Genomic DNA, 169,190 nt, shown 5'->3' with positions numbered 1-169,190 from the left:
ACAGAGTATCTAACGGGCTAATCCGTTCAAAAGCTCCGGTGCTCGGCGCGGCATACGGGAGAAAACCCAGTCGCGAAATTTGAAATTGTCTAATAATTGCAAAGCGCGTAACTCGTAAGGCTTATTCTATTTTATAACCATATGTATTGAGTTTTATGGTCTTGTACACGTGTGGCATCGAATAAGTAATTTTTAGTATGATACAGAAAGTTGTTGTTAGAATTAATAGTGCGGCCTCCATCTTGACTTGGGAACGGTCAGAAAAATTTATAATGCCACTAATTAAAAAATAATGAATAATATCAATGGTTTTGAGCTTCACTATTATTTTAGTGATAAATCCCACGAAATAGATGCATTCGTTCGAAATAGATGTGAAGCTGAGCTGTTAGGAATTATTATTGAAGCTTCGCACATCTTAGAAATAGAAGTATCCTTAATCAAGGATGTGTATAACGAGGGCGGGTTTCGCGATATTTGGAAAGCACTTGGAGACAATCAAGGTTCTATTGCAATTCTGTTAACAATAATTCAAATTATAATTTCAGTCGCCCCTCATCTCAATTTTGAAAGCAAAGAACTCGAATTAGAGGAAAAAAGATTGGCTATTGAAGAGAAAAGGTTGAATATAGAGAAGTTGAAGCAAGAAATTGAGAATGGAAAGATTAACAGTAAAGCAGTAAATGAAGCTGCTTTAGCAGTTAGCTCGAATCTTAAGATTATCAAGCGCAAATCAAATTTTTACTCTCGAATAGAAGAATATCAAAAAGTGACAAAAATTGGGATAACTATTTTAGATGAGAAGAGAAATCCTGTAGCTGATGAGGTCGTTGTTCTGAGATCTGATTTTTACAAGCATATTCTTGGTACAAATCGATTGAGAAGTGAAGAAGATGATAAAGCGATTATTGAAATAATTTCACCAGTTTTAAAAGAGGGGCGTTATAAATGGAAGGGAGTCTATAAGGATGCGCCTATAAGTTTTGAAATGAATGACCACTCTTTTCGTGATGCAGTTTTGATAGACAATATTCCGTTCCGACACGGGAGTAAAATAGTTTGTGCTCTCGTAGCTCATAGGGAGCTTGACGAGGCTGGAAATATCAAAGTCACCGGATATTCCGTTACGACCGTTCTTGAAAAAATTGATGGAGATACCGTAACGGAAACAATTCAAGGAAAGAAATATCGACACGCAAAAAAACTATCAAAGTCTCAAAGTGATTTATTTGGAAGCTGGTAATAACTTGGCTGGATTTCATAGTCATTCAAGCTGAAGTGTTTCCAACGGGAACTGACTAAGGGCTTTTTGATTCGGTGAAGGGGCTTCTCCCGTTATTTCGCCCCGAGCATCGCAGCTTTTGGCGAGAAAAGCCCGACAGGGGAGCTGCAGGGATGCCGCTCGTTTTCGGAGGGGGAGGGAAGCCCCTTCCGAAAACCCTCGCCAAAAGCGACAAATTTGTCTGGAGCAAATTTGAACAGCCGATAGGCTGGCCCGCAGGGCGAAAACCATGGCTGGTTTTCGTAAAAGCGCAGGATAAAGGCGGAATGTCGGGTGGCCTTTTCTTTGAATACTTTCTTTTGGCCGAAAATTGCTCCTGCATTTTCGGCATTCGCCACATCCCTGTGGTTTGCCAAGCAAAAGAAAGTATCTCGGCTGTCGGGCCGAGACCCGACATACAAAAATCGTCGCGTCAGCGACACAAAATCACTTTTCGTATAAACAAAAACTTGCTCTAACTAGTTTTTGTTTATACATTAATGTCTCATGATCATCGAGTTCGATCCTGCAAAAAATGCCAGAAACATCCTCGAACGTGGCTTGAGCTTCGAGCGAGTGGCAGATTTTGACTGGTCTAGCGCTATTGCAACGGAAGATGTCCGTAAAGAGTATCCGGAGAGGCGCTTTGTCGCGGCGGGTTACCTGAATGATCGCTTGCATATCCTGTGCTTCACCCCGATTAGCGGTGGTATCCGCGTGATTAGTTTCCGAAAAGCAAATTTAAGGGAGTCCCGTAAATATGGCAAAACCATTACCGTTGACTGATGCGGACGGCGAAGTTCGCGAGCTGACCGAAACCGATTTTAAACAGATGCGTCCCGCCGGCGAAGTATTTGCCGAGCTATTCGGCGCGGAGCAGGCAGTTGAAATGCTCAAGCCCAAGGGTGGTCGGCCACATAAGGATTCACCGAAAGTATTTACCGGGATAAGGCTGGATGCCGAGGTGCTGGAGGCTTTTCGTGCTACTGGTAAAGGCTGGCAGACTAGGATGAACGATGCGTTGAAGGAATGGCTGAAGGATCATTCGCCGGCGTGAGAGCCCTACAGCTTTTGTTTTGACCAATCAAAAGAAAGTATCGCGGCTGTCGGTCCGCGACGGACCTATAAAAATCCATCGCGAAAACGACACAAAAATTAGTCTAGCGCCGCCAAAGCCGCTTCCGGCGCCCTGTCCAATACTTTCAGCAACGCCTTGGCCGCGCCGGTCGGTGAGCGTTTGCCTTGTTCCCAGTTGCGGATCGTTTCAAGCGATACGTCGATGCGTTTGGAAAATTCGGCTTGGCTTAATCCCAGGCGATTGCGGACTCGGCGGGCGAAGCGCGCGGCGTCCTGCATCGCATTGGTTTCGTCCTGGACAATTTGTTGGGCTATATCGGCTTCCGTGGTGGTATCGATACGAGCGGGATCGACACGACCAACTTCTGAATCCGGTTCAATTTTCATGGAATTTGATCTCTCGTTGGTTGGCTTTGCGGGCCGAGATAATCCGAATCGCCTCGGGACGTGGAGTGTAGACCACGACAAATAGGCGCTGGTGAATCATTCCCATCATTCACGGATTCGATCACCGCATCCGCTGGATTTGATCGGCGGCGAACACCATGGTTTCTTTTCCGGGGCTTGTTTCGTTGTAATCAATCGACACCGGCCACACGTGAGTAAAGCTCCATTCCGCGATGGGGCTCATCGTTTGATCATAGGCAATCAAGGTAGCATCTACTCGCTCCCGGCTTCCTTTTCCAACCTGTTGCCGCCAATTCCAAAATTCAAGCGATTTCCCTAGGCTTTTGCTGCAGGTTAGATTTTTAACCGACTGACGTCCGGGTATCTTAATGATAGCGTATTCGCCGCGCGGGCCAGTCAATGGCCGTTCAATAACTTCGTTCTGCGAACCCAATCCTTTACAGTCAGTGAAATAGGTAGTGATACCGCCGGCGCTAAATTCGTAGTGCACAGGCCGGCCGGCGCTGCCATTGGGATCCTCAATGGCACCACCGTTGGCTGATGAGACCATGACAAAACCCAATATAACGCTTAAAACACTGTTAAATCTGTTCATAAAATACCCTCTAAAAAATAAAAATTATTCGGTTCAGCAGGCTGTTGATTTTCTCGGTATTTGAATTTTTCTACACAACATGCAGTGCTTATGGAGGAATAAAGTCACTATGTGTTGGGCCGGGATTATCAAAAATCGCATTTTTCAACAACCTGTTAAATCTAATTTGGCAAATTGAATGCCAATTTTCTTTAATCAAGGCTATAAGAGGCTATCTATTTGAATATAAAAAATTTTTAGTAATTTACGATCAAGAAACATCACCACGAACACGGCCTGTGGGCCACGATATATCGTTTTTAGCGCGACATTTCGTTACAACGAAACTTGGTTAGACTCCGCAAAAAACATCCAAAATATTTTCGAACCTGGTTTGAGCTTCGAGTCAGTAGTTGATTTAGATTGGTCTAGCGCGACTGCAACAGAAGATGTTCGTAAAGATTCTCCAGCGCGACGTTTTGTTGCGGCGGGTTACCTGAATGGCAGGCAGCATATTCTGTGTTTCACCGCCGATTGGCGGTGGAATTCGGGTAATTAGTTTCCGAAAAGCAAATTTAAGAGAGGCCCGCAAATATGGTAAATCCATTACCGTTGACTGAGGCAGACAGCGAAGTTCGCGAACTGACTGAAACCGATTTTAAACGGGTGCGCCCCGCCAGTGAGCTGTTTGCTGAGCTGTTCGGTGCGGAGTCAAGCGCCTGAAATGCTTAAGCCCAAGGGCGGCAGGCCACGTAAGGATTCACCTAAAGTGTTTACCGGGATTAGGCTGGATGCCGAGGTGTTGGAGGCTTTTCGTGCTACCGGCAAAGGTTGGCAGACTTGGATGAATGATGCCTTGAAAGAATGGCTGAAGGACCATTCTCCGGCATAATTTGCAGGCCGGAAATGCTTTCGCTTATCCGGCCTCGACTAGACTGTTGACTAAATTCTAAATTCCGCCGACCGCGCATGCGCAGTCAAACTCTCACCCCGCGCCAACACCGAAGCAATCTTGCCCAAATTCTGCGCGCCAACCGCCGAACAATTGATCAAGCTGCTGCGCTTTTGGAAATCGTAAACCCCTAAGGGCGACGAATACCGGGCAGTGCTGGAGGTAGGCAGAACATGGTTTGGGCCGGCGCAGTAATCGCCCAGCGCTTCGGCGGTGAAACGGCCCATGAATATGGCGCCGGCGTTATGGATTTGCTCACACAAGGCTTCCGGTTCCGCTACGGACAACTCCAAATGTTCCGGGGCGATGCGGTTGGCGACTTGCGCGGCTTCGGAAAGAGTGGCAACTTTGATAAACGCGCCGCGTCCGGTCAGTGAAGCGCGGATAATGTCGGCGCGTTCCATTTCCGGCAGCAATTTGTTGATGCTGGCTTCCACTTGTTGCAGAAAACCGGCGTCGTCACTGATCAAAATGGCTTGGGCATTTTCGTCGTGTTCGGCTTGCGAGAACATGTCCATGGCAATCCAGTCCGGGTTGGTCTGGCCGTCGCAGATGATCAAAATCTCGGATGGGCCGGCGATCATGTCGATACCGACTTGGCCGAACACCAGCTTTTTGGCGGTAGCCACATAGATATTGCCGGGGCCGACGATTTTGTCCACGGCCGGAATCGATTCGGTGCCATAAGCTAAAGCTGCCACGGCTTGCGCGCCACCGATAGTGAATACCCGGTCCACGCCGGCCACATGCGCCGCCGCCAATACCAGTGCATTGGTTTCGCCGCGCGGGGTGGGGACCACCATGATAAGTTCGCCGACACCGGCGACTTTGGCCGGAATGGCGTTCATCAACACCGATGAAGGATAGGCGGCTTTGCCACCGGGCACATAGAGGCCGGCTTTATCCAGCGCTGTGACTTTTTGGCCCAACACTGTGCCGTCAATCTCGGTGTATTGCCAGGATTGCAGTTTTTGATGCTCGGCGTAAGCACGGACCCTGTCAGCGGCGGTTTGCAACGCGATGGCTTGGGTGCTGGGTAGGGTATCCCAGGCCTGTTGCAACGCAGCTTGGTCCAGTTCCAACTCGGCAGCGGTTTTAAAGGCGGTGCTGTCGAAGCGGTTGGTGTACTCCAGCAGAGCTTTGTCGCCGCGTTTTTTAACGTCGGTGATGATGTCCAGCACGCGTTTGTGTATTTCCAGGTCGTCGCTGGCGTCCCAAGCTAAACGGGCTTGCAGTTGTTTGTCAAAATCGACGGCTGCACTGTCTAGGCGCAGCATCTTGATCGCAGTCATGATGACGCCCTCTGGGCCAACGTGGTTTCGAACTGATCGATGAGTGCTTGAATGGCTTGATGTTTCATTTTCATCGCTGCTTTATTTACCACCAGTCGAGAAGTGATGTTGGCGATAAGTTCCCGTGGTTCCAGGCCGTTGGCTTTCAGGGTGTTGCCAGTGTCGACCAAATCGACGATGCAATCGGCCAAACCGACCAGCGGTGCCAATTCCATCGAGCCGTATAACTTGATGATTTCGGCTTGAATGCCCAAATTGGCGTAATAGCTCTGCGCGGTTTTGACGTATTTGGTCGCAACCCGCAAGCGGCCTTTCACTTCCGGGGCATTGACCGGGCCGGCGGTCATCAAGCGGCAACCGGCGATGCCTAAGTCCAGCGGTTCGTAGAGGCTTTCCGCGCCGTGTTCCATCAATACGTCCTTGCCGGCGATACCCATATCCGCCGCGCCGTATTCCACAAAGGTGGGAACGTCGGTGGCGCGGATGATCACCAACTGCACGTCGGGGCGGGTGGTTTGCAGAATCAGTTTGCGGCTTTTGTCCGGATCGTCGATCGGCGTGATGCCGGCCTGTTCCAGAAACGGCAGAGCTTCTTCGTAAATACGGCCTTTGGATACGGCAATGGTCAACATGGTTTTGCGATGAGGTTAGTTAGGAACGCGGCGAATGGTGGCGCCCAATTGCGACAGTTTTTCTTCGATGTGATCGTAGCCACGGTCGATATGGTAAATCCGGTCCACCAGGGTTTCGCCTTCCGCCACCAGACCTGCCAGTACCAAGCTGGCGGACGCCCGTAAGTCGGTAGCCATGACTGGTGCGGCTTTTAACTGGCTACTGCCGGTGCAGATCGCGGTATTGGACTCTAGTTTGATCTGCGCACCCATGCGTTGCAGTTCCTGCACGTGCATGAAGCGGTTTTCAAATACGGTTTCGGTGATCAGGCCCACGCCTTCAGCTACGGAATTCAGAGCGGTGAATTGCGCCTGCATGTCGGTCGGGAACGCCGGATACGGGGCGGTGCGGACGGTAACGGCTTTGGGACGTTTGCCGTGCATATTCAGCTCGATCCAGTTCTCGCCGCAGGTGATATCGGCGCCGGCTTCTTTTAATTTAACCAGTACCGCGTCCAAGGTGCTGGGGTCGGTGTTTTTCAATTTGACATGGCCGCGGCTGATCGCTCCGGCCACTAGGTAGGTACCGGTTTCGATGCGGTCGGGCAGGATGTCGTAATGCAAGCCTTCCACGCCCAGTCTTTCCACACCTTCCACGGTCAGAATGTCGGTGCCGACGCCGGTGATTTTGGCGCCCATTTTGTTCAGAAAATGCGCCAGGTCGGTGACTTCCGGTTCTTTCGCGGCGTTTTCAATGATGGTGATGCCTTCGGCCAGTGTCGCAGCCATCAGGATATTTTCGGTACCGGTTACGGTGACTTTATCCAGCACCAAATGGCAGCCTTGCAAGCGCTTAACTTTGGCATGGATATAGCCGGCTTCGACGGTAATATCGGCACCCATTTTAAGCAGCGAGTCGATGTGAATATCCACTGGCCGGGTGCCGATGGCGCAACCGCCGGGCAGCGAGACATACGCTTCGCCGAAGCGGGCCAGTAACGGTCCCAATACCAGAATCGAGGCGCGCATGGTTTTCACCAGCTCGTAAGGTGCTTCGTATTTGTCGATAGTGCTGGTATCCACTTCGATGTTCATCTTTTCGTCGACGGTCAGGCGCACGCCCATTTGTCCCAACAATTCCATGGTGGTGGTAATGTCGTGCAAATGCGGAATGTTGCCGACGCTGACCGGCACATCGGACAACAGGGTGGCGGCCAGAATAGGCAGAGCGGCGTTTTTGGCGCCGGAGATTCTCAGTTCGCCGTGCAGCGGTTGACCGCCGGTAATCAGTAATTTATCCATGGATTTTTATTGGTTTGTAAATTGGAACGCAGCTTAATGCGTGTGGATTGCAAAATATTCGGTTTCGTCCAGGCCGCTGAGTTTGGCCAATGCCAGCAGCTGAGCCGGGATGTTCTTAAAGGACAGCTTGACCCGGCCCATCCGGCTGAGTCTGATCCATTCGATCATCAAGGCCAGACCGGCGCTATCGGTGGTCTGTACTTTGGCGAGATCGATGCACATGCTATCCATGCCTTTCAAGAACTTAAAGGATTGCAAGGTTTGTTTGTCGATGCTGGCAAAAGTCAGGCTGCCTTCCACGGTAAAGTGGCCGGGAGACTGTTCGGTTAATGTCAGCTTGGACATTATTTGCCTTCCGCTTTGTTCAGCATGAATTTGCCTATCATTTCTTCCAGGACGATGGCAGAGCTGGTGATATCGATGGTGCTTTTATCCTTCAAATATTCATCCGACGAACCGGGGTCCAGGCTGACGTACTGTTCTCCCAGCAGGCCGGCGGTATAAATGCTGACGCCGGAATCGCTGGGAAGATTGTTGTATTGCGATTCGATGCGCATTTCCACGATGGATTCGTGGCTGTCCTTGTCCAGCCGAATTGCCGAGACGCGGCCGATGCGCACGCCGGCAACGGACACCGGGGATTTGACTTTCAGGCCGCCGCTATTTTGAAAGTGGGCGATGACGGTGTAGCTGTCGTCGCCGGTGTAGCTACCGAGATTGCTGACTTGCAGCGCCATGTAAAACAAGGCGGCAACGCCGCTGGCGACAAAAAAACCGACCAGAGTATCCTGGGTCTTGGAATGCTGCATGTTAAATGTCTCCAAACATGAGTGCGGTTAAAATGAAATCGAGTGCCAGAACCGAAAAGGCTGAATTGACCACAGTGCGAGTGGTGGCGCGACTGACGCCTTCCGAGGTCGGAATCGCGTCGTAACCTTCGAATAAGGCTATCCAGGACACCACAAAACCAAACACCACGCTTTTGAGGATGCCGTTCATGATGTCTTCTTGAAAATCGATGCTGGCTTGCATCTGCGCCCAGAAAGCGCCGTCGTCAACGCCAAGCATGCCCACGCCGACCACATGGCCGCCCATGATGCCGATGGCGCTGAACAAGGCCGCCAATAAAGGCATGGACAGAAAACCGGCCAGGAAGCGCGGCGAAATAATGCGCTTGATCGGATCGACAGCCATCATTTCCATGCCGGATAATTGTTCGGTGGCCTTCATCAAGCCGATTTCTGCGGTCAATGCCGAGCCGGCCCGACCGGCAAACAATAGAGCAGATACCACAGGTCCCAGTTCGCGTACCAAAGAGGCGGCGACCATCACGCCCAGCGATTCCTCGGCGCCGAAGTCGGACAGAATATTAAAACCTTGCAGGCCCAGTACCATGCCGACGAACAGGCCGGAGATGGTGATAATCAGAAATGACAAAACGCCAACCGAATACACCTGCTTGATCAGTAAGTTGGGGCGCGGCACCACATCACTGATGCCGGTCAACGTGTGGCTCAGAAAAAACGAGGCACGACCGAGCTTGGCAAAGCTGCTGCGCGTGGTTTTTCCCAGATTTTGCAGAAATTGAAACATTGTTGAATACAAGGTAGTTATTTGCTCGCCAGCAGGTCGTCGAGGTAATCAGGCGCTGAATAGTGAAAGTGTACAGGGCCGTCGGCATCGCCGTGCATAAACTGTTGCACCCACTCCGAATCGGATTGCTGCAACTCTTGTGGGGTACCCTGACCAATGATTTTGCCTCCCGACAATACATAAATGTAATCGGCTATGGCGGCGGTTTCCTGTACGTCATGCGAAACAATGATGCTAGTCAGGCCCAGAGTGGTGTTAAGTGACTTGATCAAGTGCACCAGTGCGCCCTTGGAAATCGGATCCTGGCCGGTAAACGGTTCGTCGTACATGATCATCAGTGGGTCGAGGGCGATGGCGCGGGCCAGCGCAACTCGGCGAGCCATGCCGCCGGACAACTCGTTGGGCATCAAATGCCGCGCACCGCGTAGGCCCACCGCGTGCAGCTTCATCAATACTAAAGTGCGGATCATCGATTCCGGCAAATGGGTGTGTTCTCGCATCGGAAACGCCACGTTATCGTACACACTCATGTCGGTCAGCAGGGCGCCGCTTTGGAACAGCATGCCCATGCGTTTACGCAATTCGTAGAGTTCGCGAGTTTTCAGGCGGTGAACATTTTGCCCATCCACATGAATTTGGCCGCGGTCAGGCGCCAATTGGCCGCCGATCAATTTCAAAAGCGTGGTCTTGCCGGTGCCGCTGGGGCCCATGATGGCCGTGACTTTGCCGCGTTGGATCTCCAGGCTGACGGCGTCGAAAATTTTTCTGGGGCCTCTGGAAAAGCTCAAGTTACTAATAGAAACGATATTGTCTTCAGGACTTGCGCTATTGGCCATCTACCGGAATCACAGGAGTTTTTGGATTGGGAACAGGCTATTTTCTATGACTCGTCGAGAATAAGTCAATGACTTGGGGTGAAAAGTCGGTTAATAACATGCAATAATGGTTCCTTTTTGTTTCGGTGCGTGGAGTTAATTTGCGTGGGTTGTGATCAAGACATACAGGCGTTGGCGTTGGCGGTGATTCAGACCGAAATGCAGGCGGTTGCCGGCTTGGCTGCACGCATCGATGAGCAATTTGTTAGCGCCTGCCGTTTGCTGCTGGCCTGTAAAGGCCGGGTGGTGGTCACAGGTATGGGCAAATCCGGGCATATTGCCGGTAAAATTGCCGCCACGCTTGCCAGTACCGGCACCCCGGCTTTCTTTGTACATCCGGGAGAAGCCAGTCACGGCGATCTTGGCATGATTACCCGGCAGGACGTGGTGCTGGCTTTGTCCAATTCCGGCGAAACCGAAGAAATCCTGACGATATTGCCTATTATTAAGCGACTCGGTGTGCCTCTGATTGCGCTGACCGGTAATCCCGATTCCGCTTTGGCCCGGTTTGCCAGCGTACACATCAACGTCGCGGTCGAACAAGAGGCTTGTCCATTGGGTCTGGCGCCGACCGCCAGCACCACGGCTGCACTGGTAATGGGCGACGCATTGGCGGTTTCGCTATTGGAAACCAAGGGCTTTACCCGCGATGATTTTGCGTTGTCGCACCCTGGCGGCAGTTTGGGTAAGCGTTTATTGTTGCAGGTCAACGACATCATGCATAGCGGTAGCGAAGTGCCGGTGGTTACTGATACCGTTTTGGTGAGTGATGCCTTACTGGAAATGACAGGCAAGAAGCTGGGTATGACCGCAGTGATCGATGGCGAGGGACGGGTCACCGGGATATTTACCGATGGTGACTTGCGGCGGATGCTGGAAAAAAATCTGGATGTGCATGCCACCCGAATCGCCCAAGTCATGACCGGCCCTTGCAAAGTGATCGATGTGAATATGTTGGCGGCGGAGGCCATGCAAATCATGGAAAGTAAAAAAATCAATGCCCTATTGGTCGTCGACAACCAACAAAAGTTGTTGGGTGCCTTGAATATGCACGATTTGCTGCGGGCCGGCATAGTCTGAGAGTAGCAAATGATGTTGGATTTAAATCCCCAATTACTGAGTATTGTTAAGCAACTAAAGCTGTTAATTTTGGACGTGGATGGCGTGCTGACCGACGGTCGCTTGTTCTTCGACGACAACGGCAAGGAATACAAATGTTTTCACGCCCGCGACGGGCACGGCATTAAATTGCTGCGTCAGACCGGCGTGGAAGTGGCAGTAATTTCCGGTCGCAAATCCAATTCAGTCACGCTGCGCATGCAGGGCCTAGGGGTCGAACTAGTCTATCAAGGCCACGAGAACAAGCGCGCGGCATTCGCGGAAATTTTGCAGCGCCTGGCGTTGACGCCCGAACAAGTGGCGTATATCGGCGACGACATTCTGGATTTGCCTGTCATGCGTCAGGTGGGTTTTGCGGTTGCGGTGCAAGATGCCAATTTCGTGCTCAAGGGCCACGCGCATTGGCAAACACAGACTGCCGGCGGTTTAGGCGCGGTTCGGGAAGTATGCGATTTAATCATGCAAGTCCAAGGTAGCTTTGACGGCGTGCTGCAAACCTATTTATGACTGTACTGAAAAATCTACAGATTTTTATTTATGTCGGCTTGGCCGCATTGTTGTCATGGTGGCTGGTACAGCTCAATGAACAGCGTGACGCCGAAATGAAAATTGTCGAAAATAGTCCGGATTTTTTTAGCCTGGGTTATTTCAAAAAAGAAATGAATATCGACGGCGTGCCGAAAAGCGAATTGGCGGCGGAAAAAATGCAGCACTTTAAAGCCGACGGCAGCACGCATCTGGAAAAGCCGGTGATGACTTTGTATAACCCCAACCAGATGCCTTGGCTGATCAGGGCCGACAGCGGCGTGATGGCGGCGGACGGCGATAATTTACAACTCAACGGTAGTGCTTATATCAACCGGGAAGCGTCGAAGACCAATTCGGCGCTGACCATCAATACATCGGATTTGCGGGTGAAACTCGCCAGCCATTATGCGGAGACACAGGCGTGGGCGGAGATCGTCAGCCCGCCCAACAAAACGGCGGGAGTAGGAATGGAAGCGACTTTTGTTAGTCCGATTCACCTGAAATTGTTGTCCAAAGTGAAAGGTCGCTATGAAATTAAGTAAAATGGTCGGTCTAGGCCTGTTATTCTCGGCGCGGATGGCGTTTGGTCTGGAGTCGGATTCCGAACAACCCATCTACATCGATTCGGATAATGCGGTTTACGACGAAAAGGCGCAGATCAGCACCTATACCGGCAATGTGGTTGCTACTCAGGGGACGATCAGAATCGATGGCGATAAGTTGGTGGTTTACTTGAAGGATGGTGCGATTATCAAATTGATTGCCACCGGTAAACCGTCGCGATTCAAACAGTTGCCTGCGGTTGGCAAGGAAGAAATGCACGGGGAAGGATTGATCAACGAATTTTACCCCGACCAGAATTTGCTGAAATTTATGAAAAATGCCTCGGTTTGGCAGGGTGATGCCAAACAATCCAGTGACTATATCGAGTACGATACCAAGAACTCCTTGCTGAAGGCTGGTGAGGCGCAGTCGGACGGCAAGCGCGTGCACTCGGTTATTAAACCTAAGCCCAAGCAGGCGCAATAATGGCGCGATTGGTTGCGGAACAGCTGTTTAAACGCTACAACAACCGAAATGTGGTCGATGGGGTCAGTCTGCGGGTCGATACCGGGGAAGTAGTAGGTTTGCTGGGCCCGAACGGCGCCGGGAAAACCACCAGCTTTTACATGATGGTGGGTTTAGTCAAAGCCGATAGCGGTGAGATTTTTCTCGACGAGCAACGCATCACGCATCATCCGATGCATCGGCGCGCGCGCTTGGGGATCGGTTATCTGGCGCAAGAAGCTTCGGTATTCCGTAAATTAAGCGTGGCTGATAATTTACGCGCGGTTTTACAGATTCGGGCGGATTTGACTGACGGTCAAATCGAGTTGTTGATTGACGAGTTACTGACAGAGTTTAATATCAACCACTTGCGTAATCAGGTGGCACTGGGGCTGTCAGGTGGTGAGCGGCGCCGGGTGGAAATTGCTCGGGCGCTAGCGAGCGAGCCGCAGTTTATCCTGCTGGACGAACCGTTTGCCGGGGTCGATCCGATTTCGGTGCTGGAACTGCAAAAAATCATTGCGCACTTGAAGCACCGGGGTATCGGTATTTTGATTACCGAGCACAAAGTGAGGGAAACATTGGAGATTTGCGATCGCGCTTATATTTTGAATAATGGGCAGGTTATCGCCGAAGGCCAGTCGCGCCAGTTGGTGGATAACGAAGAGGTGCGTAGAGTGTATCTAGGCGAGAAATTTAGTTTATGAAATTCGAATAGTCATGAAGCAATCTCTACAACTCCGTATCGGTCAAAGTCTGACCATGACGCCGCAATTGCAGCAGGCGATCAAACTGTTGCAGATGTCGACTCTGGATTTGCAACAGGAAATCCAGCAAGCCTTGGAATCCAACATGATGTTGGAAATCGATGAAGAGGAGTTGCCTAATCTCGAGTTCAGGGACAAAAAGCTGGAAAACACCGATCAGCAGACCAGCGAAGGTTCGCAAACCGATATGCCGGACGAATTGCCGGTCGATGTCAGTTGGGACGACGTTTACGAAAGTTCGTTGCCCAGCGGCGGAGATGAAGGCGATAGCCCGGAATTCGAAGCCTTTCGCGGCAAGTCAGAGTCTTTAAGGGATCATCTGGTCTGGCAGTTGGAGTTGATTCCAATCTCGGATCGCGATTATGCGATTGCTACGTCTATCATCGACGCCGTTAATGACGACGGTTATGTGACCAGCGAATTGGCGGATATTTTCCAGGGATTGCAGGATCAACTGGAAGGCTTGGAAATGGATGAAGTCCTCGCCGTGCTGCATATGGTACAAAACTTCGATCCTGTCGGCGTAGCCGCGTTGGATTTGGCCGATTGTCTGGGCTTGCAGCTGCAGCAATTGCCGGTTACGACGCCTTATCGGTCGGAAGCTTTGGAGTTCGTGCATAGACATTTGGATTTATTGGCCAGTTGCGATCAGGCCCGCCTGATGAAGCGGATTGGCCTGACCGAGGATGTGCTGAAGGGCGTATTGGCGCTGATTAGAACCCTAGATCCCAAGCCGGGTGCGCGCTTGCAGGATTCGGATGTCGAATATGTGGTACCTGATGTGTTTGTCGCCAAAGTCAGCGGCCAGTGGCTGGTTAGCCTGAACCCGGAGATTGCGCCCAAATTGCGCGTCAATCCTTTTTATTCCGGGATGATCAAGCGTGCCGACAACAGTCATGACAACGTCAGCATGAAAAATCATCTGCAGGAAGCGCGCTGGTTCATTAAAAGCCTGCATAGCCGCAACGACACCTTGTTGCGCGTGGCCAGAAGCATCGTCGAAAAACAAGGCGATTTTTTCGAGCACGGCGCGATTGCGATGAAGCCGATGGTATTGCGAGATATTGCCGAGGAGTTGGAGTTGCACGAGTCGACGATCTCTCGGGTTACCACGCAAAAATACATGCACACCCCGCACGGTGTGATCGAATTTAAATATTTTTTCTCCAGCCATGTTAGTACCGATGGTGGGGGAGAGTGTTCGGCGACCGCGATTCGGGCGCTGATAAAAGAGTTGGTCGGCAGTGAAAATCCGGCCAAGCCATTGAGCGATAGTAAAATATCGGACTTATTGAATGAGAAGGGCATTAATGTCGCGCGCCGCACCATTGCCAAATATCGGGAAGCGATGTCCATTCCTTCAACCAGCCAGCGGAAAAGGCACATTTGATCAATCTGGAAGAATAATTTTTAAAAACAGGAGTATTCCATGCAAGTCAGTATCACAGGTCATCACGTAGAAGTCACCGAAGCATTGAAAGCCTACGTTGATGAAAAAATCAGCAAAATCAAACGTCATTTCGACAATGTCGTTGATGTTCACGTCATTTTGACCGTTGAGAAGCTTGAGCAAAAAGCCGAAGCAGCCGTGCAAATCAGCGGCGCCAAACTGTATGCCGAAGATGTGCAAGAAGATATGTACGCGGCTATCGACAGCATGGTCGACAAACTCGACAGACAAATCGTCAAACATAAAGAAAAAAATCAGAACCATCGTTAATTTGAGCTTGAGCGATACAGAGTGAATAGGCTTATTTGCTCTGTATCGGTTTGGATATGAAACTAGTCATCGTTAGCGGCTTATCGGGATCGGGCAAGAGTATCGCTTTGGATACCTTGGAAGATTGCGGCTATTACTGTATCGACAATCTTCCCGTGACCTTACTCGAGGATTTTGTCGATCATGTGATGCTGAAAGATCCGGCGACCTACAGTAAAACAGCCATCGGTATCGATGCCAGAAACCGTAATCAGAAGTTGGCGGACTTTCCGGATAGTCTGAGCTTTATTCGCAACAAAGGTATCGATTGCGAGCTGGTTTACATGGAGGCGGACGAGAACATTATTCTGAAGCGTTACAGTGAAACGCGCCGCCGCCATCCGTTGACGACTGAAAGCCGGCCGCTACGCGAGGCTCTGGAAATCGAACGGGAAATGCTGCGGCCCGTGGCGACCCGTGCCGACATAGTCATCGATACCAGTTTTACCCACTATCATCAGTTGCGGGATTTGCTGAAAAACCGGTTGGGCGAAAAGGGCAAAAGCTCTTTGTCGATTTTGTTTCAGTCCTTCGGTTTTAAATACGGTATTCCGCTGGATGCCGACTTTGTGTTCGATGCCCGCAGTTTGCCCAATCCCTATTGGGCGCCGGAGCTGAGAGGATTGACCGGTAAGCACGCCGAGGTCATCGATTTTTTGCAGAACGAAGTGATCGTGAAAGAGTTTCTGCATGACATAGGTTATTTCATCGGTCGCTGGGCGCCGCGCTTCGAGTCGGATAATCGCAGTTATTTAACCATAGCGATCGGTTGTACCGGCGGTCAACATCGCTCGGTTTACCTGGTTGAGGCATTAAGTAAGCACTTTCAAACTATTACTCCTAACGTTATCGTCAGGCATCGGGAATTGCGTTAACGCAATTACCCAGCCCAATTTCTTGGTTTTTACCCATGACATCAGCAGCAAAGCTTGAAAATACCGAGCATCTTTTAGATCGCGCCATCGAAGTGCTGGCAAAAGACTCTCTGATCGAGATTAGGAACTTAGTGCGTTCCTTATATCCGGCGGAAGCGGCACATATTCTCGAGTCGTTGGAGCCGGAACTGCGAGCCAAGCTGTGGGCAGTGATGCCGCCCAGCGTGATCGGCGAAATTCTGGTCGAGATAAATGTCGAAGTAGGCAGCAGCTTACTGAAAATCACCGATAGAAAGGATTTGATAGCCGCTACCGAATCGATGGGTGCTGACGGCATGGTCGATCTGCTGCACGTATTGCCCGAGCCGTTGCTGTCGCAAGTGATGGAATCGATCGGCGTACATAATCGTAATCGTATCGAAAAGGCGCTTAGCTACGACGAGCATACCGCCGGCGGCTTGATGTCCGACGATGTATTGACCATTCGCGCCGACGTGACGCTGGACGTGGTGACGCGTTATTTAAGGTTGCGCGGGAATATGCCGGCCGCTACAGACAGTCTAATCGTGGTAGACCGCAAAGAGCAGTTTCAGGGCTTGTTGCCGATTAATCAATTGTTGACTCACGATCCGCACACCAAGGTTGAATCGATTATGGACACCCGTAGCTCGGCTATTCCGTACGGTATGTCTAGTCGCGACGTCGCCGGATTGTTCGAGCGGCGGAAATTGCTGTCCGCGCCCGTATTGGCGGATGACGGCAAGGTATTGGGGCGCATCACTATCGACGATGTCGTGGGTTTGATTCGTGAGGAAGCCAATCACTCGCTAATGAGCATGGCCGGCTTGAGCGAAGAGCAGGATATGTTTGCGCCGGTCTTTAGTAGTGCCAAACGACGCGCGCTCTGGTTGGGTGTGAATTTGCTTACCGCGTTCCTGGCCGCTTCGGTCATCGATTTGTTTGAGGCCACCATTCAGCAGATCGTCGCATTGGCGGTATTAATGCCGATTGTTGCCAGTATGGGCGGTATCGCCGGTAGTCAGACGTTGACGCTAGTTGTCAGGGGTTTGGCCTTGCGGCAGGTCACTACCAGTAATGCAGTGAGTCTTTTGTTTAAAGAGGTCTCCGTAGGCCTATTAAACGGCTTGGTCTGGGCTGTTGTGGTGGCGGTGGTGGCCGGGCTGTGGTTCCATAATCCGCATATCGGCATGCTGCTCGGCGTGGCAATGTTGATCAATTTGGTATGCGCGGCTTTATCGGGCGTAGCGATTCCAGTGTTGTTGGACAAGATCGGTGTGGATCCCGCTCTGGCTGGCGGCGTGTTGCTGACCACCGTTACCGATGTAGTTGGATTCATGGCATTTTTGGGCTTGGCAACCTTGTTTTTACTGTAAGGAACTGTGCTTTTTGTCACAGAAAATGATAGTATTTCGGACATTCAGTAGCGGATTTTCCAAACTCGATGTCAACCGGCGCACCTACTTCGCAAAAAACAGCTTTGGAGTTTAAAAGCACGTCTCTGACCGTGCCGGTGTTGCTGTTAGCCAGTAACGACATCTCTCTGATCGATCAACAGCTCAAGGAAAAGGTGGTTCAGGCCCCCGAGTTTTTTAAAAATTCGCCATTGCTGATCGATCTACAAAAACTTAACGCGCAAAACCTGCCAATTGATTTCACCGAAATAGTCGCTATCGTCCGTCAGCACGGCTTCATGCCGATAGGGCTGCGCGGCGGTAACGAACAACAGAACGGCGACGCCTTGGCCATGAATTTGCCTCAGCATTCCCTGCACGGCAGCAATGTGCCCCTGGTCAACAAGGCGCCGGCAAAAACTTTGCCGACACCCGCGCCGGAAGAGCAAAAGCAAGCTAGTCAATCAATAGAAAATAAATTAGTGACCCAGCCGATCCGCTCGGGCCAGCGGGTTTATGCAAAAGGCGATTTGATCGTCACTGCAACCGTTAGTGCCGGCGCGGAAATCATGGCGGAAGGTAATATTCATATATACGGATCCTTGCGTGGACGGGCGTTAGCCGGTGTGCTGGGTAACGTCAACAGCCGTATTTTTTGTTCGGATTTGCAAGCCGAACTGATTTCGATAGCCGGCATTTACCAGCTCAGCGACGATTTGAGCAAGCATCCCGCGCACAAGCCCGTACAGATCAGTCTGGATAACCAGACTCTGATTATCAAAGATATTTAAGCTTTTCTTGGAGGAACAACATTGGCCAGAATTATCGTAGTAACATCGGGAAAAGGTGGTGTGGGCAAAACCACAACCAGCGCCGCTATCGCGATGGGCTTGGCGAAGCGTGGACATAAAACCGCTGTGATCGATTTCGATGTGGGGCTGCGTAATCTCGACTTGATCATGGGATGCGAGCGTCGCGTGGTTTATGATTTGGTTAATGTGATCAACAACGAAGCGACCCTGAATCAAGCCTTGATAAGAGACAAGCGTTGCGACCAGCTATTTATATTGCCGGCATCGCAAACCCGTGATAAAGATGCCTTAACAACGGAAGGCGTCGGCAAAATTCTGGAAGAGTTGTCCAAAGACTTTAAATACATCGTTTGTGACTCACCGGCAGGAATAGAGCGCGGTGCTACACTTGCCATGTACTTTGCTGACGATGCGTTTGTGGTGACTAACCCGGAAGTCTCATCGGTCAGGGATTCGGATAGGATGCTGGGTATCTTGTCCAGCAAGTCGCGTCGCGCCGAGAATGGCGAAGAGCCGATCAAGGAATATTTGTTGTTGTCGCGCTATTCGCCGGACCGGGTGAAATTGGGCGAGATGCTCAGCGTTGACGATGTACAGGAAATTTTGTCGCTACATTTGTTGGGCGTTATCCCCGAGTCCAAGTCTGTGTTGAATGCGTCAAACTCCGGTACGCCGGTCATTCTCGATGAGCAAAGCGATGCAGGTCAGGCTTATGCGGACATCGTGGCGCGTTACTTGGGCGAAACCAAACCACATCGTTTTATTGAGGAAGAGAAAAAGGGCTTATTGAGTAAGCTATTCGGGAGCAAGTGATGAGTCTCTTAGATTATTTCAGATCCTCGAAAACCAATACGGCATCGCTGGCCAAGGAAAGATTGCAAATTCTGGTCGCCCATGAGCGTGCATCCAGAAATCAACCGTCCTATTTGCCCGAGTTGCAACAAGAATTGTTGGCGGTGATCCGTAAATATGTCAATGTCGGGCAGGATGCCATTACCGTTAATTTTGAACAGGATGGAAACCAGGAAACCCTGGAACTTAATATTGTGCTGCCTGATGAGCGTTAGTTGTGCTTGCTAGCTTGATGCGGTTTGTGTCGCGGAAGGCTGGATAATACGACTAAAACCCCCGATTTTTTTTGTTGTTTAAATGATGAGGAGTTGAAATGGTGGATACAATTGGCGAAGCAGCTGGAGCAGTCTGGCAATATTTGGATACGCATGGCGAAGCTAGCGTGAATAAAGTCACTACCGAAACCGGCCTGGGTAAGAACGATGTGCAGCGAGCTATCGGTTGGCTGGCGAAAGAAGACAAACTTAATATTGAAATGAAAGGACGCGTCGAAACCCTTTCATTGAAGTAAAAGTTTTCCCGCATACCTGCTTAAGGTTGAGCTAAGTGTGGCGGCATTCAATACCGGCTTCTTGCCGGTCTGAGCGTCGCCGGGGTTTGCCCTTGGGCGGGTTCCTAAATGCCGCTGTGTTTTGTTGGTAAATCTGTTACCTGACTGGATGCGTGGCCCGCTAAGACACGCGCCAGGCGCTCTGTCGAAATCAGATACTGTAAGCAAACGCATTTTAATTAGCTGACGGATTGGCTATGTAATGCCGTAAAAACTATAAAAAATACTGATTCTAATAACCTTCTAACGCGGAGTCTTTCTGTCGAAATGAAAGCCAAAATTGCCACATTTTTCACCTTGGTGCTACTGGTTGTCATCAACCTGGGTATCTGGTCTTACGTCAATAACCCGTTAAAGCTGCCATCCTGGAGCGATACCATGATGGGGGTGACCTTTAACCCCAAAGGTCGCGATTTCAATCCCGTGGACGGCGTATTTCCCACCAGGGAACAAATTCAAGCCGATCTGGAGTTGTTGTCCGGTAAAGCGCATTCGATAAGGACATATACCTCGTTGGAAGGTATGGAGGTTGTGCCTGAGTTGACGGCCAAGAATGCGATCAATCTGGCGATGGGCTGTTGGGTGGATTTGGTTGATGACGATATCTCCGAAGACGATTCGCAAAAAAAGTTAGAGAACACGCAGAAGCGGCTGGATAAAAATCAGCGCGAAGTCGAAAGCCTGATCAATCTGACCAATCAATATCCTAAAACCATTGTCCGCACGTTGGTTGGTAACGAATCCCTGTTGCGTTACAGAAACAAGGTCAGCGGCCCCATCGCGCAGAAAGTGCGTCAAGAATTTTCCGGCTCGATGAGCGAGCCCGATTTGCAACTGAAAATCGAGGCCGATGTTAAAGCGGAAGTAGCCGGTAAAGCTAACGAACTGATCGAATACATTCGTGAAGTGAAAAAACGTACCTGGAAACCCGTCAGTACTGCCGAGACTTGGGATATCTGGGTAGCGAATCCGGCGCTAGCGGCGGAAGTCGATTACATCGCTGTCCACATTCTGCCTTACTGGGAAGGTGTGCCGGTTGACTTGCCGCAAGGCGGGGAAGGCGACAACGCGGTCGAATATGTATTTAAGCGTTACTACGAATTACAACAGCTGTATCCCAATAAAACCATCGTGATCACCGAGGTGGGTTGGCCGTCCGACGGCCCGCCGCAAAAAGCAGCCAACGCTTCCTTGGCGAACCAAGCGAAGTTTCTGCGCGAGTTCCTGAACCGTGCTACTGCGGAAAACGTGATTTATTATGTCGTCGAAGCGTTCGACCAGCCCTGGAAGATCAAGCTGGAAGGTACTGCCGGTGCCTATTGGGGCTTATTCAACGCCGACCGACAGCCGAAGTTCCCGATGGAAGGCGATGTATTGGCTAACCCGACTTGGCGTAACTGGGCCAGTGGCGCGGCGGTACTCAGTATTATTTTGATGGCGGCCTTCTTGTTTACTCGTAAGAGTTTGAAACTGCCGGGTAAATTCTTCTTCGGTATCGTTGCCAACTTGGCGGCCTCGGTCTTGTTCTGGTCGGCGTCAATCGCCGCCGCCCAATACCAGACCAGTTTTTCGGTGGTGTTCTGGGCCATTTTGCTAATGATGCAGGCCATGGCTATTCTGGTGTTGTTGACAGAGAGTCTGGAGATTTCCGAAGTCATTTGGCATAGAAAAGGCCGGCGGACATTTACGCCGTTAACCCCTTCGGCGGATTTTCGTTATCCGAAAGTGTCCATTCACTTGCCGATTCATAACGAGCCGCCGGAAATGGTGCGCAAGACCTTGAATGCCTTGGCCAAGGTCGATTATCCGAATTTCGAAGTCTTGGTCATGGATAACAACACCAAGGACCCTGCAGTTTGGCAGCCGGTACGCGACGATTGCGATCGCTTAGGGGCAAGATTCCGTTTCTTTCATTTGGATAACTGGCCTGGTTACAAGGCGGGTGCGATCAATTATGCCCTGACCAACACCGCCGAAGACGCCGAAATCATCGCGGTGATCGACAGCGATTACATCCTGAATCCGGATTGGTTGAAAGCGATGGTGCCGTATTTCGATCAGGAAAATGTCGGCTTTGTACAGTCGCCGCAGGATTATCGCGACGCCAACCAAGGTGCATTCAAGGATATTTGTTACTGGGAATATGCCGGTTTCTTTAATATCGGCATGGTACAGCGTAACGAATTCAACGCGATTATCCAGCATGGCACGATGACCATGGTGCGCAAGTCGGCCTTCGATAAAGTGGGTCCGTGGGGCGAGTGGTGTATTTGCGAGGATAGCGAGTTGGGCTTGCGTTTGTACGAAGCCGGTTACGATTCGGTGTATTGCAAGGAGTCCTTCGGTCGTGGCCTGATGCCGGATACTTTCTCCGGTTATATGACGCAACGTTTCCGTTGGGTATATGGCGCGATGCAGATCATCAAAAAGCATTGGCGGCATTTTCTACCCAATAAGAAATCCTCGCTTACGTCGGCGCAGCGTTATTATTTTGTGGCCGGTTGGTTGCCTTGGTTTTCCGATGCGTTGGCGCTGCTGTTTACCGGGACCAGTTTGGTGTTGACAGCACTGATTGTGTCGGACCCTATCCATAGTGAGTTACCTGTTAATGCTTTCCTGCTGCCGACCATCGGTCTGTTTGCCTTTAAGATATTGCGCGGTTTGTGGTTGTACAAGGCGCGGGTGGCGTGTTCGATGCTACATGCCTTAGGTGCGGCGTTGGCGGGTTTGTCGCTGACGCATACGGTGGCGCGAGGTACCTTGCAGGGCTTGTTCACCTCCGGCAAGCCATTTATGCGGACGCCGAAATACGAGCAGCAAGGGCCCTTGGTAGCCGGTTTGTTGATTATCTGGCAGGAGCTATTATTGCTTGCCTTGCTGGTCGCCGGCATCCTGGCGATGCGCTCCATCGAGCATTTCGATAACTTGAGCGGCCGGCTGTGGATGGCGGTATTGGCGGTGCAGTCTGTGCCTTATGTCGCCACTTTACTGACGATCCTGATTAGCGTTGCGCCTAACTATTTTCCAGGCAAAAAACTGTCCGCCGATGAGTTAGACGCAGACGAATAAGTTTTGCTTGGTTGGTCTCTGAAAACCCTTGTCGGCTGGAAAGCTGGTAAGGGTTTTTTTGTTTAGGGAGAGCGACCGGTATCCGGTTGCCGTCCGATGTGTTGCTTATATTGTAAATTGCATCACCGAAACAGCTGAGATGGTGGTCGGAAAATAAAATAAACTGTGTTATATAACTTATTCGGAATGCGTCATTTGCCACATAAATTAGATTTATTAGTGATTTTATGCTGGATTATTTTCTTATTTTATTGATATAAAAGCATTAACTTATTTAGGTTTATAAATTGCTGGGCTTTACGAATGGTTGTTTAAAAGTGCGTGAAATCACCAAAACCGTTGGTGTTTTTTAAATTGCGCTTTGGCCAACAATAAGCCCGTATTCAGCACAAATCGTATACCTTCGCAATTTATAAACCTATGAAACACGCAAAAATCAAACTTAGCGCCACGCCCTGTTTATTGGGGGCGATGCTGCTTACAGTGTTACCGGGAGTCTCGGCGGCCGAAGATGACAAGGCGGACAACAAAGCCGTTAGCAATCAAGCGGCTGTATTGCCGGAAATGACCGTGACTGCCGAAAGCGAAAAGGCCGCTATGCAAACGGCCACAGAAAAATATAAATTGCCTGCGGTGACCGAAAGCGTTACCCGCGAGAAGATGGACGACACCATCAATGTGCTGAACACCGAGGATGCGATCAAGTATCTGCCCAATATCTTGGTGCGTAAACGTTATATTGGCGATAAGGAAATGCCGGTATCGATGCGTACTTCAGGGACCGGTTCCAGTGCGCGCAGCTTGATTTATGCGGATGGGATTCTGCTGTCGTCCTTGCTGGGCAATAACAACGGTATGACCGGTTCGCCGCGCTGGAATATGGTATCGCCATCGGAAATCGAGCGGGTTGACGTGATGTACGGCCCGTTTTCCGCAGCTTACGGCGGTAACTCAATCGGCGGCGTCATCGATATCACTACCCGGATGCCGGAAAAGTTTGAAGCAGGCGGCGGTGTGCAGTCCGCTTGGCAGGAATACGATGTGTACGGACATACCGACGTCTATGACTCTCAACAATACACTGCCAACCTGGGTAGCCGGCATGGCGACTTTTCCTGGCGCTTTGATGTCAGTCATTTGGATGCGCATAGTCAGCCGATTAGTTATACCTATCTTCCTGGTAGTTCCGGCTCGGGTGGTGTACCCGTTACTGGTGCGGTCGGCGATGTCGATAGGACCGGCTCCCAAAGAATATTTGCCATCGGGGAAGGTAATATCAGGCATACGGTACAGGATAATTTTAAGTGGAAGCTGGCTTACGACATTACTCCCACCCTAAAAGCCTCCTACACATTGGGTTTGTGGCAAAACGACGAAAGCGGTGGCTTCAATAGCTACTTGCGCAATGCCAGCACTGGGTCGCCGGTTAATAGCGGCACAATTAATTTTAATGGACGAAACTACCCTTTGGGTTCGACGTTTGCAGAGAATGATTACCAGCAGATGCATTGGTCGCATGGTATGGCGCTAAAGTCGAACACCGGCGGCATTTTCGATTGGGAATTGACCGGCAGTGTGATCAATTACGGTCAGGATGAACAACGCGCTCCCACTGTTGCGCCCAATCTTGCCGCAGCAGGCGGCGCGGGAACCCTGACCAGTTTAAACGACACGGGTTGGCACACTGTCGATGCTAAAGGTATATGGCGTCCGGATTCCGCATGGGGACCGCATCATGTCAGCTTTGGTTTTCATCATGATCTTTACGAGTTAAACAACCAGCAATATACAACCACCAATTGGATATACGGTGGCAGAGGCCGCTTAAATACCAATTCGCAGGGCAAGACCGAAACCAATGCTTTCTGGCTTCAAGAGGCATGGACATTCGATCCGGATTGGACGCTGACCTTGGGCGGGCGTCTGGAAAACTGGAATGCCTTCGACGGTGCCAATACTGGCACCAATGGCAGAACGATCAACCAGTCCAACCGCAGCGATTTACGATTTTCGCCAAAAGCATCGCTGGCCTGGAAACCGACCGATAGCTGGAAATTCACCAGCTCTATTGCCCAGGCTTACCGTTTTCCGACGGTGACCGAACTGTTTCAGGGTACCAATATCACCGTGAGTGGGACTTCTAATATCGTCAATCCCAATCCAACTTTAAAGCCTGAAGAAGCATTATCTTCCGAGCTTTCTGCGCAATATTTTCTGAGCGAGGGCTCGTTGCGCTTGAGCTTGTTTCACGAGAAAGTCTATGATGCCATCTATAGTCAGACCACTTTCAGCCCCACTGCAAACTCGACCCTGTCCTATGCGCAGAACATCGATCAGATCAGCACCTATGGTTGGGAGTTTTCCGGTGAGCACAGTAATGTCGTTATCGATGGTCTCGATTTATCGGGTAACGTGACATGGGCGAACTCGCGTATCGATAAAAATGCGGCATTGCCGGCTTCTGTCGGCAAGTATCAGCCTAGGGTACCCGAGTGGCGCGCTAGTGCCACGGCCACATACCATGTGACTAAAGATTTTACGTCTTCAATCAGTGGACGTTATAGCAGTCAGCAATATGGGCAAATCGATAACAGCGATGTCAATCCGGATACCTACACCGGTACCGGCAGCGCGTTTTTTGTTGTGGATACCCGCGCCAAATACCAACTGACCAAGCAATTGACGCTTTCGGCGGGTATCGACAATATCACCAACGAAAAATATTGGCTGTTCCACGTGTTTCCGCAGCGTACCTATATCGCGGAATTGAAATTTAACTATTAAACGGGTATTGAATGTATCCAGCAGGGATTGGAAGGAAGCGTCCAATCCCTGCTGTGCGATAAATGACACAGTTTAATTTTACCCGCTCAAACGGGTAAAAATGTACGTAACTTTCTGGGCGCCTATTAAATGACGATGATGAAATTTCAACTCCCCGTAGCAATGATTATCTCGCTGATTTTGAGTGCGTGTGCCAACGAACCGATTGCAGTCCAGCAAGGGGCTGAGTCGGCTAAACACGAACAGCATGCCGACAAAAAATCGCTATGTGCCGATTTACAAACAAATCCGGTAATCGGCTGTTCCGAGACGGTGACGGCGACTTTCGACAATAATGGAGTGCTGTGGTTGGCTTGGGTGGTTCGCGATCGGATCTATGTGCAATCCTCAGCCGATAAAGGGGCGAGCTTTTCTACGCCGGTTGCGGTAAATGCGGAGCCGGAAGTTATTGCCGCGCGCGGCGAATACCGGCCGAAAATCAAACTCGATGCGCAAGGCAATATCTATCTGACCTGGACCCAAAACCTGGAAAAGCGCCATACTGGTCATATTCGCTTCAGTCGATCGATGGACGGCGGTAAAACTTTTTCCAAGCCGGTAACGGTCAACGACAATCTGGACGTGATCGGTCATCGCTTCGATGCGCTGGCGGTAGGGCAGAATGGCGAGATTTTTGTCGCTTGGCTGGATGCGCGGGACAAGGAAAAAGCCAAGGCCGCGAAACAAGAGTTCAGCGGCACGGCAGTTTATTACGCCTGGTCGGATAATGGCGGGAAGAGCTTCTATCCCAACAAGGTCGTCGCGCCGCATAGCTGCGAATGCTGCCGCTTGGGTGTCGAAATCGATGCCGATAATTTGCCGGTCGTGCTGTGGCGGCATGTCTATGACGGCAATATCCGCGACCATGCATTGGTTAAATTTAAGGATTGGCAAACGCCGGGGGCTGTACAGCGTGTCAGCGCAGAAAACTGGAAAATTGACGCCTGTCCGCATCATGGCCCGGCTTTATCGATTACCGACGCTGGTGCTTACCATTCGGTATGGTTTAGCGGCGCTGCGGATAAACAAGGCTTGTTTTACGGCCACTCCAAGGATGGCGGCCTGACTTATTCGCCGGCTTACCGTTTCGGCGGTCAAGGTGCCAAACATCCCAACGTGCTGGCACGGGGAGAGCAGGTGATTGTGGTCTGGTCGGAATTCGACGGCAGTCACAATCTGTTGCAGTTGATTAGGTCCGAGGATGGGGGCCTGAGCTGGTCAAACCCTGAAGTCGTCGGTAAAACGGCGGAAAGCGCGGACGATGCTTTTCTGGTGAGTGATGGCGATAAGGTCTATCTATCCTGGCAAACGGCACAGGGTTATCAATTCAAGCCGATTTAGGTCCTATTTTCTGGGATCATCCCGCTTGTATGAGGTTGTCGGAAAGGCCAAAGTGTAGGTTGGGTTAGCGTAGCGTAACCCAACAAACTCAATATGTTGCGATTCAATGCTTCAGCCCAACCTACCTTTTGCGACAGCCAATCTAAGGCGGGATGGTGGCCTGGATTATCGGTTCAATTTCCAATCAGTTTCAGTTCCGCTTCCCGGTACTTCTCCGCGCATTTTCTACTGACTTCTTCCGGCAATTTCGGACCGGGCGCGGTTTTATTCCAGTCCAACGTTTCCAGATAATCGCGCAGATATTGTTTGTCGAAGCTTGGCGGGCTGATGCCGACCTGATAGTGTTCAACAGGCCAAAAGCGAGAGGAATCGGGGGTTAGCGCTTCGTCGATCAAATACAGTGTGCCGTCTTCGTCCAGGCCAAACTCGAATTTGGTATCGGCAATAATAATCCCACGCTCATGGGCGTACTCCGCCGCCGTGGTGTAAAGTCGCAAGCTGGCGTCGCGGACTTTACCGGCCAGTTCTTCGCCCATTAACGCCACCGTATCGGCGAAGCTGATGTTCTCGTCGTGGGTGCCCATTTCGGCCTTGCTGGACGGTGTGTAAATGGGTTGCGGCAATTGCTGTGCTTGTTGTAAGCCGGCCGGTAGTTCGATGCCGCACACTGCTCCGCAACGTTGGTAATCTTTCCAGCCCGAGCCAATCAGATAGCCGCGCACGATGGCTTCCACTGGCAGCGGTTTCAAACGTTTGACGATGATGGCCCGGCCTTCGACTTGTGCCCTTAAATCAGGGTCTGGAATGACATCCGCCAGCGTCAAGTCGTCACTCAAATGGTTGGGAATAATATCCCGCATCTTTTCGAACCAAAAATTACTTACCCGGGTCAATACGCGGCCTTTACCGGGGATAGGATCGGGCATGATCACGTCGAAAGCCGACATCCGGTCGGAGGTGACGATCAGCAAATGTTTGTCGTCGATTTCGTACATGTCGCGGACTTTGCCGCGGCCGAGCAATTTCAAATGCGGCAGGGAAGATTCGTAAAGTGCGGCGGGGGCATTCATAATACGGGTGCAAAGTCAGTGGAAAGTGGCTGCAATTTTATCATTAAACCTGTTGAGGATAGGAAACGCATGAGTTGGCTGGGCAAGTTGGTGGGTGGCGCATTTGGATTTATGTTGGGTGGCCCGCTGGGGGCGATTTTCGGCGCATCGATCGGGCATCAGTTCGATGCAGGAATGGACGGGATGGCAGGCGAGTCATTTAATCCCGGCGACCAGCAACGCGTACAAATGGCATTTTTCACCGCCACCTTCGCGGTGATGGGTCACGTCGCAAAGGCGGATGGTCGGGTTTCCAACGAAGAAATCGGGCTGGCGAAACGGGTGATGGACAATATGGAGCTCAACCCCGAGCTGCGCGAAGTCGCCGTGCAACTGTTTCAGCAAGGCAAGCAGGTCGATTTTCCGTTAGCGGACGTGCTACGGCAATTTCGGGTGGAATGCCATCGCCGCACCCATTTGGTACGAATGTTCGTCGAAATTCAGATTCAGGCGGCTTTTGCCGACGGCATCTACGATGCCAAGGAAGAAAAGCTGTTACTGGATATCTGTGCGCAACTGGGTGTATCGCGTTTCGAATATCAAATTATTAAAGGGCAAGTACAGGCGCAACATCGTTTTCAGCAGTCCGGCGAACAGTTTCAAACAGCTAAAGCAGGCTTGTCTAAATTAGAGGATGCCTACGCCGTGTTGGGCATAGCCGCCACAGCCGACGATGCCGACGTTAAAAAAGCCTATCGGCGTCTGATGAGTCAGCATCATCCGGACAAGTTGGTAGCCAAAGGTTTACCGGAGGAAATGATGCAGATGGCCAAGCAAAAGACTCAGCAAATCAGAAAAGCCTACGAGACGATACGCGAAGCAAGAGGATTTTAAAAAGAGCCCGCCAGCCACGGAGGCGGCTGACGGACTTGAAATAAACAGATTAACTGCTTAACAACGAGGGAGGTACAACAAAACTTAAGCGCGAAACGAGTCGCTAAAATCCAGATTGCTGGCGATGGTTGCAGCGCCAAATAGCATGGTGGAGATGATGAACTCGCCAGACATGAAGCCAAACACGCCGCTGGTGAAAAACAGACCGGTGAGTACGTCTCTATACAGATTGTTCGATTTGTTCATTTTTGCTCCTAGACTGAATACAGTCGATACCAATGAAGACGACTTCACTATAAGCCTTATTTTTTTATTTACAATACTGGCGATAGTGGATTGTTTGTTTCCTTTAGAGAAACAAAAGTGAAATAAAGCTGTCATCTGGCGCTGTTATAAGCTGTTTTTAATCCAGGAATGCGCTAAGCGCGGGCAGATTACTTTTGGGAAGTTTGACGGTTAGCCTTACCGAATCGGAAAAATCCTGAGCGATAATGCCGCCGTCCAGTTTTTTCAGTTGATATTCCAGCGCTTGTAGCCGGTGGTAATCCAGATTTAATGTCAGCTCGACAAATTCAATGTATTCGACGATGTCTGCGGCTTCTATGACTTGCTTGGCGACATTGCCGTAAGCGCGGGTCAAGCCCCCCGCGCCCAGTTTCACTCCGCCGAAATAACGAATCACCGCCACAACCAGATTGATTAGTTGTTTGCCTTCCAAGTGCTGAAAGATCGGTTTGCCGGCAGTGCCGCTGGGTTCGCCGGCATCGTGAAAGCGGCAAATCAGACCGTCCGGCGACTGGATGCGGTAGGCGTATACGATATGGCTGGCATCCGGGTAGCGTTGATGCAAATCTCGCAGTAACAGCAAGGCTTCGCGTTCGGTCTGGCAAGGACTGATGATGCCGATGAAGCGGGATTTCTTGATGACTTCCTCGACTTCACAAGTCTTGACGACGACGCGCACCTTACAACAGCCCGTTAATCGCCGGATGCTCGCTCAGCAAACGCTCGCGAAACGCCTCGATTTGCGTCTCGTCATTCCGCAAGTCACGCGGGATATGTACCGGAATATCGCTGACAATCCGCATCGGCGGCGGCGAGAGGAAAATCAAGCGATCTGCCAGCGCAATCGCTTCGCGTAGATCATGACTGACGAACAGTACCGTATGCGGCCGCTGTTGCCACAGCGAATACAACAGATTTCTTACCTGCCGAGCGCTGGGCGCATCCAGCGAAACGAAGGGCTCGTCCATCAGCAGGATGTCGGGATTGATCGCGAAGGCGCGGATAATCGCTACCCGCCGCTGCATGCCGAGCGACAAGCGTTCCGGATAAACCTGCTGCACATCGCTCAGTTGCATGTCTGCCAGTAATGAATCGATCAAGGCGGTTGGCGGCGTTTGCGCAAAGACCACTTCGATGTTTTGGCGGACGGTATACCAGGGCAGTAGCCGCGGATTTTGAAATACATAGCCGATCTTGGCGGTCGCGGCCTGGCTACCGATGCGGATTTGGCCCTGATAATGGCTATCCAGCCCGGCAATCATATTCAATAATGTGGTTTTGCCGCAGCCGGAGGGACCGAGTAGGCAGACGAATTCGTTACGCCCCACGCCGAGCTGCAAATCGGCAATTGCCTGGTGTTGGCGGTCGTCGACATGCCTCGAGCGATAAGTCTTATCCTGGATGCTGATGGTAATATCGTTCATCGCCGCCACCGCAAGGCTTTGCGGTCCAAGGGCCGCAGCAGCAGCCATTCGATCAGTTGGATGACCGCGACAAAGGCAAAGGTATAAGCCAGCAGGCTGGCGACATCGAACAATTGAAAAAACAGATGCAATTGATAGCCCATGCCGTTGCTGCGGCCGAGCAGTTCCACCACCAAAATGATTTTCCAGATCAGCGCCAGGCCGGAGCGGGTGGCGGCCATCACGAACGGATGCAACTGCGGCCAAATCACATGTAAAAAAGTCTTTTTGCGGTCGAAACGGTAGCTTTCGGCCATTTCCAGTAAATCCTTGTCTAGCGCCCGCGTGCCTTCACGAATGGTGACGATCACATTCGGCAGTTTATTGATCACCACCGCCAGAATTGCCGCCGATTCCGCCAACCCGAACCAGACATAGCAGAGGATGATGGTGACCAGCGCGGGGATATTCAGAAATATCACCAGCCAGTGGTCGAAAAACGCATCCAGGGTTTTATTGTTACCCAGCGTCACCCCTATCGCGCAGCCTAATACCATCGCAATCGAGAAACTGACCACCAATCGCAGCAGAGTCACGCCTAAATGGTAAGGCAGTTCCCCGGATTGAGTGGCCTGCCAGAACACCAATGCGACTCGGGCTGGATAGGGTAATGTGGGGCTGTTTGCCAAGCCAGCCGCTAGCTGCCAGATGCCTAGCAGCATTAACAGCGACAGCAGCGTAAGGGCGGTGTGATTAAATTTAAAAGTGCCCGTCAACATCAATCGGCCGACCAGAATGTCCCCGCTTGTAGTTGAGCCGATTGGCCGGTCAGCTTGTTGTTACTGAGTTGGTGCAGCAGGGTGTAGATTTTTGCGGCAGCGCTTTGTTGAGTGGCGCCCCATTGCTCTACCCGGCCCTGGCAATAGCGCTCTCTGAGTTTTTGTTGTTCTTTCGGACTGGTTGCGTCGGTAAGCGGCAGGATTTTCTGCCATTCCGTATCGGAGCTGCACAGCGTGTCGTGGGCCTGTTTACTCAGGTTAAGGAATTGTTTGAACGCCGCTTTATGTTGATCTGCCCAGTCCTGTTTGAACACATAGCCGATGCTGGGTACGGTTTCGCTGATGCCGAGCTGGCGGATGATCTCTTCGCCTGTCAACAGCGCCCGGTAACCTTGCGCTTCCAGATGCGCGGCAAATTGCCAAAAGGTCAGCAAGGCATCGACGCGTTTTTCCAACAGTTGCTGGCTCAGTAATGGCGGCGCCCCGTAGATTTTTTCCACGCCGGCATTCAGGTCCACTTGTTGTTGCTGGCCCAACGCCTGCAACAGTAGCCAGTTTTTATCCAGCTCGCCGCCGGCTATACCCAGTTTTTTGCCTTTTAGATCGGCCAGCGACTTGATTGGGCTATCGGCCGGCACCATTAGCACGCCGGAGGTGTCGGAAAACGGGTAAAAGCTCAAATTTGTGCCGGTGCTGCGCATGCTGGAGGTCCAGATCCAGTCGGAGACGATCACATCGACCGAGCCGGCCTGCAGAGCTACCTTGCCGGCTTGTTGATTGGCAACCGCAATGTTTTCTACGTTGAATTCCGCTTTGTCCAGCAGTCCTTGATTACGCATAGCCGCCAGTTCCCAATTTAAGGTGCCGGCCGCCATGGCGCCTATGCGGATAGTGGGTTTCTCATTGGCACCGGCAAACTGCGGCAATAAAGCGGCAATGGCAAACAGGCAAATTTTCATATTCATCTTCAAAGTCCCTAGTCGGATGGTTAACGCGACGATTTTAACGCAGCCGCCCCCAATACGAGAATGTTTGTCGGATTTGCTTGGGGGGCGATGTGTTGTGAATGGTTTAAGGGTAAATCCTATGACCTATATTCCCGAAAGCGGGAGCCAACTAGACCTCGCGCATAACCTTGGGTTCCGGCTTTGGTGCAGACAATCTTCTCAGAGCTTAAATAACCGGTTACTCGGTGGGAAGTAATCTGTCTTCCAGCTCAAATTTGGCAGCGGCCACTGGCCTGCCGGTGTAATAGCCTTGGTAGGATAGACAGCCTTTATTGCGTAAAAAGATCATTTGTTCCTGGGTTTCCACGCCTTCTGCAATCACATGTAGACCTAAGTTTTTAGCCATATTGATAATGGTCTCCACAATCACCGCGTCGTTGGGGTCGCTGGCGATGTCCCGGACGAAACTCTGATCGATCTTCAATTGGCTGATGGGCAGTTTTTTCAGGTAAGACAGCGAGGAGTAACCGATACCGAAATCGTCGATTGAGGTTTTCACGCCTAGGGTTTGCAAGTCGCGCATTTTTTCCACGGTGTCGTCTATGTCACTGATGACGCAGCCTTCGGTCAGTTCGATGACCAGACGCTCGGCGGGCAGTTCGGCGTCGATCAAAATGCGTTTTACTTGATCGACAAAATCGGCCTGGCGGAATTGCCGGGAACTGACGTTAACCGCCACATGATGTATAGCTAGGTTCTGTTCGTCCCACACCTTGATCTGCCGGCAGGCCTCGCGCATAACCCATTCGCCTATCGGCAAAATCAACTGGGTATCTTCGGCAATCGGGATAAATTCCGCCGGCGAAACCATGCCTTTTTCCGGATGCTGCCAGCGGATCAGCGCTTCGGCGCTGACCACTTTGCCGAGGTGATCGACCTGCGCCTGATAGTGCAGTAAAAACTGCTTTTGTTTCAGCGCCTGACGAATCTCTTTTTCCAACGTCAAGCGGCGGTCGGCTGTTTCCTGCATCGATGGCCGATAAAAACTGATGCCGTTACGGCCGCTTTCCTTGGCTCGGTACATTGCGGTATCCGCTTGTTGAATAACCGCTTCCGGCTGCTCGGCCACCTCGGGAAACACGGTTACGCCTATGCTGGTGGAAAAGTGATGTTCGCTGCCCTGTACCGTGAAAGGTTGATTGATGGTGTGCAGGATTTTTTCCGCCAGCATCGCGGCGTGACTGGTCGCTTGCGACAGTTGCGAATAGCGGCCCGGCACCATCACGATAAATTCGTCGCCGCCCAACCGACACGCGGTATCTTCGTCGCGGATAATCGATTTAAGACGTTGGGCAACCTGGATCAGCAATTCGTCGCCGACTTGATGGCCGCGCGAATCGTTAAGGGTTTTGAAATGGTCCAAATCCAGAAAAAACAGCGAACCATAATAACTTTGGCGTTTGGCGGCGGCGATTTCCTGTTTCAACCTATCCAGCAGCAAACGCCGGTTCGGCAAGCCGGTCAGCGGATCGTAAAATGCCAGTTCATGGATTTCCCGCTCGGCGGCTTTTTGTTCGCTGATGTCGGAAAAAATCGCTACATAATTGAGCAGGTGGCCCTGCTCGTCCCGCACGCCGGTAACGGTGAGCCATTCCGGAAATACGTCGCCGTTTTTGCGCCGATTCAAAATTTCGCCCTGCCATTGATTATCCCTGGCCAAGGCCTGGATCAAGGCTTGAATAAATCCGGGAGCTTGATGGGCCGACGACAGAAAATCCGGCTGGCGGCCAATCACTTCCTCTGCGCTGTAGCCGGTGATTTTGTTAAAGGCGTTGTTGACGCGCAAGATCGCCCCATCGGCATCGGTGACGATAATAGCCTCGTGCGACTGGAACGTGGTTGCGGCAATGCGGAGCTCGTTTTCCTGCTGTTTGCGGCGTTCGATCTCGGTATTCAGAGCCTGGTTGCTGCGCAACAAGTCGCGGGTTTTCAAAGCCACCAAATCTTCGATGCGGGCGGTGCGTCCGCTCATCAGCATTAAACCGAAGCTGGTCAGGCCGCAGAGCAAAAAGCTTCCGGACAGCAGCCACCAAACCGTCCAGGAATGTTGTTGCGCATAAAACTCCGGCAGCGGTTTATATTCAAGCGTCCAGTTCCGGTCAGCGACCGCTAGCGATTGCCGTCTAGTTGGAGGAAAGTAATATTTTTTCGATTCAGCGCCTTCCGGAGCGCTGCGATATAGCAGCAGGTCTTGATCATAGATGGCTACGGACAAACGTATGCTTTGCAGGCGCGCGGACAGTTCCTGAATTTCGCTGCTTAGCTTAAATACATTGGCGACCAATCCCAGAAAAAACTGCTGGCGCTGGGCGCTGGTGTTAAGTGATTTTCCTTTAAGATAAACCGGCGAATAAATGGCAAAGCAGGGTTGATTGTCTTCGCAGGCGATGCCGGCCGTAACCACCGTTTCGCCGGATGTAATCGCTTTGTGGATCGCCGCTAATAGCTGTTGGTTGCTGGCGACATCGAAGCCTACGTTCTGCTGATTTCCAAATGAGTAAGCAATGGGTAAATAAACGTTTCGCTTCCCGGCCGGTATCAATTGTTGGTTGAGGTCGCGTTCGCGGATGGTTGTTTCTGTTTGGTGTTCGAATGCGCTGCGGTCTTCGGCATTGACTCTGGGTATCCATTCCAATGCCTCCAGCTCCGGATGCTTACTGAAAATGGTATGCGCGAATAGCCTGAACTCATTGGGACTGACCGTTTCCGAACTGTCGAATAAGGCTTTCAGCAACTGATTATTCAAAATATCGTCGCCGAAATGTTCCTGGAGGTTGGTATGGGTCAAATTCATCTGGTTTTCGAACAACCCATTGATACGCTGGTTTTCCAGGTTACGACTATAGACAAAGGCGATAACCACCAACAACAGCGAGATCGATAAAGGATAGGCGACGAATTTTTGCCGTTGCCGCCAGATATGCCGCGGTGTACCGACAAACAACAGCAGCAAGGGCGCAAAGATCACCGTGCCTATGGCATCGCCTATCCACCAGGTACACCAGTTCAGGCCGATTTCTTCGGCATCGATAGTATCGAAAATGTACAGAAAACTGGTGCCGACGCTAGCCGATATCAAGCAACTGGTAATCGCCAACAAGAAAAACCAGACGACATGCCGATCTTCCATCAGCGGGTTATGTTTGCCTATCCAGCGGTTGATCAGGGCCGCACCGAGCATGGGTTGCGCGATGGCGCCGAGGCTGGCGGCACTGCCCATCCAAATCGGCGGTAACCAATCGTCTGACGTAGCCAGATCCCAAAAAGCGTAAATTTGCGTGCCTAAGGTGCCGATGATCAGACCCGGCAATATTCTCGGGCCGTAGCCAAGCAAAGCGGCCAGGGCGATCCCCGCTGACGGCCAGATTGGGCTGGCATGGCTGGGCTGCATCGCCAGCAAATGCCCTAAATAGCCTCCGGTAAAATAGGCTAGGGCCAAGGCGCTGTTGATCAGAAAAAGTCTAAAGGCTGTCGGCATGATTAAACAGACATACTCTGGTCATGGCCGAGGCTAGCGAAGCGGTCGCTTTAATGGTTTGCGGGTAACGGAACGCCATTCTCGACATTGATGCTAAATGCTTTGCCGAAACCGGCGACATATTGGCCGCGTAAAGGGGTTAGCGCCAGTAAATGAAAATCTGTGAGCGAGCGTAAAACCGCGACTGTTTCGCCGAACCGGTCTTGCAGTCTATCTAGCAACTGGGCATATGCCGCCTGGAGTTTATCGATTTCGCCGACCGCGCATTCGAATACTAAGCGGCGTCTGGCAAACGGATTGACTGCTTCGGACTCGGGTTCGATAAACATGATGGATGCCTGGCCTTGGCGCAGCATATTGCCGGTATGCCGGGCCAATTGGCTGACATAGATGTAATAAGTGTTTTGATATTCTAAGAACGGCGCATAACTGACTTCGGCTATGCCGAACTCGGAACAGCTGGCGATTATCAGACTTTGGCTATTGGCAATTAAAGTCCGGTAATCGGCGGCTAGCGGTTCGGAGCTCATGGTGTTGTGGTGGCTGTCAGTTGCGAGTGGCGGAAACAATCGACAGTGTGATCGTTGACCATACCCACCGCCTGCATATAAGCATAGCAGATGGTTTTGCCGACGAATTTAAAGCCGCGCTTTTGCAGGTCTTTACTCATGCGCACCGACTCCGGGGAGAAAGCCGGTAATTGGCTATGGTTAAGCCAATGATTTTGCCGCGTTTCGCGGTCGACAAAGCGCCAGATGTAGTGATCGAAACTGCCGAATTCCTGTTGCACTCGCAAAAAAGCTTGGGCATTGCTGACTGCGGATTGGATTTTCAGTCGGTTTTTGACGATGCCGTGAGTTTGCAATAACGACGCCAGTTTTTTGTGATCATATGCGGCGACCTTGACTGGATCGAAATCATCGAAAGCGGCGCGATAAGCCTCGCGCTTGTCGAGTATGGTTCGCCAACTGAGACCGGCCTGCGCGCCTTCCAGCACCAGAAACTCGAACAACATCCGCTCGTCGTGTAGCGGCACGCCCCATTCATGATCGTGATAATGCTCTTCGTTAGCGCTACCTAGCGCCCACACGCATTTGCCCGGCATCAGTCTTTTTTCATCAGGTTTTTCAGATCGGCGAAAGGGTTAAAGGTTGCCACCGGCGCCTTACCTTCCGAAGTGGCCTTGCCGCCGTAACGCACATGTTCTTCATAACGCTGATGTTCGTTGTCGTGGCAGTACAGGCACAGCAATTCCCAATTGCTGCCGTCGGGCGGATTGTGGTCGTGATCGTGATTGACGTGATGCACGGTCAGTTCACGCAGATTTTTATGATCGAACTCCCGCGAGCAGCGCCCGCATATCCAGGGATACAGCTTCAACGCTTGTTCGCGGTAGCCTTTTTCCCGCTCTTCTTTGTAACGCCGGGCTTCGGCGACGATGTGATAGGCTTTGTTATCCGACATGAGGTCCTCCGTTGTTCAGCCGCCGGTGGCGTTCATGTGCCGCAAAATCACCGGCTGTTCGTGAATATTGAATTCGTGTTTTTCGGGTTTGATCTGCATCGCTTCGACAATCGCTTGTTTCAACATGGCCTTATCGCCAGGATGATCTCTGACAATCTGTTTCAGATCGACCGAATGTTCGTTACCCAAACACAGCAGCAGACGGCCTTCGGCGGTTAGGCGCACCCGGTTGCAGGTACCGCAGAAATTGGCGCTGTGCGGCGAGATAAAACCGACTTTGCTATCGCTGCCTGCCACGCGGTAATAAGCCGATGGTCCGCCGGTCGAGTCGGCGACGGCTTCCAGCGTAAAGCGCTGCTGCAAATCCTGTCTAATCAAATCGCTGGGATAGAAAGCATCGCCGCGATGATGGTTGTCTACCGCGCCCAGCGGCATTTCCTCGATAAAACTGATGTCTATGCCATGCTCGACGGCAAATTGCACCAGATCGCAAACTTCTTGATGATTGCGGTTTTTCAGAATCACCGCGTTGAGTTTGATGCGTTGGAAGCCGGTTGTTCTAGCCTTCTCAATGCCTTTGAGCACTTGCGCCAAATCGCCGGTACGGGTCAGTTCCTTGAATTTGGCCGGGTCCAAGGTATCCAGGCTGATGTTGACGCGTTTCACGCCGGCCGTTTTTAGTTCGTCGGCCATCTCGGCCAGATGCGAACCGTTGCTGGTCAATACCAGTTCATTCAAACCAGGTATGCGCCCCAAGTCTTGCATTAAGCCCAGAGCGCCTTTACGCACTAGCGGTTCGCCGCCGGTTATCCTGATTTTGCCCACGCCCAGTTCGACGAAAGTTTCGCAGATAAAGCGGATTTCCTCCAGGCTGAGGATCTGGCTGCGCGGCAGGAACACCATGTCTTCAGCCATGCAGTACACGCAGCGAAAATCGCAGCGGTCGGTAATCGATACTCGCAGGTAGTTGACCACTCTGCCGAAGCGGTCTATCAGTTGCAACGGTTTACTAGGCGCCATTACATTCAAACAGAAAAAATAAAGGAAGAAAATAGTAACACAGCGCCGCGCTGTGTTATTGCCGTTTGCGAAAAGAGTGGGATTGAACTGACAAGTTCCTGTGACGGTGCTTAACGCGGCTAATCATTGCCCAAGCGCCGCAGCAAAGCCAATACCGCTGCTTCTATCTGCGGCAAGGCCTCGCTGGGGTGGGCGTCTTCAATATCGTCTACCTGCCAGTATTCCACGCGTTCCACCCAGTCCGGGAAACGGCTATGCAGCAAGGGTTGATGCTCGGTTTGCTTCAAGGCAATGATGTGGCGGGCGGCGGCTAAATCCTGCTCGGTCAGTGCAATTGGCGCGCGGATGGGCTCGATGGGAATCTCCCGCAAGGCCAAGCCATGCCGCGTGTGCGGTGAAATCGGACCGGCATCGTCTTTCAGTAACTCGATAGCCAGCCCACGCGAAAACGCCCGCCAGGGCAGTTCGTATTCCGGCGCATGATGATTGAACAAATACTCGGCAAACCGGCTGCGGTAGTAGTTGCCGGTGCAGAGGAATAGGACTTGGGAGTGGGTGGCGCTCATAAAACTCCTTTTGGTTAGGCGGCTTAAAACGATTGCTTACATTTGTGCAGAGGGTAAAAAAAATTTTGTTTAAGCTATCATGGTGGTGATACCGTATATGGTATGCAAGAAATTATAATGGATACCAATGTTCTGTTTGCCGGTTTGTATTCCGCCAATGGCGCATCCTTTAAATTGCTGGAGCTTTTAGCAGGCGGGCAGCTACAAACAGCCATATCGACGCCGCTTTTGTTCGAGTATGAGGATGTTCTGAAACGCAACTGTTCCATGCTGCAACTGACCGATGCCGAAATAGATATAGTGTTGGATAACCTGTGCGGATTCAGTCGCCATCAAAAGGTGTATTTTTTATGGCGACCTTATTTGCCGGACCCGAAAGATGATTTGGTCTTGGAGTTGGCCGTTGCCGCCCGAGTAAACACCATTATTACCCATAATTTAAAAGATTTTACTCGTATCGAAAAATTCGGCGTTGAAGCTATCACGCCAAAAACCTTGCTGGAGCGTTTACCATGAGTGCATTAAGTTTGAGATTGCCGGACTCCATACACCGCCATATCAAAGAGCTGGCGAGCAAGGAAGGTGTATCGATCAATCAATTTATTGCCAGTGCTGTTGCTGAAAAAGTGTCGGCAATCGCCACCGAAGACTACTTGCAAGCCCGTGCGGAACGCGCCGACAAAGCCGCTTTTCAGACCATTTTGGCTAAGGTACCCAAGCGTGAGCCCTTAGTTGGGGATGAGTTTTAGTGTTGGCGGGCAGCATAGGTCGATATAACTGTTTCGGTAGAAACTACTCCGAACTCGGGCTGCTTGATTAGCTCGATGACTTATATCGGCTGGACTAATTTAGAAACTCTTCCAGCATCTTGATCCGTTTTTCCGTCAAATAGGTTTTCCAACTGGTGGCGCTGACTGCGGGGTATTTTATGCTGCCAAACTTCACCCAGGCGTCGCGGTACTTGAGCCATTCCCGTTGGGTTTCCTTGATACTGTTTTGGTTGACAGTGCCCCAGGAGAAATTTTTGTCGGCAAGAATCTTTTTATAAATGGCATTTAGTTTGGCGTCGGCTTCCGCGAACTGTTGGTCGTCAAAGTTTGGAGTATGGCCTTTTTCGAAGCTCTGTAGCGAAGCGAGAAAATCGTCTTGCAGCGAAGCCTCTTCGCCCACCGTCATGGCTACATGGGCGGCTCCGCTGGCATCCACTTCTTTTTCCGAGCGAGTACTGAAAAAGCGATTGGCAGAGTACTTAAGTCCATCCAAGGCTTTTTTCTCATTTTCGTTCCAGGATTTGACCATATTAGCCAGTTGCGTGGCTCTTTCTTGCTGCTGGATGCTTTCCTGATGCGATGAACAGAAGTTCATCATCATGCTGCTGGTAATGTCGTCACATAGGTCTATATCCTTTGCCTCCGCCCCCTGTTGTTTCATTTGTAGAAGGTGCTCAAGTCGGCCTTCGATCTCAGCGGGCGCGCCTTCGATCTCACAAGCCAGCTTAATGGCAAGATCGTAATTACGGGTGACGCCTTTGCCGTTGGCGTAAATCATCATCAGTGTCGCCGGGCCTTGGAACGGGCCCTCGGGGCCACGCCGCATTTCTTCATAAGCGCATGCACGGGCTTTTTGCCAATCCGCAGTTTGGCCTATCCCGTAGTAAAGCGCTTCGGAATTGCAGCCGGCGAGCGACTGAATAGTTTTGGCATCGGGTCTATCTTGCGTTGGAAATTCAATAGCTTTTACCTGCTCGCAAATTAGTTCCGGAGAAATCCGCGGCTCGGCGAAAGTTATCAGCGATACTTGGATTAGCAGCACAGACAGCAATAATTTTATTGGTTTCATGGCGTTACCAAGGATGTGGATGAAAAAGGGGCAATACATTAACCGGTAAACCGACTTCGCTGGCAGGTATCCGGCTAGGAAGTCATTATTGCAGAGCTTTTAGTTTTAGCTTAAGTTGACGGCATTGGTTTAGCGCTAATCTAACTCAACAATTCCGAGATTCTTTGCCCTCTATGAAGCCTTTTCTAAATACGACCGTCAAGGCTGTTTTCGACGAGTATCCTCCGGAAATTCGCCGGAAAATGCTGGTGCTTCGCGAAGCGATCTTTGCTGTGGCGGCTAGCGAGGGTGTCGGACAACTTGAGGAAACTTTAAAGTGGGGCGAGCCTGCTTATATTACCGCCGAAACCGGATGTGGCAGTACGATCAGAATGGCGTGGAAGAAAGACAAGCCGGCCCAATATGCAATGTATTTCATCTGCACCACGAATTTGGTTGAGACGTTTCGGACGCTGTTTCCATACCAGTTCAAATATGAAGGTAATCGGGCGATTGTTTTTCAAGAAACTGAAGATGTCGATATGGATAGTCTCTCTATTTGTATCGCCGCAGCCTTGACCTATCATAGGAATAAGGGAAGAAAGCAACCTTAGGTGCGTAGTCGGCTTTAGGCTTCTCTGCCAAGGGTATTTTGCCCGGCGGTTGCGGATGGCAGGTGTCGTCGCAAAAACTCGCCAATCCGCTCTTCCACCCAATACTCGGGCCTAAGCAACGATCCACCCACAAACCCAACGTGCCCGCCGCCGGCGCAAACTTCCAGCTGTACTTGATCGGATAGTTCGGCGCTAGCCGGCAATACCCGCTCGGTCATGAACGGATCGTCCTTGGCCTGTAAGACCAAGGTGGGGACGCGGATGTGCTTTAAAAACTGCCGGGAACTGCTGCGCCGGTAGTAGTCGTGGGCGTCTTTAAAGCCGTGCAATCCGGCCACGACTTTGTCGTCGTATTGCCAGAATGATTTGATGCCGGAGAGATCGCCCAATTTGATTATCCTGTCAGCTTGTTCATGTTGACCGATACGCTGCAAATGCCGGAGTTTGACGCGCATATACTGTTTCAGCTCACGCAGTAAATAGTCGCGATAGAGTTTCGAGAAACCACGATCAAGCTTGTCGGCGCACTCGTTTAACAACAGCGGCACCGATACCGCCACCGCAGCCGATAACTCAAGCTTATCACCTTGTTCGCCCAGCCATTTTAATAACACGTTACCGCCCAGGGAAAAACCTAGCGCCACCATCACTCGATCCGGAAAACGCCGGCGCAAGGTCTTATACAAAAAGTCGATGTCCTCGGTTTCGCCGGAGTGATAACAGCGCGCCATGCGGTTCATCTCGCCGCTGCAACCGCGAAAATTCAGCGCCACGCTGGCAAAGTCGGCAGCGAGTAAGCTGTGTTGCAAACCTTTGATGTAACCGGATCGGCTGCTGCCGGCCAAACCGTGCAGCAGAATCACCAGCGGCCGGTCGTCATTGTCGATCCAATCGATGTCCAGAAAGTCGCCGTCCGGCGTGTCCAGTCTCTCGCGGCGGATGCCGGCGGGCGGCGTAATCCGTCGCAAAAAGGCCGGATAGATCGTCTGCAAATGCGGACTGTTCAGCCACCAGGCCGGGCGGAAGGCGTTGTGCATGGTTGTGGACCTGCTTTATAGTAGTTGTTAGGCGATAGTTCGAGAGGAATATACCTTTTGTGTCGCTAAACGCTAGCGCGAGTCTTGGCGGCGGATGTTTCGCTGTTGCCTGTCTGAGGTTTTCCGGATTATTTCCAACCATGTGTCACTGTTTTTGATGAGTCGGCCAATTCCTATCGCCAAAACACCGGTCAAAGCTGTCCCGCCTAGCCGAGCAAAAGCAGGTTCGGGGCGCAAGCCAGGCAAACCGCGCCGCAAAACCAAGTCCCTGCGCAAACCAAAGTGGTGGTTGATTGTGTTGGAAGGCTTGGCGCTGATGATTGCTGCTGTATTGGCGACGATGTTTGTGCTCGGTTACTCGGCTAGTTGGTTGTCCGGCCCCGATTTTTTTACCAGTTTGCTGCCGTTCGCGATTGGCGTGGTGATCTTGATGTTGGCGGCGGCTGCACTGTTGCTGGCTTGGTCGCGCTTGCGCGGCTGGCTGCATGGCCGCCTGGATTATTTGCCTGCCGCATTGGCGGTAGCGCTGGCCGCTTCGACCGGTTGGTTTGTAATGCACGGTGGCTACACCCAAGTTTTTACGCATTTTCGTACCCTAGTCGGCGGCAAGCAGGAAGCCGAAAAAGTGACCTTGGCGCATCAAGTGTACGCCGCGTATCGCCGCCATGGTATCGGTGGCTTACAAAAATTGATGCTGCGCGCCGATGCCTTCAATCCGGCGATAGTCGAGGCCGCCAAGGCATTTGATGTCGATGTCAATTTGCTGCAAGGCATCGCCGCTACCGAATCGTCGTTTATGCCGCGCGACAGTTTTGATGGCGGCAAAGGCTTGTTTCAGATCACTGCCGTGCCCAAAGCCATTACCCGCGAGGCCGCCGATGAACTGGATGTGGAGGAACTGCAAGTCAACGATCCCCGGCACAATGCGTTTGTCGCCGCCGCCACCTTCAAACATTATCTGCAAGAAATGAACGGCGATTTGTTTTTAGGTTTACTGGCTTACAACATCGGGCCGCGTAACGGCGGTTTGCGTTTCATCATGCAGCAGTACGGCGCCACCGACTTTGTGACGATGCAGCCTTACTTGCAAACCTTGCCGCGCGATTATCCGATTCGGGTATTGTCCTACGCCCTGGCTTTCAAGCTGTATCAGAAAGACGGCAAGCTGCTGGCGTATGAAGAAGGCGATAACGCCATGCGGATTCAGCAGATGGGGATTCCGGGTTTGTAAGAATTCTGCCAAGTCTCAGTCTCTAGCGGGTAGTCGTTACAGTCAGGAAAATTTGACGATGATGTCTTGTTGAATATGGCGAACCATGTGATGGAGCTTTTCCGATTTAACAGGGATATGTCTCAGCGGATCATGCTGACGCATGACGAATTCCCGAATGGCTTCATCGTTCCAGGTCTGATGGTTGTCATGCACCATGCGTAGTACAGCATTCAATTTATTGGCGGTGTAGATCACATCGTCTTCGTTATCGTCGTAATCCGAGTGCGTCAAACCCTTTATGGCGTACTTAACTTGAGCAAGGGCATTATTTGCGTCCGATGGTGTGGCTTGTCTCACGATTATTTCTCCGGCTTTCGGTTTGGGATGGCGGCTACTATCACCTCAGGCCCTTAAATTAAACTTAATAAATGACCGTTGAACGACATGTTGCCGATAGCCCGAGAAAATAGTCGATGACGACGTGCCTAAAGCGCCTGGCGTTTTATCTGCAAGGCCGGAGTTCTTGCCGCGCCTGCACTGCTGAGCAATGTTGCGACATGGCCTAGTTTTCTGGATTGATGGCAGAGGCTGGGTTTGGCGGGGAGACCTCTGTGGCTTGCTGTCTCTGAAATTTACTAACACCGTTCACATTTACAATTTTTGCCGTATAAAAAAGAGCCATCGCGCATTAAAACAGTTCGATTTGCGGTCTGCCGCCATCACCCGAAGGCTTAATACCGGTCAGAGCGTTATGTGCATCGCGTTGACCTTTCATAACATAGCGATCGAGGTGGCCTTCCATGCGTTGTCTCAGTGTCTGATTTAATTGACCGCTCCATTCCGGATTGCCAAACCGATCCGCCAGATCCAGAAAATGCTCGTCCAGTTCTTTAATCGCCAATTCAACCTGCTCTACTCGCTGACGTAGCACATCTTGAAATTGCAGATAACCCAGCGCTTCGGATAGGCGCTTGATCCCTTCCTGATTACCGGAATCCACGGCGTCAATGACATCCAGTAACATACCGCTGCCTTGTGTAAAGCGACTTTCCACCGCAATTAGATCGTCGATAATCTTATTAAGCTCGGTTGATGTTTCATGATTGTCTATCGCTTTATTCGCCGCCATCAACTCCGCTTCGGCGCCTTTAGTTGCAGTACGGATTTTTAGTTCAATGTTCGCCGCAGCCTCGGCTGTTTGTGTGGAAAGCTTTCTGACTTCATCGGCCACCACCGAAAAGCCACGACCGGATTCACCGGCTCTAGCCGCTTCAATCGCGGCATTCAGGGCCAGCAAATTAGTCTGTCTGGCAATTTTGGAAATGACATCCACTAACGGCGAAAGCTCGCCGACCTGTTTGGCGAGCCCTTGAATACGTTGTAGATTAGAACGTAGATCAGACATCTGATTTTCAACATTACTGCTTAAAATAGTGACAATATTCTTGTTATTAGCAGTTTGCTCTTGAATGATTTCAGTCAGCATCATGCCGTTGTTCATAGACTCGGTAATTCGATCGACCTGGCTGCTGGATACCTGATGCACCTGATTCAAGGAGTTGATGACAGCAATAACACCCGACTCGGTATCTTTCAGCGCGCCATTCAGTTGCTGACACATCAGACTGAGAAATGGCGAAGCCTGATGAATTTCACCTGCTATTGCATTTTGTATACTCCTTTTACGACTGAGTCGCCTATCTCTGGACTTAACCAACTCTTTAACCCACCGAATTTCAGCCCGTAGAAACGGCCACATCGCCATCATCGTCAAACCGATAAAAATGATGACAAAAAATAAAATTTTGAGAGTTACGCCAAGTCGTTCATTTAAACCCATTAGTTGGGATAGTATTTCGTGAAGCCAAGGGTAGGCCAACCAGGCTAGGCCAATATTCACAATTAAAGCGAACAAAATCCCAATCAGGACACGACCAATAAATCCCGGTTGGATGAGTTCAGACAACTGAGGGTCATCTTTGACCTGTGTGTTTGCCGCTGCTGTATTAAAGTTCATATATGCCTCTACGCGCCAGGTAACACTTGCTTTATGACTTTAATCAAGTCTGCGCCATCAACCGGTTTGACCAACCAACCGGTAGCACCCAGTTTTTTACCTTCGTCGCGCTTGGCCGACTGACTTTCCGTCGTCAGTGTCAGTATCGGCGTAAAACGAAAACCCGGCAGCGCCCGGACTGCTTGGATCAATTCCAGGCCACCCATGTTCGGCATGTTGATGTCGGTGATGATCAGGTCCGGTTTTATACCTGACTTGAGTTTGCTCAGTGCCTGCACACCGTCGCCAGCAGTTTCCACCTTAAAGCCGTTCATCTCCAGATTGGATTTGACGCTCAAAATCATGGTGGCGGAATCGTCTACGATCAAAATGGTCTTGGACATGGCTTTTCTCTGCAAGCTAATAATTCAATAGGGATCTTCATGCTGATCCAGTGCCGATTGTAGCCAAGCGCTAAACGCTGCGTCCGCCGGCCAGACCATAATGCTGGGGCTGGCAGCCATCAAGACCTGCAAGTTGGCGGGATGTAGATGCGTACAGGCTGAGAAGTCGACTTTAGCGGCAGGTGTTTTTTGCAGCCACTCCAGAAGCTCCTCAGCGTCTTCCACGCCCACCATGTCCTTAAAATGCACCTGGTTTTTCTTGAATTCAAGACTCATGGCAATAACTCCTTGATATTTAAAACCATCAACACCGATCCGTCCCCCATCAAAGCAGAGCCGGCGTAGACCGGAATATCAGCCAGTACCCCGGTCATAGGCTTTAGGATTATGTCTACCGTTTCCCGGAAATCGTCGACCAGCAGCCCTACGGCTTCGTTGCCGCACCGAACCACCAAAACGGCTAACTCGTGATCGGAATTGGCTTGTGGTGGGGCAGCAATAGCCAGTAAGGCGTTAATGGATTTTAAAGGCACGATATTCCCGCGCAATACCGTGACGAGGCTCTGTTTGATGGAACTGATACTTGCACACGGCACCCGTACCGTTTCCAGCACACTATCCATAGGTATGCCAAAGGTCTGGCCGGCTGATTCGATCAGCATGACATGAGTAACCGCCATCGACAGCGGTAATGACAGGCGAATCCGGGTACCTTTGCCTATTTCACTTTCCAATGAAATAGCGCCATTTACCTTCTCCACCGCAGTGCGCACCACGTCCATCCCCACGCCGCGTCCGGATAAATCCGAAATGACATCCACTGTCGACAAACCCGCCGCAAAAATCAGATTGATGGCGTCTTGATCGCTGATTCGCTCTAAAGTGGCTTCGTCGATGATGCCTTTCTGATAGGCTTTGCGTTTGACAATATCAGGGTCTATGCCTTTGCCGTCATCCTGAATTTCAATCACCACCCGGTCGGATTCTTGGCTGGCGCGAATAGTGAGGGTACCGGCAACCGGCTTGCCGACAGCACGACGCTCGTCGGGCTGTTCGAAACCATGATCGAGGCTGTTCCGGACGATGTGTACCAAGGGATCGCCCAGAGCTTCGATGACATTCTTGTCGGCTTCGGTATCTTCGCCAACCAGCACCAGGTTGACTTCCTTGCCCAGTTTGCGAGAGGTATCTCGCACCAGGCGCGGAAAGCGTTGAAATACAAAGGACACCGGCATCATCCGCACCTGCATGATGGCATCCTGCATTTCCTCGGCGATGCGGTTGATCACCGTATATTGAGCTTTGATTTCACGGGACAGATCGCGCACCCCAAAAACATCCTCGGCGCGTCCGGCCAGATAAGGCAAGGCGTTTTTCGATACCACCATTTCGCCGATCAGATTCATCAGCCGGTCGATTTTCTGCTGATCAACCTTGAGGCTTTTGGGGCCGATGCCAGCATCTTCGGCGCGGCGGCCGAATTTCGCCTCTGCATCCACATCCGAGACTCGCACAGCATCTGCCGAGAGATCCGACTGGATCTCGGACAAGTTTCGCGGAACCGGAACGCCGACGTCGGCTTGATTCACCAAGCTCTCGACGCTGGCTGTAGACCGCGTTTGCTGAAACTGATCCAGCCAAGCCAAAAGCGGGAGTGATGCAGCCTCTTCCAGCGCCATGGCCGTCGCCGCTTCCAGTCCGGCACGCGCAGCAACATCGCCGCTGGCCATCAGGCAACCGGTCAATGTAGCGGCCACCGCCTTGATCCGCCCTAGCTGCCAGTTTTCCTGAATCGGCAGGTTGAGGATTTCCCGCTGCACGTCAAGCATTTTAGTCATGACTTCGGCTTCTTCGGGCGTCAGGCTGTGTTGTGATAGGTGGAGTTCGGTTTTAGCAGGCGGATTTCCCCCAGTTACCTTCGGTAGGAGCTCGGTCCACTTCGGCGGACTTTGACGGCGCAAAGACTCAATGATCTTGGCAAACGCATTCCGGTTTTCCGGCTCCAATTCCATCACCAGCAAAAGCCAGCGCAAGGCCGAAGACAGCCATAGCTCCAAACTGGAGAGCTCGATCAGGTTACTGGCGGCAAGAACCAAATCCTCTAGCTGGTTAGCGCCTAGAAGTCCCAAGGCTTTGTCGACAAAATTTTCGTAGGCTACGGGTCCGCCGTTACGATTGCCTTGAGGCAAGGCCAGAAACAAAGGCGTCACCGGAATCATCCGGACTTGATCCGGCACATAGCGGTAGTACTCGTCCAGTTGTTCACGCGGCGCGGTGGTCAATAGATGGAACTCCAGGACGCAGCGATAAGCGTCCAGTTCGGCCAAGGCCGGCCACGGTTGGCGTACCGTAATGCTCCCCCACAAAAAGCCGGGCGTGCCCCGGGCCTGGAAAAACGGGTCGTCGCCCTGGAAGAAACAGTCTGCCGCCGGCGTGTAGTCCAGCCAGTGCAAATCCACGCCGCCACAAGCCTGACGGTAGGCGTCCATGCGTATGCTTTCAGGGATATCGACCAGGGGCGGCAGATCGGCTTCGGCCACGACGATGCCGGTTTCAGTCAGCGCGTTCGGCAAAGCACTAGCCACCACCGCAACCACCGCGGCGGCGGCGTCGACGCTGGCGATCAATCGGCGTAGCGACTCCGCCAACCTTGCCGAATCGGCGGCATGGTGCGCGCCGATACTGCCCTTCGCCTCGACTTCATCGCAGAGCATGCCGACAAAATCCATCGCATCCAGCAGACGGTCGGCCAGATCCTGGGAGTATTCCACCTGCTCGTGGCGCACCGCGTCCATCAAGTCTTCGCCGGCGTGTAATACCCTAGTCATTTCCGGGAAGTCGAACAGCCCGCTATTGCCCTTGAGGGTATGCACCATTCGAAACAGCGCCGTCATCAACTCGGCATCGCCTGGCGCATCTTCCAACTGCATCAACTTTTCGCCGATACCTTCCAGGAAGTCGCGCGCCTCGGAGAGGAATTGTTCGAGTAAGGGCGTCATCCCCGTGCTTCCCCGATCATCAGTTTGACCTGGATCAGCAATTGCTCCGGCTTCACCGGTTTGACCAGATAGGCGTTGGCGCCGGCGGCAAAGGCTTGCTGATGATCACTGGTCTGCGCCTCGGTGGAGACCATTATGGCCGGCGCCTGATAAATATCCTGGGATCTGAGTTCTCGCAAGAAACCGTAGCCATCCAGCTTGGGCATGTTGATATCCACCACGTACAGATCGAAGGGCTGTTGCAGGGATTTTTCCAGGGCCTCGATACCGTTGACCGCCTCATACACCTTATAGCCTGCGGCCTCCAGGATCTGGCGGTGATACAGTCGAACCGTGGCAGCGTCATCGACAATCAGGATGCGTTTCATCGTGCCTCCAGGAGGGGTTTTTGATAAACGATCGCTTCGGGAAACTTGCGCACTTTGTACAGGGATGAGAATCGGCTCATCGATTCGGAGTGACCAAGACAAATGTAAGCACCGGGTTTCATGGCGTCATAAAAGGTTTCCGCGGCGGCTTTGCGTGAAGCGTCGTCAAAATAGATCAGCAGGTTGCGGCAAAAGATGATGTCAAAGTTGCGATAGGCGCGGGTATCAATACGTTCGGAAAGATTGACGCGGGTAAATTCCACCGCCTCGCGCAAGTCGTCACAGATTTGATAATTCTCTGCCTGCCGCGTGAAATATTTGCGCAGCAACTTCTCCGGCAGGTGTTGCACTGAACGAACCGAGTATTGTCCGTGCCGCGCCAAAGCCAGAATTTTGGTGTCGATGTCGGAGGAAATAATCTCAATGTCCCAGTCATTGATGCCGGCCCAGAACTCCAGCAAATAGATGGCAATGGAATAAGCTTCCTCGCCCGAGGACGACGGTATTGCCCAAATTCGAATGGGCGTATTGTCGCGCTTGCGGCCGGTGATCTCGGGAAGAAGGGATTTGACCAAACATTGAAACTGATATTCTTCACGGAAAAAATAGGTTTCATTGACCGTCATCAGGTTGGTCAATTGCTGCAATTCTGCGCCCGATGCCTCGAAGCGCAATTTGGTGAAATAAGCCCGGAAGTTGCCGCTATGAGTCAGTTCAATCCGTTCCTCCAGTCGCTTGTCAACGAAATAGCGCTTCGACGACTCGAACTGAATGCCGGTCTTGCGATAGAAGAACTCGCGAAATTTCTCGAATTCCGATTCGCTGATACTGATCGCGGCCATCGTTGCATCAACCATCGCTGATACGTTTCAGGGCCAGATCCGTGGCAAACTGGATATAAGGCACTTGCGTATAGCGAGCCTTGAGGCGCAGCAGAGGCTCCCGTGAAGCGGATGACCCCACTTCGCCGAGTAAATCCACCGCCGTGGCGCAGACGTTCAACTCGGGGTCATGGTCAATCACCGAAATCAACCAGGACTCGACCTCCGGGTGACGCAAGGATTCCAGGATGTTGACGGCAAAGATGCGTACATCCGGGTCGGCGTCGGCGAGCAGTCCGCGCATGATCGGCGCCACCTCGTCGGGTAGCTGTTTCATCGCTTCGATGGCCTCGTTACGCAAGGCAACTTTCTCACTCCTGAGGCAGTTAACCAGACCAACGACCGCCACTTCATTGCCCATTACTGTCAAGGTGGTGAGGATGACTTCACGCACCGATACATCGTCTTCAAGTTGTAGACGGCTTACCAGCGCAGCGGACGCTGCCGGACAATCCGCTAGATCTCGCGCCGCCCAGCGCCGGGCCATGGGGTTATCATTTTCCAGCTCCAACAGCAGGCTATTGCAATCGCGTGCTTGTTTGCGCTCGTCATGGGCGATGGGTTGGTGTGTTTGTGTTTTGATAAGGGCCATGGTCTCTCCTATCGTCCGGCCCAGGCATTGATCTGGGCGGCTACTTTTTCCGAAGGCAGCACCACGCTGGCACCGCCGCGTTCGATCAGCTCCGCCGGCATACCAAACACTACCGCCGACTGTTCGGATTCGGCAATGGTGCGACCGCCGCGCTTCTTGATTTCGGTAAAAGCGTCCGCTCCGTCGTAACCCATGCCGGTGAGCATCACCGCCACCACCCGTGACGGATCGCAATGTTCGAGGGCGGAGCGCCCCATCAACTCTACCGACGGATGCCAGAGAAATTCGCGGCTTTCCGGCTTCGCCAGTACCGTCAGTTTGCCGGCTCTTTTGACTAGCACCATGTCCGCGCCGCCCTTGCCGATATAAATGGTGCCTGGCTCGATAGGCATCGGATGATCAGCTTCCACCACGGCGAGCGGACAAAGCACATTCAAGCGTTCGGCGAAAGGTCGAGTGAAGGAAGCAGGCATGTGCTGAGCCACCAATACCGGCCAGGGGAAATCCACCGGCAGCAATGGCAGGATATCCTCAAGGGTACGCGGCCCACCGGTAGACACGCCGACGATCACCAAGCCCTCGCCGACAACGCCGCGCCGCACCGCAAGCGGACGCGGGGGAGCAGGCTTTTCCCGCTCTTCTCGCAAACGTTGGGCCAGACCGCGAGTGGGCTGCCCTTTAGCCTTGATTTTGGCCCGAGCGGCGGTGCGTATCTTACTCACCAGTTCGTTTTTGATTTCGCCGATGGACAGTGAAATGGTGCCGCCGGGCTTGGCAATGTAGTCTACCGCCCCCAGATTCAGCGCCTCGAAGGTGGCCAGTGCCCCCTTCTCGGTGAGCGATGAAACCATGACGACGGGGACGGGGCGCTCCGCCATGATCAGCGACAGCGCGGTGATGCCGTCCATCTCCGGCATGTTGATGTCCAGGGAAATGACGTTAGGCTGAAATGCGCGGTTTTCATCCACCGCTTCCTTGCCATTTCTGGCCTGGCGAATTTCGAAATCACCTTCGGCTTCGAACAGGGTGGTCAGTTGCCGGCGCATTAATGCCGAGTCATCGACGATGAGCAGCTTAATCATGAGCATAATCCGCTAGCATCACGCCGCTACCTTGGTCAGATCGGCCAGTTCATGGTCTTCCACCAGATGCGCCGGTACGATCAATTGCACCATGCGATGTTGCTTTTCCAGATTAGCCATGCGCGCCAATAGGTTTCCTTGCTCGCTGGATAAGCGCGGGGCGGGTTCGATGCTGGACTTTTGTATCCTCAGCACTTCGGCCACCGAGTCCACGATGAAGCCGGTGCGCATGCCTTTGATCAGGAACACCATGACCCGCTGCCGATCCGAGCGCTCGACGCTTGGCAAGCCAAGCCGCCGGCGTAAATCGATGACCGGCAGCACCGCACCGCGCAGGTTGATGACTCCCTCGACGAAGGGTGGCGCCTTGGGCACATGGGTTAATTCTTCCGGCACCCGCACGATCTCCTGCACACTGTCTATCGGGACGCCAAACTCTTCCTTACCGAGCCGAAACACCACCACCTGTTCGTCGTCATCCAGCGACACATCGTCCTCGGCAGTCTCTGCATTTTGCTTGTCATCCTGTAAGTTTTCCACGGTCGTCAATGCCTCCTTGATGGCTGAGTGGTGAAACAAGTTGTCGGCGGAAATAATCGACACCAGGCGCTTGCCGCCGTCCAGTCGGCAGATTTCAGCAATGTCGTTCAGTTCGCCCTCGCGGGCCAACAGAGACGGCATGGCTTCAACATCTGCTTTGCCCACCCGCAGCACCTCGTTGACGCTATCCATGACGATGCCCACCGAAGCGGTGCCCAGAGACACCACGACAATCCGGCTATGCTCGTCGGCGGCTTGCGGCGGCAGGGCAAACATACGGCGCAGGCTTACCAGCGGCAGCAAGCGGTTGCGTAGTGTCATGACACCGAGCACATGGGACTGCGAATGCGGCACATGAATAATGGTCTCCGGCACCTGGACAATCTCTTGCACATCGTCAATGGTGATGGCGTACTCTTGCCCGGCCACATCGAAGCTGACCAGTTGCAATTCGTCGCTGACTTCTTCTTCCTCCACTTCGCTGCTGGCCATCAGTCCACCTGTCGTGGCCGCAGTCTTGGCAACAGCGGCGATTTCAGTAAATTCCTGGGCGATCAGCTTGGCAAAATCCAGCACCATGACCATGGCGTGACCGCCGACATCCTTAATGATGCCGGACAGCAACTCGGTATTCACCGTGCTCTGAATCGAGCCCACCCCCTCGATCCTTGCGGGCTCGACGCCGACCACGCTGGCCACCTTGTCCACCACGAAGCCCAGGGGTTGCCCAATGTCAATGACCAACGCCCGAGATGAGTCGTCATGTTCACGTTCCGCGAAACCAAAAATCCGCCGCAGACTGATAATGGGTAACACCTTGCCGCGCAGATTGGCCAGGCCATCGAGCGTGGCGGGCGACAGTGGCACTCGCACGACCTCCGGTACCCGGATAATCTCCTGTACCGGCGCCATATCCACGGCGAAAACCTCATCCCCGGCGATAAAGGTGACAAATTGGCGGATGTCGGATACTTGCTCTTCAATATTATCTTCAGCATTGCCCGTTCGTCCCGTTTCGCTACTGGGTAGCTCTTCCGGTTGTTCCTGATTATTGTTGGTCATCATGGCTCTCCTTAATGTTTAGGCACTTTGTAATTCGTCGGCCAGCGAGGCGATCTCTTCGATGGCTGCGGCCAATTCTTCGGCGCCCTGAGATTGCTGTTTGGCGGCGGAGGCGGCCTCGGTCGAGGCTTTGTCGGCTTGTTGCGCAGCGGCGGCAATCTGCTCGATGCCTTTTTTAACCTGTGCCGTGGCGGCGGCAATTTCGTTGGATGCCGTCAGAATTTCCTGAGTGCCGGTTTCCACATCCGCAATATCAGTTTCGATGGTCACCAGACTGGCAGTGGTGAGCTTGGCTTTTTCCACCTCGCCCAACGCACTCATCGCGATCTCGTCCAGATCGCGTCCCACCACGCCAATCTGATCCTGCACAGCCTTTACCAAATCTTTGATACGGTCGGCATTTTCGGCGGAGTCGTGCGCCAGATTACGAATGTCGGTTGCCACTACCACGAATCCCTTGCCAAATTCCCCAGCCCGTGCCGCTTCGATGGAGCCGTTGACCGCCAGCATATTGGTCTGAATTGAAACCGTGGTGATGGCATCGACGATCTTGTCAATCCGCCGCGACACCAATTCCAGGCCCTTAATTTGCTTGATACTGCCCTTGGAAGAGTCCGCCGACGTTAAAATCCCGGTAATAAGGGCATCGATTGAGGTCTTGTTTGTACCCAGCAAACTTCTGATAGCGGACACCTTCTCCGAACCATCCGTAGCGCGCACCTGTGCCAACTCCAGCCCCTTTTCAATCTGGTTAATTGCTGTAGCGGCTTCGGCGGTGCCCGCAGACTGCACTTCCGCGCCCTTGCGTATTTGATCGATGGCCGCCATGATTTGAGCGCCGGAGCGGTTGATCTCCGCAACGGCGGAGGATAATTCCTCGGCTGCGGAAGCGACTTCCTCGGCACTCTTGGTGACATCCGTTGAGGTCTTCAGATCTTCCGCCAGCTCGGACAAACTTTGTGCCGCCTGTTCGCATTCACCCAAGGCCTGGGACTGTTCTTCCACGGTTTTAGCGGTTTCCTCGGCCGCTGCGGATTGTTCCTCGGCGGCGGCGGCGATATCTTCCGAGCCCTTCAAGGCCTGTTGTGCCGCGATTTTGGACTGCTGGGCGCCGGTGGCGATTTCCCGCACTCCCTTGGCAATTTCCGCAGCGTCGACTCGAATCTTCTCCAGTTGGATAGTGATGGTTTTGCCATTCTCCACCTCGCCTTCAACTGACTTGGCCGAGGTACTGATACCCTCGGCGATGACCTTTACTTCCTGTTGAATCTGCCCGACCAGCTCCTGAATTTGTTTTGCGCTTTTCTCGGAGGTCTCGGCCAGGGTTCTGACTTCATCGGCAACGACCGCAAATCCCTTGCCATGCTTGCCGGCACGGGCCGCTTCGATGGCGGCGTTTAGCGCCAGCAAATTGGTTTGATCGGCGATACGGGCTACGGCCTTGACGATGTCGCCGATGTTAGCCGCCTGTTTCTCCAGTTGCGCCACCATTTCCACCGAAGCATTTTGGCGTTGGGCGGCTACGGCAACATTGCTTATCATGGTGGCAACCTGACCGCTGGTCCTGGCAACCAAGGTCTGAGTGGCCTCGGCCTTGGTTTGACTGATGTCGGCATTTTGTAGTTGACGAAGGATGGAGCCTTCGATTTGCTTGAATGCAGCCAACGATTCCTGGGCAGCTCCGGAAGCTTCCTCGGCACCCGTCGCTATCTGGTCGGAGGAGCGTTTCAGCTCCTCGGCAGCAGATGCCGCTTCGTTAATGCCGGAGGACAATTGCCCGGTGGCGGCCGCAATGCGCTCCGCCGCCTGTTGCTGTTTGCCCAGGGTGCGGGCTTTTTTACGCTGCGCCTCCGCTTCGCGAACGGCAGCCGCCGAAGTAGTGCCGCTAGCCGGCGTTACTGTCGTTGCATTCGATGATTTTTTAACAAGAGCCATAAAGTTCTCCTTTATGATTGAGGGTGTGGTTTAAATTGCCGTGAAAGTCTTGACAAGACGGCTTTCATGTGCCGATGTGATGCGGTGTTTTCATGATCCTTAGGTTGAAAAAGCCGTTCTTGGCGATACCTGCTTGGAGCGCGGACAATTCAGTGTCGGTTTATGCTGTTCGCGCCCTAGCGGGTTTCAAATACGTCGGGCGAGCACAGTGGAGTGGAGATGTTGTCGATTTTCCCGAGAGCAGTTCTTCTGTTATTTTTAGCAGTACCTATTCGTCGCACGCTATCACTTGTATCCGCTGCGGGTCGGTGCGGTAGCGAACAGGGTCAAAATCAATCCCCCAGACATTGGGGTTTGAGAACCGAGAGAAATTGATGAGCAAGGCATGCAAATGAAGGATTCGGAACAGCGCGCTAAAGATTTGATTGCGGCCCTGGAGGCTGCAGCAAACGGATGCTGGGAGGATTTTGTGCTTAACGGAGACCCCGAATTGGAGCAGGCGACGGCAAGGCTGTTTGCCAAAGTTCGATCTTTACATAGCGAATCCAATCGAGCCATGAGCAATATAGCCAATGCCGATGTCCGCATGCTGTTGTGGCGCGAGGCTTTGCAAAAAATCAACGCAGCAGACAGCCTATTTCATCACGGCGGCAAACTGGCTGATTTTTACCAATCAATCGTGGTGGAAGCCATGCAGATGACTCGTGCCCGCTACGGCGCGTTGGGACTGTTTGACGAAGATGGCAATCTGGAACAGTTCATCACAGAAGGCATGGATGCCGAAACCATTGCCGGCATAGGCCATCCCCCCGAAGGACGAGGTTTATTGAAAGCACTATTGAATGAATGCACCCCCGTCAGCGTCGACTCTATCGCTGATGACCCTCGTTTCATCGGTTTTCCACCCGGACATCCGCCCATGCGCACACTGATTAGTGCACCCCTGGTAGTCAGCTATAGGCTAAAAGGGGTGATTTATCTGGCGGATAAAGAAATCGGCGAATTTTTCGACCCACAGAAACAGGTCTACGCCGAAAAATTTACCGAGGAAGATGAGGACATGTTGGGGCTTTTTGCCGATTATCTGGTGCGCTCTCTGGAGCGCACGGATCTGGTGATCGCTTTGCAGCAAAGTAACAAGGATCTCGAGAAAGAACGCTCCACTTTGCAGGAAATGGTTGAGAAGCTGCGCGATACCCAGAATCAGCTGCTGCAAGCCGAGAAAATGGCTTCCATCGGCCAGTTGGCGGCAGGGGTAGCGCACGAAATCAACAATCCCATTGGTTTTGTCAACTCCAACCTGGGCACCTTGGCCGGTTACATTGAAGATATGTTCTCGGTCATCGATGCCTACGAGCAAACGGTTGCCGAAGTTGATCAAAACCTTATAGACCGCGAGAAAATCGACAGCTTAAGAAAGAAATTACAATTTGAACTCCTGCGGGAAGATGTGCCCGATTTGTTGCACGAATCGAGGGACGGTTTGGCGCGGGTCAAGAACATTGTCAACGACCTAAAGGATTTTTCGCGAATGCCTGCGGCGGAATGGCAATACGTTGATCTGCACCAGGGCTTGGAAAGCACTCTCAACATAGTGGGGAACGAAATCAAGTACAAGGCCGATGTGGTCAGGAATTACGGGGTTTTGCCTGAAGTGGAATGCTTGCCATCCCAACTGAATCAGGTATTCCTGAATTTGTTGATGAACGCTGCCCAGGCCATATCGGAGCGGGGAACTATCATCCTGAGCAGCGGCACCGAAAAAGAAACGGTGTGGGTGGCTATTACCGATAGCGGACAGGGAATTTCGCCGAAAAATTTAAGCCGCATATTCGAGCCGTTCTTTACCACCAAGCCTGTCGGCAAAGGTACAGGACTTGGATTGTCACTGTCCTACAGCATTGTACAGAAACACCACGGAAGGATAGAGGTCGGCAGCAAAGTGGGTGAAGGCACTACCTTCCGTGTTGTGCTGCCAGTGAAGCAGCCGACAAAAATAGAAATGTAACTTCAACTGACGTTAAGTCTGCGACTTGAAAAATCCGAGGTCCGACAGATGCAAGTGTTCAGACCGGGGAGCAATTTTTATTTGGATGTGCGCAGGCTATTTGTTTCGGGTACCCAACAGATAATCAAACCCCGGCCAGGTGACGCACCAGTTGCCGGAGCCAGGCTGGGTGTGATGTTGGTAGTGCCAGGGTAAGTGTTGTTTAGCCCAGTCCGGATCGAGATGAGCCTTGCGATGCCGAAGGTAATAAAGCGTCAACGAGCCATATAAACCCACCACGAAAGCCGGCCAGTACCAAAATAGGGGCAGATGCGCCAATACAATCGCGGCCAACACCGCCAACTCCTTGGTTTGCGCATTCCAGGTCGATAAGTCCAGCTGGCGATAGCCGGGATCCAGCATATGGTGTTTGGCGCATATCGCATGGTGCTCATACCAATGGTAGGCCCAGATGCTGCCCGGCCGCTTGCCTAAACGATGCAATATGAATTTGTGCATCAGCCATTCGCCGAGATTGGCGTACAGCAGGGCTAATAAAAATTGCAGCGTCACTGAGAGCATGGATGTGTTCGACCGATAGATGGCAAGTTGCCTATCTTCGCCCGGTTTACCGTATCCGGCATAGTTGTTTTAAGCGCGAGTCTGCTCCTGCAGCAAGTTGCCTCCGTTTTTAATCCGATTTTAATCAATTCCGCCCCGGCAAATTTCAAAAACTCTGCTAAAAATTAATAGCATTATTTGATTGAGGCACGGAATTTAGCCGGTTAGTTTGCTGACTATCGCTTTTTTCGATTTTCATAGGCGAATAGCTTCACAAAATCGACTTGCGTACAGTAGACCTATGTACTAGGCTATGCTACCGCTCAAGTGGGGGAGGAGAAATGGCTTCGTACCGGGGAGTGACCGGCGCGCTTCTGGCGTTGGAATCGTTCTTGACCAGCAGATTACCTGCCGAGCTGAGCAGCGAGCCTACCAATGCCCAAGCAAAATTGTTGGGTAGCGCCGACATCGCCAATATCCTCACTGGCAACCTGCTGGGTATCTACCTGCACCGAATCACTATCGATCCGCACGGCCGGCAGCGCTCCTTCGCGCAACGCGGCAGCGACCAAAGCGCGCCGCAAGCCGAACTACCGGTCAATCTGCATTTTCTGTTAATCGCCAACGCCGCCAGCGCCACCATCGAAGCCGATCTGCTGAGTTGGGCCATGGTCGAACTCGCCAACCAATGTCAGCTCGACATCTCGCATATTCAAGACATTGACGACGAATGGGGCCAGGCCGAAGTGCTGAATATTGCCCCGGACGAGATGACTACCGAAGACTTGATGCGCATCTGGGATGTCTTCAAATCGCCTTATACCAGCACCGTACCTTACGTAGCCCGCACCGTGCGCTTGCGCTTGCAGCGGCCGCGTACGGAAGGTCCGCCGGTTAGTACCCGGATATTTCCCGGAGGCACGGTATGAAAGCCGTCAAAGTTCTGGAAACCAATATCCTCTACGCCAGCGACGTGATCTATTGGCTGGACGGCAGCAGCGCCGCACAGGAAGCCGATATGCGGCGGTTGAGCGAAGCCGTTGTTTTGCAACTCGATACCCGTCCCGCCGATCTGCAATTTTTACACACGCCAGGCAAAACGGCCTTGTGGCGGCGCTCGGCCGGCAAAACGGTGCAAGGCCCGCCCAGTGAGGCGGACAAGCTGCGTCCGGCAGAAGCGGCTTACGTCATTGCCGGCTCGGTGGCCGACAGTCAACGCCGCTATGTCCCGCGCCGCTTCGAGATTCAAGCCGGCAATGCCGCCGGGCACAGCGTAGTGCTTTATCCAACACCTTTCGGTACCAAACTCGGTCGCGGCGGCGGATTGCGCGGCACACTACGATTTGCCGGTAGTAATGCGCCGGCCGTGTGGGCGTTGCTGACGCTGATTGTCAATCTCGGTGTCGGCGGCAATTTGATCTGCCGCGCCCAAGCCGACGCCAACGGCGATTTCATCATCGCGATGCACCGCTTGCCGCCCTTGCCGGAAGGGGTAACCGAGTATGCCGCCACACTAAGTATCCGCGCTCTTGCCGATGCCGCCGACGCTATGGATCCGGACGATCTAGTAGCGATGACGCTGGGGGCGTTGAATACCGACAACAGCTTTGCCGCCGAGCTTGCCCTGGCCGTGGTGCCCGGCGAAATTGGTTTAATCCGGTCCTTTAATCGGGATCATCTCGCCGTTCAACCCAATTGAGTCAAACATGAGTTGAGTTCGTTCTTTAAACGCTGGTCCACATAAAAATTAAGGAGGGGAGCATGCCTGAATATCTTGCACCGGGTGTGTTTGTAGAAGAAGTTAGCTTTCGCGCCAAATCGATCGAAGGGGTGGGGACCAGCGTTGCGGCTGTGGTCGGCCCCACGCGTTTCGGGCCGTTGCGGGGTAACCCCGAAGTCGTGACTAGCTTCGGCGAATTCACCCGCATCTTCGGCGATATCCAAGATCTCACTCTGGCTGGCGCAGCGGTTCTTAATCATACCGCTATTGCCGCGAAAGCCTTTTTCGACGGCGGCGGCAAACAGCTCTATGTGTCGCGGGTCGGCAATTTTCCGCAAAACGCGCCGGGTTTGTCCGCGCGTTCTGTGCCAAACGTACTGAGCTTCAACAGCCGCTTTCCGGGAACGATGGGCGATTTCACGCTGGAAGTGCTGTGGCGCGATAGCGAAAACCTGCTAAAAACCGAGGCTACTTCGGCGCCCGCCGAAGGCGAAGAGGTGTTTCTGAATGCCACCGGCTTGACCAATGCGGTGCGCTCGGCTGGCATCGCCGCGCAATTTCCGGATGAACGCTTCCCCTTGAATGTTCGCGCATTGGTGCGACGCGAAGGCGATCATTTTGTCATCGTCGACAACCGCTGCGAACTCGATACCGCCGACGATGTGGCGGCGGTCGGCACCGCCTTGCGCCCGAACGGTCAGGCCGACGGCAGTCAGGGCGTATTGATGTCGGCCGGCTTGGTGAACGGTCCCGGCGTTTCTGTGAGCTATACCCGGGTGTTTGCGAAAAACCCCAGCAGCGGCTCCTTGGCTAACGGCACATCGGCGGTATTAACCCTTAGCGCGGAAACCAATTTGTCGGTGTATACCGGCGCGGCGCATTGGGGCACTCTAACCGCGTTGCGCGGCACGCTGAATGCGGCCGGCAGCGAGTTTGTGGTGGACGGCGGCGGTTTGAATGTGGGCGTCAATGCCGACATCACCCTGCCTTTAGCGGCTTTGGCCGCTGCACCGAATACGGTGCGGGCGGTGGTGGTGCAGCGCAATTTCGATATTTCCGTGCATGCCGGCGGTCGTGACGGTCCGGTAATTTATAGTTACGGCGATATTTCCAGCGCCCCCGACGCAAAAAATAGTCTCAGCGCAATGCTGCCTGTCGCTCCCGACAAACGTTACGACCAATTGACCAGTCCGGTCAGTTGTACCCTCAACGACGGGATCAGCGGGGCCGACGTGGTGGCAGCCTTGTACAGTCTGTTTGAAGCGGATGGTTTAAACCCCGGTCCAATGTCGGTCCAAGGCCCGCGCTATTTGCTTAACCTGTCCGGCGGTAGTGATGGGAATGTACCTGTGGCTTTGCATTACGGCGGCGTGGAAGACGAGGTCAACGGCAGCAGCGGTTTCGTGGCCTTGGAAAATATCGAGGATGTGTCCATCGTGATGACCCCGGCCGCCGCAGCCGATGCCGTCAACCATCAAGCCATCGTCGCCGAAGTGCAAAAACACTGTCTGAAAATGCGCTATCGGGTCGGCATCGTCGATAGCCGTGACGGTATGGCGCTCTCGGAAATACGCGAGTTCCGCTCCAACTTCGACGATTCGCGGCTGGCGCTGTACTACCCCTGGGTGGTAATCGCCGATCCGCGAGGTCTGCTCAGTACTATCAACGTGCCGCCTTCCGGCTTCGTCGCCGGCGTCTATGCCAACACCGATGTGCAGCGCGGCGTGCATAAACCGCCGGCCAACGAACCGGTGATCGGCGCCTTGCGTTTTGCCCAGGAAATCAATCGTTTTCAGCAAGAATTGCTGAATCCCAACGGTATCAACTGTTTGCGCTCATTTCCGGGACGCGGGCATCGGGTTTGGGGCGGGCGGACCTTATCCAGTGATCCGGAATGGAAATACGTCAACGTCCGCCGGTACTTCTTGTATCTGGAACGCTCCATCGACAAATCCACGCAATGGGCGGTGTTCGAGCCCAACGGCGAGCGCTTGTGGGACAACATCCGCCAGACCGTGGAAAGCTTTTTATATAACGAATGGGTGAACGGGCGGCTGTTGGGTAGTGCTAAAACCGCTTATTTCGTGCGTTGCGACCGCAGCACGATGACCCAAAACGATCTGGACAACGGCCGTTTGGTCTGCGAAATCGGCGTGGCGGCCTTGAAACCGGCCGAATTTGTGATTTTCCGCATCGGCCAAAAGACCGCCGACGCCTGAACCCTGGACTGGAGATAAACCATGGCTACATATCGCGAAACGCCCTATGGGGTGTTCAATTATCTGGTCAACCTGGGCGACGGCAGCGAAGGCGAAGTGCAGGGCGGCTTTTCAGAAGTATCCGGGCTGAACGCCGAAGTGACGGTTGCGGAATACCGTAATGGCAACGAAGCTGTTAATTACGTGCGCAAGATTCCGGCCATCAACAAGGCCGGCGACGTGACGCTGAAGCGCGGCGTGATCGGCGCGGAGAACATTTATAACTGGCTGGAGCAAATTCGCGGCGGCGATGTAACTGCCAAGCGCGACGTGGTGATCAAGCTTAAAAACGAAGATCCCACCAGCGCCAGCGCTGTAGTCACCTGGAAACTGGTCAGGGCCATGCCGATCAAATGGACCGGGCCGACATTAACGGCCAAGGGCGGCAGCGATGTGGCGATGGAAGAGTTGGTGCTCTCGGTCGAAACCATCATCCAAAGCTAGGCGGAGCTACAGCGGATGGAATTGCTAGCGGGAGCGCGCATTGCCTTGACGCCACGGCCGGTCGAACGCCGGATCGCGGCGCTGGAGGCGGCCATGCTTGGGCATTGTCCGGGCCGGGTCAGGCTTGAGCGCCTGCTGCAATTGCCGGCGGCGCTGGCGGACATGCGCGCTGTTGGCTACGGCCAGGCGGTCGATGCCTTGTCGCCTGGTGCTTCCAGCGAACTTTACAATCTGCCGATACCCCTGCAATCCAGCGCCGAGTTTCACGACATTTTCCCGGATGCGCTCACCGCCACTACCGAATACGTCAGCCTATTGGCCGGCAATAAAGCCTGGTTAGGCTTGGCGGTTGACGATTTTTTCGCCAACGGCGGCGAAAAGCTGTGGGTGGTGCGTATCCCGGAAAGTGCGGGGCAAGCCGGTTTTCTGCCGGCTGATGCCACGCAATTGCACGATATTACGACGCTCCAGGGCTTGGCCTGCGTGCTGGTGATCCCGGCTTTGGGCGTAGTCGGTTTTCCCGATTTGGAGCGCCTGCAAATACCGCCGCGCTTGCCGGATATTCCCAGGGTACGTCTGGAAAATTTTGAACCGCAGTTTCTGCCTTGCACGCAAAATACCGAGGACGATCACCGCGAACGTCGGTATAGCAGCGAGTTAAGCGATATGCCGCCGCCTTGGCAATTGCCGCAGGTGCTGCGCGGCATGCTGCAATACGTCAGCAGCCATAGGCCGGATCTGCAATGTCTGTTTACCTTGCCGCTGGCCTATTCTGGCGAGCTGGATAGTCCGGTACTCGACCCGGCGGCTTTGAGTGCACTTTCGGGGTATCAACAGCTTCCGGATAGAGCGCAAGCGCTAAGGCATGTGCAGTTTTTGTTTCCCTATTTACGCGGACCGCGTTTTGCTTTGCATACCCCCGTTGGCTTGATCGCCGGTCAGCAGGCGGCGGTCGCGCGCCGCGACGGTCCTTGGCGCTCGATGGCGGCCAAGCCGTTAAATACTGACGCCTTGCCGTATCCGCGCTTGTCCATCGCCCAAACCTTGGGGCTGCGCGATAAACCTGGTATCAGCGTGCTCAACTATCGCAATTCGTTTAGCGGCGGCGCGCAACTCAGCCTCGACGACGAACGCTTGGTGGTGCCGGCCTTGCCGGTCGCGGATTATCCGATCGACCGCCAGCGTTACGATGGTTTTCGCTCGGCGGAAGTGATGCGCTTCCTGGGCTTTTTGCGCCGGCAATTGCAGGCCTTGGGCGAGCAATTGATCTTCAACCTCGATTACCGCGATCCTCGCCCGCGTTTGTTGCTGGAACAGTTTTTCCGGCGCTTGTACAGTCAAGGCGCCTTGCGCGGTGCGTCCGCCGAGCAAGCCTTCTCTATTCGTGAATCGACCCCGCAGGAAGGGGCGATGCTCTATGAAATCATGCTGGCGCCGGCGTTTCCGATCGACAAGCTGTTTCTCACTTTCGCCAATCTGAACGGCGAATGGCGTTCGGAGGTGGTCGATGGCTGAGAACAGTGAATTCGTCGCCTTCCGCTTCAAGGTTAATCTGTACAGCAGCGATCAGAGCAGTCTGTTGTGCAGCGGTTACTTCAGCGAAGTGACGGGCTTCGAAGCGACGATGGAGCCAAAAGTAATTGCCGAGGGCGGCCACAATTGGGGCGAACATCACCGCTCCGGGCCGACCAAATTCGCACCGATTATTTTGAAACGCGGTGTCACCGACATCAACGATTTATGGTCCTGGTTCGACATCACTACCAGCCAAGCCAACTACGGCTACCGCTTGAGCGGCGAGATCATTGTGTTCGGTAATCCCAGTGTCAGCGGCGGCAACGTCACCGATAACGCGGTGCTGGTCTGGAAACTCAGCGGGGTGTTGCCGACCAAGTTCAAAGGCCCGGATTTGTCGGCCACCGCCAGTCAGGTGGCCATCGAAGAACTGCATCTGGTGCATCGAGGCCTGGAATTGCAGCGGCCGGCACCGGCAAGTACGCAAGGCAGGGGGGCTGCATGATAGCCATCGAACGCGGCAAACTGATTCCGGTCAGCGGCGACAACGATAGTCCTGATCTGGATAACGCCATCGACGTGCAATTCAACCCGTCCAGCCTGAAAGTCAGCTTGTCGAATACCTTGAAAGAGAACGCCCGCAACGGCAATAGCCGCTCCGCTCAGTTCGTCGACAAAAGCTCGTCCAATCTGACCATAGAGCTGATTTTTGATACCACCTATATAGAACCGCCCGGCGGCGGCCAGGGCGGTGGGCAAACCGCCAGTAGCGCTGGCAGCAACAGCAGCTCCAAGAAAGCCATCGAGCAGGGCTCGGACGTGCGGCTGGAGACCAAGAAAATCGCCGATACCTTTATTAAGCCGGTGGCCGAGGGCGATAAATTGAAAGCGCCGAAACGCTGCCTGTTTCAGTGGGGCGCTTTCGAGTTTTTAGGCTTGGTACAAAGCTTCGATGAGACCCTGGATTTCTTTTCGCCGGAAGGTCGGCCGCTACGCGCCACTGTGTCTTTAAAGCTCAGCGAGGACCGTTACCAGTTTCGGAATCGGGCCGTCGAACAAGCTGCCCGCAACACGCCCAGCCTGAGTTCGACCGGCGCCGGTCCGCAAGGCGCCACGGACCAGAATGCTGCGCCGGTACCCGGTGGTAGCGGCGAAGGTGTCGGTAACTGGCGGGATACCTCGCTGTTTAACGGCATAGAGTCGCCCAGAATGCCCTCGCTTTCGGTGGTGGCGGTGCCTAGCCTGAGCCTGAGTGCTTCGGTGGGAATTAGCGGCGGCGTGGGGTTTGGGGTGAGTACAGGCGTAAACATCAGTGGAGGTATTAGCGCCAATGTTTCTGCGAGCTTGTCTGCCTCGCTCAATGTTGGTGGAGGCGCTGTCGGCGGTTTGACCAGTAATGCAGGTGGGGGGGATGCTGCGCCAAAAGGCGTGCCATCGCCAAGTCCGGCATTCAAATTCGGCAACTCGGCCAGTTTGGGTACCGGTATTGAAGGTGCTTTTAGCCCGGCCGGAAAAAAGGGCAGTCTGAATGCTGCCCACATTCAAACAGGCAGTGTGTCGTTGAGACCGCGAGTCCTGAATACCGGTGCCGGAGATCAAATTGGATCGTCGGCCTCTACGGCGACTGGCGAGAGGCCACTATCAACAGCCGTAGCAAACCAAGCAGGATCGGCGGCTGCGGGTCGCAAAAGCAGTGGCGTATCGGTAAGCAGTTTATTAAAAGCCGCCGCCGACAGCGGAGTTGGTTTCGATTGAGTGGGAATTAGACATGCCGGTATTGATAGACGAAGTGATATTGGAGGTGCAAGACGGCGTCACCGAGCCCGCCGAGCAACAACCGGTCGCCCAGCAGACGCCGTTGGCGCCCGCGGAAATCGAGTTGACGCAAATTCTGGAATTGATCAGGCAGCGGCAGGAGCGGTTGAGGATTGATTGAATCGGTGTTGTAGGGTCGAATTTATTCGACCTTCAGCGAAGGCAGTGCGAATGAATTAGCACCTACACTCTTGGACAGCACCGACATCCAGTCGGACAGACGTTTTGAAAAATCCCCTCAATCCCCTTTTTCCAAAGGGGGACGACAGGAGAGGAAAGTAGTTAACCAATAACAATATTAATAAAAACAACACTATGCCCGAAACCGCCTTCACCAGCTCCCGCCCGACGATCAAAATTGACGGCGAACAACGCGATGACCTACAACAGGCCTTGCTGGCGATGCAGGTCAATCTGCCCTTGCACGGCTGCGCGCATGCCGAATTGCAGTTGTCCAATTGGGGCAGGCCGGAAGGTGGGCAAGATCCCGACTTTACCTTGAACGATATTGCCTTGGGTGCCGGCGTGGAAATTGAAATGGGTAGCGACACCCCGCAACACCTGTTCAGCGGCGAGATCACCGCCATCGAAGAAAGCTACGGCGAAGGCGCGCCGAACATCGCACTGCTGTTGCAAGACAAATTGCATAGACTGGCCCGCAGCCGGCATAACCGCAGTTTCGAAGATCAAAGCCCGGACGATTTGGTGCAAGCCATCGCCGGCGAGGCGGGCCTGCAAACGGATGCGTCGTTGTCCAGCATCACCGCTACCTGGCATCAACTCAACGAAAGCGATCTGGCCTTTCTGCTGCGCATCGGCAACCGCTTTGATATATCCGTGCGCTTGGACGGCAATACGCTGCGGGCCAAAGTTGAAGAAGCCGATCCTAATCCTGTCGAGCTTAGCGCCCAGGACAGCGCCTTGAAAGTACGCTTGATCGCCGATTTAAATCATCAACCGCTCAGTAGTCAGGTCAACGGCTATAACCTGGCTAGCGCCGAAGCGGTGGATTTTACGGCCGACGCGATGACCCCCGCACTCACAGGCACCGGTGCCGCCGCCACTTTAGGCAACCTGAGCTGGACCGGCCCGGAAATCGTTCCACAGCCGTTTCCCGGCACCAGCAGCGAAGCCGAAGCGTATGCCAAGGCCGCGTTTAAACGCCAAGCCAAGCGCTTTATTCAAGGCGAGATCGTCTGCCAAGGCGAAGCGAGCCTAAAACCTGGTCGCGAGATTGAGTTGGACGGCGTGTCGCCTAGGCTGAAAGGCCGTTACCAAATCGTGCATTGCGTGCATCGTTTCGATAACAACAGCGGTTTTGAAACCCATCTCAAAGTCAACAAAGGCGGGTGGCAGCCATGAACAGTCACGCCTTGGGCAATCTGCACAGTTTGCAACTCGGCCAGGTCACCGACAACGCCGACCCGGACAGCCGTGGCCGCATCAAGGTGCGCTTGCTGGCGACGCAAATGGAGCTGTGGGCCGGCGTCGTCGCGCCGTCCGCCGGCCAGGGTTATGGCGCCAGTTTCGTGCCCCGATTGGAAGAAATCGTGGTGCTGGCCTTCATCACGCCGGAAATGCCGCTGGTTTTGGGTAGCGTCTGGGCCGGTAGCGACAGCGTGCCGGCAGAGGCTGATCCGCAGGAAGATCATTATGTGATACGCACCCCGCAGGAAACGGTGTTGGATTTCGACGACGGCAACGGTCCGAAAGTGGAATTGCGTACTCGTTCGGGTTACAAAATTTCGATAGACGAAGCCGGCGGCGGGGAAATTGTTATCGAGCGCTCCGACCAAAGCGTCACCCTCAACAGCAGCGGCATCGCGGTGCGCAGCAGCGGCAGCGTCACGGTAGATGCCTCCACTGTGACCATCAACGCCAGCATGGTGACGGTGAATGCCAGCATGTCCAAGTTCAGCGGCGTGGTGCAAGCCGATACGGTGATCGCCACCTCGGTGGTCGGCAGTTCTTACACGCCGGGTGCCGGCAATATTTGGTAAGGGATTATGAAAACCGAACAAGCCCTGCATCCGCTTAAATTGAAACCGCCGTTTTATCAGGAGGGCGGGCAATGCGGCTTGCATCGTTATCTGGATGCGGAGTTTATTAATCGCTTCAAGCAGGACATGCAGCGTCGCCAGTTTGAGCTGCCGCAGTTCAGCGCCTGGCAGCAGGAAGAGCGCCACAGCCGTCATGGCCAACAGCCGGTGCTGCGGTTACCGCTGCATCGGGCCTTTCATATCGTCAGTTGCGAAGTGGTTTGCGACAGGTTCGGCGAGCCGGCGCTGGATCCGCTAAAAATCAGCTCGGCAGGCTTCGTGATTCGCCGGCTTAGCGGCGGCCGCGAGCAGGCCTGGATGCTGGAAGACGGCGAAGCCTTGGGTTGGCAGGACGCGCCCAGCGAGCTGCGTGACCCTGATTTGCATCGCCGGCTGTGCGCCAACGGCGTGCTACATAAACGCGACGATCAGGCGGCCTACAGCGGTGAGGAAGTGCATCCCTTACATGTGTTAAAAACCAGCGATGCTAACCGTAAAACCCACACGCTGTTGTTCGGATATCTGCCGCTGGGCGGCTTTTATTATCTGCGCGATGTCAGCCAGGCCTTTGATAGCGCCGATCAAGCGCAGACTGCCAGTATTGCGGCGGCGATGTTGCCCTGGCCGTTCGGCTATAGGCAACCCTTGAATCAAACCTGGCTGGCCGAACACAGCAAACCGTTGGCGCAAGGCCAGCCCAGCAAAGGGTTTTTCGAGTTGCTGAGAATCCTGGTCAACCGCTATCACCTCGGTGAAGCCGGCATCATCGAGAATGCGGCGCTGGAAAATAAATCGCAGCAACTGTGGCTCTACGACGAAGCCAAACTGCCGGTCGGTTTGCAAGGTCAAGCCTACAACGAAACCAGCCAGGGCTTGTTCGTCCCATATCGGCAACAAACCTTTTATAGCTATCTGCAAGCCTGTTTTGCATTGGGCGGCGATAACCCGCTGGTGCGATGGCTGATTCAGCAAGAACAAGTGATAGATGCGGTCGGCGGATTGGACAAACTGGCGGCATTACCGGCCTTGCCGAATGCCAATGGCGTCGGCAATCTTAATTTGACGCTGTTGCTGCTGGCGGCTGATGCCCAGGAAATCCGCGTGCTGTTGGGTCAACGCCTCAGCGATCAGGCGCTGAGTAAGGTCAAGGAAATCCCCTTACCCAAGTTCGCGCAAAATGCCGGCGATGTTTATCAAGTGGTGGCTTTCGTCCGCGTAAAAAACCAGCAGGGTCAGGAACAGCTTCAATGGGCCGATGCCGACACCCGCAGCATTCAGTTTCGGGTCGCCGCGCCCTTTGATCCGGACGCCAGCCGGCCAGCAATGATTCAGATGCCGTCGCTGGCCGATCTGCGCCGGGGATTGGCTAAGGGCGCGGCGCTGATCACGCCCGCCGATACCTTCGATTTGATGAACAAACTGAAATTGAACAAAGGCGCCAGCGAAGACACGGTAAACGACACTTCCGGCCCGGATTTTGGGATTCAATGGATTTGTTCGTTCAGCCTGCCGGTGATTACGTTGGTGGCGATGATTTTGCTGATGATCATGATTTCATTGTTGAATATCGTGTTTTTCTGGTTGCCGTGGGTACGCATTTGCCTACCGTTTCCAAAGATCAAGGGAGGTTGAGCATGCGCACGCCGGTACCCGAGATTATGAGCTGGCCCCTGGGCGATATCGATGCCGATGGGCGCTTGAGCTGGACCCGCGACGATCAGAGCATCCGCGAAGTGATGCTGAACATTTTGCTGACCCGGCCCGGCGAGCGCTTGCAACGCCCGACTTTCGGCGCCGGTTTATTAAACTTCGTGCATCAACCCAATAACGAAACCACCCGGCATTTAATTGCCGGGGTGGTACGCAAATCGCTGGAGACCTGGGAGCCCCGAGTGGAAATCGACGAAGTACAGGTGCAGGCCAGCCCGGCCAGCGTCGCCGATGTGCATATCAATATCCGCTACCGGCTGCGCAATAGTCAGCGTCCGGCGGAACTGGGATTCACGCTAAACCTAAGCCTGCCGGCTTGAGGCTGCAAGAGAGGCCGCTATGCCATTACCGGTACCGAATTTAGACGACAGACGCTTCGACGATCTGGTCGCCGAGGCCAAGGCCCGGCTGGTCAATCATTTGCCGGAGCTGGCGCAGATCGCGCCGGGCGATCCTTTGCATAGCTTCGTCGATCTGTTCGCCTGGCTGACCGAAACTATTTTGTACCGCGCCAATTTAATCCCGGAACGTCAGCGACGGGTGTTTTTGAATTTGCTGCAAATTCCGGTGCGCGCCGCCCGGCCCGCCAAAGGTATAGTCAGCATAGATGTCGGGCCGACCAGCGTGTTGCCGGCACCCTTGTTGACTGACGGCAGTCAGCTCAGGGCCGGCAAACAGATTTTGACGGCGGTGGGCGAATTGCAACCCACCTGCCTGAGTTTGCAGGTGTTGGTCAAACAAGGGCTGGAGGCTGCCGATCTGGCCGCGCTGGGTTTGACCTTGCAGGATTTGCAGGAGCAGTACGGTTTGCGCAATGGCCAGCGTCCGGAACCGTTTCAACCGCGCCGTTTCGAGCCGGTTAAGGAAGTGCTGGATCTTACCGGCAGTCTGGATCGCAGCTTTTACCTGGCCTGCATCGCTCCCCGGCAACTGGAAGGCCAGATTGCGTTGCTGCGCAGCCATCTGGCCGGCGTGGCTTTTAATATCGGCATCGCGCCCGCCGACAATCTTGACGGTGATGCGATCAACGAGCTGAATCCGCGCAAATTGATCTGGGAGCTGGTATCCACCGGCGAGGCCGGCGAAACGATTTATCTACCATTGGATGTGCTGGCCGACAGCTCCAAAGGCGGCCGGCAAACTGGTGTGTTGCGTCTGCGCTTACCCAAAAATCCGGCGCTGTTCCAGGCCTTTGTCCCCACAGATCCAATGTTCAGCGGGGTTGGCGACCGGCCGCCGGAACTGGCCGATCAAGTCGAAGCCGGCCGAGTGGCGTTTTGGTTGCGCTTGCGTTGCTCGGAACATCCCAAGTTACAGCTGGGCTATCTGGCGCTGAACGCGGTCGATGTGCTTGCTCAAGGTTTGCAGCAGGATTTGTTGGTGGGCATGGGCACCGGCCAGCCCGATCAGGTGGTGGTATTGCCTGATCAGAATATCGAGGCGGCGACCTTGCAACTGGATGTCGAGGAAAACGGCGCCTGGGTGCGTTGGCAACAGGTGGCTTTTCTGGCGGGTCAAACCGCCGATGCCAAGGTGTATAGGCTCAATCCGCAGTCCGGTTATGTGTATTTCGGTGACGGTACGGTCGGCAGACGCCCGCCGTCGGGCAGTCGGATTCGCATCGCCGCATATCTATTCGGCGGCGGCAGTGCCGGCAATCTGCCCGCCGGCACCATCAAGGAAGTGGTGAACGGCAGCTCGCGCTATAAAATTCGCCATGAATGGCCCTTGCAAGGCGGCTTGGATGCGGAGACCGTCGAACAGGCCGAAAAACGCATCCCGCAGTTCTTGACGCACCGCAACCGGGCGGTGACGCAGCAGGATTTCAAAATCATTACCGAGGCCAATCCGCTTAATCCGGTGGCCCGCGCCGAAGTATTGGTCGGTTTTCTGCCCGGCGCCAGCATCCGCGCGGCGCGCGACGGCGTACCGGGCGTGGTCAGCGTGTTCGTGCTGCCGCCGGCCGAACCGGCTTTGGGTCACACGCCCAAGCCCAACCAGGGTTTGCTGAAGGACGTGTTTGCCTATCTATTGCAGCGGACTATGGTCGGCACCGAGTTATATGTTCTCAGTCCGGAATTTGTGCCGATTGCTGTCAGTGTAAAAGTGCAGGTGCGCGACATAGAAACCGAGCAACAAACCCTGCGCGATGTGCAGCAGACTCTGCTGGAATATCTATGGCCCCTGGCGCCCGGCGGCGCGTGCGGTGCGGGTTGGCCCTTGGGGGCTGAGGTGCGCGCCAACGAATTATTGACTCAAGCGGCGCGGGTGGCCGGGGTGCAGGCTGTCAATGCCTTGAGCCTGTTTCAACGCGGCAGCAATGGCTGGCGACGCTTGCCAGCCGACGAGACGGTCAGCCTGACTAAATTCCAGTTGCCGGAGTTGCTGGGCGTGCGCGCCGACAGTGGTTCCGGCGCGCCGGCCTTGCCGGACGGCATCGGCTTGCTGGAGGGCCAAACCCCGGACAGCAGTCTGGGTGTAGCAGTGCCGGTGATTCCGGACATTTGTTGAGGCCTAGCGATGGACGTCAACAACACCCCGTATTTTTTACTGAGAGGCCAAGCCGATTTCGAGCAGGGCTCCAGCCATTTGAGCTGGAATACCGGTTTACAGGCGTTGACGCTGGCGCAAAACCAAGCCTTGCGCTTGCCTGCCGCCGATCCGGTGGCGTCCGTGCTGGCCTGGCAAAACAGCGCGCCGCTGGCCTTGGACAGTTTTAATCAGATTGGCCGCTTGAGTGTCGACGGCGTTCGCGTGGAATTCAACAGCGGTCGCGGCTATCTGACCTTGCAGGACAATGAATTGCGGGATGTCGCTGCGCCGCAAGGCCGGTTTACCGATATGGCTTTCGCGGCGGTCGCGACCAGCGGCAAGCCGGGCTTCGGGCAGCCGGTCGGTGACGGCAGACTGGCCTTGCCGTTCAGCGATGGCAACAATCAGCATGGCTTGCTGCTGTTTCATCTGGCTCGGCGCTGGCAAACCTTTTGCGAATGGGACAATGCGGAAGGCGAGGATGCCGCGTCGCAAATGCCGCTAAGGGCGTGTATCGACGCCGAACAGCGAGTCTGGTTGATCAGCAATTCCGGTTTGATGTTATGCAGTGGTGAACCTTTGCCCTTGCCGTACACGCCGCAACCGGTGCGCTTTGAACCCGAGCAGGCCAATCCGCATCCCTTAAACCGAATCTGGCAGCAAGCCTTGCCCGATGGCTTGCAGGCGCTGGCGCTGTGTTGCGATTTGCAGCAGCTGTATATCTTGTGTCACGACGGTGCAGGCGCGCAGGCTATATTGACGCGGCCTTTGTCGGCATTGGCTGATGCGCCATTCAAAGCCTACACCTGTCCGGTTGAGTTGCCGATTGCTATCGATCTTGCTTTGGCAGCCGATTCGGCTTTGCCGGACAGCGGCCGGCTGGCGGCTTTGGTGCCGCGTGCGGCTGATGATGCGAATTTCACGCAACGCGATTGCCCGGTGTTGACCCTGCATTGGGATAACGAAACCAACATCGGCCAAGCCCGCTTACTGCACGAGCGTTATCCTATGCTGTCGCAAGCCGTGCCGCGTTTTGTCAGCAGCGCCGACGGCCAGTTGCGTTATCAAGCCGAGGCCGATCCGGATTTTCCAGGGATAGCCCCTCGCCCGCGCGAATTACATGCCTTGCGCCGCCCGCAGTTTCATCTGGAAGGCACTGCCTTGCTGCACGAACTGGATTCCGGGCAAGTCGATACCCAATGGCACCGGCTGTATCTGGATGCCTGCATTCCGCCCGGCTGCGACATCCAGATTGCGGTGCGGGTATTTGCCAGCAAACAAATGCCTCGGCCCAAACCTATCGACCAGCCCGCACCGTTGTGGAACCCGTTGCCTTCGGAATTGCCGTTCTCGGCAAGCCTGGCGGGCCAGCAAGCCGGTACTAGCGGTCTGTTCGAAATTTTGTTGCAACAACCGTCCGGCCCGGTGCGGCAATTGCGCGGACGTTATCTACAAATTCAAGTGACCTTACGCGGCGACGGTCGGCAAAGCCCGGCTTTGCATGCCATCAGGGTCTATTACCCGCGCTTTTCCTACCAGGAAGCCTATTTTCCGGAATTTTACCGGCAGGAACTCAGTTACGACCCGGCACAAGCCGTCGGCCCAGCCAATGGCGCCGATGTCCGCGAGCGCTTGCTGGCGGCCTTCGAAGGCGTTTTGACGCCGCTGGAAGGCCGGATCGCCGCCAGTGAACAATTGCTTGCTCCGGAGGCGACGCCCGCCGCTAATCTGCCCTGGCTGGCCGAGGCGGTGGGCGGCCACCTGCCAAGCCACTGGCCGGAAGCTCGGCAGCGGCGCTGGTTGCGGGACTTGACCTTGATTCAACAATACAAGGGCACGCTGGCGGCGTTGAATTTAGCTTTGGACATCGTCAGCGACGGCGGCGTGCAGCGAGGCGAAATCGTGGTGTTAGAGAATTTCCGCTTGCGGCGGACCATGGCGACGATACTGGGTATAGACATGGACGACGGCGATCACCCCTTGACATTGGGTACCGGCATGAGCGGCAACAGCATCGTTGGCGACAGCTTGATTCTGTCGGAAAGCGATGCCCGGCAATTTCTGGCGCTATTTGCGCCGGAATTGGCGACAGTTGACGAGGCTGCGCAGGTCAAAGCGTTTTTCGAGGAATACGCGCATCAAGTCAGTATCCTGTTACACGGGCGGGCGGTAAGTTTACGCTCTGCCGTCGAAGACATTTTGACGGAACAGCTACCGGCGCATTTGCAATACAAAATCATCGAAACCGAACACCCCTTTGTATTGGGTATCGCGCCGCTGCTGGGCATGGATACTTTCATCGAAACCGCGCCGCCGTTCCGCCGCGTGACGCTGGACGACACCTATCTGGGCCGCGAGGGGATCTTGAAAAACCCGGCGGCATTTTCTCCGGAGGATATCAATGCGCAGGCATAGCGGTTTTCTTGGTTTGGCCATTAACCCGGTCCCTATCAGAGGCCGGAAGAAAAGCTCTGTCCCGGTGGGCGATGGGATTTATGCCGCCGGATTCCGAGATTTTGGCATTTCCTATTGGGCACCACACACGGAGGCCGCATGGATACCCTAGACGATTTCACTACGCTGGAACAGGACGCCAGTTTGTCGGAACCCTTACGCCGCGTCGCTTACGAGGCCGGGATGATGCTGGGTCTGGAAGCCACTCGCGACGAGCAGGCCTACCATCGCCGCCGCCTGACTCGCCATCAATACTGGCTGCAAGGATACGGCACGCTGGCGGGCATGGCAGTGAGCATGGCACCGGTCACGCATCCCAACAATACCGACAATTTGACGGTGCGCCTGCTGGTGAGTCCCGGCATTGGCATCGATGGCCTGGGCCGCGAGGTGCTGATTCACGAACCCTACTGCATCAATCTCGGCGATTGGCTGGCCGCGCAATCCGAAAGTCATCTGCGCGAAGGGTACAGCGATGCCGACAATTTGCTTTGGCTGAAAATCTGCGTGCGGCAAAAAGATTGTCCGGTGGCGATGCAGCCGGTGCTGGCACGCAAGCTCAATTTAAGTACCGACGCTGTGCAACCCAGCCGCACTGCCGACAGCGTGCGCCTGGAATTGATTCCGGAATTGCCGCCGCCGGCGGCAGACGATGATTATCAACCCTGGGCTTGCCATCAGGCGTTGCCGGCGGCGATCCCGGCGTTGTCGGTTAGCGAACAAGCCTTGTTGGAGCAAGTGCAAAACGATAACTCTGCGGCCGGTGCGCAACTGGCGCTGCATGCCCGTTTGCTGCACGCGCTGGATAGCGGCGGCGTTAATCCCCAACAATTGCAAGACGAGTTGGAGGAGGGCGCCCGCTTGCTGCTGGCCAGGATCAGTATCAGCGTCGCCGACATCAACGCCATTGTGGTCAACCCGCAATTAATCTCGATCAACAACTTGGTGCGGCCGTTCCTGGCCACCGCCAGCCAACTGGCCTGGTTGGCGCGCCAGCCCTGATCATGGAGGGACTATGAGCGAAATACTATTTCAACCTCTCGGTAATCCGATTGCCGCCGGCCTAGCACTGGATCAGGTCGCCGACATCGACCCGCGTCTGACCCGCAGCCATTATTTCGACGGCCGCTTACTGACCGCCGAAGACCTGACCCGCGATCAAGTCTATCTGGATCAGCGCTTGCGCGAACTCGGCCGCGTGCTGGGTAGCGGCATCGTCGCCGGTTTGGCATTGAGCTTTGACCGCTTCACCGGTTTGCTTACGCTGGAGCCGGGTTTGGCAATGACGCCAGCCGGCCGGGTGCTGGAGCTGGGTAGTCGGCTGATCGTCAATCTGCGCGACCGGGCCTTGATCAGTGGGCTAAACGACGGCAATTTCTCCAACTTGAACCGGGGTTTGTATGCTGTAGTGCTGCGCTATGTCGATGTCGGCACCGACATCGCCGAGGTGTTCCCGAAAGATTTGAGCGCCAAACGCGGGTTTCAATTTGCGATGATTACCGAGTCGGTGCAGATGGGCCTAGTGCCCTTGCCGATTCCGCTGCCGCAACAAAGTCCGTTGCAGATACGCGCACGCCTGATGCGCGAGCTGCTCGGCGACGATCAACTGCATGGTTTATTGCCGGAGGACGCCGTGGCCTTGGGCTTGGTGGCGATTCAAGAAGGCGCGCCGCAATGGCTGGACGCACAATTGCTGCGGCATCCCTTGCGCGCCGAGCCGGGCATAGACTCATTGCAAAGCGATTTGTCGCGGCAATACGAGTCCTTACTAGCCGACATCTTGAGTAACCGCCGCAGCGGTGGTTTGACCGGTGATTTTCATGCCAGCGATTACTTTTCCCTGTTGCCGCCGGTCGGCAGTCTGCCCAAGGAAGCGGTCGATCCGGTCAACGGCCGGCAAGGCTATTTTCCGGAAAACTATCAGGTAGCTATCGCGCCGCTCCGGCAATCCGACGTGGAACAGATCCGCGCCGAATCCCTGGCTCTACCGCCCATCGATTTAAGCAACGGCGAGCCGGTGGACATCGTCGTGCTGGTGCCGCTGTCCAATCTGGATTACGGGCATTACGCCGCGCAACTGGAGCGCAATTTCGACCCGAACAAACGCTTATTACCGCAACTGGATTTGCTGCGCCTGAAACTGTATCCGGTCCGGCCGGTGCATGCGCTGGACACCGATCAAGCGGCCTGGCAGGCTATTTGGGATCGCTTCGGCAGCAATGCACCGTTGTACGTGCGACGGCCCAGTCGCGCGGCGGAAACTTCGATCAGCGGTATTGTGTTAGCGCTAGGCACATCCTTGCCGGCCCCGCCCGAAGTGGTGGGCGGCCCAGCTGACGGCGGCGGTTTGATCGACGACGAGGATAATGTGTTTTTGAAACGGGTCAATTATCCAATGCTGGCTGAACTGCGCGCACCGACTGACGATGCGGGCCGTGCCGCACTGGCTGCTTTGCTGGAGTCTTTCAGTGAATCGGTATCGGTCGCCGCCAGCCAACGCATCTTGCTATTGGTGGAACGCCAATACGACCGGGTAATCTGGCAAACCCTGCAACAACTGGCTGCCGCTAACAATCTGGACGCATTTTTAGCCGCATTGCGCGTAAAGCCAGCCAACCAGACAACCCGCGAACTGGTTATTGCCGGTGGTGCGGCACTGGGTTTGGATAGCGGCTTAATCGGGCAATGGACGGCGTTGTTGCCGTGATGGGCTTTTTAGACAATGTGCAGAGCACCTGGAAATTGGCGATTTTAAATCCCCTCACCCTAGCCCTCTCCCGGAGGGAGAGGGGATTTATCCTGGAGGCCAAAGGACTTTGAGTTGGAGACGGGTTTTTATCCCGTATGCCGCGCCGAGCACCGAAGCTTTTGGCGAGACAAATCGGCAGGATTGCCGATTTGCATGCGCAGCACCCGAAGGGCGAGGTACATGGATGTACCGAGTGAGCAGCCCGTCAGGGGAGCGGCATGGATGCCGCTCGTTTTCGGAGGGGCTGGGAAGCCCCTTCTGAAAACCCTCGCCAAAAGCTTCGGTGCGCAGGATCAAAGCGGCATTCGGGTGGCTTTTCTTTTGGGTACTTTTCTTTGGCCAAACAAAGAAAAGTACCTCGGCAGTCGGTCCGAGAACCGACATTAGAAAGTCGGTCGCGATAGCGACACAACAAATAGGGATACCAAGCGATCCTCGCATTAACGGTAAACCAATAAGGAGTAGCCATCATGTCCATGATCCTGCTGCATAAGCCCATCGCCAGCTCCCGCAGCTTGCAGCGGGTACACATGTTTCCCGGCCGGCATCTGGGCGAGGAAGAGTTCGACCGGGAACAGGCGTATGCCGATGCGCGGCTAGCTACTGTGTTGCAGAGCAGAAGCGCCGGCATCGTCCATGGACTGGATTTACAATTGGGGCCGAACGGCCTATTCGAACCCGGTTTCAGTGTCAGTTCAGGTCTGGCATTGGCAGCCAATGGTCAGGCGCTGGGGCTGTACTATCCGCTGCGTGCCGAATGGCAGGATTTGATCGACGCCTACCTGAACCGCAACCAGGTCGCCAGCGCGGTCGGCGTTTATTATTTAATGCTGACGCGCGGCGACCGGCAAATCGACGGGCCTGGAATTGATCCTTGCCAACGCACCGAACTCGATCCAACTCGCGATACTCAGCGGGTATTGGCCGGCAGTCTGGCCTTGCAGCGTATCAATATCAGCGATTCCGCCGTTAATACCTGGCCGCGCGAACGCATCGAAAACTGGGTGGCCGCCGACCGGGTCGATGCCGGTTTCATGGCCAAGTTAGGCCATGCCGTGCCGCTGGCCTTGTTGGCGGTGGTGAGCAACGAGGATGCCAGCTACCGCATCGCCTGGCTGTCGCAAGAAGCGGGCCGCTACGAAGCCGTGTCGAATAGCGGTTACCGGGTTTTGCTGAATCAAACAGGCGCGGCGATGCGGCGAGTCATGCAGGCGGCTGGTTTGCCGGCCAACGCCGGGATAACGTTGCCGCAGTTCCTGCAAGACAATTTGCATCTGGATTTCTTGCCGGCCGCCGGTCAGTTGCCGTTGGACTGGCTGCAAAATCCGGCCGCGCCGGCGCCCAATCTGCTTTGGCTGCCAAGTCATCTGGGCATAGACATGGTGCCAGTGCCGGAAGAAGCGGTGATCGAGTTGTTAAACGGCCATATCGCCCGGCGGGTAATTGATTTACGCCAACCGGCCGGTGACAAGATCCGCTTGCTGTTGGCAGTGAATGAGCCGGATTACCGGCCTAATTTATTGGACATTCCGCAAACCGACAGCGTGCTGGAAAGCGATATTTTCCGGTTTTACATGCGCGCCTACGAGGCTTGGCGCAAATGGCGGCAACAATTCGATGCGCTGTATTTTGTCGAACCGTCCAACACGCCGCCTCTGGCTGGCGGTATAGGTGTTATCGAACATGCGGTACTCGATCCGGCGCAATTCAAAAATCTGGATTTGCCCAAACCGGAAATTCCGCCGGCCTTGCCGTTGACGATTTTCGAGAAAGTCATAGCCCGCGCCAACAGCGAACAACAAGACCCGCAAAATCCCGGCACGCCCTATCCCTACAGCAAGGGCGTGCCGGCGCTGCCGAATTTTTACCGCAATTGGTTGGGCGCAGACGGCAATCCGCCGCCGATAGCCGTGCCCAGCGACGATGGCTTGGTGGTGCAGTACGCGGTGGCCTTGGTGGAACTGGAAGCTATTGAAAACCAAATTCGAGCCATCCGCAGCCGGGTCGAAAAAACCCGCGACTTTTTATTGTTACAGCGCCAGCAACTGGATTCGCAAACTGTGGCCTTGGCCGCGTTGGCCGGAGGCGTGGCCGGCGACGGCACCGGCTTGCAGGTCGCGCGCTGGTTGCCCTACGCCAATCTCAACGCCACCGAGATTCCCAACAACGTCGAAAAGGCTGTCAGCACGGAAAGCGTGGTCAGCAATGTGCCGAAAGCCGTTTTTGCCACGGCGTCCGCGGGCCTGTTCAACAGCGCGATCAGTCAAATGGCTGCGCCGAAAATCAGCGCCAGCAGCGCCTTGAGCAACAATCTGCTGAGCAATGCGCTGGCGTCTACGTCGTCGGTGTCCAAGTCGGCGTTTTTGTTGACCAGCAAGCCGCAAACCTATTCGGCGTTTGAATTGGGCATCAATAAAAACCGCCTGGATATGTTGTCGCGCATTACTAAGGAAGCGGTCAGCAAGCCGGCTTTCGAGGCCAAGGAATACCGGTTCGGGGTGATCGATCATATCAGCCCGGAAATCAATGAATACGCCAAGGCCTATTACGGGATGAAGGAATTGCTGGCCACGCTGACCGATTTATTCGACCCCACCGATGCCGCAACCTTGCGCAAACAGATGGAAAAAATCGGCGTGGTGGAAGACGATCAGGCCGGCGCCAATGCCACCAATCCGTTCGAGCGCAGCGGCAAGCTGGAATCGCCGGCGGTGTTGGATAATCTGGCCGACAAAAACGCCCCGAACAATCCGCAACGCTCCAGCCTGTTAAAGACTCAATATCGCTACCATGCCTTGTTCAAAGCCGGACGGATTTTGACGCAATGGATCGCGATTTTCGAGGCGCGTTACAACAATATCGAACGCAAACTGCAAGGCAAATTACGCGAACAAGCCAATAAACTAGCGCAGATCGACAAATTGGCCGGGCTGATCCGGGTGGCGCGGGAAACCCTGGAAGGTATGGACAGATTCCGCGTCGAACAGCTCGGCGACTACGGCGTCGCGCAGCGCTTGCTGGAAGAAGACTGGCGGCAAGTATGGGCTCTGAACAACGAACGCACGCGAATTTTGACCAAAGCCTCGCGCGGCTTGTATTACGTCAGAGTACGCGGCACGCCGGTCAGCGCCGCCTTGGCGGACCCCTTGGCGCTGCGTTACGGCAGCAGCAGGGACATCGTCCCCGGCTGCGATTGGGAAGAAGAGGTGGATTTGCCGGCGGCGCTGGATCCGTTTTTTGCGGCGATCTGCGAGATTCCGATGGACGACTGGGCCGGCTTAAAACCGTTGCGGCCCAAGCTGCCGCCGTTTCAGCAATTCGATTATCTGGGGCAATTGCGTCAGGCCCGTTTTAAGGCCAGACCCGCCAGCTTGCTGACGCCGGCGAATACCGATACCTTGCAGGCCCGCCTGCAAACCGTGCATCTGCAAACCCAGATAGTGATGCAACAGTGGGCCAGTTTCAGCTTGCCGGCCTTTACCGCCAGCAGCTTGCAAACCCAGGCCGCAGCCGCCAAAGTGTTGGCTTTGGAGGATCTGGCCGGCACAGCCGGACCGCTGCGCAAACCTGCCCACGAATTGCGCGAGCAACTGCAGCACTGCCAGTATTGTCTGCTGGAAAAACTCAATCTACTGCCGCCGTCGCTGCGTTTGCAATGGGGGCAACTGGCGGAAGACGACCAAATTCGGGTCGAGGACGTTTCCTGGTGGCCGGGTATGGATAGAGCGGAAGCCGACGATTTTAATGCTGCCCGCACCGTGGCCGAATTAGTTGCCTGGTGGTTTCGACAGTTGGACCGCGATGCCTCCGCCGCCAGCCGCAGCGCGATGCGCAATATGATTCGGGCAGTGCTAATTCATGCTTCGTTGGGCGATCCGCAGGAAATTATTCGCGGCAATGTGCATGTGCCGCCGCGCTTGGCGGCGATAGGTGAACGCTTGCAGGTGAAATTGAACCGACCGCCTTTGCCGGGTACCCGGCTGCAATTGCTGGATACCGAACAGCGGGTGGTCGCGGTGCTGGCGGTGGAAGACCACAGTCCGCAGAGCACTCAGGTAACTATCGTCGATATGCTGCAAAGCGGGGTGAAGATTAACACCCGCTTTAGTGTGGTGGCGAACAAGCTGACGCAACAGCGCTTGTAACTTGACGATATGAGCACCCTGGCCGCCGATTCCGTTGCGATACACCGTCTGACCGTCCGGGCCGGACAGCAGCGGGCGGCGGATAATTTGCGCGATACCTTGCAAAGCGCGGATTGGCCGCAAGCCGGGCCGGACAGCTGGGTTTTTATTCGGCGCCTGCAAGTCAGCGGCGCGGCACGGCAACTACCAAGGCAGCTGCTTGAGCAAACCCGGCAATATTTAATGCAAAGCAACAATCCTGAACAGGTGATGCGCTTTGCCAGTTTGGCCGAGTTACTGGCGGCCTTGCTGGCGGATTTGCTGCGCGGTCGCGTCGGTTTTAAGTGGTATTGGCGGCGTTGGACGCATTGGTTTGATTTGCCGGTGTCGCGAGCCATATCCGGCATATTGTCGGAACATCTGGCCTTGCTGCCGTCGGTTACTGCGCGGTTGGCGCGACAGGGTGGTTTAGCTGCCGTCTGGTTGAGTCTGAGCGAAAGCGATGCTCGGCAATTGGCAGTTGAACTAGCCGGACTGAGCGGTTTTCGGTTGCCGACTAGTCTGGAAATAGCCGAGCTGCTTGATCCCGGAATCGAGAGCCAAGAAAGGCGACATCCGTCAGCCGCTACAACACAGACTTGGGCGGAGAAAATGTCCTTGCGGCCAGAATTGCTCGCGCAATGGCGCATGCTGTTGCAAGGGCTGAAAGTCAGCGATGGCCGTTATCAATTGGCCTTGTTGCTGATCGGTCAGGAAGCCGTGCCGCTATTGTTGCAACAACAGCCGGCCAGGGTGCTGGCGTTTCTATCCAGCTGCTTTGCGTCTCCGCCGCCAGCAAAAACGCAGGATGTAGGTGGTCGGCAGAGTTCGGCGCAGAAACATGATGCTACCCAGGCAAGGGTTCATCTGCCGCAATCTAAAACCGTTCCGCAAACATATTCGGCCAGCCAAACCGGCCAGCCGCGCATGGCGGCAGATGTAGTTGCAATGTCGGTGCCCGATGTCGAGCAGGACGGCAAAAATATCCGCCAAGCCGAGAAAAATCCCGTCCCAGCCCATCAGTCATCCGCCGTTTCCTCTTTGGGCGCCGTGGAGCTGGCGCCGCGCTTTCGGCCAGGGCAAGCCAGCGAATCCCCGGAGTTTGCCGGATTCAATACCCGGCAAGGCGGCTTGCTGTACTTGTTGAATATGCTTAACCGCGCTGAAATGCGCAGCTTGATGCTGGAGCATGCCGAAACATTGCCCAGCGGTTGGGCCTGGTTGTATCGGTTAGGTCAAGAATTGCAATTGAACGAGGATGATGCGCTGATCGATTTCATCGCGCTGCAATTGGGCCTGGAGAATTGCTCGGAACTGGCGCAATTGCCGCCATTACCCGCTCGAGAACAGGTGTTGAGTCTGGCTCAGCGCTGGTACGGCAAAACCAGTGTTTGGCAGCCGGAGTTGTTGGCGCTCACCGGGCAAATTCAATACAGCCCCAGTCATGTCGACTTATACGCGCCGATGTCGGCGATCAGATTGCCGGTGCGCCTAGCCGGGCTGGACATCAATCCTGGCTGGCTGCCGTGGCTGGGCCGAGTCGTGAGTTTTCATTATGACTAAGCCGCCGCAGCGCTTAGCTGAATCCCTGAATCTGAACCTAACTAACCGGCAGCAACCGCTGGCGGCCTTGGTACGCCTCGGTTTGGCTGAGTTCTGGGAACGGATGATGCCGGGCGACACTGAACTGTCCGAGCAATTGCGCCAGCAAGCCGTCCGGCAGTTAAACGTGGAAGCCGTGCCGAGCTGGGTGCAATTGCGCGATAACGCAGCGGCCCAGTTACACGCCTTGCCTGGTCCCTTTGGTCAGTGGTTGCGTGAACAACATATCGACTTGCCGCAAGCCTTTTTGTTGGCCGTGGTCGGCAGCGCCGAGACCGATTATCTGGTGACTTTGACGCTGAGTGAGTTGCAAGCGCCCAATCCCGGCAACCGCTTGGCGGTGCATTTGGCCCTAACGATGCTGGAAGAATTATTCGGTGCCGGCACGCTGGATGCGCTGGATTTGCACGCGACCCAATTGGTGCAACAGCAGGTGTTATTGCTGGAAGGAACCGGGCCGCTGTCGCTCAGGCAATTGCGCATCGAACCGGCCTTGTGGTCGGTATTGTGCGGGAGGTCGGCGATTTGGCCTGGATGCCGGGCGATTGCGCTGACCGACCTTGAGTTATTGCCGCTACGGATTCGCAAGCAATTACCGCATCTGGCGACCTTATTGGCGAAAGGCGAGGTGCGCGGCTTGGCGATACGCGGTAACAGCGGTTGCGGCCGGCGGGCTTTGGCCGCCGAACTGGCTGGCTTGTTGGGATTAACGGCCATCGAAGTGCCGAGCGAATTGTGGCAACAGCAGCCGGCTCTGCCTCTGGCTTGCCAATTGGCCGGCTGGCTGCCGGTGATCAAGGCGCAGGTGGCGGCCGGTGAGAGCTGGCAGTTGCCGGCGATACAACCCAATGTTACTCATGTCATTTTGCTGGGGATGACCGATGCGGTATCCGGGCAGGATCTGCTGGAACTGGAAATGGGCGTGCCCGACGAAACCGAACGCCGCCAGCTTTGGGCGCGTTATCTCGCCGATCCTGAATTGGCCCGCCGTGCAGCCAGCGCGTTGCTGAGCGGGCCGGTGATCCAGAAAGTAGCGCGCAATGCGGTGCTGCGCGCCGAACAAAGCCGTGCAGCGTTAAACGCCGAGCATATTGCCCAAGCCCGTCGTGACTTAGGCGCGGAGCGCTTACGCCTATTGGCCGAACCAGTGCGGCGGCGGGTCGAACGCGAGGCGGTAGTGTTTCCGCCACTGGTCGAACAATACCTGCACGACTTCATTGTCCGCGCCCATAGCCGCGAATCGTTGTGGGAAGCACTGGGCGTAACTTTGCAAGCCTCGCGCAATGCCGGCTTGCGGGCTTTATTCGTCGGTGACAGCGGCACCGGCAAGACGCTGGCCGCCAGTTATGTCGCCACCGCGCTGGGCGCACCGCTATACCGGGTGGACTTGGCGGCGATCATGAACAAATACGTCGGCGAGTCCGAGAAAAATCTGGGCCTTTTGCTGGATCTGGCCGCCGCCGCCGATGCGATATTGTTGTTCGACGAAGCCGATTCTTTATTTGGCCGGCGCACCGACGCTCAGCAAAGTGGCGAGCGTTACGCCAATATGCTGACCAACTTTCTATTAACCCGCATTGAAAACCACCCCGGCATTACGATCCTGACCACCAACAGCCGGGAACGCATCGATAATGCTTTTACCCGGCGTTTGGATGCGATTGTAGATTTTCCAATGCCGGGGTTTCAGGAGCGCCTGGATTTATGGCGCAGCCATTTCGGGCAGCGTAGCCCCAGCGATGATTTGTGCAAGACCCTGGCCAGTTATTGCGACATCAGTGGCGGCCAGATCAGAAATGTGGTGCTGACCGCAGCCGGCTGTAGCCCGGCTGATCAGCCGATTGGCATCGAGCCTTTGTTGTCGGCTTTGCAGCGCGAATATCAAAAGCTGGGCCGCAACCCGCCGGCGCAGTTAAAGCAGTTGAGGAGTTAGCTTATGGCAACCTTGGCGTCCAAACTCCGCAAAAAGCAGCCGCAGCGCAAAACCAGTGCGCCGCCCAAACCCAACGAAGAGAAAAAACAGCGCAAGCCGGCATATCTGCAACGCAAGATGGCGGTCAGTCAGCCGCATGACCCTGAGGAGCAGGAAGCTGACCAAGTAGCTAAGGAAGTCAGCCGCGCTAAAAAAACCGGTGAGCCGCCGGGGGTGAAGGAAGACAAGGAAATGATTTCCAGCAAACCGGTGCCCAGCGCCCAGCGCTTGCTGCGGCGCTTAAACCGGGCGGCGGCAAACGCCGCAAAACCCGAAGAACCGCAAAAACCGGTGCGCCGGGCGAAAAAGCCGGAGCAGGAAAAGAATAACCCGGTTGCGCAGCGTTCCGTGGAAACCGAAGACAGGGAAAAGCCGGCACAGGCGCCAGGGCAAAAAGCACTGCAACGCAAGACCGAAGCGGCCAAACCGGAGGACGAAAAAAAAGCGGCACGACTGTTTCGTAAACCTGAAGCCGCCAAACCTGAAGAAGAGCAGACGCTGCAAAAAAAACTGATGCGGGCGGCGGCACAGCGTGAACAGCAGGCAGAACAAGAGCAGCAGGCTACGGCAAGCGCCGCCGAAACCAATGACGTGGAGCCATCGGTAGAAGAACGCATCGAGCAAACCCGAGGTCGAGGCACGCCGCTGCCCGACGCCGTGTTGCGCGACATGGAAAAACAGTTCGGCCAGGATCTTTCCCGGGTCGTGATTCATAATGATGCGCACGCCACGGCGCTGTGCAAGGAGTTGAACGCGCGCGCCTTCACGGTCGGTAATGACATCTATTTTGCGCCGGGCGAATACGCGCCGGAGACCGATCAGGGCCGCGAACTACTTGCTCACGAAATGACGCATGTGGTGCAGCAAAGCGGCGGGATAAAGCAAAAAGTGGCCCGCAAAGCACCCGCGGGCGGCAGCGCGGCGGCCAGCAGCGACCCGGCTTTCGAAGTCAGCGAACCGCTGGAAATTCCGCCCATCAAATCCCGTCATGCATTGCGTTATCAAGGCATGTCGCGCGCAGGACAGTTACAGCGCCCCAAGGGCAGCGTCAGTGAAAACCGCGATACCAAACAGCGCGAACAGTGGAAGGGGGTTAAACCCAATCTGAACAAGATTCCCGCCGACCGCCGTCCCAATGCCGCGCACGGTTTTAAACTGAACCTGAATATGGCGGGCAAAAAAAGGGAAATCAAAGCCGACGATGAAGAGACATTTCTGGATTTATTGAGAATTCCGACCTGGGACGGCTCGGGCAAGGATACGAGCTATCAGGTCGATCACATTGTTGAACATCAATTGGGCGGTGAAGACGCGTTGCATAACATGGAGTTGCTGAACGCCTCGCACAATGGCAGCGTCGGCTCTTCGTTTCGCGGCGAAATTCGGGATGCCGTCGAGCGGACCATCGCCAAACTGAAACCTACCGATCCGAGACTCAAGGATTTGGGCACGCCCGGCACCAAACCATCCGCCCAGCAGGTGCTGGATAACCGCGTCACCAAATTCAAGGCCGTTGCGGCTGTCGGCGGACACCAACGTCGGCGCGAAGAAGGAGGGAGTACCTTCTGGAGTCAGGACGACATCAAGAATCTGGCACCGGTTCTGGATTTGCTGGATGATTCGGCAAAGGAGCGCAAGGGCACCGCCACCCGGTTTTCCATTCTGTCTCCGACTGGCGGGCTGGCGATTACCAAAATTAGCCACGCCGCCAAGGATGTCGCTTTCAAAGTGCCGGCGGCCCAAAAGAAAGCGCTGTCGGGTTTTAACATGACCAATGTGACGCTGGTGCAGGGTTACAACAAACTCGGCGCCAATGCCAAAGTCGGCGATCTCAGTGTCGAGCTGGATTTGGGGCCGCAAATCAAAGTAACGGGCAATTCCGGCGCTTTCGACATCCCGCTGTACAAAGAGGAGGATGTGGATTTTGCCGGCAAAATCAGCAGTGAATCGCTGGAAACCCTGTTGCCGAAAAAAGTCGACTTGAAGGGCGCCAGTCCGGTGGATTTGAGCGGTTTTAGTATCAACCGGGGGCTGGCCGCCACCGCGATGCTCCAGCCTACCCATCCCTTGCTGCAAGGCTTGCAAGTGCCCGGCCAGATCGTCAATGGCCGCCTGGGGATTTTTCACACCTTCGATGCCAATAGCCTGGCCAAGCGCCTGCCGATACCGGGGCTGACAGTCAATGATGCCACCATTACCCTGGGTTACGACGGCGAACGGCTCAGTGTCAGTGGCGATATGCAGTTTGCCGTGCGCAATTTCGGTGATGGTTCTCTGGCTGCGGAACTGGATAGCGAGGGTAACTTCGGTCTCGCCGGCCGCTTCCGCGCTGATTCCCGGCTATTCGACCAAGCCGAGTTACAAATGGCCTATAGAAGTACAACCGGGTTCGGCATCAGTGGTACCTTGGCGATTACCAGTCCGGACAAGATCAAAGGCATACGCAGCGCGGCGATCACCGCCAGTTATAACGCCGGCAACTTCAGTGCCACCGGTACGGTGGAGCCCAACATTCCGGGCATCCAGCAGGCTGGTCTCACCGTTGCCTATTCCGAAGCCGACGGCCTTACCATCGGCGGTAACTTGCAATTGTCCGCTAATCCGGCGATTCGCTCCGGTTCGATTGACGTCACCGTCAACAAGCGCGGCGATGACTGGAAAGTGCGCGCCACAGGCAGTGCGCAACCCGCCATCCCCGGCATCGATTCGCAACTCACCGTCAGTTACGACGACGGCGCTTTCACCGCCGAATTTTCCGGCGCGTTCAAGCGCGGCATGCTGGCGGGTACCGTAACTGTCGGCGCCAGCAATCGGGCAGTAGGCGAAGACGGCCGGCCCAGCGGCGATCCGATGCCAGATGGGGCCTTAACCGTATTCGGTTCCGGCTCGGCAACGATCCAGATTGCCTCATGGCTGCAAGGTACTGCCGGCATCCGCTTCGATCCCAACGGCGAAGTCACCGTGTCCGGCGAAATCGGCATTCCCAGTAATGTGGAAATTTTTGCGCGTAAGGAAATCGACAAATCGCTGTTCAGCATCGGCATCGATATTCCGATTGTGCCCGGCATCACCGCCGAAATTGGCGGCGGTTTGAATGCGACGGCCGGCATCGGCCCCGGCGTCATCGACCAACTCAGTTTGGGTATTACTTACAACCCGGCGCATGAGGAAGACACCCACGTCACCGGTAAGGCCCATTTGCGGGTGCCTGCCGATGCCGGTTTGCGCTTGTCGGTGCGTGCTGGTATTGGCTTGGGGATTCCTGGTGTCAGCGTCACCGGCGGGCTGGAAATTGGCGGCACCTTGGGGATTCAGGGTGCCGCGGAAGCCGGCGTGGCGATCGACTGGACGCCGGCGCAAGGACTGGATCTGACCGCCAATCTGTCCGTGCATGCGCAACCCGCGTTCACCTTCGACATTTCAGGTTATGTGCGCGCCAAGGCTTTGTTCTGGGAGGTTTACAGCAATCGTTGGACCTTTGCTTCTTATACTTTTGGTTCCAATTACCGGTTCGGCATCAGCCTGCCGATTCACTACCACGAAGGCCAGCCATTCGACATCTCTCTCGACGATGTGCAGTTCGAGGTGCCGGACATTTCGCCGAGTGATATTCTCAGTGGACTTATCGAAAGGATTGCCTAATGAGTATTGCGATTAATGATTTGCTTAGAGAAGGGGTGATTGCTCATCAGTCCGGTAATCTGGCCGAGGCGGCGCGCTTGTATCGAGCGGCGCTGGAACTGGACGCGGACAATGCCAGCGCGCATAACAATCTGGGCTTTGTGTTGGCTCAGCGGCAAGAATGGGCGGAGGCCTTGGTGCATTTGCGTACTGCGTTGCGGTTGAAGCCGACTATGGCGATGGCGCATTGCAATCTCGGTCAGGTGCTGGTGAATACTGGGCAGGTCAGCGAGGGTCTGGCGCATCTGCAACAGGCCACGGCGTGCGATCCGGATAATGTCACGGCCTGGGACAATCTGGCGCGGATTAGAGTGCTATTGGGCGATTTTCAGGGAGGCGAATACGCGGCGATTCGGGCCTTGAAGCTGCAACCTAACGCGCCGCAGCTACATACCCGCTTAGGTATCGCCGTCGCCGCTCAGCAACGATTGCCCGAAGCCTTGCAGCATTATCAGCAGGCCTTGGCACTGGACAACAAGCATCAAGAAGCCTGGGCGCAATTGGGTATTACCTGTTTCTTGCGTAACGATCTGGGCAGCGCCCGCGATGCGTTGGAAACTGCGCTGGTGCTGAATCCGGACGACAGCAATGCCTTGCGACATCTGGCCTTGGTGAACCTGAGTCTGGGTAACCGTGATGTCGCCATCGCCCAGTTCGAGCATTTGCTGGAACATAATCCGGACGATGACGAATCCCGCTTGGATTTGGCGGTGGTTTTGTTATCCGGCCAATATACGGCGGCAGCCTTGGAACAGCTGGAGTCGATAAACGAGGCTGTGCGCGCGTCCAGCAAATATCAGTTCTATTTGGGTTTAGCCCTACAACAAAGCGGCGAACAGGAATCCGGCGCGCAATTACTGCGGCAACTGGCGGATTTGCCGGATGATGCCTACGGGGTTAAGGCGCGGAGGATGTTGTTGGTGAGTTGAGTTTTGTGAGGCGCGAAGGTTTTGAATTGGAGCCGGAGGCTGTCAAGCATTAAGTTGAAAAGGACGGGCAATGGCCAATTGTAGTCTATCGATATAGTCAAACTGATGGCAGGTCAGCACCTAAAAGCTGTCGTTAACCCTCAAGGTAAGCGTCCACTTGATCGGCCAATAGGGCCACTTGCCGATAAACAGCAGTGTGGACTTCACAGTTCTGCATCCAGCTCGATCACCTTGATCGCGACCGCTTGTCGAATTATTTGCCTAGTCTTCCGATTTCTGACCTTGAACTTGAGCATCACCTTCTCAGATCTTCCATCCCTCTGTATGTCTTGATCAGAGACATGAAATTCGGGGTCGACGAGTTCGATCTTGAACCGGGGAGCAATTCTCATCGGCACAGTAAAGACCATCCGGATTGTTCCCTCACAATTTGGTGCGTACAGGATTGCGTCAGACGAGCCTGTCAGGGCCTGGTGGTAGGAGATTATTGCTTGATCCTCTGCCATCTGCTGCTGGGGAAACAGGCCCCTCTCTGGGGTTAACGTAGTGAAGTGCTCGTTTAGGTCCGCCGGTACGGTAAATGGGACGGGATCGACTTGTACCGTAACCGAGTAGCCTTCGGCCTCATAACCAAGCTTGATCGCTCGTCCCTGTGGAGTGAAATCCCCTGGACCAAGGAGCACGGAAAAGGAGATTGGCTCCTCAGGCAAATCGGATAGATCGAATATAGCGTCTTCTTCAGCGATGTCTCCATCATGCACATCTAGCTTACCGAGCGCGGGAACACGGTAGCTGTAAATGGGGAAAAGTTGGGTAGTTTGAGTGAGCGGGGCGATGAAGATCGAGTTGCCATTCTGGTGGTAGTTCACACGGCCAGACTGGTGAATTGTGATCCTTTTGTTCTTGGGACTCGGCTTATCAAACTCGGTTGTCTTCGGCTCCCGCTCATCCGGCTTTGTGCTCCATGATGTTCGTGATTTGCTAACGCCTTCCCTTCGTATAGTCAGGCTTAGTGAACCGTCTCGGTCACTAGTTTCCAATACCATAAATTTCCGAACGCTTGATCGGTGTCGTATGAGAATGCGCATGGAGCTGGTGGTCTAGTGATTTATTAAGCTGTTAGCATATCTACCTGAGAATAAAATTTCTCTTGCTAATTTATTGATAGGCATATACTTTTCTCTTTTCTTCTGTATATCATCGGCGATGGGTGGTTATGACTGACGAACATCCTATTGCTGTCATTGGATCATTTTGATCGATAGACTGCAACGGTTCGGTTGTGACAATTCGTCAATTCAAATGCCATCATCCATTACTGGTGCAATCGTATCGGAATAGGTGGGATCGTTTAGATCAGGGCGGGGCAGGTGGCGGTTTTTAGTTGCGATGAATGGCTTGGTTTAGGCTGGAATAGCAATCACAAAGCCTCGAAATATTCGCATCTGTTAGCCCGTTGCTTGGTGGTAATCAATTTGGCCTTTGGTTCACTGCATTTGTTCGGGGCGCTATTACTAAAGAATCTACAATTGCGACAGACGCGCGTGGCTGTGCGGCAGCCGGCGCATTTGGACTCGTACGCATAATCGGTTTGCTGTAGTTTGTAAGCACAGCGCCAACATTCCCCTTTACCCGCGTTACTCATTGCTACCCGGTTCTATCGGACAATGTCTTGATTGGCATACGATTTTCCTGTCCTTTAAGCTTTTGTCATTGAAGCAGATCGAACGGCAGACCGCAACCGGTCGCAGCAAGGCCATCGCGCCTTCCAGGCCTGATTATCAATTAGCGCTAAGCGCTTTATAGCGTCCCAAGGTTATTAGTAAGCGTGCCTAATTTGTTTCTAATTGGTATCAAGTCTAAGGGATACGACGTTACTTTCAACGTCCAGCTTGATGCCTTAATTGTTGAAATTGCGCCAATAATCCTCGCAAAATCAATATTCCCGCTTGAAAAAATCGGCCGTAAGGCCAGAATGAAACGCAGAGCGCTACTGCGGTGTTAACACTGCGCAAGCGGTCGATGACGAGTGGAACAAATGAGCGGCAACGCGTGTCCTGTCTGAGGATTGAACGTTAGGGGCAATTACCACGTAAAGAGCGGGTACGGAAAGATTCAAATTGGTGCATAGTGGCGTCGAATCCCTCGAGCAATCGTGGTTTCGTTTTTTGTTCATAATTGGCTGAAATGATGGCAGATGTCTTGGTTAGTGCGGCCTCACGGTAAATTTCGGGATTTCTGACTGACTACAGACCTCGAGTCTGACCTCGTCAACGGCATCGGCGGTAGGCTGGCGGGTTGGAGACTACAGTTTAGGCTGTGGCATCCCCCGCCGGCGGGCTCATCATCCAACTCCGGTTATCTCTCCCTCACTGAATGGCACTTCGCCTGTTTCTTGGTGTTAGCGCCAATCTTCCTGAATCCTTGCTTCCATGTCCAAGCATGCACCGCAATGACATTAAAATTCCGTGGAATAGGCCTAAGCGGTCAGCATTGATACAATAAGGCATTATTTCTCAAAGCCACATTATCCAGGGAGTACTTCATGATTCGCTTTCCAGCAGAATGGGAAACACAATCAGCCGTTATCATCGCTTGGCCGCACCACAGCGGCGACTTTACTAATCTGTCCGCAGTCGAAGACACCTATCATTTTGTCGCCACCACGATCAGCCGGTTTCAGCCCCTGGTGATTATTTGCAAGGACGGCGAGCACCAGCAGCATATTCAGACGCAACTGGGCCACAACGAAAAAATTCATATGGTGCAGGCCGATTACAACGATATCTGGCTGCGGGATACGGTGTTTTTGACGATGGAGTGGCAGCATCCCAAAGCCAGCGTGCAGTTACTGAATTTTCGTTTCAACGGCTGGGGCAAGAAATATCCGCATGCGGCCGACGATGCGTTGAATCTGGCGCTGTTTGCGCATCCGATTTTTAAAGGCCATCCTACCGCGACGCTGGACCTGGTGCTGGAAGGCGGCAGCGTAGAGTCTGACGGGCAAGGTACGGTGATGACGACTAAGAATTGTCTGCTCAACCCCAACCGCAATCCGGATTTATCGGAAGCGGCGATTGCCGGCCAGTTGCAAAACTATTTGGGTGCGAAACGGATTTTATGGGTCGAGCAAAGCAATCTGGCCGGCGACGATACCGATGCGCACATCGATACGCTGGCGCGGTTTTGCGATGCCAACACCATTGCCTATACCAGTTGCGACGACAGCGAAGATCCGCATTTCCAAAGTCTGAGAAATATGGAAGCGCAGTTAAAGACCTTTAAAACTGCAAACGGCGAAGCCTATCGCTTGGTGGCGTTGCCCTTGCCGAAGCCGATATTCGACGAACAAGGCCAGCAATTGCCTGCCAATTACTCGAATTTCCTGATTATCAACGGCGCGGTATTGGTGCCGGCTTATGAAGACGCGATGGATGCGGTTGCGCTGGAACGGCTGAAAACCTGCTTCCCTAATCATGAAATCATCGCCACACCCTGCCGGCCGTTAGTGCATCAGTATGGCAGTTTGCATTGCGCGAGCATGCAGGTGCCGGCGATTGTTAAGTTGAATTTCTAAGTATTCGCCTGATTTTTCCGGTGCAATGCGCTGGCGTATTGCACCCTTATATAGTCTTCAAACCGATCAGCTCATGAAAAAAACGATTATCGCCTGCGCCGTGCAGCAGCCTTGCAATCGCGGCCGGGAAACCAATCTGGCTTACTCAATCAGTCAAATCGAAACAGCCGCCCGGCAGAACGCCGATCTGGTGGTCTTGCCGGAACTGCATCTGGATCATTATTTCTGCCAAAGTGAAGACACGGCCTGTTTCGATTTGGCGCAGCCGATTCCCGGCCCGACTTGCGAAACCCTAGCCGAAGTAGCCAAAGCCAACCAGGTGGTGATCGTTTCGACCATTTTCGAGAAGCGTGCGCCGGGTTTGTATCACAACACTGCCGTGGTGTTTGATAAGGACGGCAGTATCGCCGGTACGTTCCGGAAAATGCATATTCCCGACGATCCGGGGTTTTATGAGAAGTTTTATTTCACGCCAGGCGACTTGGGCTTTACGCCCATTCAAACTTCGATAGGCAAGTTGGGGGTATTGATCTGCTGGGACCAATGGTATCCGGAAGCGGCGCGCTTAATGGCATTGGCTGGCGCGGATTTGTTGATTTACCCGACCGCGATTGGCTGGAACCCTGATGACGACGCTGCCGAGAAGCAACGCCAGTGCGATGCTTGGATTACCGTGCAGCGTGCGCATGCGGTGGCGAACGGCATTCCGGTGATTTCGTGTAACCGCATCGGCTTCGAAGCCGCGCCGGATCAGGCGCCGGGCATTCAGTTTTGGGGGAACAGCTTTATCGCCGGCCCGCAAGGCGAGATTCTAAGCAGCGCCGACGACAATCAGGATGTGTTGTTATTTGCCGAACTCGATTCGCAGCGCAGCGAGGACGTCAGACGTATCTGGCCGTTTCTGCGTGATCGCCGGATAGATGAGTATGCGGATTTGAAGAGACGGTTTATCGATTAAACGCTGATGATTTCAGCGATTTGAGAAAGCCGGACAACAGCTAGAACTGTTGCCCGGCTTTTTTAATCAGTCTTCGCTAGCGCTACGGCTGATAGGTTCTGGAGCTGTTTCGCTGTTGCGATTGTTGCTGCGCTCGGCGAACTCTCTGTCATAAGAGCGCGGCTGGTTGTTAGCTTCGCCGCCTTCGGAATAGCTGGGGGCAGGGGCTGGACGTTCGCCGCCTTGATTTCCCGCTTGGCTATTCTCGCCAGCTTCGCCACCGGCGCTTTGCTCGGGACGTCTCTCGCCGCCGTTGCGTGGGCCGCGTCTACGGCTGCGGCTGCGGCGGCTGCGTTCTTGGCCGCCGTTCTCTTTCTTAGCGCTTGCGGCGGTGTCGCCGGCATTTTCCTGGTCAATCACCACGACTTGCTTCGGCTCGGCTGGTGCATTGCCCGTCGCTTCGGTGTTTGCCGGGCTGTTGGGCGGACGACGATTGTTGTTACGGCGGTTGTTGTTACGGCCTGACGCTGACCGTTCGCCTCTCTCCCCTCTATCGCCGCGATCACCACGGTCCCGGCGATTGTTTCTGGGGGACCTGGGTTTGTCTTCGCTGCTTTTTTCAGCGGCTTCGCCGTTTTCGCCGGCTTTGCTATTGCCGATCAGACGCTGCCAGAAACGTTGAATCAAACCGGCAGAGGTTTTTTTGCTTTGTACCGGAGCTGGGGAGTCCGGTAAAAATTCTTTGATCGCGGCTTTTTCAGCTTTCGGGCCGGCCTGCTTCGCAAATTCCGGAACCGAAATGTCTTCTTCCTTGATATGCAAATGGCTGGCTTTTTCTTCGCTGCCTTCACCTGCGGATTTGATGCGCTCGATATCGTAGGCCGGGGTTTCCAGATGCTTGCTGGGCAGCACGATAATGCCGACTTGCAGTCTGGTTTCGATTTCCTGAATCGCCGCCCGTTTCTCGTTGAGCAGGAAGGTCGCGCAGTCGATAGGCAGATGGGCGATGACGCGCTCGGTGCCTTTTTTCATCGCTTCTTCTTCGATCAACCGCAATACAGCCAGCGTGACGGATTCGACGTTACGGATGGTGCCTTGGCCCTTGCAGCGCGGGCAAGTCAGTTGTGTCGAGTCGCCCAGCGATGGACGCAGACGTTGTCTGGACATTTCCATCAAACCGAAGCGCGAGATGCGGCCGGTCTGGATGCGGGCGCGGTCGATTTTCAAGGCATCACGCAGACGGTTTTCTACTTCGCGTTGATTTTTATTCGACATCATGTCGATGAAATCGATCACGAACAAGCCACCCAAGTCGCGCAAACGTAGTTGGCGGGCGATTTCGTCGGCAGCTTCCAGATTGGTGTTCAGCGCAGTTTCCTCGATGTCGCTGCCTTTGGTGGCACGCGCCGAGTTGATGTCGACCGAGGTCAAGGCTTCGGTGTGATCGATGACGATGGAACCGCCGGAGGGCAGTGACACTTCGCGGCGATAGGCCATTTCGATTTGGGTTTCGATCTGGTAGCGGCTGAACAGCGGCACGCTGTCTTGATACAGTTTGGCCTTGTGCAGATTATGCGGCATCACCTGCTTCAGGAAGTTGTGCACCAATTTAAAGGCGCCTTCCTGGTCGATCAGGATCTCGTCGATGTCGCCGCGCAAGTGATCGCGCAAGGCGCGGATGATCACGTTGCTTTCCTGGAAAATCAGGAAGGGCGCGACTTGTTCGCTACTGGAGCGGTCGATGGCTTCCCACAGTTGCAGCAGGTAGTTCAAATCCCATTGCAGTTCTTCGACGTTTTTGTCGGAGCCGGCGGTGCGGATGATCAAGCCCATGCTGTCCGGTATTTCCAGCGCGGCCATGGTTTCACGCAATTCGCTGCGGTTGTCGCCTTCGATACGGCGGGAAATACCGCCAGCTTTGGGGTTGTTCGGCATCAACACCAGATAGGTGCCGGCCAGACTGATGTAGGTCGTTAGCGCCGCGCCTTTGTTGCCGCGTTCTTCTTTTTCAATCTGAACAACGATTTCCTGACCTTCGCGAATATTGGATTTGGATGATTTACCTTCTTCGTTATCGCCGGTTCTGTATTCGGGGGCGATTTCCTTGAACGGCAGGAAACCGTGTTTTTCGGCGCCATAATTAACGAAGGCGGCTTCGAGGCTGGGTTCTACCCGGGTGATGATACCTTTATAAATATTGGATTTTTTTTGTTCTTTTGACGGAACTTCGATGTCGAAATCATAGAGTTTCTGACCATCTACCAATGCCACCCGCAGCTCTTCGGCCTGCGTGGCGTTGATAAGCATTCTTTTCATTAAATTATCCTTATTGTGTTATGTATCCTACCTAGAGCTTAAACAGGTTTGGTTGTCGCGGATAAAGGCGGCGTGTTTCCCAATATGTACTTAAGTGAGCGGCCAGACTGACTGAAAACTGCAAGTGATTGTAGTTATTGTCGCAGTGGATTATCGGCAATTGCCGAGGGTGGCGCTTGAAAAATGGGATATCTGTTATACCGAACTCTATACTAAGGATGCAGCACGCTCATCATGGGTTGAGCGATAAAACCCGAAAAAATTCTTTAAGCTTAACGCGAAGCTACAGCGCTAAAACCCGGTCTTTAAATTTTTATAGTTAAAGTCTATCCAAAGATAAACTAGCCTAATATAGCAATGTTTATACACAGCAGCAATTTTAAACATGGCTGGCGGATATGTTGTTATTATTTGCCGCATGAATACCGCAGAAAATCAGACCAATCCGCAAGTACAATGGTTGGAAATTACCGAGGCAAACAGCGAACAAAGGCTCGATAATTTTCTGATCACTTATCTCAAAGGCGTCCCTAAAACCCGCATCTATCGTATGGTCAGAAAGGGCGAAGTACGGGTGAATAAAGGCCGTATCGACGTCAGTTACAAGTTGCAGTTAGGCGACATCGTAAGGATTCCCCCGGTCAGAGTCGCGGAAAAGAAAGACGAAATCATCGTCCAGCCCACCTTGAAGTTCAGTCTGGAAAACCACATTCTCTACGAAGACGACGGCTTTATCGTTTTGAACAAGCCGGCTGGCTTTGCTGTGCATGGCGGCAGCGGTGTAACGTCCGGGGTCATCGAGGGGCTAAGACAGATTCGGCCGCAGCAGAAGTTCCTGGAGTTGGTGCATAGGCTGGATAAGGAAACCTCCGGTTGCCTGTTGATAGCCAAGAAGCGCTCGGTATTAAAGGTATTGCATGAACTTTTTCGCGGCGATGGCATCCAGAAGACCTATTTGGCTTTGTTGGTGGGGCAGTTTCAGCGTAAGAAACAACTCGTCGAGGTGCCTTTGTTGAAGAATGTCGCCCAGGGCGGCGAGCGGATGGTGGTGGTTAGCCAGGCCGGTAAATCCGCCGAGACCTTGTTCACCCGCTTGAAACAGTTTCAGGATGTGACCTTGGTGCATGCCGCGCCCAAGACTGGCCGGACCCACCAGATTCGCGTCCATGCCGCCTGGTTGGGGCATCCGATTGTGGCCGATGATCGTTACGGCGATGACGGCACGAATAAATCCTTTAAAAAGCGCGGTTACAAACGCTTGTTTTTGCACGCCGAGCAATTGCAGTTTGCTCATCCCGTCAGCGGAGTCTTGCTGCACTTCACGGCGCCCTTACCCGAGGATTTACAAGAATTACTGAATCATGAAAAACCGCTTTGATTTAATCATTTTCGATTGGGACGGTACTTTAATGGATTCGGTGGACTGGATCGTGCATTGCATCCAGCAAGCCGCGATGCGTTGCGAGTGCGCAGTGCCGACCGCGCAGGCAGTCAGGGACATCGTCGGCTTGAGCATCGAAAATGCGATGAAGCAGCTGTTTCCGGATGAAGATAGCGAAAACCGGCAAAAGATAGCCGCCGATTACGCGAAAACATTTTTTACCAAGCAGATCGGTCCTGAAGACTTGTTTCCCGGTGTGCATGACATGCTGAATCAGTTTCGTAGCCAAGGTTACCGCCTGGCAGTCGCGACCGGCAAGAAAAGCAAGGGTTTGCAGGCAGCGATCAATGCTACCGGTGTGGCGGAACTGTTTTGTACCACGCGCTGCGCGGACCAAACCGCTTCCAAGCCCAATCCGCTGATGCTGGATGAAATCATTATGGAACTGGGCGTGGATAAGCAGCGTACCTTGATGGTCGGTGATTCGGTGCATGATTTGCAAATGGCCCTAAATGCGCAAGTCGCCTCAGTCGGCGTCACTTGCGGCGCGCATCCCGCTACAACCTTGCAAAAGTACAATCCTTTGCTGTGTTTGAACTACCCCACCGACTTGATCGGAATCATATAGGAGACAAATGGTGGAGAATAAACAAGATCTTCCCGAAGATATTGCTGAAAATAGTCCCGGTTGGGAAAAGTCGGTGCTGGAGAAATTGGCGTTTGCCGCCATCGACGAACAGAAAGCTGCGCGGCGCTGGGGAATATTTTTTAAGCTGCTGACGTTTGCTTATCTAACCGTCGCGTTGGGCATAGCGGTATATCCGAAATTTAAGGAGGGTATCGATTCCGGTACGGGCGAGCATGTGGCTATCGTCGATGTATTGGGGCAGATTGTCCAAGGCGAGGCCGCCAGTGCCGACACGGTGATTGAGGGCTTGCGCGATGCGGCCAAGGATAAAAACACCAAGGGTATTATCCTCAATATCAATTCACCCGGCGGTAGCCCGGTGCAGTCGGCGTACATTTACGACGAGATCAGGCGCTTGAAAGTCGAGCATCCGCAGTTGCCGATTTATTCTGTGGTCGGCGATATGTGCGCATCCGGCGGTTATTATGTTGCGTCGGCCACCGACAAGATATTCGTGAATCAGGCCAGTATCATCGGCTCTATCGGCGTAATCATGAACGGTTTTGGCTTTACCAATGTGTTGGACAAACTGGGCGTGGAGCGGCGATTGTTGACCGCCGGCGCGCACAAAGCCATGCTCGATCCGTTCTCGCCGGTCAATCAGCAAGAAAGCAAGCATATGCAGTCTTTACTGGATCAAGTGCATCAGCAGTTCATTGGCGCGGTTCGGGAAGGGCGCGGCAAACGTTTGAAGGAAACTGAGGCGCCGGATATGTTCTCCGGGTTGATTTGGACTGGCACGGAAGGCGTAAGGCTGGGCTTGGCGGATGATTTCGGCAGCGTTGATAGCGTGGCGCGCGATCAGTTCGGCACCGAAGAAAAGGTAAACTTTACCCCTCAAGAGCGTTTGATTGACCGCTTGGCCGGCAAGTTCGGTGCTTCGTTCGGTCATGCCATCGCCAGCAGTTTGTCTATCCCGGCGATACAGTAGTCGGGCGGCGCATTATCGGAGTTATTGACTTATTTTTGGCAAGACAGTTGCTTATCGATCGGCTTTTAAGGATAATGCGCCTCTCTTCAGCGTCTTGCTGATGTTTTATGGTTACTGTGTCGGTCCTCTCGCAACGATACGCTGTAAACCCCGCCAGGTCCGGAAGGAAGCAACGGTAGCAGCGGACTCGTGTGCCGGGATGTGGCTGGCGCAGTAGCCGCCCAACTCTTGCCTTTCCGCGTTGCTAATGGCTTATCAGGTTCTTGCCAGAAAATGGCGTCCCAGCAACTTCACCCAGCTTGTCGGTCAGGAGCATGTCAGCCAATCGCTAATGCACGCCTTGCAACATGATAGATTGCATCATGCCTATCTGTTCACCGGCACGCGCGGCGTTGGCAAAACCACGGTGGCGCGGATACTCGCCAAAGCCATCAACTGCGAAAATCTGAAAGATTTCAATCCCTGCGGCGAATGTCAGGTGTGTCGGGATTTCGAACAGGGCCGGTTTATGGACTTGATCGAAGTCGATGCCGCTTCCCGTACCAAAGTCGAAGATACCCGCGATCTGCTCGACAATGCCCAATACGCGCCCAATCAAGGCCGCTACAAAGTTTACCTAATCGACGAAGTGCATATGTTGTCCGGCCATAGCTTCAATGCTTTATTGAAGACCCTGGAAGAGCCGCCGCCGCACGTCAAGTTTCTGCTGGCTACCACCGATCCCCATAAAATCCCGGTTACCGTATTATCGCGTTGTTTGCAATTTAATTTGAAACGGTTGTTGCCGGAACAAATCGACACGCAAATGCAGTTTATCCTGGGCCAGGAGCAAATCGCTTTCGAACGGGCCGCGCTAAAAATGCTTGGTCGAGCCGCCGACGGCAGTCTGCGCGACGGCTTGAGCCTGTTGGATCAGGCCATCGTTTACGGTAGCGGCAGTGTCACGACCGAAGCGGTGATAGGCATGCTCGGCACCGTCGCCCAGCAGCCTATCGACGACATATTGCAGGCCTTAGCGGCTGACGATGCGCGGGCCTTGCTGGCAAAAATTGCCGATGTAGCGGAGCTGACGCCGGATTTCGCCGATATTCTGCAACAGATACTCAGAGTGTTGCATCGGGTTGCGTTGTTGCAGCAAATGCCGGATTTCGTCGATCACGAATTCGATAAGCAACTGCTGGAGAGCTTGGCCAAGGCCTTGTTGCCGGAAGACGTGCAACTTTATTATCAGATCGGCTTGCTCGGCCAACGCGACCTGCCATTGGCGCCCGATCCGCGTAGCGGGTTTGAAATGGTGATGCTGCGGATGTTGACTTTTCGGCCACAAGTCGCGGAAGCGCAAACGCTTGAGCCCGTCAAACCGGCTGTCGTTAAGCCGGCTGCCGGTGTATCGGCGCCGGTTATGCCAGCGGCGGTGGAGACAAGGCTTATCGAAGAGCCGCGTCCAACACCCGCCGTACAAACCACCAAACCCAGCAATTGGACCGAGATTATCGCCGCCTTGAATATCAGCGGCCGTACCCGTGAGCTGGCAAATAACTGCGTATTGGATGGTATCGACGATAGCAGTTGCCGCTTGCTGCTCGATCCGAGCTTCCAACAGGTCGGTACTAAAGCTGAGGACAACCTGCGTGCGGCCTTGCAAAATTATTACGGTAAACCCTTAAAACTGGTCATAAGCAAGCAAGCAGAGCAGCAAATGACGCCGGCATTGGAAATTCAAAAAGCTCGCGAAGATCGTCAGCAAGCGGCGGTCGATAGCATTAACACCGACGAAAATGTACAGGCTTTGAAAGATACCTTTGGCGCCAGAATCATGCCTGGTAGTATCGAACCGCTGAATTAAATATTGGAGAGACGATGATGAAAAATGCGCTAGCGGGCATCATGCAACAAGCCCAAAAAATGCAGGACAACTTAAAAAAGGCCCAGGAAGAATTGGGGGCGATGGAAGTGCAAGGCGAATCCGGCGGCGGTCTGGTGACGATAGTGATGACCGGCAAGCGCGAAGTGCGTAAGGTCAGCATCGACCCGTCTCTGGTCGGCGACGACAAGGATATGCTGGAAGATTTGGTGGCAGCGGCGATCAACGACGCCGTGCATAAAGTCGGCAAGATGAAAAAAGAAAAAATGGCCGACGTCACCGCCGGTATCCCGATTCCGCCCGGTTTCCAAATGCCTTTCTAAACATGCAAAACCAGGGTTTGCTGAAAGAGTTGATCCAAAGCCTGTGCTGTTTGCCAGGCGTCGGGCCGAAGTCCGCGCAACGCATGGCCTTTCATCTATTGCAGCGCAATCGCGACGGCGGCATGCAGTTAAGCAAAATGCTTGCGAAAGCCGTCAACGAAATCGGCCATTGCCGCGAATGCCGGACCTTGACCGAAACAGAATTGTGCGAAGTCTGTGCCAATCCGTTGCGCGACTCGGAAACCCTGTGTGTGGTCGAAAGCCCTGCCGATGTGTGGGTGATCGATCAGGCTACCACCTTCAAAGGTAAATATTTTGTACTGCACGGCCGCTTGTCGCCGTTAGACGGTATCGGTCCCGATCAGCTTGGCTTTGAGTTGCTCGAACAACGTATGGCAGCAGGGCAAATCAAGGAAATCATTCTGGCGACCAATTCCACCGTGGAAGGTCAGGCCACCGCCCATTTCATCGGTGAAGTCGCCGGCAAATTCAATATCCGTGCCACCCGCATCGCGCATGGTGTACCGATGGGCGGCGAGCTGGAATTTATCGACAGCGGCACCTTGGCGCATGCCTTTAACGGTCGCCGGGAATTTTAGGAGGACACATGAGCGATTGTTTGTTTTGCAAGATGGCCAGTGGTGAAATCAAGCCGGATGTGGTTTACGAAGACGAGCAACTACTGGCGTTCAGGGATATACATCCGCAAGCGCCCATGCATGTGCTGATTATTCCGAAACGCCACGTTGCCAATTTGAACGATCTGGATGATGCCTTGCTAGGCGGGTTAATGCTGCAAACCGCCGCTAAAATAGCCGGGCAGTTTGGTTATGCGGATAGCGGTTATAGGACCGTGTTCAACTGCAACGGCGATGGTGGGCAGACTGTGCATCACTTACATCTGCACCTGTTGGCGGGCAGGCAGATGCATTGGCCACCGGGTTAAATCAAATAAAAAAAAGCCGCGAAATTCGCGGCTTTTTTATGCGTTTTGGCAACCGCCGGGCAGATCAATGCTGTTCCAGCCAGTCCTTAATCTCTAGCGGCGTCATCGTCGTTCCACCCAACTCCCGCATAAAAAAATCGAAGTAGCGACGGCATTTTTCCAAAAACCGTTCAAGATCCGCATCGCTGTTCACGTAAGGTGTGCCGCCAGGCATCACCGAGGGTGAGTGAAAGCTGAACACAAAGATTCGCACGCCATCGGCCAGCAAGGATTTGGTTAAGCGGCGCATTTCCGGTTCACTGTAATCCTCCGGCGATAGCCTGATCCGTTCCAATAGCCGGAGCCTGGCGACAGCGCCCGATATTTTGGCCTTACGCAACCAAGGATGCATCAATCGGCGGTAAAGTGGCGTGCCTCCCGCCCGTAAGGTCCCTACATAACCGCCGGAGCCGGGCAAACCGAGCAGGCGGCGCTGGCTGCCAAACCAAAACGGGTCGCTGGTGTAGCTAGAGTAGTCCGGGCCGCCGTCGGCGCTGTAGTCGATAGATGCGGCAACGCTGATGTCTACCTCGTAGCCTAGCTCCTCGAGAATCTCACCGGTATTGGGACCGAAGCCGTAACGGCCCGCAAGATAAGTTAACGGCGAGGTGCCGAACGAGGTCTTGATTTGCTCAGTGAGTAGCCGGAGTTTTTCATGCTCCAACGCGCGCGGCAAGTTGCCGGGATAGGAATTGCGCGCATTGAGTTCTTCATCGTACGGTGGCGACACCCAGGGATGTAGATGCGCCCCGATCAGTGCTCGACCCGAATCGGCGTAGGCCTTGAGCGGACCAAACGCTTCTTCCTGCGAGGCAATCGGGTAGTCGACCACATAGTTCGGAACAATCCCGAAACTGTCGAAAACACTCTGCGCCCGGTCGATGTGATTCATGTGCTTGACACCCGTGGCGTGTCTATCATGCGGCTTGTTCCAGTCGAACTCTTCTTCGGTATGGATGACTACCGAGAGGATGGGGCGGGTTTCGCTGTCCAAGCGAATCAGTTTTCGTTCGCTCACTAGCTTAGCCCTACGATCTCGGAATAAAAATTGCTGATGTCGGATTCGGCCAGGGTGTCGCTGCGAAATACTTTATTGCGATAGCCGGCCAGTTCGTGGGAAATCATTGGTAGTCTGGGCAGCAGGCGCGACTCGACTCGCGTATAAAAGCAGCCGTTTTGCAAGAAGTAAGAACCGATTGATTGTCGGTAACTCAGAAACAGTTCGGCATCACTGAATCCCAGCACTAGCGCGCCGGGTACGCCTTTCAATTGGTTTGGTTTCCAGGTCACGAGACAATATGCACCGGGTTTTCCCACGGCCAGATGTCTGAGCCAGGGTAGGTGGCGGTGATCTTGGAATACCTTGGCATCCGCCGGTGCCAGCGCTTGTTCGATTGCATCGTAATCGGTAAGCACGCGAACGCCGCCGAGTCGGGCAAATGGCCAAGGAAGATTGGGCCAGAGTGCGTGGCGTTCGTTCATCGGCTTGAACTTCAGAAACTGTAGCGTCTTCGATACCACTTCCGTCGGCGTCAGGTCGGTGAAATGGAAGCCAGGCTGCGACACGACAGCCATCGCCAGCCGCATACTTTGGGAACGGAAGGCCTCCAGTACGCACCAACTGGTGATATTGCAGAACTGTTCCGCTTGGCCGCGGATGATACGCTCGGCGTAGATGGCGCCGATGCCGCCGACAATTTTGCCTTCGTCGCGAATCAGAAAACCGTTGTTGGGCTTGACGACTCCCCAGTTCTGCTGGAAAGCTTGCGCCCATTGTTCGGCACTGCGCTCGGAGCTGAGGTGTTCTGTAAGAAATTGGCAGAAAGCGAGCAGGTCGCCGTCTTGAATCGGTTCCAGCGTCGGCATGGCCATGATTATTCCTTCAGCGCAATAGCGTCAAATAGGCGTACGGGATGATTATTCTGGTTAGGCTGGTTTGCTGGAAAGCAGAAAGTTGGTCATCGCATTGATCGAGCCGAGATTGTCGATATTCATGTCTTCCTGTTTGATCCGAAAGTCGTAGCTGGCCTCGAACCAGACCACCAATTCCAGAATGGCGCCGGAGTCGAGTAGGCCGGTGGCGGGCAGGATGTCGTCGTCGGTGACGCCGGACGCGTCCATATCCAGCGCTTTGGCAAGCTCTATTACCTTGGTGCGAATCGCGGCTTTGATCTGGTCGGGATTTAAGTTCATCTATCGGTGGCCTCTGGTTTAAGTGTGTGGGTTATGCCGGACGGGACAGCGCCAGCAACACCTGTGCGACGTCAAAACCCGTGAGAACGCGATGATCGTAAGTAGCGCCCAGCACGGCCTTATCCGAATTTTTCGGGGCGGCGTGAGCAATAATCAGCGATGTTTGCGGCGGCAGAATAGGGGTGTGGCGGCTGACATTCCAGCGCGCCATACTCGAAAACGATAAGGTGGCGCCGGAGGCTTCTTGCGGCGGCAGTTTGTGAGCCATCGCGTGACGCTGTACCTCGCCGAGGGCGCTGATGAATTGTGCCGCGTCCATGTCTTGTGTGTCGCGGACCACGGTCAGATAAAGCATCGCGCCGGCCTGCACGGTAAAACCGATGTTCACCGGCGTATATTGAAAGCGCTGACCGTTGACTATCGTGGAATTGATCAGCGGACGTTCGCGGCCCAGTTCGGCCAGACGGAAGGCCATCAGCGGCAGCAAGGGCGAAAGTATCAGCTTATGTTCCGCTGCATAGGCGGCGGCCCGTTCTTCCCAAGGTTTGGGGTCGTATTCGACCTCCAGATAAGCTGAAGCTGCAAAATCCCGATGCCAGGCAACCGTATGTAGCATGCCCGCCGCTTCTGGCGACAGCTCCTGCAAGTCTCCGGCAACTGTTGGCGCGTCTTCCCGGCGGATTGCCGTTTGCGTCGATACTGCGGCTTTGCCGGGCTTGCCGCCCTTGCTCAACCAGGTTTCGATGTCGGCCACCGATAGCCGCTCGCCGCTGGCGGGGACGCGGGCCGGGTCGATGTCGAGCTCCTTCAGCATGGCTCTGGCTTTTGCAGTGGGTTGGCGCACGGCGCTTACGGTTGACGAAGTGTCCTTGGTGGCTTCGGGGATAGCTTCGTCAGGCGTGGCACCCAGCCAGAACATCACCGCGCCGACGCGGATTTTTTGTCCGGGTTCGCAGTCGACCCTCAGCACGTAGCCGTCCTGTTCCGCTACCACGTCTATCATGGATTTGTCGGTTTCGACGGTGGCGACTACGTCACCGCCATTGACGAACTCGCCTTGCTTGACGTCGATGCTGACGACGTCCACGAACTCGTCGTTGATGTTCACGCAGGGGACGGTTTGGAAAGTGGGCATGGCGGTCCTTTAAAAAAGGTCGAGAATTTGCTCGATTATCGATTGTTCGTCGGGAATAATGCTGCGCTCCAGGCTGCGGGCGGAGGCGATGGGCACGGGCGGCGTGCCGATGCGTAGAAACTGGCCCTTGAATCCGGATTCGAGCAACGCGGCGGCGATTTCAGCGCTGACACCGAAGTCGTGGTGAGATTCTTCTATTACCACCACGCACTCCCGGGTTGCCAGATGTTTGATCAACGATTCGCGCGGCAGCGGCGAAAGCAGGGATGGTGCAACGATTTCGACAGCTAATTCCTCTTCGTTTTCCAGTCTGCTTGCCACCGCTTCCGTCATCGTCAGCATGCCGCCGTAGCTCACCAGGGTCAGGTCTGGCTCGTCAGCGCCCCGGCGCAGAGTGGGGAACAGGTGGGTAGCGACATCATCCGTTGCCGGCAGCGCGACATAATCCGCCTGATCCATCTTTTCGCCGTAAAGCAGTTTGTGTTCAAGAAACAGCACCGGATAGTGCCAGCGCAGTACTGCGTCGATTAGGAGTTCGGCAACATTGTGTCTGTGGCTGCCGTAAACCACCGTCAAGCCCGGCACCGAGGTAAACAGATGTTCCGGGCTTTGGCTGTGCGTGGGCCCATAGCCGCGCCGGCCGCCGCAAGGCGTGCGGATGACGATAGGTACCGAGGTGTCCGCAAACATGCCGGGAAATTTCACGGCATGGTTGAGTAGCTGATCCAGGCAAAGCGACAGGAAATCGGCGAACATGATTTCCACAACGGGCAGGTGGCCGTCAAGCGACAAGCCTATAGACGAGCCGGTGATGCCGGCCTCGCTGATCGGCGTAGAGATGACGCGTCCGGGGAATTCGCTGGACAAACCTTGCGTTACCTTGAAGGCGCCGCCGTAAGGATCGTGCAGGTCTTCGCCGATTAACAGTGTGCGCTGATCGGACTTGAGCAGGAATTGCAAGGCCGTGTTCAGTGCCTGACGCACGTTGCTGCCGGCCGCGACAGGCGGATAATCGGGCAAAGGATGTTCAAGTTGGGCGGTGAAGATGTGGGTTGGGGGTTCGGCGAGCGTGGCTTCCGGCGAGACATTGGCGGCTTGGCGCACCGTTTCCACAAATTCGCGATTGCGGGCTTCGATAGTTGTCAGCGTATCGGCTGGCAGCTGCCTGGCCAACGCCGCCAAGGGATCGCGGGCGCGAATTTCCTCAAGCTCATTTGGATCGCGCAGATCGTCGCCTTTGCTGTGCGGGCCCATCCGCCGGGTGTCAATCACCAGGAAGCCGGGGCCGCGACTCGCGCGCATTGCGCCGACTACGTCCGCTACTTTGCGGCAGAATTCGGGATCATTGTCGGCAAATCGCCAGGTCGGTAGTCCGAATGCCGCGCCGCGGGCTTCGATGTCGCCGCCCAGGTTGTCGCGGCTGACGGTAGTCTGAGAAATACCGTTGTTCTCGACCACGACCAGCAACGGCGCTTTCCAGACCGACGCCAGATTCATTGCTTCGTAGACCAAACCCTGGCCGAGCGTGCCGTCGCCGATGATGGCGGCCACGATTCCGGTACTGCTATGTAGCTTGCGTGCCAACGCCAGGCCGGCGCCGATGCCCAGCATGCCGCCCTGGACACCGTTGCTGTGAAAATTGCGGTGGACCAGATGTTGACTGCCGCCCCAGCCGCCGCAGACACCTGCTTCCCGGCCCATAATTTCGCCAACCAGCCCAACAAAGTCCCCTGAATACGACAGAAAATGACCGTGATTGCGATGATTGGAGAGAACAGCGTCGTCAGGGTGATCCAATGCGCGCACTACGGATAAAGCGGTGAGCTCTTGGCCGATACAGGTGTGGGTGGTGCCTGAGACCAGGCCGCGGGAAAATTGATCGAGAACCAATTCTTCGGTCAGGCGAATTAGGTGGCCGTAAGCATAAAGACTTTCCGGGTTAAGCCCGATTTGCGGCTTACCGTGCTCGTCTCGCGTGAAGCCCGGCACTTCCCATGTTTTATCTTCCGGAATGCGCGCTACTTTGTGTGTGTCCATGTGCTGGTTCCGGCGGTCTTGGATAGTGCTTTAGTCATAAGAATATAATTTACGCGAACCGACAGTACCGTGCAAGAACCGATTGAGCTGAACCGGGGGGCGAAATCATCTGCTAGGAGTCTGTCGAACTTACTGCTCTTTAAGTGTGTAATGTCATGAACATTCGCTTAAGGCTCATGCCGTAGCTCGTTGCAGGAGCAAGTTGTGACAATAGTTGCTTTAAGAGCAGCAAAGGCCATTTAAGGATAGGTTAGGTTGCAATTTATTGCGCAGCATGAAGGAAAGCCTATGAGCCGATTTATACCCCTCGCCAATCAAAATTAGGTTAAGGAGTGGTCGATAACTGACTGATTTGTTTATAATCAGGCTATGGCAAATCGTTACCATCATGCTAATTTAATGAAGGACTATCTAGCGGATTCAAAAATCGAATTGATTCTTCTGCCGCCTTACGCTCCGAATCTCAACTTGATCGAGCGATTCTGGACATTTTTCAAGAAAACCGTGCTGTTGCTGTATGGCGCTAATACGAGACCTTGTCTCAATTCAAAACCGCTTGCGACCAGTCCTTTGCCCACTTGCACCAGAATGACATCTCGTTACGCTCGCTATTGACCTGCAGTTTCCAAATCGTCGATCACGGTTGAGTACCAAAATTTGATGTGCGGTGGGTATAGATTAATCTCCTAACTTAACAAAATAATGAAAAAATTATTAAACCAAAGCTTTTTAACCAATTTTATCTCTCTGCTGATTATCGCTGCCGGCTATGTCAGCCCGTTTTATCCGGAAACCTTAAAAGCGATCGGTTTTTTTGCATTTTCCGGAGCAATCACTAACTGGTTGGCCATCCATATGCTGTTCGAAAAAGTGCCGTTCTTGTATGGGTCCGGGATTATCCCGGCGCGCTTCGAAGAGTTTAAGGCATCGATCAAGGCCTTGATGATGCAGCAGTTTTTTACCGTCGAAAATATCGAGCAGTTTATCGAAAGAGAGGAGCAGCAGGGCGGCAAGGTGTTGAACCTGCAACCTTTGCTAAACGCGGTCGATTACGACAAGGTCTATGAAGGCTTGGTATCTTCAATCATGGCGTCGTCGTTTGGCGGCATGTTGTTGATGATGGGCGGCGAAGAAGCCTTATTACCTCTAAAACAACCCTTTACCGAGAAAATGCAGCACACACTGTTGGAGATGGTGGAGTCCGAGCGGTTTAAACACGCTTTGCAGCAAGGATTGAATGCGCACAAGATTGGCGAGGATTTAACCGGCAAAATCGAAATGGTGATCGATAGGCGTTTGAGCGAACTCACACCGCAATTGGTCAAGGAAATGGTGCAATCCATCATCAAGCAACACTTGGGCTGGCTGGTGGTTTGGGGCGGCGTATTCGGTGGTGTGTTGGGCGCCGTGTTCGGTTTTGCCTGAGCAACCTGACGATGACGACCATCGAGCTGGCTTACGATAGTTTCGGCGAACCCGGCGACACGCCGTTACTGATTGTGCATGGCTTTTTGGCTGCCTCGCGTAACTGGCGTTCGGTGGCCAAACGCCTGGCTGAGCAGCAGCATGTTTATGTGTTGGATATGCGCAATCACGGCAGTTCGCCGCATGCAGAGGTGCTGGATTACCCCAGCATGGCCGCCGATCTATTGGCGTTTATGGATAGTCACGGTATTGCCAGCGCGCACCTGCTGGGGCATAGCATGGGCGGTAAGGCGGTGATGTGGTTTGCCTTGCATTATCCGGAGCGGGTTGCTGGTTTGATCGTTGCCGACATTGCTCCGGTCAGTTATCAGCATAGCTTCGACGATCTGGTAGACGCTCTTAGCCGTTTGCCGGTGGATAGCATTGGCAACCGTAAGCAAGCGGAAGAGGCGCTAGCCGAAGCGGTTCCGGATTTGGCCTACCGGCAGTTTTTATTGCAAAACCTGTTGCTGAAAGACGGTAACTATTACTGGCGGATCAATCTGGATATTATTCAAAAAAATGCCCATCACATCGTCGGTTTTCCGGATGTCGGCGGCACTCGGTTTGTCCGGCCGGTTTTATTCATCGGCGGCGGAAATTCAAAATACCTGGATGAAGAAGCGATTTACGCGGTGTTTCCGCAAGCACAAATCGCTAAAATTCCAGACACCGGTCACTGGTTATATGTCGAAGAGCCGGACGCGTTTTGTAGCTTGGTTGAGGATTGGATACTTGCTGCGTAGCGCTTAAGTACTTGATCTAGGGTGGTTTAGAACCTTGGTACACTGGTCAGAAATCGGAATGACGATAAGCTTACCACCGCAATTTAGCTAGTTCAGTGCGGAGCAGTAACACATGATAGACAACTCATCTCAACACACTCAGGGTATCAGACGAGGCAAACTTGCGGTACCGCTCGAGGATTTGTTGCTCACTCAGTCCGACCACGGGCTCAGCGATTATTTGTCACTATCCCTCAGCGAGTGCGGCGAACACACCAAAGTCAGTATCACTACGACCGATGTCGAGCCGTTAACCTATTCGGCGTTTATTCATATTTCCGCGCCGCTGGACTTCGCTTCGGTGGTGTTTGTGGCGCAGCCGGTTAAGCTGGGTGACTTGAGCGATCATCGAACATTGCCTGATAAAAGAAAAGCTTGTGTTAGAATCGCGCGGCTTGCACCGTTTTGGCGAGTGTTGCGGCAAAAGGGATCGCAACGCCGACGCTAAGACGCTGCGATAGCTGATGGTTGGCACGCCGAGCCATCACTTTTTTCTTAACTTTTTATTCGAAACGCTCATGAACAAACCCAAAAAAGTCGCAATCCTCACGGCCGGCGGTTTGGCGCCTTGCCTGAACTCCGCTATCGGCAGCCTGATTGAACGCTACACAGAAATTGATCCCAGTATCGAAATTATTTGCTATCGCGGCGGCTACAAAGGTCTGCTGCTTGGCGACTCTTATGCCGTAACCGCCGAAGTGCGCGCCAAAGCCGGCTTGCTGCAACGTTTCGGCGGTTCAGTCATCGGCAACAGTCGGGTCAAACTGACCAACATTAAAGACTGTGTGAAACGCGGTTTGGTGAAAGAAGGCGAAGACCCACAAAAAGTGGCTGCCGACCAATTGATCAAAGACGGTGTCGATATTCTGCACACTATCGGCGGCGATGACACGAATACTGCGGCAGCTGATCTGGCTGCGTTCCTGGCGAAAAACAACTACGGCTTGACCGTGATCGGTTTGCCGAAAACCGTCGATAATGACGTATTCCCGATCAAACAATCCCTGGGTGCCTGGACAGCCGCCGAGCAAGGCGCGCGTTATTTCATGAACGTGGTGGCCGAAAACAATTCAAACCCACGCATGCTGATAGTCCACGAAGTGATGGGCCGCAACTGCGGCTGGCTGACCGCGGCGACCGCCCAGGAATATCGCAAATTACTGGATCGCGCCGAGTGGTTGCCTGAGTTGGGCTTGAGTCGCGAGTCGTACGAAGTGCATGCGGTTTTCGTTCCGGAAATGGCTATCGATTTGGAAGCCGAAGCGGCCCGTTTGCGCGCGGTGATGGATAAAGTCGATTGCGTCAATATCTTCGTGTCCGAAGGTGCCGGCGTTGAGGCCATCGTGGCCGAATTGCAAGCCAAAGGCCAGGAAGTTCCACGCGACGCGTTTGGCCACATCAAGCTGGATGCGGTTAATCCGGGCAAATGGTTTGGCGAGCAATTTGCACAAATGATAGGCGCTGAAAAAACCTTAGTGCAAAAATCAGGTTACTTCGCTCGTGCAGCAGCGGCCAACGTCGACGACATGCGTCTGATCAAATCTTGCGCTGATTTGGCTGTGGAATGCGCGTTCCGCCGCGAATCCGGCGTCATGGGCCACGACGAAGATAACGGCAACGTATTGCGCGCTATTGAGTTCCCTCGCATCAAAGGTGGCAAACCGTTCAATATCGATACCGACTGGTTCACTGAAACCTTGGCGGCCATCGGTCAGAAAAAAGGCGGCAAAGTCGAAGTCAGCCATTAACGAGCTTTTGGTTTGATCATAGGGGCGGATTTATCCGCCCTTTTTTATTTGAGGCAAATAAATTCGCCCCTACTGCCAAATTTCACAATCCCAATTCAGTTAAACCGGGATGATCGTCCGGTCGCCGGCCCAGCGGCCAATGAAATAAGCGTTCGTCGGCCTTGATCGGCAAGTCGTTGATGCTGGCAAATCGGCGCTGCATGAATCCATACTTGTTAAACTCCCAATTCTCGTTGCCGTAGCTGCGAAACCAGTTGCCGGCGTCGTCATGCCATTCGTAAGCGAAACGGACCGCGATGCGGTTGTCGGTATAAGCCCACAATTCTTTTATCAGTCGATAATCCAATTCCTTGGCCCACTTGCGCTGTAAAAATTCGCGGATTTGAGCCCGGCCAACCGGAAACTCCGCCCGATTGCGCCAGCGGCTGTCTTCGGTATATACCTGCACGACCCGATCCGGATCGCGACTATTCCAGGCATCTTCGGCCATACGGACTTTTTGCGCGGCGGTTTCAGCGGTAAATGGTGGTAGGGGCGGTTTGCTGTCCATTTTTGTGCTCCTGGGCGGGTTGATAAAAGATGTAGACAGATTTGTCTACATTTGGCGATGGTAGCAATTGTAGACAGACTTGTCTACAATCGAAAAATGATTAACGATTCTTCCAAGACAATTTTAGATCGACCGCCTCGGGAAAGGATTTTGCTGACTGCGCATGATCTATTTTATCGAGATGGCATTCGCGCCACCGGCATCGACAAAGTGATTGCCGAGTCCGGCGTGACCAAGGTGACGTTCTACCGCTATTTCCCCAGCAAGAATGACTTGATTCGGGCATTTTTGAATTATCGGCACGAACTCTGGATGGCCTGGTTTAACGACGCGTTACAGCGGCACGGCGGCAGAGCCGGTGTGGGATTGATGCCGTTGGTGGAGACAATGGCAGAATGGTTTCGCAAACCGATTTATCGCGGTTGCGCGTTTATCAATACTGTCGCGGAATTGGGCGGCGTGTTACCGGATGTGCTGGAGATCTGCCACCAGCATAAACAGGATATGGTACGGGTGATTGCCGAACTGTTGCCGGATGGTCCAAACCGGCAGCAATTGGCGAATGCCGCCGCAGTGGCGATAGACGGCGCAATTGTTAAGGCACAGTTGGAAGCACAAGAGGCCGCGGAAAAGCAGTCCCTAAAAAGCTTGGAGATGCTGTTAACCGCGCTGGATGCTTTCGCCGAATTAACGCCGACGGCCAAAGCGCCGAACGATTAGTTTTTCCAGGCCTATCGCTACATAAATCACTGAGCTAACGCCTAAAATCAATAACCACTCTTCTTGGCCAATTGCCTCGCTGCCGAATAATCCCTGCATCGCTGGCCAATAGGTAAACAGCAGTTGCAGCAAAATCATGCTGATGACGCCAAAAATGAGCCATAAATTGGAAAATACGCCGACCCGGAACATCGAGTAATTTAGCGAGCGGCAGTTGAATAGATAAAACAATTCGCCAAACACAAACACGTTGACGGCTACTGTGCGCGCCTTGGCCAGGGTTGCGTTTTGCGATAGTTCCCATTCAAACAGGCCGAACGCGCCAGCCAGCAACAACAGGCCGACCAGACAGATACGAAACATCAGGCGTTTGGTCAGGATCGCTTGCTTGGGATTGCGTGGTTTGTGGAGCATCAGACCCGGTTCTTTAGGTTCGAAAGCCAGCATCAAGCCCAGCAACACTGCGGTAGTCATGTTGATCCACAGGATTTGCAAGGGCGTGATAGGTAGGGCGACATTGGCGAACACCGCGGCGGTAATCACAAGGCCCTCGCCGAGATTGGTCGGTAAGGTCCAGGCAATGAATTTCACCAGATTGTCGAACACGCCGCGGCCTTCCTCGACGGCGGCTTCGATCGTAGCGAAATGATCGTCAGTGAGCACCATGGCTGCGGCTTCTTTGGCGACTTCGGTGCCGCCCATGCCCATCGCCACGCCGATGTTGGCTTGCCGTAATGCCGGGGCATCGTTGACGCCGTCGCCGGTCATTGCTACCACTTGACCGTTAGCCTGCAAGGCTTGCACCAGTTGCAACTTTTGTTCCGGCGCGATGCGCGCAAATACGTCGCACTCTTTGACGTGTTTTCGATAGTCGGCCTCGCTGTAGTTCTGCAATTCAGCGCCGCTGATCACGCGCTCAGTGTGGCGCATATTGAGCTGTTTGGCGATGGCCAGCGCAGTGACAGGATGGTCGCCGGTGATCATCTTCACCGAGATGCCGGCCTTGTAACAGGCGGCAATGGCTCTGGCGGCCTCGGGGCGCGGCGGATCGATCATGGCTTGCAAGCCTAGAAATGTCAGACCGCCGCCTACTTCATGGTGTTCAACGGCATCGTCACCATGCTCTGCGCGTGCAAAGGCCAGGACTCTCAAGCCTTGCGCGGCAAACGCTTCGGCTTGTTGGCTCAGTCGGCTTTTATCCAGCGGTACCAATTGCATGTCGGCGGAAAAGGCGTTATCGCAGCGCTGTAACAGGCTTTCCAGGGAGCCTTTCAAATAAATATGCCGGGCATCCTCGGCTAGGTCGTGGTGCAGGGTTGCCATGAATTGGTATGCCGATTCGAAAGGAATGGCATCCAGACGCGGATGGTCGCCGCTGACGCTGGCTTGATGCAGACCGGCTTTGTGGGCGGCTACCAACAAGGCGGCTTCGGTAGGATCGCCTTCGATACGCCAGCTGTCGGCGTCGGCGATTAATCTGGCGTCGTTGCACAGCAGGCCGGCTTTTAGACATTCCAGTAATGTCGGTTTTTGGGCTGGGTTGACCGCTTGTTTATTACTGCTGAATTCGCCGTCCGGGGTGTAGCCGCTGCCGCTGACCTCGAATACTTCACCGCCTGCCTGTATGAATTGCACGGTCATTTGGTTTTGCGTCAAGGTGCCGGTCTTATCGGAACAGATCACTGTGGTGCTACCCAAGGTTTCCACTGCCGGAAGTTTGCGGATGATGGCGTTACGTTTGGCCATTCGCGAGACGCCGATGGCCAGCGTAATCGTCAGCGCAGCCGGCAGGCCTTCCGGGATGGCGCCGACTGCCAAGGCGACCGAAGCCATGAACATATTCAACATGGTTTCACCGCGCCACACGCCGACCGAAAAGGTAACAGCGGCACAGCCGACGATAACCCAGAGCAACAATTGGCTGAACTGGCTCATTTTTAGGGTTAGCGGCGTTTCCAGCGGCTCGGCGCTGCCGATCAGCTTGTTGATGCGGCCGATTTCGGTATTGTCACCGGTGCTGACCACTACGGCCAGCGCGCTGCCGTAACTGACCAGCGTCGAGGAATACGCCATATTGGCGCGATCGGCCAATAAGGTGGCCGAGGGCAGGGTTTGTGCCTGTTTTTCCACCGGTACCGATTCGCCGGTTAGTGCGGACTCATCAATTTTCAGTTCCCGGCTTTGCAACAGGCGCAAATCGGCCGGCACCTTGTCGCCAGATTGCAGGAATACTAAATCGCCGGGCACTAATTCAGCAGCGGCGATGCTCCGGCGTTGGCCGTCGCGCAGGACATTGCTGCTGATGTTCAAAGTCTGAGCCAGCGCGTTAATGGCTTTCAGGGCGTTGGCTTCCTGGATGAAGCCGATCACGGCATTGATGATGACGACACCGAAGATGACGCTACTGTCGGTCCATTCCTCTAGGAACGCGGTGGTGGCAGCGGAAAACAGCAGGATGTAGATCAAGGGCTGATGAAATTGCGCCAATAGCAAAAGCAAAGGGCCTTTGCCACGGCGAGCAGTCAGACGGTTCGCGCCGTTTGCCGCTAGGCGTTTTTGTGCATCTTCATCACTCAGGCCTTGACCCAGTTCTACGGCAAAATGCGTTAATACGGTTTCCGGCGTTTGGCTGTGCCAGTCGGCTTTAGAGTAATTGTCCATATGCTCAGATTGATGGTTGAAAACGGCGTTGGGGTGGTTGGCCCGGGGTCAAATAAGCCCTGGGCTAAACCCATGAATTGACAAACAGTATTTTGTGCTTGTTCCCTAAAAGGGATGGGGTTATAGTCCATACCCGAGGTCTCTGACCTTATTCTAAATTAAAATAAAAACAAATAGTTGGAGGTATTTATGGGCGGAGTTATCGAATTAGTGGTGTTGATGTTGATTATTGCCATCTTCGCTTTCGCACCGTTAGGGTATTTCATTTACATGTACACCATGAAGAACGGCGAACCGTTTGGCGACACCGAGCCGCACGGCGATAGCGATTCGGCGCTATTGAGAACTGTCAGTAAAGCTATCCTGATGGTTAGAGGCAAACTGGGTAAGAGTTAAATTACGTTTTATTTGCCAGCAATAGAAAGCCGGGTTTAGCCCGGCTTTTTTATGCGGATTAGCTTATTTCGCGCCGCAACTTGGGCAATTTGGATTTCTCTTCAAGCGCATGCTGTGCCATTCCATCGTCAGGCCATCCAGCAATAGCAGGCGCCCCGTTAGTGTTTTGCCGGTGCCTACGATGAGCTTGATGGCTTCCAAGGCCTGAATGCTGCCGACAATGCCGGTGATCGGTGCAATCACGCCGTTTCGGGCGCAATTCTGTAATTCCTCGCCGTCGCTTTGATAGAGACAGTTATAGCATGGACTATCGTGTAAGCCGGGCGTAAATACGCTGACTTGACCCTCGAAGCGGATTGCCGCGCCGGATACCAACGCGGTTTGCCGGTCGACACATGCCTTATTGATCGCAAAGCGGGTGGTGAAATTATCGCTACAGTCCAGTACCACATCGGCATCCGCTACTTCTGCGAGTAATTGTTCGCCGGCCAAACGTTGTTTGTGCGCAAATACCTTTACGCCCGGATTAATTTTTTCCAGCGTCTGTTGGGTTGAAATAACTTTATCCAACCCTATATCGGCTGTGTTGTGAGCAATCTGGCGTTGTAAATTGGTCAAATCGACCTGATCGTCGTCGTAGACGGTGATCTGGCCGACGCCGGACGCAGCCAAATACATAGAGGCAGGCGAGCCCAAACCGCCGGCGCCGACGATTAATACTTTGGCATCGAGCAATTTTTGCTGCCCGGCAATATCGATTTGCGGCAGCATGATTTGCCGGCTGTAACGGAGTAATTGTTCGTCGTTCATAGTTTGCATGGCTTGAGTGAGGCGCAGATGATGCCAAAGAGCTTGACAGAGTGCAAAAGCCGGATATTATTAGCACTCGTTGCTAGAGAGTGCTAATAAACTTGAGGCCGCTTAAAAGCTCGCTTCTTCCGCAAGGGGTAGCTGTTTTTTAAATAGCTTTATTAAGTTTTTAACCTTTAACTTTATCTACATTAAGGAGACATTGATGAAAATTCGTCCGTTACATGACCGTATCGTCGTAAAACGCGTTGAAGAAGAAACCAAAACCGCAGGTGGCATCGTGCTGCCGGGTTCTGCCGCAGAAAAACCTAGCGAAGGCGAAGTGCTGGCGGTCGGTTCAGGTAAACCGTTAGATAACGGCCAAGTACGTGCCCTGGAAGTTAAAGTTGGCGACAGAGTGTTGTTCGGCAAATATTCCGGCACCGAAGTTAAAGTCGATGGCGAGCAATATATCGTCATGCGCGAAGAAGACATCATGGGTGTTTTGGGTTAATCCCAATTCGTTCGACACACTCTTTTTCAATTTAACCAATATCTCAGGAATAAGAAATGGCAGCAAAAGACGTAAAATTTGGTGGCGATGCGCGGGCACTGATGGTGCAAGGCGTTAACGTTCTGGCTAATGCAGTAAAAGTTACATTGGGTCCTAAAGGCCGTAACGCTGTGTTGGATAAAAGCTTCGGCGCGCCAACCATCACCAAAGACGGTGTATCGGTTGCGAAAGAAATCGAATTGAAAGACAAATTCGAAAACATGGGCGCGCAAATGGTTAAAGAAGTTGCGTCTAAAACTTCCGATGTAGCTGGCGACGGTACTACAACTGCGACCGTTTTGGCGCAAGCCATCGTTAACGAAGGTTTGAAATCAGTCGCGGCGGGCATGAACCCAATGGACTTGAAACGCGGCATCGATTTGGCGGTTACCGCAGCGGTGGCAGCTATTCAAAACGCCTCAACACCTTGCACAGACAACAAAGCTATCGCCCAAGTAGGTACCATCTCTGCAAACTCTGACGAGTCTGTGGGCAGAATCATTGCCGAAGCGATGGAAAAAGTCGGTAAAGAAGGTGTTATAACCGTTGAAGAAGGCACCGGTCTGGAAAACGACCTGGATGTGGTTGAAGGTATGCAGTTCGACCGCGGTTACCTGTCTCCCTACTTCATCAACAAACAAGAAAACATGAGCGTGGAACTGGACGATCCTTTCGTTCTGCTTTACGACAAAAAAATCTCCAACATCCGCGAATTGTTACCGATTCTGGAAGGCGTAGCTAAATCCGGCCGTTCTTTGTTGATCATTTCTGAAGATGTTGAAGGCGAAGCCTTGGCAACTCTGGTTGTGAACAACATGCGCGGTATCGTTAAAGTCGCGGCTGTTAAAGCCCCTGGCTTTGGCGATCGTCGTAAAGCCATGCTGGAAGACATCGCGGTTCTGACCGGCGGCGTGGTGATCTCTGAAGAAGTGGGTCTGTCTTTGGAAAAAGCCGACATCAGCCAATTGGGTACTGCAAAACGCGTTCAAATTAACAAAGAAAACACTACTATCATTGATGGCGCTGGTAACGAAGATCAAATCAAAGGCCGTGTTGCGCAAATCCGCGCCCAAGCCGACGAAGCGACTTCCGACTACGACCGCGAAAAACTGCAAGAACGTCTGGCTAAATTGGCTGGCGGCGTAGCGGTTATCAAAGTCGGCGCTGCGACCGAAGTGGAAATGAAAGAGAAGAAAGCTCGCGTTGAAGACGCGCTGCATTCAACTCGCGCTGCGGTTGAAGAAGGTGTGGTTGCCGGTGGCGGTACCGCGCTGATCCGTGCGTTGTCTGCGCTGGAAGGCCTGAAAGGTATCAACCACGATCAAGACGTGGGTGTCAGCATCCTGCGCCGGGCGATGGAAGAGCCTTTGCGTCAAATCGTCAGCAACGCCGGCGACGAAGCGTCAGTGGTTCTGAACGAAGTCAAAAAAGGCACCGGTAACTTCGGTTACAACGCCGCAACCGGCGAATACGGCGACATGATCGCAATGGGTATTTTGGACCCTGCGAAAGTAACCCGTTCTGCGCTGCAAAATGCGGCATCAGTTGCCGGCTTGATGATCACTACCGAAGTAATGATTGCCGATTCTCCAGCTGACAATAAAGCACCTGCAATGCCTGATATGGGCGGCATGGGTGGCATGGGCGGCATGATGTAATCGCTGTTCGGCCTCGGCCTAAAAACCCCGGTTACCGCAAGGTGCCGGGGTTTTTTATTGCCTGATGCTTTTGGTACGGGACAATTTATCGACGCGCGATAGATTGATTTTTGCGGCAAAACATTCGATAACGGCATCAGCAAATTATTCGCAGTTAGAACCTATTAACCATGACAAACGATTTTTCGATTCTGATCGCCGACGACAATGAAATCAATCTATGGCTGTTGCGCGAGCAGTTGGAACACTGGACGACGAATATCACGTCGGCAAAAGACGGGCGGGAGGCCTGGCAATTATTGCAACAGCGTCCTTACGACTTTATTTTCCTGGATGTAAACATGCCGTTTTTAAGTGGTTTCGATGTGGCCGAAAATTTGCGCGGCACCGAAAACTACAATCGGCAAACCCCGGCGGTCGCCGTTACTGCTCACGCGCAAAATCAGCAGCAGGAACGCGCAATCGCTGCCGGGTTTAACGAATGTCTGGTCAAGCCGGTCCGCCTTTACCAGTTGGAGCAATTGCTGGTGCGTTGGCGGCAACATGAGCCAGTGAATGCCGAGTATTATGCCGGGCAACTTTTGCGTAAAGCCCAGGATAATAAGCAGTTGAGCCAAGTCCTGATGGTCAAATTATTTGAGCAGTTGCCGGGATTAATACTTGAGATCGAGAAGGCCGTGGACAATGGGTTGCTGCAACAGGCTTGGGAGTTGAACCATAAACTGCATGGCACCTTTTGTTTTTACGATTTTGCCGACTGCCTGGCGGTCGTCGAGAACTTGCAAAAAGCATTGGCACAAGCCGACGCAGAGTTGGCGCGCCAGCGCTTTAGTACGATGAAAATTAAGCTGGTTCGGCTTTTGGATAACCAGGATCAAGTTCTGAAATATCTGGGTGACGATGGCTGCATACTATGACCAAGGTGAATCTGGCGTGGTTTTAACTTGGTTATTTTTATCGACTGCCGCGCTTTCCAGTTCGACGCGCCCGCACAAATGATGCAAACTGCACCCTATATTGCAAAGTAAAGACAAGGTAGCTTTTATGAATACAGACCCCTGCACTTACGTCATTTTCGGTGCTACCGGCAATTTGGCGCGGCTGAAGCTGATGCCCGGCTTCTATCATCTGGAGCTGGAAAAAAAACTGCCGGAAGGTACGCGTATCCTGGCGGTGGGCCGCCGTCCCTGGGATAGAGCGACTTGGCTGGCAGAAGTGAAGACCTTACTGCTGGAACAGGCAAATACGCCTTTGGACGAGGCCGTATTCAACCGTTTTGCCGAAAGGTTGGATTATCATCGCGGCGATCTCGACCAGCCGGAATGCTATAAAACCCTGGCGGAAACGCTAAACGCTCAGCCGCGATTTTCCCGTAATATGGCCTTTTATCTAGCCATAGGCCCCAGCGATTTCGGCAATGTCATCGAGTCCTTAAGCCAGGTGGAACTGCTTAACGAAGAATACGGCTGGCGACGAGTGGTGATCGAAAAACCGTTCGGTTACGATCTGGAAAGTGCGCAGGCCTTGCAAAAACGCCTCAGCCGGTACTTGAGCGAAGACCAGATTTACCGCATCGACCATTATCTGGGTAAAGGTATGGTGCAGAACGTATTGGTGTTTCGCTTCGCCAATGTCATGTTGGAACCCTTATGGAATCGCAATTACATCGACCATGTGCAGATCACTCACTCCGAAGAGCTGGGCATAGGTAGCCGCGGCGAATATTACGACAGCGCCGGGGCGATGCGCGACATGCTGCAAAGCCATCTGTTGCAACTGTTGACCTTGGTGGCAATGGAGCCGCCGGTATCTATGGACGCTGAATCGCTGCGCGACGAAAAGGTCAAAGTGCTGAAATCCATTCGGCCGATCCCGAAATCGGCCGTGCATGCGCATGCTTTTCGCGGCCAATATGCCCGAGGCAATATCGACGGCCATAAAGTGGGCGGCTACCTGGAAGAAGCCAATATCCCGGCCGACAGTAGTACCGAAACCTATGCGGCGATGAAACTGTTGATCGACAACTGGCGCTGGCGCGGCGTGCCGTTTTATCTGCGCACCGGCAAGCGCATGGCCAAGGGCCAATCCTCGATTGCCATCTGTTTTCGGCATCCGCCGTTTCAATTTTTCCGCGATACCCATGTGCAGTGCATGACGCCGAACTGGATATTGCTGGGGATTCAGCCGGAAGAATGCATCCGGATTGAAATGACTGTCAAGGAAGCGGGTTTGGAAATGCGCACGCGCACCACCAGTCTGGACGCCAGTTTCCGCAATCCCGATGAACGCCGGGTCGATGCTTACGAAGACTTGTTGTTAGATGTGATGAAGGGCGACCGCTCGCTATTCCTGCGTTTCGACGAAGTGGAATACGCCTGGCGCATCGTCGACCCCATTTTGCAAAATTGGGTGACCGAGCGGGATTATATCGCCACCTATCCGGCCGGCTCCTGGGGGCCGGAGGAAAGCCGGCGCTTGTTCGAAAAGGAAGGCCAGTACTGGCGCAGTTCCTTGATGCCGGAGTGTCAACCATAACGACTCCCTCGGTTTCTGTTAACAATATGCCATGATGCAGTAGCACCAAGTTTATTCTGTCTTTCGGATTAAGCGTTTCGAGCCAACGGAAAACAAAACTGTGTGAAATGCCGAGGTAGGTATGGCATTTCACTCGGTTTTGCGGATGCTGCCAAGGCTCTAATTTTTTTCGAACGAACGCAAATCCTTTGTTTTCAGGCTGTTAAGTCTGTGATTCCAGTCATGGCGTGAACCTTGCTGCGCCAAATGCCACGATTAACTCCAGCATGGCCTGGCTCCGCGAATGGCATTTTCAGACCACGATATTTACCGCATTTTTTTAAATGCCAGGCCGCAAATCCAGCGTTTTTTGCAACAGCGCATCCGTTGCGAGGATACTGCTGCCGATCTGATTCAAGATATTTTCCTGAGATTGACGCTACTCAAGCCGCCAATGGCTAGTGAGATAGAAGTGCGGGCTTGGCTGTTTAAAGTGGCATCCAATTTATCTCTCGATCATCTACGCACCCAAAAACGGCGTGGTGAGTTGCTAAATCAATATCTGGGCGACGAAACCGAAATCGACGCTGCGGCAGCGCCTGAACGGACGGCGGAAGCGCAAGCTCAATTGCAGCAAATACAGATGGCTCTGGCCGACCTGCCTGATCAATGTGCCGAAATTTTGTATTTGAGCCGCATTGAGTGCCTAAGCCATGCCGAAATTGCCAACCAGTTGAAAATCTCCAACAGTTGGGTAGAAAAACAATTGGCCAAAGCCTTGCTGCACTGCCGTCAGGCGGTTGATAGTCAATGAGCTTAGTGTGGCTTTAAGCTCCGTGGATCGTTATAGTAAATATCCCGCTCCAGACGATGCCTTAATGAACGAAACCTCTTCAACCCGCCGAGAAGCCTTGCAGCAACAAGCCGTTGCCTGGCATGTGCGCCTGACGTCCGGTGCTGCCGATGAGACGGTCCTGGCTGAGTTCGAACACTGGCGGTCGCAAAGCCCCGAACACGAGCAAGCCTATCGTGACGCAGAGACGCTTTGGCAACGCCTGCCGCTGCCGCTGCTCGCTGATCGGCAACGCCGCCGCGCGCTGGCGGCAAGGCAGCGGCGAGCAAGCAGAATAAAGCGCGGATTCGGCTTAGCTGCGGCCGCTTCGCTGCTGCTGGCCGCGATGGGTGGTTTTTATCCGGATTATCTGCAACATCCGTTGGCTGACTACCGCACCCGCATCGGCGAGCAGACTTCAATTACGCTGGCTGACGGCAGCATCGCGCATCTGAATACCGATACCGCCATCGATGTGACAATCAACGCCAATGAGCGGCGCATTGCATTGCTGCGCGGCGAGGCCGAATTCGACGTTGCCCACGATGCCGGCAAGCCGTTCCGCGTCGCCGCTGGCGCCACAACGACCGAAGCCTTGGGGACCCGGTTTATCGTTCGATACGACGGTAAGGCCGGTGCGGTAACTCTGCTGCAAGGCAAGGTACGCAGCAGCCGGCCGTCCGCGCAAGGCGCGCAGACCGACAGTGTCATCCTGCAGCCCGGCCAGCAATTGACTTTTACCGCTGAAACATTCGGTGTGCTGCAAACAGTGGAAATAAGCAACGCCGACGCCTGGCGGCGCGGTCGCTTGTTGATGAATTTTGTACCATTGAAACAAGTCGTCGCGGAAATCAACCGTTACCGCCGCAGCCAGATCCGGCTGCTGGACGACAAGCTGGGCGATCGGGAAGTTAATATCGCCGTCGACATCCTCCAAATCGACGCCTGGCTAAAGGCGCTACAACAGACTTTGCCGATCAAGGTTGTCCAAGCAGGGCCTTTTGTGTTTTTGCAATCTTGAATATGAGGACTATTTGAGCGGTAGGAGGCGCTTTAAAGGCGACCGAATGTTTGCCGGCTTCTTATAGTTTTCTCTGAAACTGCACGTCATTAACCCTGCGACAATTTGCCGCGCATGAATCAGTACGGCATTGCCATCCACCAATCGTTCTCAGCTAGAACACATCTACTGAGGACACATCATGAGAATAACCCCAAACCCAAGCAGGACGGGAACAGCCCGAACTAAAGGCTCATCCGCAATCGGCGCGTTGCCACTGTGTATGGGTTTAATGACCATTGCCGCGCCGCTGGTTGCTCAGGCCGACAGCCCCAGCGCCAACAGCGAAAGCCGCAACTACAACATCGCCGTGCAGCCCTTGTATTCCGCACTGAGCGCGCTGGCCGAACAGTCCGGTGTGCAGTTTGTTTACAACTCGGAGTTGGTCAAGGGTATCGATTCGCAAGGCGTCAGCGGGCAATATTCGTTGGAAGGTGCATTGAAACGCATACTGTCCGGCTCGGGCATTAGTTATCGATTTAATAGCGGTAACACCGTCACGCTGCAAAATACGGCCGAGTTGGAGCCGCAATCCGCCGCGACGATGCCGGCGGTGACGGTCATCGGCAAAACCGATCTCGACCCCGACGATCCCTATAACCTCAGTTATACCCGTACCAACACCGCGTTGGCGACCAAAACCGACACACCCATCATGGAAACCCCGGCCTCCATTCAAGTCGTTAACAAAGCGGTTCTCCACGATCAACAGTCCTATCGCTTACAGGACGCGATCAAGAACGTCAGCGGCGTGCAGTCCTATCATTCGTACGGTGGCGACCACGAACAATTCGTGATGCGCGGCTTCCTGCAAAGCACCGTTAACTATCGCAACGGCATCCGGATACCGTTCACCAAATTCGACCTGGCCAACGTCGAGCGCGTGGAAGTAATCAAAGGCGCATCGGCGATGCTGTTCGGCTTCGGCGATCCCGGCGGTTTGATCAGTACCGTGACCAAGCAACCCAGCTCGACGCCCTACTATTCGCTGGAACAACGCTTCGGTTCTTACGATTTTTACCGCACCGAAGCCAGCGCGACCGGACCGGTCAGCAAGGAACACGGCTTGAACTATCGAGTGGACATGTCCTATCTAGATACCGGTTCGTTCCGGCAAAACATGGGTAACGACCGGATATTTTTCGCACCTACCCTGAGTTGGGAAGCCACGCCGGATACTAAATTCACCTTGTCCTACGAATACTTCGACGAGAACAACGCCTATGACTACGGTATTCCGGCGGTCGGCAATCAATTGGCGCGCATTCCCATTTCCAGATCCTTCGTCGGCCGCTCGGATTTAAGAAACTCCACCACCAACAATTTGGTCGATTTTCGGATAGACCATCGCGTCAACGATCAGGTCAAGTTAAACGCCGGCGTGGTCTCATCGCAATACCAGAAGTATTGGCAGGGCTTTTATACCGGTCGCGTCAACGAGACCCCCGGCAACTCCTTCGGCAACGCCACGCGCAATTATTGGTTTAGCCCGGAAAACGCCGAGTCGCTGACGGCCTGGGTGAATGGTACCTTCGACTTCGAAACTTACGGCGTCAAACATAAACTATTGCTCGGCGGCGAGTATTACAACAGCCAGCTGAAATACGAGGTTGCCAGTGGCAACGTGGACACGATCAACATCTTTAACCCGAATATTGCGGCAGTTTCCGACGCCCAGTTGAGCCGAATCCGCAATGCGCGGTTCAATGATGTCATCGCCACCGAAAACACCTCCAAGGCCATTTACTTTCAGGATCAAATGACATTCTGGGACAAACTGCACATCATGGGCGGTTTCCGCTACGACTGGGTGGATAGGGAGCAAGACCTCAGTTGGTGGGCGCCGGCCGGCAAGGACGCCCGCAATGACGATGTGGTCAGCCCCAGGGTCGGCATCGTTTACCAACCGTTAAAATGGCTGTCCTTGTTCGGCAGCTTCACCGAATCGTTCGGTCCGGCCAACGATTACGATACCGGCGGCGCCAAGCTATACGATCTATTCGATGCCACTCAGTTCGAGGGTGGGGTAAAAACCCAGTTTTTCGACGGCAAGCTCAACGCCAGCGTGGCCTACTTCGATTTGGAAAGAACCCAGTTTTTCCAAGACCCCAACAGCAACCTGATCAATGCGCAGGTTCCGGTCAAGGGCAGCAGCAAGGGCGTCGAACTTGACGTGCAAGGGCAGCTTTACGAGGGCTTGAGTGTGATAGGTACCTATGCCTACACCAATGCCAAGGTCACCGACGACGTGACGGCGCCGGCCAACATCGGCAAGCGCATGCCCTTCGCACCCAACCATCAAGGCAGCGCTTGGTTGAAGTATGACTTCGACGGCGAATGGCTGAAAGGCTTTAGTGTCGGTGCAGGGGTCTATGTCTCCGGACGCCGTTACGGCGATGCCGCAAACAGCTATTTCGACAGATCCTATGCTCGGTTGGATCTGATGGCAGCGTACAAACGCAAACTGGGCGATGTTAATTTGACCACACAGGTCAACATCAACAACGTCAACGATGCCGAATATTACGTGCTGCGCTCGCGCCGCACCAACCTGCCCGCCGAACCGTTAGCGGTGATGGGGTCGATTAAGTTGGAGTATTAAACCGTTCTGTTGGTCATGTAGGTCGGGTTTGGTGTTAGCCGTAACCCGACGGATTGGCTTGGGGTTGCCGGGTTAAGCGTTATCGAGCTGACCCGGCCCACGCGGCAATACCACTTTTCGGCATTGCTTACAAATTTCTCCCAGCGAAAAGGAACTGGGGTTTTGCTGGGCCGAAACGTCGTATTTAGGAATCAGCGATTTTTGATTTGTCCGGTTTCCATACGCGTTGGACTAAGCCGATGGACTCAATCAGATTTTTCATAAGTCGACGGTTTTAATTCGTATATTTTTCGCACCCTTTACCTGACCGTTTTGCTATCGCCATGACCGCCATCCACCAACAATCGGACTCGACCATGCAGGCAGCTCCGCGAAATCCGGCCTTGTCCGGCCTGAAAGCCCGTCGCAAACGCTGGCTGGACGTGCATTTGTGGCTGGGTTTGACACTGGGATTTTTGCTGTCGATTTACGGCATCACCGGCAGTTTTCTGGTGTTCTACGCCGAGATCGACGAGTGGCTGCACCCGGATTTACTGGTAGTTGAACACCCTGCCGACGCAAAGTACCGGCCGCTGGCGGAAATTTTCGCTGCCGGTAAAACCGTGATGCCGCCAACCGCGAAACACGTGTTTTCGGTGTACCCGCGCAACGAGAGTGCCGCTTTCAAACTGCGTTACCAATTCCCAACCTCCGACACGGAAAACCAACGCTGGATCGTCGGTGTCAATCCCTACACGGCGCAAGTGACAGGAAAAATGTTACTGACCCGTTCCGGCGATTGGCTGCCGGCAACCTTCATCGATTGCGTGTTCGAATTGCATTATGCGCTGCTGATTCCGTCCGAGGACATCAGCGCCGTCATCGTCGTCGTCTCGGCGGCGCTGTTGATCATCTCGACGCTGACTGGCCTGATCGTCTGGTGGCCGCTGACCGGCAAGTGGCGGCAGGCACTGACGTTCAAAGCCGGGGCCGGCAAGGTGCGTTTCAATTACGATCTGCACAAAACCAGCGGTTTTTACACGTTGCTGGTGATGCTGCCGGTACTGTTTTCCGGCATCTACATGGTATTGCCGCATAACGTGGTGCCGATTTTAGAGTTGTTTTCGCCGGTGACCTATCGCTAATGGTTTCAGTCTACACCGCCAAATCAAAACGCCCCGGCTATCGGCATGGACGAGGCGGTGGCGATTGCCTTCAAACAATACCCGCAAGGCCGGCCGCATTGGATTTATGGCGCCGCCGAGCCTGCCAAAACTTATACCGTGTGCCAGGATGGCGTTGATGCACCCGGCAGCATCTTGCAGCGCCGCTGCACGGTGATCGATCGCTACACCGGCAAGATTCTGGACCTGGACGATCCCAGCCTGCCAACCGCGGCAGCTGGCGAAATCTTCACCCACTGGCAATGGCCGCTGCATTCCGGCCAAGCGTTCGGCATGACCGGGCGGATTTTGGTGTTTATCACCGGACTGGCTTGCCCGGCGCTGTTCGTCACCGGTGTGATCCGCTGGCGGCAGAAAGCCACAACCCGGCACAAACGGAAAGGCTGAAACCGATCACTTATCAGGTTCTGAAACGAAGGACTCGCTACATGATGAGCTTTTGTTTTCAGCAATAAGGGGATATGAATTCGTCCCGATGTCAGTCGCGATTCGAGGCTGGAGGCGTGAATTTAAAAGTGTGTCATATGCCGCACTTTGGTCGTTACGCTTTCGGGGATTTCGCCATCAATGTTGTGAACTGATGAATCAATCGCCACATAACGCTGGCTTCCCAGGCTAGTGGCTTAAAATTTGCTGTAACAGAAGACGTTTCATTGCCAACTATGTGTTCATGGATGCAATCACCGATTCCGATTTACTAGCCAGTTTTCTGCTCTACCAGAAAGAACTACAGCAATTTTTGACTCGTAAGGTCAATTGTGCCGAAACCGCGGCCGATTTGATCCAGGAAACCTATTTGCGCATCGCCCGCTATTCCGCTGCCGGCGAGATCGCCAATCAGCGGGCGTTCGTGTTTCGCATCGCCGACAATCTGGCCCTGGACCACTTGCGCAGCAGAGCCCGGCAAGACCAGCGCGACGGCGGTCTGGTCGGCGAGGATATCGCTTGTAATCAACCGCAACCGGATAGCACGCTGGAGGGACAGCAACAAATGGAATTGTTCGAAACACTCATCTACGAACTGCCGCCGCAATGTCGCAAGGTGTTCTTGGCGTGCCGAGTGGAAGGCAAGCGATATTCCGAAATCGCCGCCGAGCTGGGCATATCGGCGCGCACTGTGGAAAGTCATATGCATAAGGCTCTGAAGCATTTGAAAGACCGCATCGATTTCCTTTGATGCTCGGCGCGCTTGTCTCATGCAAATTAACCCCGTTCTAAAATCGTGGCATCATGTCAGCTTCGGCTCAACGCTTCCCGTCCCTAACCATGTCTGATAATCCTCAATCCGCGTCATCCGGCTCGCTTTCGGATCAGGCACTCGCCTGGTTTGCCCGTATGCACGCGGATGATGTCAGCGACGAAGAGCGTCGCCAATTTGAAATCTGGTACCACGCCGATCCCCGACACGCCGAAGCCTACGACAAATCCCTCAAGCTGTGGGACCTGCTGCAACTGCCGGCGGAGCGGGTTCAGCAACGTCTACAAGCGGATGCCGCCCAGTTTAAAACAGCACCCTCTCCCGCCGGGACGACTGCATGGATGCAGGAGGTAGGGCAACGTCTGGAACAGTTGCCGAGAGGGCAGGGTGAGGGGCGCTTGCAACCTTCGTCCGGCGGGCGAAGCCTGCACCGTGCTGCCATGGGCTGTCTCGGGCTGTTGTTGCTGGTTGCCGGCTGGCGATTACCCGAGCAATGGCAAAACTGGCGTAGCGATTACCATACCGCAGCCGGCCAACAACTCAGCGTCGATCTGGCGGACGGCTCGCGGCTGACCTTGAATACCGATACGGCCTTGGTGGTTCGCTATAGCGACAGCCTGCGCCACATCGAATTGTTACGCGGCGAAGCCTATTTCGAAGTCGCACCCAATAAACAACGGCCTTTTGTCGTTGACGGCGGCCAAGCAACTGCCCGCGCGGTGGGCACCGCCTACAGCGTCCGCAAGCACGCCGACGAGATGCGCATCGTCGTCAGCGAAGGCACCGTGGAGGTCGACGCAGACAATGCTAAAGCCCTGGTTCATGCCGCCGAGCAAGCCGAATATCGGCAAGGCCGGCTGCAAGCCGTTGCTAAGCTAGACAACGACGATGCGCTGGCCTGGCGGCGAAGCCAAACCGTGTTTCACCGCCAGCCTTTGACACAAGTATTGGAGGAAGTTAACCGCTATCGGCGAGGCCGTATTGTCGCTGTCAATCCGCAGTTGGCCGAACGCGTCGTCAACGGCGTATTCAACAACGGCGACCCCGATGCAGTGCTGGCTGCGCTGGTAACCACGCTTCAAGCCAAAGCTTTGCGGATGCCGGGCGATCTAGTGTTGTTGTATTGACGTGATCGGCGGGCAGCTTGCGCTAACAGTAAACCGCTATAAAAAATATTTTTTCCGCACTAAGGGTAAGTCTGAACCCGCATCGTCTTTGTCGGTAACACCATTCATCGACGAAGGAGATAGACGCATGAAATATCCCGTACCAGCTTGCCGCGGCCCATTCTATGCAGTGCTTGCTGCCGGCCTGTTGACTTCCACTATTACCCTAGCTGCCGAGCAAACCACGCAAAGCTTTGATATCCGCTCCCAAGCGCTGTCCGCCGCCTTGACCCGTTTTTCCGCGCTCACCGGCTTGTAAGTGCTGTATGAAGGCGACATTGCCGAACGCATCACCGCGCCGGAATTAAAAGGCAGTTATACGCCGGAACAGGCTTTGCAAAACTTGCTGCGCGGTTCCGGGCTGCACTACCGGTTCAGCAACGGTAATACCGTAACCTTGGAAAAAGCGGCAGCGGTGGGGCCGCAGTCGGCGGTCGGCACGACGACCTTGCCGAGTCTAACGGTAACGGGCAAAGCCTTGGGAAGTGAAAGCCTTAGCCTGACTACGCCATCGCTTCAAGAGTCGCAAGCCAAACTCAATCGAGTGGCGGGCGGCACCACGGTGATCGATGGCGAACGGATCACCGAAGGTGCGCCTTTGTCGGTCAGCGATGCCTTGGCGACGGCGCCGGGTGTTTATGTGGGCGATATTAGCGCCGGCGCGACCGGCGGATCGCGCATCTCCATCCGCGGTTCCGACGGCAATTCCGATATTTCGCCGATTCGCGGGATCAAAATCCTGCGCAACGGCATGCCGTTTACGCACGCCAATGGCACTTTCGATGTCGAGGCGCTCAATCTTTATGCTATCGAGCACATCGAAGTTTATCGCGGTGCCAATGCCTTGGAATACGGCGGCAGCAATCTAGGCGGTGCCATCAATTACATTACGCCGACCGGATACACCGCCGATCCCTTGAAAATAGGCATCGTCGGCGGTACCAACGATTACTATCGGCCCTATTTCAGCGGCGGCAAAGCGTTTGAAAACGGCCTGGATGTTTTCGGCACGTTTTCCTACATTAATACCGATACGACCCGGGAAAACAATCATCAAGAGCAGTTTTTGGGACATGGCAATATCGGCTATCGCTGGAACGATAATCACGAAACCCGTTTGTATTTCGATGCACAAAACCATAATTTCTTATGGCCGGCATCGCTCAGCAAACGGCAAATCGACCAAAATCCTCAACAAAATGCCAACGACTGGTCGTTGCCCAATGGCTTTTCATCCTACCGATTCGATCTGAAGCATTCGGTAAAATTGAATGGCGGTGATCGCTTCGATGTCGGCACTTATTATTCGATCAATAACTACCGCTACGACTATACGGGCAGCGGCAATCACGATCAGTGGCAGGATGTAGGATTTAACTGGCGTCATGAGATCAATGGCCAGCTATTTGGATTAAAAAATATAGTGGTTTGGGGTGGTCTTACCCAATGGCAATTTATCAACGATAAGAACTACGACACCATCGGCAGGCGATTGGGGCCGCTGTTGACGGCAGAGCGGGACCGCTGGCTGAATGTCGAAGCTTTTATGGAAGATCAATTGAGTTTGACCGATGCGTTTACCCTGATAGCCGGCATTCAATTGAATTATCGCGATGTGAATTACGAGCGGTACGAGGGCTACGTAGCCAGTGCTGCGCGACCCAGCAATCAAGCCAATCAAGACTTTTTTAACGCAAGTCCCAAGTTAGGCTTTACCTGGCAGGCTACCGACGAGGCGCAAATTTACGGCAATTTAAGCCGCAGCGCCGAGCCGCCGCCGATGAATGATCTGGTCACTGTTTATCTCAACCCGAAAAGAGATATTCAAACCGCAAGCACCGTGGAGATCGGTACCCGCGGACAAACCGAACGCTTGAAATGGGATCTGGCTTTTTATCAGGCATGGGTTAATAACGAGTACTTGATTATTGCCGACCCGCGAAACCCTACCGCATTTTCTGCAACCAACGCCAGTAGCACGACCTTACACAATGGTGTCGAGCTTGGCCTGGAGACTTCGCTGCCGCTGGATTTAGCTGCCTCGGGTGATAACCTTCGATTAAGCGGCAATTACACCTGGAATAACTTCCACTTTGATAATGATCCCGCGCTTGGCAATAACCGCTTGCCCGGTGTGCCCGAGCATAATGCTTTCGTCGAAGCGCTTTACCAGCATCCGAGCGGTTTTTACATCGGTCCTAATGCCCGCATCGTCAGTTCCAATTGGGCGGACTTTGCCAATACGTTAGCTGCCAAGCCTTACGCCTTGCTGGGTGCCCGCATGGGTTGGGATGACGGCAAACATTGGAAGCTGTTCGTGGATGGTCGAAATTTGACCGACGAACATTACGCGTCGTCAGTGTGGTTGCTGGGTAATGCAAATGGCGCCGACGCGGAGCAATTTAATCCCGGCGCAACCCGGTCGGTCTTTGGCGGCGTCGAATACCGGTTTTAATCTCTTGATGGTTTCCAGGCTCTAGACAAACCTAAGCTCCTGAGCGAAGTCGAAGTCGCCGATGTCAGTAAACTTGCTTCGGCTCCGCCCGGCGAACGGCTCTTGTACCCGCGGGTATATCGACGGCATTGATTACAAATCCCGCCCGGCCAACCAAGACGGTGTGGGATTTTCCTGCGTCGAAACGTCTTATTCGACAACTGGGCTTTCCGGGCAAAGTTGCGGCCGGCTAGCCCACTCTATTTTCCTAACTTTCAAGGTTCCTTTCGGGTTACAAGCATGAGCACCAATCGCTATCAAGCTGCTTCGACGGTTCGCAAAGAACCGAAAAATCCTAGCCTTTCCCGTTTAAAATTCCGTCGCCAACGCTGGCTGACGGTGCATTTGTGGCTAGGCCTGACGCTGGGCTTGTTGCTGGCTATCTACGGCGTCACAGGCAGTATCCTGGTGTTTCATCCGGAAATCGACGAATGGTTGCTTCCCGATATGCTGACGGTGGAGGTGCCGATGGATGCCGAGTATCGGCCCCTAGCGGCGATATTCGCGACTGGTAAGGCAGCGATGCCGCCACAAGCCAAGCACAACTTCGCCACCTATCCGCGCAACGCTGAGGCAGCCTTCAAGTTGAACTTTTCCGTCCCTAGCGCGGACGGCATGGAACGTTGGCTAGTAGGGGTCGATCCTTACACGGCGCAAGCCACCGGCAAGCAGCTCCAAGGTCGGTCCAACGACTGGCTACCCCGCACCTTTATCGGCTTGATATTCGAACTACATTACGCGTTATTGATTCCGTCAGAGGAAGTCAGCTCGATAGTGGTCGGCATTTCGGCGGCACTGCTGATCATCTCTACACTGACTGGCCTACTCGTCTGGTGGCCGTTGACCGGGCATTGGCGCAACGCGTTGACCTTTAAGGCCAACGCCGGCAAGGTACGATTCAATTACGATCTGCACAAGGTCAGCGGTTTTTACACGCTGTTGGTGATGGTCCCGGTGTTGTTTTCCGGCGTGTATATGGTATTGCCGCACAATGTGGTGCCGGTTTTAGAGTTGTTCTCGCCGGTGACCTACCGTTACTGGTTTCAGTCCACGCCGCCCGCGCCGAGCGCTCCAGCCATCGGCATGGACAAAGCCGTGGAGACTGCGATGCAGCGTTATCCGACTGGCCGGCCACACTGGATTTACGGTGCTCCGCAATCAACCCAAACCTACACAATCTGCCAGGACGGCGTCGATGCGCCCGGCAGCATTTTACAACGACGCTGTACGGTGATCGATCGCTACAGCAGCAAAATTCTGGATCTGGACGACCCCAGTTTGCCAACCGTCACCGCCGGAGAAGTATTTACCCACTGGCAATGGCCGCTGCATTCCGGTCAGGCCTTCGGCATGCCGGGAAGGATTTTGGTGTTTATCACCGGACTGGCTTGCCCGGTGCTGTTTGTCACCGGGGTGATCCGCTGGCTACAAAAGCGTCGAGGAAACAGGCTGCCCGCGAAGATTAACCGCCACCCTGTGCGCGTGAAATAACACAGTTTAGATAATCGCGCTGCGGACCGCCGCTGTCCTTGGGGGCGAAAATTCGCCGGCATTGCAGGCCGCATCTATGCTGAAAGCCCATCTGCACAAATCGGGCGCAAATATTGCTGCGTAAAGCGCCACACCTTGGCCGCCCAGCGTTAACTGCCCCATGCTCGAATTGACCGCCACCGACATTGCCGATCTGATGCATAAGCATCGCCGCGAATTATTGGGTTTTCTGTCGCAACGCATCAGTTGCGCGGAAACCGCGCAGGATATTTTTCAGGAAACTTTTATCCGCTATGCTGGCTATGGCAGCAAAGATCAAATCGAAAACCCCCGCGCTTTCATTTTTCGAATCGCCTCCAACTTGGCCACCGATTATCTGCGCAGCCACAGCCGCCATTCCGGAAAAGACATCGAAACCTCCGCCGACGACGAGGCGGAGGGCGGCGAGCAATCTGCCTTATCCGTTGAACGGACCGTCATGTCGCAACAACAACTGGAGCAGTTAATCGCCGCGCTGGACGAGTTATCGCCCAAATGCCGGGAGGTATTCGTCCTGCTTAAACTCAAGCATTGCAGCTACGCGGAAGTGGAACAAAGGCTGAGCATTTCGCAAACCATGATTTTCAAATATTTGACCCAGGCCCTGCGCCATTGCCGGCAGAGGATAGGCGACCTGGATTGAACGGGATGCCTTTATCGGCAAACACGCCTATGTTTATCCGGCCGGCGTTTTATAATCCGATTCCCGAACCGACCGCGGCGCAGCCTTCTTATGAACCAACCCATCCCGCCTTTCCCCGACGGCGACGCGAATGAGCAAGCCGAATACTGGCGAGCTTTGCGCGAATCGCCGTTCTTCGACAGCGAGCAGGATCAACGCTGGCGAGCTTGGTTGGCGGCCAGTCGGGAAAATCAGGAAGCCTGGCGGCAGACACAGCACTTTTTTGACTGTATAGAGCGCCTAAACCCGGCGCAAATCGACCGAATCGAACGGGAAGTAAGGACCGCGAACGGCACGTCACATGAAACTCCGGCCCGGAGACTACCGAAGCGCAGCCTCCGGATGTTGCCGATTGCCGCCTGCCTGATGCTGGCCTTTGGTTTGGGGTGGGCATTCAGCGCCGGCTTCTTTGCCGATTTTCGCACCGGCACCGGCGAACAGCGTCGAATTCAACTCAGCGACGGCTCTTCGGTGATCCTGAATACCGCCTCGTCGCTGTCGGTGGAATTTTCCGAAAGACAACGCGTGATCCGCCTGCACGGCGGCGAGGCTTATTTCAAGGTGGCCGCCGATGCCGCCAGGCCGTTCGAGGTGGTGACGAGCGGTGGCCGGGTCAGGGCCTTGGGAACGGCTTTTGATGTTAAACAATGGCAGGGTGACCTGGCGGTCACGGTCTACGAGCACAGCGTGCGCGTCGCGTTCGCCGATGGCGAGACCGTGGAAAGCCTGGCAGCAGGCCAACGTGTCGCATCGGCCGGCGGTAAAGCCGGGCTGCCGGAAAGTGTCAATTTAAAGCAGGTCGGTGCCTGGCAAGAGCGGCGCCTGGTGTTCAAGGAAAAGCCGCTGCGACAAGTGGTGGATGACCTGAACCGCTACCGTCCCGGAAAAATAATCATCGCCGATCCGGCTCTGGCCGAGCATTTGGTCACCGGCATATTCGACGCCGACGACCCGGAGGCGGCATTGAGTGTCATCGAAAAAACCTTGGCGGCCAGCGAAACCCGCTTGACCGACGCCTTGGTGATCTTACGCCGCCAATAAGTTTTCGCCGCGTTGTTTTCCTGGTCAATGGCCGCGAAACCGCGCCGTTTGGCCTTCGGCTAAATAAATTTTCTCATCCGGGTTATAAAACCCACTTGCTCGGTCGTCTTTGCTTACGAACCCACACGGATACCGCGAAGGAGCGCCTTCTTCGCGAGCCGTTATCAGCGTATTTAAAGCCAGGAGGCCGGATGAGTAAGCGATATTCCTTTGTTAACCCGCTCTGTTTCACCCTATTTGCCGCAACCCTAAGTGCCAGCCCCTGGTGCACGGCGGAGAGTGAAATCAATTTCGCGATTCCCGCCGCGCCCTTGGCCGATGCTCTGCTGCAATTTTCCGAGATCAGCGGCGTCAAGGTGTTCTTCAGCTCGCAATTGACCGACAGGCTGCGCGCCAATGCCGTGCAGGGCCGTTATACGCCGCAACAGGCTTTGCAGAACTTGTTGCGCGGTTCCGGGCTGCAATATCGGTTCAGCAACGGTAATACCGTAACCTTGGAAAAAGCGGCAGCGGTGGGGCCGCAGTCGGCGGTCGGTGCGGCTACCCTACCGAGCGTGACGGTGGTGGGCAAAACGATTTCCGACACTAACGATCCCTACAACTCAGATTATCGTTTGCCCAACGCCAGTTCCGCCACGAAAACCGATACGCCGATCATGGAGTTACCGATGTCAGTACAAGTTATTCCCAAGCAGATATTGAAAGACCAGCAGGCGATTCGAATCAAAGATGCGCTCAAAAATGTCAGCGGCATAAATTGGGCCACTGATCCCATGTACGAAGGCTTTCAGTTACGCGGTTTTCAGACCGACGGCACTACTACGGTTTATCGTAACGGACTGCGCATCCGACGGGCTGTGCAAGAGGTCGCCGATCTGGAACGATTGGAAGTTCTAAAAGGTCCGGCCGCGGCGGCGTATGGCCGCATAGAGCCGGGTGGGTTGATCAATATTGTTACCAAAAAACCGCTGGATACCCCGTATTACGCATTGGAACAGCAGTTTGGCTCCTACGATATGTTCCGTACCACCGCGGACGCGACCGGACCGATCAACCAAGACCATTCCTTGCTGTACAGAGTCAATTTGGCCTACCAAAACAATGATTTTTTTATCGACAAAATGGATCAGGAACGGGTGTTTTTCGCGCCGTCAATTGCTTGGAAGCCCAGCGACCGTACTGAAATCAATTTAAACCTGGAATATCTCTACGACGAGCGCACCAGTTACACCGGCCTGCCTGTAATTGGCAATCGTCCAGCGAACGTACCGATAAGCCGCTACTACGGTTTTGGCTCGGACAATGAAAAGTCGGTATTCGACAAGTTTTTGATCGGATTCGACTGGTCTCATCAATTCAATGACGATTGGAAAATCCAGCATCGCTTTCACTACTACAAACTGGATTACCAGATCAACAATTCTTCATTTTTTTCAGGGCCGGTCAATCCCGCTAACAATCGCACTGCGGTAAGGAGTGTGACCGATAGGCCGATCGACATTACAGATACCGTCGCGACAAATGTCGACCTCACCGGCAAATTCAAGCTGTTAGGCACTGAGCACCGAGTATTGGCGGGGTTCGATTACTTTTGGGAAGACTTTGAAGGGCAGGGATTTTTTGGCGCCCCCGCTCCAGCCGCCAATAGGCCGGTGGTCGATATTTTTAACCCGGTTTACGGTCAGGTTCCCTCCGCCGCAAGCCAGGGTTTTAATAATTTCAGCACCTTAGAGCAATATTGGTACGGCGCCTACTTTCAGGACCAAATTACGCTGTTCGATAAGCTCCATATTATGGGCGGTGGGCGCTACGATTGGGCAACTCGCAGCAGCGGTGCGGCAACTACTTCCATCGAAGCGGCCAGAAGCAGCGAGACTGAGGTTCAGAACGAGGCGTTCAGTCCGCGCGTGGGTGTGGTTTATCAACCGTGGCCGTGGCTGTCGTTGTACGGAAATTACGTGGAATCTCTAGGCGGCGCGAATAGCGCGCTGGCATCAACCGGCAAACCGCTGGATGCCGAAACGGCTCAGCAGCACGAGGTTGGATTCAAAACCGAATGGTTCGATAAGCGGCTGATGACCACCGTTGCCTTTTATGAGTTGACCAAGCAAAACATCGCGACGCCAGACCCGGTAAATACCCGGTTTTCCGTCCAAACCGGGGAGGCCCGCAGCCGCGGTATAGAGGTGGACGTATCGGGGCAGGTTACCGAAGGCCTGAATTTGATTGCGACCTACGCCTATACCGACGCAGTCATCACTCAGGATAACAGCGGTAATCAAGGACACAAGCTTTGGAACGTTCCGGCAAATTCGGGGAGCTTCTGGGCCAAATATGCGTTTCAAGAGCCGACATTGCGCGGGCTGAGTGTGGGTGCCGGCGCTTATCTGGTTGGCGAGCGCCAGGGTAATAATTTGAATAACTGGCAAATGCCGGGCTATGTCAGAGTCGATGCGTTGCTCGGCTATTCATGGGAAATCGGCAAATCCAAAGTGACCGCGCAGTTGAACGTCAACAATTTGCTGGATAAGACGATTTACGAAACATCCGCATTCAACGGCTACTTGACTCAGCCGGGCGCGCCGCGCAATTTCATGGGCTCGATCCGTTTGGAATTCTAAGGTCCGGATGGTTCAGTAATGTCGTCAAGCCGACCATGGTTCGACAGGCTCGCCATGGTCGGCTTAACTTCAAGGTATGGGCTGGCGCAGAGGATAGTATTTGGCTTGGAGGAATTCCGATCGACGTTTTGCTTGTCTGACTAGCCGTGAGTGAGGAATTTTGGCCCGGAAACGTCCTATCCAGATGAAACACATCAATACAAGGGTTGGCGGACTTTGGGTACAAAGCCCTGACTCGTCAAATTCTCAACTCACTTCTGTTATTGCGATGAATGCAACCAACCAGCAATCGGGCCCGTCCGTTCCGGCCGAAACCAGCCATATTTCGCTTTCCCGCTTAAAAGCCCGCCGTAAGCGCTGGCTGACCGTACATTTGTGGCTGGGCGTGACATTGGGCTTGTTGCTGTCTATTTATGGTATCACCGGTAGCATCCTGGTGTTTTATCCCGAAATAGACGAATGGCTGCATCCCGATATGCTGACCGTGGAGGTGCCGACGCATGCCGAGTATCGGCCCTTGGCTGAAATTTTCGCAGCCGGCAAGGCGGCGATGCCGCCGCAAGCCAAACAAAACTTCGCCACCTACCCGCGCAACGAATTCGCGGCCTTCAAGCTGCGCTTTGCGGTGGCGGATGCTAACGGTGCGTTGGAGCGCTGGGAAGTAGGCGTCGATCCTTACACCGCGAAGGTCACCGGTAAACAGCTCCAGGAACGATCCGGCGATTGCTTGCCCAGCACCTTCATTGGCCTGATGTTTGAATTGCATTATGCCTTATTGCTGCCCAACGACATTAGTACGGTAGTGGTCGGCCTGTCCGGCATATTATTGATTATCTCTACCCTGACCGGCTTGATTGTCTGGTGGCCGTTGACCGGCAAATGGCGGCAGGCGCTGACGTTTAAACCCAGAGCCGGCAAGGTGCGCTTCAATTACGATCTGCATAAAATAAGTGGTTTTTACACGTTGCTGGTGATGGTGCCGGTGTTGTTTTCCGGGATATACATGGTGCTGCCGCATAACGTGGTGCCGGTGCTGGAATTGTTCTCGCCGGTGACTTATCGGTACTGGTTTCAATCCACGCCGCCGTATCCGAATGCTCCGGCCATTGGCATGGACGAAGCGGTGGCAATTGCCTTTAAACAGTATCCGCAAGGCCGTCCGCACTGGATTTACGGCGCCGCCGAGCCTACCAAAACCTATACGGTCTGCCAGGACGGCGTCGATGCGCCCGGCAGCATTTTGCAACGCCGTTGCACGGTGATCGACCGCTACAGCGGCAAAATTCTGGACCTGGACGACCCCAGCCTGCCGACGGCCACCGCCGGCGAGGTATTTACCCATTGGCAATGGCCTTTGCATTCCGGCCAAGCCTTTGGGATGACCGGGCGGATATTGGTGTTTATTACCGGTTTGGCTTGCCCAGTGTTATTCGTCACCGGGGTAATCCGCTGGCTACAAAAGCGTCGAGGAAACAGGCTGCCCGCGAAGATTAACCGCCACCGACATTGCCGACCTGATGCATAAGCATCGCCACCGCGCTGTATTGCCTGTTCTACCGCCGCGAAACCGCGCCGTTTGGCCTTCGGCTAAAAAAAATTCTCATCCGGGTTATAAAACTCACTCGCTCCGTCGTCTTTGCTTACGAACTCACACGGATACCGCGAAGGAGCGCCTTCCTCGCGAGCCGTTATCAGCGTATTTAAAGCCAGGAGGCCGGATGAGTCAGCGTTATCCGGCCTACTACGCCAATGCGCTGGCAACGCCCGCCGACGGCGGGGCTAACCATTACCTGTTCCGGGACGACTGGTACGGCGCGTATTTTCAGGACCACATTACCCTGTGGGACAAAGTGCATATCCTGGGCGGTGGCCGCTACGATTGGGCCAGAACCGGTGTGGGCATAGGCGATTCGGCCAGCGCCGCCGCCGCCTTGCCTTCGCGCCGGGATGAAGGCTTTAGCCCGCGGGTGGGGATTCTCTATCAACCCTGGGCCTGGGCCAGTATCTACGGCAATTGGACTACTTCATTCGGTGCCAACAATGGTGTAACAACCGCCGGCACAACGATCAATCCGGAAATTGGCGAGCAATTCGAAGCCGGGGTTAAAACCGAGTTTTTCGATCAGCGTTTGTCCACGACCTTGGCGTATTATCATTTAACCAAGGAAAATTTAATGACCCGCGATTTCAATAGCCCGGATGCTTTTGCCAACGCGGCTATCGGCAAAGCGCGTAGCCAAGGTCTAGAGTTGGACATGTCCGGAGCGCTTACTGACGAACTCAGTATTATTGGCAACTATGCCTATACCGATGCTCGCATCACCCAAGATTTTTCCGGTCTTCAAGGCAATCGTCTAAACAATGTGCCCGAACATTCCGGCAGCTTATGGCTCAAATACGATATTCATCACTATGAACCATTGAATGGTTTGAGCTTTGGTCTGGGCATCTTTGCCGCCGGACAGCGGCAAGGTGACAACGATAACACCTTTATATTACCTGGCTATGCCCGTCTGGATGCCTTTGCCAGCTATACCTATCAACTAGGAAAATCCCGGTTGATTACCCAATTCAATATCCGCAATTTGTTGGATAAAACCTATTACGAATCCACCGATCCATTCCAAAATGCGCCGCCGCGTGTCGGTATCTACCCTAGTGCACCATTAACGGCGATGGGGTCAATGCGGTTGGAGTTTTAGTTCGTTCCGGCAAGGCAGATTTAATAGCTAAACAGGTCGGGATTTGCAACCTCGACTTTGCCGATTTTTTCTTGCTGGGAAGCTCGAAAAAATCTTTCGGCAAAAATACGACTTCCCGGATAATTGGCCTCCCGGATTTTACTGGTCAGATCGATTAATTGCTTTATGGATTGCAGTAGTCGCAATTGCCAGCCGCTGCAAATTGCCTGTCTCGATTAACCAAAATTTGATGCGTGCAACGCACACAAGCAATGATATCCGCCCTGGCTTGCTCAGTCGGTTGTCCGCAATCCTCGCAAGGTAAGCCGCGGATTACCCCTGAATTTGCAAATCCGGGCGCAGCACAGGCGGGACAGCGTGAATGTAATTTTTGCACCAGAGCGGCGGCCGCACGGCGAATAGTAAGCATGCGCGTCGGATTGGCGAATGCCCGCATATCCGTTTCGATAAAAACCTTTCCAGCAGATGACAAGGATAAAGCCCATTCTAGGGCACCGTTAAACTCGTCCCAATTCGACAAGCCCTTACGAAACTGCGGATGATGTTGATCGTCCGGTCGCACGATCAAATAGTGTTCGGGAAACCCCGCTAACTCGGCGAAGCGCTTTGCCTCTTCCCAGTTGCAAACGGTTTTGTGGGAAAAGTTGGTGTTGCCGGAAGCGGTCGCGATCACTTCTATACCCAAACCCGCGTCAATCCACAGCAACAACTCTAGATTATGCGGCAGCAAGAAGGAGACCGGGTCCGGCCCAAACGCCCCTTCACTCGCCAAGCCGATGGGCAGGCTGGAGAGTTGCATACCCATTCTAGCTTTGGCGCGGGCGGCCTCAAGCTGACTGCCTACACGGGCGATGTCCCGGGTAAAGGTGCCGAATTGATCAGTATCATATTCGCTGACATGCTTAATCCGGCAGCCTAGACCTGCGCCTAACACTTCACTTAAAGGTGTTTCTTTACCATGTTTCGTGAGTAGTGCCACACTCTGTTCCATATAAACCGAAGGATTGGCGCTTAGGGCCTGGCTTGACTCGTTGTAATCTTCAGATGTTGTCATTTGATTACAGGTGCGAGATTGGTGGCAACGCTCTGCAATTTGATCCTCCGCCCGCATCACTCAGCCTCCCGCTAAAATCGGAAATAGTTCGGAGATGCCGCCGGCGATAAATTCGACGGCCGTTGAGGTCAATAACAATCCCATCACCCGCGTGACCACATTCATGCCGGTCTGCCCCATGACGGCGACAATGCGTGGCGCCAGGAGTAGTATCACGAGTACGATTAAACTGATGGTCGCGATCACGCCGCTGAACAACAGGTAATGTGCCAATGATAAATCGCGGTGCGCATAGACGATGGTGGTACTGATCGCGCCTGGCCCTGCCAGCAAGGGAATGGCTAGCGGCACCACCGCCACCGAGGATTTTTCTTGCGACTCGGCATCTTCTTCCGGGGTATGCCGAGCGCGATCGTCGCTAACCCGCAGCATCGAGATGCCCATCAACAGCAACAGCAGGCCGCCGGCGACTCGGAACGCCGGCAAGCCGATCCCAAAGAAATTCAGGATAGGCTCCCCGGCAACCAGCGAAGTGAACAAAACCATCGCCACTGCAAATGCGGTAGTCAGCGCCGTTTGTCGACGTTCCAGCGGTTGCTTTCTTGCGGTCAACGACAGAAAGATCGGCATCGCGCCGATCGGGTTGACTACAGAAATCAAGCCGGCCAGCAATTGCACGTATTCATTCCAATTCATTTCGATTCCCTAGAGCCTATCGCATTAAATAATCACACCTGCCGCCACCGTGTGCAAAGACAGAGGATCGATAACGATGAAACTGCCGGTGGTGCGATTATCGACATAGGCATCGACTAACAGCGGCTGTTGCAATTTCAATTTGACCCGCAGGATATCGTTCATTATCGCTGTTTCCGGCGCGGCCTGGTGAGCCAAGGTGTTGACATCAACCCGATAGCTTAGCTCCTCGAACAAAGCATTAACGGTGCGGGTGGTATGTTTAACCAAGTATTTGCCTCGCGCTTGTAGTGGCTGCTCGGATAACCAGCAGATATCAGCGTTGAGTGTCTTGACGACGCGAGGCGGCTGGATGGGGTCTGACAACATATCGCCGCGCGAGATATCGATTTCCCTATCCAGCGACACCACTACCGCGCGATCCGCGCTCGCGGCGGGCAATGAACGCTCGGCAACATTTAAACGCGATACGCGCGCCCGTTGTCCGGACGGCCAGATCGTCACTTCATCGCCAATTTGCATCTGCCCGGAAGCCAATGTGCCCTGATAGCCGCGAAACTCGGTGACGTTCGCGCCATTAGCTGCATTCCCCAACATCACTCGCACCACCCGCTGCACCGGCAGCCTTAACGGGGCATGCTCGGCGTCGCGGCGAGCTGGGACGGCTTCTAAATGCTCGAGTAAACTCGGGCCGTGATACCAAGGAATCGCTTCTGCACGACTGGCTACATTGGTGCCGTTCAGCGCTGACATTGGAATCGCGTGTACGTGATGACGGCCCAACGCCGCAACAAAGCTGTTGAAGGTGTCCACGATGCTTTTGTATACCATGGGCTGCCAATCCACCAGGTCCATTTTATTGACCGCCAAGACTAACTCGCGGATTCCGAGCAAATGCGCCAGATAGGCATGGCGGCGGGTCTGGGTAGTAACCCCTTTCCGAGCATCAACCAGCAAAATGGCAGTATCGGCGCTCGATGCAGCGGTTACCATGTTGCGCGTATATTGCTCGTGGCCCGGCGCATCGCCGATGATGAATTTACGCCGCGCCGTCGCGAAATAGCGATAGGCCACATCGATGGTGATGCCTTGCTCCCGTTCGGCGATCAGACCGTCGGTCAATAGTGACCAATCAATGGCTGCCAGTCCGCGCTTTTGCGAGGTGGCATGAATCGCTGCCAATTGATCGGCGGCGACGTTGCCGGTGTCGTAAAGCAATCGGCCGATCAAGGTACTCTTTCCGTCATCGACGCTGCCGGCGGTGATAAAGCGTAATAGGCCCGACGGGGTTTGCTGGTGGGTTCCGTCTGGTATAGGATCCGTTGTTAAGTAGTCAAGCGCGTTCATTAGAAATACCCCTCTTTTTTACGTTGTTCCATGGCCGCATCTGAGGCGCGGTCGTCCAGGCGGGTGGCGCCGCGTTCGGTCAGCAGACATTGCGCGGTTTCGGCGATGATGTCGGCCACATTACCGGCTGACGACGCCACTGGCGCGGTGCAGGAAATATCGCCGACCGTGCGGAAACGGCAGCTTATGGTTTCCACGGTATCGCCGGCTTGGGCCGGTGTCAGATGCGTCACCGGCACCAGAATGTCGCCGCGTCTCACGACTTGGCGCGGGTGGGCAAAGTAGAGCGCCGGCAGTTCGATGTCCTCGCGCTGGATGTATTGCCAAACGTCAAGCTCGGTCCAGTTCGAAATAGGGAACACCCGTAAATGGTCGCCGAGTGCGACACGAGTGTTGTACAAGGACCAAAGCTCCGGGCGCTGATGTTTCGGTTCCCATTGACCAAACTCATCCCGCACACTGACGATACGTTCCTTGGCCCGCGCTTTTTCTTCATCGCGCCGGGCACCGCCCAGACAAGCATCAAAACCGAATTCGGCGATTGCTTCCATCAAGGTTACCGATTGATAGGGATTGCGCGATTCCGATGCATGCCGCAAACGCACCGAGCCTTTGCGGATCGAATCTTCGACGCTACGCACGTGCAGCAGGCAATCGTAGCGTTCCGCCATCCGGTCGCGATAGGCAATCACTTCGTCATAGTTATGGCCGGTATCGATATGCAGCAGCGCACAGCCGATGCGCTCAGGATGAAACGCCTTGTAAGCCAGGTGTAATAACACCGCCGAATCCTTGCCGCCGGAAAACAACAACACCGGATGGCGGCATTCGGCAATCACCTCGCGCAGAATGAACAGGGCTTCGGCTTCCAGTAAATCCAGGTGATCGGTCGCAACCTGCGGCAGGTGGTATGGGGTATCGGTTTGCAAGTTCATTTCATCTCTCCCTGGAATAATTGGTAACGGCGTGCCAGTGCTGCCGGATGTAGCGATAGCAGCGGTTGTCAACCGGATCGATACGCGTCAGATGCAACCATTGGTTATCAACCAACTGCCGAACCTCGGCGTGGTTGGCTAATACTTGCTCGATCATCTCTGCTGGTGCTTCGATGACAACGGTCAAACGCACCGGCTCGTGGCGCAGGGTTTTGCCGTCATGTAGCGATTGCCAAGGCAAACCGACCCGCAAATCGCCGCCGTTGCCTTCCAGAATGCCAAGGGTGCCGACCACGTTATGCAAAGCCTTGTTACCGCTGCCGAAGCGGCGGTTATCGACGGTGGATGCGTAGTACTGTAGATTGATCCAGTTCGCTACCACCATCGGCGCACTCATAATCAGGCTCAAGATTGAGCCGTCGGCATCCTGCCGGTAATCGTAGTTGTGCAGAAACACCCGGCCGTTCAACTCAAAGTGATAGCTGCGTGGTCTGGGCGCGGCAATAAAGGCTGTATTCCCCGCCAGTCCCCATTCCGGGCGAATTTGCGACCAATCGCGGCTGCGTTGGGTGATGGCTTTCATCAGCGAAGCGGCATCCTGGCTGGGTAATCCCAAACCCGGCGCGCGCTCTTGGCGAGTAAGCTGCGAGGCCTGATCCAGCCAGCGCTGCAACAGCAACAGATCTTCGCTAAAGCAATGCGGGATTTGGTCAAGGTCGAACAGCCGTACCTCATCAGTTGTCGTGTCGTGTAAACCGGCGACAAACCAGGTGTCTTTCGGGATAGTCAGCCCCTGAGCGGCCAGACCCGCGCGGACCTCGCGATCGTTCAACACCGCTGCCGCCACCCGCGCGTTCGCTTCACCGCTGTGTCCACCACAGGCGCCGCAATCCAGTCCAGCCGCATACGGGTTGTTGACGGTGCTGCTGCCGTGTCCGCACAACAATATCAGCCGGGCAAATCCGTCAGTCAGACTCATACCCTGCAAGGCTTTGCGGGCCAGTTCGATGCGCTCGCCAAGGGCGATACCGGTTTCGACCACCGGCCCCTTGGCAATCAGACGACCGCGCTGACGGGTAATGACCGGGCCGATGCGTTGGACGATGGTTTTATCCAGACCGGCGATACCCGGCTTCACCACCGGCCGGGTCAAACCCAGGCTGTCACTCAGCAATTTGCCGGCGAAGCTCAGACCGGAAATTTCCACGTAAGAGAAGCAAGATACGGCGGAGTTTTTAAAGCCCTTCCAAAGCCTATTCAAACGCTTGCGCAGCCAGCGTCTCTCAAGGATGTTGCGCAACTCACCCACGTTGGCATCGCCCACGCTTTCCCGGATACGAAATTTGGGCTTCAGCAACACCGGACATTGCGGTTGCCCCTGATGGTGACCGAGCTCAATGTATTCGATGGGAAAACCGAAGAAGCCGGCAAAACCCAAGGTCTCGATAGTATGAGATTGCATTTCCAGAGCGCGGCGATAGACTTCCGAACGCACATCGATACAAAACACCGCTTGCAGGTTTTTACGCTCGGCTTGCCGATGGCTTGTTGAGGCCAGCGCCGACGCCAGTTTTTCGAACAAGGGGCGCTGCGTTGCCAATTCGTAGGCAGTCTGCAAAATATGGCGTATTTCAAGTGCTCCAGCGGTATCGGTATTTACCAGCGGCGCGTCTTGCCAATGGCCTCGCCATGCCTCGATATCTTGCAGGCTTGCCAGCGCCGAAATGAGTGCATAGTCATAGCTGAGCCGAATTGCCAGTAGTTGCAGCAAGGCGTCCTGGGTTTGCTCCGGGCTGGCTTGCCAATGTTTGTAGCGGACCCAAGCACTCCAACCGGCCACCGTCAGCAATTGCCGATGACAGGCATCATCGAGCCGGGCACTGGGCAAGCCCATTGCAGTGAATATCTGCGTAATCGCCTCAATGGGCTGTTCCGGCAAGGCGCTTATCGTCTGACGAAACGCCGGCAGGCCGGCTAATTCCGGCGTGCGATCGAAGGCCGCAGCGCGGCGCCAGGCCGCATACAGCGGCAGCCCCCGCCATGGCATGCGCCACGCTGACTGACCTTGATCGAAGTAAGCAGCGCACCATTTGGAGATCTCATCGGTAATCAATAGCGCCCATTGGCTGCCATGCACGGCATCCAAATGGTCCGCCAAGGTGTAGCAACGATTGCCTGGCAACGCGGTATCGTGGCTTGGCAGATCTTGCAATTCGATTAAGCATTGTTTGAGAGTCCAAATGCTGCCGGTTTGCTGCAAGGCCTGGCTGATATCGGCATCCTGAATATAGCCAAGCCGATATTGCTCGGCATAGAAACTCGCCGGCATCAGCATTTCGCCCTGACCCATGCGCGCGCTGAATTCGCAAGCCTCAGCAAAGGAGCGATCGCTTAAGCCAAGAAACGGATTGACCGCGACGAATTGTTGTAAGGGCCACAACGGTGCGATGCGGGTGCAGGCCCGCTCAATGGCAGCGAGTATGCCTGGCGATTGCAGGGTATCTTGGCCGTAAGTCCGGCCGGCTGTCTCGTCGCTGTCGAAGTGCTTGTTTGGTTTAAATGACAATAGGGCTGCGTTCATTGCGGTATTCCTCCAGAGTGACGATGGCTAAGACGAACGGGCTTGGACCCATAGCGTTGGATCATGCGGTTGGCGAGGGTACTGATGTAAAATCCGTTATAGAGATGCACGTAGGCCGCTTGCCAAACCTTTGCAGCCGCCGGGCCGGGGTACTGAATCTGTAACATCAAAATCGTGAAAAATCCTGCCAAGACGATGGTCAACAACACGCTGTCGAACAGGCTGTCTATCGGCATCTGCTGAGCAATCTCAGCGCGTAGCAGATGCAAGAAGCCGGTTTGTAGGGCGAAATACAGCAGGCTCACACCGCTGGCGATAAGCAGGGCTTTGCCAATTTGCGCGGGGCCGGCGTGATGGGCCAGGGCATTCCACAACAAGTAGGTCAAGGCCATTTGCAAGATGGCACCCAACAGCACAATGCCGGGTTCTTCCCGCAAGTTCAGATCGAATAAGCCGGCGCCGCCGACAGTCAACGCCAACGCCGCGATGAACGCCACCAGCAGTTCCCCAGGGTGGCGACTGTCTCGAATTGGCGGCGCCCAGGCCGCGCGAGCGATGTCGACCACACTGCCGCTGGATAAGAAGGCATGGGCCTTGTACAGGGCGTGGGCGATGATATGCAACATCGCTGAGGAAAATGCGCCGAGTCCGCATTGCAGCATCATGAAGCCCATCTGGCCGACAGTGGAAAACGCCAGTGACTTTTTAATGCTGGTTTGGGTCAGCATCACCAGAGAGCCGAACAAGGCGGTGACGGTGCCGATCACTGCCAGTAGGTGCAGGGCGGCAGGTGCCTGCACCAGTACGTGGCTCATGCGTATTACTAAAAAGCCACCGGCATTGATGATGCCGGCATGCATCAACGCCGATACCGGCGTGGGGGTTTCCATCACCTCCGGCAACCAGCTATGAAAAGGAAATTGCGCCGACTTGATGACAGCCCCGATGACCAGCGCAAAGGCGGCGGCGTTTAAGGTACTGCTATTATTGATAGCCGTGTCCGCGGCCGCGAACAGTTCGCCAAACTCCAGCGTACCGAAGACTTGATACAGCCAGACCCCCGCCAAAATCAGCGCGAAATCGCCTAAGCGGCTGAACACAAATTTCTTGCGAGCGGCGATGCGAGCACCCTGCCGTTCCGGATAAAACAACAATAGTCGGTGCAAACATAGACTGGTCAGAATCCAGGCCAGCACGAATAATATGAAATGGCCGGCGATGACCAAGGTCATCACTGCCGCGATAGTCCATGCGAGCCACTTAAAAAAACGGCCTTGGCCGGGATCGCCATCCAGGTAATGACGCGAATAGCGGATGACCACGGCGCCTATGAACGCCACCAGCATCAGCATCATGGCCGATAGCCTATCGATATAAAACAAGTTTTCTGCGACGCCAGCAGGCCCTGAGCCCTTATAGAAAATGCTGAAGCCGGCAAGCCCTGCTGTCAGCACCGCAATGATCGATAACGTTCCGCAAAGTTTGGTCATAAGTTGCGGGTGACGATCCGCCCAGGTCGACGATGGGATTCCTGATAGAAACAACAGCAGCGGCGCCGACACCGCGGAGTAAGTGATCAACGATGTCATGGCCGCAACTCCTGTCTGCTTAAAATCGCAGTGTTGTTGTGATGTTGTCCGATGAATAAGATGGCGGAGCGGATGGTGTTGTGCATGAGAATCCCCGGAAGGTTGACAGTGTTGTCATGCTAGCAATCGGCTATTAATTCATCCAATATATGTATTTAATTTAAACGTTCTCTTTTGTTAATGAATCCATGGCCTCACTGAACTATCACCACTTGCGTTATTTCTGGATGATCGCCAACGAAAACAATCTGACGCGGGCGGCTGAACGCTTACATGTGTCACAGTCGGCGCTCAGCATTCAATTACGCCAGCTCGAAGAGTCGTTTGGGCAAAAGTTGTTCGAGCGCGAAGGCAAACGCCTGCAATTGACCGAGGCCGGGCGGATTACCTTGGATTACGCCAACGCCATTTTTCGGGCTGGGGATGAATTGATCAGTCTGATGCATGGCCGTTCGGCAGGTGAACGCCAATTGCTGCGAATTGGGGCGGTCTCGACGCTGTCGCGTAATTTTCAGCTTGAGTTGGTCAGGTCCTTGGTGCAGCGCAGCGACGTCGAATTGGTGCTGCATTCCGGCAGTCTGCGCGAATTGCTGGCACAAATGCATACCCACACCATCGATCTGGTGCTGTCCAATCGGCCGGCACCGCGCGATGCGCAAACCAATTGGCATTGCCATCTGTTGGACGAACAGCCAGTCAGCCTGGTGGGTAAGCCGGACGATGAGAGCCAGCCGTTTCAATTCCCGCAGGACCTGGATGGCAGGCCGCTACTTTTGCCCAGCATCGAAAGTGAAATTAGGGCTGCGTTCGATTTCTTGCTGGAACAAGCCGGGGTTAGGCCGCTTGTGGTGGCCGAAGTCGACGACATGGCAATGCTGCGTTTGCTGGCGCGTGAATCCGGGCATTTGACCCTGGTGCCGCCCGTGGTGGTTCTGGATGAATTACGTCAAGGCTTATTGGTGGAGCGCTACCGTATCACTGACATTCGAGAACGCTTTTATGCCATCACGCCAAGCCGGCGTTTCCCCAACGCCTTGGTCAAAGATTTATTAGCCAAATCGCCTGAAGCAAAGGTTTCCGACAATGATCCTGCCTCAACAACGGGAGACAAGGCTTGACGTGAGGTTGTTCTGAAAGAAAAGGGATGTGATTTTGGAGTGTTTTACTGAGTCAATTGGTCTCTAGCTAGGGTAAGGGTCTTCAATCGGATTACCCGCGTTCGCGGCAGGTTTGGAAAGAAAGGATTCGGATCGTTGCATGCGGTTTTATCTCGCATATTGCGGGCGCATCCCTAAAGACCGGCATTCGTTTCAGGAATGTCGCTTAATCGGCGTTGGCAAAGGGGCGCCAAATTTATCGGCGGGATAATGTTGGTGCTATTGCCGCCGCTAGGGATATAGTCTGTGGTTTGCAGTTCTGCCGATGGTCTGTTCGAGCGCAATGGCAATCGTAACTTAGGAGGTTGGTCATGAGTATTTGCCGGTTTGCCGGACGTAGTTCCAATATCGCCTATCCTAATTCCGGCATCCTGGCCTGCTCGTTACGCGGTTCGGATTTGTGGATACTGACCGTCATATTAGCAATAGGCATGCAGGCCTGTGCCGTAAGGCAGCCGGTGGTTTTACCCGTAAAGCCGGATTTTGCCGGCTGCGCGGGGTTTTTTCGGGATATGGACGTCAGAGTCGACGAGTTCGGCGTGGCGGATGCGGCTACCGCGCGCATCGAGGGTTTTCCGGGTCTGCGTATCGACCGCTTTTTGGCCTCATTTGCAGGCGCCGATTTAACGGCAGACGCCTACGCCGCGTGGCTGGAACGCTTGCGCGGACTGGATGAAACCGCAAGGCTGAAGGAATGGCGCAATCTGCCGGCTGCGGCAAAATCCGCCTTGCGAGCCCCGGCGGCTCAAGAGGCTGGGGAGACAATATCCGCTTGTGGCCGAATACTGGCCCAACCGTTATCGAACGCTTCAGACCAACGCGCTCGGTTGTTGTCGAATATACAGCCGCCCGATGCTTATTCGAACTGGCAAAGAATTTTGGGCCTGTATTTCTTGAGCCGCTGGGCCATCGTCGACGGCGTCCGCCAATTGCATAGCGAAATGCGCGCACCTTTCCTGGCTGCGCATCAACAACCGGCCGAGGGCCGCCTGATACGTTACGAGCCGCCGGCTTCTCCCTCTATCCAGGCGGCGGAAGTCGCACGGATACTTGCGCAGTCGGCGGCCAATCCCTTGGGTATTCCGGAGCCGTCACCGGCTCAACTGGAGCAATTATTTTCCGCCTATGCGCCGGGCTGGGTAGTCGATACCGTGAGCAATGACGACCGTATCGGTACGGTTGGCCTCAGCGCCGATGGGGAAGCCGAGGTCGATCCACAACACTCCAGCGTCTATCGGCTGGCTTCCCATACCCGGTTTGGAAGCCAGGTTTTACTGCAACTGAATTACCTGATCTGGTTTCCGGCCCGGCCGGCTACCGGTCTGCTGGATATTTACGCCGGTCGCTTCGACGGCCTGATTTGGCGGGTCACCTTAAGAATGGATGGTAGCCCGCTGGCTTACGAAAGCATTCATGCCTGCGGCTGTTATTACCAGATATTTCCAGGGCAGGGGGTTGAGGTAGTGCAGCCTCTGGATGGTTCGGAACCGGTTTTGGCGCCGGCGTCCATTCTCGCCCGACAACCCGGCGAACGCTTGTTGGTGAAAGTTGCGGCGGGTAATCATTTTATCAACGGTATCGCCACCACTATGCCGGCGACGGATGCGAAACCATATGGCTGGCTGGATTACGATGCGCTGCGCTCGCTGCCTATGGCCGACGGCGGATACCGCAGTATGTTCGACGAAGAGGGCTTGGTTGCCGGCAGCGAACGCCCGGAAAGATTCCTACTGTGGCCCATGGGCGTACCCAGCCCCGGCGCCATGCGGCAATGGGGCACGCATGCTATCGCCTTTCTCGGCAAACGCCATTTCGACGATCCGTGGTTGTTGGAAAAACTGCTGCGGCCGCTGTGGGAATAAGGCAGGCGGAAGCGGGCCTTGGAGGATGCATTTCATTTTTTACCATTAAAAATAAAAAATACGGCGAGCCGCTCTCAGTCAAGGACATGTAAAAACGCGAAAAAACCGTCATTTGGCTAACTTGATCGATATTGACGTTAAGCATAAAGGAGGCGGCGAGTGGGAAAGGAACTGCAAAAACGCTGAGAAATCATAAGCAGCCCACTAACTTTAGAAATTTCCACAACTGATCGGGAAGGTATATTGTTATTTTGACGGTCCGGCAGCTACAGCAATTACCATCCTCGCAAATTTAGACCGGCTTGGGTCGATTGCGACTGTGCTTTACCGGAATCGGTGGCCGACCATGCATTGTCCGGCCCCTCTATTCCGGCAGACAAAGCTGCCATGTAGGCATCAGGCGTGTAAAAATTTCCATTCCTGCAAGTTCGCGGCGCAAGATTTTCCAACGGGCCAGATCAAACCAATCCCGATACAAACATGCCACCCAATCCGCCAGTCGCACGGCGGCATAGGTCTCGGCATCGTAGCTGCCGCAGACAGAAAGGCCGGCGCTGTATTGGTAGCCGGTGATCACGGTAGTTTCATCATAACCCCAGCGATGGAGTGCAAGCGCAGCCATGCCGGCATGAAATGTCATCTCCTCGGGCAGACTCGATTCCGCAGCCGTGGCCACAGGGTTGAGAGCTGCCGGCAGTTCGGAGAAATGTATGTCGGCAAACAAGGCCTGCACGTGTGCGGCAAGCTCGGGTGTATTGGCTGCGTGCCAGAAATTGAAGACCACTGTTTGGCGTGGCTGAATAGCCTCAGTGACGCCATGGTATGAATCGACGTGCAGTAGAAAGCCAAAGGCTTTGTTGTACTCAGGATTAACGCTGAACACCGCCTCGCTCTCCGGCGAGGAGAATAATTCCAAAACACCGCCATGGTCGGTTTGCCAATGCTTATTCAGTTGCACGACCAGTCGCGCAATTTCGTAACCCACTAGCGGCCGGTCGCTGTGTATACCAATGGCTTGTCCAGGCAGCATGCGTTGCGCCGTGACCAGAACACGATTCGTGAGTGGCAATCCGGTAATCTCGCGCATTCTAGCAAGCACTTCCGCTTGAAACGTGTCTGGAATATTCTCGGTAACGTCTTTGAGAGAACACCGGTAAAACGCGCCATCCCGATGCTGCCAGTCACCGTCTTGTAAGAATAATGAGTCAAGCGCAGCGCACTGTTCCTCGGAAAAGGCAGCATTGTCATAAAAAAACGGGAACGGGCTATCGTGGTGGATGGGCTGCGCGAGCAACGGCTAAGCTCCTTTTGGAATGATATGAGATTGTTGCATGGGAAAACTCAACGCTGATGATCGTTAAATATTGGAAGCCGTTTTCCAGACTAGCGTCATGTCCCCAACGGGCTATCGCTGGTAATCAACCGGAAGAATGCATCCGCATCGACATGACCGTCAAGGCGTCTGGTTTGGAAATGCGTTTGTTGAACAACTCGCAAGACCTCAACGTGTTAGTCCAAAGTCGACTATGGCCTTACTCATTCACGCTAAGCAATATTTGATTGATGACTGCGGCCGAAATGCGAAAATCAGAACGGTGTAAAACCTCAAAGATTGCTCGCGCGGAGGGAATCAAGCCTTGTTTTTTAGCTAACCCGATAATCGCCGCGGTGCCGATAACGCGCAGTCCTTTTTCCTTGGCGACCGCACGACCGGCGCGTTCATCCATGATCAACAAAACCTTGTCGGGATTACTCAAGCAGATATTGATGCAGTCGGTTTCGCCGGGATCCAGATCGATCTCAAGTTGCGATGCGATGGGCTCCGGCCATACCTTGATCCATTCGGTGGTCAGTGCTTGAGCGATGGCGGGTTCGCCGGGCGCAGCTTTGCCGGGTAACACCTCTTGTTTGACGGATTCCAGCATAAACACCTTATCAAACAATTTAGGCAACCATTCCAAACCATCCACGATTGCCAGACCGATTAAAGGGCTGGAATCAACGACAACTATGCGGGCCATGCGTTGTTAGGCCTGCTTTAACCACTGGTCCAGGGTGTCCATGTCATCTTGCACTTCCTCTGCGGTTTGACTGATAACCGGAATGCCCAAACGCGAGACATGAGCGATAAAGTTAGCTAAAGGCATGTCGGCTAATTTGGCTGAGCGCGCCAGGGATAAGTTGCCGTCTTTAAACAAGGCGGTGGCCAAGGCTTTACGCACGCCGGGCATGCCGATAATTTGGGCGGATTTGAGCCCGATGATTAAGGCGTCTGGTTCGTTTCTGTTCATGACCAATACCATATCCTCATGCGCCATCCGCAACGCTTCGCTGGGATTATTCTTTAAACCGCTGACATTGACTGTTTTCATGGGTGTTTCTCATGGGAAGATTGGATAGGCGCATTATAGGCGCGAATTGCCTAAACACTAAGCAAGATCGATTTGTTGGGCTTGTTTTACTGGGCATCGTCGGCTGGGTAGAGCAACGCGAAACCCTGCAAATGTGTTCAAATAACAGAATTTCTTTACGTTCTAACGGCAGTTTGGATTGGAAAACTTATCAGCTTCTGAGCTGGGTTTCATTGTTATTCAACCCAGCCTAGATTTGCCGTTGACGAAATATCCGCCTGATCGCGCTCGTTCATCAAGGCCGGCTTTCGGTCGGACGCGGTTAATAATTCTCTAGGAATCATATCACCACAAAATAGCAGCTCGATTACCTTTAAAGCACTGACTTGCTGAAATTACTGCTTGGGATAAACCTGCACCCACTCAATGCGCGGGCCGTTCATTTCTTTCACGACGATTTCAAAATCGTTAAAGGCGATGCGCTCGCCGGCTTCCGGGATGTCGCGTAATTGCGCCAGGATCATGCCGCCCACGGAATCGACGTCGTCCAGATCCAGTTCTTCGTTTTCCACATCGATACCCAGAATCCGCTCCAGGGAGAAAATCGGCAAGCTGCCTTTGCCCAGCAAGCTGCCGTCATCTTGCCGGGTCCAGTCGCTTTCGGTTTTACGAAATTCGTCGCGGATTTCGCCGACCATGGCCGACAGCAGATTGTCCAGCGTGATAAAGCCGTGCGGCTTGTGGCCTTTCTGGCCGATGACCGCGAAATGCGGCGAGCCTTGGGTAAAGCGCCGGAACAATTCCAGGGCCGGCATATGCGCGGAGATATGTTGAATCGGCCGTAGATAGGGTTCCAAATCGTCGATTTGCTGGCCGTGTTGTTGCGCCAGAAACAGATCCTTCAAATGGATAATGCCCAGCACATCGATACCGTTACTGTCGAAATACGGGTAGCGGCTGAAGCAACTGCTGTAAACCGTTTCCAGCATGTGTTGCTGAGATTGGCCTTGATACAGCGCGGTAATTTCGTGAATCGGCCGCATTAAATCGGAGACTTCCAGCTTGCCGAAATCCAGCGCCTTGGCCAGCACGTTGCATTCATCGCTGGTCAGGTTCTCGCCGGCCCGGCTGGAGCGCAGAATCAGTTTCAATTCGTCGTTGGAATAATGACTGTCCAGGTTGTGACCGTCGCTAAGTCCGGCGATTCGCAACACCAGATTGGCGCTGCCGTTCAACAACCAGATGGCCGGGTACATCAGCCAGTACAGCGCGTATAGCGGTCCTGCACTCCACAGACCTATGCCTTCCGGGTTGCGGATAGCCAGCGATTTAGGCGCTTGCTCACCGACGACGATATGCAGGAAGGAGATCGTGCAAAAGGCAAAGGCAAACGAGATGTTATGGATGATTTCCGGGGAGGTGATTTCGGCTTTGGCAAACAGCGGGACTAACAGGTCGGCGAAAGCCGGTTCGCCGATCCAGCCCAGCCCCAGCGAGGCCAGGGTAATGCCGAGTTGGCAGGCTGATAGATAAGCGTCGAGTTTTTTGTGTACTTTGGCGAGGATGCGGCCGCGCCAGCCTTCGGTTTGTTCGATTGTCTTGATTCTGGTCTGCCTTAGTTTGACCAGACTGAACTCGACCGCAACAAAGAAGCCGTTTAGAAATACCAGCAACAAGGCGCAGGCGACCAGAAAAAGATTACTCATAATAAAGCGTTGATTACAGCGGAATCGGCATTATACCGGGAATCCGCACCTTTGCTCGATGTGTGATGGCGGCGCCGGGTGCGCGCTAATCCGGCGGGCCGGGCAGGCGTTCGACATTGGCGGCCATGTGCATGGGATAAAGCGCCGGGCCGAATTGGGTGAAAATCGCCACGTCCGCCGCGTCGTGGCCGTAAGCGACGATGACCCTACCGCCGCATGGTTCGGCTTGGGTCGGGTCGAAGGTATACCAACGTCCGCCCACATACGCCTCGAACCAGGCGTGAAAGTCCATAGGTTGCAAGCCATATAAATAGCCCACCACCATCCGTGCCGGAATGCACAAGGCCCGGCACAGGGCGATGCCCAAATGCGCCAATTCGCGGCAGACGCCTTCGCCGGCCATATTGGTTTCGACCGCCGACAGCTGGAAATGCGGCGAGTCCGGATTGAACCGGATATTGTCGCGAAGCCAGCGGTGCAGCGTCGCGACTTGGTCGTAACCCGGTAAGGCATCGGCGACGATTTCCTGGGCCAGATCGATAAACCGGTCGGATTCGCAATAGCGGGTCGGGATCAGATAGGTCAGTACCGAATCCGGCAGACTTTGCACTTCCGTAAAGGGTGCGCCGGGGCAGACGTCGATATGCTCGTTAGTATGAATATCGGCGCTGGTGCGCACGGCAAACTCGCCGGGCGGTGCAATCAGGCGCTGACAGAGATTGCCGTAGTAGTCGGTATATTCGAATACCGGCACCGTCGGATTCAAGGTATACGACTCGCGGGCCACCCATTGATTGGCGCCGTTGCGCGGCCGCAGCATCAAAATGAATGGAGTCTCGATGCTGACATCGAAGGTTATTTCGCAGCTAGTGCGCAGCCACATATAGGGTGTCCTTGTGTTGATTACCGAAAAATCAGCCTCGGGGCACGCACCGATAGGCGCGGTGCCGGAACCAGCTGCTTGAGCAACATTGATCGTACGTGCTAAATCTTGGCTTTGTCTGAGCGGAGGGGCCAGAACGGGATCGACAGTACCAGTATACACAGCAACCAAGCCATGAGTTGCTGATTGTAGAAGGTGTAGCCCAGGGCTACCGGTAAACCTTCGCTAAAGCCCGGATGCGCTTGGATAAAGTCGTAAGCGGCCATGAACTCGTGTGTCTCGCCTATCACCACGGCAAGCATGCCGAAGTTTAAAAAATACGCCAGCAAACGGTCGCGCGGCGTTTGCGAATCGCCGCCGGATAGGCTGTCGAAGCGCAGCATATGCCATTGCAGCCGGCGCTGGGCCAGGTATAGGCAAATGATCAAGCCGCAGATGCCGATGGCCGGAATCGCGAATTGTTCGACAGGGAAGCTCAGATACCGGCCGTTGAACGCCAGGCTGTAGGTTTTATATAGCGCCAGCACCACGAAAAACAGATAGGCGCTTCTCAAACGGTTTGCCAGGGCCGGCAGCGCCGATTGCTTAGTCAAAATCGCATAGCAGCGGTGCAGCAACAAACCGCTCAACAAGCTGTTGGCTACCACCAGCAAGACGGTGTAAGCCTGTTGCCAGATGCTATAGCTGGTAAACCACAGAAAATCCGCCAGCGTCACCAGGCAAACCCCAAACACTTGGGCCAATGCTAAAAACACCAACAGGTGGGGCAGGGACAGATGGGCTAATTTTTTAAAGTAGGCCGCGACCAGCAACAGCCACAAGCCGGTGGCCCAGGCAAAGTGCAGCAGCCAGTCCGGGTTTTCGTAAACCGGGCCAGTCAGTGGGAAAACCGGTTCGCGGTCGATGGTCAGCAAACCCCAGTTTGCGCCGACCACGCCTTCGTTATGGCTTTTCCAGGGTTGGTTAAACGCTTCGACGATGTTGTAGTCCAAACCGTGCCGGTTCACGACTTCGATCAGGCTGCGGATGAAGCGGGTTTCGTTAACCACGCTGGGGACGGCTTGGCCGCGTTGTCTGCCGGCGGCCGGCCAGCCGGATTCGCCGATTAAAATCGGTTTGTTGAGGCCCATGCTGCTGGCTTTGTCCTGGATTTGCTGGACGATCTTCTCCACATGTCCGGCCGCATCCTCAATCGCCACCGGCTCGTCTTCCCAGTAGGGCAGAATATGCACGGTGATGAAATCCACTTCCTGCATCAGCTGCGGATATTTCAGATAAATCGACCAAACATCGGCATACGATACCGGCTGTTTCACCGCCTGTTTGACTTGGCGGATATAGCCGATCAGTTTGTCCACATCCATATCCTTGCGTAGCAGGACTTCGTTGCCGACCAGCACCCGTTTGACCACGTCCGGGTTGGCGTTGACCGCTTCGATCAGCGCGGCGATCTCCTTTTTGTTGCTGTCATGGCCGTCGCCCAGCCAGCCGCCTTGAATCATCTCCACGCCGTGTTTGCGCGCGAATTCGGGCGTCGGCTGCATGCCACCGAGTATCGAGTAAGTGCGAATGGTGTGCGTTTTATCGGCAATCAAGCCCAGGTCGGCGTCGATATGTTCCGGCAACGGAAATTTTTCTTCGATCGGACTAAAGCCTTCGCGATACGGCGCGAACGACAAACTGCGCAATTTGCCCGATGGCACATCGACACCGGCGTCTTGGGGGCGATTCAGGCTCCAGGCGATAGCGCCGTGAACGACAACGATGAAAAGCAGGCAGAACAGCAGATTGGTGGGGCGCATGACAGGGGATGGTTAAGCTAAGTGAATAAGTACGTGGGGTTGCGGGGATTATACAGGCTTGGCGCGCGCTAAAAATCAAAGTCGGCGAGTCAAACGGCTATTCTCGATAAAACTATGTTATCTGCCGGCCATGCCGCGGGTTATTTGCCGTATTCCAGGGCGGCTCGGAAGTAATGTTCAGCGCAAGGCAGCACGACGGGTGGGGCCCGCCAGCAACATGCGTCTTTGGTTCAATTATTGCAGACGCTCTGACGCAAGGCTGCGCTGCGACATTTTGGCGGGGTGTCAGCCAGTCGCTGATTTTGAATAAAGCTTTGGATATTTCCGATACGCATGAGTGCACAGCCATTGACCGATATTTCCGCGTTCTGGACCGAGTCCTTGGCCGATGAGTTATTGCGTTTTTTGACCGGGCGCTTGAAATGCCCGGATATTGCCGCCGAATTAACCCATGACACGTATCTGGGCTTACGGCAAATCGCCGAGAAAACGCCGCCGGATAACGCTCGAGCCATGGCGTTTCGGATCGCGATCAATCTGACCATCGATCATCAGCGCAAAACCATGGTCAGGGACCGTTACGGCGCTGACGAAGATTTTGATGCGCTAGCTGAATCCATTCCTGGCAACGCCGCGCCACCGGAACAGGTGTTGATCGGTCAACAACGTCTGGCCGCATTGCAACACGCGCTGGACGAGTTGCCGCAAGCCTGCCGCAGTGTGTTTTTGCTGCATGGTGTCGATGGCCTGACCTATATGCAAATTGCCGAACGCTTGGGGATTTCCAAGTCCCAGGTCAATAAGTTATTAGCCCAAGCCATGGCGCATTGCGCGCGGCAACTGGCCGATTGAACAAAACGTCCGCCTTATTTTCCTCAGTCCGCTCCACGCCCATGCCGGTAACGCCCGCCGCTTGTTTGCAAAGCCCGTCTTGCTATGATCGCTTTCGCGCCTCGCACGTCTTTATCAATAACACCCCTGCTTAATTGGAGATCGCATGCCTGTGCCGTCCGACAAATCCGTTCACACAAGTCTGCAAGATCAGGCCATCGCCTGGGTGGTTTGTCTGCGCGACGACAGTTTGAGCGATGCGGAACTCGAAGCGTTCGCCGATTGGCTGAACCGCGACCCCTTAAATGCCGAGGCATTTACCGAGGCGGAGAAGTTGTTCAGAGACATGGTGGTGGCCGGCAACTTGTCCAGAGAGGTCGAAGTGCAACAACCGGCGTCTCGGCAAATCGCCCCGGCGACATTCCGCGCGGCTAAAATCAAGCCAGCCAAACCCAAACCACGCCGGCCCTGGTTCGCTGCCGGGTTTGCCATTGCGGCGATGTGCCTGTTGGCGATTGGGCTAATCATGCCCCAACAAGCGCGCTTAATTAGCGATTATTTAAGCGACTACCACACGCAAACCGGCGAAATTCGCGAGATTCAACTCAGCGACGGCAGCCGTTTGCTGATGAACACCAATAGCGCGGTTTCCGTAGCGTTCACCGCCGAGGCTAGGCGGATCGTGTTGCACCATGGCCAGGTGCGATTTACGGTGGCAAAGGATAGTAGGCGGCCTTTCGAGGTGGTAGCCGACGACTTAACGGTGCGGGCTTTGGGTACCGTGTTTGAAGTGTATAAAACGGCAGCCGAGCATACCGAGGTGACCGTTCAGGAGCATGCCGTAGTGGTCAGCGCCGCCGGTCGAGAGAGTGACATTACCGTCGCCCAGGGGCAAAGCTTGAGCTATAAGCCCGGATTGGCCTTACCGCATCCGCAGGCCGTGGGCGCGGAACAGTCCGCTTGGCAGCAACATCGGCTGGTGATCAACGATAGACCTTTAGCCGAATTGATAAGCGAATTGGAGCGCTATCGCTTCGGACGGATATTTCTGGCCGATGCCGCACTTAAAAATCTGCGGGTGACCGGGGTGTTTTCTCTGGATACGCCTGACGAGGCCCTTTCTTCGGTGCGCAAAGCACTGGCCTTGCAAGAAACCCGTATCGGTCCCTGGTGGGTGTTATTGCATCGCTGATATTTTTGCGCGGCAAACCTTCGTGCATATTTCGTCAACCCAGCCCTTGAACATCGTCGCTCACGCGCAGACGGGAACGACGATGCCGCTTTAATTTGTGTACTCCGGAGTTCGAGCGCATAAGTTCAATCCGTTCTTACCGATCCCCTCATTTCGAAATTAATGGTCTGTAGGGTGGATAGGCGAAGCGCATCCACCAAGATTGCCGGATGCGCTTCGCTTATCCAGCCTACGATTTTTTACGCGGTGTTGACTGAATAATTACGTTTTTTGCTAATCAGGAAATTTTTTGTGATCGATTTTTGTGCTGAAACGACTTCTATGTTGAGAAACATTATTTTTCGGACAGGACGGATCTTGAAAGCACGGATTAACGATTTTCGCTATCAGCTTGCAGTCGGCGCATGGCGTCGGCCGGCCATATACCTTTGCTACGCGCTGAACGGCAACCGTGTCGGCGTCGATACCTGGGTATTGATTTGGCTGGCGGCGGCTGGCGGGCAATTGAGCAGCAGCCAGGCGGTTGCCGCGGAATCGGTCCGCCACTTCAATATTCCCGGCCAGTCCTTAAACAATGCCCTGATTCAATTGGCCGCACAAGCTGAGTTAGAGTTGATTTTTTCAGCGGACATGTTGCGTGAGATCGTCAGCCCGGACCTGCAAGGTGACATGTCGGCAGAGCAGGCATTAACACGCTTGTTGCATGACAGCGGCTTTGCTCATCGTTTTATCGATACCGACACGGTGACTTTGGAACGCAGCTTGGAGCAAGCTGCGTCGACCAACACGCCGCCGCCGGTTACCTTGGATGCCATGACCGTAGTGGGCTCAAAAACCGGAGAAGCCGGCACGGGAATCGACGCCGAGTCCATGCTTGCAGATATGCGGACCTATGCTGTCAGTCATATTGTCAGCGCTACCAGAACGGACACGCCGATCAAGCAAATCCCGCAGTCGGTGCATGCGCTGAAACGCACTTTGCTCGACGACCAGCAAACGATCAATCTTAGCGAATCGTTGATCAATGTCAGCGGCGTGGTGCCGCGCAACGTGCTCTACAGTCCGGTTATCGAAGGCACATTGATTCGCGGCTTCCGCTCCGAACAACTGATAGACGGCTTTACCCAGTACTACAACCCCGGCGACCGGGAAAGCACGGTTAATATCGATAGAATCGAGGTGCTGAAAGGCTCCAACGCCTTGCTTTACAGCGGCGGTTCGGGCTCACCAGTGGGTGGGGTGGTGAATCTGCTTTCCAAATTGCCGCAGGCCAAATACTTCGGCGAAGCCGGTTTTAGAATCGGTAGTGATAGCTTTTATCAGCCATTTTTCGATATCAATCAACCGTTAAACGACCATGTTCTGACGCGCATTACCGGCGAATACACCAACGCCAGACATACTGTCGAGATGATCGAAACCCAGCGTTTCAACATCAATCCGGCCCTGACGCTGACCGATAACGACAAAACCCGTTTGACCCTCCAAGCCAAGCTGTCGCGCTGGCAGCAACCGGAGTATCAGGGCTTGCCCGCCACCGGTAGCATTGCCGGGGCTTTTCGTATCCGCCCTGATCTGTTCTTGGGGCCGGCCAATCTGCCCGATAGCCATTCGGATGCCGATGCGGTGTGGGCTGCACTGGACAGGCAAATCAACCGGAGTTGGCGCTTAAACCTGAAGGCGCGCTATGCGCACGCTAAGTTTGACGAGAAAATTCAGACGCTGTTCGGTAGCGACGGCCTGAGCGCGGATCGGCCCTTGTCGCCAACATCTAGCTGGGCCTTGGTCGATGCCGAACTGTTTCAACAACAGCATGAACGTAGCGTACTGGGCAATTTGCAGGGTAAGTTCAAGCTTGGTCCCAGCGAAAACAATTTGTTATTGGGGGCGGACTACAGCCGTTTGCGCGATGCCGGGTTTATCGAAGGCGACTTCGGGCCCTCCGGTTTGGGCGTGGCTACGTTAAATTTGCAGGCACCGGTATTTGACACCCCGTATAGCGTGCCGGGGCCGGGTCTGGAAAATCAGTTCATCGAAAACATCACTTACGGCGCTTACCTCCAGTGGCAAAGCACGCTGTACCGGCATCTGCATGTGCTGTCCGGTCTCAGGCTGGGCAAGGTCGACATCGATTTCAATAATGCGCAAACCGGGGTACACGTTAAAACCGATACGCTGAAATGGTTGCCACGCCTTGGCGGCGTGATTGATCTGAACGACGAAGTGTCCTGGTTTGTTTCCTACAGCGAAGGCATGCGCGGCCAACCCTTTGTGAATTTTGTCGATACGCCGGCCCCGGAATTGTCCAACCATCTGGAAACCGGCCTGAAATTCAATGTTGCGCACCAATTCAGCGGCCAACTGGCGCTGTATCAAATCGAGCGCAGCCAGGTCGCGGTCACCGACAGCAGCGATTTTCAGCGGCGTTCGGTCGCCGCCGGCCAGCAGCGTTCGCGCGGCGTGGAAATCGATCTGCTTTGGCAGCCGTTCGAAGGTTTGAACCTGTTAGCGAACTATGCACACACCGACGCCCGGTTCATGGATGACAAGGCTGCGGTCGCCGCCGGCAATCGCTTAGCCCAAGTCCCGGACGATGCCGGGCGGTTTTGGGCGCACTACCGCTTTCAGCAGGATGCGCTGCAAGGCTGTAGCTTAGGCTTTGGCGTCTATGCCCGTGCCGGGGCTTATGTGTCCAACAACAATCGCTTCAAAACCGCTGCTTATCACAGCTTTGACGCAGCGCTGGCTTACGAAATAGGGCGTTTTACATGGGCGGCCACGGTCAAGAATCTCAGCGATGAGGATTATTTTCAGCCCTACGGCTATTTCGAGGGCCGGGTAGCGCCCGCGCCCGGCCGAGCCGGATTCGTCAGTGTTTCGATCAAGTATTGATGTAGTCCTTATTTATTTACCGCAGGAGTTTTTCAGGAGCACCTCACTCAGGGACTTAGAGTGATGTCGTAGGGAGCGCGACAAACATGCCACATCCGCCGCGAGGCGGAGCCGGAAAGCCACGGGTCTTGGAGATTGAGACAGCCGGGTTACCTTCAAGCTGCATACCGTTAGTTAAGGTTGGCGATTTGAAGATTAACTTTAACCGTAATTTATTAAGGAATAAAAAATGACAATCTTGCACTACAACCGTTCTCAACTGGCGACCGCCGGCCTACTAGCCTTCAGCGCACTAACCGCCGTTTTGGCTCCAGGCACAGCCAGCGCCGCGCAAGTCAGCGGCGATGCGACCATCACCATCAACAATGCTGCCTTTGCGGCGGCATCGGTCAATGTCGGCGCCGGGTATCCGAACGGCTGGATTGTCGCGAAACATTGGGGTGCCAGCGATAATTTACTCGGCATCACCGGTGCAACCACGGGCGGTACTGCGCTGTCGGCAACTGCCAGCACGCCAATGTCATTTGCGGTTAACGCCAATACCACTACCAACAACTATCCGGCTTCCGGCCCCTATGGCCGTACCGAACAAGCCACTACGATGGATGCCGGCAATACCTCGGTCGGTCAAATCGGTCTGAGCGGCGCCTGGTTATTAACCAGTCCCGGCGGCAGCGGCATTTTGACTCCTTACGACTTTAGTCTGGTAAAAACTGCCGGCATCTGGAATATAAAAACCTTCGACACCGGTTTTGGCACTCAAAACTTCTTGAAACTGACCAACGTCGCCGAGTCGGTAAACGGCAATGGCGAATTACTGCTGAGCGGCGATTTGCAATGGACCGGTTTGTGGGCCGGTTTGGTTGGCGCCAATACCAATGCCGTGGTCGGTACTTTTAGCCTGGCGCCGTCCGCTGTGCCGGTGCCTGCGGCAGTCTGGATGTTCGGCAGCGGTCTGCTGGGCTTGCTGGGTGCAAGTCGCAGAAAAGCTTTGGTCGCGGCTTAACTCACAAAGTGGGCTTGGGGCGGTCGCCAAGATTCGCTTCGGGCCCGGACTTTCCGTAATAAATCCCTCTTCGTGCCCGCATGCCGCCGACTGCGGCCGCTTGCGTATTCAGGCAGGGAGAGGGCTTATTCTGACCATCCGCTGATAGGGATTTTATGAAGATCAACAAAAACTGCGGCTATCCCGCTTTGGCCGTGCGGGCGATGCTGGCCATCGGCCTGGGAATGGCCTCAGCAAGTGCTGAGGCCACAATATTGAATGCGTCTTCCGGCGGCACGTTTACGATGAATCTGGACCGCAATGCGCTGGCGCCTTACGCCGGCGGGTATTTTCTGTCGACGTTCTGGGACGCGGCGGCATCGGCTGCCGACAATCCGGCCAATACCGGCGACCATTTGCTTAGCCAGCTCAACAGCACCGAGATTTCCGGGCTTAATCAGGCGTTCGAGCTGACGGCTATCGGCAGCGACCCCAGTCCGCAAGCCAGCCAGCGTTACGTCAAAGCCACATCAACCGATTTTGCCATCGATACCATCATGCTGGCCGGCGTGGCCGGGGCACAAGTGGGCATGACCGGCGTGCAGGGATTTTATGCGCCGAACTGGCCGCCCAGCGGGGCCGGCTTGGTCAACGGCGATTTTTCGCTGCGTTACGATGCCGACCGGCAAACTTTGGGCCGCACCGGCTGGTACTTGGCCAATAACATTTATTTCACGATGGCTGTGTACGACCTAAACAATCTAAGCCTGAACTTTACCAATGCCGAAAACTGGCAGCTGAGCGGCGATTTATTAATGTCTCCGGAAAACGCCGGGATGTTGCAAGGTGTGCAATTGATCGATGTCGGTAATTTCTGCTTGGGCACCGGCGCCTACGCCGGTTGCGGACAGGTGGCGGCGGTGCCGCTGCCCGCTGCTGTCTGGCTATTCGGTAGCGGTTTATTGGCTTTTATCGGCATAGGCCGTAGGCCTTATCTTTCAAGGAGTGTGACATTATGAAAATCAATAATCATCGATTGTCCGGCTGGCTGTTTGCCGTGAAACTAATAGCCGTTTGTAGCGTATTTCCGCTTAGTCAGGCCCACGCCGCGACAGTCAGCGGCGGCGCGCTGATCCTCAATTTAAATCGCGATGCGCTAATCGCCGGTGTCGATCAGGACTTATATCCGGATACGCCAAGCTCGGGCTTTCAAATTTGCTGTCGGCCTTCTCTTTACCTGGAAGAGTTTTACGACGCCTCGGCGGCAGCGAAAACCTTTGTTGAGCTGCGGGATGCTAATACACCGGATTTATACGATCTGGTATCCGATGAAATTCCGGCGACCGGGTTGCAATTTAGCGTCAACGGTCCGGGTGCAATAACCAACCCGGGCGGACGCCAGAACAGAAATACCACTTTCCAGTTCGAACCCGGCAATTTGTTCGGTACTGCCAGCGGTAGCATCGGTCTGGGCGGCGTGATGCGCTTTAGGGTTGACGTCAATCCGCCAAACAATAGAGTGCATTTGGGCGACATGACCCTGGAATACGACCCCACCAAAGAAGCCGCCACACCGGGTCGCTCGGGTTGGGTGATTACCAATCACATCGGTTTCGATGCCGGCGGCTTTGAGCTATTCGATGTGACTACCGCTTTAGTTGGCGACAATTTAACGGTAAACGGCAATCTGGGTTTTGGTTGGGGTTTCGATCATCTGGGCGCCAGTGCCGCGCGTTTGCGCGATACCCGCATCGGTACCTTCAGCTTTCAAACCACAGTGGTGTCGGGAGAGCTGCCGGCGGCGGTGCCGGTGCCGACGGCGGTATGGCTGTTTGCCAGCGGCTTGGTCGGGCTGTTTCTGAATAGCCGTTCTATCAGAAGGGTCGCGTGATGAAGCTAGATGAAGATGCAGGATTGCTTCGGCCCTTAACTGCCGTTCGCCCTGTACCTGGTGAACGGCACCCACCCGTTTTCCGTAAGGTCAGGCTGGTAAAAATTGCGGCAGGCTTAGGCATCGGTTTGACATTGAACACAGCCGTGCAGGCAGGACCTTCCCCCGTGATCAGTTTCGGCGGGTATCGCAGTCATCAGGTCAATGTCGATGCCGACGGCCAAAACATCGTTGGCGATAAAGGCAACGAACCGACGCTGGCCTTTAATCCGCTGAATCCCGCCAATATCGTCGTGGGCTGGCGCAGGTTCGATTCGCCGCCCACGGCCGCCAAACACGGCGGCTATGCCTATAGCTTCGACGGCGGTGCCAGTTGGGCGACCGGCATGCTGCCGGCCTTACCGCAGCAAACCCGCACCGACCCGGTGCTGGAGGTCGATGCCCAGGGCAATTTTTATTACCAGTCCCTGGCGGTATCGGATAGCACGTCGGTATTTAAATCCAGCGACGGTGGCGTGACCTGGTCGGAGCCGGTGTATCAGTTTAAAGGCGACAAGAACTGGCTGGCCATCGATAAAACCGGCGGCCCTAGCGACGGCCATCTCTACAGCACCTGGCGGCGGCCGGCAGACAGTAACCCCGATCCCAACTATGTACCCAAATATTTCATCCGTTCCACGGACGGCGGCTTGAGCTACCAGGAGCCGGACGCGGCATTGCCGGTGGCAAACTTCGGTTTCGGCCGGCTGACTATCGGCCCGGACGGCGAGGTCTATTTATTTGGCGTCGATGAAACGATTTTGTCCGTCAATGCGCTGGGCATCATGCGTAGCGGGCATTATTTCCTGAAATCGATTGATGCCAAAGATCCCGCAGCTTCACCCACCTTTACCGCGCAAAAGGTCGATATGGGCGGCAATAGCATGATGTTCCTGTCGCCGAGCTTGCAGTTGCCCAATCCCTTGGGCGGCGACGGCGATGTGCAAATTGCCGCCGACCAATCGGCTGGGCCATTGCGTGGCAATATTTACTTGATGGCACACGTCACGCCTTACGCTTGGCAAGCGGGCGACGATCCGCAGGATATTCATTTCGTGCGCAGCAGCGACGGCGGCGCCACTTGGTCGGCGCCGGTACGCGTGAATGATGACCCACCTGGCGCCAATGCTTATCAATGGTTTCCTATGCTGAGCGTTGCAGCCAATTCCCGTATTGATGCGATGTGGTACGACACCCGCAACGGCAGCGGCAGCGCGCCGTATCGCTATTCCCAACTTTACTACGCCTACTCTTGGGATGGCGGCGCGACCTGGAGCAAAAACCAGGCGGTCACACCCGTGTTAAATACTCATCTGCCGTATAACGTGGTGAACGGCGAGGAGCGGCAAAGCGACAAAATGGGCGATTACACCCAGTTAGTCTCGGACGCCAACGGCGCGCACATCGCCTATACCGCTACCTACCACGGCGAGCAGGATGTGTATTACTTGAACGTGTTTCCGGATTGCAATAACAACGGCAAGTCGGACGTGTTGGATATTCAAAACCGCGTCAGCAGCGATACCAATTTGAATCATCTACCGGATAGCTGCGAGAACATCACGGTAAAAGGCGATCTGGACGGCGACCGCGATGTCGATCAACTGGATTTGAACGTAGTTCTGGCGGCGCGCAACAAGCCGGCTTCCGGTGTTAATGATCCGCGCGACCTGGATAAAAACGGCGTGATCAATGCGTTGGATGTGCGCAAACTGACTTTGCTTTGCACCCGGCCGCGCTGTGCAGTTTAAGTGGGCTTGACCCAAACGGCCGGTAGTCGATTTCTCCAGCCGGACTTGCGAACCGAGATTATTCCGTCATTCCCGCTTACGCGGGAATCCAGAATGCCGAATATAGGACTAACAACGATGATTAAACAACTAAAAGCCGCAATTGCCGGCATAGCCTTATACGCGGCCAGCGGCGTTGCCGATGCTGCCATTGATTTACATTTTGCGCCGCTTAACCAAACCGCCGACACCATTGAAATTGGCTTGAGCATTTCCGGCTTGGGCGACGCTGCGCTGGGAACGTATGATTTTAATATTCAGTTCGAATCAACACATTTGGCGTTCGCCGGCGTGGCCTTCGGCGACCCGGTGTTGGGCAACGAGTTGGATGTGTTTAATTTGGGTGGAAACAGTGTCGCCGCCGATTTGCTTGCGCCCGGCGTACTGAACCTGTTCGAGTCATCATTGGACGACGCGGCGGATTTACAAGCCCTGCAAGCCGATAGCTTTATGTTGGCGGTGATTCGATTCAATGTGCTGCGCAGCGGTAGCAGCGAGCTTGACTTGTTGATTAACAGTTTGGCGGATGCCGGCGGCGATGGCTTATCGGCAAACACAGCGCAGCTCACCGTCAACCCGGTCGCCGCTGTGCCGTTGCCGGGGATGTTTTGGCCGATGGTGGGTGGGTTTTGGGTGGTGTTTAAGCGGCGTAGGGGTTAGCGAGCATAGGCTATACAACGCATTGCGTAATACAAAGGAAACTCGGAGAATTTCATACAGGTTAATTGCTAAGTTGATATTCGGGTAATATAGCTGCCCTACATTATTACTTATTCCCTGAATCCGTGACTTAAA

General features: G+C 54.2%; 149 protein-coding genes, 1 other RNA gene, 1 pseudogene and 1 riboswitch. Of the genes and pseudogenes, 92 read left to right on the top strand and 59 right to left on the bottom strand.

The window, feature by feature from the left end; translation table 11 throughout:
* Positions 1–292: 292 nt before the first annotated feature.
* Positions 293–1,243: a hypothetical protein gene (locus A1332_RS16370; RefSeq protein WP_064009503.1), complete on the top strand. Its 951-nt coding sequence runs from the start codon at positions 293–295 to the stop codon at positions 1,241–1,243.
* A 92-nt stretch (positions 1,244–1,335) separates the two neighbouring features.
* On the opposite strand, the gene A1332_RS25370 is transcribed toward A1332_RS16370, so the two are convergent.
* On the bottom strand, positions 1,336–1,620 hold the full coding sequence (locus A1332_RS25370; RefSeq protein ID WP_157204028.1) for a hypothetical protein: 285 nt from the start codon (positions 1,618–1,620) through the stop codon (positions 1,336–1,338).
* Between the two features lie 148 nt (positions 1,621–1,768).
* Here A1332_RS25370 and A1332_RS24915 point away from each other — a divergent pair, with 148 nt between their 5' ends.
* Both A1332_RS24915 and A1332_RS16360 read left to right on the top strand, forming a co-directional pair.
* Positions 1,769–2,047 carry a BrnT family toxin gene (locus tag A1332_RS24915; protein WP_082879729.1) on the top strand — a complete coding sequence of 93 codons (279 nt, stop codon included), beginning with the start codon at positions 1,769–1,771 and terminating at the stop codon, positions 2,045–2,047.
* Entirely contained in the window at positions 2,022–2,318 is a 297-nt protein-coding gene (locus tag A1332_RS16360) for a BrnA antitoxin family protein (protein ID WP_064009501.1), read from the top strand. Before A1332_RS24915 ends, A1332_RS16360 begins: the two co-directional genes overlap by 26 nt.
* 98 nt (positions 2,319–2,416) lie before the next feature.
* Here A1332_RS16360 and A1332_RS16355 read toward each other — a convergent pair whose 3' ends face one another.
* The 3 genes from A1332_RS16355 to A1332_RS16350 are packed head-to-tail and all read right to left on the bottom strand — an operon-like array spanning position 2,417 to position 3,341.
* The gene (locus A1332_RS16355) at positions 2,417–2,725 is read right to left on the bottom strand and encodes a helix-turn-helix domain-containing protein (protein WP_064009500.1); all 309 of its coding nucleotides are present in this window, start codon (positions 2,723–2,725) and stop codon (positions 2,417–2,419) included.
* Complete coding sequence (locus tag A1332_RS24910; protein WP_231886487.1) at positions 2,715–2,825, bottom strand: BrnT family toxin; 111 nt, start codon at positions 2,823–2,825, stop codon at positions 2,715–2,717. The genes A1332_RS16355 and A1332_RS24910 overlap by 11 nt, the downstream gene beginning before the upstream one ends.
* Positions 2,826–2,846: 21 nt before the next feature.
* A complete protein-coding gene (locus A1332_RS16350; RefSeq protein WP_064009499.1) occupies positions 2,847–3,341 on the bottom strand; it encodes a phage tail protein in 495 nt (164 codons plus the stop codon).
* Between the two features lie 703 nt (positions 3,342–4,044).
* Between A1332_RS16350 and A1332_RS26540 the strand changes: the two genes are divergently transcribed.
* Positions 4,045–4,212: a BrnA antitoxin family protein gene (locus A1332_RS26540; RefSeq protein ID WP_082879727.1), complete on the top strand. Its 168-nt coding sequence runs from the start codon at positions 4,045–4,047 to the stop codon at positions 4,210–4,212.
* A 50-nt stretch (positions 4,213–4,262) separates the two neighbouring features.
* Here the strand turns inward: A1332_RS26540 and hisD are convergent, their stop codons facing one another.
* From hisD to A1332_RS16310, 7 genes are read right to left on the bottom strand one after another with little or no spacing between them, the layout of a single operon-like run.
* Positions 4,263–5,564: a histidinol dehydrogenase gene (gene hisD, locus A1332_RS16340; protein ID WP_064009498.1), complete on the bottom strand. Its 1,302-nt coding sequence runs from the start codon at positions 5,562–5,564 to the stop codon at positions 4,263–4,265.
* Positions 5,561–6,196 (bottom strand): ATP phosphoribosyltransferase, encoded by a 636-nt coding sequence (gene hisG / locus A1332_RS16335; RefSeq protein ID WP_064009497.1) that lies wholly within the window; start codon positions 6,194–6,196, stop codon positions 5,561–5,563. Before hisG ends, hisD begins: the two co-directional genes overlap by 4 nt.
* Before the next feature lie 15 nt (positions 6,197–6,211).
* Complete coding sequence (gene murA / locus A1332_RS16330) at positions 6,212–7,477, bottom strand: UDP-N-acetylglucosamine 1-carboxyvinyltransferase (RefSeq protein ID WP_064009496.1); 1,266 nt, start codon at positions 7,475–7,477, stop codon at positions 6,212–6,214.
* 33 nt (positions 7,478–7,510) lie between these two features.
* Positions 7,511–7,822, bottom strand: a complete 312-nt coding sequence (locus A1332_RS16325; protein WP_020483561.1) for an STAS domain-containing protein — start codon at positions 7,820–7,822, stop codon at positions 7,511–7,513.
* Entirely contained in the window at positions 7,822–8,286 is a 465-nt protein-coding gene (gene mlaD, locus A1332_RS16320; protein WP_064009495.1) for an outer membrane lipid asymmetry maintenance protein MlaD, read from the bottom strand. Before mlaD ends, A1332_RS16325 begins: the two co-directional genes overlap by 1 nt.
* Before the next feature lies 1 nt (position 8,287).
* Positions 8,288–9,070: a lipid asymmetry maintenance ABC transporter permease subunit MlaE gene (gene mlaE / locus A1332_RS16315; RefSeq protein ID WP_064009494.1), complete on the bottom strand. Its 783-nt coding sequence runs from the start codon at positions 9,068–9,070 to the stop codon at positions 8,288–8,290.
* A 17-nt stretch (positions 9,071–9,087) separates the two neighbouring features.
* On the bottom strand, positions 9,088–9,906 hold the full coding sequence (locus A1332_RS16310; protein WP_064009493.1) for an ABC transporter ATP-binding protein: 819 nt from the start codon (positions 9,904–9,906) through the stop codon (positions 9,088–9,090).
* 144 nt (positions 9,907–10,050) lie between these two features.
* On the opposite strand from A1332_RS16310, the gene A1332_RS16305 reads away from it, so the two are divergent.
* The 16 genes from A1332_RS16305 (at position 10,051) to A1332_RS16230 (ending at position 26,899) form a co-directional block, all read left to right on the top strand.
* A complete protein-coding gene (locus A1332_RS16305) occupies positions 10,051–11,025 on the top strand; it encodes a KpsF/GutQ family sugar-phosphate isomerase (protein ID WP_064009492.1) in 975 nt (324 codons plus the stop codon).
* Between the two features lie 12 nt (positions 11,026–11,037).
* Positions 11,038–11,571 carry a 3-deoxy-manno-octulosonate-8-phosphatase KdsC gene (gene kdsC / locus A1332_RS16300; protein WP_064009517.1) on the top strand — a complete coding sequence of 178 codons (534 nt, stop codon included), beginning with the start codon at positions 11,038–11,040 and terminating at the stop codon, positions 11,569–11,571.
* Entirely contained in the window at positions 11,568–12,134 is a 567-nt protein-coding gene (gene lptC, locus A1332_RS16295; RefSeq protein ID WP_064009491.1) for an LPS export ABC transporter periplasmic protein LptC, read from the top strand. The genes kdsC and lptC overlap by 4 nt, the downstream gene beginning before the upstream one ends.
* Complete coding sequence (lptA, locus tag A1332_RS16290) at positions 12,121–12,621, top strand: lipopolysaccharide transport periplasmic protein LptA (RefSeq protein WP_064009490.1); 501 nt, start codon at positions 12,121–12,123, stop codon at positions 12,619–12,621. The genes lptC and lptA overlap by 14 nt, the downstream gene beginning before the upstream one ends.
* Positions 12,621–13,346, top strand: a complete 726-nt coding sequence (gene lptB, locus A1332_RS16285; protein ID WP_064009489.1) for an LPS export ABC transporter ATP-binding protein — start codon at positions 12,621–12,623, stop codon at positions 13,344–13,346. The genes lptA and lptB overlap by 1 nt, the downstream gene beginning before the upstream one ends.
* A gap of 13 nt (positions 13,347–13,359) precedes the next feature.
* Entirely contained in the window at positions 13,360–14,796 is a 1,437-nt protein-coding gene (locus A1332_RS16280; protein ID WP_064009488.1) for an RNA polymerase factor sigma-54, read from the top strand.
* A gap of 39 nt (positions 14,797–14,835) precedes the next feature.
* The gene (gene hpf / locus A1332_RS16275) at positions 14,836–15,126 is read left to right on the top strand and encodes a ribosome hibernation-promoting factor, HPF/YfiA family (RefSeq protein WP_036272894.1); all 291 of its coding nucleotides are present in this window, start codon (positions 14,836–14,838) and stop codon (positions 15,124–15,126) included.
* A gap of 56 nt (positions 15,127–15,182) precedes the next feature.
* A complete protein-coding gene (gene rapZ, locus A1332_RS16270) occupies positions 15,183–16,040 on the top strand; it encodes an RNase adapter RapZ (RefSeq protein WP_064009487.1) in 858 nt (285 codons plus the stop codon).
* A gap of 35 nt (positions 16,041–16,075) precedes the next feature.
* A complete protein-coding gene (mgtE, locus tag A1332_RS16265; protein WP_064009486.1) occupies positions 16,076–17,434 on the top strand; it encodes a magnesium transporter in 1,359 nt (452 codons plus the stop codon).
* Positions 17,435–17,502: 68 nt separating this feature from the next.
* The gene (gene minC, locus A1332_RS16260; RefSeq protein WP_064009485.1) at positions 17,503–18,243 is read left to right on the top strand and encodes a septum site-determining protein MinC; all 741 of its coding nucleotides are present in this window, start codon (positions 17,503–17,505) and stop codon (positions 18,241–18,243) included.
* 21 nt (positions 18,244–18,264) lie between these two features.
* Positions 18,265–19,077, top strand: a complete 813-nt coding sequence (gene minD, locus A1332_RS16255; protein ID WP_026147021.1) for a septum site-determining protein MinD — start codon at positions 18,265–18,267, stop codon at positions 19,075–19,077.
* Positions 19,077–19,331 (top strand): cell division topological specificity factor MinE, encoded by a 255-nt coding sequence (gene minE / locus A1332_RS16250; protein WP_020483546.1) that lies wholly within the window; start codon positions 19,077–19,079, stop codon positions 19,329–19,331. Before minD ends, minE begins: the two co-directional genes overlap by 1 nt.
* Positions 19,332–19,429: 98 nt before the next feature.
* Entirely contained in the window at positions 19,430–19,627 is a 198-nt protein-coding gene (locus A1332_RS16245) for a winged helix-turn-helix domain-containing protein (protein WP_064009484.1), read from the top strand.
* A gap of 306 nt (positions 19,628–19,933) precedes the next feature.
* Positions 19,934–22,735, top strand: a complete 2,802-nt coding sequence (locus A1332_RS16240; protein ID WP_064009483.1) for a glycosyltransferase — start codon at positions 19,934–19,936, stop codon at positions 22,733–22,735.
* A 420-nt stretch (positions 22,736–23,155) separates the two neighbouring features.
* Positions 23,156–25,519 (top strand): TonB-dependent receptor, encoded by a 2,364-nt coding sequence (locus tag A1332_RS16235; RefSeq protein ID WP_064009482.1) that lies wholly within the window; start codon positions 23,156–23,158, stop codon positions 25,517–25,519.
* A gap of 129 nt (positions 25,520–25,648) precedes the next feature.
* On the top strand, positions 25,649–26,899 hold the full coding sequence (locus A1332_RS16230; protein WP_231890327.1) for a sialidase family protein: 1,251 nt from the start codon (positions 25,649–25,651) through the stop codon (positions 26,897–26,899).
* 173 nt (positions 26,900–27,072) lie between these two features.
* Here A1332_RS16230 and A1332_RS16225 read toward each other — a convergent pair whose 3' ends face one another.
* Positions 27,073–27,969, bottom strand: coding sequence for a phosphoribosylaminoimidazolesuccinocarboxamide synthase (locus A1332_RS16225; RefSeq protein WP_064009481.1), 897 nt, complete (start codon positions 27,967–27,969; stop codon positions 27,073–27,075).
* Between the two features lie 69 nt (positions 27,970–28,038).
* Here A1332_RS16225 and djlA point away from each other — a divergent pair, with 69 nt between their 5' ends.
* Entirely contained in the window at positions 28,039–28,842 is an 804-nt protein-coding gene (gene djlA / locus A1332_RS16220) for a co-chaperone DjlA (protein WP_064009480.1), read from the top strand.
* 84 nt (positions 28,843–28,926) lie between these two features.
* Here djlA and A1332_RS25705 read toward each other — a convergent pair whose 3' ends face one another.
* The 11 genes from A1332_RS25705 to A1332_RS16170 all read right to left on the bottom strand — a co-directional run bounded on the left by A1332_RS25705 (position 28,927) and on the right by A1332_RS16170 (position 38,844).
* Entirely contained in the window at positions 28,927–29,088 is a 162-nt protein-coding gene (locus A1332_RS25705) for a hypothetical protein (protein WP_197491483.1), read from the bottom strand.
* Between the two features lie 157 nt (positions 29,089–29,245).
* Positions 29,246–29,806 carry a YigZ family protein gene (locus A1332_RS16215; RefSeq protein WP_064009479.1) on the bottom strand — a complete coding sequence of 187 codons (561 nt, stop codon included), beginning with the start codon at positions 29,804–29,806 and terminating at the stop codon, positions 29,246–29,248.
* 1 nt (position 29,807) lies between these two features.
* Positions 29,808–30,551, bottom strand: coding sequence for an ABC transporter ATP-binding protein (locus tag A1332_RS16210; RefSeq protein ID WP_064009478.1), 744 nt, complete (start codon positions 30,549–30,551; stop codon positions 29,808–29,810).
* Positions 30,548–31,309, bottom strand: a complete 762-nt coding sequence (locus A1332_RS16205) for an ABC transporter permease (RefSeq protein ID WP_064009477.1) — start codon at positions 31,307–31,309, stop codon at positions 30,548–30,550. Before A1332_RS16205 ends, A1332_RS16210 begins: the two co-directional genes overlap by 4 nt.
* A complete protein-coding gene (locus A1332_RS16200; RefSeq protein WP_064009476.1) occupies positions 31,309–32,268 on the bottom strand; it encodes an ABC transporter substrate-binding protein in 960 nt (319 codons plus the stop codon). The genes A1332_RS16205 and A1332_RS16200 overlap by 1 nt, the downstream gene beginning before the upstream one ends.
* Positions 32,269–32,494: 226 nt before the next feature.
* Positions 32,495–35,794: an EAL domain-containing protein gene (locus tag A1332_RS16195; RefSeq protein ID WP_064009475.1), complete on the bottom strand. Its 3,300-nt coding sequence runs from the start codon at positions 35,792–35,794 to the stop codon at positions 32,495–32,497.
* Between the two features lie 50 nt (positions 35,795–35,844).
* On the bottom strand, positions 35,845–36,324 hold the full coding sequence (locus A1332_RS16190) for a HugZ family protein (protein WP_064009474.1): 480 nt from the start codon (positions 36,322–36,324) through the stop codon (positions 35,845–35,847).
* The gene (locus A1332_RS16185) at positions 36,321–36,899 is read right to left on the bottom strand and encodes a DNA-3-methyladenine glycosylase I (protein WP_064009473.1); all 579 of its coding nucleotides are present in this window, start codon (positions 36,897–36,899) and stop codon (positions 36,321–36,323) included. The genes A1332_RS16190 and A1332_RS16185 overlap by 4 nt, the downstream gene beginning before the upstream one ends.
* Positions 36,899–37,258 carry a YajD family HNH nuclease gene (locus A1332_RS16180; protein ID WP_064009472.1) on the bottom strand — a complete coding sequence of 120 codons (360 nt, stop codon included), beginning with the start codon at positions 37,256–37,258 and terminating at the stop codon, positions 36,899–36,901. The genes A1332_RS16185 and A1332_RS16180 overlap by 1 nt, the downstream gene beginning before the upstream one ends.
* A gap of 15 nt (positions 37,259–37,273) precedes the next feature.
* Complete coding sequence (gene moaA / locus A1332_RS16175) at positions 37,274–38,278, bottom strand: GTP 3',8-cyclase MoaA (protein WP_064009515.1); 1,005 nt, start codon at positions 38,276–38,278, stop codon at positions 37,274–37,276.
* A gap of 119 nt (positions 38,279–38,397) precedes the next feature.
* Positions 38,398–38,844 (bottom strand): low molecular weight phosphatase family protein, encoded by a 447-nt coding sequence (locus A1332_RS16170; protein WP_064009471.1) that lies wholly within the window; start codon positions 38,842–38,844, stop codon positions 38,398–38,400.
* 117 nt (positions 38,845–38,961) lie between these two features.
* On the opposite strand from A1332_RS16170, the gene A1332_RS16165 reads away from it, so the two are divergent.
* Together A1332_RS16165 and A1332_RS16160 are read left to right on the top strand one after the other, a co-directional pair.
* Positions 38,962–39,360, top strand: coding sequence for a putative toxin-antitoxin system toxin component, PIN family (locus tag A1332_RS16165; protein WP_231890326.1), 399 nt, complete (start codon positions 38,962–38,964; stop codon positions 39,358–39,360).
* Positions 39,357–39,593, top strand: coding sequence for a toxin-antitoxin system HicB family antitoxin (locus tag A1332_RS16160; RefSeq protein ID WP_026603172.1), 237 nt, complete (start codon positions 39,357–39,359; stop codon positions 39,591–39,593). Before A1332_RS16165 ends, A1332_RS16160 begins: the two co-directional genes overlap by 4 nt.
* A gap of 94 nt (positions 39,594–39,687) precedes the next feature.
* Here A1332_RS16160 and A1332_RS16155 read toward each other — a convergent pair whose 3' ends face one another.
* Positions 39,688–40,683, bottom strand: a complete 996-nt coding sequence (locus A1332_RS16155) for a lysozyme inhibitor LprI family protein (protein WP_064009514.1) — start codon at positions 40,681–40,683, stop codon at positions 39,688–39,690.
* Positions 40,684–40,856: 173 nt separating this feature from the next.
* Between A1332_RS16155 and A1332_RS16150 the strand changes: the two genes are divergently transcribed.
* The gene (locus A1332_RS16150) at positions 40,857–41,276 is read left to right on the top strand and encodes a DUF1801 domain-containing protein (RefSeq protein WP_064009469.1); all 420 of its coding nucleotides are present in this window, start codon (positions 40,857–40,859) and stop codon (positions 41,274–41,276) included.
* Positions 41,277–41,290: 14 nt separating this feature from the next.
* On the opposite strand, the gene A1332_RS16145 is transcribed toward A1332_RS16150, so the two are convergent.
* Positions 41,291–42,313, bottom strand: a complete 1,023-nt coding sequence (locus tag A1332_RS16145) for a hydrolase (RefSeq protein ID WP_064009468.1) — start codon at positions 42,311–42,313, stop codon at positions 41,291–41,293.
* Between the two features lie 157 nt (positions 42,314–42,470).
* On the opposite strand from A1332_RS16145, the gene A1332_RS16140 reads away from it, so the two are divergent.
* Positions 42,471–43,544 carry a lytic transglycosylase domain-containing protein gene (locus tag A1332_RS16140; RefSeq protein WP_064009513.1) on the top strand — a complete coding sequence of 358 codons (1,074 nt, stop codon included), beginning with the start codon at positions 42,471–42,473 and terminating at the stop codon, positions 43,542–43,544.
* A gap of 42 nt (positions 43,545–43,586) precedes the next feature.
* Here the strand turns inward: A1332_RS16140 and A1332_RS16135 are convergent, their stop codons facing one another.
* The 11 genes from A1332_RS16135 to A1332_RS16085 all read right to left on the bottom strand — a co-directional run bounded on the left by A1332_RS16135 (position 43,587) and on the right by A1332_RS16085 (position 55,385).
* On the bottom strand, positions 43,587–43,883 hold the full coding sequence (locus A1332_RS16135) for a hypothetical protein (protein ID WP_064009467.1): 297 nt from the start codon (positions 43,881–43,883) through the stop codon (positions 43,587–43,589).
* A 331-nt stretch (positions 43,884–44,214) separates the two neighbouring features.
* Positions 44,215–45,366: a methyl-accepting chemotaxis protein gene (locus A1332_RS16130; protein ID WP_231890325.1), complete on the bottom strand. Its 1,152-nt coding sequence runs from the start codon at positions 45,364–45,366 to the stop codon at positions 44,215–44,217.
* Between the two features lie 185 nt (positions 45,367–45,551).
* Positions 45,552–45,926, bottom strand: a complete 375-nt coding sequence (locus A1332_RS16125) for a response regulator (RefSeq protein WP_064009465.1) — start codon at positions 45,924–45,926, stop codon at positions 45,552–45,554.
* 24 nt (positions 45,927–45,950) lie between these two features.
* Positions 45,951–46,202 carry a hypothetical protein gene (locus A1332_RS16120; RefSeq protein ID WP_064009464.1) on the bottom strand — a complete coding sequence of 84 codons (252 nt, stop codon included), beginning with the start codon at positions 46,200–46,202 and terminating at the stop codon, positions 45,951–45,953.
* Entirely contained in the window at positions 46,199–48,925 is a 2,727-nt protein-coding gene (locus A1332_RS16115) for a chemotaxis protein CheA (protein WP_064009463.1), read from the bottom strand. Before A1332_RS16115 ends, A1332_RS16120 begins: the two co-directional genes overlap by 4 nt.
* Positions 48,922–49,293 carry a response regulator gene (locus A1332_RS16110; protein WP_064009462.1) on the bottom strand — a complete coding sequence of 124 codons (372 nt, stop codon included), beginning with the start codon at positions 49,291–49,293 and terminating at the stop codon, positions 48,922–48,924. The genes A1332_RS16115 and A1332_RS16110 overlap by 4 nt, the downstream gene beginning before the upstream one ends.
* Positions 49,290–50,150 carry a CheR family methyltransferase gene (locus A1332_RS16105; protein ID WP_231890324.1) on the bottom strand — a complete coding sequence of 287 codons (861 nt, stop codon included), beginning with the start codon at positions 50,148–50,150 and terminating at the stop codon, positions 49,290–49,292. The genes A1332_RS16110 and A1332_RS16105 overlap by 4 nt, the downstream gene beginning before the upstream one ends.
* Positions 50,143–50,766 (bottom strand): HEAT repeat domain-containing protein, encoded by a 624-nt coding sequence (locus tag A1332_RS16100; protein ID WP_064009461.1) that lies wholly within the window; start codon positions 50,764–50,766, stop codon positions 50,143–50,145. The genes A1332_RS16105 and A1332_RS16100 overlap by 8 nt, the downstream gene beginning before the upstream one ends.
* An 8-nt stretch (positions 50,767–50,774) precedes the next feature.
* Positions 50,775–51,848, bottom strand: a complete 1,074-nt coding sequence (gene cheB, locus A1332_RS16095; protein WP_064009511.1) for a chemotaxis-specific protein-glutamate methyltransferase CheB — start codon at positions 51,846–51,848, stop codon at positions 50,775–50,777.
* 18 nt (positions 51,849–51,866) lie between these two features.
* A complete protein-coding gene (locus tag A1332_RS16090) occupies positions 51,867–53,453 on the bottom strand; it encodes a chemotaxis protein CheW (protein WP_231890323.1) in 1,587 nt (528 codons plus the stop codon).
* A 15-nt stretch (positions 53,454–53,468) separates the two neighbouring features.
* Positions 53,469–55,385, bottom strand: coding sequence for a methyl-accepting chemotaxis protein (locus A1332_RS16085; protein WP_064009460.1), 1,917 nt, complete (start codon positions 55,383–55,385; stop codon positions 53,469–53,471).
* 385 nt (positions 55,386–55,770) lie between these two features.
* Here A1332_RS16085 and A1332_RS26065 point away from each other — a divergent pair, with 385 nt between their 5' ends.
* A complete protein-coding gene (locus tag A1332_RS26065) occupies positions 55,771–57,393 on the top strand; it encodes an ATP-binding protein (protein WP_082879726.1) in 1,623 nt (540 codons plus the stop codon).
* Positions 57,394–57,489: 96 nt separating this feature from the next.
* Here the strand turns inward: A1332_RS26065 and A1332_RS16075 are convergent, their stop codons facing one another.
* Complete coding sequence (locus A1332_RS16075; protein ID WP_064009459.1) at positions 57,490–57,954, bottom strand: sterol desaturase family protein; 465 nt, start codon at positions 57,952–57,954, stop codon at positions 57,490–57,492.
* Positions 57,955–58,274: 320 nt separating this feature from the next.
* On the opposite strand from A1332_RS16075, the gene A1332_RS16070 reads away from it, so the two are divergent.
* The 21 genes from A1332_RS16070 to A1332_RS15970 all read left to right on the top strand — a co-directional run bounded on the left by A1332_RS16070 (position 58,275) and on the right by A1332_RS15970 (position 89,516).
* Complete coding sequence (locus A1332_RS16070) at positions 58,275–58,862, top strand: DUF4255 domain-containing protein (RefSeq protein WP_026603180.1); 588 nt, start codon at positions 58,275–58,277, stop codon at positions 58,860–58,862.
* On the top strand, positions 58,859–59,632 hold the full coding sequence (locus tag A1332_RS16065) for a hypothetical protein (RefSeq protein ID WP_064009458.1): 774 nt from the start codon (positions 58,859–58,861) through the stop codon (positions 59,630–59,632). The genes A1332_RS16070 and A1332_RS16065 overlap by 4 nt, the downstream gene beginning before the upstream one ends.
* Before the next feature lie 62 nt (positions 59,633–59,694).
* Positions 59,695–61,872: a phage tail sheath family protein gene (locus tag A1332_RS16060; RefSeq protein ID WP_064009457.1), complete on the top strand. Its 2,178-nt coding sequence runs from the start codon at positions 59,695–59,697 to the stop codon at positions 61,870–61,872.
* A 21-nt stretch (positions 61,873–61,893) separates the two neighbouring features.
* A complete protein-coding gene (locus A1332_RS16055; RefSeq protein ID WP_020483515.1) occupies positions 61,894–62,355 on the top strand; it encodes a phage tail protein in 462 nt (153 codons plus the stop codon).
* 15 nt (positions 62,356–62,370) lie between these two features.
* Positions 62,371–63,870, top strand: coding sequence for a hypothetical protein (locus tag A1332_RS16050; RefSeq protein ID WP_064009456.1), 1,500 nt, complete (start codon positions 62,371–62,373; stop codon positions 63,868–63,870).
* Positions 63,863–64,375: a phage tail protein gene (locus A1332_RS16045; RefSeq protein WP_064009455.1), complete on the top strand. Its 513-nt coding sequence runs from the start codon at positions 63,863–63,865 to the stop codon at positions 64,373–64,375. Before A1332_RS16050 ends, A1332_RS16045 begins: the two co-directional genes overlap by 8 nt.
* The gene (locus A1332_RS16040; RefSeq protein ID WP_064009454.1) at positions 64,372–65,625 is read left to right on the top strand and encodes a hypothetical protein; all 1,254 of its coding nucleotides are present in this window, start codon (positions 64,372–64,374) and stop codon (positions 65,623–65,625) included. Before A1332_RS16045 ends, A1332_RS16040 begins: the two co-directional genes overlap by 4 nt.
* 13 nt (positions 65,626–65,638) lie before the next feature.
* Positions 65,639–65,806 (top strand): hypothetical protein, encoded by a 168-nt coding sequence (locus A1332_RS25355; protein ID WP_157204027.1) that lies wholly within the window; start codon positions 65,639–65,641, stop codon positions 65,804–65,806.
* A gap of 194 nt (positions 65,807–66,000) precedes the next feature.
* Positions 66,001–67,047, top strand: coding sequence for a phage late control D family protein (locus tag A1332_RS16035; protein ID WP_064009453.1), 1,047 nt, complete (start codon positions 66,001–66,003; stop codon positions 67,045–67,047).
* Positions 67,044–67,685 carry a phage baseplate assembly protein V gene (locus tag A1332_RS16030; protein ID WP_064009452.1) on the top strand — a complete coding sequence of 214 codons (642 nt, stop codon included), beginning with the start codon at positions 67,044–67,046 and terminating at the stop codon, positions 67,683–67,685. Before A1332_RS16035 ends, A1332_RS16030 begins: the two co-directional genes overlap by 4 nt.
* A 6-nt stretch (positions 67,686–67,691) precedes the next feature.
* Entirely contained in the window at positions 67,692–69,356 is a 1,665-nt protein-coding gene (locus A1332_RS16025) for a hypothetical protein (RefSeq protein WP_064009451.1), read from the top strand.
* 2 nt (positions 69,357–69,358) lie between these two features.
* Positions 69,359–69,754, top strand: a complete 396-nt coding sequence (locus A1332_RS16020) for a GPW/gp25 family protein (RefSeq protein ID WP_064009450.1) — start codon at positions 69,359–69,361, stop codon at positions 69,752–69,754.
* A 19-nt stretch (positions 69,755–69,773) separates the two neighbouring features.
* Positions 69,774–71,945, top strand: coding sequence for a putative baseplate assembly protein (locus A1332_RS16015; RefSeq protein ID WP_064009449.1), 2,172 nt, complete (start codon positions 69,774–69,776; stop codon positions 71,943–71,945).
* A 9-nt stretch (positions 71,946–71,954) separates the two neighbouring features.
* Positions 71,955–74,381: a phage tail protein gene (locus tag A1332_RS16010; RefSeq protein WP_064009448.1), complete on the top strand. Its 2,427-nt coding sequence runs from the start codon at positions 71,955–71,957 to the stop codon at positions 74,379–74,381.
* Between the two features lie 138 nt (positions 74,382–74,519).
* A complete protein-coding gene (locus A1332_RS16005; RefSeq protein WP_064009447.1) occupies positions 74,520–75,422 on the top strand; it encodes a hypothetical protein in 903 nt (300 codons plus the stop codon).
* Between the two features lie 13 nt (positions 75,423–75,435).
* Positions 75,436–77,127: a hypothetical protein gene (locus A1332_RS16000; protein WP_064009446.1), complete on the top strand. Its 1,692-nt coding sequence runs from the start codon at positions 75,436–75,438 to the stop codon at positions 77,125–77,127.
* 512 nt (positions 77,128–77,639) lie between these two features.
* Positions 77,640–81,314, top strand: coding sequence for a hypothetical protein (locus A1332_RS15990; RefSeq protein WP_064009444.1), 3,675 nt, complete (start codon positions 77,640–77,642; stop codon positions 81,312–81,314).
* Between the two features lie 9 nt (positions 81,315–81,323).
* Positions 81,324–82,895, top strand: a complete 1,572-nt coding sequence (locus tag A1332_RS15985) for a hypothetical protein (protein WP_064009443.1) — start codon at positions 81,324–81,326, stop codon at positions 82,893–82,895.
* Positions 82,888–84,867 (top strand): ATP-binding protein, encoded by a 1,980-nt coding sequence (locus A1332_RS15980; RefSeq protein ID WP_064009442.1) that lies wholly within the window; start codon positions 82,888–82,890, stop codon positions 84,865–84,867. The genes A1332_RS15985 and A1332_RS15980 overlap by 8 nt, the downstream gene beginning before the upstream one ends.
* 3 nt (positions 84,868–84,870) lie before the next feature.
* Complete coding sequence (locus tag A1332_RS15975; protein ID WP_064009441.1) at positions 84,871–88,548, top strand: eCIS core domain-containing protein; 3,678 nt, start codon at positions 84,871–84,873, stop codon at positions 88,546–88,548.
* The gene (locus tag A1332_RS15970; RefSeq protein ID WP_064009440.1) at positions 88,548–89,516 is read left to right on the top strand and encodes a tetratricopeptide repeat protein; all 969 of its coding nucleotides are present in this window, start codon (positions 88,548–88,550) and stop codon (positions 89,514–89,516) included. Before A1332_RS15975 ends, A1332_RS15970 begins: the two co-directional genes overlap by 1 nt.
* Before the next feature lie 203 nt (positions 89,517–89,719).
* Here A1332_RS15970 and A1332_RS15965 read toward each other — a convergent pair whose 3' ends face one another.
* Positions 89,720–90,562: a hypothetical protein gene (locus tag A1332_RS15965; RefSeq protein ID WP_197491481.1), complete on the bottom strand. Its 843-nt coding sequence runs from the start codon at positions 90,560–90,562 to the stop codon at positions 89,720–89,722.
* Between the two features lie 1,499 nt (positions 90,563–92,061).
* On the opposite strand from A1332_RS15965, the gene A1332_RS15955 reads away from it, so the two are divergent.
* Both A1332_RS15955 and A1332_RS15950 read left to right on the top strand, forming a co-directional pair.
* Positions 92,062–93,093, top strand: coding sequence for an agmatine deiminase family protein (locus A1332_RS15955; protein WP_064009437.1), 1,032 nt, complete (start codon positions 92,062–92,064; stop codon positions 93,091–93,093).
* A 73-nt stretch (positions 93,094–93,166) separates the two neighbouring features.
* On the top strand, positions 93,167–94,051 hold the full coding sequence (locus A1332_RS15950) for a carbon-nitrogen hydrolase (RefSeq protein WP_064009508.1): 885 nt from the start codon (positions 93,167–93,169) through the stop codon (positions 94,049–94,051).
* Between the two features lie 66 nt (positions 94,052–94,117).
* Here A1332_RS15950 and A1332_RS15945 read toward each other — a convergent pair whose 3' ends face one another.
* Entirely contained in the window at positions 94,118–96,346 is a 2,229-nt protein-coding gene (locus A1332_RS15945; protein ID WP_064009436.1) for an Rne/Rng family ribonuclease, read from the bottom strand.
* Positions 96,347–96,764: 418 nt separating this feature from the next.
* Between A1332_RS15945 and rluC the strand changes: the two genes are divergently transcribed.
* From rluC to A1332_RS15905, 8 genes are all read left to right on the top strand, one after another.
* The gene (gene rluC, locus A1332_RS15940; RefSeq protein ID WP_064009435.1) at positions 96,765–97,724 is read left to right on the top strand and encodes a 23S rRNA pseudouridine(955/2504/2580) synthase RluC; all 960 of its coding nucleotides are present in this window, start codon (positions 96,765–96,767) and stop codon (positions 97,722–97,724) included.
* Positions 97,708–98,355: an HAD-IIIA family hydrolase gene (locus A1332_RS15935; protein ID WP_064009434.1), complete on the top strand. Its 648-nt coding sequence runs from the start codon at positions 97,708–97,710 to the stop codon at positions 98,353–98,355. Before rluC ends, A1332_RS15935 begins: the two co-directional genes overlap by 17 nt.
* 7 nt (positions 98,356–98,362) lie before the next feature.
* Positions 98,363–99,346, top strand: coding sequence for a signal peptide peptidase SppA (gene sppA, locus A1332_RS15930; protein WP_064009433.1), 984 nt, complete (start codon positions 98,363–98,365; stop codon positions 99,344–99,346).
* 117 nt (positions 99,347–99,463) lie between these two features.
* Positions 99,464–99,560, top strand: an RNA gene (gene ffs / locus A1332_RS15925) — signal recognition particle sRNA small type.
* A gap of 33 nt (positions 99,561–99,593) precedes the next feature.
* Positions 99,594–101,192, top strand: a complete 1,599-nt coding sequence (gene dnaX / locus A1332_RS15920) for a DNA polymerase III subunit gamma/tau (RefSeq protein WP_064009432.1) — start codon at positions 99,594–99,596, stop codon at positions 101,190–101,192.
* 17 nt (positions 101,193–101,209) lie between these two features.
* Positions 101,210–101,533, top strand: coding sequence for a YbaB/EbfC family nucleoid-associated protein (locus tag A1332_RS15915; RefSeq protein WP_026147014.1), 324 nt, complete (start codon positions 101,210–101,212; stop codon positions 101,531–101,533).
* A 2-nt stretch (positions 101,534–101,535) separates the two neighbouring features.
* A complete protein-coding gene (gene recR, locus A1332_RS15910; protein WP_064009431.1) occupies positions 101,536–102,132 on the top strand; it encodes a recombination mediator RecR in 597 nt (198 codons plus the stop codon).
* An 8-nt stretch (positions 102,133–102,140) separates the two neighbouring features.
* A complete protein-coding gene (locus tag A1332_RS15905; RefSeq protein ID WP_064009430.1) occupies positions 102,141–102,479 on the top strand; it encodes a histidine triad nucleotide-binding protein in 339 nt (112 codons plus the stop codon).
* A 64-nt stretch (positions 102,480–102,543) separates the two neighbouring features.
* Here the strand turns inward: A1332_RS15905 and A1332_RS15900 are convergent, their stop codons facing one another.
* From A1332_RS15900 to A1332_RS15880, 5 genes are read right to left on the bottom strand one after another with little or no spacing between them, the layout of a single operon-like run.
* Positions 102,544–103,536: a polysaccharide deacetylase family protein gene (locus A1332_RS15900; protein WP_064009429.1), complete on the bottom strand. Its 993-nt coding sequence runs from the start codon at positions 103,534–103,536 to the stop codon at positions 102,544–102,546.
* Positions 103,536–104,390, bottom strand: coding sequence for a hypothetical protein (locus A1332_RS15895; RefSeq protein WP_064009428.1), 855 nt, complete (start codon positions 104,388–104,390; stop codon positions 103,536–103,538). The genes A1332_RS15900 and A1332_RS15895 overlap by 1 nt, the downstream gene beginning before the upstream one ends.
* Positions 104,391–104,444: 54 nt before the next feature.
* Positions 104,445–104,711 (bottom strand): hypothetical protein, encoded by a 267-nt coding sequence (locus A1332_RS15890; protein ID WP_064009427.1) that lies wholly within the window; start codon positions 104,709–104,711, stop codon positions 104,445–104,447.
* A 31-nt stretch (positions 104,712–104,742) separates the two neighbouring features.
* A complete protein-coding gene (locus A1332_RS15885) occupies positions 104,743–105,846 on the bottom strand; it encodes a 2-oxo acid dehydrogenase subunit E2 (RefSeq protein ID WP_064009426.1) in 1,104 nt (367 codons plus the stop codon).
* A gap of 9 nt (positions 105,847–105,855) precedes the next feature.
* Positions 105,856–107,883 (bottom strand): dehydrogenase E1 component subunit alpha/beta, encoded by a 2,028-nt coding sequence (locus tag A1332_RS15880; protein WP_064009425.1) that lies wholly within the window; start codon positions 107,881–107,883, stop codon positions 105,856–105,858.
* 369 nt (positions 107,884–108,252) lie between these two features.
* On the opposite strand from A1332_RS15880, the gene A1332_RS26535 reads away from it, so the two are divergent.
* The 5 genes from A1332_RS26535 to A1332_RS15860 all read left to right on the top strand — a co-directional run bounded on the left by A1332_RS26535 (position 108,253) and on the right by A1332_RS15860 (position 111,880).
* Positions 108,253–108,498, top strand: coding sequence for a transposase (locus A1332_RS26535; protein ID WP_082879725.1), 246 nt, complete (start codon positions 108,253–108,255; stop codon positions 108,496–108,498).
* Positions 108,499–108,585: 87 nt separating this feature from the next.
* Complete coding sequence (locus tag A1332_RS15875; RefSeq protein WP_064009424.1) at positions 108,586–109,308, top strand: hypothetical protein; 723 nt, start codon at positions 108,586–108,588, stop codon at positions 109,306–109,308.
* Between the two features lie 11 nt (positions 109,309–109,319).
* Positions 109,320–110,093, top strand: a complete 774-nt coding sequence (locus A1332_RS15870) for an alpha/beta fold hydrolase (RefSeq protein WP_064009423.1) — start codon at positions 109,320–109,322, stop codon at positions 110,091–110,093.
* A gap of 112 nt (positions 110,094–110,205) precedes the next feature.
* On the top strand, positions 110,206–110,580 hold the full coding sequence (locus tag A1332_RS15865; RefSeq protein WP_064009422.1) for a hypothetical protein: 375 nt from the start codon (positions 110,206–110,208) through the stop codon (positions 110,578–110,580).
* 70 nt (positions 110,581–110,650) lie between these two features.
* Positions 110,651–111,880, top strand: a complete 1,230-nt coding sequence (locus A1332_RS15860; protein WP_064009507.1) for a pyrophosphate--fructose-6-phosphate 1-phosphotransferase — start codon at positions 110,651–110,653, stop codon at positions 111,878–111,880.
* 82 nt (positions 111,881–111,962) lie between these two features.
* On the opposite strand, the gene A1332_RS15855 is transcribed toward A1332_RS15860, so the two are convergent.
* Positions 111,963–112,430, bottom strand: coding sequence for a DUF1348 family protein (locus A1332_RS15855; RefSeq protein ID WP_064009421.1), 468 nt, complete (start codon positions 112,428–112,430; stop codon positions 111,963–111,965).
* A gap of 150 nt (positions 112,431–112,580) precedes the next feature.
* Here A1332_RS15855 and A1332_RS15850 point away from each other — a divergent pair, with 150 nt between their 5' ends.
* On the top strand, positions 112,581–113,150 hold the full coding sequence (locus tag A1332_RS15850; protein ID WP_197491479.1) for a TetR/AcrR family transcriptional regulator: 570 nt from the start codon (positions 112,581–112,583) through the stop codon (positions 113,148–113,150).
* Here the strand turns inward: A1332_RS15850 and A1332_RS15845 are convergent.
* Positions 113,118–115,811: a cation-transporting P-type ATPase gene (locus A1332_RS15845; protein WP_064009419.1), complete on the bottom strand. Its 2,694-nt coding sequence runs from the start codon at positions 115,809–115,811 to the stop codon at positions 113,118–113,120. The two genes, A1332_RS15850 and A1332_RS15845, sit on opposite strands and share 33 nt — an antisense overlap.
* 189 nt (positions 115,812–116,000) lie before the next feature.
* Between A1332_RS15845 and A1332_RS15840 the strand changes: the two genes are divergently transcribed.
* Positions 116,001–116,207 carry a hypothetical protein gene (locus A1332_RS15840; protein ID WP_064009418.1) on the top strand — a complete coding sequence of 69 codons (207 nt, stop codon included), beginning with the start codon at positions 116,001–116,003 and terminating at the stop codon, positions 116,205–116,207.
* Positions 116,208–116,270: 63 nt separating this feature from the next.
* Here A1332_RS15840 and A1332_RS15835 read toward each other — a convergent pair whose 3' ends face one another.
* A complete protein-coding gene (locus A1332_RS15835) occupies positions 116,271–117,017 on the bottom strand; it encodes a HesA/MoeB/ThiF family protein (protein WP_064009417.1) in 747 nt (248 codons plus the stop codon).
* A gap of 205 nt (positions 117,018–117,222) precedes the next feature.
* Between A1332_RS15835 and groES the strand changes: the two genes are divergently transcribed.
* From groES to A1332_RS15750, 18 genes and pseudogenes are all read left to right on the top strand, one after another.
* Entirely contained in the window at positions 117,223–117,510 is a 288-nt protein-coding gene (gene groES / locus A1332_RS15830; protein WP_020484651.1) for a co-chaperone GroES, read from the top strand.
* Between the two features lie 56 nt (positions 117,511–117,566).
* Positions 117,567–119,207, top strand: coding sequence for a chaperonin GroEL (gene groL, locus A1332_RS15825; protein ID WP_064009416.1), 1,641 nt, complete (start codon positions 117,567–117,569; stop codon positions 119,205–119,207).
* 170 nt (positions 119,208–119,377) lie between these two features.
* Positions 119,378–120,124, top strand: a complete 747-nt coding sequence (locus A1332_RS15820; protein WP_064009415.1) for a response regulator — start codon at positions 119,378–119,380, stop codon at positions 120,122–120,124.
* A gap of 127 nt (positions 120,125–120,251) precedes the next feature.
* Entirely contained in the window at positions 120,252–121,742 is a 1,491-nt protein-coding gene (gene zwf / locus A1332_RS15815) for a glucose-6-phosphate dehydrogenase (RefSeq protein ID WP_064009414.1), read from the top strand.
* A 283-nt stretch (positions 121,743–122,025) separates the two neighbouring features.
* Positions 122,026–122,535 (top strand): RNA polymerase sigma factor, encoded by a 510-nt coding sequence (locus A1332_RS15810; protein WP_064009413.1) that lies wholly within the window; start codon positions 122,026–122,028, stop codon positions 122,533–122,535.
* 64 nt (positions 122,536–122,599) lie between these two features.
* Positions 122,600–123,574, top strand: coding sequence for a FecR family protein (locus tag A1332_RS15805; protein ID WP_064009412.1), 975 nt, complete (start codon positions 122,600–122,602; stop codon positions 123,572–123,574).
* A gap of 181 nt (positions 123,575–123,755) precedes the next feature.
* Entirely contained in the window at positions 123,756–126,215 is a 2,460-nt protein-coding gene (locus tag A1332_RS15800) for a TonB-dependent siderophore receptor (RefSeq protein WP_064009411.1), read from the top strand.
* A 323-nt stretch (positions 126,216–126,538) separates the two neighbouring features.
* Positions 126,539–127,765 (top strand): annotated as a pseudogene (locus tag A1332_RS15795) (PepSY-associated TM helix domain-containing protein).
* 283 nt (positions 127,766–128,048) lie between these two features.
* A complete protein-coding gene (locus tag A1332_RS15790) occupies positions 128,049–128,555 on the top strand; it encodes an RNA polymerase sigma factor (RefSeq protein WP_064009410.1) in 507 nt (168 codons plus the stop codon).
* An 89-nt stretch (positions 128,556–128,644) separates the two neighbouring features.
* Entirely contained in the window at positions 128,645–129,703 is a 1,059-nt protein-coding gene (locus tag A1332_RS15785) for a FecR family protein (RefSeq protein WP_064009409.1), read from the top strand.
* Positions 129,704–129,830: 127 nt separating this feature from the next.
* A complete protein-coding gene (locus tag A1332_RS26060) occupies positions 129,831–130,001 on the top strand; it encodes a hypothetical protein (RefSeq protein WP_231890322.1) in 171 nt (56 codons plus the stop codon).
* Positions 130,002–132,197: a TonB-dependent receptor domain-containing protein gene (locus A1332_RS15780; RefSeq protein ID WP_231890321.1), complete on the top strand. Its 2,196-nt coding sequence runs from the start codon at positions 130,002–130,004 to the stop codon at positions 132,195–132,197. It abuts the gene before it with no gap.
* Between the two features lie 279 nt (positions 132,198–132,476).
* A complete protein-coding gene (locus A1332_RS15775; protein WP_064009408.1) occupies positions 132,477–133,727 on the top strand; it encodes a PepSY-associated TM helix domain-containing protein in 1,251 nt (416 codons plus the stop codon).
* A 160-nt stretch (positions 133,728–133,887) separates the two neighbouring features.
* A complete protein-coding gene (locus tag A1332_RS15770; RefSeq protein WP_064009407.1) occupies positions 133,888–134,409 on the top strand; it encodes an RNA polymerase sigma factor in 522 nt (173 codons plus the stop codon).
* 90 nt (positions 134,410–134,499) lie between these two features.
* Positions 134,500–135,489 carry a FecR family protein gene (locus A1332_RS15765; RefSeq protein WP_064009406.1) on the top strand — a complete coding sequence of 330 codons (990 nt, stop codon included), beginning with the start codon at positions 134,500–134,502 and terminating at the stop codon, positions 135,487–135,489.
* 191 nt (positions 135,490–135,680) lie between these two features.
* On the top strand, positions 135,681–138,110 hold the full coding sequence (locus A1332_RS15760; protein ID WP_064009405.1) for a TonB-dependent siderophore receptor: 2,430 nt from the start codon (positions 135,681–135,683) through the stop codon (positions 138,108–138,110).
* Positions 138,111–138,378: 268 nt separating this feature from the next.
* Positions 138,379–139,635, top strand: a complete 1,257-nt coding sequence (locus tag A1332_RS15755; RefSeq protein ID WP_064009404.1) for a PepSY-associated TM helix domain-containing protein — start codon at positions 138,379–138,381, stop codon at positions 139,633–139,635.
* A 193-nt stretch (positions 139,636–139,828) separates the two neighbouring features.
* Positions 139,829–140,812: a TonB-dependent siderophore receptor gene (locus A1332_RS15750; protein ID WP_331709880.1), complete on the top strand. Its 984-nt coding sequence runs from the start codon at positions 139,829–139,831 to the stop codon at positions 140,810–140,812.
* 163 nt (positions 140,813–140,975) lie between these two features.
* On the opposite strand, the gene A1332_RS15745 is transcribed toward A1332_RS15750, so the two are convergent.
* The 6 genes from A1332_RS15745 to A1332_RS15720 are packed head-to-tail and all read right to left on the bottom strand — an operon-like array spanning position 140,976 to position 149,014.
* On the bottom strand, positions 140,976–141,866 hold the full coding sequence (locus A1332_RS15745) for a DUF6671 family protein (RefSeq protein ID WP_082879731.1): 891 nt from the start codon (positions 141,864–141,866) through the stop codon (positions 140,976–140,978).
* Positions 141,867–141,926: 60 nt separating this feature from the next.
* Entirely contained in the window at positions 141,927–142,562 is a 636-nt protein-coding gene (locus A1332_RS15740; protein ID WP_064009403.1) for a YchE family NAAT transporter, read from the bottom strand.
* Positions 142,563–142,586: 24 nt separating this feature from the next.
* Positions 142,587–143,909: a sulfate adenylyltransferase subunit 1 gene (locus A1332_RS15735; protein WP_064009402.1), complete on the bottom strand. Its 1,323-nt coding sequence runs from the start codon at positions 143,907–143,909 to the stop codon at positions 142,587–142,589.
* On the bottom strand, positions 143,909–144,844 hold the full coding sequence (gene cysD, locus A1332_RS15730; protein WP_064009401.1) for a sulfate adenylyltransferase subunit CysD: 936 nt from the start codon (positions 144,842–144,844) through the stop codon (positions 143,909–143,911). Before cysD ends, A1332_RS15735 begins: the two co-directional genes overlap by 1 nt.
* A gap of 1 nt (position 144,845) precedes the next feature.
* A complete protein-coding gene (locus A1332_RS15725) occupies positions 144,846–147,425 on the bottom strand; it encodes a YbcC family protein (protein ID WP_064009400.1) in 2,580 nt (859 codons plus the stop codon).
* Positions 147,422–149,014, bottom strand: coding sequence for a proton-conducting transporter membrane subunit (locus tag A1332_RS15720; protein ID WP_082879723.1), 1,593 nt, complete (start codon positions 149,012–149,014; stop codon positions 147,422–147,424). The genes A1332_RS15725 and A1332_RS15720 overlap by 4 nt, the downstream gene beginning before the upstream one ends.
* 188 nt (positions 149,015–149,202) lie before the next feature.
* On the opposite strand from A1332_RS15720, the gene A1332_RS15715 reads away from it, so the two are divergent.
* Both A1332_RS15715 and A1332_RS15710 read left to right on the top strand, forming a co-directional pair.
* Positions 149,203–150,132, top strand: a complete 930-nt coding sequence (locus tag A1332_RS15715) for a LysR family transcriptional regulator (RefSeq protein ID WP_064009399.1) — start codon at positions 149,203–149,205, stop codon at positions 150,130–150,132.
* 350 nt (positions 150,133–150,482) lie between these two features.
* Positions 150,483–152,033, top strand: coding sequence for a hypothetical protein (locus tag A1332_RS15710; protein ID WP_064009398.1), 1,551 nt, complete (start codon positions 150,483–150,485; stop codon positions 152,031–152,033).
* Positions 152,034–152,397: 364 nt separating this feature from the next.
* On the opposite strand, the gene A1332_RS15705 is transcribed toward A1332_RS15710, so the two are convergent.
* The 6 genes from A1332_RS15705 to A1332_RS15680 form a co-directional block, all read right to left on the bottom strand.
* Positions 152,398–153,327 (bottom strand): 2OG-Fe(II) oxygenase, encoded by a 930-nt coding sequence (locus A1332_RS15705; RefSeq protein WP_231890320.1) that lies wholly within the window; start codon positions 153,325–153,327, stop codon positions 152,398–152,400.
* A gap of 238 nt (positions 153,328–153,565) precedes the next feature.
* The gene (locus A1332_RS15700; RefSeq protein ID WP_064009397.1) at positions 153,566–154,054 is read right to left on the bottom strand and encodes a DUF3368 domain-containing protein; all 489 of its coding nucleotides are present in this window, start codon (positions 154,052–154,054) and stop codon (positions 153,566–153,568) included.
* A 6-nt stretch (positions 154,055–154,060) separates the two neighbouring features.
* Positions 154,061–154,405 carry a UPF0175 family protein gene (locus A1332_RS15695; RefSeq protein WP_064009396.1) on the bottom strand — a complete coding sequence of 115 codons (345 nt, stop codon included), beginning with the start codon at positions 154,403–154,405 and terminating at the stop codon, positions 154,061–154,063.
* A gap of 374 nt (positions 154,406–154,779) precedes the next feature.
* Positions 154,780–156,090 (bottom strand): hemolysin family protein, encoded by a 1,311-nt coding sequence (locus A1332_RS15690; RefSeq protein WP_064009395.1) that lies wholly within the window; start codon positions 156,088–156,090, stop codon positions 154,780–154,782.
* A gap of 85 nt (positions 156,091–156,175) precedes the next feature.
* Positions 156,176–156,973 carry a transglutaminase domain-containing protein gene (locus tag A1332_RS15685; RefSeq protein WP_020483318.1) on the bottom strand — a complete coding sequence of 266 codons (798 nt, stop codon included), beginning with the start codon at positions 156,971–156,973 and terminating at the stop codon, positions 156,176–156,178.
* 101 nt (positions 156,974–157,074) lie between these two features.
* Positions 157,075–158,775, bottom strand: a complete 1,701-nt coding sequence (locus tag A1332_RS15680) for a glycosyl hydrolase family 17 protein (protein WP_064009394.1) — start codon at positions 158,773–158,775, stop codon at positions 157,075–157,077.
* A 333-nt stretch (positions 158,776–159,108) separates the two neighbouring features.
* Between A1332_RS15680 and A1332_RS15675 the strand changes: the two genes are divergently transcribed.
* From A1332_RS15675 to A1332_RS15640, 8 genes are all read left to right on the top strand, one after another.
* The gene (locus A1332_RS15675; RefSeq protein WP_064009393.1) at positions 159,109–159,627 is read left to right on the top strand and encodes a sigma-70 family RNA polymerase sigma factor; all 519 of its coding nucleotides are present in this window, start codon (positions 159,109–159,111) and stop codon (positions 159,625–159,627) included.
* Between the two features lie 145 nt (positions 159,628–159,772).
* Entirely contained in the window at positions 159,773–160,798 is a 1,026-nt protein-coding gene (locus A1332_RS15670; RefSeq protein ID WP_064009392.1) for a FecR family protein, read from the top strand.
* 357 nt (positions 160,799–161,155) lie between these two features.
* The gene (locus A1332_RS15665; protein ID WP_231890319.1) at positions 161,156–163,690 is read left to right on the top strand and encodes a TonB-dependent siderophore receptor; all 2,535 of its coding nucleotides are present in this window, start codon (positions 161,156–161,158) and stop codon (positions 163,688–163,690) included.
* A 78-nt stretch (positions 163,691–163,768) separates the two neighbouring features.
* Positions 163,769–163,847, top strand: a riboswitch (cyclic di-GMP riboswitch).
* A 72-nt stretch (positions 163,848–163,919) separates the two neighbouring features.
* Positions 163,920–164,696 carry a hypothetical protein gene (locus A1332_RS15660; protein ID WP_064009390.1) on the top strand — a complete coding sequence of 259 codons (777 nt, stop codon included), beginning with the start codon at positions 163,920–163,922 and terminating at the stop codon, positions 164,694–164,696.
* Between the two features lie 155 nt (positions 164,697–164,851).
* Entirely contained in the window at positions 164,852–165,694 is an 843-nt protein-coding gene (locus A1332_RS15655) for a hypothetical protein (RefSeq protein ID WP_064009389.1), read from the top strand.
* A complete protein-coding gene (locus A1332_RS15650; RefSeq protein ID WP_082879722.1) occupies positions 165,691–166,566 on the top strand; it encodes a hypothetical protein in 876 nt (291 codons plus the stop codon). The genes A1332_RS15655 and A1332_RS15650 overlap by 4 nt, the downstream gene beginning before the upstream one ends.
* Entirely contained in the window at positions 166,563–168,356 is a 1,794-nt protein-coding gene (locus A1332_RS15645) for a hypothetical protein (RefSeq protein ID WP_157204025.1), read from the top strand. The genes A1332_RS15650 and A1332_RS15645 overlap by 4 nt, the downstream gene beginning before the upstream one ends.
* Before the next feature lie 117 nt (positions 168,357–168,473).
* Positions 168,474–169,055 carry a hypothetical protein gene (locus tag A1332_RS15640; RefSeq protein ID WP_064009387.1) on the top strand — a complete coding sequence of 194 codons (582 nt, stop codon included), beginning with the start codon at positions 168,474–168,476 and terminating at the stop codon, positions 169,053–169,055.
* The last annotated feature ends 135 nt before the right edge of the window (positions 169,056–169,190 follow it).

The sequence above is a fragment of the Methylomonas methanica genome, assembly GCF_001644035.1.
GTDB lineage: Bacteria > Pseudomonadota > Gammaproteobacteria > Methylococcales > Methylomonadaceae > Methylomonas > Methylomonas methanica_A.
This window is presented reverse-complemented; position numbering and strand designations above follow the sequence as displayed.

Excerpts from the sequence above, each read along its gene's own strand:
- A1332_RS16370 (WP_064009503.1), top strand. The coding sequence starts at position 293 with ATGAATAATATCAATGGTTTTGAGCTTCACTATTATTTTAGTGATAAA.
- A1332_RS24915 (WP_082879729.1), top strand. The coding sequence starts at position 1,769 with ATGATCATCGAGTTCGATCCTGCAAAAAATGCCAGAAACATCCTCGAA.
- A1332_RS16360 (WP_064009501.1), top strand. The coding sequence starts at position 2,022 with ATGGCAAAACCATTACCGTTGACTGATGCGGACGGCGAAGTTCGCGAG.
- A1332_RS16355 (WP_064009500.1), bottom strand. The coding sequence starts at position 2,725 with ATGAAAATTGAACCGGATTCAGAAGTTGGTCGTGTCGATCCCGCTCGT.
- A1332_RS24910 (WP_231886487.1), bottom strand. The coding sequence starts at position 2,825 with ATGATTCACCAGCGCCTATTTGTCGTGGTCTACACTCCACGTCCCGAG.
- A1332_RS16350 (WP_064009499.1), bottom strand. The coding sequence starts at position 3,341 with ATGAACAGATTTAACAGTGTTTTAAGCGTTATATTGGGTTTTGTCATG.
- A1332_RS26540 (WP_082879727.1), top strand. The coding sequence starts at position 4,045 with ATGCTTAAGCCCAAGGGCGGCAGGCCACGTAAGGATTCACCTAAAGTG.
- hisD (WP_064009498.1), bottom strand. The coding sequence starts at position 5,564 with ATGACTGCGATCAAGATGCTGCGCCTAGACAGTGCAGCCGTCGATTTT.
- hisG (WP_064009497.1), bottom strand. The coding sequence starts at position 6,196 with ATGTTGACCATTGCCGTATCCAAAGGCCGTATTTACGAAGAAGCTCTG.
- murA (WP_064009496.1), bottom strand. The coding sequence starts at position 7,477 with ATGGATAAATTACTGATTACCGGCGGTCAACCGCTGCACGGCGAACTG.
- A1332_RS16325 (WP_020483561.1), bottom strand. The coding sequence starts at position 7,822 with ATGTCCAAGCTGACATTAACCGAACAGTCTCCCGGCCACTTTACCGTG.
- mlaD (WP_064009495.1), bottom strand. The coding sequence starts at position 8,286 with ATGCAGCATTCCAAGACCCAGGATACTCTGGTCGGTTTTTTTGTCGCC.
- mlaE (WP_064009494.1), bottom strand. The coding sequence starts at position 9,070 with ATGTTTCAATTTCTGCAAAATCTGGGAAAAACCACGCGCAGCAGCTTT.
- A1332_RS16310 (WP_064009493.1), bottom strand. The coding sequence starts at position 9,906 with ATGGCCAATAGCGCAAGTCCTGAAGACAATATCGTTTCTATTAGTAAC.
- kdsC (WP_064009517.1), top strand. The coding sequence starts at position 11,038 with ATGTTGGATTTAAATCCCCAATTACTGAGTATTGTTAAGCAACTAAAG.
- lptC (WP_064009491.1), top strand. The coding sequence starts at position 11,568 with ATGACTGTACTGAAAAATCTACAGATTTTTATTTATGTCGGCTTGGCC.
- lptA (WP_064009490.1), top strand. The coding sequence starts at position 12,121 with ATGAAATTAAGTAAAATGGTCGGTCTAGGCCTGTTATTCTCGGCGCGG.
- lptB (WP_064009489.1), top strand. The coding sequence starts at position 12,621 with ATGGCGCGATTGGTTGCGGAACAGCTGTTTAAACGCTACAACAACCGA.
- A1332_RS16280 (WP_064009488.1), top strand. The coding sequence starts at position 13,360 with ATGAAGCAATCTCTACAACTCCGTATCGGTCAAAGTCTGACCATGACG.
- hpf (WP_036272894.1), top strand. The coding sequence starts at position 14,836 with ATGCAAGTCAGTATCACAGGTCATCACGTAGAAGTCACCGAAGCATTG.
- rapZ (WP_064009487.1), top strand. The coding sequence starts at position 15,183 with ATGAAACTAGTCATCGTTAGCGGCTTATCGGGATCGGGCAAGAGTATC.
- mgtE (WP_064009486.1), top strand. The coding sequence starts at position 16,076 with ATGACATCAGCAGCAAAGCTTGAAAATACCGAGCATCTTTTAGATCGC.
- minC (WP_064009485.1), top strand. The coding sequence starts at position 17,503 with ATGTCAACCGGCGCACCTACTTCGCAAAAAACAGCTTTGGAGTTTAAA.
- minE (WP_020483546.1), top strand. The coding sequence starts at position 19,077 with ATGAGTCTCTTAGATTATTTCAGATCCTCGAAAACCAATACGGCATCG.
- A1332_RS16245 (WP_064009484.1), top strand. The coding sequence starts at position 19,430 with ATGGTGGATACAATTGGCGAAGCAGCTGGAGCAGTCTGGCAATATTTG.
- A1332_RS16240 (WP_064009483.1), top strand. The coding sequence starts at position 19,934 with ATGAAAGCCAAAATTGCCACATTTTTCACCTTGGTGCTACTGGTTGTC.
- A1332_RS16235 (WP_064009482.1), top strand. The coding sequence starts at position 23,156 with ATGAAACACGCAAAAATCAAACTTAGCGCCACGCCCTGTTTATTGGGG.
- A1332_RS16230 (WP_231890327.1), top strand. The coding sequence starts at position 25,649 with ATGACGATGATGAAATTTCAACTCCCCGTAGCAATGATTATCTCGCTG.
- A1332_RS16225 (WP_064009481.1), bottom strand. The coding sequence starts at position 27,969 with ATGAATGCCCCCGCCGCACTTTACGAATCTTCCCTGCCGCATTTGAAA.
- djlA (WP_064009480.1), top strand. The coding sequence starts at position 28,039 with ATGAGTTGGCTGGGCAAGTTGGTGGGTGGCGCATTTGGATTTATGTTG.
- A1332_RS25705 (WP_197491483.1), bottom strand. The coding sequence starts at position 29,088 with ATGAACAAATCGAACAATCTGTATAGAGACGTACTCACCGGTCTGTTT.
- A1332_RS16210 (WP_064009478.1), bottom strand. The coding sequence starts at position 30,551 with ATGAACGATATTACCATCAGCATCCAGGATAAGACTTATCGCTCGAGG.
- A1332_RS16205 (WP_064009477.1), bottom strand. The coding sequence starts at position 31,309 with ATGTTGACGGGCACTTTTAAATTTAATCACACCGCCCTTACGCTGCTG.
- A1332_RS16200 (WP_064009476.1), bottom strand. The coding sequence starts at position 32,268 with ATGAAAATTTGCCTGTTTGCCATTGCCGCTTTATTGCCGCAGTTTGCC.
- A1332_RS16195 (WP_064009475.1), bottom strand. The coding sequence starts at position 35,794 with ATGCCGACAGCCTTTAGACTTTTTCTGATCAACAGCGCCTTGGCCCTA.
- A1332_RS16190 (WP_064009474.1), bottom strand. The coding sequence starts at position 36,324 with ATGAGCTCCGAACCGCTAGCCGCCGATTACCGGACTTTAATTGCCAAT.
- A1332_RS16185 (WP_064009473.1), bottom strand. The coding sequence starts at position 36,899 with ATGCCGGGCAAATGCGTGTGGGCGCTAGGTAGCGCTAACGAAGAGCAT.
- A1332_RS16180 (WP_064009472.1), bottom strand. The coding sequence starts at position 37,258 with ATGTCGGATAACAAAGCCTATCACATCGTCGCCGAAGCCCGGCGTTAC.
- moaA (WP_064009515.1), bottom strand. The coding sequence starts at position 38,278 with ATGGCGCCTAGTAAACCGTTGCAACTGATAGACCGCTTCGGCAGAGTG.
- A1332_RS16170 (WP_064009471.1), bottom strand. The coding sequence starts at position 38,844 with ATGAGCGCCACCCACTCCCAAGTCCTATTCCTCTGCACCGGCAACTAC.
- A1332_RS16165 (WP_231890326.1), top strand. The coding sequence starts at position 38,962 with ATGGATACCAATGTTCTGTTTGCCGGTTTGTATTCCGCCAATGGCGCA.
- A1332_RS16160 (WP_026603172.1), top strand. The coding sequence starts at position 39,357 with ATGAGTGCATTAAGTTTGAGATTGCCGGACTCCATACACCGCCATATC.
- A1332_RS16155 (WP_064009514.1), bottom strand. The coding sequence starts at position 40,683 with ATGAAACCAATAAAATTATTGCTGTCTGTGCTGCTAATCCAAGTATCG.
- A1332_RS16150 (WP_064009469.1), top strand. The coding sequence starts at position 40,857 with ATGAAGCCTTTTCTAAATACGACCGTCAAGGCTGTTTTCGACGAGTAT.
- A1332_RS16145 (WP_064009468.1), bottom strand. The coding sequence starts at position 42,313 with ATGCACAACGCCTTCCGCCCGGCCTGGTGGCTGAACAGTCCGCATTTG.
- A1332_RS16140 (WP_064009513.1), top strand. The coding sequence starts at position 42,471 with ATGAGTCGGCCAATTCCTATCGCCAAAACACCGGTCAAAGCTGTCCCG.
- A1332_RS16130 (WP_231890325.1), bottom strand. The coding sequence starts at position 45,366 with ATGGGTTTAAATGAACGACTTGGCGTAACTCTCAAAATTTTATTTTTT.
- A1332_RS16125 (WP_064009465.1), bottom strand. The coding sequence starts at position 45,926 with ATGTCCAAGACCATTTTGATCGTAGACGATTCCGCCACCATGATTTTG.
- A1332_RS16120 (WP_064009464.1), bottom strand. The coding sequence starts at position 46,202 with ATGAGTCTTGAATTCAAGAAAAACCAGGTGCATTTTAAGGACATGGTG.
- A1332_RS16115 (WP_064009463.1), bottom strand. The coding sequence starts at position 48,925 with ATGACGCCCTTACTCGAACAATTCCTCTCCGAGGCGCGCGACTTCCTG.
- A1332_RS16110 (WP_064009462.1), bottom strand. The coding sequence starts at position 49,293 with ATGAAACGCATCCTGATTGTCGATGACGCTGCCACGGTTCGACTGTAT.
- A1332_RS16105 (WP_231890324.1), bottom strand. The coding sequence starts at position 50,150 with ATGGTTGATGCAACGATGGCCGCGATCAGTATCAGCGAATCGGAATTC.
- A1332_RS16100 (WP_064009461.1), bottom strand. The coding sequence starts at position 50,766 with ATGGCCCTTATCAAAACACAAACACACCAACCCATCGCCCATGACGAG.
- cheB (WP_064009511.1), bottom strand. The coding sequence starts at position 51,848 with ATGATTAAGCTGCTCATCGTCGATGACTCGGCATTAATGCGCCGGCAA.
- A1332_RS16090 (WP_231890323.1), bottom strand. The coding sequence starts at position 53,453 with ATGATGACCAACAATAATCAGGAACAACCGGAAGAGCTACCCAGTAGC.
- A1332_RS16085 (WP_064009460.1), bottom strand. The coding sequence starts at position 55,385 with ATGGCTCTTGTTAAAAAATCATCGAATGCAACGACAGTAACGCCGGCT.
- A1332_RS26065 (WP_082879726.1), top strand. The coding sequence starts at position 55,771 with ATGCAAATGAAGGATTCGGAACAGCGCGCTAAAGATTTGATTGCGGCC.
- A1332_RS16075 (WP_064009459.1), bottom strand. The coding sequence starts at position 57,954 with ATGCTCTCAGTGACGCTGCAATTTTTATTAGCCCTGCTGTACGCCAAT.
- A1332_RS16070 (WP_026603180.1), top strand. The coding sequence starts at position 58,275 with ATGGCTTCGTACCGGGGAGTGACCGGCGCGCTTCTGGCGTTGGAATCG.
- A1332_RS16065 (WP_064009458.1), top strand. The coding sequence starts at position 58,859 with ATGAAAGCCGTCAAAGTTCTGGAAACCAATATCCTCTACGCCAGCGAC.
- A1332_RS16060 (WP_064009457.1), top strand. The coding sequence starts at position 59,695 with ATGCCTGAATATCTTGCACCGGGTGTGTTTGTAGAAGAAGTTAGCTTT.
- A1332_RS16055 (WP_020483515.1), top strand. The coding sequence starts at position 61,894 with ATGGCTACATATCGCGAAACGCCCTATGGGGTGTTCAATTATCTGGTC.
- A1332_RS16050 (WP_064009456.1), top strand. The coding sequence starts at position 62,371 with ATGGAATTGCTAGCGGGAGCGCGCATTGCCTTGACGCCACGGCCGGTC.
- A1332_RS16045 (WP_064009455.1), top strand. The coding sequence starts at position 63,863 with ATGGCTGAGAACAGTGAATTCGTCGCCTTCCGCTTCAAGGTTAATCTG.
- A1332_RS16040 (WP_064009454.1), top strand. The coding sequence starts at position 64,372 with ATGATAGCCATCGAACGCGGCAAACTGATTCCGGTCAGCGGCGACAAC.
- A1332_RS25355 (WP_157204027.1), top strand. The coding sequence starts at position 65,639 with ATGCCGGTATTGATAGACGAAGTGATATTGGAGGTGCAAGACGGCGTC.
- A1332_RS16035 (WP_064009453.1), top strand. The coding sequence starts at position 66,001 with ATGCCCGAAACCGCCTTCACCAGCTCCCGCCCGACGATCAAAATTGAC.
- A1332_RS16030 (WP_064009452.1), top strand. The coding sequence starts at position 67,044 with ATGAACAGTCACGCCTTGGGCAATCTGCACAGTTTGCAACTCGGCCAG.
- A1332_RS16025 (WP_064009451.1), top strand. The coding sequence starts at position 67,692 with ATGAAAACCGAACAAGCCCTGCATCCGCTTAAATTGAAACCGCCGTTT.
- A1332_RS16020 (WP_064009450.1), top strand. The coding sequence starts at position 69,359 with ATGCGCACGCCGGTACCCGAGATTATGAGCTGGCCCCTGGGCGATATC.
- A1332_RS16015 (WP_064009449.1), top strand. The coding sequence starts at position 69,774 with ATGCCATTACCGGTACCGAATTTAGACGACAGACGCTTCGACGATCTG.
- A1332_RS16010 (WP_064009448.1), top strand. The coding sequence starts at position 71,955 with ATGGACGTCAACAACACCCCGTATTTTTTACTGAGAGGCCAAGCCGAT.
- A1332_RS16005 (WP_064009447.1), top strand. The coding sequence starts at position 74,520 with ATGGATACCCTAGACGATTTCACTACGCTGGAACAGGACGCCAGTTTG.
- A1332_RS16000 (WP_064009446.1), top strand. The coding sequence starts at position 75,436 with ATGAGCGAAATACTATTTCAACCTCTCGGTAATCCGATTGCCGCCGGC.
- A1332_RS15990 (WP_064009444.1), top strand. The coding sequence starts at position 77,640 with ATGTCCATGATCCTGCTGCATAAGCCCATCGCCAGCTCCCGCAGCTTG.
- A1332_RS15985 (WP_064009443.1), top strand. The coding sequence starts at position 81,324 with ATGAGCACCCTGGCCGCCGATTCCGTTGCGATACACCGTCTGACCGTC.
- A1332_RS15980 (WP_064009442.1), top strand. The coding sequence starts at position 82,888 with ATGACTAAGCCGCCGCAGCGCTTAGCTGAATCCCTGAATCTGAACCTA.
- A1332_RS15975 (WP_064009441.1), top strand. The coding sequence starts at position 84,871 with ATGGCAACCTTGGCGTCCAAACTCCGCAAAAAGCAGCCGCAGCGCAAA.
- A1332_RS15970 (WP_064009440.1), top strand. The coding sequence starts at position 88,548 with ATGAGTATTGCGATTAATGATTTGCTTAGAGAAGGGGTGATTGCTCAT.
- A1332_RS15965 (WP_197491481.1), bottom strand. The coding sequence starts at position 90,562 with ATGGTATTGGAAACTAGTGACCGAGACGGTTCACTAAGCCTGACTATA.
- A1332_RS15955 (WP_064009437.1), top strand. The coding sequence starts at position 92,062 with ATGATTCGCTTTCCAGCAGAATGGGAAACACAATCAGCCGTTATCATC.
- A1332_RS15950 (WP_064009508.1), top strand. The coding sequence starts at position 93,167 with ATGAAAAAAACGATTATCGCCTGCGCCGTGCAGCAGCCTTGCAATCGC.
- A1332_RS15945 (WP_064009436.1), bottom strand. The coding sequence starts at position 96,346 with ATGAAAAGAATGCTTATCAACGCCACGCAGGCCGAAGAGCTGCGGGTG.
- rluC (WP_064009435.1), top strand. The coding sequence starts at position 96,765 with ATGAATACCGCAGAAAATCAGACCAATCCGCAAGTACAATGGTTGGAA.
- A1332_RS15935 (WP_064009434.1), top strand. The coding sequence starts at position 97,708 with ATGAAAAACCGCTTTGATTTAATCATTTTCGATTGGGACGGTACTTTA.
- sppA (WP_064009433.1), top strand. The coding sequence starts at position 98,363 with ATGGTGGAGAATAAACAAGATCTTCCCGAAGATATTGCTGAAAATAGT.
- dnaX (WP_064009432.1), top strand. The coding sequence starts at position 99,594 with ATGGCTTATCAGGTTCTTGCCAGAAAATGGCGTCCCAGCAACTTCACC.
- A1332_RS15915 (WP_026147014.1), top strand. The coding sequence starts at position 101,210 with ATGAAAAATGCGCTAGCGGGCATCATGCAACAAGCCCAAAAAATGCAG.
- recR (WP_064009431.1), top strand. The coding sequence starts at position 101,536 with ATGCAAAACCAGGGTTTGCTGAAAGAGTTGATCCAAAGCCTGTGCTGT.
- A1332_RS15905 (WP_064009430.1), top strand. The coding sequence starts at position 102,141 with ATGAGCGATTGTTTGTTTTGCAAGATGGCCAGTGGTGAAATCAAGCCG.
- A1332_RS15895 (WP_064009428.1), bottom strand. The coding sequence starts at position 104,390 with ATGGCCATGCCGACGCTGGAACCGATTCAAGACGGCGACCTGCTCGCT.
- A1332_RS15890 (WP_064009427.1), bottom strand. The coding sequence starts at position 104,711 with ATGAACTTAAATCCCGACCAGATCAAAGCCGCGATTCGCACCAAGGTA.
- A1332_RS15885 (WP_064009426.1), bottom strand. The coding sequence starts at position 105,846 with ATGCCCACTTTCCAAACCGTCCCCTGCGTGAACATCAACGACGAGTTC.
- A1332_RS15880 (WP_064009425.1), bottom strand. The coding sequence starts at position 107,883 with ATGGACACACACAAAGTAGCGCGCATTCCGGAAGATAAAACATGGGAA.
- A1332_RS26535 (WP_082879725.1), top strand. The coding sequence starts at position 108,253 with ATGGCAAATCGTTACCATCATGCTAATTTAATGAAGGACTATCTAGCG.
- A1332_RS15875 (WP_064009424.1), top strand. The coding sequence starts at position 108,586 with ATGAAAAAATTATTAAACCAAAGCTTTTTAACCAATTTTATCTCTCTG.
- A1332_RS15870 (WP_064009423.1), top strand. The coding sequence starts at position 109,320 with ATGACGACCATCGAGCTGGCTTACGATAGTTTCGGCGAACCCGGCGAC.
- A1332_RS15865 (WP_064009422.1), top strand. The coding sequence starts at position 110,206 with ATGATAGACAACTCATCTCAACACACTCAGGGTATCAGACGAGGCAAA.
- A1332_RS15860 (WP_064009507.1), top strand. The coding sequence starts at position 110,651 with ATGAACAAACCCAAAAAAGTCGCAATCCTCACGGCCGGCGGTTTGGCG.
- A1332_RS15855 (WP_064009421.1), bottom strand. The coding sequence starts at position 112,430 with ATGGACAGCAAACCGCCCCTACCACCATTTACCGCTGAAACCGCCGCG.
- A1332_RS15845 (WP_064009419.1), bottom strand. The coding sequence starts at position 115,811 with ATGGACAATTACTCTAAAGCCGACTGGCACAGCCAAACGCCGGAAACC.
- A1332_RS15840 (WP_064009418.1), top strand. The coding sequence starts at position 116,001 with ATGGGCGGAGTTATCGAATTAGTGGTGTTGATGTTGATTATTGCCATC.
- A1332_RS15835 (WP_064009417.1), bottom strand. The coding sequence starts at position 117,017 with ATGAACGACGAACAATTACTCCGTTACAGCCGGCAAATCATGCTGCCG.
- groES (WP_020484651.1), top strand. The coding sequence starts at position 117,223 with ATGAAAATTCGTCCGTTACATGACCGTATCGTCGTAAAACGCGTTGAA.
- groL (WP_064009416.1), top strand. The coding sequence starts at position 117,567 with ATGGCAGCAAAAGACGTAAAATTTGGTGGCGATGCGCGGGCACTGATG.
- A1332_RS15820 (WP_064009415.1), top strand. The coding sequence starts at position 119,378 with ATGACAAACGATTTTTCGATTCTGATCGCCGACGACAATGAAATCAAT.
- zwf (WP_064009414.1), top strand. The coding sequence starts at position 120,252 with ATGAATACAGACCCCTGCACTTACGTCATTTTCGGTGCTACCGGCAAT.
- A1332_RS15810 (WP_064009413.1), top strand. The coding sequence starts at position 122,026 with ATGGCATTTTCAGACCACGATATTTACCGCATTTTTTTAAATGCCAGG.
- A1332_RS15805 (WP_064009412.1), top strand. The coding sequence starts at position 122,600 with ATGAACGAAACCTCTTCAACCCGCCGAGAAGCCTTGCAGCAACAAGCC.
- A1332_RS15800 (WP_064009411.1), top strand. The coding sequence starts at position 123,756 with ATGAGAATAACCCCAAACCCAAGCAGGACGGGAACAGCCCGAACTAAA.
- A1332_RS15790 (WP_064009410.1), top strand. The coding sequence starts at position 128,049 with ATGGATGCAATCACCGATTCCGATTTACTAGCCAGTTTTCTGCTCTAC.
- A1332_RS15785 (WP_064009409.1), top strand. The coding sequence starts at position 128,645 with ATGTCTGATAATCCTCAATCCGCGTCATCCGGCTCGCTTTCGGATCAG.
- A1332_RS26060 (WP_231890322.1), top strand. The coding sequence starts at position 129,831 with ATGAAATATCCCGTACCAGCTTGCCGCGGCCCATTCTATGCAGTGCTT.
- A1332_RS15775 (WP_064009408.1), top strand. The coding sequence starts at position 132,477 with ATGAGCACCAATCGCTATCAAGCTGCTTCGACGGTTCGCAAAGAACCG.
- A1332_RS15770 (WP_064009407.1), top strand. The coding sequence starts at position 133,888 with ATGCTCGAATTGACCGCCACCGACATTGCCGATCTGATGCATAAGCAT.
- A1332_RS15765 (WP_064009406.1), top strand. The coding sequence starts at position 134,500 with ATGAACCAACCCATCCCGCCTTTCCCCGACGGCGACGCGAATGAGCAA.
- A1332_RS15760 (WP_064009405.1), top strand. The coding sequence starts at position 135,681 with ATGAGTAAGCGATATTCCTTTGTTAACCCGCTCTGTTTCACCCTATTT.
- A1332_RS15755 (WP_064009404.1), top strand. The coding sequence starts at position 138,379 with ATGAATGCAACCAACCAGCAATCGGGCCCGTCCGTTCCGGCCGAAACC.
- A1332_RS15750 (WP_331709880.1), top strand. The coding sequence starts at position 139,829 with ATGAGTCAGCGTTATCCGGCCTACTACGCCAATGCGCTGGCAACGCCC.
- A1332_RS15745 (WP_082879731.1), bottom strand. The coding sequence starts at position 141,866 with ATGACAACATCTGAAGATTACAACGAGTCAAGCCAGGCCCTAAGCGCC.
- A1332_RS15740 (WP_064009403.1), bottom strand. The coding sequence starts at position 142,562 with ATGAATTGGAATGAATACGTGCAATTGCTGGCCGGCTTGATTTCTGTA.
- A1332_RS15735 (WP_064009402.1), bottom strand. The coding sequence starts at position 143,909 with ATGAACGCGCTTGACTACTTAACAACGGATCCTATACCAGACGGAACC.
- cysD (WP_064009401.1), bottom strand. The coding sequence starts at position 144,844 with ATGAACTTGCAAACCGATACCCCATACCACCTGCCGCAGGTTGCGACC.
- A1332_RS15725 (WP_064009400.1), bottom strand. The coding sequence starts at position 147,425 with ATGAACGCAGCCCTATTGTCATTTAAACCAAACAAGCACTTCGACAGC.
- A1332_RS15720 (WP_082879723.1), bottom strand. The coding sequence starts at position 149,014 with ATGACATCGTTGATCACTTACTCCGCGGTGTCGGCGCCGCTGCTGTTG.
- A1332_RS15715 (WP_064009399.1), top strand. The coding sequence starts at position 149,203 with ATGGCCTCACTGAACTATCACCACTTGCGTTATTTCTGGATGATCGCC.
- A1332_RS15710 (WP_064009398.1), top strand. The coding sequence starts at position 150,483 with ATGAGTATTTGCCGGTTTGCCGGACGTAGTTCCAATATCGCCTATCCT.
- A1332_RS15700 (WP_064009397.1), bottom strand. The coding sequence starts at position 154,054 with ATGGCCCGCATAGTTGTCGTTGATTCCAGCCCTTTAATCGGTCTGGCA.
- A1332_RS15695 (WP_064009396.1), bottom strand. The coding sequence starts at position 154,405 with ATGAAAACAGTCAATGTCAGCGGTTTAAAGAATAATCCCAGCGAAGCG.
- A1332_RS15690 (WP_064009395.1), bottom strand. The coding sequence starts at position 156,090 with ATGAGTAATCTTTTTCTGGTCGCCTGCGCCTTGTTGCTGGTATTTCTA.
- A1332_RS15685 (WP_020483318.1), bottom strand. The coding sequence starts at position 156,973 with ATGTGGCTGCGCACTAGCTGCGAAATAACCTTCGATGTCAGCATCGAG.
- A1332_RS15680 (WP_064009394.1), bottom strand. The coding sequence starts at position 158,775 with ATGCGCCCCACCAATCTGCTGTTCTGCCTGCTTTTCATCGTTGTCGTT.
- A1332_RS15675 (WP_064009393.1), top strand. The coding sequence starts at position 159,109 with ATGAGTGCACAGCCATTGACCGATATTTCCGCGTTCTGGACCGAGTCC.
- A1332_RS15670 (WP_064009392.1), top strand. The coding sequence starts at position 159,773 with ATGCCTGTGCCGTCCGACAAATCCGTTCACACAAGTCTGCAAGATCAG.
- A1332_RS15660 (WP_064009390.1), top strand. The coding sequence starts at position 163,920 with ATGACAATCTTGCACTACAACCGTTCTCAACTGGCGACCGCCGGCCTA.
- A1332_RS15655 (WP_064009389.1), top strand. The coding sequence starts at position 164,852 with ATGAAGATCAACAAAAACTGCGGCTATCCCGCTTTGGCCGTGCGGGCG.
- A1332_RS15650 (WP_082879722.1), top strand. The coding sequence starts at position 165,691 with ATGAAAATCAATAATCATCGATTGTCCGGCTGGCTGTTTGCCGTGAAA.
- A1332_RS15640 (WP_064009387.1), top strand. The coding sequence starts at position 168,474 with ATGATTAAACAACTAAAAGCCGCAATTGCCGGCATAGCCTTATACGCG.